General features: G+C 72.8%; 208 protein-coding genes, 6 tRNA genes and 1 pseudogene (2 of these 215 cut by a window edge). 148 read left to right on the top strand and 67 right to left on the bottom strand.

The genetic code is table 11. The features are described 5' to 3' along the window. The 3 genes in view from C1N71_RS08040 to C1N71_RS08030 are tightly spaced (at most 38 nt apart) and all read left to right on the top strand, a layout consistent with a single transcriptional unit that may run on beyond the window. Positions 1-1,518, top strand: partial view of an NAD(+) synthase gene (locus C1N71_RS08040; RefSeq protein ID WP_137755918.1) — the 3' portion only. It extends 573 nt beyond the left edge of the window; only the last 1,518 of its 2,091 coding nucleotides appear in the window; its start codon lies off the left edge, out of view; the stop codon is at positions 1,516-1,518. Between the two features lie 29 nt (positions 1,519-1,547). Next, positions 1,548-2,873: a glutamine synthetase family protein gene (locus C1N71_RS08035; protein WP_137755917.1), complete on the top strand. Its 1,326-nt coding sequence runs from the start codon at positions 1,548-1,550 to the stop codon at positions 2,871-2,873. 38 nt (positions 2,874-2,911) lie between these two features. Continuing rightward, positions 2,912-5,803 (top strand): bifunctional [glutamine synthetase] adenylyltransferase/[glutamine synthetase]-adenylyl-L-tyrosine phosphorylase, encoded by a 2,892-nt coding sequence (locus C1N71_RS08030; protein WP_137755916.1) that lies wholly within the window; start codon positions 2,912-2,914, stop codon positions 5,801-5,803. A 20-nt stretch (positions 5,804-5,823) separates the two neighbouring features. On the opposite strand, the gene C1N71_RS08025 is transcribed toward C1N71_RS08030, so the two are convergent. From C1N71_RS08025 to C1N71_RS08010, 4 genes are all read right to left on the bottom strand, one after another. Beyond that, on the bottom strand, positions 5,824-6,996 hold the full coding sequence (locus C1N71_RS08025; RefSeq protein ID WP_137755915.1) for an RNA polymerase sigma factor: 1,173 nt from the start codon (positions 6,994-6,996) through the stop codon (positions 5,824-5,826). Further along, positions 6,993-7,367 carry a YciI family protein gene (locus tag C1N71_RS08020; RefSeq protein ID WP_137755914.1) on the bottom strand — a complete coding sequence of 125 codons (375 nt, stop codon included), beginning with the start codon at positions 7,365-7,367 and terminating at the stop codon, positions 6,993-6,995. Before C1N71_RS08020 ends, C1N71_RS08025 begins: the two co-directional genes overlap by 4 nt. A 199-nt stretch (positions 7,368-7,566) precedes the next feature. Continuing rightward, entirely contained in the window at positions 7,567-8,991 is a 1,425-nt protein-coding gene (glnA, locus tag C1N71_RS08015; protein WP_137755913.1) for a type I glutamate--ammonia ligase, read from the bottom strand. 231 nt (positions 8,992-9,222) lie between these two features. Then, on the bottom strand, positions 9,223-9,918 hold the full coding sequence (locus tag C1N71_RS08010) for a DUF4191 family protein (RefSeq protein ID WP_137755912.1): 696 nt from the start codon (positions 9,916-9,918) through the stop codon (positions 9,223-9,225). 135 nt (positions 9,919-10,053) lie between these two features. Here C1N71_RS08010 and C1N71_RS08005 point away from each other — a divergent pair, with 135 nt between their 5' ends. Then, the gene (locus C1N71_RS08005; protein ID WP_137755911.1) at positions 10,054-11,235 is read left to right on the top strand and encodes a hypothetical protein; all 1,182 of its coding nucleotides are present in this window, start codon (positions 10,054-10,056) and stop codon (positions 11,233-11,235) included. A gap of 13 nt (positions 11,236-11,248) precedes the next feature. On the opposite strand, the gene sucB is transcribed toward C1N71_RS08005, so the two are convergent. The 3 genes from sucB to C1N71_RS07990 form a co-directional block, all read right to left on the bottom strand. Next, complete coding sequence (gene sucB, locus C1N71_RS08000) at positions 11,249-13,087, bottom strand: 2-oxoglutarate dehydrogenase, E2 component, dihydrolipoamide succinyltransferase (protein WP_137755910.1); 1,839 nt, start codon at positions 13,085-13,087, stop codon at positions 11,249-11,251. A 9-nt stretch (positions 13,088-13,096) separates the two neighbouring features. After that, positions 13,097-14,467: a dihydrolipoyl dehydrogenase gene (gene lpdA / locus C1N71_RS07995; protein WP_137755909.1), complete on the bottom strand. Its 1,371-nt coding sequence runs from the start codon at positions 14,465-14,467 to the stop codon at positions 13,097-13,099. Between the two features lie 64 nt (positions 14,468-14,531). After that, complete coding sequence (locus C1N71_RS07990; protein WP_137755908.1) at positions 14,532-16,004, bottom strand: leucyl aminopeptidase; 1,473 nt, start codon at positions 16,002-16,004, stop codon at positions 14,532-14,534. A gap of 79 nt (positions 16,005-16,083) precedes the next feature. Here C1N71_RS07990 and C1N71_RS07985 point away from each other — a divergent pair, with 79 nt between their 5' ends. The 6 genes from C1N71_RS07985 to C1N71_RS07960 all read left to right on the top strand — a co-directional run bounded on the left by C1N71_RS07985 (position 16,084) and on the right by C1N71_RS07960 (position 22,198). Then, positions 16,084-16,995, top strand: coding sequence for a PAC2 family protein (locus C1N71_RS07985; protein WP_137755907.1), 912 nt, complete (start codon positions 16,084-16,086; stop codon positions 16,993-16,995). A 28-nt stretch (positions 16,996-17,023) separates the two neighbouring features. Beyond that, positions 17,024-18,361 carry an MFS transporter gene (locus C1N71_RS07980; RefSeq protein WP_254677944.1) on the top strand — a complete coding sequence of 446 codons (1,338 nt, stop codon included), beginning with the start codon at positions 17,024-17,026 and terminating at the stop codon, positions 18,359-18,361. 133 nt (positions 18,362-18,494) lie between these two features. Next, positions 18,495-19,817, top strand: coding sequence for an RNA polymerase sigma factor (locus C1N71_RS07975; protein ID WP_137755905.1), 1,323 nt, complete (start codon positions 18,495-18,497; stop codon positions 19,815-19,817). Positions 19,818-19,921: 104 nt separating this feature from the next. Then, the gene (locus C1N71_RS07970) at positions 19,922-20,752 is read left to right on the top strand and encodes an amino acid ABC transporter substrate-binding protein (RefSeq protein WP_137755904.1); all 831 of its coding nucleotides are present in this window, start codon (positions 19,922-19,924) and stop codon (positions 20,750-20,752) included. A 20-nt stretch (positions 20,753-20,772) separates the two neighbouring features. Continuing rightward, complete coding sequence (locus C1N71_RS07965; protein ID WP_137755903.1) at positions 20,773-21,429, top strand: amino acid ABC transporter permease; 657 nt, start codon at positions 20,773-20,775, stop codon at positions 21,427-21,429. After that, positions 21,419-22,198: an amino acid ABC transporter ATP-binding protein gene (locus C1N71_RS07960; protein WP_137755902.1), complete on the top strand. Its 780-nt coding sequence runs from the start codon at positions 21,419-21,421 to the stop codon at positions 22,196-22,198. Before C1N71_RS07965 ends, C1N71_RS07960 begins: the two co-directional genes overlap by 11 nt. 92 nt (positions 22,199-22,290) lie before the next feature. Here the strand turns inward: C1N71_RS07960 and C1N71_RS07955 are convergent, their stop codons facing one another. Continuing rightward, entirely contained in the window at positions 22,291-22,506 is a 216-nt protein-coding gene (locus C1N71_RS07955) for a DUF7455 domain-containing protein (protein WP_137755901.1), read from the bottom strand. A 231-nt stretch (positions 22,507-22,737) separates the two neighbouring features. On the opposite strand from C1N71_RS07955, the gene C1N71_RS07950 reads away from it, so the two are divergent. Continuing rightward, entirely contained in the window at positions 22,738-24,843 is a 2,106-nt protein-coding gene (locus tag C1N71_RS07950; protein WP_137755900.1) for a DNA gyrase/topoisomerase IV subunit B, read from the top strand. A gap of 7 nt (positions 24,844-24,850) precedes the next feature. Here the strand turns inward: C1N71_RS07950 and C1N71_RS07945 are convergent, their stop codons facing one another. Next, positions 24,851-25,759, bottom strand: coding sequence for a LysR family transcriptional regulator substrate-binding protein (locus C1N71_RS07945; protein WP_137755899.1), 909 nt, complete (start codon positions 25,757-25,759; stop codon positions 24,851-24,853). Positions 25,760-25,831: 72 nt separating this feature from the next. Between C1N71_RS07945 and C1N71_RS07940 the strand changes: the two genes are divergently transcribed. Further along, positions 25,832-26,788: a DMT family transporter gene (locus C1N71_RS07940; protein WP_137755898.1), complete on the top strand. Its 957-nt coding sequence runs from the start codon at positions 25,832-25,834 to the stop codon at positions 26,786-26,788. A gap of 9 nt (positions 26,789-26,797) precedes the next feature. Here C1N71_RS07940 and C1N71_RS07935 read toward each other — a convergent pair whose 3' ends face one another. Then, positions 26,798-29,212 (bottom strand): DNA gyrase/topoisomerase IV subunit A, encoded by a 2,415-nt coding sequence (locus tag C1N71_RS07935; protein ID WP_137755897.1) that lies wholly within the window; start codon positions 29,210-29,212, stop codon positions 26,798-26,800. 11 nt (positions 29,213-29,223) lie between these two features. Between C1N71_RS07935 and C1N71_RS07930 the strand changes: the two genes are divergently transcribed. Then, the gene (locus C1N71_RS07930) at positions 29,224-30,318 is read left to right on the top strand and encodes an alkaline phosphatase family protein (protein ID WP_137755896.1); all 1,095 of its coding nucleotides are present in this window, start codon (positions 29,224-29,226) and stop codon (positions 30,316-30,318) included. On the opposite strand, the gene C1N71_RS07925 is transcribed toward C1N71_RS07930, so the two are convergent. The 3 genes from C1N71_RS07925 to sepH form a co-directional block, all read right to left on the bottom strand. Further along, complete coding sequence (locus C1N71_RS07925; protein WP_137755895.1) at positions 30,303-31,217, bottom strand: NAD(P)-dependent oxidoreductase; 915 nt, start codon at positions 31,215-31,217, stop codon at positions 30,303-30,305. The two genes, C1N71_RS07930 and C1N71_RS07925, sit on opposite strands and share 16 nt — an antisense overlap. Further along, a complete protein-coding gene (locus C1N71_RS07920; RefSeq protein WP_137755894.1) occupies positions 31,214-32,569 on the bottom strand; it encodes an MFS transporter in 1,356 nt (451 codons plus the stop codon). Before C1N71_RS07920 ends, C1N71_RS07925 begins: the two co-directional genes overlap by 4 nt. Positions 32,570-32,717: 148 nt before the next feature. Further along, positions 32,718-33,830, bottom strand: coding sequence for a septation protein SepH (gene sepH / locus C1N71_RS07915; RefSeq protein ID WP_175414150.1), 1,113 nt, complete (start codon positions 33,828-33,830; stop codon positions 32,718-32,720). A 162-nt stretch (positions 33,831-33,992) separates the two neighbouring features. Here sepH and C1N71_RS07910 point away from each other — a divergent pair, with 162 nt between their 5' ends. Beyond that, positions 33,993-34,280: a DUF4193 domain-containing protein gene (locus C1N71_RS07910; RefSeq protein WP_137755892.1), complete on the top strand. Its 288-nt coding sequence runs from the start codon at positions 33,993-33,995 to the stop codon at positions 34,278-34,280. Between the two features lie 108 nt (positions 34,281-34,388). Here the strand turns inward: C1N71_RS07910 and C1N71_RS07905 are convergent, their stop codons facing one another. Next, a complete protein-coding gene (locus tag C1N71_RS07905) occupies positions 34,389-34,826 on the bottom strand; it encodes a DUF3093 domain-containing protein (protein ID WP_254677943.1) in 438 nt (145 codons plus the stop codon). Positions 34,827-34,857: 31 nt separating this feature from the next. Here C1N71_RS07905 and dut point away from each other — a divergent pair, with 31 nt between their 5' ends. The 8 genes from dut (at position 34,858) to C1N71_RS07865 (ending at position 43,532) form a co-directional block, all read left to right on the top strand. After that, positions 34,858-35,304 carry a dUTP diphosphatase gene (gene dut / locus C1N71_RS07900; RefSeq protein WP_137755890.1) on the top strand — a complete coding sequence of 149 codons (447 nt, stop codon included), beginning with the start codon at positions 34,858-34,860 and terminating at the stop codon, positions 35,302-35,304. After that, positions 35,297-35,887 (top strand): DUF3710 domain-containing protein, encoded by a 591-nt coding sequence (locus C1N71_RS07895; RefSeq protein ID WP_137755889.1) that lies wholly within the window; start codon positions 35,297-35,299, stop codon positions 35,885-35,887. Before dut ends, C1N71_RS07895 begins: the two co-directional genes overlap by 8 nt. Next, positions 35,884-36,642 carry a DUF3159 domain-containing protein gene (locus C1N71_RS07890; protein WP_137755888.1) on the top strand — a complete coding sequence of 253 codons (759 nt, stop codon included), beginning with the start codon at positions 35,884-35,886 and terminating at the stop codon, positions 36,640-36,642. The genes C1N71_RS07895 and C1N71_RS07890 overlap by 4 nt, the downstream gene beginning before the upstream one ends. 126 nt (positions 36,643-36,768) lie before the next feature. Beyond that, positions 36,769-39,630 carry an aconitate hydratase gene (locus C1N71_RS07885; protein WP_137755887.1) on the top strand — a complete coding sequence of 954 codons (2,862 nt, stop codon included), beginning with the start codon at positions 36,769-36,771 and terminating at the stop codon, positions 39,628-39,630. A gap of 120 nt (positions 39,631-39,750) precedes the next feature. After that, a complete protein-coding gene (locus tag C1N71_RS07880; RefSeq protein WP_137755886.1) occupies positions 39,751-40,962 on the top strand; it encodes an SHOCT domain-containing protein in 1,212 nt (403 codons plus the stop codon). 20 nt (positions 40,963-40,982) lie between these two features. Beyond that, complete coding sequence (locus C1N71_RS07875; RefSeq protein ID WP_137755885.1) at positions 40,983-42,353, top strand: TFIIB-type zinc ribbon-containing protein; 1,371 nt, start codon at positions 40,983-40,985, stop codon at positions 42,351-42,353. 5 nt (positions 42,354-42,358) lie between these two features. Beyond that, positions 42,359-42,649: a hypothetical protein gene (locus tag C1N71_RS07870; RefSeq protein ID WP_137755884.1), complete on the top strand. Its 291-nt coding sequence runs from the start codon at positions 42,359-42,361 to the stop codon at positions 42,647-42,649. Positions 42,650-42,659: 10 nt separating this feature from the next. Then, entirely contained in the window at positions 42,660-43,532 is an 873-nt protein-coding gene (locus C1N71_RS07865; RefSeq protein WP_137755883.1) for an ADP-dependent NAD(P)H-hydrate dehydratase, read from the top strand. Here the strand turns inward: C1N71_RS07865 and C1N71_RS07860 are convergent. The 5 genes from C1N71_RS07860 to C1N71_RS07840 form a co-directional block, all read right to left on the bottom strand. Then, entirely contained in the window at positions 43,493-45,019 is a 1,527-nt protein-coding gene (locus tag C1N71_RS07860) for a DUF7059 domain-containing protein (RefSeq protein ID WP_137755882.1), read from the bottom strand. The genes C1N71_RS07865 and C1N71_RS07860 overlap by 40 nt on opposite strands. Next, a complete protein-coding gene (locus C1N71_RS07855; RefSeq protein ID WP_137757265.1) occupies positions 45,020-47,155 on the bottom strand; it encodes a 3-hydroxyacyl-CoA dehydrogenase NAD-binding domain-containing protein in 2,136 nt (711 codons plus the stop codon). 2 nt (positions 47,156-47,157) lie between these two features. Next, on the bottom strand, positions 47,158-48,369 hold the full coding sequence (locus C1N71_RS07850; protein WP_137755881.1) for a thiolase family protein: 1,212 nt from the start codon (positions 48,367-48,369) through the stop codon (positions 47,158-47,160). A 73-nt stretch (positions 48,370-48,442) separates the two neighbouring features. After that, positions 48,443-49,687, bottom strand: a complete 1,245-nt coding sequence (locus tag C1N71_RS07845) for an HRDC domain-containing protein (protein WP_137755880.1) — start codon at positions 49,685-49,687, stop codon at positions 48,443-48,445. Next, on the bottom strand, positions 49,684-50,274 hold the full coding sequence (locus tag C1N71_RS07840; protein ID WP_254677942.1) for a DUF3000 domain-containing protein: 591 nt from the start codon (positions 50,272-50,274) through the stop codon (positions 49,684-49,686). The genes C1N71_RS07845 and C1N71_RS07840 overlap by 4 nt, the downstream gene beginning before the upstream one ends. A 22-nt stretch (positions 50,275-50,296) precedes the next feature. Here C1N71_RS07840 and C1N71_RS07835 point away from each other — a divergent pair, with 22 nt between their 5' ends. Then, complete coding sequence (locus tag C1N71_RS07835) at positions 50,297-51,448, top strand: alpha/beta hydrolase family protein (protein WP_137755879.1); 1,152 nt, start codon at positions 50,297-50,299, stop codon at positions 51,446-51,448. Here the strand turns inward: C1N71_RS07835 and C1N71_RS07830 are convergent. Then, on the bottom strand, positions 51,445-51,876 hold the full coding sequence (locus C1N71_RS07830) for a SufE family protein (protein WP_137755878.1): 432 nt from the start codon (positions 51,874-51,876) through the stop codon (positions 51,445-51,447). The genes C1N71_RS07835 and C1N71_RS07830 overlap by 4 nt on opposite strands. After that, a complete protein-coding gene (locus C1N71_RS07825; protein WP_137755877.1) occupies positions 51,873-52,772 on the bottom strand; it encodes a sulfurtransferase in 900 nt (299 codons plus the stop codon). Before C1N71_RS07825 ends, C1N71_RS07830 begins: the two co-directional genes overlap by 4 nt. 138 nt (positions 52,773-52,910) lie before the next feature. Between C1N71_RS07825 and zapE the strand changes: the two genes are divergently transcribed. Continuing rightward, positions 52,911-53,915, top strand: a complete 1,005-nt coding sequence (gene zapE / locus C1N71_RS07820) for a cell division protein ZapE (RefSeq protein WP_137755876.1) — start codon at positions 52,911-52,913, stop codon at positions 53,913-53,915. A 4-nt stretch (positions 53,916-53,919) separates the two neighbouring features. On the opposite strand, the gene C1N71_RS07815 is transcribed toward zapE, so the two are convergent. Next, positions 53,920-55,125 carry a Na+/H+ antiporter NhaA gene (locus C1N71_RS07815; protein ID WP_137755875.1) on the bottom strand — a complete coding sequence of 402 codons (1,206 nt, stop codon included), beginning with the start codon at positions 55,123-55,125 and terminating at the stop codon, positions 53,920-53,922. A 165-nt stretch (positions 55,126-55,290) separates the two neighbouring features. Between C1N71_RS07815 and C1N71_RS07810 the strand changes: the two genes are divergently transcribed. After that, positions 55,291-56,517, top strand: a complete 1,227-nt coding sequence (locus C1N71_RS07810; protein ID WP_137755874.1) for an ammonium transporter — start codon at positions 55,291-55,293, stop codon at positions 56,515-56,517. 93 nt (positions 56,518-56,610) lie between these two features. Here the strand turns inward: C1N71_RS07810 and C1N71_RS07805 are convergent, their stop codons facing one another. Further along, positions 56,611-57,198: a hypothetical protein gene (locus C1N71_RS07805; protein ID WP_137755873.1), complete on the bottom strand. Its 588-nt coding sequence runs from the start codon at positions 57,196-57,198 to the stop codon at positions 56,611-56,613. Between the two features lie 135 nt (positions 57,199-57,333). Continuing rightward, positions 57,334-57,409, bottom strand: a tRNA-Val gene (locus C1N71_RS07800). Positions 57,410-57,620: 211 nt separating this feature from the next. On the opposite strand from C1N71_RS07800, the gene C1N71_RS07795 reads away from it, so the two are divergent. The 4 genes from C1N71_RS07795 (at position 57,621) to C1N71_RS07780 (ending at position 58,462) form a co-directional block, all read left to right on the top strand. After that, positions 57,621-57,692: transfer RNA gene (locus C1N71_RS07795), tRNA-Gly, on the top strand. A gap of 50 nt (positions 57,693-57,742) precedes the next feature. Further along, a tRNA-Cys gene (locus C1N71_RS07790) sits at positions 57,743-57,813 on the top strand. Between the two features lie 7 nt (positions 57,814-57,820). Further along, positions 57,821-57,895: transfer RNA gene (locus C1N71_RS07785), tRNA-Val, on the top strand. A 135-nt stretch (positions 57,896-58,030) separates the two neighbouring features. Next, complete coding sequence (locus tag C1N71_RS07780) at positions 58,031-58,462, top strand: hypothetical protein (protein WP_137755872.1); 432 nt, start codon at positions 58,031-58,033, stop codon at positions 58,460-58,462. A gap of 38 nt (positions 58,463-58,500) precedes the next feature. On the opposite strand, the gene C1N71_RS07775 is transcribed toward C1N71_RS07780, so the two are convergent. Further along, positions 58,501-58,827: a hypothetical protein gene (locus tag C1N71_RS07775; protein WP_137755871.1), complete on the bottom strand. Its 327-nt coding sequence runs from the start codon at positions 58,825-58,827 to the stop codon at positions 58,501-58,503. A gap of 133 nt (positions 58,828-58,960) precedes the next feature. On the opposite strand from C1N71_RS07775, the gene C1N71_RS07770 reads away from it, so the two are divergent. From C1N71_RS07770 to C1N71_RS07760, 3 genes are all read left to right on the top strand, one after another. Then, the gene (locus C1N71_RS07770) at positions 58,961-60,238 is read left to right on the top strand and encodes an MFS transporter (protein WP_254677941.1); all 1,278 of its coding nucleotides are present in this window, start codon (positions 58,961-58,963) and stop codon (positions 60,236-60,238) included. Positions 60,239-60,324: 86 nt separating this feature from the next. Beyond that, entirely contained in the window at positions 60,325-62,229 is a 1,905-nt protein-coding gene (thrS, locus tag C1N71_RS07765; RefSeq protein WP_217496061.1) for a threonine--tRNA ligase, read from the top strand. Between the two features lie 80 nt (positions 62,230-62,309). Further along, a complete protein-coding gene (locus tag C1N71_RS07760; RefSeq protein ID WP_137757263.1) occupies positions 62,310-62,828 on the top strand; it encodes an HIT family protein in 519 nt (172 codons plus the stop codon). Positions 62,829-62,900: 72 nt separating this feature from the next. Here C1N71_RS07760 and C1N71_RS07755 read toward each other — a convergent pair whose 3' ends face one another. Beyond that, positions 62,901-63,413, bottom strand: coding sequence for a hypothetical protein (locus tag C1N71_RS07755; RefSeq protein ID WP_137755868.1), 513 nt, complete (start codon positions 63,411-63,413; stop codon positions 62,901-62,903). A gap of 72 nt (positions 63,414-63,485) precedes the next feature. Between C1N71_RS07755 and C1N71_RS07750 the strand changes: the two genes are divergently transcribed. The 9 genes from C1N71_RS07750 to C1N71_RS07710 all read left to right on the top strand — a co-directional run bounded on the left by C1N71_RS07750 (position 63,486) and on the right by C1N71_RS07710 (position 72,478). After that, positions 63,486-64,121, top strand: a complete 636-nt coding sequence (locus tag C1N71_RS07750) for a hypothetical protein (protein ID WP_137755867.1) — start codon at positions 63,486-63,488, stop codon at positions 64,119-64,121. A 33-nt stretch (positions 64,122-64,154) separates the two neighbouring features. Further along, a complete protein-coding gene (locus tag C1N71_RS07745; RefSeq protein WP_137755866.1) occupies positions 64,155-64,922 on the top strand; it encodes a YebC/PmpR family DNA-binding transcriptional regulator in 768 nt (255 codons plus the stop codon). Positions 64,923-64,943: 21 nt separating this feature from the next. Then, entirely contained in the window at positions 64,944-65,486 is a 543-nt protein-coding gene (gene ruvC / locus C1N71_RS07740) for a crossover junction endodeoxyribonuclease RuvC (RefSeq protein WP_137755865.1), read from the top strand. 52 nt (positions 65,487-65,538) lie between these two features. Then, a complete protein-coding gene (ruvA, locus tag C1N71_RS07735) occupies positions 65,539-66,111 on the top strand; it encodes a Holliday junction branch migration protein RuvA (protein ID WP_137755864.1) in 573 nt (190 codons plus the stop codon). Then, positions 66,108-67,118: a Holliday junction branch migration DNA helicase RuvB gene (ruvB, locus tag C1N71_RS07730; protein ID WP_137755863.1), complete on the top strand. Its 1,011-nt coding sequence runs from the start codon at positions 66,108-66,110 to the stop codon at positions 67,116-67,118. Before ruvA ends, ruvB begins: the two co-directional genes overlap by 4 nt. Positions 67,119-67,189: 71 nt before the next feature. Continuing rightward, the gene (locus C1N71_RS07725) at positions 67,190-67,576 is read left to right on the top strand and encodes a preprotein translocase subunit YajC (RefSeq protein WP_137755862.1); all 387 of its coding nucleotides are present in this window, start codon (positions 67,190-67,192) and stop codon (positions 67,574-67,576) included. Next, positions 67,576-69,252 carry a protein translocase subunit SecD gene (gene secD / locus C1N71_RS07720; RefSeq protein ID WP_137755861.1) on the top strand — a complete coding sequence of 559 codons (1,677 nt, stop codon included), beginning with the start codon at positions 67,576-67,578 and terminating at the stop codon, positions 69,250-69,252. Before C1N71_RS07725 ends, secD begins: the two co-directional genes overlap by 1 nt. Continuing rightward, on the top strand, positions 69,252-70,226 hold the full coding sequence (gene secF / locus C1N71_RS07715; protein ID WP_137755860.1) for a protein translocase subunit SecF: 975 nt from the start codon (positions 69,252-69,254) through the stop codon (positions 70,224-70,226). Before secD ends, secF begins: the two co-directional genes overlap by 1 nt. A 29-nt stretch (positions 70,227-70,255) precedes the next feature. Continuing rightward, a complete protein-coding gene (locus C1N71_RS07710) occupies positions 70,256-72,478 on the top strand; it encodes a RelA/SpoT family protein (protein ID WP_137755859.1) in 2,223 nt (740 codons plus the stop codon). On the opposite strand, the gene C1N71_RS07705 is transcribed toward C1N71_RS07710, so the two are convergent. The 3 genes from C1N71_RS07705 to C1N71_RS07695 form a co-directional block, all read right to left on the bottom strand. After that, the gene (locus C1N71_RS07705) at positions 72,465-72,968 is read right to left on the bottom strand and encodes a hypothetical protein (RefSeq protein ID WP_137755858.1); all 504 of its coding nucleotides are present in this window, start codon (positions 72,966-72,968) and stop codon (positions 72,465-72,467) included. The genes C1N71_RS07710 and C1N71_RS07705 overlap by 14 nt on opposite strands. A 91-nt stretch (positions 72,969-73,059) precedes the next feature. Next, positions 73,060-74,289, bottom strand: a complete 1,230-nt coding sequence (locus tag C1N71_RS07700; protein WP_137755857.1) for a DUF349 domain-containing protein — start codon at positions 74,287-74,289, stop codon at positions 73,060-73,062. A 28-nt stretch (positions 74,290-74,317) separates the two neighbouring features. After that, positions 74,318-75,100, bottom strand: coding sequence for a peptidylprolyl isomerase (locus C1N71_RS07695; RefSeq protein WP_254677940.1), 783 nt, complete (start codon positions 75,098-75,100; stop codon positions 74,318-74,320). Positions 75,101-75,203: 103 nt separating this feature from the next. Here C1N71_RS07695 and C1N71_RS07690 point away from each other — a divergent pair, with 103 nt between their 5' ends. The 42 genes from C1N71_RS07690 to pyk all read left to right on the top strand — a co-directional run bounded on the left by C1N71_RS07690 (position 75,204) and on the right by pyk (position 121,733). Next, the gene (locus tag C1N71_RS07690; protein ID WP_137755855.1) at positions 75,204-76,559 is read left to right on the top strand and encodes a replication-associated recombination protein A; all 1,356 of its coding nucleotides are present in this window, start codon (positions 75,204-75,206) and stop codon (positions 76,557-76,559) included. A 126-nt stretch (positions 76,560-76,685) separates the two neighbouring features. Beyond that, positions 76,686-77,306 carry a 30S ribosomal protein S4 gene (rpsD, locus tag C1N71_RS07685; protein WP_137755854.1) on the top strand — a complete coding sequence of 207 codons (621 nt, stop codon included), beginning with the start codon at positions 76,686-76,688 and terminating at the stop codon, positions 77,304-77,306. A gap of 110 nt (positions 77,307-77,416) precedes the next feature. Beyond that, a complete protein-coding gene (locus tag C1N71_RS07680) occupies positions 77,417-77,596 on the top strand; it encodes a hypothetical protein (protein ID WP_137755853.1) in 180 nt (59 codons plus the stop codon). 83 nt (positions 77,597-77,679) lie between these two features. After that, on the top strand, positions 77,680-80,334 hold the full coding sequence (gene alaS / locus C1N71_RS07675; RefSeq protein WP_137755852.1) for an alanine--tRNA ligase: 2,655 nt from the start codon (positions 77,680-77,682) through the stop codon (positions 80,332-80,334). Next, on the top strand, positions 80,334-80,789 hold the full coding sequence (ruvX, locus tag C1N71_RS07670; protein ID WP_137755851.1) for a Holliday junction resolvase RuvX: 456 nt from the start codon (positions 80,334-80,336) through the stop codon (positions 80,787-80,789). Before alaS ends, ruvX begins: the two co-directional genes overlap by 1 nt. After that, positions 80,789-82,369: an endolytic transglycosylase MltG gene (gene mltG / locus C1N71_RS07665; protein ID WP_137755850.1), complete on the top strand. Its 1,581-nt coding sequence runs from the start codon at positions 80,789-80,791 to the stop codon at positions 82,367-82,369. The genes ruvX and mltG overlap by 1 nt, the downstream gene beginning before the upstream one ends. A gap of 273 nt (positions 82,370-82,642) precedes the next feature. Next, the gene (locus C1N71_RS07660) at positions 82,643-83,419 is read left to right on the top strand and encodes a shikimate dehydrogenase family protein (RefSeq protein WP_175414147.1); all 777 of its coding nucleotides are present in this window, start codon (positions 82,643-82,645) and stop codon (positions 83,417-83,419) included. Positions 83,420-83,469: 50 nt separating this feature from the next. Further along, the gene (gene aroC, locus C1N71_RS07655) at positions 83,470-84,657 is read left to right on the top strand and encodes a chorismate synthase (RefSeq protein ID WP_137755848.1); all 1,188 of its coding nucleotides are present in this window, start codon (positions 83,470-83,472) and stop codon (positions 84,655-84,657) included. Beyond that, positions 84,654-85,151: a shikimate kinase gene (locus C1N71_RS15330; protein WP_137755847.1), complete on the top strand. Its 498-nt coding sequence runs from the start codon at positions 84,654-84,656 to the stop codon at positions 85,149-85,151. Before aroC ends, C1N71_RS15330 begins: the two co-directional genes overlap by 4 nt. Next, complete coding sequence (gene aroB, locus C1N71_RS07645; protein WP_254677939.1) at positions 85,148-86,212, top strand: 3-dehydroquinate synthase; 1,065 nt, start codon at positions 85,148-85,150, stop codon at positions 86,210-86,212. The genes C1N71_RS15330 and aroB overlap by 4 nt, the downstream gene beginning before the upstream one ends. Before the next feature lie 899 nt (positions 86,213-87,111). Further along, positions 87,112-87,546 (top strand): type II 3-dehydroquinate dehydratase, encoded by a 435-nt coding sequence (gene aroQ, locus C1N71_RS07640; RefSeq protein WP_137755845.1) that lies wholly within the window; start codon positions 87,112-87,114, stop codon positions 87,544-87,546. A gap of 86 nt (positions 87,547-87,632) precedes the next feature. After that, positions 87,633-88,196 carry an elongation factor P gene (efp, locus tag C1N71_RS07635; RefSeq protein WP_137757262.1) on the top strand — a complete coding sequence of 188 codons (564 nt, stop codon included), beginning with the start codon at positions 87,633-87,635 and terminating at the stop codon, positions 88,194-88,196. A gap of 1 nt (position 88,197) precedes the next feature. After that, a complete protein-coding gene (gene nusB / locus C1N71_RS07630; RefSeq protein WP_137755844.1) occupies positions 88,198-88,620 on the top strand; it encodes a transcription antitermination factor NusB in 423 nt (140 codons plus the stop codon). 172 nt (positions 88,621-88,792) lie between these two features. Continuing rightward, on the top strand, positions 88,793-89,341 hold the full coding sequence (gene pyrR, locus C1N71_RS07625) for a bifunctional pyr operon transcriptional regulator/uracil phosphoribosyltransferase PyrR (RefSeq protein ID WP_137755843.1): 549 nt from the start codon (positions 88,793-88,795) through the stop codon (positions 89,339-89,341). Then, positions 89,338-90,276 (top strand): aspartate carbamoyltransferase catalytic subunit, encoded by a 939-nt coding sequence (locus C1N71_RS07620; RefSeq protein WP_137755842.1) that lies wholly within the window; start codon positions 89,338-89,340, stop codon positions 90,274-90,276. The genes pyrR and C1N71_RS07620 overlap by 4 nt, the downstream gene beginning before the upstream one ends. Then, the gene (locus C1N71_RS07615; RefSeq protein ID WP_137755841.1) at positions 90,273-91,559 is read left to right on the top strand and encodes a dihydroorotase; all 1,287 of its coding nucleotides are present in this window, start codon (positions 90,273-90,275) and stop codon (positions 91,557-91,559) included. The genes C1N71_RS07620 and C1N71_RS07615 overlap by 4 nt, the downstream gene beginning before the upstream one ends. Further along, entirely contained in the window at positions 91,556-92,053 is a 498-nt protein-coding gene (locus C1N71_RS07610) for a PH-like domain-containing protein (protein WP_137755840.1), read from the top strand. Before C1N71_RS07615 ends, C1N71_RS07610 begins: the two co-directional genes overlap by 4 nt. Next, complete coding sequence (gene carA, locus C1N71_RS07605; RefSeq protein WP_137755839.1) at positions 92,050-93,174, top strand: glutamine-hydrolyzing carbamoyl-phosphate synthase small subunit; 1,125 nt, start codon at positions 92,050-92,052, stop codon at positions 93,172-93,174. Before C1N71_RS07610 ends, carA begins: the two co-directional genes overlap by 4 nt. Then, positions 93,174-96,449, top strand: coding sequence for a carbamoyl-phosphate synthase large subunit (gene carB / locus C1N71_RS07600; RefSeq protein ID WP_137755838.1), 3,276 nt, complete (start codon positions 93,174-93,176; stop codon positions 96,447-96,449). Before carA ends, carB begins: the two co-directional genes overlap by 1 nt. Continuing rightward, positions 96,446-97,258 carry an orotidine-5'-phosphate decarboxylase gene (gene pyrF / locus C1N71_RS07595; protein WP_137755837.1) on the top strand — a complete coding sequence of 271 codons (813 nt, stop codon included), beginning with the start codon at positions 96,446-96,448 and terminating at the stop codon, positions 97,256-97,258. Before carB ends, pyrF begins: the two co-directional genes overlap by 4 nt. Then, positions 97,255-98,112: a guanylate kinase gene (gmk, locus tag C1N71_RS07590; protein WP_137755836.1), complete on the top strand. Its 858-nt coding sequence runs from the start codon at positions 97,255-97,257 to the stop codon at positions 98,110-98,112. The genes pyrF and gmk overlap by 4 nt, the downstream gene beginning before the upstream one ends. Before the next feature lie 76 nt (positions 98,113-98,188). Continuing rightward, positions 98,189-98,446 carry a DNA-directed RNA polymerase subunit omega gene (gene rpoZ / locus C1N71_RS07585; RefSeq protein WP_137755835.1) on the top strand — a complete coding sequence of 86 codons (258 nt, stop codon included), beginning with the start codon at positions 98,189-98,191 and terminating at the stop codon, positions 98,444-98,446. Next, the gene (coaBC, locus tag C1N71_RS07580; protein ID WP_137755834.1) at positions 98,446-99,642 is read left to right on the top strand and encodes a bifunctional phosphopantothenoylcysteine decarboxylase/phosphopantothenate--cysteine ligase CoaBC; all 1,197 of its coding nucleotides are present in this window, start codon (positions 98,446-98,448) and stop codon (positions 99,640-99,642) included. The genes rpoZ and coaBC overlap by 1 nt, the downstream gene beginning before the upstream one ends. Next, the gene (metK, locus tag C1N71_RS07575; protein ID WP_137755833.1) at positions 99,639-100,829 is read left to right on the top strand and encodes a methionine adenosyltransferase; all 1,191 of its coding nucleotides are present in this window, start codon (positions 99,639-99,641) and stop codon (positions 100,827-100,829) included. Before coaBC ends, metK begins: the two co-directional genes overlap by 4 nt. Beyond that, positions 100,826-102,733 (top strand): primosomal protein N', encoded by a 1,908-nt coding sequence (locus C1N71_RS07570; protein ID WP_137755832.1) that lies wholly within the window; start codon positions 100,826-100,828, stop codon positions 102,731-102,733. The genes metK and C1N71_RS07570 overlap by 4 nt, the downstream gene beginning before the upstream one ends. Continuing rightward, positions 102,733-103,644, top strand: coding sequence for a methionyl-tRNA formyltransferase (locus C1N71_RS07565; protein WP_137755831.1), 912 nt, complete (start codon positions 102,733-102,735; stop codon positions 103,642-103,644). The genes C1N71_RS07570 and C1N71_RS07565 overlap by 1 nt, the downstream gene beginning before the upstream one ends. Next, positions 103,637-105,046 (top strand): RsmB/NOP family class I SAM-dependent RNA methyltransferase, encoded by a 1,410-nt coding sequence (locus C1N71_RS07560; protein WP_137755830.1) that lies wholly within the window; start codon positions 103,637-103,639, stop codon positions 105,044-105,046. The genes C1N71_RS07565 and C1N71_RS07560 overlap by 8 nt, the downstream gene beginning before the upstream one ends. A 10-nt stretch (positions 105,047-105,056) precedes the next feature. Further along, positions 105,057-105,722 (top strand): ribulose-phosphate 3-epimerase, encoded by a 666-nt coding sequence (rpe, locus tag C1N71_RS07555; protein WP_137755829.1) that lies wholly within the window; start codon positions 105,057-105,059, stop codon positions 105,720-105,722. Next, positions 105,719-105,979 carry a phosphoribosyl-ATP diphosphatase gene (locus tag C1N71_RS07550; protein ID WP_137755828.1) on the top strand — a complete coding sequence of 87 codons (261 nt, stop codon included), beginning with the start codon at positions 105,719-105,721 and terminating at the stop codon, positions 105,977-105,979. The genes rpe and C1N71_RS07550 overlap by 4 nt, the downstream gene beginning before the upstream one ends. Positions 105,980-106,021: 42 nt before the next feature. Beyond that, entirely contained in the window at positions 106,022-106,861 is an 840-nt protein-coding gene (hisG, locus tag C1N71_RS07545; RefSeq protein WP_137755827.1) for an ATP phosphoribosyltransferase, read from the top strand. Then, positions 106,858-107,619: an imidazole glycerol phosphate synthase subunit HisF gene (gene hisF, locus C1N71_RS07540; protein WP_302630606.1), complete on the top strand. Its 762-nt coding sequence runs from the start codon at positions 106,858-106,860 to the stop codon at positions 107,617-107,619. The genes hisG and hisF overlap by 4 nt, the downstream gene beginning before the upstream one ends. Then, the gene (gene hisI, locus C1N71_RS07535) at positions 107,616-107,948 is read left to right on the top strand and encodes a phosphoribosyl-AMP cyclohydrolase (RefSeq protein ID WP_137755825.1); all 333 of its coding nucleotides are present in this window, start codon (positions 107,616-107,618) and stop codon (positions 107,946-107,948) included. The genes hisF and hisI overlap by 4 nt, the downstream gene beginning before the upstream one ends. Then, complete coding sequence (locus tag C1N71_RS07530; RefSeq protein WP_137755824.1) at positions 107,945-109,462, top strand: chorismate-binding protein; 1,518 nt, start codon at positions 107,945-107,947, stop codon at positions 109,460-109,462. The genes hisI and C1N71_RS07530 overlap by 4 nt, the downstream gene beginning before the upstream one ends. After that, positions 109,459-110,031 (top strand): Trp biosynthesis-associated membrane protein, encoded by a 573-nt coding sequence (locus C1N71_RS07525; protein WP_137755823.1) that lies wholly within the window; start codon positions 109,459-109,461, stop codon positions 110,029-110,031. The genes C1N71_RS07530 and C1N71_RS07525 overlap by 4 nt, the downstream gene beginning before the upstream one ends. 32 nt (positions 110,032-110,063) lie before the next feature. Further along, a complete protein-coding gene (locus C1N71_RS07520; protein WP_254677938.1) occupies positions 110,064-110,309 on the top strand; it encodes a DUF6704 family protein in 246 nt (81 codons plus the stop codon). Beyond that, the gene (gene trpC / locus C1N71_RS07515) at positions 110,309-111,088 is read left to right on the top strand and encodes an indole-3-glycerol phosphate synthase TrpC (protein ID WP_137755821.1); all 780 of its coding nucleotides are present in this window, start codon (positions 110,309-110,311) and stop codon (positions 111,086-111,088) included. The genes C1N71_RS07520 and trpC overlap by 1 nt, the downstream gene beginning before the upstream one ends. After that, positions 111,085-112,296, top strand: a complete 1,212-nt coding sequence (trpB, locus tag C1N71_RS07510) for a tryptophan synthase subunit beta (protein WP_137755820.1) — start codon at positions 111,085-111,087, stop codon at positions 112,294-112,296. The genes trpC and trpB overlap by 4 nt, the downstream gene beginning before the upstream one ends. Next, positions 112,293-113,090 carry a tryptophan synthase subunit alpha gene (trpA, locus tag C1N71_RS07505; RefSeq protein ID WP_137755819.1) on the top strand — a complete coding sequence of 266 codons (798 nt, stop codon included), beginning with the start codon at positions 112,293-112,295 and terminating at the stop codon, positions 113,088-113,090. The genes trpB and trpA overlap by 4 nt, the downstream gene beginning before the upstream one ends. Positions 113,091-113,124: 34 nt before the next feature. Next, complete coding sequence (gene lgt, locus C1N71_RS07500; protein ID WP_441297030.1) at positions 113,125-114,117, top strand: prolipoprotein diacylglyceryl transferase; 993 nt, start codon at positions 113,125-113,127, stop codon at positions 114,115-114,117. A gap of 55 nt (positions 114,118-114,172) precedes the next feature. Beyond that, positions 114,173-118,717, top strand: coding sequence for a glutamate synthase large subunit (gene gltB, locus C1N71_RS07495; protein WP_254677937.1), 4,545 nt, complete (start codon positions 114,173-114,175; stop codon positions 118,715-118,717). Continuing rightward, entirely contained in the window at positions 118,710-120,164 is a 1,455-nt protein-coding gene (locus C1N71_RS07490; RefSeq protein ID WP_137755818.1) for a glutamate synthase subunit beta, read from the top strand. Before gltB ends, C1N71_RS07490 begins: the two co-directional genes overlap by 8 nt. A 60-nt stretch (positions 120,165-120,224) precedes the next feature. Continuing rightward, entirely contained in the window at positions 120,225-121,733 is a 1,509-nt protein-coding gene (gene pyk / locus C1N71_RS07485) for a pyruvate kinase (protein WP_137755817.1), read from the top strand. Between the two features lie 62 nt (positions 121,734-121,795). Here pyk and C1N71_RS07480 read toward each other — a convergent pair. Next, a tRNA-Leu gene (locus C1N71_RS07480) sits at positions 121,796-121,877 on the bottom strand. A 39-nt stretch (positions 121,878-121,916) separates the two neighbouring features. Between C1N71_RS07480 and C1N71_RS07475 the strand changes: the two genes are divergently transcribed. Next, positions 121,917-122,561 (top strand): ANTAR domain-containing response regulator, encoded by a 645-nt coding sequence (locus C1N71_RS07475; RefSeq protein WP_137755816.1) that lies wholly within the window; start codon positions 121,917-121,919, stop codon positions 122,559-122,561. 350 nt (positions 122,562-122,911) lie between these two features. Next, on the top strand, positions 122,912-123,802 hold the full coding sequence (locus C1N71_RS07470) for an endonuclease domain-containing protein (RefSeq protein ID WP_137755815.1): 891 nt from the start codon (positions 122,912-122,914) through the stop codon (positions 123,800-123,802). 171 nt (positions 123,803-123,973) lie between these two features. Here the strand turns inward: C1N71_RS07470 and C1N71_RS07465 are convergent, their stop codons facing one another. Then, the gene (locus tag C1N71_RS07465) at positions 123,974-124,402 is read right to left on the bottom strand and encodes a PaaI family thioesterase (RefSeq protein WP_441297176.1); all 429 of its coding nucleotides are present in this window, start codon (positions 124,400-124,402) and stop codon (positions 123,974-123,976) included. A gap of 110 nt (positions 124,403-124,512) precedes the next feature. Between C1N71_RS07465 and polA the strand changes: the two genes are divergently transcribed. The 5 genes from polA to rpsA all read left to right on the top strand — a co-directional run bounded on the left by polA (position 124,513) and on the right by rpsA (position 132,024). After that, positions 124,513-127,140, top strand: coding sequence for a DNA polymerase I (gene polA, locus C1N71_RS07460; protein WP_175414273.1), 2,628 nt, complete (start codon positions 124,513-124,515; stop codon positions 127,138-127,140). A gap of 60 nt (positions 127,141-127,200) precedes the next feature. Next, complete coding sequence (locus C1N71_RS07455) at positions 127,201-128,205, top strand: TIGR03560 family F420-dependent LLM class oxidoreductase (RefSeq protein ID WP_368074087.1); 1,005 nt, start codon at positions 127,201-127,203, stop codon at positions 128,203-128,205. Between the two features lie 46 nt (positions 128,206-128,251). After that, a complete protein-coding gene (locus tag C1N71_RS07450; protein ID WP_137755813.1) occupies positions 128,252-129,934 on the top strand; it encodes a DUF885 domain-containing protein in 1,683 nt (560 codons plus the stop codon). Continuing rightward, positions 129,931-130,410: a hypothetical protein gene (locus C1N71_RS07445; protein ID WP_137755812.1), complete on the top strand. Its 480-nt coding sequence runs from the start codon at positions 129,931-129,933 to the stop codon at positions 130,408-130,410. Before C1N71_RS07450 ends, C1N71_RS07445 begins: the two co-directional genes overlap by 4 nt. 156 nt (positions 130,411-130,566) lie before the next feature. Further along, on the top strand, positions 130,567-132,024 hold the full coding sequence (rpsA, locus tag C1N71_RS07440) for a 30S ribosomal protein S1 (RefSeq protein WP_137755811.1): 1,458 nt from the start codon (positions 130,567-130,569) through the stop codon (positions 132,022-132,024). Between the two features lie 72 nt (positions 132,025-132,096). Here rpsA and C1N71_RS07435 read toward each other — a convergent pair whose 3' ends face one another. Then, on the bottom strand, positions 132,097-132,717 hold the full coding sequence (locus C1N71_RS07435) for a DUF4126 domain-containing protein (protein WP_137755810.1): 621 nt from the start codon (positions 132,715-132,717) through the stop codon (positions 132,097-132,099). A gap of 83 nt (positions 132,718-132,800) precedes the next feature. On the opposite strand from C1N71_RS07435, the gene coaE reads away from it, so the two are divergent. From coaE to uvrB, 3 genes are read left to right on the top strand one after another with little or no spacing between them, the layout of a single operon-like run. Next, complete coding sequence (gene coaE / locus C1N71_RS07430; protein ID WP_137755809.1) at positions 132,801-133,403, top strand: dephospho-CoA kinase; 603 nt, start codon at positions 132,801-132,803, stop codon at positions 133,401-133,403. Continuing rightward, positions 133,397-134,869 (top strand): serine hydrolase domain-containing protein, encoded by a 1,473-nt coding sequence (locus C1N71_RS07425; RefSeq protein ID WP_137755808.1) that lies wholly within the window; start codon positions 133,397-133,399, stop codon positions 134,867-134,869. The genes coaE and C1N71_RS07425 overlap by 7 nt, the downstream gene beginning before the upstream one ends. Before the next feature lie 10 nt (positions 134,870-134,879). Next, positions 134,880-136,931: an excinuclease ABC subunit UvrB gene (uvrB, locus tag C1N71_RS07420; RefSeq protein ID WP_137755807.1), complete on the top strand. Its 2,052-nt coding sequence runs from the start codon at positions 134,880-134,882 to the stop codon at positions 136,929-136,931. 16 nt (positions 136,932-136,947) lie between these two features. Here the strand turns inward: uvrB and C1N71_RS07415 are convergent, their stop codons facing one another. Continuing rightward, positions 136,948-137,583, bottom strand: a complete 636-nt coding sequence (locus tag C1N71_RS07415; protein WP_137755806.1) for a GntR family transcriptional regulator — start codon at positions 137,581-137,583, stop codon at positions 136,948-136,950. Positions 137,584-137,755: 172 nt separating this feature from the next. Between C1N71_RS07415 and C1N71_RS07410 the strand changes: the two genes are divergently transcribed. The 16 genes from C1N71_RS07410 to C1N71_RS07335 all read left to right on the top strand — a co-directional run bounded on the left by C1N71_RS07410 (position 137,756) and on the right by C1N71_RS07335 (position 155,772). Next, entirely contained in the window at positions 137,756-139,030 is a 1,275-nt protein-coding gene (locus tag C1N71_RS07410) for an NRAMP family divalent metal transporter (protein ID WP_137755805.1), read from the top strand. 13 nt (positions 139,031-139,043) lie between these two features. After that, complete coding sequence (locus tag C1N71_RS07405; RefSeq protein WP_137755804.1) at positions 139,044-139,814, top strand: LamB/YcsF family protein; 771 nt, start codon at positions 139,044-139,046, stop codon at positions 139,812-139,814. Further along, on the top strand, positions 139,811-140,605 hold the full coding sequence (locus C1N71_RS07400) for a putative hydro-lyase (protein ID WP_175414145.1): 795 nt from the start codon (positions 139,811-139,813) through the stop codon (positions 140,603-140,605). Before C1N71_RS07405 ends, C1N71_RS07400 begins: the two co-directional genes overlap by 4 nt. Further along, positions 140,602-142,161, top strand: coding sequence for a carboxyltransferase domain-containing protein (locus C1N71_RS07395; protein ID WP_137755803.1), 1,560 nt, complete (start codon positions 140,602-140,604; stop codon positions 142,159-142,161). Before C1N71_RS07400 ends, C1N71_RS07395 begins: the two co-directional genes overlap by 4 nt. After that, positions 142,158-143,882, top strand: coding sequence for an acetyl/propionyl/methylcrotonyl-CoA carboxylase subunit alpha (locus C1N71_RS07390; RefSeq protein WP_254678138.1), 1,725 nt, complete (start codon positions 142,158-142,160; stop codon positions 143,880-143,882). The genes C1N71_RS07395 and C1N71_RS07390 overlap by 4 nt, the downstream gene beginning before the upstream one ends. 100 nt (positions 143,883-143,982) lie before the next feature. Continuing rightward, positions 143,983-144,561, top strand: coding sequence for a Dps family protein (locus C1N71_RS07385; RefSeq protein WP_137755802.1), 579 nt, complete (start codon positions 143,983-143,985; stop codon positions 144,559-144,561). 136 nt (positions 144,562-144,697) lie between these two features. Then, positions 144,698-147,556, top strand: a complete 2,859-nt coding sequence (uvrA, locus tag C1N71_RS07380; RefSeq protein WP_137757255.1) for an excinuclease ABC subunit UvrA — start codon at positions 144,698-144,700, stop codon at positions 147,554-147,556. A 20-nt stretch (positions 147,557-147,576) separates the two neighbouring features. After that, entirely contained in the window at positions 147,577-149,469 is a 1,893-nt protein-coding gene (gene uvrC, locus C1N71_RS07375; protein WP_137755801.1) for an excinuclease ABC subunit UvrC, read from the top strand. Between the two features lie 29 nt (positions 149,470-149,498). Continuing rightward, positions 149,499-150,326: an RNase adapter RapZ gene (rapZ, locus tag C1N71_RS07370; RefSeq protein ID WP_137757254.1), complete on the top strand. Its 828-nt coding sequence runs from the start codon at positions 149,499-149,501 to the stop codon at positions 150,324-150,326. Between the two features lies 1 nt (position 150,327). Further along, positions 150,328-151,293: a DNA-binding protein WhiA gene (whiA, locus tag C1N71_RS07365; RefSeq protein WP_137755800.1), complete on the top strand. Its 966-nt coding sequence runs from the start codon at positions 150,328-150,330 to the stop codon at positions 151,291-151,293. 96 nt (positions 151,294-151,389) lie between these two features. After that, the gene (locus C1N71_RS07360; protein ID WP_137755799.1) at positions 151,390-152,013 is read left to right on the top strand and encodes a superoxide dismutase; all 624 of its coding nucleotides are present in this window, start codon (positions 151,390-151,392) and stop codon (positions 152,011-152,013) included. A gap of 78 nt (positions 152,014-152,091) precedes the next feature. Beyond that, entirely contained in the window at positions 152,092-153,099 is a 1,008-nt protein-coding gene (gene gap, locus C1N71_RS07355) for a type I glyceraldehyde-3-phosphate dehydrogenase (protein ID WP_137755798.1), read from the top strand. Then, a complete protein-coding gene (locus C1N71_RS07350) occupies positions 153,099-154,310 on the top strand; it encodes a phosphoglycerate kinase (protein ID WP_137755797.1) in 1,212 nt (403 codons plus the stop codon). The genes gap and C1N71_RS07350 overlap by 1 nt, the downstream gene beginning before the upstream one ends. Beyond that, positions 154,304-155,086 carry a triose-phosphate isomerase gene (gene tpiA / locus C1N71_RS07345; RefSeq protein WP_137755796.1) on the top strand — a complete coding sequence of 261 codons (783 nt, stop codon included), beginning with the start codon at positions 154,304-154,306 and terminating at the stop codon, positions 155,084-155,086. Before C1N71_RS07350 ends, tpiA begins: the two co-directional genes overlap by 7 nt. A 78-nt stretch (positions 155,087-155,164) precedes the next feature. Beyond that, on the top strand, positions 155,165-155,416 hold the full coding sequence (gene secG, locus C1N71_RS07340; RefSeq protein ID WP_137755795.1) for a preprotein translocase subunit SecG: 252 nt from the start codon (positions 155,165-155,167) through the stop codon (positions 155,414-155,416). Beyond that, positions 155,416-155,772: an RNA polymerase-binding protein RbpA gene (locus C1N71_RS07335; protein ID WP_137755794.1), complete on the top strand. Its 357-nt coding sequence runs from the start codon at positions 155,416-155,418 to the stop codon at positions 155,770-155,772. Before secG ends, C1N71_RS07335 begins: the two co-directional genes overlap by 1 nt. 76 nt (positions 155,773-155,848) lie before the next feature. On the opposite strand, the gene pgl is transcribed toward C1N71_RS07335, so the two are convergent. The 6 genes from pgl to tkt are packed head-to-tail and all read right to left on the bottom strand — an operon-like array spanning position 155,849 to position 163,907. Then, positions 155,849-156,568 (bottom strand): 6-phosphogluconolactonase, encoded by a 720-nt coding sequence (pgl, locus tag C1N71_RS07330; RefSeq protein WP_137755793.1) that lies wholly within the window; start codon positions 156,566-156,568, stop codon positions 155,849-155,851. After that, positions 156,565-157,542, bottom strand: coding sequence for a glucose-6-phosphate dehydrogenase assembly protein OpcA (locus tag C1N71_RS07325; protein WP_137755792.1), 978 nt, complete (start codon positions 157,540-157,542; stop codon positions 156,565-156,567). Before C1N71_RS07325 ends, pgl begins: the two co-directional genes overlap by 4 nt. Continuing rightward, on the bottom strand, positions 157,539-159,074 hold the full coding sequence (gene zwf / locus C1N71_RS07320; protein WP_137755791.1) for a glucose-6-phosphate dehydrogenase: 1,536 nt from the start codon (positions 159,072-159,074) through the stop codon (positions 157,539-157,541). The genes C1N71_RS07325 and zwf overlap by 4 nt, the downstream gene beginning before the upstream one ends. After that, the gene (locus tag C1N71_RS07315; RefSeq protein WP_137755790.1) at positions 159,071-160,660 is read right to left on the bottom strand and encodes a glucose-6-phosphate isomerase; all 1,590 of its coding nucleotides are present in this window, start codon (positions 160,658-160,660) and stop codon (positions 159,071-159,073) included. The genes zwf and C1N71_RS07315 overlap by 4 nt, the downstream gene beginning before the upstream one ends. After that, on the bottom strand, positions 160,657-161,778 hold the full coding sequence (gene tal / locus C1N71_RS07310) for a transaldolase (protein WP_441297171.1): 1,122 nt from the start codon (positions 161,776-161,778) through the stop codon (positions 160,657-160,659). Before tal ends, C1N71_RS07315 begins: the two co-directional genes overlap by 4 nt. Then, complete coding sequence (gene tkt, locus C1N71_RS07305; RefSeq protein WP_137755788.1) at positions 161,775-163,907, bottom strand: transketolase; 2,133 nt, start codon at positions 163,905-163,907, stop codon at positions 161,775-161,777. Before tkt ends, tal begins: the two co-directional genes overlap by 4 nt. Positions 163,908-164,056: 149 nt before the next feature. On the opposite strand from tkt, the gene C1N71_RS07300 reads away from it, so the two are divergent. Beyond that, the gene (locus C1N71_RS07300) at positions 164,057-164,968 is read left to right on the top strand and encodes a heme o synthase (protein WP_137755787.1); all 912 of its coding nucleotides are present in this window, start codon (positions 164,057-164,059) and stop codon (positions 164,966-164,968) included. 16 nt (positions 164,969-164,984) lie between these two features. On the opposite strand, the gene C1N71_RS07295 is transcribed toward C1N71_RS07300, so the two are convergent. Together C1N71_RS07295 and C1N71_RS07290 are read right to left on the bottom strand one after the other, a co-directional pair. Continuing rightward, on the bottom strand, positions 164,985-165,917 hold the full coding sequence (locus C1N71_RS07295; protein WP_137755786.1) for a Ppx/GppA phosphatase family protein: 933 nt from the start codon (positions 165,915-165,917) through the stop codon (positions 164,985-164,987). 61 nt (positions 165,918-165,978) lie between these two features. Then, complete coding sequence (locus C1N71_RS07290; protein WP_175414144.1) at positions 165,979-166,875, bottom strand: COX15/CtaA family protein; 897 nt, start codon at positions 166,873-166,875, stop codon at positions 165,979-165,981. Between the two features lie 183 nt (positions 166,876-167,058). Between C1N71_RS07290 and sufB the strand changes: the two genes are divergently transcribed. From sufB to C1N71_RS07265, 5 genes are read left to right on the top strand one after another with little or no spacing between them, the layout of a single operon-like run. Then, entirely contained in the window at positions 167,059-168,477 is a 1,419-nt protein-coding gene (gene sufB / locus C1N71_RS07285; RefSeq protein WP_137755784.1) for a Fe-S cluster assembly protein SufB, read from the top strand. Next, positions 168,477-169,724, top strand: coding sequence for a Fe-S cluster assembly protein SufD (gene sufD, locus C1N71_RS07280; protein WP_137755783.1), 1,248 nt, complete (start codon positions 168,477-168,479; stop codon positions 169,722-169,724). The genes sufB and sufD overlap by 1 nt, the downstream gene beginning before the upstream one ends. Continuing rightward, a complete protein-coding gene (locus C1N71_RS07275) occupies positions 169,721-170,074 on the top strand; it encodes a non-heme iron oxygenase ferredoxin subunit (protein WP_137755782.1) in 354 nt (117 codons plus the stop codon). The genes sufD and C1N71_RS07275 overlap by 4 nt, the downstream gene beginning before the upstream one ends. A 1-nt stretch (position 170,075) precedes the next feature. Continuing rightward, entirely contained in the window at positions 170,076-170,834 is a 759-nt protein-coding gene (sufC, locus tag C1N71_RS07270) for a Fe-S cluster assembly ATPase SufC (RefSeq protein WP_137755781.1), read from the top strand. Beyond that, positions 170,834-171,166 carry a metal-sulfur cluster assembly factor gene (locus C1N71_RS07265; protein WP_137755780.1) on the top strand — a complete coding sequence of 111 codons (333 nt, stop codon included), beginning with the start codon at positions 170,834-170,836 and terminating at the stop codon, positions 171,164-171,166. Before sufC ends, C1N71_RS07265 begins: the two co-directional genes overlap by 1 nt. Positions 171,167-171,274: 108 nt before the next feature. Here C1N71_RS07265 and C1N71_RS07260 read toward each other — a convergent pair whose 3' ends face one another. From C1N71_RS07260 to C1N71_RS14950, 3 genes are all read right to left on the bottom strand, one after another. Next, on the bottom strand, positions 171,275-171,631 hold the full coding sequence (locus C1N71_RS07260) for a tryptophan synthase subunit alpha (protein ID WP_137755779.1): 357 nt from the start codon (positions 171,629-171,631) through the stop codon (positions 171,275-171,277). A gap of 9 nt (positions 171,632-171,640) precedes the next feature. Beyond that, positions 171,641-172,708 carry a LacI family DNA-binding transcriptional regulator gene (locus tag C1N71_RS07255; RefSeq protein WP_254678137.1) on the bottom strand — a complete coding sequence of 356 codons (1,068 nt, stop codon included), beginning with the start codon at positions 172,706-172,708 and terminating at the stop codon, positions 171,641-171,643. 80 nt (positions 172,709-172,788) lie between these two features. Next, positions 172,789-172,980, bottom strand: coding sequence for a hypothetical protein (locus tag C1N71_RS14950; RefSeq protein WP_175414143.1), 192 nt, complete (start codon positions 172,978-172,980; stop codon positions 172,789-172,791). A gap of 145 nt (positions 172,981-173,125) precedes the next feature. Here C1N71_RS14950 and C1N71_RS07250 point away from each other — a divergent pair, with 145 nt between their 5' ends. The 6 genes from C1N71_RS07250 (at position 173,126) to C1N71_RS07225 (ending at position 180,321) form a co-directional block, all read left to right on the top strand. Then, entirely contained in the window at positions 173,126-174,268 is a 1,143-nt protein-coding gene (locus C1N71_RS07250; RefSeq protein ID WP_175414142.1) for an ROK family transcriptional regulator, read from the top strand. Positions 174,269-174,396: 128 nt separating this feature from the next. Continuing rightward, positions 174,397-175,467, top strand: a complete 1,071-nt coding sequence (locus C1N71_RS07245; protein ID WP_137755777.1) for a substrate-binding domain-containing protein — start codon at positions 174,397-174,399, stop codon at positions 175,465-175,467. Between the two features lie 4 nt (positions 175,468-175,471). Further along, on the top strand, positions 175,472-177,007 hold the full coding sequence (locus C1N71_RS07240; RefSeq protein WP_137755776.1) for a sugar ABC transporter ATP-binding protein: 1,536 nt from the start codon (positions 175,472-175,474) through the stop codon (positions 177,005-177,007). Beyond that, positions 177,004-177,987: an ABC transporter permease gene (locus C1N71_RS07235; protein WP_217496047.1), complete on the top strand. Its 984-nt coding sequence runs from the start codon at positions 177,004-177,006 to the stop codon at positions 177,985-177,987. Before C1N71_RS07240 ends, C1N71_RS07235 begins: the two co-directional genes overlap by 4 nt. Positions 177,988-178,081: 94 nt before the next feature. After that, positions 178,082-179,038: an ABC transporter permease gene (locus C1N71_RS07230; RefSeq protein ID WP_137755775.1), complete on the top strand. Its 957-nt coding sequence runs from the start codon at positions 178,082-178,084 to the stop codon at positions 179,036-179,038. A gap of 32 nt (positions 179,039-179,070) precedes the next feature. Continuing rightward, positions 179,071-180,321 (top strand): Gfo/Idh/MocA family protein, encoded by a 1,251-nt coding sequence (locus C1N71_RS07225; protein ID WP_137755774.1) that lies wholly within the window; start codon positions 179,071-179,073, stop codon positions 180,319-180,321. Between the two features lie 18 nt (positions 180,322-180,339). On the opposite strand, the gene C1N71_RS07220 is transcribed toward C1N71_RS07225, so the two are convergent. From C1N71_RS07220 to C1N71_RS07210, 3 genes are all read right to left on the bottom strand, one after another. Next, positions 180,340-182,166, bottom strand: a complete 1,827-nt coding sequence (locus C1N71_RS07220; protein ID WP_137755773.1) for a DEAD/DEAH box helicase — start codon at positions 182,164-182,166, stop codon at positions 180,340-180,342. 47 nt (positions 182,167-182,213) lie between these two features. Further along, positions 182,214-183,071 (bottom strand): alpha/beta hydrolase, encoded by an 858-nt coding sequence (locus tag C1N71_RS07215; RefSeq protein WP_175414141.1) that lies wholly within the window; start codon positions 183,069-183,071, stop codon positions 182,214-182,216. 104 nt (positions 183,072-183,175) lie between these two features. Continuing rightward, complete coding sequence (locus tag C1N71_RS07210) at positions 183,176-183,772, bottom strand: biotin transporter BioY (RefSeq protein ID WP_137755771.1); 597 nt, start codon at positions 183,770-183,772, stop codon at positions 183,176-183,178. 114 nt (positions 183,773-183,886) lie between these two features. Here C1N71_RS07210 and pnuC point away from each other — a divergent pair, with 114 nt between their 5' ends. Next, a complete protein-coding gene (gene pnuC / locus C1N71_RS07205) occupies positions 183,887-184,591 on the top strand; it encodes a nicotinamide riboside transporter PnuC (protein WP_137755770.1) in 705 nt (234 codons plus the stop codon). A 4-nt stretch (positions 184,592-184,595) separates the two neighbouring features. Here the strand turns inward: pnuC and C1N71_RS07200 are convergent, their stop codons facing one another. The 3 genes from C1N71_RS07200 to C1N71_RS07190 are packed head-to-tail and all read right to left on the bottom strand — an operon-like array spanning position 184,596 to position 187,879. Next, a complete protein-coding gene (locus C1N71_RS07200; RefSeq protein WP_137755769.1) occupies positions 184,596-185,453 on the bottom strand; it encodes an ABC transporter permease in 858 nt (285 codons plus the stop codon). Next, positions 185,450-186,307, bottom strand: coding sequence for an ABC transporter ATP-binding protein (locus tag C1N71_RS07195; RefSeq protein WP_137755768.1), 858 nt, complete (start codon positions 186,305-186,307; stop codon positions 185,450-185,452). The genes C1N71_RS07200 and C1N71_RS07195 overlap by 4 nt, the downstream gene beginning before the upstream one ends. 45 nt (positions 186,308-186,352) lie before the next feature. Continuing rightward, positions 186,353-187,879 (bottom strand): DHA2 family efflux MFS transporter permease subunit, encoded by a 1,527-nt coding sequence (locus tag C1N71_RS07190; RefSeq protein ID WP_137755767.1) that lies wholly within the window; start codon positions 187,877-187,879, stop codon positions 186,353-186,355. Positions 187,880-188,075: 196 nt separating this feature from the next. Between C1N71_RS07190 and C1N71_RS07185 the strand changes: the two genes are divergently transcribed. Together C1N71_RS07185 and C1N71_RS07180 are read left to right on the top strand one after the other, a co-directional pair. Further along, positions 188,076-189,686: an ABC-F family ATP-binding cassette domain-containing protein gene (locus tag C1N71_RS07185; protein ID WP_137755766.1), complete on the top strand. Its 1,611-nt coding sequence runs from the start codon at positions 188,076-188,078 to the stop codon at positions 189,684-189,686. A gap of 31 nt (positions 189,687-189,717) precedes the next feature. Further along, positions 189,718-190,392, top strand: coding sequence for a trimeric intracellular cation channel family protein (locus tag C1N71_RS07180; protein WP_137755765.1), 675 nt, complete (start codon positions 189,718-189,720; stop codon positions 190,390-190,392). A 45-nt stretch (positions 190,393-190,437) separates the two neighbouring features. On the opposite strand, the gene C1N71_RS07175 is transcribed toward C1N71_RS07180, so the two are convergent. The 3 genes from C1N71_RS07175 to C1N71_RS14945 are packed head-to-tail and all read right to left on the bottom strand — an operon-like array spanning position 190,438 to position 191,755. Continuing rightward, positions 190,438-191,256, bottom strand: a complete 819-nt coding sequence (locus C1N71_RS07175) for an SURF1 family cytochrome oxidase biogenesis protein (RefSeq protein ID WP_137755764.1) — start codon at positions 191,254-191,256, stop codon at positions 190,438-190,440. Next, the gene (locus tag C1N71_RS07170; RefSeq protein ID WP_137755763.1) at positions 191,256-191,495 is read right to left on the bottom strand and encodes a hypothetical protein; all 240 of its coding nucleotides are present in this window, start codon (positions 191,493-191,495) and stop codon (positions 191,256-191,258) included. The genes C1N71_RS07175 and C1N71_RS07170 overlap by 1 nt, the downstream gene beginning before the upstream one ends. Continuing rightward, positions 191,492-191,755: a DUF3099 domain-containing protein gene (locus tag C1N71_RS14945; RefSeq protein WP_175414140.1), complete on the bottom strand. Its 264-nt coding sequence runs from the start codon at positions 191,753-191,755 to the stop codon at positions 191,492-191,494. Before C1N71_RS14945 ends, C1N71_RS07170 begins: the two co-directional genes overlap by 4 nt. Positions 191,756-191,849: 94 nt before the next feature. Here C1N71_RS14945 and C1N71_RS07160 point away from each other — a divergent pair, with 94 nt between their 5' ends. Together C1N71_RS07160 and C1N71_RS07155 are read left to right on the top strand one after the other, a co-directional pair. After that, positions 191,850-192,554 carry a beta-ketoacyl-ACP reductase gene (locus C1N71_RS07160; protein WP_137755761.1) on the top strand — a complete coding sequence of 235 codons (705 nt, stop codon included), beginning with the start codon at positions 191,850-191,852 and terminating at the stop codon, positions 192,552-192,554. Then, positions 192,551-193,735 (top strand): benzoate/H(+) symporter BenE family transporter, encoded by a 1,185-nt coding sequence (locus tag C1N71_RS07155; protein ID WP_137757251.1) that lies wholly within the window; start codon positions 192,551-192,553, stop codon positions 193,733-193,735. Before C1N71_RS07160 ends, C1N71_RS07155 begins: the two co-directional genes overlap by 4 nt. A 142-nt stretch (positions 193,736-193,877) precedes the next feature. On the opposite strand, the gene C1N71_RS14940 is transcribed toward C1N71_RS07155, so the two are convergent. From C1N71_RS14940 to glgC, 3 genes are all read right to left on the bottom strand, one after another. Next, the gene (locus tag C1N71_RS14940; RefSeq protein ID WP_175414139.1) at positions 193,878-195,263 is read right to left on the bottom strand and encodes an HNH endonuclease signature motif containing protein; all 1,386 of its coding nucleotides are present in this window, start codon (positions 195,261-195,263) and stop codon (positions 193,878-193,880) included. 625 nt (positions 195,264-195,888) lie between these two features. Then, positions 195,889-196,542: a phosphoserine phosphatase SerB gene (gene serB / locus C1N71_RS07145; protein WP_137755759.1), complete on the bottom strand. Its 654-nt coding sequence runs from the start codon at positions 196,540-196,542 to the stop codon at positions 195,889-195,891. Beyond that, a complete protein-coding gene (glgC, locus tag C1N71_RS07140; RefSeq protein ID WP_137755758.1) occupies positions 196,539-197,777 on the bottom strand; it encodes a glucose-1-phosphate adenylyltransferase in 1,239 nt (412 codons plus the stop codon). The genes serB and glgC overlap by 4 nt, the downstream gene beginning before the upstream one ends. A 76-nt stretch (positions 197,778-197,853) precedes the next feature. On the opposite strand from glgC, the gene glgA reads away from it, so the two are divergent. The 3 genes from glgA to C1N71_RS07125 all read left to right on the top strand — a co-directional run bounded on the left by glgA (position 197,854) and on the right by C1N71_RS07125 (position 200,260). Further along, positions 197,854-199,050, top strand: coding sequence for a glycogen synthase (gene glgA, locus C1N71_RS07135; protein WP_137755757.1), 1,197 nt, complete (start codon positions 197,854-197,856; stop codon positions 199,048-199,050). A 57-nt stretch (positions 199,051-199,107) separates the two neighbouring features. Continuing rightward, a complete protein-coding gene (locus C1N71_RS07130; RefSeq protein WP_137755756.1) occupies positions 199,108-199,890 on the top strand; it encodes an ABC transporter ATP-binding protein in 783 nt (260 codons plus the stop codon). A 121-nt stretch (positions 199,891-200,011) separates the two neighbouring features. Beyond that, positions 200,012-200,260, top strand: coding sequence for a type B 50S ribosomal protein L31 (locus C1N71_RS07125; RefSeq protein ID WP_137755755.1), 249 nt, complete (start codon positions 200,012-200,014; stop codon positions 200,258-200,260). A gap of 72 nt (positions 200,261-200,332) precedes the next feature. Here C1N71_RS07125 and C1N71_RS07120 read toward each other — a convergent pair whose 3' ends face one another. Together C1N71_RS07120 and C1N71_RS07115 are read right to left on the bottom strand one after the other, a co-directional pair. Then, positions 200,333-200,923, bottom strand: a complete 591-nt coding sequence (locus C1N71_RS07120; RefSeq protein ID WP_254678136.1) for a phosphoglycerate transporter — start codon at positions 200,921-200,923, stop codon at positions 200,333-200,335. After that, on the bottom strand, positions 200,920-201,804 hold the full coding sequence (locus tag C1N71_RS07115; protein WP_368074144.1) for a 3'-5' exonuclease: 885 nt from the start codon (positions 201,802-201,804) through the stop codon (positions 200,920-200,922). Before C1N71_RS07115 ends, C1N71_RS07120 begins: the two co-directional genes overlap by 4 nt. 63 nt (positions 201,805-201,867) lie before the next feature. Between C1N71_RS07115 and C1N71_RS07110 the strand changes: the two genes are divergently transcribed. Together C1N71_RS07110 and C1N71_RS07105 are read left to right on the top strand one after the other, a co-directional pair. Beyond that, positions 201,868-202,749: an alpha/beta fold hydrolase gene (locus C1N71_RS07110; RefSeq protein WP_137755754.1), complete on the top strand. Its 882-nt coding sequence runs from the start codon at positions 201,868-201,870 to the stop codon at positions 202,747-202,749. After that, positions 202,746-203,816: a glycosyltransferase family 4 protein gene (locus tag C1N71_RS07105; RefSeq protein ID WP_137755753.1), complete on the top strand. Its 1,071-nt coding sequence runs from the start codon at positions 202,746-202,748 to the stop codon at positions 203,814-203,816. The genes C1N71_RS07110 and C1N71_RS07105 overlap by 4 nt, the downstream gene beginning before the upstream one ends. Positions 203,817-203,819: 3 nt before the next feature. Here C1N71_RS07105 and C1N71_RS07100 read toward each other — a convergent pair whose 3' ends face one another. Continuing rightward, entirely contained in the window at positions 203,820-204,641 is an 822-nt protein-coding gene (locus C1N71_RS07100) for a Sir2 family NAD-dependent protein deacetylase (RefSeq protein ID WP_137755752.1), read from the bottom strand. A gap of 48 nt (positions 204,642-204,689) precedes the next feature. On the opposite strand from C1N71_RS07100, the gene C1N71_RS07095 reads away from it, so the two are divergent. Continuing rightward, positions 204,690-205,493, top strand: a complete 804-nt coding sequence (locus C1N71_RS07095) for a TrmH family RNA methyltransferase (protein ID WP_137755751.1) — start codon at positions 204,690-204,692, stop codon at positions 205,491-205,493. After that, the gene (locus C1N71_RS07090) at positions 205,490-206,734 is read left to right on the top strand and encodes a D-alanyl-D-alanine carboxypeptidase family protein (protein ID WP_137755750.1); all 1,245 of its coding nucleotides are present in this window, start codon (positions 205,490-205,492) and stop codon (positions 206,732-206,734) included. Before C1N71_RS07095 ends, C1N71_RS07090 begins: the two co-directional genes overlap by 4 nt. Here C1N71_RS07090 and C1N71_RS07085 read toward each other — a convergent pair. Next, positions 206,731-207,516: an SGNH/GDSL hydrolase family protein gene (locus C1N71_RS07085; RefSeq protein ID WP_368074143.1), complete on the bottom strand. Its 786-nt coding sequence runs from the start codon at positions 207,514-207,516 to the stop codon at positions 206,731-206,733. The genes C1N71_RS07090 and C1N71_RS07085 overlap by 4 nt on opposite strands. A 112-nt stretch (positions 207,517-207,628) precedes the next feature. Between C1N71_RS07085 and dinB the strand changes: the two genes are divergently transcribed. Continuing rightward, on the top strand, positions 207,629-208,861 hold the full coding sequence (gene dinB / locus C1N71_RS07080) for a DNA polymerase IV (RefSeq protein ID WP_137755749.1): 1,233 nt from the start codon (positions 207,629-207,631) through the stop codon (positions 208,859-208,861). A gap of 26 nt (positions 208,862-208,887) precedes the next feature. On the opposite strand, the gene C1N71_RS07075 is transcribed toward dinB, so the two are convergent. The 3 genes from C1N71_RS07075 to C1N71_RS07065 form a co-directional block, all read right to left on the bottom strand. Then, positions 208,888-209,127, bottom strand: a complete 240-nt coding sequence (locus C1N71_RS07075) for a PspC domain-containing protein (protein WP_137755748.1) — start codon at positions 209,125-209,127, stop codon at positions 208,888-208,890. 67 nt (positions 209,128-209,194) lie between these two features. Continuing rightward, on the bottom strand, positions 209,195-209,611 hold the full coding sequence (locus C1N71_RS07070; protein ID WP_137755747.1) for a pyridoxamine 5'-phosphate oxidase family protein: 417 nt from the start codon (positions 209,609-209,611) through the stop codon (positions 209,195-209,197). A 98-nt stretch (positions 209,612-209,709) separates the two neighbouring features. Continuing rightward, positions 209,710-209,795, bottom strand: a tRNA-Leu gene (locus tag C1N71_RS07065). Between the two features lie 144 nt (positions 209,796-209,939). On the opposite strand from C1N71_RS07065, the gene C1N71_RS07060 reads away from it, so the two are divergent. Genes C1N71_RS07060 through C1N71_RS07045 form a run of 4 tightly spaced genes read left to right on the top strand, consistent with a single transcriptional unit; the run spans position 209,940 to position 213,466 of the window. Continuing rightward, a complete protein-coding gene (locus C1N71_RS07060) occupies positions 209,940-211,247 on the top strand; it encodes a M20/M25/M40 family metallo-hydrolase (RefSeq protein ID WP_137755746.1) in 1,308 nt (435 codons plus the stop codon). Continuing rightward, the gene (locus C1N71_RS07055; protein ID WP_137755745.1) at positions 211,248-212,078 is read left to right on the top strand and encodes an undecaprenyl-diphosphate phosphatase; all 831 of its coding nucleotides are present in this window, start codon (positions 211,248-211,250) and stop codon (positions 212,076-212,078) included. A gap of 10 nt (positions 212,079-212,088) precedes the next feature. Beyond that, positions 212,089-213,303 (top strand): cysteine--1-D-myo-inosityl 2-amino-2-deoxy-alpha-D-glucopyranoside ligase, encoded by a 1,215-nt coding sequence (gene mshC / locus C1N71_RS07050; RefSeq protein ID WP_137755744.1) that lies wholly within the window; start codon positions 212,089-212,091, stop codon positions 213,301-213,303. A gap of 1 nt (position 213,304) precedes the next feature. After that, on the top strand, positions 213,305-213,466 hold the full coding sequence (locus C1N71_RS07045) for a DUF2256 domain-containing protein (RefSeq protein WP_137755743.1): 162 nt from the start codon (positions 213,305-213,307) through the stop codon (positions 213,464-213,466). A 12-nt stretch (positions 213,467-213,478) separates the two neighbouring features. Here C1N71_RS07045 and C1N71_RS07040 read toward each other — a convergent pair whose 3' ends face one another. Continuing rightward, complete coding sequence (locus C1N71_RS07040) at positions 213,479-214,462, bottom strand: phosphotransferase enzyme family protein (RefSeq protein WP_175414138.1); 984 nt, start codon at positions 214,460-214,462, stop codon at positions 213,479-213,481. Positions 214,463-214,466: 4 nt separating this feature from the next. Next, the gene (locus tag C1N71_RS07035) at positions 214,467-215,414 is read right to left on the bottom strand and encodes a PAC2 family protein (RefSeq protein ID WP_254678135.1); all 948 of its coding nucleotides are present in this window, start codon (positions 215,412-215,414) and stop codon (positions 214,467-214,469) included. Positions 215,415-215,504: 90 nt separating this feature from the next. On the opposite strand from C1N71_RS07035, the gene C1N71_RS07030 reads away from it, so the two are divergent. The 10 genes from C1N71_RS07030 to C1N71_RS06985 all read left to right on the top strand — a co-directional run bounded on the left by C1N71_RS07030 (position 215,505) and on the right by C1N71_RS06985 (position 225,866). Further along, positions 215,505-216,173 (top strand): HAD family hydrolase, encoded by a 669-nt coding sequence (locus tag C1N71_RS07030; protein ID WP_137755742.1) that lies wholly within the window; start codon positions 215,505-215,507, stop codon positions 216,171-216,173. Beyond that, entirely contained in the window at positions 216,170-217,174 is a 1,005-nt protein-coding gene (locus tag C1N71_RS07025; protein ID WP_137755741.1) for a tRNA (adenine-N1)-methyltransferase, read from the top strand. The genes C1N71_RS07030 and C1N71_RS07025 overlap by 4 nt, the downstream gene beginning before the upstream one ends. Beyond that, complete coding sequence (locus tag C1N71_RS07020) at positions 217,171-218,151, top strand: FKBP-type peptidyl-prolyl cis-trans isomerase (protein WP_137755740.1); 981 nt, start codon at positions 217,171-217,173, stop codon at positions 218,149-218,151. The genes C1N71_RS07025 and C1N71_RS07020 overlap by 4 nt, the downstream gene beginning before the upstream one ends. Further along, entirely contained in the window at positions 218,148-219,122 is a 975-nt protein-coding gene (locus tag C1N71_RS07015) for a helix-turn-helix transcriptional regulator (protein WP_254678134.1), read from the top strand. Before C1N71_RS07020 ends, C1N71_RS07015 begins: the two co-directional genes overlap by 4 nt. Next, positions 219,119-220,057, top strand: a complete 939-nt coding sequence (locus C1N71_RS07010) for a helix-turn-helix transcriptional regulator (RefSeq protein ID WP_137755739.1) — start codon at positions 219,119-219,121, stop codon at positions 220,055-220,057. Before C1N71_RS07015 ends, C1N71_RS07010 begins: the two co-directional genes overlap by 4 nt. A 98-nt stretch (positions 220,058-220,155) precedes the next feature. Further along, entirely contained in the window at positions 220,156-220,362 is a 207-nt protein-coding gene (locus C1N71_RS07005) for a twin-arginine translocase TatA/TatE family subunit (RefSeq protein WP_137755738.1), read from the top strand. A gap of 3 nt (positions 220,363-220,365) precedes the next feature. Further along, positions 220,366-221,166, top strand: coding sequence for a twin-arginine translocase subunit TatC (gene tatC, locus C1N71_RS07000; protein ID WP_254678133.1), 801 nt, complete (start codon positions 220,366-220,368; stop codon positions 221,164-221,166). After that, entirely contained in the window at positions 221,163-223,598 is a 2,436-nt protein-coding gene (locus C1N71_RS06995; protein ID WP_137755737.1) for a DEAD/DEAH box helicase, read from the top strand. Before tatC ends, C1N71_RS06995 begins: the two co-directional genes overlap by 4 nt. After that, positions 223,595-225,145 carry an apolipoprotein N-acyltransferase gene (gene lnt, locus C1N71_RS06990; RefSeq protein WP_137755736.1) on the top strand — a complete coding sequence of 517 codons (1,551 nt, stop codon included), beginning with the start codon at positions 223,595-223,597 and terminating at the stop codon, positions 225,143-225,145. The genes C1N71_RS06995 and lnt overlap by 4 nt, the downstream gene beginning before the upstream one ends. Next, positions 225,138-225,866, top strand: a complete 729-nt coding sequence (locus C1N71_RS06985; protein WP_137755735.1) for a glycosyltransferase — start codon at positions 225,138-225,140, stop codon at positions 225,864-225,866. Before lnt ends, C1N71_RS06985 begins: the two co-directional genes overlap by 8 nt. Before the next feature lie 15 nt (positions 225,867-225,881). On the opposite strand, the gene C1N71_RS06980 is transcribed toward C1N71_RS06985, so the two are convergent. Next, positions 225,882-226,622, bottom strand: coding sequence for a glycerophosphodiester phosphodiesterase family protein (locus C1N71_RS06980; RefSeq protein WP_137755734.1), 741 nt, complete (start codon positions 226,620-226,622; stop codon positions 225,882-225,884). Positions 226,623-226,984: 362 nt separating this feature from the next. Then, positions 226,985-227,766 (bottom strand): annotated as a pseudogene (locus C1N71_RS06975) (SPFH domain-containing protein); its annotated part runs 121 nt beyond the window's last position; the annotation flags it as partial.

Raw genomic sequence — 227,766 nt, 5'->3', positions numbered from 1 at the left:
CCGCCGTCGTCGCTCGCCGCCCTCGCGGGCGCGACCGTGCTGCTCAACCTCTCCGCGTCGCCCATCACCGTCGGCCGCGCCGAGGACCGGCACCTCCTGGCCCGCTCCGCCTCGGCGCGCGCGAACGCCGTCTACGCGTACGCGGCGGCGAGCGAGGGGGAGTCGTCGACCGACCTGTCGTGGGACGGGATGACGATGGTCTACGAGATGGGCGACCTGCTGGGCGAGTCCGAGCGCTTCCCGTCCGGCCCCGCCGAGACCATCGTCGACGTCGACCTCGACCGGCTGCGGCAGGAGCGGATGCGGCAGGGCTCGTTCGACCAGAACGGCGCGATGATCGGCGTGCCCGGCGTGCGCGAGATCCACGTCGAGCTCGAGCCGACGAGCGCCGACATCGGCCTGCGGCGCGCCGTGGATCGCTTCCCGTTCGTGCCCGACGACCCGGCGCGCCTCGCCCTCGACTGCTACGAGGCCTACAACATCCAGGTCTCCGGGCTCGAGCAGCGCCTGCGCGCGCTGACGACCGACGCGTTCGCACCGCGCATCGTCATCGGCGTCTCCGGCGGCCTCGACTCGACGCACGCGCTCATCGTCGCCGCGAAGGCGCTCGAGCGGCTGGAGAGGCCCGTGACGGACATCCTCGCGTTCACGATGCCGGGCTTCGCGACGAGCGCGGGCACGCGCACGAACGCCATCGCGCTCATGGAGGCGCTCGGCGTCACGTGGGAGGAGCTCGACATCCGTCCCGTCGCGACGAGCCTGCTGCAGGCCATCGGGCACCCGGCCGGCGACGGCGAGCCCGTGTACGACGTGACGTTCGAGAACGTGCAGGCGGGGCTGCGCACCGACCTGCTGTTCCGCATCGCCAACCAGCGCGGCGGCATCGTGCTCGGCACGGGCGACCTGTCCGAGCTCGCGCTCGGCTGGTGCACGTACGGCGTCGGCGACCACATGTCCCACTACGGCGTGAACGGCGGCATCCCGAAGACCCTCATCCAGCACCTCATCCGCTGGGTCGTCGACACGGGGCAGTTCGGCGACGAGGTCGGCCGCGTGCTGACCGAGATCGTCGGCCAGGAGATCAGCCCCGAGCTCGTGCCGCAGACGGATGCGGGCGCGCTGCAGTCGACCGAGGACGCGATCGGGCCGTACGCGCTGCAGGACTTCACGCTCTTCCACGTGCTGCGACGCGGCTACCGTCCGTCGAAGATCGCGTTCCTCGCGATGCACGCGTGGGGCGACGCCACCCGTGGTGCGTGGCCCGTGGGCTATCCGGAGGCGAAGCGGGTCGCGTACGACCTGCCCACGATCCGCCGCTGGCTCGAGGTCTTCGTCCGCCGCTTCTTCCAGCATCAGTTCAAGCGGTCGGCGCTGCCGAACGGGCCGAAGGTCGTCGCGGGCGGCTCGCTGTCGCCGCGCGGCGACTGGCGGATGCCGTCGGATGCGAGCGCCGACGCCTGGCTCGCCGAGCTCGACGCGGCCCTGCCGACGGACGCCGAGGGCCCTGCGCCCCGATAGCCTGGAGCACACGCGAGGGAAGGGACCCGATGGACAAGCAGCGTGACTTCGTGCTCCGCACGATCGAGGAGCGCGGCGTCAAGTTCGTGCGCCTCTGGTTCACCGACGTGCTCGGCACGCTGAAGTCGGTCGCGATCGCCCCCGCGGAGGTCGAGAGCGCGTTCGCCGAGGGTCTCGGCATCGACGGCTCCTCGATCGAGGGGCTCACGACGGCGTCGGAGGCCGACGTCATCGCCCGCCCAGACCCGTCGACGTTCCAGGTGCTGCCGTGGCGCGGCGAGATCGACCCGACCGCCCGCATGTTCTGCGACATCCTCACGCCCGACGGCGAGGGGGCCGCGGCGGATCCGCGCAACGTGCTGAAGCGCGCGCTCGCCAAGGCCGGCGACCGCGGGTTCTCGTTCTACACGCACCCCGAGTGCGAGTTCTACCTGCTGCGCGATGCGGACCCGACGAACCCCGTGCCCGTCGACCAGGCCGGCTACTTCGACAACGTGCCCGGCGGCACCGCGAACGACTTCCGTCGCGCGAGCGTGCGGATGCTCGAGGACCTCGGCATCTCGGTCGAGTTCAGCCACCACGAGGCGGGCCCCGGCCAGAACGAGATCGACCTGCGCTACGCGGACGCGCTCACGACGGCCGACAACATCCAGACGTTCCGCACGGTCGTGAAGGAGGTCGCGATCGCGCAGGGCGTGCACGCGACCTTCATGCCGAAGCCGCTGCAGTCGAAGCCCGGCTCCGGCATGCACACGCACATGTCGCTCTTCGAGGGCGAGCAGAACGCGTTCCACGACCCCGCCGGCCAGTACCGGATCTCGAAGACGGGGCGGCAGTTCGTGGCCGGGCTGCTGCGCCACGCGCCGGAGTTCACCGCGGTGACGAACCAGTTCGTGAACTCGTACAAGCGCCTGTGGGCAGGCGACGAGGCGCCGAGCCACATCTCGTGGGGCCACAACAACCGCTCGGCCCTCGTGCGCGTGCCGCTGTCGAACAAGCCGTCGTCGGCGCGCGTCGAGTACCGCGGCATCGACGCGGCCGCGAATCCGTACCTCGCGTTCTCGGTCATGCTCGCCGCGGGCCTCAAGGGCATCGAGGAGGGCTACGAGCTGCCGGAGGAGGCGACGACGGAGGTGTGGAGCCTCACCGACAAGGAGCGCCGCGCACTCGGCTACGAGCCGCTGCCGTCGAGCCTCGACCGAGCGCTCGGGCTCATGGAGGACTCCGAGCTCGTCGCCGAGACGCTCGGCGAGCAGGTCTTCGACTTCTTCCTGCAGTCGAAGCGCGAGGACTGGCGTCGCTACCGCGCGCAGGTGACGCAGTACGAGCTCGAGGCCAACCTCACCCTGCTGTGACCCCTGCACGGCTGCGACGCGACACGGGACGCTGACCCGTGCGCGCCGAGACCACCACCTCGCGCCTCGCGCGCCTCGGATTCCGCTCGCCCAGCGAGGCGGCGCCGCTGCTCGACGAGGTCGCGGGCGTGCTCGGTCCCCGCGTCGACGACCTGCGGCTCGCGGCCGACCCCGACCGCGCGCTGCAGTCGTTCGCGCGCCTGCACCGGTCGGGCGTGCCGCTCGCCGCGACGCTCGACGATGCGGAGGCGGGTGCGTCGTTGCTGCGCGTGCTCGGCGCGTCCACGGGCCTCGCCGCCTGCATCGAGCGCGCGCCCGAGCTGCTCGAGGCGCTCGTGCCGCGAGCGCTGCCGGATGCGACGACGCTGCGCGAGCGGATGCTCGACGCCGTGGCCGACACCGGGCTGCCGCGCGCCGACGCCATCGTCGCGCTGCGACGCCGCTACCGCTGGCACCTCACCGAGATCGTCGCGTTCGACCTCGCGCAGCCCGATCCCGTCGCGCACGTGCAGGCGGTGAGCGCCGCGCTCGCCGACGCCGCGACCGCGGCGCTCGAGGCGAGCCTCGTCGTCGCGCGCCGCACGGTGGCCGCCCGGTTCGGCGCCGACGACGTCGCTGCGACGCGGCTCGCGATCATCGGCATGGGCAAGACCGGCGCGCGCGAGCTCAACGTGCTCAGCGACGTCGACGTCATCTGGGTGCACGCCGGCGACGGCGCGATCGGCGAGGAGCGCGCCGCGATGGTGGCGCAGGCCCTCGCTCGCGAGACGACCGCGGGCTGCATGGAGCCGTCGCGCGAGCCGATGCTGTGGGAGGTCGACGCCAACCTCCGCCCCGAGGGCAAGGACGGCGTGCTCACGCGCACGCTCGAGAGCCACGTCGCCTACTACGAGCGCTGGGCGAGGTCGTGGGAGTTCCAGGCGCTGCTCAAGGCGCGCGCCGTCGCCGGCGACGCCGACCTGGGCGCCGCCTACGAGCGGGCGGTGCGCTCGATGGTGTGGCAGTCGTCGTCCCGCGAGGGCTTCGTCGAGTCGGTGCAGCGCATGCGCGAGCGCGTGACCGACCACATCCCGGCCGACGAGGTCGACTGGCAGCTGAAGCTCGGCCCGGGCGGCCTGCGCGACGTGGAGTTCACGATCCAGCTGCTGCAGCTCGTGCACGGCGCGACGGACGAGCACGTGCGTCAGCGCGGCACGCTCGAGGCGATCGAGGCGCTGCTCGAGGCCGGCATGATCGGCAGGCTCGAGGCGAGCGAGTTCGCCGACGACTACCGGCTGCTGCGCGTGCTCGAGCATCGTGCGCAGCTCGCGCGACTGTCGCGCACGCACCTCATGCCCTCGGGCGAGGATGCGCAGCGGGCGATCGCGCGCGCCGCGGGCTTCGCCGATGCCGCGGCGATGCTCGAGCGCTGGAACGCGACGAAGCGTGAGGTCCGCAGGCTCCACGAGCGGCTCTTCTACCGTCCGCTGCTCGCGGCCGTCGCCTCGCTGCCCGATGGCTCGACGCAGCTGACGAGCGAGGCGGCGAGGGCGCGACTGGAGGCGAGCGGCTGGCGCGACCCGAAGGGCGCGCTCGACCAGATCGCCGCGCTGACGAACGGCGTGACGCGCCGCGCGCAGATCCAGCGGGTGCTGCTGCCGGTGCTCCTCCGGTGGCTGTCGGAGGGCCCCGACCCCGACATGGGGCTCCTCGCCTTCCGCAGGCTGTCGGAGGCGCTCGGCGAGTCGCCCTGGTACCTGCGGATGCTGCGCGACTCGGAGCTCGCGGCGCAGCGGCTCATGGCGGTGCTCTCGTCGTCGAGGCTCATCGCGACGCTGCTGGAGCGCATCCCGGAGGCGGCGCACTGGCTCGCCGACGAGACGCGCCTGCAGGCGCTCGCGCCCGTGACGCTCGCCGACGAGGCGCGCGCGATCGTCGAACGGCATCGCGACGACCGCGACGCGGCGCAGACCGCCTTGCGCACCCTGCGGCGGCGCGAGCTGCTGCGCGCCGCACTCGCCTCGTCGCTCGGGCTCGACGACGTGCTCGCCACAGGGGAGCGCCTCACGGGCATCGCCGCCGTCGCGATCGACGCCGCGCTCGACCTCGTCGGCGGCGACGTCGCGATCGGCGTCGTGAGCATGGGACGCACGGGCGGGCGGGAGATCGGCTTCGGCTCCGACGTCGACGTGCTGTGGGTGTGCCGCGACGAGGGGGACCTCGACGCTGCGATGCGCGCCGTGCGCGCCGCGAGCGACGTCGTGCAGGACCCGTTCGTGAAGTTCGAGCTCGACGCTGGGCTGCGACCGGAGGGGCGTCAGGGCCCCCTCGTGCGCACGCTCGCCTCCTACGCGGCGTACTACGAGCGCTGGGGCGAGGTGTGGGAGCGTCAGGCGCTGCTGCGGGCCGCGCCGTTCGCCGGCGACCGGGCGCTCGCCGACGCGCTGCTCGCCGTCGTCGCGCGCGTGCGCGATCGCGGCGGGCTCTCGACGGCCGACGCCCGTGAGATCCGTCGCATCAAGGCGCGCGTCGAGGCCGAGCGCCTGCCGCAGAACGCGGATCGCACCCGTCACCTCAAGCTCGGTCGCGGCTCGCTCAGCGACGTCGAGTGGCTCGTGCAGCTGCTGCAGCTGCAGCAGCCCGCGGACGATCCGCGCGCCCGGCACGCGACGACGCTGCAGGCGCTGTCCGGGCTCGTCGAGGCAGAGGCGATCTCGGCGCGCGATGCCGCGATCCTGCGCCGAGCGTGGCTGCTGGCGTCGCGGCTGCGCAACGCGCTCGCCCTCGCGCAGGCACGCACGATCGACCTGCTGCCGACCGATCGGGGGCAGCTCGAGACCGTCGCGCGGCTCATGGGACGCCCCGCGGGGAGCGCGGGCGCGCTCGAGGAGGAGTACCTGCGCGCGACGCGACTCGCGCGCAAGGTCTTCGACGACCGCTTCTGGGGCTGAGCGGCCCAGCCGACGCCGGCTCAGCCGCGCGCGAGCGAGAGCAGATGGTCGCGCACGTCGTCGGCGCCGGCGAGCGTCGCGGCGCGCAGCCACGCGTCGCGCGCCTCGTCGGCGCGACCGGCGTCGGCGAGCAGCCGCCCCCGCACGGCCCACCACGCCTGCAACGGCTGCTCGTCGCCGAGCGCCGCGAGCCCCGCGTCGGCGCCGTGGCGGCGACCGACGACCGCGGCGCGCGCCACCCGCCCGCCCGTCGTGGGAGCGACGACGAGCAGCGCGTCGTAGAGCGTCTCGAGCGCCGCCCAGTCCGTCGCACCCGTCTCGCGCCGCGCGCAGTGCACGGCCTGGATCGCCGCCTCCAGCTCGAACCGACCCGGCAGTCCGTCGCCCTGCGCACGCGCGAGCAGCGCACGTCCCTCGGCGAGCAGGGCCGCATCCCACGCGCCCGCATCCTGCTCGTCGAGCGGCACGAACGCAGGGGAGCGGCGCGCGAGCGACAGGGTGACGAGCGCCGCGAGCGCCCACGCCTCGCGCTCGACGCCGAGCGTCGTCGCGAGGGTCACCGCGACGTGGCGCGCCTCGCCCGCCATCGAGTCGACGCCCGTCGCCGGATCCCGCCACGTGAGGGCCGCGCAGCCGTAGATCGCCTCGAGCACCGCATCCAGCCGTTCCGGCATCGCCCGCCGGTCGGGGATGCGGAACGGGATGCCCGCATCGCGCAGGCGCCGCTTCGCGCGCACGAGCCGCTGCGCCATGGTGGCTGGCGGCACCGCGAACGCCGCGGCGACCTGCGCCGCCTCGAACCCCAGCACGGTCTGCAGCATGAGCGGCGCTCGCATCGAGGCATCGATGGCGGGATGCGCGCAGGCGAACAGCAGCTCGAGCCTGCGATCGCCGATGGCGTCGGGATCGACGACGGCGAGCGGGTCGATGCGCGGCTCGACGTCGAGCGCGACGTCGCGGCGGGCCGCCGAGCCGAGCACGTCCCGCTGCCGGTTCCGCGCGACCGTCATGATCCACGCCTCCGGGCGATCGGGCACGCCGTCGGCCGGCCACCGCCGCAGCGCCTCCTCGAGCGCGCCCTGCAGGGCGTCCTCGGCGAGGGCCACGTCGCGCGTCGACGCCGCGAGCAGGCTCACGAGCCTGCCGTACGACGTGCGCGCGACGTGCGCTGCGGCGTCGGCCGCATCGGTCATGCGTTCGGCACCCAACGGCCGTCGACGACGTGCGTCGCACCCGGGCGCACCTCGACGGCGCCCCAGGTCACGTTCGGCGCCTGCGACGCCCAGCCGATCGCGGCGTCGAGGTCGGCGACGTCGACGACCACGGTGCCGCCGAGCTGATCCTTCGAGTCCGCGAACGGACCGTCCTGCACGCGCAGCGCGTCGTCGACCATCCGCACCGTCGTCGTGGCGTGGCTCTCCTGCAGCACCTCGGCGGCCACGAGCACGCCCGCGGCGTGCAGCGTCGCCGCGTACGAGGCGAACGCCTCCTGCCCGGCGCGCATGGCCTCCTCGTCGAGCTCGCCGGCCATCTCGGGGTAGTGGAGCAGCAGCGTGTAGCGCATGGGTTCGTCCCTCTCGTCGTGGAATGCGTCGTTCGCATCCTCCACCCTCATGACGATCGGGCGCCGTGCCGATCGACAGGCACGAGGACATCCGAGCCCGACGGATCGAGGTTCGCAGCGCGGGTGCTGCCCGCACGGCAAGGGGCCGGGTCCCCCCAAGGAACCCGGCCCCGTCTGTGCGGATCGACGCGTCGAACGATCAGACCCCGAAGTACAGCTCGTACTCGAAGGGGTGGGGACGCTGCGCGGTCGGCAGGATCTCCTGCGTGCGCTTGTAGTCGATCCACGTCTCGATGAGGTCCTCGGTGAACACGTTGCCCTCGATGAGGAACTGGTGGTCGTTCTCGAGGGCGACGAGCGCCTCCTCGAGCGAGCCGGGGACCTGCGGGATGCTCTTGGCCTCCTCGGGCGGGAGCTCGTAGAGGTCCTTGTCGACGGGCTCGTGCGGCTCGATGCGGTTCTTGATGCCGTCGAGGCCCGCCATGAGCTGCGCCGCGAAGGCGAGGTACGGGTTGCCCGAGGCGTCGGGGGCGCGGAACTCGATGCGCTTCGCCTTGGGGTTCGTGCCCGTGATGGGGATGCGGATCGCCGCCGAGCGGTTGCCCGCCGAGTAGACGAGGTTGACCGGCGCCTCGAAGCCCTTCACGAGGCGGTGGTACGAGTTCAGCGAGGGGTTCGTGAACGCGAGCAGCGCGGGAGCGTGCGCCAGGATGCCGCCGATGTACCAGCGCGCCGTGTCCGAGAGGCCGCCGTAGCCGTTCGCGTCGTAGAACAGCGGCTCGCCGCCCTTCCACAGCGACTGGTGCGTGTGCATGCCCGAGCCGTTGTCGCCGAACAGCGGCTTCGGCATGAAGGTCGCGACCTTGCCCCACTCCTCGGCCGTGTTCTTGACGATGTACTTGAACTTCAGGATGTCGTCCGCCGAGCGCACGAGCGTCGAGAACTTGTAGTTGATCTCGGCCTGGCCGCCCGTGCCCACCTCGTGGTGCGCGCGCTCGAGCTCGAGGCCCGCGTCGATGAGCTTCAGCGAGATGTCGTCGCGCAGGTCGGCCTGCTTGTCGACGGGCGAGACGGGGAAGTAGCCGCCCTTGTACGGGGTCTTGTTGGCGAGGTTGCCGCCCTCCTCGACGCGGCCCGTGTTCCACGCGCCCTCCTCGGAGTCCACGGCGTAGAACGACGAGTTCTGCTTCACCTCGTAGCGCACGTCGTCGAAGATGTAGAACTCCGCCTCGGGGGCGAAGAAGGCCGTGTCGGCGATGCCCGTCGACGCGAGGTACTGCTCGGCCTTGTGCGCGACCTGCCGCGGATCGCGGTGGTAGATCTCGCCCGTGCGCGGGTTGTAGATGTCGAAGATCATGATGAGCGTCTTGACCTCGCGGAACGGGTCGAGGTACGCCGTGGTCACGTCGGGGATCAGCTGCAGGTCCGACTCCGCGATGCCCTGGAAGCCGCGGATCGACGAGCCGTCGAACAGCTGGCCGACGGTGAAGAAGTCCTCGTCGACGGTGGCGGCAGGGATGTTGAAGTGCTGCTGGACACCGGGGAGATCCGTGAACCGGATGTCGAGGAACTTGACGTCCTCCTCCTTGATGAACGCGAGGACCTCGGACGAATCCTTGAACATGAACGCTCCTAGCTTCCTTGGGGGTGGGCGCGCGCTCGATGCGCACCGTGCCTCCGACGGTAGGCGCATGCCGTTGCCCCGACGTGACGCGATTGTTTCGGACGCGTTACGCGGCGCGCCGGATCCGCGATCCGTCGCGTCTCCATGCCGTCGTCGGCATGGGTCCGGATGCGCGTCGCGCCGCCGGTCGACGAGGTCGACGGGCGGCGCGAGCGAGGAGGCCGGTAGGCGTCAGCGGGGACGACCGGCGCGCATGCGGCGGGGGTCGATGCCCTTCGGGATCGGCAGGTTCATGCCGCCGAGGCTCGACAGCCGGTTGCCGACCGCGACGACCTCGGCACGGGTGAGGGTGCGCTTGAGGCCGCGCATGCGACGCGTGAGGCGGCGCAGGGGGATGTCGGAGTCGGGCCCGATGCGCAGCACATGGATCGGCACGTTCGGCACGATGCGCTTGATCTTGCGCTGCTCGTCCTGCACGAGGCGCTCCGTGCGCGTCGAGGGACCCTCGGCGATGAGCACGATGCCGGCGCGACCGACGGCGCGGTAGACGGCGTCCTGCGTCTTCGTGTTGACGGCGACCGGCATCTCGCTCGACTGCCACGAGCCGCGCAGGCCGTTCGACAGCACGGCGCCCACGGCGCCGGGCTTGCCCTCGATCTGCGAGAACGCGAGCTTCTCGGCACGCCACGTCAGCGTGAGCATGAGCAGCATGAGGCCGACGAGCACGCCGGAGACGATCCAGAGGATCGTGAAGAGCACGTCGCCCGGTGCCACGACGAGCGCGAGCACGACCGCGAGCACGATCGGCAGGAGTGCTGCGCCGATCATGAGCGGCAGGGCCACGCGGTCCTGCTTGCGCGTCATCTGGAAGATGCGCCACATGGTCCGGATGCGACCCGGCTCCCTCGCGTCGATCGGCTGCGCCATGCCTCCAGGGTATCGCCCGCGGGCGCACGCCGACGACGCGTCGTGGCGGGACGGGCCGGGCTCCACAGCTGGCGTCGGTCCACACCGGTCCGGGCGTCCACCACCCGGCGCCGATGGGGCGCGCAGGCTGATCGCATGGATCGGCTCGCGGGGCATCGGATCGTGCGCATCGTGCGCGAGGAGGGGGACCGGCGCATCGTCGCCGCCTTCGGCGACGCGGCGGTCGAGCTGCACGTCGCGGAGGGGTCCGCGGCGGCGGACGCCGCGCGCGAGGCGGAGGCGCTGCTCGCCGTCGACCACCCGCACCTGCTGCCGGTGCTCGACGTGGCGACCCAGTCGGGCGCGGTGGTGCTCGTGCGGCCTCCGTCGACCTCGACCGCGGCTGCGTGGCTCCTCGCGCGAGGCGCGCCGGCGCCGGGGGAGGTCGTGACCGTCCTGGCGCCCGTGCTCGCCGCGGTCGCGGCGCTCCACGACGCGGGGGCGCACGCCGGGCGCATCGACCTGCACGCGATCGCGCTCGACGAGGACGGCGCCCCGGCGCTCGTCGGCGCCGGAGCGGGGATCGAGACCCGGCGGTCCACCGATGCGTGGCGTGGAGCGTCGCCGGGCGTCGCCGCCGACTGCGCGGCGCTCGCCGCGCTCGTCGACGACCTGCTCGCGGCGGCCGGCGAGCGCACGCCCGAGCCCGTGGCTGCGGCGCTCGAGCGTCACGAGCCGGATGCGGCCGCTCGGGCGCTGCTGGCGGCGTGGCCGGCGCTGCCGCTGCAGCACGCTCGCGTCGAGCCCGCGATCGCGCGGCGCGGACGCGAGCGAGCGCGCGTCGACGACGCAGCCTCGCTCCCGGTGCGCTGGCTGCAGCGGGCGCTCGCGCAGGCCGCGACGGTGCGTCGACCGGTGTGGATCGCGGCCGCGGGAGGCGCAGCGGCGCTCGTCGGCGCCCTCGTGCTCGGCGGCGTGGGCGCGTCGGACCCCGTGCCCGCCGCCGCGCCCGGCGTCTCGCCGACGGGCGTCGCGGCGCCCGTCGCGTCGACGCCGCCCGCTCCCGAGGCCTCGCCCGTCGATGCGGCCGAGGCCCTGCTGCTGCTGCGCGAGGCGTGCCTCGACGCGGGCGACGACGCGTGCCTCGCGAGCGTCCTCGACCCGTCGGGCGGCGCGGCGCAGGCGACGTGGCGGATGCCGGCCGACGCCGTCCTCGCAGAGGCGGCCGTGCTCGGCGACGCCGTGCTCGTCGACGTCGCCAGCGCGACGCAGCCGGCGTCGGTCCTCGTGGTGAGGACCGACGCCGGCTGGATGCTGCGGGACGCGTGGGCCGCGTGAGCGACCCGCTCGATCAGATGCCGAGCTGCCCCTCGAAGTCGCCCGCCTCGAGCCGCTGCTTCACCGCGGTGAGGTAGCGGGCCGCGTCGGCGCCGTCGATGATGCGGTGGTCGTACGACAGGGCGAGGTAGACCATCGAGCGCACGGCGATCGAGTCCTGCCCGTCGACCGACACGACGACCGGGCGCTTCACGACCGTGCCGACGCCGAGGATGGCGCGCTGCGGCTGGAAGACGACCGGCGTGTCGAACAGCGCGCCGCGCGAGCCCGTGTTCGTCAGCGTGAACGTGCCGCCGGCGAGCTCGTCGGGGCCGAGCTTGTTGTCGCGGGTGCGCGCGGCGAGGTCCGCGATCTGCTCGGCGAAGCCGCGCAGGTCGAGGCGCCCGGCGTCCTTGATGACGGGCGTCAGCAGGCCGCGCTCGGTGTCGACCGCCATCGAGAGGTTCTCGACGTCGGGGTAGGTGATCGAGTCGCCGTCGTCCGTCGCGTTGATGATCGGGTGCGCGCGGAGCGCCTCGACCGCGGCGAGCGAGAAGAACGGCAGGAACGAGAGCTTCTGCCCCGTGACCTCCTGGAAGCGGCCCTTCACGCGGTCGCGCAGCTGCGCGACCTTCGTGACGTCGACCTCGACGACCGTCGTGAGCTGCGCCGTCGTCTGCATCGACTCGACCGCGCGCGACGCGACGAGCTTGCGCAGCCGCGTCATCTTCGCGGTCGTGCCGCGCAGCGGCGAGTCCTCGACCGGCGCAGGCGCCGCGGGCGCGGACGAGCCGGAGGCCGCCGCGGGCGCGCTCGAGGCTGCCTTGGCAGCCGACAGCACGTCCTCCTTGCGGATGCGACCGCCGACGCCCGTGCCCTGCACGGTCGACAGGTCGACGCCCTGCTCGTGTGCGAGCTTGCGCACGATGGGCGTGACGTACGCGGACGCGCCGGACGTCGCAGGCGCAGCCGGGGCCGCCGACGGCGCTGCGGGGGCAGCCGGGGCATCCTGCTTCGGGGCCTCCTGCTTCGGAGCTTCCTGCGCGGGCGCGGCCGGAGCGGAGGGCGCCTTCGGTGCCGGCGGGACCTCCTGGACCGGGGCGGGCGCCTGCGCGGGGGCGGACTCCTGCTTCGGCTCCTCGGCCTTCGGCTCCTCGACCTTCGGCTCCTCGGCGGGAACGTCCTGGGCGGGAGCGGAGCCGCCACCCGAGCCGCCGACGCGGGCGATGACGGCGCCGACGTCGACGGTGTCGTCCTCGTTCGCGAGGATCTCGGAGATCGTGCCGGCGACCGGCGAGGGCACCTCGGTGTCGACCTTGTCGGTCGAGATCTCGACCAGCGGCTCGTCGACCTCGACCGTGTCGCCGACCTGCTTGAGCCAGCGGGTGATCGTGCCCTCGGTCACGGACTCGCCGAGCGCGGGCAGCGTGATGTCGGTGGCGTCGCCGCCAGCCTCGCTCGCGCCAGCGGTCGGCGCGGCCGCGGGCTCCTCGGCGTCGGTGGACGGCGCCTCGGGCTCGGCCGTCTCCGACTCGTCCGTCGTGCCGGTCTCGGCGGCGGGTGCCGACTCCTCGGCGGGTGCCGACTCCTCGGCGGCTGCCGGCTCCTCGGCAGGCGCGTCCGACGCGGGGGCGTCGCCCGCGTCGCCCACGCGGGCGATGACGGCGCCGACGTCGACGGTGTCGTCCTCGTCGGCCAGGATCTCGGTGATGGTGCCGGCGATGGGCGAGGGCACCTCGGTGTCGACCTTGTCGGTCGAGATCTCGACGAGCGGCTCGTCGACCTCGACGGTGTCGCCGACCTGCTTGAGCCAGCGGGTGATGGTGCCCTCGGTGACGCTCTCGCCGAGCGCGGGCAGGGTGATGTCGGCCATGCGGGTCTCCTAGATGGCGTGGAGCGGCTTGCCGGCGAGCTTCAGCATCGTCTCGCCGAGCGACTCGCCCTGGGTCGGGTGGGCGTGCAGCAGCTGCGCGACGTCCTCGGGGTAGGCCTCCCAGTTCACGATGAGCTGGGCCTCGCCGACGAGCTCCGAGACGCGGCGGCCGATCATGTGCATGCCGACGACCGGGCCGTCCTTGACGCGCACGGCCTTCACGGTGCCGGAGGTGCCCACGATCTCGCTCTTGGCGTTGCCGGCGAGCGAGTACTCGTACGTCTCGATCGCGTCCGCGCCGAACTGCTCCTTGGCCTTCGCCTCGGTGTAGCCGACCGACGAGATCTCGGGGTCGCTGTAGGTGACCTTGGGGATGTTGACGTCCTCGACGACGCGCGGGCTCAGGCCCGCGATCTCCTCGGCGACGAAGATGCCGTGCTGGTAGCTGCGGTGCGCGAGCTGGAGGCCGGGCGTGATGTCGCCCACGGCGTAGACGCCGGGGACGCTCGTCTGCAGGCGGTCGTCGACCGTGACGAAGCCGCGCTCCATGGCGATGCCGACCTCCTCGTAGCCGAGGTCCTGCGTCACGGGGCCGCGACCGACGGCGACGAGCATGAGATCGGCGTCGATGGTCTCGCCGGACTCGAGCGAGACGTGCACGCCGGAGTCGTCCTGGGTGACGCCGGCGAAGCGCGCGCCGAGCTTGAACTGGATGCCGCGCTTCTTGTACGCGCGCTCCAGCTGCTTCGAGATCGACTCCTCCTCGTTGGGCACGAGGTGGGGCAGGCCCTCGATGATCGTGACCTCGGAGCCGAAGCCGCGCCAGACGCTCGCGAACTCGACGCCGATGACGCCGCCGCCGAGCACGATGACGTGGCGCGGGATCCAGTCGAGCTGCAGCGCCTGCTCGCTCGTGATGACGCGGCCCTCGATCGTGAGGCCCGGCAGGGTCTTCGAGAACGAGCCCGTCGCGAGCACGACGTTCGTCGCCTCGAGGGTCGTGTCGCCGACCTGGACGGTCGTGGGGGAGGTGAGGCGCCCCGTGCCCTCGAAGACCGTGACGCCCTTCGACTTGATGAGGCCCTGCAGACCCTTGAACTTCTTCGCGACGATCTCCTCGCGGAAGCCCTTCACCGCCTCGATGTCGACGCCCTTGAGCTCCGCCTGCACGCCGGCGTGCCCGGCGTCGCGCACGACGTCGGCGACCTCGGACGAGTGGAGCATCGCCTTCGTCGGGATGCAGCCGCGGTGCAGGCACGTGCCCCCGAGCTTGTCCTTCTCGACGATCGCGGCGGTCTTCCCGAGCTGGATGGCGCGCAGCGCCACGGCGTAGCCGGCGCTGCCACCTCCCAGCACGACGATGTCGAACTTCTCGGCCACGTGCACGCACTCCTCGATGTCTCGCTGGCAGGCGTCGGCGCGTCGCCGCCGCCGTCTCCCAACCCTACCTGCTGGCGTCGGGCTCCTGCGTCGCCCTGGACAGCGCCGTCAGCGAACCGATGAGGCCGCGCACGACGACGCCCGTCGCACCCGTCGGGGCCGTGCCCCTGGGGCTGCCGGTGTTCATGGCGGGGCCGGCGATGTCGAGGTGCGCCCAGGGGATGGGGGAGCCGTCGCGCTCGCCGACGAACGTCGAGAGGAAGACGCCGGCGAGCAGCATCCCGGCCGAGCGGTTGCCGACCTTCGCGTTCGCGATGTCGGCGACGGGGGAGTCGAGCACCGCGAGGAGGTCGTCGGGCAGCGGCATGGGCCAGATGTCCTCGTCCGCCGCGTCGTGCGCGGCGCGGATCGTGGCGACGAGATCGTCGTCGTTGCCCATGAGGCCGCTCACGCGATCGCCCAGCGCGATGACCTGCGCACCCGTCAGCGTCGCGACGTCGATGATCGCGTCGGCATCCGTCTCCGACGCGAGCGCGATCGCGTCGGCCATGACGAGTCGCCCCTCCGCGTCGGTGTTCGTGACCTCGACGGTGCGGCCGCCGCGGATCGTGAGCACGTCGTCGGGTCGGATCGCGGTGCCCGAGGGCATGTTCTCGGCGAGGCACAGGTACGCCGTGACGCGCACGGGCAGCTGGAGCGCGGCCGCGGCGGCGGTGACGGCGTAGACCGTCGCAGCGCCCGTCATGTCGAACTTCATGTGCTGCATGGAGGCGGCGGGCTTCAGCGAGAGGCCTCCGGTGTCGTAGGTGATGCCCTTGCCGACGAGCGCGACGTGCCGCTCGGCGCCCGCAGGAGCCCACTCGACGGTCACGAGGCGCGGCGGACGCGACGAGCCCTGGCCGACGCCGACGAGCCCGCCGAACCCCTCGCTCGCGAGCGCGACCTCGTCGCGCACCGTCACCCTCAGGCCCGTGGCCTCGGCCTCGTCGCGCACGAGGTCGGCGAAGATCGCGGGGCTGAGGTCGCGCGGCGGCGTGTTGGCGAGGTCGCGGGTGCGCGCGACGGCCTCTGCGACGATGCGGGCGCGTCGCACGACGGCGTCGGTGACGTGGACGTCGCCGACGACGACGGCGACCTCGGCGGGCGGCGTCGATGACGCGTCGTCGGCCTTGTAGCGGTCGAACCGGTAGGCGCCGAGCGCGGCGCCCTCGAGCACGGCGGCCACGTCGTCGGCGTCCTGCACGGGCAGCGCGATCGCGACGCTGGGGGTGCCGGCGAGCGCGCGCGTCGCCGTGGCCGCGGCGTCGCGCAGCGAGCGCGTCGTCGCGCGCGTGCCGAGCCCGACGAATGCGACGGCACGGCCGTCGACGACCGCGCGGACGACGGATCCGACCTTGCCGGTCGCGCCGATGGCGAGGAGGAGGTCGGCGTCGACGTCGGCGGCCGCGGGGCTGTCGCCGGCGAGCACGCCGCGCACGAGGACGTCCGCGGTGGCGTCGTCCGCGGCCGCGATGAGGGAGAGTGCGGGGATGGGCATGCCTCGACCCTATGCGGGCTCCCGCGCTGCCGGCGTCGCTCGGGACGCCTCGGACGTCCGCCCTGGCTACGCTGGAGGCATGGTCAGGCCCGAGGATCTCATCGCGTTCTCCGACGAGCAGTCCGTGCCCGCCGGCCTCGACCTCGTCGTCGCGATGCACGGCTTCGCCGACGCCGGCGCCGCCGCCGAGCTCGCCGCCGCGACCATCGTCTCGACGCTGCCCCACACGTCCGTCGTCGAGTTCGACACCGACCTGCTCGTCGACCACCGCTCGCGTCGCCCGCATCTCCTCTTCGACGAGGACCACATCGAGGAGTACGTGCCGCACGCGCTGACGCTCTCGCTCTGCGAGGACGACGCGGGCAAGCCCTTCCTGCTGCTCTCCGGACCCGAGCCCGACTGGATGTGGGAGCGCTTCGCCGACGCCGTGCGCATCGTCGCCGAGCGCCTCGAGGTCGCCGCGACCACGATCGTCCTGTCGATCCCGATGCCCGTGCCGCACACGCGCCCGCTCGGCGTGACGGTGTCGGGCAATCGCAAGGACCTCGTCGAGGCGTACTCGGTGTGGAAGCCGACGTCGACGGTGCCCGCCTCCGTCATGCACCTCCTCGAGCACCGGCTCGCGCCCGAGATGCCCGTGGCATCCTTCGTCGTGCTCGTGCCCCACTACGTCGGCGAGTCCGGCACCGCCGGCCCCGCGCTCGCGGCGCTCGACAGCGTGACGAACGCGACGGGCCTCGTCTTCCGCACCGAGGAGCTGCGCGGCACGGAGCGCGAGTTCCAGTCGCTCGTCGCCCAGCAGATGGAGACGAACGAGGAGCTGCAGCGGCTCGTCGCGACGCTCGAGGCGCGCTACGACGCCTACATGGAGAACGCCGGCGTCCGCTCGCCGCTCACCGACGAGGACGGCTCGCTGCCGACGGCCGACGAGATCGCCGCCGAGCTCGAGCGCTACCTGGCGCGTCGCCGCGCCGACCCGCCGCCGCAGTGACCGCCGGGGCGCACGCATGAACGGGCGCATGGCCTGGGTCACCTGGGCCGTCTGCCTCGTCGCGTACCTGATCTCGACGCTGCACCGATCGTCGCTGGGCGCCGCGGCGCCCGACGCGATCGTGCGCTTCGACGCCTCCGCTGCCCAGCTGTCGAGCCTCGCCGTCGTGCAGCTCGTCGTGTACGCGGCGCTGCAGATCCCCGTCGGCGTGCTCGTCGACCGCTTCGGCCCGCGTGCGCTCATCGCCGTCGGCGGCGCGCTCATGGCGACGGGCCAGGCGATCCTGGCGCTCACGGACCTCGTGCCCGTCGCGATCGTCGCGCGGATCCTCGTCGGCGCCGGCGACGCTGCGACGTTCATCTCGGTGCTGCGCCTGCTGCCCTCGTGGTTCTCCGGTCCGCGGCTGCCGCAGCTGTCGCAGTGGACGGGCAACATCGGCCAGCTCGGCCAGCTCTTCTCCGCGGTCCCGTTCGTGTGGATGCTGCAGCACCTCGGCTGGACGCCGTCGTTCCTCACGATCGCCGGGTCGGGAGCGGTCGTCGCCGTGCTCGTGCTCCTCGTCGTGCGGAACGCGCCGCCCGGCGTGGAGGCGCCCCGCACCGACAGCATCCAGCTGCCCGCCTCGTGGTGGCGCCGGCTGCGCTCCTCGATCGCGCTGCCCGGCACGCAGCTGGGCTTCTGGGCGCACTTCGTCACGCAGTCGCCGGGCACGGTCTTCTCGCTGCTGTGGGGGTTCCCCATCCTCGTGTCGGGCCTCGGCTACACCCGGGCCGAGGCGTCGGCGCTCGTCGTCGTCATCGTCGTCACCGGCATCGTGTCGGGTCCGATCCTCGGCCTCCTCACGGCGCGCTTCCCGAGTCGCCGCTCGAACCTCGTGCTCGCGATCGTCGCGCACATGGCGCTCGCCTGGGCCGTCGTGCTGCTGTGGCCCGGGGGGCCGCCCACGGCCGTGCTCGTGTGGATGCTCGTCGCGATCGGCATCGGCGGGCCGGGCTCGCTCATCGGCTTCGACTTCGCCCGCACCTTCAACCCCGTCCGCTCGCTGGGGTCGGCGAACGGCTTCGTCAACGTCGGCGGCTTCACGGCCTCGTTCTGCCTCATGGCGCTCATCGGCATCGCGCTCGACGTCATCCACCACGCCCGCCTCGACGCGGGGGAGCAGGCGGGGCTCTACGACTGGGAGGCGTTCCGCATCGCGCTGTCGATCCAGTTCGTCGCGCTGGGCCTCGGCTCCGCGATGCTGCTCCACGCGCGAGCCCGCACGCGCCGGCGGATGCAGGAGGAGGACGGCGTGACCGTGGCACCCTTGTGGACGGCGCTGCTGGCGGCGATGCGCCGTCGTCGCGGGGATGCGGAGGGCGCGTAGCGGGCGAGCGGGAATGCTCGAGCCCGGATCGGCGCTATAATGGTACACATCGGCCCGTCCGGCGCAAGAGGCTTGAGCCTTGGATGCGCGGACGGGCATCCGCATCCTTGCCCGCCGACCTCCAGGAGGTGCCATGGCGACCCGCACCAGCACGAAGGCGAAGGCCGACGTCGAGGCCGAGGCCACGACGACGCCCGCCGAGACCACGACCACGAAGCGCCAGGCCGCGTCGAAGAGCGCCGCGACGAAGACGGCCGCGGCCAAGAGGCCCGCCGCGAAGAAGCCCGCCGCCAAGGCGCCTGCGAAGGCGAAGGCGCGCACGAAGGCGGCCTCCGAGGTCGACGAGACGGCCGACGACGAGACGACCGAGGACACCCGCGGCGCCGCCGTCGACGAGGTCGACGACGACGACGAGGAGAGCCAGACTCGTCGCCCGGGCCAGAAGTCGGCCGACACCGCGTACGACGAGAAGCTGCCCACGGGCGCCCTCGTGCTCTCGACGTCGGACGACGAGGAGATCCCGGTCTACTCGGCCACGATCACCGGCGCGACGGCCGACCCCGTCAAGGACTACCTGAAGCAGATCGGCAAGGTGCCGCTCCTCAACGCCGCCGAGGAGGTCGACCTCGCCATGCGCATCGAGGCGGGCCTGTTCGCCGAGGAGCGCTTGGCGTCCGACGAGAGGCTCACGCCGAAGCTCACGCGCGAGCTCAAGTCGATCGCGCGCGACGGCAAGCGTGCCAAGAGCCACCTGCTGGGTGCGAACCTCCGCCTCGTGGTCTCGCTCGCGAAGCGCTACACGGGTCGCGGCATGCAGTTCCTGGACCTCATCCAGGAGGGCAACCTCGGCCTCATCCGCGCGGTCGAGAAGTTCGACTACACCAAGGGCTTCAAGTTCTCGACCTACGCGACGTGGTGGATCCGCCAGGCCATCACGCGCGCCATGGCCGACCAGGCCCGCACGATCCGCATCCCGGTGCACATGGTCGAGGTCATCAACAAGCTCGCGCGCGTGCAGCGCCAGATGCTGCAGGACCTCGGTCGCGAGCCGACGCCCGAGGAGCTCGCGCGCGAGCTCGACATGACGCCCGAGAAGGTCGTCGAGGTCCAGAAGTACGGCCGCGAGCCCATCTCGCTGCACACGCCCCTCGGCGAGGACGGCGACAGCGAGTTCGGCGACCTCATCGAGGACACCGAGGCGGTCGTCCCGGCGGACGCCGTGGGCTTCACGATGCTGCAGCGGCAGCTCGAGTCGCTCCTCGACTCGCTCTCGGAGCGGGAGGCGGGCGTCATCAAGATGCGCTTCGGCCTCGGCGACGGCATGCCGAAGACCCTCGACCAGATCGGCGACACGTTCGGCGTCACGCGCGAGCGCATCCGCCAGATCGAGTCGAAGACCATGGCGAAGCTGCGGCACCCGTCGCGGTCGCAGGCGCTGCGCGACTACCTCGAGTAGGCCGGCCGTCCGCATCGACGCGGTCATGGGGCGTCATCCGTCATCGGGTGGCGCCCCTTCGGCATAGGATGGGCCTCTACCCCCAAGAAGGAATGCCGATACCCATGCCGCTCTCCCGCTCGCTGCGCCTCGCCGCCGCCACCGCTGCCGCCGCCTCCCTCGCCCTCGCGGGCTGCTCGTCGTCCGACAGCCCCGCGGCATCCCAGGAGGCTGACGGGCTCACGCTCGCCGACGTGCAGGAGGCGGGCGAGCTCGTCGTCGGCACCGAGGGCACGTACTCGCCGTTCTCGTTCCACGAGGACGGCACCGGTGACCTCACGGGCTACGACGTCGACGTCATCACCGCCGTCGCGGAGGAGCTGGGCGTCGACGTGCGCTTCGAGGAGACGCAGTGGGACGCGATCTTCGCCGGCCTCGACGCCGGCCGCTGGGACGTCATCGCGAACCAGGTCTCGATCAACCCCGAGCGCCAGGAGCGCTACCTCTTCTCGACGCCGTACACGTACTCGCCCGGCGTGCTCATCGTGCCCACGGGCAGCGACATCCAGTCGTTCGACGACCTCGCCGGCGCCACGAGCGCCCAGTCGCTGACGTCGAACTGGGCGGAGGTCGCGACCGAGGCGGGCGCGACCGTCGAGGGCGTCGAGGGCTTCGCGCAGGCCGTCGAGCTGCTGCGCACGGGCCGCGTCGACGCGACGATCAACGACCGTCTCACGTACCTCGACTACGAGCAGGCGCAGGGCGGAGGCGACCTCGGCATCGAGGTCGTCGCCGAGACCGACGACGTGTCGGAGTCCGCCGTGACGCTGCGCCAGGGCAGCGAGGACCTGCAGGCCGCGATCGACGAGGCCCTCGCGACGCTCGCCGCCGACGGCACGCTCGCCGAGATCTCCGAGCGCTACTTCGGCGAGGACGTGTCGGTCCCGACGTCCTGAGGCGCCCGTAGGCTCGCTGCATGGACTGGGACCTCGTCCTCTCCGCGATCGGACCGATCGCGGTCGGAGGGCTCACCGCGACGATCCCGCTGACGCTCGCGTCGTTCTCGATCGGCCTCGTGCTGGCGATCGGCCTCGCGCTCATGCGGATCTCGGGCGTCGCGCTGCTCTCGGGCATCGCGCGCGTCTACATCTCGCTCATCCGCGGCACGCCGCTGCTCGTGCAGCTGTTCATCGTCTTCTACGGGCTGCCCTCCATCGGCGTGACGCTCGACCCGTGGCCGAGCGCCATCATCGCGCTCTCGCTCAACGTCGGCGGCTACGCAGCCGAGGTCGTGCGCGCCGCGATCCTCTCCATCCCGCGAGGGCAGTGGGAGGCGGCGTCGATGCTGGGCATGACCCGCTGGCAGGCGCTCGGGCGCATCATCCTGCCGCAGGCCTCCCGCGTCTCGGTCCCGCCGCTGTCCAACACCTTCATCTCGCTCGTGAAGGACACGTCGCTGTGCTCCGTGGTGCTCGTGACCGAGCTCTTCCGCACCGCGCAGCAGATCGCGGCGCCGAGCGGCGAGTTCCTGCTCGTGTACGGCGTCGCCGCCGTCGAGTACTGGATCATCTGCACCGTCCTCGCCTTCGGCCAGGACGCCCTGGAGCGGAGGCTCGAGCGCCATGCCGTCTGACGTCCCTCCCACGTCGCAGCCGCTGCTCGCCGCACGCGGCCTCACCAAGTCGTTCGGCGACCGGACGGTGCTGCACGGCGTCGACCTCGACCTGTGGCCGGGGCGCGTCCACGCGCTCATCGGACCCTCGGGCTCCGGCAAGACCACCGTGCTGCGCTCGCTCAACGGGCTCGAGGTGCCCGAGGAGGGCACGCTCACGACGCCCGACTGGTCGGTCGACCTCGCTCGCGGACTGTCGCGGTCGGATCGCGCGCGCCTCGCGGCGCTGTCGTCGATGGTGTTCCAGCAGCACCACCTTTTCCCGCACCTGTCGGTGCTGGACAACGTCGTGGTCGGGCCCACCGTCGTGCAGCGCGTGCCGCGCGCGGAGGCGGTCGAGCGCGCGATGGCGCTGCTCGAGCGCGTCGGGCTCGGCGACCGCGGTGCTGCGCGTCCCTCGGAGCTCTCCGGGGGACAGCAGCAGCGTGTCGGCATCGTGCGCGCCATGGCGATGCGCCCGCAGATGCTGCTCTTCGACGAGCCGACGAGCGCGCTCGACCCCGAGCTCGTGGGCGAGGTGCTGCGCGTCGTCGGCGAGCTCGCCGACGACGGATGGACGATGGCGATCGTGACGCACGAGCTCGCGTTCGCGCGCGCCGTCGCCGACGAGGTGTCCTTCTTCGACGAGGGTCGCATCGTCGAGCACGGCACGCCGGAGGCGCTCTTCGACGCGCCGCGGTCCGAGCGGCTGCAGCGCTTCCTGCGCCGCCTCACCGACCCGCTCGGCTGACGGCCGGCATCCCCGATCTCCCGCGCCGGCGCTGGGCGGACGCGCAGAGGGGCCCGCCTCGCGGCGGGCCCCTCTCGTCGATCCTGCGGGTCTCAGCCCTGCAGCAGACGCTCGCTCTCGTCGTGCCACACGAGCGCGAGCGGTGCGAGCTTGTCGCGGTGCTTCGTCGCGTGGTGGGCGCAGAACAGGAGGACGCCGGACTCCATGGTCGCGCGCACGTAGGCCTGCGCTCCGCAGCTGTCGCAGCGGTCGAGACCCGTGAGCGGTGCCGTGGCCTCCGACTCGACGGTCGAGATGGTGTCGTTCACGGTGGTCCTCCTTCTCCTGACGTTCCCCCACTCTGCCACGCCATCTGTTGCGTCCGCGTGACATCCGGGGGTCGTTTCGCGCGCGGCGTACGCCGAGCGGCTCCACCCGGGGTTCGTCGCGGCGCCGCGATCGGATCGGCACGCGACGGGTCCATCCTCCGTCGCCGTGGCACCCGTGCCGAGCGACGTCGCGCCCGTAGGCTGGAGGGTGGATCGTCAGGAGGATCGCACGTGGCGTCGAACGACTACACCGCCAGGCACCTGTCCGTGCTCGAGGGGCTCGAGGCGGTCAGGAAGCGGCCCGGCATGTACATCGGGTCGACCGACTCGCGCGGCCTCATGCACTGCCTGTGGGAGATCATCGACAACTCGGTCGACGAGGCGCTCGCCGGCCACGGCACGCGCATCGAGGTGCAGCTGCACGCCGACGGCTCCGTCGAGGTGCGCGACCGCGCGCGCGGCCTGCCCATCGACGTCGAGCCGCGCACCGGTCTCACGGGCGTCGAGGTGATCTTCACGAAGCTGCACGCGGGCGGCAAGTTCGGCGGCGGCGCGTACGCCTCGTCCGGCGGACTGCACGGCGTGGGCGCCTCGGTCGTGAACGCGCTCTCCGAGCGCCTCGACGTCGAGGTCGACCGCGACGGCGCGACGTGGGCGATGAGCTTCCACCGCGGCGAGCCCGGCGAGTTCCGGGACGGCCCCGACGGACCGTCGCCGACCGCGACGTTCGTGGCCTACACCGACGGATCGCGGCTGCGGAGGATCGGGAAGGTGGCGAAGGGCGTCACGGGCACGCGCGTGCGCTACTGGGCCGATCCGCAGATCTTCACCCGCGACGCCGCCTTCCAGCTCGACGGCCTCGTGCGGCGTGCGCGCCAGACGGCCTTCCTCGTGCCGGGCCTCGAGCTCGAGATCGCCGACGAGCGCGCGCCGCAGGGCGAAGGGGAGGAGCCGGCGGGCGACCGCGTCCAGACGTTCCGCTACGACGGCGGCATCTCCGAGTTCGTCGACTTCCTCGCTCCCGACCCCGCGCTCACGTCGACGTGGCGCATCCAGGGCGAGGGCACGTTCGCCGAGACGGTGCCCGTGCTCGACGAGCAGACCGGGCACATGGTCTCCCGCGAGGTGCAGCGCACGTGCGAGGTCGACGTCGCGATGCGCTGGGGCACCGGATACGAGACCGTCGTGCAGTCGTACGTCAACATCATCGCGACGCCCAAGGGCGGCACGCACCAGACGGGCTTCGACCAGGCCCTCACGAGGGTCCTGCGCGACCAGGTCGCGGCGAACGCGCGTCGGCTCAAGGCCGGCACCGACAAACTCGAGAAGGACGACATCGCCGCCGGCCTCACGGCCGTCGTGACCGTGCGCCTGCCCGAGCCGCAGTTCGAGGGCCAGACGAAGGAGGTGCTCGGCACGCCCGCCGTGCGCCAGGTCGTCTCGAAGGTGCTCGCGCAGGGGCTGCTCGAGCGCTTCACGTCGTCGAAGCGCGACGACAAGGCGCAGTCGGCGCTCGTGCTCGAGAAGGTCGTCTCGGAGATGAAGGCGCGACTCTCGGCGCGCCAGCTGAAGGAGACCCAGCGCAGGAAGACGGCGCTCGAGTCGTCGTCGCTGCCGCCGAAGCTCGCGGACTGCCGATCCTCCGACACGACGCAGAACGAGCTCTTCATCGTCGAGGGCGACTCGGCGCTCGGCACGGCGAAGCCCGCGCGCGACTCCGAGTACCAGGCGATCCTGCCCATCCGCGGCAAGATCCTCAACGTGCAGAAGGCGTCGATGGCCGACATGCTCGCGAACGCCGAGTGCGCCGCGATCCTGCAGGTCATCGGCGCGGGCTCCGGCCGCACGTTCGAGCTCGAGGCCGCGCGCTACGGCAAGGTGATCATCCTCTCCGACGCCGACGTCGACGGCGCGCACATCCGCACGCTCCTGCTGACGCTGCTGCACCGCTACGCACGCCCGCTCATCGAGGCCGGTCGCGTCTTCGCCGCCGTGCCGCCGCTGCACCGCACGGTCGTGAAGGCGCGCGGTCGGCAGCCCGGCGAGGTCGTCTACACGTACTCCGACGCCGAGAACACGGCGCTGCAGGCGCGACTGACGAAGCAGGGGCGCACGTTCGACAAGCCGCAGCGCTACAAGGGCCTCGGCGAGATGGATGTCGACCAGCTCGCCGAGACGACGATGGACCGCTCGAAGCGGACGCTGCGCCGGGTGACGATCACCGACACCGAGCGCGCGAACGAGGTCTTCGAGCTCCTCATGGGCAACGACGTCGCGCCGCGCAAGGAGTTCATCGTCAACGCCCCCGGCTTCGATCGCGAGCGCATCGACGTCTGACGAGGCGTCACGGCGTCGCCCTCGGCACACGAGCGGCGACGTCGACGAGCGCCTCGAGCGTGCGCCGCACGGCGGCGGACGCGAGGGCGTCGGGGCGCGCGAGCGCGTCGACGTGCCGCACGAGGTCCACGTCGTCGAGCCGCCGCAGCACGAGGTCCTCGCCCACGAGCGGCTGCGCGGCGACGCTCGGCATGATCGCGATGGCGTCGCCGGCGCGCAGGACCTCCGCCGTGACCGAGAAGTCGTTGATGCGGTGCAGGATGCGCGGCGGCCGGCCGGCGACGGCACCGACGTGCGCGATGACGCCCGCGAGCGGGAACCCCTCGTGCACCGACACCCACGGCTCAGCGGCGACGTCGCCTGCCGAGAGACGCTCGCGCGTCGCGAGCGGATGCGCAGCCGACATCGCCACGGCGAGCGGCTCGACGAGCAGCGGCGCGGCGACGACCCGATCGCGCGGCCAGGCCTCGTCGTGCGCGAGGCGATGCGCCACGACGACGTCGTGATCGAGGGTCAGGGCGGGGAAGTCGCGATGGGCGACGTCGGCATCGGTGAGGTGCAGCGTCGGACCCGGCGCGAGTGCGCGCAGCAGCGGGCCGAAGAGCATGCGTCCCGCGCTGTGGAACGCGGAGACGCGCACGGGCCGATTGCGATCGTCGACGAAGGCGCCGACGGCCTCGCGCGCCGCGACGAGCGCCTCCTCGACGCGCACGCCGGCGGCGGCGAGCGCCTCGCCGGCCGGCGTGAGCACGAGCACGCGCCCGCGCCTGGCGGTGAGCGGCACGGGGGAGCGCGCCTGCAGCAGGGAGAGCTGCTGCGAGACCGCGGACGCGGAGACGTGGTGCGCCGCCGCGACGGCCGCGACGCTGCCGCGGATGCCGAGCTCCCGCAGCATCCTCAGGTGCAGCGGATCCATGAGTCGAACCTTAGCGAACGATGAAGACGATGCCTCTCGCTCTTCATCGGAACGCGCGACGAGGCTGATGGCATGCCGCGCCGTGCCGTCCCCGAGCCGATCGTCGACCTCCTCCTCGTGGTGGTCGCCGCGGTCTGGGGCGCGAGCTTCCTCGCGGCCAAGGCGCTCGCGAGCGAGGCGGGCGTCGCGCCCACGCTCGCGCTGCGCTTCCTCGTCGCGGCAGCCGGCCTCGCCGCGCTCTGCCTCGCGACGCGCCAGCGGCTGCCGCGCGGTCGGGGGCTCGCGATCGCGGCGCTGCTCGGCTGCACGCAGGCGCTCGTCATCGGGCTCGAGACGTGGGGCGTGCACCTGACCTCGGCGACGAACGCGGGACTCCTCATCAGCCTCGCGCTCGTGTGCACGCCGGTGCTCGAGAGCATCGCGGCGCGATCGTGGCTGCCGCGCTCGTCCTTCGTCGCGGCGGTCGCCGCGGTCGTGGGCGTCGCCCTGCTCGTGTCGGACGGCGGGCTGCGCACCCCGACGGCGGGCGACGCGCTCGTGGTGCTGGCCGCCGTCGTGCGCGCGGTGCACGTGACGACGAGCGCCCGGCTCACGCGCGACCGCACGGACTCGACGCTCGGCGTCGTGCTCGTCCAGCTCGTCGTGTGCGCCGCCGTCTCCTGCGCCGTCGCCGGCGACGCGCTGCCGGCCGCGGCCGTGCGCCTCTCACCCGGCGGCTGGGCGAGCGTGGCGTTCCTCGGGCTGCTCTGCTCGGTGTTCGCGTTCGTCGTGCAGCTCTGGGCCGTGCGGCGCACGTCGGCGACGCGCGCGAGCATCCTCATGGGCACGGAGCCGGTCTGGGCCCTCGCCGTCGGCATCGTCGTCGGCGGCGAGTCCCTCGCGCCGCTCGGTCTCGTCGGTGCGGGGCTCGTCGTCGCTGCCTCCTACGCCGGGCAGGCGATCGAGCGTCGGCACCGGCTCGCGGTCGAGGCGGCACGGCCTGCGACGGAGCCCCGGGAGGCGGCGACGCCTCGGGCGGGGATGCCCTGACCCCGTCGCTCAGCTGCCGAGCGCCGACCCGATCGCGCCGATCGGCTGCTCGACCGCGACGCCGGAGCCCGTGCGGCTCGACGGCTCCGGCAACGACCGCTGGCTGCCGTCCGCGCCGACCGCGAGCGGCGCGGAGCCCGCCCACGCCGCGGCGAGCCGCGACTCGCCCTTGAGGAACCGGTGGCCGGCGACGCCGCCCGTCGCGCGTCCCTTCGGCGGGAACTCGTCGAGGCGCGACACCTTCACGCGCGCGTCGTCGAGGCCCGCGAGGGTCTCGGCGGCCTGCGTCACGGTCACGACCGCGGCGTCGTCCGTCGCGACGCCCGCGAAGAGCACCGTGGCGTCGCCCTTCAGCGCGATGCCCTTCATGCCCGCGGCACCCGGTCCCTGGGGGTTCACGTCCTTCGCCGCGAAGCGCAGCACCTGCGCGTCGGAGGCGACGAGCACGACCCAGTCGGCATCGGCGGCGTGGCCGACGCCCACGACCCGGTCCTTCGGCCTCAGCGCGATGATCTCGGTCTCGGCCCGATCCGGCAGCGCGGAGGGCAGCGTGCGCTTCACGGTGCCCTGCGCCGTCGCGACGAGGATGGGCCGCTCGTCGGCGAGGGACACGATCGAGACGACCTCCTCGCCGCGCTCGAGCGCTACGAGGTCCTTGACCTTGAGCCCCGCGGTGAGGCCGATCGAGGTCGCGGGCACCGACGGCAGGTCGACCGGCGTCGTGCGCAGCACGCGGCCCGCGCTCGTCACGACGCCGAACGCGCCGCGCGTCGTCGTGCGCACCTCGGCGCGGATCGCGTCGTGCCGCGAGCGTCGCGCGGGAGCGGGCAGCGGCTCGGTCGTGTCGACGCGCACGAGGCGACCCGTCGCCGACAGCAGCACGGCGGTCGGCTCGTCGGCGACCTCGAGCTGCGCCTGCTGCGCCTTCGTCGTCGCCTTGGGGCGCGCCTCCGTCAGCAGCGTGCGCCGCGGCGTGCCGAAGCGCTCGGCGACGTCGTCGAGCTCGTCGGCGACGACCCGGCGCAGGAGCGCATCGTCGGCGAGGATGCGCTCGAGCTCGGCGATGCGTCGCCGCAGCTCGTCCGCCTCCGCCTCGAGCTCGATGCGCGAGAAGCGCGTGAGTCGACGCAGCCGCAGCTCGAGGATGTACTCCGCCTGCGCCTCGGACAGGTCGAAGACGTCCTGCAGGCGCGTGCGCGCCTGCGCGGCGTCCTCGCTCGTGCGGATGACCTGGATGACCTCGTCGATGTCGACGATCGCGATGAGCAGGCCCTCGACGAGGTGCAGGCGCTCCTGCGCCTTGCGCAGCCGGAACGCGCTGCGGCGGCGCACGACCTGCAGCCGGTGGTCGAGGTAGACGCGCAGCAGGTCGACGAGGCCGAGCGTCCGCGGCGTGCCGTCGACGAGCGCGACGGCGTTGATCGAGAACCCGTCCTCGAGCGGCGTCACGCGGTAGAGCTGCTCGAGCACCGCCTCGGGGCTGAAGCCGGTCTTGACGTCGACGACGAGGCGCAGACCGTGCTTGCGGTCCGTGAGGTCCTGCACGTCGGAGAGGCCCTGGAGGCGCTTCGACTGCACGCCGTCCTTGATCTTCTCGATGACGCGCTCGGGGCCGACGAGGTAGGGGAGCTCGGTGAAGACGAGCTGCGACTTGCGACCCGAGCGCTCGATCGACGCCTTGGCGCGCGTCTTGAACGAGCCCTTGCCGGTCGCGTACGCGTCGCGCACGCCGTCGAGGCCGGCGATGATGCCGCCGCCTGGCAGGTCGGGGCCGGGCACGAACGCCATGAGGTCGTCGACGGTCGCGTCGGGATGCTCGAGCAGGTGCTTCGCCGCCTGCACGACCTCGACGAGGTTGTGCGGCGCCATGCTCGTCGCCATGCCCACGGCGATGCCGGAGGCCCCGTTCACGAGCAGGTTCGGGTAGGAGGCCGGCAGCACCTCGGGCTGCTGGAACTCGCCGTCGTAGTTCGGCTGGAAGTCGACGACGTCCTCGTCGAGGCCGTCCGTGAGCGAGAGGCCGGCGGCGTCGAGGCGCGCCTCCGTGTAGCGCGGCGCGGCGGGGCCGTCGTCGAGCGAGCCGAAGTTGCCGTGGCCGTCGACGAGCGGCACGCGCATGGTGAAGTCCTGCGCGAGGCGCACGAGCGCGTCGTAGATCGGCGCGTCGCCGTGCGGGTGCAGCTTGCCCATGACGTCGCCGACGACGCGCGCGGACTTCACGTGGCCGCGATCGGGCGTGAGGCCCATCTCCGCCATCTGGAAGAGGATGCGTCGCTGGACGGGCTTCAGGCCGTCGCGCGCGTCGGGGAGGGCGCGCGTGTAGATGACGGAGTAGGCGTACTCGAGGAAGGAGCCCTGCATCTCGGCGGCGACATCGACATCCTCGATGCGCTCGCCGGACGAGGGTGCGGCGATGTCGGTCATAGGCTGTCCAGATGCTACCCGCGGCGAGCCCCGCCGGCGTGCGCCTCGCCGACGTGCTGCCGTCGCAGATCCTCGCGCTGCGCGGCGAGCGCAACGCGCTCGGTCTGCCTCGGGCGCGCCGCGGCGTCCTCGTCGTCGTCGACGGGCTCGGCGCCGCGAACCTCGCCGCGCGGGCCGGCCATGCGCGCACGCTCGCGTCCGGACCGCGTCGCGGCATCGTCTCGGGCTTCCCGACGACGACCGCGGCCGCGCTCACGTCCCTGTACACGGGCACGGCGCCCGGCGCCCACGGCATCGTCGGCTACGACGCGCTCGTCCCCGGCGTCGGCGTGCGCAACCAGCTGCGGGACTGGGGCGGCGCGATGGAGCCCGAGTCGTGGCAGCGCAGCGCGCCGCTGCTCGGCACGGTGCCGAGCACCGTCGTCAACGAGCCCCGCTACGCCGACTCGGGCTTCACGCGCGCGACGCTGCGCGGCGCGCGCTACGTCGCCGCCCGCACGATCGACGAGCGGGTCGATGCGGCGATCGAGGCCGCCCACGCCGGGGACGGCATCGTGAGTTGCTACGTGCCCGACCTCGACCGCATCGGCCACGAGCGCGGCTGGCAGTCCGACGGGTGGATCGACGCGCTCGAGCGCCTCGACGGCGCGATCGCGCGCCTGGTCGACCGCGCGCCCTCGGGCACCGGCATCCTCGTCACCGCCGACCACGGCATGGTCGACGTGCCCGAGCATCGCCATCTGCTCGTGCCGCCTGCGCTGCTCGAGGGCGTCGCCCACGTCGCGGGGGAGCCGCGCTGCCTGCAGCTGCATCGTGATCCGTCGTGGACGGGATGGGCCGCCACGGTCGACGCCTGGCGCGACTGGCTCGGCGACGCCGCGTGGGTCGCCACCCGCGACGAGCTCGTCGCCAGCGGCTGGCTCGGCAGCGTCGACGACGCGGTGCTGCCGCGCATCGGCGACCTCGTCGTCGCGGTGCGCGGCACGGGCGCCCTCTACGTCCGGGAGGACGACCCCGCGCGCGGCATGGTCGGCCAGCACGGGTCGCTGACGTCGGAGGAGCTGCGCGTGCCGCTCGTGCGCCTCGGCGCCTACGCGGGGTCGTAGCCCTCGAGCGTGCCGTCGGGCGAGGCGAAGCGCGCGACGAGCGTGCAGTCCATCCCGCCGAGCCCCTCCGCCTGCAGCGCGCGCAGCTGCTCGAGCACGATGCGTGCGGCTGGCACGTGCACGCCGGTCTCGTCGGCGCCCGCGACCGCGAGGGAGAGGTCCTTCTCTGCGAGGTCGGTCGAGTAGCCGGGTTCGAAGCCGCGGTTCGCGGGGCTCGCGTCGACGATGCCCGGCACGGGGTACCAGGTTCGCAGCGGCCAGGAGTCGCCGGACGAGACGCTCGCGACCCGCCAGAACGCGTGCGGGTCGAGCCCGAGGTGCTTCGCGAGCTGCGATCCCTCGGACACGGCGAGCATGCCGATTCCGAGCATCATGTTGTTCACGAGCTTCGCCGCGATGCCGTGCGTCGCAGGCCCCACGTGGATCGTGGAGCCCGCGAACGGCGCCACGACGTGCGTCGCGTCGGCGACGTGGCGCTCCTCGCCGCCGAGCATGACGGCGAGGGTGCCCGCCTCGGCGCCGCTCACGCCGCCCGAGACGGGTGCGTCGACGAAGCGGTGGCCGCGCGCGGCCGACTCCTCGTGGCACCAGCGCGAGGTGGCGACGTCGACCGTCGAGGTGTCGAGGACGAGGGTGCCGGGCCTCGCGTGCGCCCACACGCCGTCGGCGCCGTCGAGCACCTGTCGCACGTGCTCGCCGCGCGGCAGGCTCAGCACGACGACGTCCGCCTCGCGCACCGCGTCGGCGACGGAGCCGGCCGCCTCGATGCCGCGGGCGGCGGCCGCCTCGACGAGCGCGGGCACGACGTCGAGCCCGAGCACGCGGTGGCCGGCCGCGACGAGGTGGGCGGACATGCGCCCACCCATCGCGCCGAGCCCGATCCAGGCGACGACGCTCATGCCTCGCCCCGCTCGGCGACGAGGCGGCGCCGGTCCTCCTCGTCGATCGCGCGCAGCGACGTGCCCTTCGTCTCGCGCATGACGAGCACGGCGACGAGGGTCACGGCGGCGGCGCACGCGAGGTAGATCGCGATGGAGACCGAGCTGCCGGTGGCGCTCAGCAGCGCGACGGCGATGATGGGCGCGAGCGAGCCGGCGAGGATCGACGTCACCTGGTAGCCGAACGAGACGCCCGAGTACCGCATGCGCGTCGGGAACATCTCCGCCATGATCGCCGGCTGCGGCGCGTACATGAAGGAGTGGATGACGAGGCCGAGGCACACGGCGGCGATGATGATCGCCGGCTGCTCGGTGTCGAACATCGGGAAGGCGACGAAGCCCCAGCCCGCGGCGAGGACGGCGCCGATGCCGGAGAGCGGACGGCGGCCTACGCGATCCGACAGGTAGCCGACGCACGGCACGACGAGCATGTGCAGCACGTGCGCGGCGAGCATGAAGCGCAGGATGGACGCCGTGTCGTAGCCGTGCTGCGTCGCGAGGTAGGTGATCGAGAACGTCACGACGAGGTAGTACATGATGTTCTCGCCGAACCGCAGGCCCATCGCCGTGAGCACGCCGCGCGGGTAGCGGCGCAGCACCTCGAAGACGCCGTACGACTGCGCCTTCGACTCGGCGACCTCCGCCTTGACCTCCTGGAAGATCGGGGCGTCGTCGATGCGCGTGCGGATGTAGTAGCCGATGATCACGATCACGACGGAGAGCCAGAACGCGACGCGCCAGCCCCAGCCGAGGAACTGGTCCTCCGGCAGGGTGCTCGAGAGGATGAGCAGCACGATCGTCGCGAGCAGGTTGCCGATCGGCACGGCCGCCTGCGGGAAGCTCGACCAGAACCCGCGCTGACGGTCGGGGGAGTGCTCGGCGACGAGCAGCACGCCGCCGCCCCACTCGCCGCCGACCGCGAAGCCCTGCACGAAGCGCAGCAGCACGAGCAGCGCGGGCGCCCAGAACCCGATCTGGTCGAACGTCGGCAGGCAGCCCATGAGGAACGTCGCGACGCCCACCATGAGGATGGCGAGCTGCAGCAGGCGCTTGCGCCCGTACTTGTCGCCGAAGTGCCCGAAGACGATGCCGCCGAGCGGTCGCGCGACGAAGCCGACCGAGTACGTGGCGAAGGCCGCCAGGATCGGCACGAGCGGATCGTCGTTCTGCGGGAAGAAGATGAGGTTGAAGACGAGCGTCGCGGCGCTCGCGTACAGGAAGAACTCGTACCACTCGACGACGGTGCCCGCCATCGAGGCGGTCACCACCCGCCTCAGGCCACCCTGCTTCGTCGTCGTCGTCGACGCGGTCATGCCTACCTCCTCGTAGGACCAACGCTGGTGCCAGCAACCGTACCTGACGTGCGGTTCAGGTTCCAGGGCGCGACGCGCGACACGGCCGCGGATGCGACGATGCCCGCCGCGAGGCAGGCGGCGGGCATCGGTGGCAGGGCGGTGCGCGTCAGGCGGGCTCGTCGTCGCCGCGCGCGCCGAAGACGATCTCGTCCCAGCTCGGCATCGACTGGCGGCTGCCGCGCTTGGCGCGTGCCCCCGAGAGCGGGCTCGTGTGGTGCACGCCCGGCTGCTCCTCGTCCTTCGCGGCCGCCTCCGGTGCGTCGAACAGCGTCTCCTGGCTCGCGGAGGGCAGGTCCGGCACCGTGCCCGTCTCCGCCTGGCGCAGCGCGGCCTCCCGCTCGCCGCGCCGGCGTCGCAGCGCCTCGAGCAGGTCCGCGGTGTGGTTCGGAGCCTGCGCGGGCCGCGCCGTCGTCACGGCCGCCTCGACGACGGCGGCGGGCTGCCCCTGCGCCGCGTCGCGCAGCGCGGGGCTCGGGGTCACCGGCTTCGACGGCCCCTGCTCGCCGATGCGGAACGCGCCGGAGTCGAAGCGCTCGCCCTCGACGCGCGGCTGCGGCGTGGTCGACTGCGGCGTCCCCGCGGCCTCGGGTGCGGGCGCCGCGGCGACGGCCTCGGAGGCGGGCGCCTGCCGCTGCTGGTCGACGGCGCGCAGGCGCGGCATGAGCACGGTGGAGGCGTCGCCGCGCTGGCTCAGCGCCGTCGCCTCCTTGTCGCGCGGCGTGAGCGCTGCCTTGCGCGGCTCGAAGGTCCACGTCGCGACGTGGTCGATGCCCTGCGCGTGGAAGCGCAGGCGCACGACCCACGAGCCGGCGCCCTCTCGCCACGCGAACCACGACTCGTCGCTCGCGCCGAGCTCCTGCAGCCGCGCGGCGAGCGCGTCGCCGAAGGTCGACTCCTTCGCGAGCGGGTCGATGTCGCCGGAGGCGACGGCGACCCGCAGCGCCTGGTCGAGGACGTGGTCGCGCTCGGCGACGACCGGACCCTCGAAGCGACGCACGAACTCGAGGTCCTCGCCGGTCTCGGCGGCGATCTCCTCCGCGCTGCGTCCGGCGCGCAGCGCAGCCTGGATCTCGCGCGGCGACGCCTTGCGCTGCGCGTGCTGCGCCTTCGGTCGCGGCAGCTCGGGCAGCGCCGCCACGTCGATCGCGTAGCGCGCGCCGTCGCCGGCCTCCACGACGAGCAGGTCGTCCTCGACCCCGATCACACTGAGCTTGTCCATGCGCCTCACGTCCCGGTCCATCAGGTCGCTGCCAGCATCCCATCGCGCCGCGATCGAGCACGGGAATGACCGTGGCGTGCCGCGAGTTGCACTCGGCGGGTCCAGCGTGCAGACTGTGCGCCGAATCCCCCGAACACTGGCCGAAGGAACGCTGAGCACGCAATGGCAACCGACTACGACGCACCGCGCAAGACCGACGACGACGCGGAGTCGATCGAGGCGCTCAAGGAGCGCGTCCCCGCCAAGGCGCAGACGGCCACCGACGACGACGCGGACAACCCGGGGAGCTTCGATCTCTCGGCTGCCGACCTGTCGGACGTCGAGCTCGAGACCATCGTGCTGCCGGCGCAGGAGGACGAGTTCACCTGCGTGAGCTGCTTCCTCGTGAAGCACCGACTGCAGTTCGACCACGAGTCGAAGCTCGGCCCGATCTGCAAGGAATGCGCCTGACGCAGGGGACGCGCGTCACGCCCTGAGCGAACGAAGCCTGCGAGCGAGGCCGCCTCTCGATCGAGAGGCGGCCTTCGTCGCGTCCGGGCGTCGGGCGGCAGGGCGTCGTCAGCCGCGCGCGTCGCGGATGGCGGCGGCGAGCGCGTCGGGGCGACGCGTGGACAGCACCCAGGCCGTCGTGGGATCCGCGGGGTCGGTGACCGGCACGCGGACGAGCAGCCGAGTCCAGGGGACCGTGGAGTGGTAGGCCCGCGCATCCCACTGCGCGTGCAGGGCGGCGTAGGAGCCCGCGGCATCGAGGACCTCGGGCTCGCCGAGGGCCGCGAGGGGGATGCGCGCGCGCCCCGCGGACAGGGTCGCGTCGTCGACGGCCACGACGGGCGACGCGACGACGAGGAAGATCGCGACGGCGGCGTAGAGCGCAGCGGCGACGATCCAACCCCACACTGGCGAGATCGGCAGGAACACGAGCACCGCCGCCGGCACGACGAGCAGGCAGACGGCGAAGAGCCAGACGGGTGGCAGCAGACGCTCACGGTGACGCACCCCTCCATCCTGCCCGCTAGCCTTGGCTCCCGTGGACGAGGTCGAGGTGCTCATCGTCGGCGAGCCGCCGGCATACGCGCATCCCGGGGATGCGGGCGCCGACCTGCACGCCGCGGAGGCGCTCACGCTGCAGCCCGGCGAGCGCGCGACGGTCGGCACCGGCGTGCGCATCGCGCTGCCGGACGGGCACGTCGCGTTCGTCGTGCCGCGCAGCGGCCTCGCCGCGCGCCGCGGCATCACGATCGTGAACGCCCCCGGCACCGTCGACGCCGGCTACCGGGGCGAGATCAAGGTCATCCTGCTCAACACGGGCAGCGAGCCGCACGCCATCGAGGTCGGCGATCGCATCGCGCAGGTCATCGTGCAGCGCGTCGAGCGCGCGCGCTTCGTGCGCGTCGATGCGCTGCCGGGCTCCGACCGCGGCGAGGGCGGCTTCGGATCGAGCGGGTTCGGACGGACGAAGGAGACGCATGCCTGACGACATCGAGGAGCAGCTGGAGGACGAGGAGTCGTTCGAGAAGAGCGCTCCGGCCGACCGCGACCAGGCGGGACCGCTCGACGAGGCGGAGGCGCCCGTGCGGCCCTACATCGACCTCGGCGGACTGCGGATCGTGCCGCGCCAGGGTCTGCAGATGCGGCTCGAGGTCGAGGAGGCGTCGAAGCGCGTCGTCGCGGTGACGCTCGAGCACGACGGCTCGACCGTCCAGCTCCAGCCCTTCGCGGCCCCGCGGTCCGAGGGCATCTGGGGCTCGGTGCGCGGCGTCGTCGCCGAGCAGCTCGAGCGTCAGGGAGCGACGGTCGAGGAGGCCGACGGCCTCCTGGGCCCCGAGCTGCGCTGCACGCTGCAGCCCGGCCCCGACGGGCAGGCGCGCGCGGTGCGCGTCGTCGGCGTCGACGGCCCGCGGTGGATGCTGCAGGGCATCATCGCCGGTCGCGCCGCGACCGACGAGGAGGCCGTCGCGGGCATCGTCGAGATCTACCGCTCGACCGTCGTGTGCCGTGGCGAGACGCCCATGCCGCCGCGCGAGCTCATCCCGCTGCACGCACCGAAGCCGGCATGACCGACGAGCGCGGGCCAGGCGACGCCGATCGCATCGAGCGCGACGGCGCCGACGACGCCATCGCACGGGCGATCCGCTCGTCGCGGCTCGGCCACATCGCGCCGGGCGAGACGCCCTCCGGCGGCGCGATCCTGCAGGCCATGGGCGGCGTCCGAGGCATCGTGGAGTCGCTGCTGCCCGGCATCCTCTTCCTCGTCATCTTCACGATCACGCAGGACGTCTGGCTGTCGGTGCTCGTGCCGCTCGGCGTCTCGATCGTCGCGGTGCTGCTCCGGGTCGTCACGAAGGGGCAGCCCGTGCTCGCCTTCGCAGGGCTCGTCGGCGTGGGCATCTCGGCGGCCGTCGCGCTGCTGACCGGCAACGCGGCCGACAACTTCCTCTGGGGCTTCATCGTCAACTCGGTCGGCGTCATCGCGCTCGTGGCCTCGCTCGTCGCTCGCCGCCCGCTCATCGGCCTCCTCGTCGGCGGGCTCACGGGCACGCCCTACGCGTGGCGGACGGATCCCGCGCGGAGGGCCGTCGCCGTCCGCGCGACGATCCTGTGGATCTGCGTCCTCGGCGCGCGGCTCGCGGTGCAGGTGCCGCTCTACCTCGCGGCGACCCAGGGCGGGGTCGTCGAGGCGACGCAGGCCCTCGCGACCACGAGGCTCATCATGGGCGTGCCGCTGTACGGGGCCGCGCTGTGGGTCACGTGGCTCATGGTGCGGGCCGTGCCGGACGCCGACGAGGCGCGCGACACGCCCGCATCCGCCTGACGCGCTCGCCCCCGCCGCGAGGTCGGCGTAGGATGTCTTGACGTCAAGATACTTTCGGCCGCGGCCCCTGGCGCGCGGCTATGCTCGGACGCGCACAGCGTCAGGACGAACGTGTGGGGAGTCACCGTGTCGGCAGTGGACAGCTTCGGAGCCCGCAGCACCCTCGAGGTGGGCGGGCAGGACTACGAGATCTTCAGGATCGACACGGTCGAGGGGCACGAGTCCCTGCCGTTCTCGCTGAAGGTCCTCCTCGAGAACCTCCTGCGCACGGAGGACGGCGCCAACGTCACGAAGGCGCAGATCGAGGCGCTCGGCGCGTGGAAGGCGGACGCCGAGCCCGACACCGAGATCCAGTTCACGCCCGCGCGCGTCGTGATGCAGGACTTCACCGGCGTGCCCTGCATCGTCGACCTCGCGACCATGCGCGAGGCCGTCACGGCGCTCGGCGGCGACCCCGACCGCATCAACCCGCTCTCGCCGGCCGAGATGGTCATCGACCACTCGGTCATCGCCGACCTCTTCGGCACCGAGAACGCGCTCGAGCGCAACGTCGAGATCGAGTACGAGCGCAACGGCGAGCGCTACCAGTTCCTGCGCTGGGGCCAGACGGCCTTCCAGGACTTCAAGGTGGTCCCCCCGGGCACGGGCATCGTGCACCAGGTCAACATCGAGCACCTCGCGAAGGTCGTCTACGACCGCACGGTCGACGGCGTGCTGCGCGCCTACCCCGACACGTGCGTCGGCACCGACTCGCACACGACGATGGTCAACGGCCTCGGCGTGCTCGGCTGGGGCGTCGGCGGCATCGAGGCCGAGGCGGCCATGCTCGGCCAGCCCGTCTCGATGCTCATCCCGCGCGTCGTGGGCTTCAAGCTCACGGGCGACATCCCCGCGGGCGTCACGGCGACCGACGTCGTCCTCACGATCACGGACATGCTGCGGAAGCACGGCGTCGTCGGCAAGTTCGTCGAGTTCTACGGCGAGGGCGTCGCCTCCGTGCCGCTCGCGAACCGCGCCACGATCGGCAACATGAGCCCCGAGTTCGGCTCGACGGCCGCGATGTTCCCGATCGACGACGTCACCCTCGACTACCTCCGCCTCACCGGTCGCGACGAGCAGACCGTCGCGCTCGTCGAGGCGTACGCGAAGGCGCAGCACCTCTGGCACGACCCGTCGCGCGAGCTGCGCTTCTCGGAGACCATGGAGCTCGACCTGTCGACGGTCGTGCCCTCGATCGCCGGCCCCAAGCGTCCGCAGGACCGCATCCTGCTCTCGGAGGCGAAGTCGCAGTTCGAGCAGGACGTGCTCTCCTACGTCTCGGGCGGCGCGCGCGACGAGGCGACGGACGACGTCGTCGACGCGGCCTCGATGGACTCGTTCCCCGCGTCGGACCCCGGCATCGTGCCCGGCGACGAGCACGCGCAGCACGAGCACGCCACGACGAAGGTCGCGCCGCTGCGCTCCGGCGGCTTCGCGGGCGCCTCGACGCCGGCGCACGTCACGACGCCCGACGGCCTCGAGTACGAGCTCGACAACGGCGCCGTCACCCTCGCCGCCATCACCTCCTGCACGAACACGTCGAACCCCTCGGTCATGATCGCCGCGGGCCTCCTCGCTCGGAAGGCGCGCGAGAAGGGCCTCACGCGCAAGCCCTGGGTCAAGACGACGCTCGGCCCCGGCTCCAAGGTCGTCACCGACTACTACGAGAAGTCGGGCCTCGACCACGACCTCGAGCACATCGGCTTCTACACGGTCGGCTACGGCTGCACGATCTGCATCGGCAACTCGGGCCCCATGATCGAGGAGGTCTCGGAGGCGATCAACGCCAACGACCTCGCCGTCGCTGCCGTGCTCTCCGGCAACCGCAACTTCGAGGGGCGCATCAGCCCCGACGTGAAGATGAACTACCTCGCGTCGCCGCCGCTCGTCGTCGCGTACGCGCTCGCCGGCTCGATGCACTTCGACTTCGACGCCGACCCGCTCGGCACGGACCAGGATGGGAACGAGGTCTTCCTGAGGGACCTGTGGCCGTCGCCCGACGAGGTGCAGGCGATCATCGACTCGTCGATCTCCCGCGAGCAGTTCATCGCCCAGTACGCGACCGTGTTCGACGGCGACGAGCGCTGGAAGAGCCTGCCGACGCCCGAGGGGCCGATCTTCGAGTGGGACGAGGAGTCGACGTACGTCCGCAAGGCGCCGTACTTCGACGGCATGACGATGGAGCTCACGCCCGTCGCCGACATCCAGGGCGCACGCGTCATGGCGACGCTCGGCGACTCGGTCACGACGGACCACATCAGCCCCGCCGGCAACATCAAGGCCGGCACGCCCGCCGCGCAGTACCTCACGGAGCACGGCGTGGCCCAGCGCGACTTCAACTCCTACGGCTCGCGCCGCGGCAACCACGAGGTCATGATCCGCGGCACGTTCGCGAACATCCGCCTCAAGAACCAGCTGACGTCGGCGGTCAACGACGGCACGCCCATCGAGGGCGGCTACACGCGCGACTTCACGAAGCCCGACGGCCCGCAGTCGTTCATCTACGACGCCTGCCAGTCGTACGCCGAGCAGGACACGCCGCTCGTCGTCTTCGGCGGCAAGGAGTACGGCTCCGGCTCGAGCCGCGACTGGGCAGCGAAGGGCACGCGCCTGCTGGGCGTCAAGGCCGTCATCACGGAGTCGTTCGAGCGCATCCACCGCTCGAACCTCATCGGCATGGGCGTCGTGCCCCTGCAGTTCCCCGCGGGCGAGTCGTGGGAGTCGCTCGGCCTCGACGGCACCGAGATCGTGTCGATCACGGGGCTCGAGCAGCTGAACGAGGGCGTGACGCCCAAGACGGTCAAGGTCACGGCCGAGCCGAGCGAGCACTCCGCCGAGGGCAAGCAGACGATCGAGTTCGACGCGGTCGTGCGCATCGACACTCCGGGCGAGGCCGACTACTACCGCAACGGCGGCATCCTGCAGTACGTGCTGCGCTCGCTCGTCTGAGCGATCGTCCCGCGCGCAGGCGCATGGACGGACGACCCCCGCGAGGCTCCCAGCCTGCGGGGGTCGTCCGCGTCGTAGCCTTGGCCCGAGCGCGACGGCCGCGCACGCGAGGGAGACGACATGGGCCTCATCCGGGCAGCGATCGACGCGGCGGGCGGCGTGCTCGCCGACCAGTGGAAGGACTTCCTCACGGTGCCGGAGGGGCTCAGCCCCACGGCGGCGCTCTTCGCGGCGGTGCCGCGCGGCCAGAACGCCGGCCGGGGCTCCAACACCTCCGCCTCCGACGGCATCATCACCAACGGCTCGCGCATCGTGGTGCCCGAGGGCTACGGCCTCATCCTCATGCAGGAGGGCGCCATCACCGGCTTCGCGTCGGTGCCCGGCGGCTACGAGTGGCGCACCGACGCGCAGGAGTCGCAGTCGATCTTCGCCGGCGACGACCTCGTCGGCTCGCTCGTGCGCACGTCCTGGGAGCGGTTCAAGTTCGGCGGACGTCCGGGCGCGCAGCAGCAGGCGTTCTTCGTCAGCCTCAAGGAGCTGCCGAACAACCGCTTCGGCACGCAGTCGGAGATCTACTGGGACGACGCGTACATGGGCGCGCAGGTCGGAGCCGTCACGCGCGGCACCTACACGCTGCAGATCGTCGACCCCATCCTGTTCGTCAAGGCGTTCGTGCCCGCGTCGTACCTGCGTCCCGGCGTCGTCTTCGACTTCTCGGACCTCGACAACGACGCGGCGGCGCAGCTGTTCAACGAGGTCGTCTCGTCGCTCGCCCCTGCGCTGTCGATGTACACGAACGATCCGGCGAAGGGCAACCGCATCACGCGCATCCAGCAGGACTCGCTGGGCTTCGCGCAGAGCCTCGCCGCCGCCGTCGAGCAGGGCTACCGGTGGCGGACGGATCGTGGCATCACGATCGTGAAGACCGCGATCGTCGCGATCGAGTACGACGCGCAGACGCGCGAGCTGCTGCGCAACGTGCAGCGCGCGGATGCGCTCTCCGGCCAGCGCGGCAACGCCAACCTGCAGGCGTCCGTGGCCGCGGGCTTCGAGTCGGCGGGGGAGCAGCAGGGCACGTCCGGCATCCTCGGCATGGGCCTGGCAGCGGGGGCCACGGGCCTCGGCGGCCTGCAGCAGCCCGTGCCCGCGCAGTCGGCGCCGCAGCAGGCTCCCGCGCAGCAGGCTCCCGCGGATCAGCAGCCTCCCGCGCCCGCGCCCGCAGGCGGCGAGGATCCGATGGTCGTGCTGCAGCGCGCGAAGGCGATGCTCGATCAGGGCCTCATCACGCCGGAGGACTACGAGGCGGCGAAGGCCAAGGCGCTCGGGCTCTGAGGGCCCTCGAGGAGCCGAGCATGACGTTGCCCCCGCCGCAGGCGCCGCCGCCGGGACCCACCGGCGGCGGCTCGCCGCAGCAGCATCCGCCGCATCCGCGCGCCGTGCCGGTCGCGCCACGGCAGCCGCTGCCGCCGCCGGACCCCGATGCACGCATCGACGCGCCCGCGGCCGCTGCGCCGCCCGTGGAGCTCGCCGTGCCGCCGCAGGCGCCCAGCACGCAGAACCAGCGCCTCGACGACGGCATCAACCGCTGCCCGCGGTGCGGCTCGACGGACATCCGTCTCGCGATCGACCGCGGCGGCATGCTGCGATGCGGCTACTGCCGCAACGAGTGGTCCGAGGAGCGCGTCGAGGAGCGGCTCGGGCTCGGCGAGGGCATCGAGGAGCTGCGCGGCACCGTCGTCGCCTCCGGCGCGCAGGACATCCGGCCCGACGCGGCGACGATCCTGACGATCGCGTGCGCAGGCTGCGGCGCCGAGGTCGTCATCGACACGAACGACGCGATGAGCGCGCGGTGCCACTGGTGCAGGCAGCGGCTCGACGTGAACCGGCAGATCCCGAACGGCGCCGTGCCGGACGCCGTGCTGCCGTTCGCCCTGCCGCACGCCGACGCCGTCGAGCGCATCCGGGCGTTCGCGGCCGCTCGGCGCTTCTTCGCGCATCCGCGATTCAAGGCGGAGTTCGCGCCCGAGAACGTCGTCGGCGTCTACCTGCCGTACATGGTCGTCGACGCGCATGCCTCCACGCGACTGGAGGGAGTCGGCGAGGTGGAGACGCGGCGGTACACGCGCGGCACGAAGGAGAACCGACGCACCTACTACGACGCCGACGTCGTGCGCGTGCGCCGCGCGGTCGACGTCACGGTCGACGACCTGACGTTCGAGTCGTCGGCCGAGCGCTCGAACCTCGACGTCGACCGGTCGACGAACAACATCGTGAACTCGATCCTGCCCTTCGACACGAAGAACGCCGTCGCGTGGAACGCCGCCTATCTCGCGGGCTTCACGTCGGAGCGCCGCGACCAGGACGTGGCGGCGATGCAGCCGCGGTTCGAGGACCAGCTCATGTCGATCGGACGGGCGCAGGTGCGCCCGACGCTGCAGGCCTACGATCGCGGCGTGCGCTGGGAGACCGAGGCGCTCGACGTGCATGGCACGCGCTGGGTCGCCATGTACCTGCCCGTCTGGCTGTACTCGTACCATCACGTCGAGGGCGGTCGGGGCATGGTGCACTACGTGGCCGTCAACGGTCGGACGGGAGAGACGATGGGCAGCATCCCGCTCGCGAAGGGCAGGCTGCTCGCCGTCGCGTTCGGGGTCGGCGTGCTCGTCGAGGCGCTCGTGCTGCCGATCGTGGGCGCGGCCCTCTTCTCGTGGTGGTGGCGATGATGGGCGTGCACGAGCTCGCGCAGGTCGCCGCCGTCGTCGCGTCGTCGGACGGCGAGGGCTACCTCCTCGCGCTGCTCGCCGCCGGACCCGTCGCGGGCATCGCCGTGTACGCCTCGATCTACCGCCGCTACCGCAACCAGGACAAGACCCACGTGTTCGAGCGCGAGACGCGCATCGCCGCCAGCCCGGTGCAGGGCGACGACACGAAGGTCGACGAGGTGATCGGCACGCGACGGCGACGCATCGACGGCGATCTCATCGACCAGCCGCGCGTGCGCGTGCGGCGCGTGCCGTAGCGTGCCGAGCGTGGGATCCACGACGCGCTGGGCTGCGGAGGATGCGCGCGACCGGCTGCGCGTGCCGGCCGCCGACGACGACAAGTACGCGCGCGGCGTCGTCGGCCTCGTCACGGGCTCGGACGCGTATCCGGGCGCCGCGGTGCTCGGCGTCGAGGCCGCCCATCGCGCCGGGGCGGGCATGGTGCGCTACGTCGGTCCGCGTCGCGCGGCCGACCACGTGCTGCACCGCCGTCCCGAGACCGTGGCCGGCACCGGGCGCGTGCAGGCATGGGTCCTCGGCTCCGGCACGGATGCCGCGCATCGCTCGCCGTCGCTGCGCGCGACGCTGCACGAGGCGATGGGGCAGGGCGTGCCCGTCGTGCTCGACGCCGGCGCGCTCGACCTCGTGCGCCTCGGCGACGCACCGCGCCTCCTGACGCCGCACGCCGGTGAGCTGCGCACGCTGCTCGTCGCCCTCGGCATCGACGTCGAGCGGTCGACGATCGAGGGCGATCCCGAGCGCTGGGCACGCGAGGCCGCGGAGCGCACGGGCGCGACGGTGCTGCTCAAGGGTGCGCGCACGATCGTCGCCGACGGCGCGCGCACGGCACTGGTCGAGGCGCCGACCCACTGGCTCGCCACCGCGGGCACGGGCGACGTGCTCGCCGGGATCGCGGGTGCGCTGCTCGCCGCGCATGCCGACGCGATCGTCACCGATCCGGGCATCCTCGTCGACCTCGGCGCGACCGCCGCGTGGCTGCACTGCGAGGCGGGCATGCTGGCCTCCCGCGGCGGGCCGCTCGTCGCGCTCGAGGTCGCCGAGCGGGTCGCCGAGGTCGTGCGCGACGTGCTCGCGAGCGATCAGCCGGCGTCGGGCTCCGCGGCACGCTCCACGAGGTAGCCGCGGATCCACAGCTCGCGCACGGCGGGCAGCGCCTCGGCCGAGAGCGCCTCGGCGTCGACGTCGAGCAGCGACGCGATCGCGTCGAGGATCGCGCCGACCGACAGCTCGCCGTCGCTCGCGCCCACGAGCCCGGCGACGGCCGTGTCGACGGGCGTCGTCCGTCCGAGCGCGCCGCCCTGCGTGAGCTCGATGACCGTCGGGCCGGAGGCACCCGGTCGCAGGTGGCGCAGCTCCGTGACGTCGGCCTGCACCAGGAGGTGCACGTCGCGCAGGTCGGCGTCGTCGAGCGCTGCGACGCGCTCCTGCACGTCGAGCGAGTCGGCGAGGTGGACGCCGACGTGCTCGAGCCCCAGCGCGTTGCCGACGCGCTCGACGCGGATGCGCGGGGCCGCCGCATCCTCGTCGCGCGCGTGCGCCACGACCCAGCCGAGGCCGATCGACCGCACGTCGCGCGCTGCGAAGTCGTCGAGCCACGCCGTCAGCAGGGGAGCGTGGTCCTGGTCGCCGGGCCGCGTTCCGCCGTCGCGCAGCCACAGCTCCGCGTAGCGCACGACGTCGAGCGTCTCGCGCTCGAGCACCCAGCCGTCGACGCCGCCCGTCGCGAGCCAGGCGCGTACGCGATCGAGGCCCGCGGCGCCTGCGAGCGACTCCCAGTTGCCGAGCAGGCGGGCGGCGCCGCCGGGCGCGAGGTGGGCGCCGAGGCCCTCGACGACCTCCTGCATGAGCGCGTCGCCCGTGCGCCCGCCGTCGCGGTACTCGTAGGCAGGGACGCCCTCGGCGCGCGGGGTGATGACGAACGGCGGGTTCGACGCCACGAGGTCGAAGCGCTCGCCTGCGACGGGTGCCCAGAGGTCGCCCTGCCGGGTCTCCACGTGGTCGACGCCGTTGAGGGCGCAGGTGAGGCGCGTGAGCGCGAGCGCGCGCTCGGAGAGATCGGTCGCGACGACGTGGTCGGCGAGCCGGGCGAGGTGCAGCGAGACGATGCCGCAGCCCGAGCCGAGGTCGAGCGCCGAGGTCGCGCGCACGGGAGGCAGGATCGCCGCGAGGGTGCGTGCGGCGCCGCCGACGCCCAGCACGTGGTCCTCGCGCAGCGGGTGGACGCCGGAGAGCTCGTCGAGATCGCTCGCGATCCACCACGAGCCGTCGCCGAGGACGTCCCGGAAGGCGTGCGGGCGGATGGTCAGCAGGGGAGCGGCGTCGTCGTCCGCGATCTCGACGATGCCCAGCGCCGCGAGGCCCTCGAGGCCGACGGTCGGCAGCGCGGCATCGAGGTCGGCTGCGGGGGCCCGGTCGCCGAGCCACAGGAGCCGCACGATCGTCGCGAGCGCGTCGGTCGCGTCGCCGAGCGCGCGGCGCGCGGGCGTCGCCACCATCCTCGCCAGCGCGTCCGCCGCGTGGACGCCGATGCGCGCGGCGACGCCCCCGCCCGCGTACCCGGCTGCTGCCAGGTCGTGGGCGAGGGCGTCGACGAGCGCGCGGTCCACCTAGGCGGACGGCCCCGCGATGCGCGGCTCGTGGAACGCGCCGCCGAAGGCGCGCTCGGATGCGCCGACGCGATCGAGGTACGGCGTCACGCCGCCCATCTGGAACGGCCAGCCCGCGCCGAGGATCATGCACAGGTCGATGTCCTCGGGGCCGACGACGACCTCGTCCTCGAGCATGCGATGGATCTCGTCGGCGAGGCCGACCTCGAGCCGCTCGCGCAGCTGCTCCGCGGTGTACGGCGTGGCGCCCTTGGGCGTGTGGCGCTTCACGATCGCCACGGCACGCTTGTCGATGCCCTTCACCTCGCCCTTGCGGTCGCGCTCGAGCAGCACGCCGGCCTCGGCGAGCTCGTGCAGCGCGTCCGACTCGAAGAACCGGTCGGGGAAGGCGCCGTGGTGCGTGTCGAGCACGTGCGCGCCGACCTTCAGGCCGACGAGGTCGAGGAGGACGAACGGATCCATCGGCAGCCCGAAGGGCTGCTGTGCCGCGACGACGGTCTCGAAGGGCGTGCCCTGCTCGACCGCGTGCATCGCCTCGCCGAGCAGCTTCGCGAGGACGCGGTTGACGACGAAGCCCGGGGTGTCGCGCGTGATGACGGCGGTCTTCTTGAGGTCCTTCGCGACGCGCATCGCGGTCGCGAGCGCCGCGTCCTCGGTGTGCGGCGTGCGCACGACCTCGATGAGCGGCATGACCGCGACGGGGTTGAAGAAGTGGAAGCCGACGAGGCGCTCGGGGTGCGCGAGGCGCGCGCCGATCTGCTCGACCGAGAGGCTCGAGGTGTTCGTCGCGATGATCGCCTCGGGGCTCAGGTGCGGCTCGACCTCCGCGAAGACCTGCTGCTTGACGCCCAGCTCCTCGAAGACGGCCTCGATCACCCAGTCGCAGTCGGCGAAGTCGGCCTTGTCGACGGTGCCCGACAGGAGCGCGGAGAGCCGGTTGGCCGTGTCGGCGTCGAGCCGGCCCTTCTCCTGCAGCCCGGCGATCTCCTTCCGGATGCCGGCCAGCGCGGCGTCCACGCGCCCCTGGTCGAGGTCGGTGATGACGACGGGCACCTGGAGGCGACGCAGGAACAGCAGCGCGAACTGGCTGGCCATGAGGCCGGCGCCGATGATGCCGACCTTCGTCACCGGGCGCGCGAGCTCCTTGTCGGGCGCACCTGCGGGGCGCTTCGCACGCTTCTGCACGAGGTCGAAGGCGTAGATCGACGCGTGGAACTGGTCGGAGGCGATGAGCTCGGTGAGCGCGGCGTCCTCGGCGGCGAAGGCCTCGGCGCGCGACGCCTTCTTCGCGCCCTGGAGCAGCTCGAGCGCCTTGTAGGGGGCGAGGGCGACCGTGCCGATCTTCGACTCGAGCGACCGCCGTGCGATGCCGATCGCGACGTCCCACTTCACGGCGCGCTCGAGGCGGCCGGGCACGTTCGGCCGCTCGACCGTCGCGCCCCCGAGCACGTCGTCCGCCCACGCGAGCGACTGCTCGAGGAAGGACGCCGGGCCGAACATCGCGTCGGCGATGCCGAGCTCGAGCACCTGCTCGGGCTTCAGCACGCGGTTCTGCTTGAGCGGGTTCTCGATGACGACCGTGAGCGCGTGCTCGATGCCGATGAGGTTCGGCAGCAGGTACGCGCCGCCCCAGCCCGGGATGAGGCCGAGGAAGACCTCGGGGAGGGCGACGGCGGGAGCGGTGGCGTTGATCGTGCGGTAGTCGGCGTTCAGGCCGATCTCGAGGCCGCCGCCGAGGGCGAGGCCGTTGATGAACACGAAGGTCGGCACGCCGGCGTCGTGCAGCAGCCCGAGGACGCGGTGGCCGAGTCGCCCGAGCTCCGCGCCGGTCTCGCGATCGGGCAGCAGCCCGACGTTCGACAGGTCGGCGCCTGCGGCGAGGAAGTACGGCTTCCCCGTGACCGCGATCGCGTCGATCCGCCCGGCGGCCGCGCGGCCGCGCTGCGCCTCGAGCACGTCGCCGAGCTCGAAGAGCGTCGCGGGGCCGAGCGTCGAGGGCCGCGTGTGGTCGCGGCCGTTGTCGAGCGTCACGAGCGCGAGCGTGCGGCCCGAGGGCAGCGCGACGTCGCGGACGTACGAGTGGGTGACGACCTCGTCGAACTGCGCGGCCGCGAGGCGCGGGAACTCGTCGGCGATGCTCACTTGCGCTTCCTTCCGGTGAAGTGGGGGTTCTCCCAGATGACGGTGCCGCCCTGGCCGAGCCCGACGCACATGGCGGTGAGGCCGTAGCGCACCTCGGGGTGCTGCTCGAACTGCCGCGCGAGCTGCACCATGAGGCGCACGCCGCTCGACGCGAGCGGGTGGCCGATCGCGATGGCGCCGCCGTACGGGTTCACGCGCGGGTCGTCGTCGTCGATGCCGAAGTGGTCCGTGAAGGAGAGCACTTGCACGGCGAACGCCTCGTTGAGCTCGAACAGGCCGATGTCGTCGATCGACAGGCCGGCCTTCCGCAGCGCCTTCTCGGTGCTCGGCACGGGTCCGATGCCCATGATCTCGGGGTCGACGCCGGCGAAGCCGAAGGACACGAGCCGCATCTTCGTCGTGAGCCCGAGCTCCTTCGCGACGTCGGACGAGGCGATGATCGACATCGTCGCGCCGTCGTTGAGGCCCGACGCGTTGCCCGCCGTCACGCGCCCGAACTCGCGGAAGGGCGTCTTGAGGGTCGCGAGTCCCTCCATCGTCGTCTCCGGACGCGGCGCCTCGTCGGCCGTCGCGAGGCCCCATCCCTCGGCCGTCTGCAGTGCGACCGGCACGAGGTCCGGCGCGATGTCGCCCGCGGCGAGCGCGGCGGCGTACTTCTGCTGGCTGCGCATCGCGTAGCGGTCCGCACGCTCCTTCGTGAGGTGCGGGAAGCGGTCGTGGATGCGCTCGGCCGTCTTGCCCATGTTGAGCGCGTCGGCCGAGACCATCCGCTCGGCGACGAACCGCGGGTTCGGATCGGCGTCGAGGCCCATGGGGTGCCTGCCCATGTGCTCGACGCCGCCGGCGATCGCGACGTCGTAGCCGCCGAGCGCGATGCCGCCGGCGACGGCCGTGACGGCCGTCATCGCGCCCGCGCACATGCGGTCGATCGCATAGCCGGGCACGGACTTCGGCAGCCCGGCGAGCATGCCCACCGTGCGGCCGAGCGTGAGTCCCTGGTCACCGGTCTGGGTCGTCGCCGCGATGGCGACCTCGTCGATCCGATCGGTCGGCAGCGAGGGATTCCGCTCGAGGAGCCCGACGAGCGCCTTCACGGCGAGGTCGTCGGCCCGCGTCTGCCAGTACATGCCCTTCTCGCCCGCACGCCCGAACGGGGTGCGGACGCCGTCGACGAACACGACGTCGTGTGCCACTGAAGCCTCCTGCATGGGTGGATGCACGTCACGGTGCACGACGAGCCTAGGCAGCCGCCGTGGGACGGGGGAGTCGGTTGCGGATTCCCTACGACGCGTCGTCGGACGGCTCGTCGGGCGATTGGTCCGCCTCTACAAACGCAGCCGCGATCCGTTGTGCGGTCGCGTCAACCTGCCACGGGCGCGCGCCGAGCCGCGCGAGCTCGTCGGCGACGGCGTCGGTCGTCGGCGCGCCGCGGAAGTCCCACGTGAGGCGCCGCAGCGTGTCGGGCGTGAGCAGCTGCTCGTTCGGCATCGACAGCGCCTCCGCCGCCTCCTGGACCGCTGCGCGCGCGCGCTGCAGGCGCGCGGCGGCCTCGGGACGCTTCTGCCGCCAGAAGCGCGGCGGGGGCGGCCCGTCGGCGGGCGTGCGCAGCACCGGCAGGTCCTCGCTCGCGCGACCCTCCTCGAGCGCCGCGAGCCAGCGATCGAGCTGCGAGCGGGAGGCCCGCCCGTGGAAGCCGCTCGTGGCGGCCAGCTGCGCCTTCGTGCGCGCGCCGCTCGTCGCGGCGGCCATGAGCGCGGAGTCGGGGATGATGCGGCCGGGCGCGCCGTCGACCTCCTGCGCGTACGCGTCCCGCGCCTGCCAGAGCGCGCGGGCGATCGCGAGCGTGCGGCGGTCCTTCACCTGGTGGAGGCCCGAGAGCCGACGCCACGGCTCGGCTGCGGCCGGCTTCGGCAGGCGCGTGCGCGCCGCCTCGAACTCCTGCCTGGCGATCTCGGTCTTGCCCTGCCGCTCGAGGTCGGCGGCGAGCGCGTCGCGGAGGTCGACGATGAGCTCGACGTCGAGCGCCGCGTACGCCAGCAGCGCGGGCTCGATGGGCCGCTTCGACCAGTCGGAGGCCGCATGCTCCTTCGCGAGGCGGATGCCGAGGAGCCGCTCGACGACGGCGGCGAGCCCGACGCGCTCGTATCCGGCGAGCCGGGCGCCGAGCTCGGTGTCGAAGAGGCTGCCGGGCTCGAGCCCGAGCTCCCGCAGGCACGGGAGATCCTGCGACGCGGCGTGCAGCACCCACTCCTCGTCGCCGATGGCGGCCTGCAGCTCGTCCCACGCCGTGATGCCGAGCGGGTCGAGCAGCACGGTGCCGGAGCCGCGGCGGTACAGCTGCACGAGGTAGGCGCGCGACGAGTACCGGAACCCGTTGGCGCGCTCGGCGTCGACGCCGATCGGGCCCGAGCCGGCACGCAGGCGCTCGATCGCGGCACGCAGGCCCTCGTCGTCGACGACGGTCTCGAGCGGACCGACGGGGACGGCGTCGACGAGCTCGGGCTGCGGGGCGGAGGCGTCCGTCACCGCTGCAGCCTCCGCGCGTCGAGGCTGATGGCGCCCGGCTGCAGCGGCATGCCGGCCGTGGCGCAGACGAGGTCGCACCAGGCGGCGAGGTGCCGCTCGATGTCGTACGAGGTGGGCGTCCACGACGCACGCAGCTCGAGCTGGGCGCCCTCGCCCTGCTCCGCGAGCTCGCCGAAGCCGGTCGAGAGCACGCGCGTCGCCGTGCCCGACGCCGCGTGGTAGCCCGCGTCGCGCTGGTCGAGCGCCTCGAGCAGCCACGACCACGTCACCTCGGGCAGCATGGGGTCGGGGGCGATGTCGAGGTCCTGCGTCGCCTGCGTGAAGGTCACGATGCGGAAGGCGCCGCCCCACGACTCGGGCTCCTCGGGGTCGTGCATGAGGATGAAGCGGCCCGTGCCGCGGTCCGAGTCCCTCCCGTGCTCGGGGGATCCGACGTCGGCCGCCACGGCGTACGACCACGGCGCGATGCGCCCGGGTGCGGGGATCTCGCGCACCGTGAGCTCGCCGCGGGTGTCGGCGCTGCGCATGCGCTCGACGGCGGCGAGGAAGATCGCCGGCGCCTCGGCCGGCTCCGAGCCTGTGTCCACGTCGAAAGACTAGGCTGACGCCGTGAGCACACCAGCGAGGCGCGCCGCAGCCCTCGCCGCCGTCGTGCTCGCCGCCTCGGCCGCCGCCGTCACCGCCCTCTCGGCCCTGCTGGCGCGGGCGCTCATCACCCCACCGAGGCACCGCGACGACGTCGAGATCGTCGCCGTGGGCCCCGAGGGCATCCGGCTGGCGCGCACCCCGGACACCGAGCTGCCGGGCCGCTACGCCCTCTGGATCGGCGACCGCCTCGTGCGCATCGGGCCGATCCTCGACGAGGACGAGACCACGGTGCTCCGTGAGATCACCGACAGGGGCCGCGTACGCATCGGCGGTCGCGCGACGGCCCGCTTCTCGGGCTACCACCTCTACCGGCCGCGCGACCTCGGCCTGCCGTTCCGCTCCGTCATCGTCGACACCGAGCTCGGCCCGGCACCCGCGTGGATCATCGGCGACGAGTCGTCGACGACCTGGTGCATCCAGGTCCATGGCCGCGGCGTCAATCGCCGCGAGCCGCTGCGCGCCGTGCCGATCGTCGCCGAGCGCGGCATCCCGTCGATGTGCGTGTCCTATCGCAACGACGGGGAGGCGCCGCGCACGAGCGACGGCACCTACCGCCTCGGACTCGACGAATGGCGCGACGTCGACGCCGCGATCGACGTCGCCGTCGCGGCGGGTGCCGAGCGCATCCTCCTCATGGGCTGGTCCATGGGCGGGCAGGTCGTGCTGCAGCTCGCGCGCCGCTCGCGGCATCGTCGCCGCATCGCGGGCATCCTGCTCGACTCGCCCGTCGTCGCGTGGGGTCCGACGCTGCTGTTCCACACGCGCCTCGCGCGCGTGCCCGTGGCGTTCGTGCACACGGCGACCGCGCTGCTCGAGTCGCCCGCCGCGCGCCTCGCAGGTGGCGACGCGCTCGACTTCGCCGAGCTCGACGCCGTCGCCTTCGCCGACTCGTACGCCGTGCCCATCCTGCTGCAGCACTCCGCCGACGACGGCTTCGTGCCGCCGGACGCCTCGCGCGCCCTCGCCGAGGCGCGCCCCGACGTCGTCGAGTACCACGAGTGGCAGGGTGCGAAGCACTGCAAGCTCTGGAACCTCGACGAGCAGCGGTACCGCGAGATCGTGCACCGCTGGCTCGACCGCACGGGCCTCGCGCAGGCGGCGCCGCGCGACTAGGCCTCCGCGACCCGCTCGCGGATCTGGCGCTGGATGCGGCCGAGCATGCCCGACATGCCGCGCAGGCGCAGCGGCGACACCGCACGCTCGAGGCCGAGCATCGAGGAGAGGTCGGCGGGCACCGCGAGCGCCGCCTCGACCGTCGCGCCGTCGAGGCCGCGCACGAGGATCGACGCGAAGCCCCGCGTCGTCGGCGCCTCGACGGGAGCCGTCGCGTGCACGTGCACGAGCCCGGCGTCGACCTCGACGAAGAGGAAGACCGGCGACTGGCACTCGAGCACGCGCTCGAGCAGGTCGGGGTGGTCGGCGTAGCGCGGCGGCAGCTCCGGGAGCGCGTCGGCATGGTCGAGCAGCAGCATGAGGCGGTCCTGCTCGCCGACGGCGGCGAAGTCGTCGACGAACTCCTGCAGGGTCGGGGTCAGGCTCATCGCGCGGGCGCCTCGCCCGGCTCGGCGCCGACGGCGATCGGCACGCCGACGAGCGAGCCCCATTCGGTCCACGACCCGTCGTAGTTGCGCACGTGCGGGTAGCCGAGCAGGTGGGCGAGCACGAACCACGTGTGGCTCGAGCGCTCGCCGATGCGGCAGTAGGCGATGACGTCGTCCGCGTCGCCGAGCCCCGCCTCGTCGCGGTAGATGGCCTCGAGCTCGGCGCGCGAGCGGAAGGTGCCGTCCTCGCGGACCGCGCGACCCCACGGCACGTTGGCGGCGGTGGGCACGTGGCCCGCGCGCAGCGCGCCCTCCTCGGGGTAGGCGGGCGCGGTCGTGCGCTCGCCGCGGTACTCCTCGGGGCTGCGCACGTCGACGAGCGGCGCGCCGAGGTGCCCCAGCACGTCGTCGCGGAACGCCCGCAGCGTCGTGTCGTCGCGCTCGACGACGGGGTAGTCGGTGCGCTGCCGCACCGTCGCCGCGCGCGTCATCGGCCGACCCTCCGCGACCCACAGGTCGCGACCGCCATCGAGAATGCGCGTGTCGTGGTGGCCGTAGAGGGCGAGCACCCACAGCGCGTACGTGGCCCACCAGTTCGCCTTGTCGCCGTACAGCACGATCGTGTCGTCGGGTCGGATGCCCTTCGCACGCATGAGCTCGGCGAACGCCTCGGGTGCGAGGTAGTCGCGCAGCACCGGGTCGTTGAGCTCGGTGTGCCAGTCGAGCTTCACGGCCCCCGGGATGTGGCCCGTCTCGTAGAGCAGCACGTCCTCGTCGGACTCCACGACGACGATGCCGGGGTCGTCGAGGTGCTCGGCGAGCCAGTCGGTCGAGACGAGGCGCTCGGGGTGGGCGTACTCGGCGTACCGGGCGTCGGGCTCGTGCGTGCTCGTCATCGTGATTCCGCTCCTCATCCGGCCGCGCCCGTCGGCGCTCGGCCCCTCGTCTACGCTGGAACGCGGCGACGACGCCGATTCTTCCACCCGCCGCCGCCCGCCGCGGCGGCCCACGACCACCGGTTCGGAGCCCTCGACGTGCCCACCCTCACGCGCATCGCAGACCGACAGCCCACGACCGACGCCACGCGCATCGTCGCGAACCTGCGTCCGCCTCGACAGTTCGACGACGCGACGTTCGAGTCCTACGTGCCCGACGCGGCGCATCCCTCGCAGGCGACGGCCGTCGAGCGGATGCAGGATCTCGCCGAGATCTGGCGCGGCGGCGGCCGGCGCGGTCTCTTCCGCAAGGCGCCGCAGGTGAAGCCGGGCATCTACCTCGACGGCGGGTTCGGCGTCGGCAAGACGCACCTGCTCGCGGCGCTGTGGAAGACGATGCCCGGCGTGAAGCACTTCGGCACGTTCATCGAGTACACGGCGCTCGTGGGCGCGCTCGGCTACCAGGGGGCCGTGCGCGCCCTGTCGGGCGCGACGATCGTGTGCATCGACGAGTTCGAGCTCGACGACCCGGGCGACACCATGGTCATGACGCGCCTGCTCGGCGAGCTCGTCGCCGGCGGCGCCAAGATCGCCGCGACGAGCAACACGCCGCCGAACGCGCTCGGCGAGGGCCGCTTCGCGGCGAAGGACTTCCTGCGCGAGATCCAGGCGATCGCCGACCGCTTCGAGATCATGCGCATCGACGGCGACGACTACCGCCAGCGCGACGTGTCGGGCGAGGCGCCCGTCGTCGACGACGCGGCGCTCGAGACGGCGCTCGCCGAGCGCGGCGAGTCGGTGGCGCTCGACGACTTCGACGCGCTCGTCGACCATCTTGCCTCCGTGCATCCGTCGCGCTACGTCGACCTCGTCGCGGACCTCGACGCCGTGGGATGGCGCGGCGTGCGCACGCTCACCGACCAGAGCCAGGCCCTGCGCCTCGTCGCGCTCGTCGACCGGCTGTACGACGCGCAGGTCGCGATCGTGGCGTCGGGGACGCCGCTGAACCACGTCTTCTCCGAGGAGATGCTCGGCGGCGGCTACCGCAAGAAGTACCTGCGGGCGACCTCCCGCCTCATCGCGCTCACGACGGGGCAGGCGTAGCCGCTCACTCGCCGTCGTAGCGTCGGCTGTACTCGGCGTCGTCCGCTGCCCGGCGCGCCGCGCGGTCGTCGTCGTCGTCGGGCGCCCGGCGCGCACTGCGGATCGCCGTCACGGTGCCGCCGACGAGCACGGCGACGAGCGATCCGACGAGCACCCCGAGCGTGCCGTCGACGATGAGCTCCTCCGCCGAGCGATGCGCGAGCTCGTTCATGAGGAGCGACACCGTGAAGCCGATGCCGCCGAGGAGCGCGACGGTGACGAGGTCGCCGAGTCCGAGGCGGTCCGCCTTCGGGGTGCGCAACGCGATCTGCCCGAGCCAGCCCGCGAGCGTGATGCCGACGAGCTTGCCGACCGGCAGCGCGATCGCGATGGCGAGGAAGATGGGGCTGAGGGCGCCCAGCGGCACCTGCGGGATCATGACCGACGCCGACACGAAGGCGAACAGCGGCAGGATGGCGCCGTTGACGATCGGCTCCAGGCGATGCCGCGCGGCCTCCGCCGGTGCGGGGGCGAGCACGAGGCCCGCCGCGACGCCCGCGATCGTCGCGTGCACGCCCGACTGCAGCACGAGCCACCACAGCGCGATGCACGCGGCGGCGATCGCGATGCGCAGCGGCCAGCTGCCGCGGCGCGTGCGATAGGCGCGCCCGAGCGCCCACACGACGACGACGGTCGCGGCCGCGGCGACGAGCGCCCAGACCTGCAGCGAGGTGGTGAAGAGGATGGCGATGAGCCCGATCGCGATGAGGTCGTCGATCACGGCGAGCGCGAGCAGCAGCGCGCGCACGGCCACGGGCAGGCGCTTGCCGACGATCGCGAGCACGCCGAGCGCGAAGGCGATGTCGGTCGCGGTCGGGATCGGCCAGCCGCCCGCGAGCTCGCGCGGCACGAGCGCGACGAACAGGAGCGCCGGGGCGACGACGCCGCCCACCGCGGCGATCGCGGGGACGAGGGCCTTGCGCCGATCCGCGAGCTCGCCCTGCGTGAGCTCGTAGCGCAGCTCGATCGCCGCGACGAGGAAGAAGACGGCGAGGAGCCCGTCGGTCACCCAGTGCGCCGCAGAGAGGTCGACGCCGCCGAACGGCGTGGGATGCCAGTGCTTGAGGTCGTCGAGACCGGGGCCGAGGGGCGTGTTCGCGACGACGAGCCCGATCACCGCCGCCGCGAGGAGGAGAGCGGCAGCCACCTGGGAGTTCCGGATCCACGTCACTCGTCCATCCAAGCAGCGGCGCCCGGGCCTTCCGCGCCGAAACATCCCTGCAACACGGAGGCGGCTTTCGTTACGTCGTCGAAACGCGACGCGCGGGCTGCCGAAATGACGTTCGCTCACGCTGGGAGCAATCCCTGACCGGAACACCCCCAAGGAGCCCACCCCATGGATGCAGGAAGCATCGCCTTCGGCGTCGCCGCGACAGCCCTCGTGCTGTTCATGACGCCCGGCCTCGCCTTCTTCTACGGCGGCCTGGTCCGCGCGAAGAGCGTCATCAGCATGATGATGATGTCGTTCGGATCCCTCGGCCTCATCGGCGTGCTGTGGATCCTGTACGGCTACAACATGTCGGCCGTCGACAGCCCCTTCGCCTTCGCGGGCAACCCGTTCTCCGACTTCGGGCTCTCGGGCCTCGCCGCCGGCGAGACGGCCAACACCGACTTCGTCGGCGTCGCGTACGGCTCGACCTTCGCGATCATCACGGTCGCGCTCATCTCGGGTGCGATCGCCGACCGTGCGAAGTTCGGCGCTTGGATGCTCTTCGCGGGCGTCTTCGCCACGCTCGGCTACTTCCCGATCGCCGCGTGGGTGTGGGGCGGCGGCTGGATCTACAGCCTCGGCGACCTCATGGGCCTGCCCGCCGTCATCGACTACGCGGGCGGCACGGCCGTGCACATCAACGCAGGTGCGGCGGCGCTGGCGCTCGCCTTCGTCCTCGGCAAGCGCGTCGGCTTCGCCAAGGGCTCGCACAAGCCGCACAACGTGCCCTTCGTCCTGCTGGGCGCCGCGATCCTGTGGTTCGGCTGGTTCGGCTTCAACGTGGGCGCCGAGTGGCTCAACGAGATGGGCAACGCGGGCCTCATCACGATCAACACGATCGGCGCGACCGCGGCCGCCGTGCTCGCCTGGCTCGTCGTCGAGAAGATCAAGGATGGGAAGCCGACGGCCGTCGGTGCTGCGTCGGGTGCCGTCGCGGGCCTCGTCGCCATCACGCCGGCCTGCGCGAACCTCACGCCCGGCTGGGCACTCGTGCTCGGCGTGGTCGCAGGCGCCGTCTGCGCCATCGCGATCGAGCTGAAGTTCAAGCTCGGCTTCGACGACTCGCTCGACGTCGTCGGCATCCACCTCGTCGGCGGCCTCATCGGCACGCTGTACCTCGGCTTCTTCGCGACGGACACCGGCCTCTTCCTGGGCGGCGGTGCCGGCCAGCTCGTCGTGCAGCTGATCGCGGCGCTCGGCGCGATGATCTACGCGTTCATCGTGGCCCTGGTCGTCGGCTTCGCGATCGAGAAGACGATCGGCTTCCGCGTGAAGTCGGAGGACGAGCTCGCCGGCGTGGACCAGATCGTCCACGGCGAGGAGGCGTACGACTACGAGCTCGAGCGGGCCTGACGCCCGGGGCTCGCATGCCGATCGGGAGGGCCCGGATCCGTGAGGATCCGGGCCCTCTCGCCTGTGCGGGGCCGCGGCGTCGACGCGAGCGGCTCAGGCGTCGTCGCGCGGTGCGTCGGGGTGCGCAGGGTCCAGCGCGAGCGCGCGCAGCTCGCCCTCGAGCGCGGCGAGCCGATCGCCGCGGTCCGGGTCGGGCGCGCTCGGGGCGAGGCCCTGGATGCGCAGGGCCGAGTCGAACATGTCCTCCATCGCCGCCCGGCGGGCCTCGCGCACGATCCCGCGCACGACCGCCTCGTCGGCGACGCGCTCCTCGAGGCGCTCCACGAGCAGCGCCGCGATGCGGGCCCGCCGCTCGAGGGGCGCCACGTCGCGACGCCGGAAGTCCGCGCTGTGGAGCGCCTGCCCGTGGCGTCTCGCCGCGAGCTCGCGCGTGCGCTCGATGTGCGCGATCGCCGCGCGCTGCTCGGCGACGACGTCCGCGGCGTCGGCGCGCACGCCGGCGACGAGGGCGTCCTCGTCGTAGTCGTCGCGGTCGCGCAGCGCCCCGAGCACGACGCGATTGCGTGCTGCCAGCCGCAGGCCCGTCATGACGATGAGCAGGCCCTCGTCGACCTGCGTCGCGAGCTCGTCGTCGGTCGGCGGCGGGGGAGGCTCCTCGCGGCGTCGGAAGGGCCAGACCACGCGCTGCTCCCTCCGCGTCGGCGCGCAGCGATCCGCGCGCGCATCCGCATCCGAGCCTACGGCTCGAGGGGCAGCTGCACGGCGTCGGCGGAGACGACGAAGTCCCCGGTCCGTGCTGGACCGGGGACTCGTGCGTGGTGGGCGATACCAGACTCGAACTGATGACCTCTTCCGTGTGAAGGAAGCGCGCTACCAACTGCGCCAATCGCCCTCGAACGGGACCATCCTGCCACACCTCGAGCCTCGTGCGTGACCACGTTCGGTTGGGCTCGCGCCGCCCGAACGCACGGCCTCGGGCGGCCCCATCCGGGCGGTCGAGCGCGAATCACACCGATGTGACGGCCCGTCGACGTTCGATTTGCCGAGCGTCGAGCCGTGGGCTACTGTTGGTCGAGTCCGAGGGGCGAAGGTCCCGAAGGCACGCGGATGTGGCGCAGTGGTAGCGCATCACCTTGCCAAGGTGAGGGTCGCGAGTTCGAATCTCGTCATCCGCTCGAGAGATCATCTCGACGGTCGCCCCCGGTTCGCCGGGAGCCACCGACAGGGTGGGGTGGCCGAGTGGTCAGGCAGCGGCCTGCAAAGCCGTCTACGCGGGTTCGAATCCCGTCTCCACCTCGCACGAGGGCGATTGGCGCAGCGGTAGCGCGCTTCCCTGACACGGAAGAGGTCACTGGTTCGATCCCAGTATCGCCCACCACATGAGCAGCCCCGGTCCTTCACGGACCGGGGCTGCTGTCGTTCGCGCTGCCAGCCAAGTCTCGGCTGGAGGTGTTCTCGTCAAGATTGACGAGAGCATGAGAGGCGGTTCGATCCGATGCCGAGCGACGCTGAGATGAGGTCCGTGACCGGTGCGCCGATGTTCGGGGAGGACTGGCCGCTCGAAGGCGATGAGGCGGTCCTCTTCCTGCTCGTGAGCTCGACGGGACGACGCGACATCCGAGGTATCGACGCGCTGGCGGAAGCACTTGGCCGAACCGTTGACGCCGTCGACTGGAGGCTCGACACCATTGCGTCTCAACTTGACGCGCATCGGGGCCCGAAGGAAGAGCCGCTCCCGGTCTCCGCGCAGCTCAATGCGCTGCTGCGGGAGTACGAGAGGCACCCGGTCCGGGTTACTGAGAGGGCGAAGATCTCGTACGAGCGACTGATCGCGGGGGAGCGACCTGCGTCCTTGCGCGTCGAGCGTCAGCGCGCCGACCAGCAGGCGCGCACCTGCCCCGAGTGCTTCCAAGAGCGCGCGTTGGACGGGTCCTGCGGCTGCTGAGCCCTCCCGGGGTCGGCTCCGTATGATCCGGCGTGGAGCTAGTCGTGGATCCAGTGGCCGTCGTCGCCACCGGGGATCCACGTGAGCACGGCCTCCGGCTCGATGCCGATCGCGCGGAGCGCCTCGAGTCCCTTCCACGGGTCCTGGTGGGTGAAGCGCTCCCACATCACGTCGAGCGCCCCGTGCGGGCCGCCGCGATCGAGCGTCTTCACGAGTGAGGCGTAGGGCACGCCGAGCGCCTCGGCGAGCGGGGAGAGGTCGTCGGGCAGGCGGAACCAGTCGTGCCGCTCAGACTCCCACTCGTAGCAGATGAGCCACCCTCCCTCGCGGGGATCCCGGCTCGGCACCGACCAACCTTCCGTCATCGCGTCCTCCTCGTCTCCACCTTTATCGTCGCGGCGACCGCCCACATCGGAACGGCAGCATCTCGACGGCACCGGGCCGGATCTCGACGGCTGGATCGTGGGTGCCGCGTGCGCGCGCGTGCAGACTCGCACCGTGCAGACCTCCGACGGCCAGCGGCGCCGCCTCCTCCACCCGGCGTGGATCGTCGCCGCCGTGGCGTTCCTCGCCCTCGTGGGCGCCGCGGGGTTCCGGGCCGCGCCGAGCGCGATCATGGTGCCGCTCGAGGAGGAGTTCGGCTGGACGCGCACGGAGCTCTCGCTCGCCGTCACGGTGAACCTCGTGCTGTTCGGGCTCACGGCGCCGTTCGCAGCGGCGCTCATGGCGCGGTTCGGCATGCGGCGCGTCACGACCGTCGCGCTGCTGCTCGTCGCCGGGGGAGCTGCGCTCTCGGTGCTCTCGACGACCCCGTGGATGCTCGTCGCCACGTGGGGCGTCATGATCGGCCTCGGGACGGGCTCGATGGCGCTCGTGTTCGCGGCGACGGTCGCCGACCAGTGGTTCGTGCGCAGCCGCGGCCTCGTCGTCGGCGTGCTCACCGCCGGCTCCGCGACGGGGCAGCTCGTCTTCCTGCCGCTCATCGCGCTGCTCGTCGAGGGCGCGGGGTGGCGGCAGGCGTCGCTGCTCGTCGCCGGCGGCGCGCTCGTGGTCGTGCCGCTCGTGCTCCTCTTCCTCCGCGACCGACCTGCAGACCTCGGCACGACCCCCTACGGCGCACCCGAGGGGTGGACGCCGCCCGTCCGCTCGAGCGGCAACGCCGTGCGCACGGCGCTCACGACGCTGCGCCGCGCGAGCCGGTCGCGCACGTTCTGGGCGCTCGCCGCCGGCTTCGCGATCTGCGGCGCGACGACGAACGGGCTCGTCGGCACCCACTTCATCCCGAGCGCGCACGACCACGGCATGGCGACGACGGCGGCGGCCGGCCTCCTCGCGCTCGTGGGCGTCTTCGACATCGTCGGCACGATCGCGTCGGGCTGGCTCACCGACCGCGTCGATCCGCGCATCCTGCTCGGCGTCTACTACGCGGGCCGCGGCATCGGGCTCGCGATCCTGCCGCTGCTGCTGTCGGACTCGGTGAGCCCGCCGCTCATCCTGTTCGTCGTGATCTACGGCCTCGACTGGGTCGCGACCGTGCCGCCGACGGTCGCGCTGTGCCGCCAGCTCTTCGGCGCCGACGGCCCCGTCGTGTTCGGCTGGGTGTTCGCGTCGCATCAGATCGGCGCCGCGATCGCCGCGACCGTCGCGGGCGCGATCCGCGACGCGTCGGGGGAGTACACGCTCGCCTGGCTCGGCGCCGCCGGCCTCTGCGCCGTCGCCGCCGTGATGAGCGTCGCGATCACCCGGCGCGTGCAGCCGCTCGCCCAGCGCGCCTGAGCCGTGCCGACCGGGTCTCCCTGCGCGCCTAGGATCGAGTGGTGACCACCGGATTCGATCGCTTCACGGACCGTGCCGTCGTCGCCATGCGCGTCGACGGCGAGCTGCAGGACCTCGCTCGCGAGATCACGGATGCGCAGACGGTCGAGCCCGTGACGATCGACTCGGAGGACGGGCTCGCGATCCTGCGCCACTCCGCCGCGCACGTGCTCGCGCAGGCCGTGCAGCGCATCAACCCCGAGGCTCGCCTGGGCATCGGCCCGCCCGTCACCGACGGCTTCTACTACGACTTCGACGTGGCCGAGCCCTTCACCCCCGAGGACCTCAAGGCCATCGGCAAGGAGATGGACCGCATCATCCGCGAGGGCCAGCGCTTCACGCGCCGCGTGGTGAGCGAGGACGAGGCGCGCGCGGAGCTCGGCGCCGAGCCGTACAAGCTCGAGCTCATCGGGCTCAAGGGTCCGAACGACGAGGCCGCCGTCGAGGTGGGCGGCGGCGAGCTGACGATCTACGACAACGTGAACCGCGACGGCGAGACGGTCTGGAAGGACCTCTGCCGCGGCCCGCACCTGCCCTCCACCCGCATGGTCGGCAACGGCGCGGCGCTCACGCGCGTCGCCGCCGCCTACTGGCGCGGCAAGGAGACGAACCCGCAGCTGCAGCGCATCTACGGCACCGCGTGGCCGACGAAGGACGAGCTGCGCGCCTACCAGGCGCGCCTCGAGGAGGCAGCGAAGCGCGACCACCGCCGTCTCGGCAAGGAGCTCGACCTCTTCTCGTTCCCCGACGAGGTCGGCTCGGGCCTGTCGGTCTGGCACCCGCGCGGCGGCGTCGTCCGGCAGGAGATGGAGCAGCACGCCAGGCGCCGGCACCTCGAGGGCGGCTACTCGTACGTCTACACGCCGCACATCACGAAGGCCGACCTCTTCCAGACCTCGGGCCACCTCGAGACCTACAAGGAGGGCATCTGGCCGCCCATCCACATGGACGAGGTGCGCGACGAGTCCGGCGAGATCGTCAAGCAGGGCTCCGACTACTACCTGAAGCCCATGAACTGCCCGATGCACATCCTCATCTACAAGGAGCGTGCGCGGTCGTACCGCGACCTGCCGATGCGGCTCGCGGAGAACGGCACCGTCTACCGCAACGAGCTCTCGGGCGCGCTGCACGGGCTGACGCGCGTGCGCGGCTTCACGCAGGACGACGCGCACCTCTTCGTCACGCCCGACCAGCTCGAGGTCGAGTCGGGCAAGGTGCTCGAGTTCGTGCTGTCGCTGCTGCGCGACTTCGGCCTCACCGACTTCGCCCTCGAGCTGTCGATGCGCGACGACGAGAAGTCGAAGTGGATCGGCGGCGAGGAGCAGTGGGCCGAGGCGACGGATGCACTGCGCCGCGTCGCGCAGGCGAGCGGGCTCTCGCTCACCGAGGTGCCCGGCGAGGCCGCCTTCTACGGTCCCAAGATCGACCTGAAGACGAAGGACGCGATCGGCCGCACCTGGCAGCTCTCGACGGTGCAGATCGACTTCAACCTGCCCGAGCGGTTCGGCCTCGAGTTCACCGACCGGGACGGCTCGAAGCAGCGCCCCGTCATGATCCATCGCGCGCTGTTCGGCTCGATCGAGCGCTTCTTCGCGATCCTGCTCGAGCACTACGCCGGCGCGTTCCCCGCGTGGCTCGCGCCCGTGCAGGTCGTCGGCATCCCCGTCGCGAGCGACTACGCCGACTACCTCGACGACGTCGCCGCCCGGCTTCGGGCTCGCGGCGTGCGCGTCGACGTCGACCACTCCGACGAGCGCATGCAGAAGAAGATCCGCACGCACACGCTCGCGAAGGTGCCCTTCCAGCTCATCGCGGGCGGGAAGGATGCCGAGGCCGGCAGCGTCTCGTTCCGCTTCCTCGACGGCACGCAGGAGAACGGCGTGCCGCTCGACGACGCCATCGAGCGGATCGTGCGCGCGATCGAGACGCGGCAGACCGAGCTGGTCGCCTGATGCCCAGCGCCGACGGTCGCGGACCCGGGGATCTGCCCGCGCCGGACGACCCGACGCGCGAGGCCGGCGCGCCGACGTGGATGTCGTCGGAGCTCGCGGGCGTGCCCGACCGCTACCAGCGGCTCTGGACGCCCTACAGGATGGCGTACATCCAGCAGGGGCAGCAGCCCGAGCGCGACGCGTGCCCGTTCTGCCTCGCGCCGTCGATGCCCGACGACGAGGGCCTCGTCGTGCGACGCGGCGAGACGGCGTTCGTCATCATGAACCTGTACCCGTACAACACGGGGCACGTCATGGTGTGCCCCTACCGGCACGTCGCGACCTACGACCTCGCCACCGACGAGGAGGTCGCGGAGATCGCGCTGCTCACGCAGCAGGCGATGCGCACCATCGCCCTCGTGTCGCGCAACGACGGCGTGAACATCGGCATGAACCAGGGTCGCGTCGCGGGCGCCGGCATCGCCGAGCATCTGCACCAGCACATCGTGCCGCGCTGGGCGACGGACGCGAACTTCTTCCCGATCATCGCGCAGACGAAGGCACTGCCTCGCCTGCTGGAGGAGGTGCGGGCCGAGCTCGCCGAGCGCTGGGTCGCCTGAGCCGCCAGGCGGCCGCGGGCAACCCCGCTCCCGGCGGCGCGGGTGCACCGTGCGCCGCCGGGCGATCCGAGGTCAGCAGGGGACCGAGAACGCGAGGGTCGCGGTGCCGCCCGAGAAGTCGCTCATCCCGACCTCGGCCGTGAACACGCCGCCGGAGAGGGTCGCCGGCGAGGAGTCGTCGGTCTGGTAGTAGACCTGGTCGCCGTTCGTCATGAGCACGCCGGTGACGGTCCAGGACCCGCCGGCGCTCTCGCCGCTCGCGACGAGCGTGCCCGTCTCGTCCTCGGAGCTCGTGGAGATCAGTGCGCCGTCGCCGTAGGAGTAGCACGAGAGCGTCGAGCCCCACGAGCCGACGGGCTGGCCGTCGATCGTGACGGTCGAGCCGCCCGCGGCGGGGGCGGAGTCCGTCGCCGAGGGCTCGGCGGACGGCGCGGGATCCGTCGCATCCGGCGTCGACGAGGTCTCGGGCGCGGTGGTCGCGGGCGTCGTCTGGACGGGCGCCGCCGGGGGCGAGATGACGCACCCCGCGAGCGCGAGCGAGCCGAGGACGATGCCCACGATGGGGGCGATGCGAGTGCGAGGCATGGCACGCATCGTGCCACCCTCGGCTGGATGCGCGCTGCCGTCGACCCTCGCGCGCGGCGATAGCCTCGCGCCATGCAGCTCTACTCGGCGCGCCCGGACCGGCGCGCATGGCAGATCGTCGGCGACCTGGTCGCGATCGGCGTGCTCGCGATCGCCATCTGGCTCGCGGGGGAGACGACGCGCGCGATCGAGTCGCTGACGTCGTTCGGCGTCCAGATGCAGGGCACGGGCTCGCAGCTCTCCGACACCCTGCTCGGCGCGGCGGAGGGGCTCGAGGGCGTGCCGCTCGTCGGCCCGGGGCTCGGGGCGCCCTTCGTCGAGGCGGCGTCGGCTGCCGACGGCCTCGCCGCCGCCGGCCGCACGCTCGAGGACGCCATCCGCACGCTCGCGCTCGCCGTCGGCACGGCGGTCTGGCTCGTGCCGGTGCTCGTGCTCGTCGGCGTGTGGCTCGTGCCGCGCATCCGCTTCGCCCTCCGCTCGGCGCAGACGGCGCGCATCGCCGCCGGACCGGCGGGGCGTGACCTCCTCGCCCTGCGGGCGCTCGTCGCGCGTCCGCTGCCCGAGCTGCAGGCCGTCGCGCCCGATCCGCTGCGCGCGATCCGTGACGCCGACGACGACGTGCTCGACGCCCTCGCGGCGCTCGAGCTCTCCGCGGCCGGCGTGCGCCGGCGCCCCGTCCGGACGGCGACCGCAGGAGGACGCCGGTAGGCTCGTCGCGTCGACACGAACCGGGAAGGCAGCATGTCCGGACACTCCAAGTGGGCGACGACGAAGCACAAGAAGGCCGTCATCGACGCGCGTCGTGCCAAGTCGTTCGCGAAGCTCATCAAGAACATCGAGGTCGCCGCGAAGCTCGGCGGCGCGGACCTCGCCGGCAACCCGACGCTGTACGACGCGGTGCAGAAGGCCAAGAAGACGTCGGTGCCGAACGACAACATCGATCGCGCCATCAAGCGCGGCGCCGGCATCTCGGGCGACGCCGTCGAGTACACGACGATCATGTACGAGGGCTACGCCGGCGGCGGCGTCGCCCTCATGGTCGAGTGCCTCACGGACAACAAGAACCGCGCCGCGGCCGAGGTGCGCACGGCGATGAGCCGCAACGGCGGCACGATGGCCGACCCCGGATCCGTCGCCTACAACTTCCATCGCAAGGGCGTCGTGTCGGTGACGAAGACCGACGACGTGACGGAGGACGACATCCTGCTCGTCGTGCTCGACGCGGGCGCGGAGGACGTCGTCGACCAGGGCGGCGGCTTCGAGATCCTCACCGACCCCGCCGACCTCGTCGCGGTGCGCTCGGCGCTCGTCGATGCCGGCATCGACTACGACTCGGCGGAGGTCGAGTTCGTCGCGGACCTCAAGGTCGAGGTCGACGCGGAGACGGCGCGGAAGGTCATGCGCCTCATCGACGCGCTCGAGGACTCGGACGACGTGCAGAACGTCTTCACGAACTACGCCCTGACGCCCGAGGCGCAGGCGGAGCTCGACGCCGAGGACGAGGACTAGGCACCCGCGAGGGCACGCACCGTGCGCATCCTCGGCATCGACCCCGGCCTCACGCGCTGCGGCGTGGGCGTCGTCGACGCCCAGGGGCGCGCGGTGCGACTCGTGTCCGTCGACGTGCTGCGCTCCGGCGCCGACGAGGCGCTCGAGCAGCGCCTGCACCGCATCGCGACGGGCATCGAGGCCGCGATCGCCGAGCATCGCCCGGACGCCGTGGCGCTCGAGCGGGTCTTCGTGCAGCACAACGTTCGCACCGTCATGGGCGTCGCGCAGATCTCCGGCCTCGTGCTCCGCGCCGCCGCCGCGAGCGGCATCGCCGTCGAGCTGCACACGCCCAGCGAGGTGAAGGCCGCCGTCACGGGCTACGGGCAGGCCGACAAGCGTCAGGTGGGCGCGATGGTGCAGCGCATCCTCGGGCTCGACGCCGCCCCGCGCCCCGCGGATGCCGCCGACGCGCTGGCGATCGCGATCTGCCACGCGTGGAGCGCACGCAGCGCGGCGCCGACCGCCGCCCTCACGCCGGCGCAGCGCGCCTGGCAGGCCGCCGAGCGCGCCGCCCGCCGCTGAGGGACGGCGCGGCGGCGAGTCGGCGTCGCCGGTCGAACCTAGGCTGGAGCGCATGATCGCGAGGCTCGACGGCACGGTGCTCGGCGCGACCGGATCCCGCATCGTCGTGGGCGTCGGCGGCGTCGGGCTCGCGGTGTCCGTCACGCCGCAGCTCTCGCTCGTCGCCTCGGTCGGCAGCTCGATCGCGCTGCACACGACGCTCATCGTGCGCGAGGACGACCTGTCGCTCTACGGCTTCGCCTCGCAGGCGGAGCTCGACGCCTTCGACCTGCTGCGCAGCGTCTCGGGGGTGGGGCCGAAGTCGGCGCTCGGCGTGCTGAGCCACATGACGCCGGACCAGCTCGCCGACGCCGTGGCGCGCGAGGACGAGCGCGCCTTCAAGGCCGTGAGCGGCATCGGTCCGAAGACGGCGCGGCTCATCATCGTGCAGCTCGCGGGCAAGCTGCATCCGGCGCCCGCGACCTCGTCGACGCCGTCCGACGCGGGCGCCGACGTCCTCGTCGCCCTCACGGGCCTCGGCTGGCCCGAGCGGCAGGCGCGGCAGGCGCTCGACGCGGTCGGCGCGCAGCCGGACGCGGGCTCGCTGCTGCGCGCGGCGCTCGCCGAGCTGGGGCCGCGCGGATGACGGATCTCACCCAGCCCGAGGCGACCGGCGACGAGATCGCCTTCGAGGGCGCCCTGCGGCCCGGCTCGCTCGCGGAGTTCGTCGGCCAGCCGAAGGTGCGCGGCCAGCTCGAGGTGCTGCTGCGCGCCGCGGCGCTGCAGGACCGCAGCCCCGACCACATCCTGCTCGCCGGTCCTCCCGGCCTCGGCAAGACGACGCTCGCGATGATCATCGGCGCGGAGACGGGACGCTCGGTGCGCCTCTCGTCGGGCCCGGCGATCCAGCACGCGGGCGACCTCGCCGCCGTCCTGTCGGCACTCACGCCCGGCGACGTGCTCTTCGTCGACGAGATCCACCGCATGGCGCGCTCCGCGGAGGAGATGCTCTACCTCGCGATGGAGGACTTCCGCATCGACATCATGGTCGGCAAGGGCGCCGGCGCGACGTCGATCCCGCTCGAGCTCGCGCCGTTCACGCTCGTGGCGGCCACGACGCGCTCGGGCATGCTGCCGAGCCCGCTGCGCGATCGATTCGGGTTCACCGCCCACCTCGAGTTCTACGACCCGAGCGACCTCGAGCGCGTGCTGCAGCGCTCCGCCTCGCTGCTGGGCGTGCCGCTGCCGCCCGACGCCATCGGCGAGCTCGCTCGGCGCAGCCGCGGCACGCCGCGCATCGCGAACCGGCTGCTGCGACGCGTGCGCGACTGGCTGCTCGTGCACGAGGGGAGCGACGGCGTCGAGGCCGTCCAGGCCGCGCTGCGCCTCTACGACGTCGACGAGGCGGGGCTCGACCGCCTCGACCGCGCCGTGCTGCACACGATCGCGCATCGCTTCCGCGGGGGACCCGTGGGGCTCTCGACGCTCGCCGCGTCCGTCGGCGAGGAGGCGGACACGATCGAGGCCGTCGTCGAGCCGTACCTCGTGCGCGAGGGACTGCTCGCGCGCACGCCGCGCGGGCGCATCGCGACGCCCGAGGGGCTCGCTCACGCGGGGGTCGTCGTGCACCCCACGTTGGACGATCGACTATGATCGACGGGTCCGTGCCCGCGCCGTGCGCGGTGGCGTGGACCCATCCGAACTTCGACTGAAGCGACCTTCACATGCACACCCTCATCCAGTCCGCGAACGACAACGCCCAGACCGGCGGCATCCCGTTCGACCCGCTGACGATCGGCATGCTGCTGATCCTCGCCGTGCTGATCTTCTTCATGTTCCGCAACAGCAAGAAGCGCAAGGCGCAGCAGCAGGAGCTGCAGACGAAGATGGTGCCCGGCGCCGACGTCATGACGAACTTCGGACTCTTCGGCACCCTCGTCGCCGTCGACGAGGACACGAACGAGGCCCTCATCGAGGTCGCGCCCGGCACCACGCTGCGCGTGCACCGGCAGACCCTCGCGCGCGTCGTCGAGAACGAGTCGACGCCTGAGGAGTCGTCCGTCGACGACGCCGAGACCGGCGGCGACGGCACCACCACCGAGCGCCCGTAGTGGCGAAGGCGCGGGCGCGCACCGGGCGCGCATTCATCTGGCTCCTGGTCATCGGCGCCCTCTTCGCGGGGCTGAACTGGGTGTCGGTCGCCACCGCGAACGGCGAGTGGACGCCCCGGCTCGCGCTCGACCTCGAGGGTGGGACGCAGGTCATCCTGTCGCCGCAGCTCCAGGAGGGGCAGCAGGTCACCGAGGAGCAGCTGAACCAGGCGGTCGAGATCATCCGCCAGCGCGTCGACGCGTCCGGCGTCTCGGAGTCCGAGATCACGACGCAGGGCGGCCAGAACATCGTCGTGTCGATCCCCGGCGAGGTCGACGACGCGACCATGGACCGTCTGCAGTCGAGCGCCCGCATGGAGTTCCGCCCCGTGCTCACGGTCGCGGCCGCGCTGACGCCCGACGAGATCGCGACGAACGAGGAGACGATCGAGGCGACGCCGCCCGTCGACGACCCGAACGCCCCCGCGCCCGCCGACGCCTCCGACCTCGCGTGGATCACGCCGACCCTGCAGGCCGAGTACGACACGTTCGACTGCGCGACGCTGCAGGATCCCGACCGCGGCGAGCAGCCCGCCGACGAGCCGCTCATCACGTGCTCGGAGGACGGCACGGCCCGCTACATCCTCGGCCCCGTCGAGGTCGAGGGCTCCGACATCTCGGACGCGAGCTTCGGCCAGGCCACGACCTCGACCGGCACGCCCACGGGCGAGTGGGAGGTCCGCCTCCAGCTCGACGCGCGAGGCACCGAGGCCTTCGACGAGGTCACGAGCCGCATCACGAGCCTCGAGAGCCCGCGCAACCAGTTCGCGGTCGTGCTCGACGGCGCCGTGATCATCGCGCCGCAGTCGAACGCCGTCATCACGAACGGCGAGGCGTCCATCACGGGCGGCTTCACGCAGGCGGAGGCGTCGTCGCTCGCCGACCAGCTGAAGTTCGGCTCGCTGCCCATCGGCTTCGAGGTGCAGTCGGAGGAGACGATCGCGGCGACGCTCGGCGAGAGCCAGCTCCAGGCGGGCATCGTCGCCGGCATCATCGGCCTCATCCTCGTCGTCGGCTACTCGATCTTCCAGTACCGCGCGCTCGCGTCGGTGACGATCGCGTCCCTCGTCATCGCAGGCGGCATCACGTACCTCGTGATCACGTGGCTGTCGTCGGCCGAGGGCTATCGCCTCTCGCTCGCCGGCGTGACGGGCCTCATCATCTCGATCGGCCTCATCGCCGACTCGTTCATCGTGTACTTCGAGCGCGTGCGCGACGAGCTGCGCGACGGTCGGGCGCTCACGAGCGCGGTCGAGGCCGGCTGGCGCCGCGCCTGGCGCACGATCCTCGCGTCGAAGGCGCTCAACCTGCTCGCGGCGATCGTGCTCTACCTCGTGGCCGTCGGCAACGTGCGCGGCTTCGCCTTCACGATCGGCATCACGGCGATCATCGACCTCATCGTGGTGGCGCTCTTCACGCACCCGATGCTGCAGCTCGTCGCCAGGACGCGGTTCTTCTCGAGCGGGCACCCGATGTCGGGCCTCGACCCGAAGGCGCTCGGCGCGGTCTACCGCGGCCGCGCGCAGTTCCGCGACCCCGTCGCAGCAGGCAAGGGCGCGAGGAGCTCGCGCGAGGCGCAGCGCCGCCAGTCGATCGCCGAGCGCAAGGCATCCGCCTCGGCAGAGCAGGAGCGGTGATGGCATCCCTCACCCAGTTCGGCAACCGCCTCTACACGGGCGAGTCCTCGTTCCCCTTCGTCGCCAAGCGGAGGACGTGGTTCCTCGTCGCGCTCGCCGTCATCGTGCTCAGCGTCCTCGGACCGCTGCTGCGCGGCGGCTTCGAGTTCGGCATCGAGTTCCGCGGCGGCAGCGAGTTCCGCATCTCGGGCGTCGAGCAGGTCGACGAGCAGGTCGCCTCCGATGCCGTGACCGGCGTCCTCGGTGCGAACGCCGTGCCGAACGTGGCCCGCGTCGGCCAGGACGGCCTGCGCGTGCAGACCGAGCAGCTCTCGGACGCCGACACCGTCGAGATCCGCGACGCCCTCGCATCCGCGCTCGACGTGTCGCAGGACGAGATCACCTCGTCGTTCGTCGGCCCCTCGTGGGGACAGGACATCACGCGCCAGGCGATCATCGGCCTCATCGCGTTCGTGCTGCTCGCGGCGATCATCATGGCCTTCTACTTCCGCACCTGGAAGATGTCGGTCGCGGCGCTCGCGTCGCTGTTCTTCACGCTCATCGTGACCCTCGGCGTCTACGGCACGCTCGGCTTCGAGATCACGCCCGCCGCGGTCATCGGCTTCCTCACGATCCTGTCGTACTCGCTCTACGACGTCGTCGTCGTGTTCGACAAGATCCGCGAGAACACGGCACCGGGCACCTCCGGCTCCTTCCTCGACAACATCAACCTCGCGGTGAACCAGACGCTCGTGCGCTCGATCAACACCTCCGTGATCGCGGCGCTGCCGACCGCGTCGATCCTCTTCATCGGATCGTTCCTGCTCGGCGCCGGCACCCTGCGCGACATCTCCCTCGCCCTGCTCATCGGCACGCTCGTGGGCGCCTGGGCGACGCTCTTCGTCGCCGCGCCGCTCTACGCGCAGATGCGCAAGGGCGACGAGATCGGCGAGGCGAGGGTCAAGCGCGCCTCGGAGCGCGGCGCAGTCGTCTGACGGCACGCCCGCGGGAGCAGGATGGACGCATGAGCGAGACGCAGACCACCGGCGCGTTTCGCACCCTGCTGCCCTTCCTGTTCTCGCGGTCGAACCGCGCGGGCGCGATCGACGACCTGATCCGCACGGTCAAGGGCCATCACCCGAAGGCCGACACCGGGCTCATCCAGCGTGCGTACATCGTCGCCGAGCGCGCCCACCAGGGGCAGTTCCGGAAGTCGGGCGAGCCGTACATCACGCATCCCGTCGCCGTCGCGCAGATCCTCGCCGACCTCGGCATCGGGCCCGTGACGATCGCGGCGGCGCTGCTGCACGACACCGTCGAGGACACGGAGTACACGCTCGACCAGTGCCGGGCGGACTTCGGCGACGAGGTCGCGATGCTCGTCGACGGCGTCACGAAGCTCGACAAGCTGCAGTACGGCGAGGCCGCGCAGGCCGAGACCATGCGCAAGATGGTCGTCGCGATGGCCAAGGACATCCGCGTCCTCGTCATCAAGCTCGCCGATCGCCTGCACAATGCGCGCACCTGGGGCTTCGTGTCGAGCGAGTCCGCGCAGCGCAAGGCGCGCGAGACGATCGAGATCTACGCTCCGCTTGCGCACCGCCTCGGCATCCAGGCGATGAAGACCGAGCTCGAGGACCTCTCGTTCGCGGTGCTGAACCCGAAGGTCTACGTCGAGATCAAGAACCTCGTGGAGGGGCGCGCTCCGGAGCGCGACCGGTACATGGAGGAGGTCGTGCACGCCCTCGTCGAGGACATGCGCGGCGCTCGCATCAAGGGTCGCGTCACCGGCAGGCCGAAGCAGTACTACTCGATCTACAACAAGATGCAGGTGCGGGGCCACGAGTTCTCCGACATCTACGACCTCGTCGGCGTCCGCGTCATCGTGCCCACCGTGCGCGACTGCTACGCGGTGCTCGGCCAGATCCACGCGCGATGGAAGCCCATGCCCGGGCGCATGAAGGACTACATCGCGACGCCGAAGTTCAACCTGTACCAGTCGCTCCACACGACCGTGATCGGTCCCGAGGGGCGCCACGTCGAGATCCAGATCCGCACCGAGGAGATGCATCGCCGCGCCGAGTACGGCGTCGCGGCGCACTGGAAGTACAAGCAGGGCGGCGGCCAGGCGGTCACGGGCGAGGACATGGCGTGGCTCGCGCACCTCAACGACTGGCAGGCGGACACGCAGGACCCCGGCGAGTTCCTGGACTCGCTGCGCTTCGAGATCGGCGCGAAGGAGGTCTACGTCTTCACGCCCAAGGGCAAGGTCATCGGCCTGCCGAAGGGCGCGACGCCCGTGGACTTCGCGTACGCGGTGCACACCGAGGTCGGGCACCGGACGATGGGCTCGAAGATCAACGGCCGGCTCGTGCCGCTCGACACCGCGCTGCAGACGGGCGACGTCGTCGAGGTCTTCACGTCGAAGAACCCCGACGCGGGTCCGAGCCAGGACTGGCTCTCGTTCGTGCAGAGCGCGCGCGCCCGCAACAAGATCCGCCAGTGGTTCACGCGCGAGCGTCGCGACGAGGCGATCGAGCAGGGTCGCGACGCGATCGCGAAGGCGATGCGCCGGCACAACCTGCCGCTGCAGCAGCTCATGAGCCGCGAGTCGTTCGTCGCCGTCGCCTCCGCGATGGGCTACGACGACGTCAACGGGCTCTACGCGGCGGTGGGCGAGGGGCACGTCTCCACGCAGTCGGTGCTCGAGAAGGTCGTGGCCGGGCTGCCGGGCACCGTCGACGACGACGAGTTCATCCCCGTCAGCCCCTCGCGCGGCGTGCAGTCGCGCACATCGTCGTCGGGCGTGCTCGTGCGCGGCGCGGACGACATCCTCGTGAAGCTGTCGAAGTGCTGCACCCCGGTGCCCGGCGACGACATCGTCGGCTTCGTCACACGCGGTCAGGGCGTCAGCGTCCACCAGCGCTCCTGCCCCAACGTGCAGGGGCTGCTCGCCGAGCCCGAGCGCATGATCGAGGTGTCATGGGCGGACAACGTCAAGAGCGTCTTCCTCGTGCACATCCAGGTCGAGGCGCTCGACCGCTCGGGGCTGCTCTCGGACGTCACGCGCGTGCTCAGCGAGCACCACGTGAACATCCTCTCCGCGTCGGTGCAGACGGGCACGGACCGCCTGGCGATCAGCCGCTTCGTCTTCGAGATGGGCGATACGACGCACCTCGACCGCGTGCTGAACGCGGTCCGACGCATCGACGCCGTCTACGACGTCTACCGCGTCACGGGCGGCTGATCGGCGGCAGCGCCAGCGCGTCGAGCCGCGCGATCGATCGTTCGATGCGGCTGCGTCCCGAGCCCGGGATCGCCCAGCGCACCTCGCGCACGTCGTCGACAAGCAGGCGGATCGCCGCCCGCGCCACCTCGTCGTAGGGGTCGTCGGCCAGCAGGTCGACCGCGGTGCGCCGCGGCGACGTCACGCGCACGCCGTCGACGACGAGGCACGTGTCGAGGGCGATGCGGCGGATGAGCGCGCGGCAGCCCGCGGGCACGTCCGCGCGGCGATGGCGCAGGGTCGCGACGTCGATCGTGCGCGGCAGCGGCGCGGCGCCGTGGATCCACGCGGCGGCGAGGCCGGAGACGATGTGCACGGGCGCGAGCGGCAGGCGCAGCGATCGCAGGCGATCGGCGGGGGAGACGAGGCGGTCGACGTGCCGCGCCGAGTCGGCGAGGTCGACGAGGTCGCCGTCGAGGCGCATGGCGGAGCGTTCGGCGATGGAGAGCATGCCGGCGAGGGTGCACCGTGCGCGCGGATGCGACGAGGCGCCGCGCTCCCGGTTGTGGAGAGCGGCGCCTCGGCTCGGGCTGTGGAGAGGGTCAGCGCGCGGCGGCGACGACCGCGAGCCACTCGCGCTTCGTCTGCAGCTCGGCCTCGAGGCCCTTGACCTTCGCGGCATCCTTCGACGCCCTCGCGGCCTCGATCGCGGCCTCCAGCTGCTCGATCGACTCCTCGAGCTGGCCGGCGAGCCCCTCCGACCGCGCCTTGCGCTCGGGGTTCGTCCGGTCCCAGTGCTCGTCGTCGAGCCTGCGCACGTGCGCCTCGATGCGACGCATGCCGTCCTCGACCTCGCGCACGGCATCGCGCGGGACGCGACCGATCTCGTCCCACCGGCGCTGCAGCGCCGTGAGCGTCTCGCGCGCCTTGACGCGGTCGGTGACCTGCAGCAGCGGCTGCGCCTCCTCGAGGATGGCGCGCTTGGCGGCGAGGTTCTCGCCCTGCTCGCCCTCGACGACGGCGTTCGCCTCCGACTTCGCCTGGAAGAGCACGTCGCCGGCGGCCTTGAACTCGGCCCACAGCGCGTCGTCGACCTTGCGGCCTGCGCGGCCGGCCGCCTTCCACTCGTCGAGCAGCGACCGGTACGCCGGGATGCCGTCGGCGCCCTTCGGCGCGAGCGCCTGCGCGCGCTCGACGAGCGACTGCTTGCGCGTGCGCGCGTCCTTGTGCTGCGAGTCGAGCTCGGAGAAGAAGGCCCGACGGCCCTGCTCGACCGTCTGGCGCGCGTCGCGGAACCGCTTCCACAGCGCGTCGCCGACCGACTTCGGGATGCGGGGGCCGTCCTTCTGCGCGCTCTGCCAGCGCTGGAAGAGGGCGTCGAGCTCGGCGCTCGCCTGCTTCCACTGCACCTGCTTGGGATCGCGAGCGGCGAGCGCCTCCGCCTCGGCGACGATGGCCTCGCGGTCGGCGATCGCGGCCTGCGCCTGCTGCTCCGCCTCCGCCTTCTGCTCGGCGCTCAGCTCCTCGAGCTTCGCGCCGAGGGCGTCGAGCCGCGTCAGCAGCGCCTCGAGGTCGCCCACGGCGTTCGCGCCGACGACCAACTCGCGCAGGTGCCTCGCGGCCTTCTGCACGTCGTTCGCCGAGGCGCCGGCGCGCGACCGCTGCTCGAGCAGGCGCACCTGCCCCTCGAGGTCTGCGTACTTGCGCTGGAAGTAGGCGAGCGCCTCATCGGGGCTCGCGTCGGGGTACTGGCCGACCTCACGCCACTGCTCGCCCTCGCGGACGGAGACGGTGCCGTGCTCGTCGACGCGGCCCCACGGGTTCGCGTCCATGCGCCCAGGCTACTTCACGCGGAGCGCGTCACTGCACCGTCGCGGCGTCGATCGTCACGGGCTCGGCCGGAGCGCCGTCCTGCGGTGCGACGCCCGTGGCCGGATCGACCGCGGTGCCCGCCGAGATGACGTCGGCCACGAGCTGGTCGAGGCCGCTCGTCACCTGCCCGACCACGGTGTAGCCGCCCGCGGCGTCCGAGGGGATGTCGGTCTCGCCGTAGACGATGAAGAACTGGTGCCCGTTGGAGTTCGCGTCGCCGCCCGCGCGCGCCATCGCGATCGTGCCGGCGGGGTAGACGTCGTCGGCCGGCGCGTTCTCGATGGGGCCGTACTGGTACGACGGGTCGCCGGCGCCCGTGCCGTCGATCGAGCCGCACTGCAGCACCTCGAAGCGCGGCGACGTCGTGAGGCGGTGGCACGTCTTGCCGACGTAGTAGCCCGTCTGGATGTCGTTGATCACGGCGGACACGCCCTGCGGCGCGGCCGCGCCGTCGAGCTCGATGCCGAGCTCGACGCCGTCGATCGTGATCGTGCCCGTCCAGTCGCGACCCTCGGCGAGCGACGGGTCGGGGACGGCGTCGGTCGCGGTGCCCTCCGCCTCGGGGCTGGGGGAGGGCGAGGCCGCGGCCTCGTCGCTCGGCTGCGAGTCGGCGTACCACCACTGACCGAGGCCCGCCGCGGTGCCGACGAGCACGACGGCGACGATCGCGATGACGTTGTCGCGCCTGAGCCTGCGCTGCTTGCCCTCGTGCACCGCGCGGCGTGCGCGGTAGTCGCGGACGCGCCGCTGCTGCTCCTTGGTGCTCGTCACCGATCCGTCTCCCGTCTGGATGCTCGCACGAGCGTAACGCCTGCGACTGTGCGCGGTCGCCGAGCGGACGTCGGGCGTCGGAGGTCTCTCGTACGATCGAGGCATGGCGAACGCGGGGCTCGGATCGTCGACCGCGCCGCTCGCGGTGCGCATGCGACCGCGCTCGCTCGACGAGGTCGTGGGCCAGGCGCACCTGCTGCGCGAGGGCTCGCCGCTGCGGCGGCTCGCGACGCCCGGCACGCGCAGCGGCCAGTCCGTCATCCTCTGGGGCCCTCCCGGCACGGGCAAGACGACGATCGCGCAGGCCATCGCGGCATCGAGCGACCGGCGCTTCGTCGAGCTGAGCGCCGTCACCGCGGGCGTGAAGGACGTGCGTCAGGTCATGGAGGAGGCGCTGTCGACGCGCGACCTCTACGACACGCAGACCGTGCTCTTCCTCGACGAGATCCACCGGTTCACGAAGGCGCAGCAGGACGCGCTGCTGCCGGGCGTCGAGAACGGCTGGGTGCTGCTCATCGCGGCGACGACCGAGAACCCGTCGTTCAGCGTCATCAGCCCGCTGCTGTCGCGCTCGCTGCTGCTGACGCTCGAGCAGCTGCCGGACGACGAGCTCGCCGGCCTGCTCGACCGCGCGATCGGCGACCCGCGCGGCTTCGGCGGCCGCGTCGCGCTCGACGACGCGGCGCGGGCGTCGATCGTGCGGCTCGCCTCGGGCGACGCCCGGCGCGCGCTCACGATCCTCGAGGCCTCCGGCTCCCACGTCCTCGCCGTCGCCGAGAGCGCCCGGGACGACGAGGCCGACGTGGCCGACGACGCGGCCGTGCCGACGATCACGGATGCGATCGTCGGCGAGAGCGTCGACGCGGCGCTGCTGCGCTACGACCGGCAGGGCGACGAGCACTACGACGTCATCAGCGCGTTCATCAAGTCGGTGCGCGGCTCCGACCCTGACGGCTCGCTGCACTGGCTCGCGCGCATGATCGAGGCAGGCGAGGATCCGCGGTTCATCGCCCGTCGCCTCATCATCCTCGCGTCGGAGGACGTCGGCATGGCCGATCCGCAGGGCCTCGTGATCGCGACGGCCGCCGCGCAGGCCGTGCAGCTCATCGGCATGCCCGAGGGCCGCATCCCGCTCGCGGAGGCGACGGTCTACCTCGCGACGGCGCCGAAGTCGAACCGCTCGTACCGGGGCGTCGACGCCGCGATCGCCGACGTGCGGCGGGGCGCCTTCGGGCGCGTGCCCACGCATCTGCGCGACGCGCACTACCCGGGCGCGAAGCGGCTCGGGCACGGGAAGGGCTACCGCTACGCCCACGACGCGCCGCACGGCGTCGCGACGCAGCAGTACCTGCCCGACGAGCTCGTCGGCACCGTCTACTACGACCCGGGGCCCCACGGCTACGAGCGCGAGGTCGCCGCCCGGCTCGAGCGGATCCGCGCGATCCTGCGCGGCGACTGACGCGCGACGGCGGCGCCGGCCACGGCGTCTGGTAGCCTGGACGACGGTCCACTCGGACCGACATCCATCCTTTTGCCGGGAGACCGGCTGGCTGCTCGCGCAGCCGCGATGCGAAGGAAGCAACGCATGACCACGAAGACCAGCATCACGCGCAAGTCGCGTGCGCTCGGCGTGGCCCTCACCCCGAAGGCCGCCAAGTACCTCGAGAAGCGGCCCTACGGCCCCGGCCAGCACGGCCGCACGAAGCGCAAGGCCGACAGCGACTACGCCGTCCGCCTCCGCGAGAAGCAGCGCCTGCGCGCCCAGTACGGCATCCGCGAGAAGCAGCTGCGCCTCACGTTCAACGAGGCCCGCCGCCAGGCCGGCCTGACGGGTGAGAACCTCGTCGAGCTGCTCGAGATGCGCCTCGACGCGCTCGTGCTGCGCTCCGGCTTCGCACGCTCGATGGCGCAGGCGCGCCAGCTCGTCGTGCACCGGCACATCACCGTCGACGGCCAGCGCGTCGACCGCCCCTCGTTCCGTGTCAAGGAGGGCCAGACCATCGGCGTGCACGAGCGCTCCGAGGGCATGGAGCCGTTCCAGGTCGCGGCCGCCGGCGGCCACGCCCAGGTCCTGCCGCCCGTCCCGGGCTACCTCGACGTGACCCTCGACCGCCTGCAGTCGCGCCTCGTGCGTCGGCCCAAGCGCGCCGAGGTGCCGATCGTCTGCGACGTCCAGCTCGTCGTCGAGTACTACGCCGCGCGCTGATCGCGCGCAGCACGAGGGCCGTCCGGGCTTCCCGGACGGCCCTCGTGCGTCGTGCGGCCATGTCGCGAAAGATAGACTGGCCGCTCACTTCCCACGAGGAGCGTCACATCATGAGGACCATCGCCCTGCTCGCCGTCGGTGCCGTCGTCGGCGCCGTCGTCGTCACGCGCATGCAGCAGACGCCGAAGGGCAGGGAGGTCCTCGACGCCGCGGACTCGCGCGTGCGCGAGTTCACCGACGCGGTCAAGGACGGCTACTCCAGCCGCGACCGCGAGCTGCGCGGCGAGTAGCGCGCACCCTCTCCATCACCGAGCACGCGACGCCCGCCGCGGCGGTCGCGACGCCCGTCCGGGCACGTCAGGAACGATCCACGATGCAGACCGCCGAGATCCATGACCGCTTCCTGCGCTTCTTCGAGCGCAAGGACCACACGATCGTGCCGTCGGCATCGCTCGTGAGCGACGACCCGACGATCATGTTCACGATCGCCGGCATGGTGCCCTTCATCCCGTACCTCACCGGGCAGGAGCCCGCGCCGTTCCCGCGCGCCGCCGACGTGCAGAAGTGCATCCGCACGAACGACATCGAGGAGGTCGGCCGCACGCCCAGGCACGGCACCTTCTTCCAGATGACGGGCAACTGGTCGTTCGGCGACTACTTCAAGCGCGGCGCCATCGAGTACGCGTGGGAGTTCCTCACGGGCTCGGAGGAGGACGGCAACCTCGGCTTCTCGCCGGACGACCTGTGGGTCACGGTCTTCGAGACCGACGACGAGGCCGTCGCGCTCTGGAAGGAGATCGCGGGCCTGCCCGACGAGCGCATCCAGCGCCTCGGCCGCGACACGAACTACTGGTCGACGGGGCAGCCCGGCCCCGCGGGTCCCTGCTCGGAGATCTTCTTCGACCGCGGCCCCGCGTACGGCGTCGACGGCGGCCCCGCGACCGACGACGACCGCTACGTGGAGATCTGGAACCTCGTCTTCATGCAGGACCAGATCGCCGACGTGCGGTCGAAGACCGACTTCCGCATCGTGGGCGACCTGCCCGCGAGGAACATCGACACCGGCATGGGCCTCGAGCGCATCGCGTTCCTCAAGCAGGGCGTCGAGAACATGTACGAGATCGACCAGGTGCGTCCCGTGCTCGACCTCGCGGCCGAGCTCTCGGGCCGCGCGTACGGCGCCGACCACGAGGACGACGTGCGGATGCGCGTCGTCGCCGACCACGTGCGCTCGTCGCTCATGCTGCTGTCCGACGGCGTCACGCCCGGCAACGAGGGGCGCGGGTACATCCTGCGTCGCCTCATGCGTCGTGCGATCCGCGCGATGCGACTCCTCGGCGTCACGGAGCCGACCTTCCCGGCGCTCTTCGCTGCGTCGCGCGACGCGATGCAGTCGGCCTACCCCGAGCTCGCCACCGAGTGGTCGCGGCTGTCCCGATTCGCGTTCGCGGAGGAGGAGACCTTCCTCAAGACGCTCGAGGCGGGCTCCGCCGTGCTCGACGGCGCCGTCGCGGCGACGAAGGACGACGGCCGTGCGCAGCTCGCCGGCGACACGGCGTTCCTGCTGCACGACACCTACGGCTTCCCGATCGACCTGACGCTCGAGATCGCCGAGGAGCAGGGGCTCACGGTGGATCGCGCCGCGTTCGATCGGCTCATGGGCGAGCAGCGTTCGCGCGCCAAGGCCGACGCGAAGGCGAAGCGCGGCGCGCTCGCCGACCGCTCCGTGTACGGCGAGTTTCGCGCGACGGGCGAGACGACGTTCCTCGGCTACGAGGAGCTCGAGGCCGAGGGCCGCGTCGTCGGCATCCTCAAGGACGGCGCGAGCGTGCAGCGCGCAGGCATGGGCGAGACCGTCGAGGTCATCCTCACCGCCACGGCGCTCTACGCCGAGTCGGGCGGCCAGGACGCCGACGAGGGCCGCCTCGTCGGCGACGCGTTCGAGGCGGACGTCGTCGACGTCCAGCGCCCCGTGCCGGGCCTGACGAGCCACACCGTCACGATCGCCTCCGGCGAGATCGGCGTGGGCGACCGCGCGCACACGATCGTCGACGCGGCCTACCGTCGCGGCGCGACGCAGGCGCACTCGGCGACGCACGTCATCCACGCCGCGCTCCGACAGGTGCTCGGCGACGACGCGCACCAGTCCGGCTCGTACAACAAGGCGGGCTACATGCGCCTCGACTTCTCGTGGTCGAGCCCGCTGAGCGCCGACACGCGCTCGGAGCTCGAGGAGATCGCCTCGACGGCGATCGCCGACGACCTCGCCGTCACCACGCGCGTCCTGCCGCTCGACGAGGCCCGCGAGGCGGGCGCGATGGCGCTCTTCGGCGAGAAGTACGGCGACACCGTGCGCATGGTCGACATCGGCGGCCCGTGGTCGCGCGAGCTGTGCGCGGGCACGCACGTCGCGTCGTCCGGCCAGATCGGCCTCATCGCCATCACGGGCGAGTCGAGCGTCGGCGCGACGAACCGCCGCGTCGAGGCGATCGTCGGCCAGGATGCGTTCCGCGAGCTCGCCGCGGAGCGAGCGCTCGTGCAGACCATCTCGCAGAGCCTGCGGACGCCGAAGGACCAGCTGCCCGCGCGCATCGACGACCTCGTCGCGTCGCTGAAGGCGGCGGAGCGCAAGGTCGCCGAGTTCGAGGCGCAGCGCCTGGCGCTGCGCGTGCCCGAGCTCGCGCAGTCGGCGTCGCGCGAGGGTCGTTCGCGGCTCGTCGCGGCGGACCTCGGAGCGGTCGGCTCCGCCGACGACGTCCGATCGCTCGTGCTGCAGGTGCGCGAGCGCCTCGGCGCCGAGCCGGCGACGGTCGCGCTCGGCGCGACGGTGGGCGGCAAGCCCGTCGTCGTCGTCGCGACGAACCAGGCCGCGCGCGACGCGGGCGTGCAGGCCGGTCCGCTCGCGAAGGCGGCCTCGGCCGTCCTCGGCGGCGGTGGCGGCGGCAAGCCCGACCTGGCGCAGGGCGGCGGCACGGACGCCGCTCGCATGCCCGAGGCGCTGCGCGCGATCGCGGAGGGCCTGGCCTGATGCGCCAGGGCGTCCGCCTGGGCGTCGACGTGGGCAGGGTCCGCGTCGGCGTCGCACGGTCGGACCGCGACGGGCTGCTCGCGACGCCGGTCGAGACGATCCAGCGCAGCGAGCTGGGTGCGCTCGTCGCGCGCATCCGCTCCCTCGTCGACGAGCTCGACGCGATCGAGGTCGTCGTCGGGCTGCCGCTGTCGCTGTCGGGCGTCGACACGCCCAGCACGAAGGACGCGCGCGACGTCGCCGACGCGCTCGCCGCCGTCGTGCCCGTGCGGCTCGTCGACGAGCGGCTCTCGACCGTGACCGCGCAGGCCGGCATGCGACAGGCGGGCCGATCGACCAGGCGCCAGAAGGACGTCATCGACCAGGCGGCCGCCGTCGTCATCCTGCAGCACGCGCTCGACGCCGAGCGCTCCGGGCGCGCACCCGGCATGATGGTGGACCACGAGGAGGACTGATGGGACGTCGTGGGAGGCCGCCGGGCACGCCCGAGCCGGGGAGCGAGCCGTTCGGCGACGCATCCGAGCCGATCGAGCCCGCGGTGCCGCCGACGCCGCCGCTGCGATCGACGCCGGCCCCCGAGGAGCCCGTCGATCCGCCGACGGTGAAGCAGCCCGTCGTGCCCGAGCGGCCCGCTGCGTCGGAGCGCGAGCCGACCCGAGCGTCGGAGGCCGAGCGCACCCCTGCGTCGCAGCCCGAGCCGACCTTCGAGGACATCTTCGGCACGCCGACCCCCGACGCGCCGGAGCCGGAGCTGCCCCGAGCCGAGTCGCGCCGGTCGCGGCCGAGCGAGCCCGTCGCGTCCGAGCATGCGACGTCCTCGAGCCGGCAGGACGGGCCGTCGGCCGTCGACGCGCTCGCCGACGCCGTCGGCGCCTCGACCTCCCAGACCCCGTGGGCGACGGCCACGAGCGCGTCGGCGCCGGAGTCGCCGCGCGCGCCGCGCGAGCGCGCACCGCGACCCGAGAAGGCTCGCAAGGCGCCGCGGCAGCGCAGCGGCCGACGCGGCGGCATCGTCATCATCGTCGCGCTCGTCGCGATCCTCGCCGCCGTCTTCGGCGGAGGATGGCTGCTCTTCGGTCCCGCGATCATCGATCGATTCGCCGAGCCGGCCGACTACGAGGGCGCGGGCACCGGCGAGGTCGTCGTGCGCATCGAGCAGGGCTGGACGGGTGCGCAGGTCGCGACGATGCTCGAGGAGGAGGGCGTCATCGCCGACCAGGAGGCGTTCTACGACCTCCTCGTCGCGGATCCGAGCATCGGCTTCCAGCCGGGCTCGTACCGGCTCGCCCTCGAGATGTCCGCGCAGGCCGCGCTCGACGCGCTGCAGGACGAGTCGAGCCGCGTCGTGCTGCAGGTCACGATCCCGGAGGGCTTCGTCATCCAGCAGGTGTTCGCGAGGCTCGCCGAGCAGACCGGCATCGCCGAGGCGGACATCGTGCAGGCGGCGAGCGACCCGAGCGCCTACGGCGTGCCGGGATCGACGCTCGAAGGCTGGCTGTTCCCTGCGACCTACACGTTCGACGGCGGCACGACGGCCCAGCAGATGCTGCAGGCCATGGTCGACCGCATGCGGCAGGCGCTCACCGACCGCGGCGTGCCGCAGGACCAGTGGCAGGAGGTCGTGACGTTCGCCTCGCTCGTGGAGCGCGAGGGCGGCCCGACGACGAACTTCCCGCAGGTCGCGCGCGTCTTCCAGAACCGCCTCGACATCGGGATGCTGCTGCAGTCCGACGCCACCGTCCACTACGGCATCGGCGACTTCGGCGTCATCACGACGACCGACGAGGAGCGCGCGGACGCGAACAACCCCTATAACACCTACGTCTACGCGGGTCTGCCGGTCGGTCCGATCGGCGCGCCGGGCGACGCGGCGATCGACGCGGTGCTCTCCCCGGCCGAGGGCGACTGGCTGTACTTCGTGACCGTCGACCCGTCCACGGGCGAGACGGTGTTCTCGAACACGCTCGCCGAGCACAACCAGGCCGTGCTGCGCTTCCAGCAGTGGCTGCGCGACAACCCCGAGTACGGCAGCTGATGGGCGGCCGCGGGTGACCTCGCTCGCGGTGATCGGGAGCGGATCCTCAGGGGGTGCGTCATGCGGCTCGCCGTGATCGGAAGCCGGTCGACGTGCACGTGCACAAGGGCTGGATGGCTGGGGGGTGCGTCATGCGGCTCGCGGTGATCGGAAGCCGGTCGACGTGCACGTGCACAAGGGCTGGATGGCTGGGGGGTGCGTCATGCGGCTCGCGGTGATCGGAAGCCGGCCGACGTGCACGTCCACAAGCATTGGATGGCTGGGAGGTGCGTCATGCGGCTCGCAGTGATCGGCGATCCGATCGACCACTCGCGCTCGCCGCGCATCCACGTCGCCGCGTACCGCGTGCTCGGGCTGGACTGGGCCTACGGGCGCGAGCGGCTCGCGGCCGACGAGGTCGTGGGCTTCGTCGACGGGCTCGGCCCCGACTGGCGCGGCCTGTCGGTGACGGCGCCGCTCAAGGAGGCGGCCGCGGCGTGGGCGAGCGAGCGCGACGCACTCGTGACCCGCACGGGCGCCGCCAACACGCTGCGCGTCGACCTGCGGGCCGCGTGGAACACCGACGTCGCGGGCATCGTCGACGCGTTCGCTGCCTCCGGCGTCGGGGGCGTCCACCGGGGCGCCATCGTCGGCGGAGGAGCGACGGCCCTGTCGGCGCTGTGCGCCCTCGCGCAGATGGGCGCGGACCGCGTCGACGCGTGGCTGCGCACCCCGACGAAGGGCGATCGCCTGGCCGCGCTGGGCGCGGAGCTCGGCGTCGATGTCCGCGTGCTCGGTCCCGACGCGGCGCCGCTCGTCGGCGACGCGGTCGTCAGCACGCTGCCCGCCGCCGCGCAGGTGACGCCCGCGCTCGAGGGCCCGCGCGCGATCCTCGACGCCGACTACGCCTCCGGCAGCAGCAGGTACGAGGGCGTCGCGCCGCTCGTGCCGGGCCTCGCGATGCTGCTGCACCAGGCGCTGCGGCAGGTGCGCATCTTCGTGCACGGCGATCCCGAGGCGCCCGTCGAGCGCGAGGACGAGGTCTGGGCCGCGATGGTCGCCGCCGCCTGACACCGGCGGCGTGCGCATCCGCGCTTCTGCGGGATGGAAGGATGGATGCCATGCTTCGATGGCTGACCGCAGGCGAGAGCCATGGCCCCGAGCTCCTCGCGATCCTCGAGGGCCTCCCCGCCGACGTGCCCGTGACGGCCGAGGCCATCCAGGCCGACCTGCAGCGTCGCAAGCTCGGCGCCGGGCGGGGCGCCCGGATGAAGTTCGAGCAGGATGCGCTGTCGATCTCGGGCGGCGTGCGCCACGGCCGCTCGATGGGCTCGCCCGTCGCGCTGCGCATCGGCAACACCGAGTGGCCGAAGTGGACCGAGGTCATGAGCCCCGCGCCGCTCGACGAGGCCCCGACGGGCGCCCGCGCGGCCGCGCTCACGCGGCCGAGGCCGGGCCATGCCGACCTCGTGGGCATGCAGAAGTACGGCTTCGACGAGGCACGGCCCGTGCTCGAGCGCGCTTCCGCCCGCGAGACCGCGGCGCGCGTCGCGCTCGGCGCGGTCGCCAAGGCGTTCCTCGGCGAGCTCGGGGTCCGCCTCGTCAGCCACACCCTCGCGATCGGGCCCGTGCGCGTGCCCGACGGCGCGCCGATCCCGACGCCGGACGACGTGCGTGCGCTCGACGCGGACCCGCTGCGCTGCCACGATCCCGCCACGAGCGAGCGCATGCTCGCCGAGGTCGACGACGCGCGCTCCTCGGGCGACACCCTCGGCGGCGTCGTCGAGGTGTGCGCCTACGGGCTGCCGCCGGGGCTCGGCTCGTACGTGCACTGGGACCGTCGCCTCGACGCGCGGCTCGCGGGCGCGCTCATGGGCATCCAGGCCATCAAGGGCGTGGAGGTCGGCGATGGCTTCGAGACGACCCGGCGCCGCGGCTCCGTCGCCCACGACGAGCTCGTGCCGGGGGAGCACGGCATCGAGCGCCTCACGGACCGCGCGGGCGGCACCGAGGGCGGCATGACCACCGGCACCGTGCTGCGCGTGCGGGCGGGCATGAAGCCCATCGCCACCGTGCCGCGCGCGCTGCGCACGATCGATACCACGACCGGCGAGGCCGCGTCCGCCCATCATCAGCGCAGCGACGTGTGCGCCGTCCCCGCGTCGGGCGTCGTCGCGGAGGCGATGGTCGCGCTCGTGCTCGCCGACGCGATGCTCGAGAAGCTCGGCGGCGACTCGGTGGCCGAGGTGCGCCGCAACCTCGACGCCTACCTGGCCGCGATCCCCGAGACGCTGGCCACGACCGCGTGAGGCCCGTCGCGCTCATCGGACCGATGGCGGCGGGCAAGTCCAGCGTCGGTCGCAAGCTCGCGCGCACCCTCGGCCGCTCGTTCGTGGACACCGACCGCGAGATCGTGCGTCAGCACGGCCCCATCGCCGACCTGTTCGCCCGTCGCGGCGAACCGGCGTTCCGCGCCATCGAGGCCGAGGTCGTCGCCTCGTCGCTCGTCGACGACGCCGTCGTGTCGCTCGGCGGGGGAGCGCCGCTCGCGCCCGCGACGCAGGCGCTGCTCGCCGATGCGCACGTCGTGCTGCTCATGATCGACGACCGGCAGGCACAATGGCGCATCGGCGGCTCGACGCGGCCGCTGCTCGCCGACGGGGGCATCGACGCCTGGCGCCGCATCCTCGCCGACCGCGAGCCCATCTACCGTGCGCTCGCCGACCTCGAGGTCGACGCGTCGCGCCGTCCCATGAGCGACGTCGTCGCCGAGATCGCCACCTGGCTGGAGGCCGCGCAGTGACCACCGTCATCCCCGTCCGCACCGAGCGCCCCTACGACGTCGTCGTGGGTCGCGACGTGCTGCTCGACCAGATCGCAGGCGCCGTCGCCGACGCCGCGCAGGTGCTCGTGGTGCATCAGCCGGCCATGGCGCGACAGGCCGACGCCATCAAGGAGCGCCTCGGCGACCACGTGCTGCTCGCGGAGGTGCCGGATGCGGAGGCCGCGAAGCGCATCGAGGTCGCGCAGTTCCTGTGGCAGATCATGGGTCAGGCCGACTTCACGCGCACGGACGTGGTCGTGGGCCTCGGAGGCGGCGCCGTCACCGACCTCGCGGGCTTCGTCGCCGCGACGTGGCTGCGCGGCGTGCCCGTCGTGCTCGCGCCCTCGAGCGTCCTCGGCATGGTCGACGCGGCCGTCGGCGGCAAGACCGGCATCAACACCGAGCAGGGCAAGAACCTCGTCGGCGCCTTCCACCATCCCGCTCGCGTGATCTGCGACCTCGCGCTGCTCGACACGCTGCCGCGCAACGAGCTGCTCACCGGGTTCGCCGAGATCGTGAAGGCCGGGTTCATCGCCGACCCCGAGATCCTCACGCTGCTCGAGCAGCATCTCGACGAGGCGACGGATCCCACGACGCCGGAGTTCGCGGACGTCGTCGCTCGCGCGATCCGCGTGAAGGCAGACGTCGTCGCCCAGGACTTCACGGAGCAGGGGCTGCGCGAGATCCTCAACTACGGGCACACGCTCGGCCACGCGATCGAGCACACCGAGCGCTACCGGTGGCGGCACGGGGCGGCCGTCGCGATCGGCCTCATGTTCGCGGCGGAGCTCGGCCGGCTGGCCGGTCGGCTGCCGGAGTCGGTCGTCGACCGCCACCGGGCGATCCTCGAGTCGCTCGAGCTGCCCACGTCGTACCCGATCGGGCGGTGGCAGACGCTGCTCGCGACGATGCGGCGCGACAAGAAGGCGCGCGGCGCCATGCTGCGCTTCATCGTGCTCGACGACGTCGCCCGCCCGCGCGTGCTCGAGGGCCCCGACGAGTCGATGCTCTTCACGGCGTACCAGTCGCTCGCCGACTGAGCGCGCGGTCCCCGGCGGTCGCCCGACCCGACCGCGCGCGCGGCTGGGTGGGAGCGGCGGTCTCGTGGTCTCGTGACGCGTGCTCGCCTGGCGGCTCGCGCTCCTCGACCTGCTGGTGGGGGGTGCCGATCCTCGTCCAGGGGCGCCCGCACGCAGCTGGTCGAGGAGGCCGCAGCCGCAGGCTGCTGCCGTCACGAGACCTCGTGACGTGCCCGCTCGGCGCGGCCTGGCGCGTGGCTGGGCGGGAGCGGCGGTCGCGTGGTCTCGTGACGCGTGCTCGCCTGGCGGCTCGCGCTCCTCGACCGGCTGGTGGGGGTGCCGATCCTCGTCCAGGGGTGCCCGCACGCAGCTGGTCGAGGAGGCCGCAGCCGCAGGCTGCTGCCGTCACGAGACCTCGTGCCGTGCCCGCCCGATCCGGCCTGGCGCGTGGCTGGGCGGGAGCGGCGGTCGCGTGGTCTCGTGACGCGTGCTCGCCTGGCGGCTCGCGCGCTCCTCGACCGGCTGTGGGGGTGCCGATCCTCGTCCAGGGGTGCCCGCACGCAGCTGGTCGAGGAGGCCGCAGCCGCAGGCTGCTGCCGTCACGAGACCTCGTGCCGTGCCCGCCCGACCTAGCCACGCGCGCGGCTCGGTGGGAGCGGTGCTCGCGTGGTCTCGTGATGCGTGCTCGCCTGGCGGCTCGCGCGCTCCTCGACCGGCTGACAGGGCGCGACTGCCGCACTACCGGCCCTTGAGGTGCGAGCGCAGCGAGCCTCGAAAGGGTCCCGAGTATCGGCGTGCCTTCCACCAGCTGGTCGAGGAGGCCGCAGCCGCAGGCTGCTGCCGTCACGAGACCTCGTGCCGTGCCCGCCCGGCCCGGGCACCGTCGTCGGCGCGGGCACGCGCGCCCTAGGCTCGTGCCCATGCGCATCCTCGTGCTCAACGGCCCCAACCTCGGCAGGCTCGGCTCCCGCGAGCCCGACGTGTACGGCTCGGCCGGGCTCGACGAGGTCGAGCGCGTCGTCGCGTCGAGCGGATCCGACGTCGAGGTCGACCTGCGTCAGACCGACGACGAGGCGGAGCTCGTGCACTGGATCCACGAGGCCGTCGACACGTCGACGCCCGTGATCCTCAACCCGGCGGCCTTCACGCACTACTCGTACGCGCTGCGCGACGCGTGCGCGCTCGTGACGAAGGCCGGCATCCCGCTCGTCGAGGTGCACATCACGAACCCGCACGCGCGCGAGGCGTTCCGGCACACGTCGACGATCTCGGGCGTCGCGACCGGCGTCGTCGCGGGCTTCGGGCTCGACGGCTACCGCCTCGCGGCCCTCGCCATCCTCGCCCGTCGCGACTGATCCTCGTCAGGGCCGCGCATCGTCCGTCGGATAGGATGCTCTGTCGGCCCCGATGGGCCGTGACGACTTCCATCCTCGAGGGACACATGGCGACGACGAACGACATCAAGAACGGCGCGGTGCTCAGCATCGACGGACAGCTCTGGAGCGTGATCGAGTTCCAGCACGTCAAGCCCGGCAAGGGCGGCGCGTTCGTCCGCACGAAGCTCCGCAACGTCCGCAGCCTCAAGGTCGTCGACAAGACGTTCAACGCCGGCACGAAGATGGACTTCGCGACGGTCGATCGCCGCGACTACCAGTTCCTCTACAACGACGGCACCGACTACGTGTTCATGGACAACGACACGTACGAGCAGTTCTCCGTGAGCCCCGAGATCGTCGGTGACGCCGCGAAGTACCTGCTCGACGGCGCCACGGCGCAGATCACGATGCACGAGTCGGAGGCGCTCCAGGTCGAGCTGCCGCCGTCGGTCGTGCTCGAGGTCACGTACACCGAGCCCGGCCTGCAGGGCGACCGCTCGAACGCCGGCACGAAGCCCGCGACCGTCGAGACGGGCGCCGAGATCCAGGTGCCGCTCTTCGTCGAGCAGGGCACGCGCGTGAAGATCAACACGACCGACGGCTCGTACCTCGGTCGCGTCACCGACTGACGTGGGCGACCAGGTCTACCCGTCCCGCCGCAAGGCCCGCAAGCACGCCGTCGAGGTCGGCTACTCCGCCATCGTGCGCGACGCCGACGCGCTCGAGCTGCTGCGCGTCACGGCCCTCGACCAGGGCTGGGCGCGCCACCCGTGGTTCGCGTACTGCGAGGAGCTCGTGACGGGCGTCGCGCACCACCGCGACGAGCTCGACGAGCTCGTCGAGCAGTCGAGCGAGCACTGGTCGCTCGAGCGGATGGCGCGCATCGACCTCGCGATCCTGCGCGTCGGCGCGTGGGAGCTCGCGCACAACCCCGCGGTGCCGCACGAGGTCGCGATCTCGGAGGCGGTGCACCTCGCGGGCGAGCTGTCGACCGAGCGCTCCGGGCCCTTCGTGAACGGCGTGCTCGCGAAGGTCGCCGCGCAGGTCGGCTGACGCGCGCTGCGCACCACGACGGCGCCGCGACGAGCCCTCGTCGCGGCGCCGTCGCCGTGCGTGCCGCGTGCCGATGGCACGCGGCGCGTTCGATAGGGTGGAGGCACCGACAACCTTTCGTGCCGTCCTGCGAGACGGCCGCGACGCCCTGAGAGGCAGGAAGGGGGTCTGCATGCCTGCGCGCACCGTGCTGCAGGAGGCGGACATCGCCCGCGCGCTCACGCGCATCGCTCACGAGATCCTCGAGGCCAACCGCGGGTCCGAGTCCCTCGTGATCCTCGGCATCCCGACGCGAGGCGCCCTCCTCGCCGACCGCATCGGCGCCCGCCTCGGCGAGATCACCGGCACCGACTTCGCCGCGCGGACGGGTGCGCTCGACGTGACGATGCACCGCGACGACCTCGCCCGCACGGGCGCTCGGCCCACGCAGCCCACCCGCATCCCCGAGTCCGGGATCGACGGCCAGACCGTGGTGCTCGTCGACGACGTGCTCTACTCGGGCCGCACGATCCGCGCAGCCCTCGACGCGCTCGCGGACCTCGGCCGGCCCGCCGCCGTCCGCCTCGCCGTGCTCGTCGACCGCGGGCACCGACAGCTGCCGATCCGCGCCGACTACGTCGGCAAGAACCTGCCGAGCGCAGCGAGCGAGCACGTCTCGATCCTGCTCGCCGAGGTCGACGGCCAGGACGCCGTGACGATCCAGGAGGGCAGCGGACGATGACGGGACTGCTCACCGCGGCGCTCGAGCGCGACGACGCGATCGCGCTCCTCGACATCGCCGAGGACATGGACCAGATCCATGACCGCGACCAGAAGAAGCTGCCGGCGCTGCGGGGCCGCACGGTCGTGAACCTCTTCTTCGAGGACTCCACCCGCACGCGCTCGTCCTTCGAGATCGCCGGCAAGTGGCTCTCCGCCGACGTCATCAACGTCTCCGGCAAGGGCTCGAGCGTGTCGAAGGGCGAGGATCTGCGCGACACCGTCACGACCATCGCGGCGATGGGCGTCGACGGCATCGTCATGCGGCACGGCGCCTCGGGAGCACCGCAGCTCGTCGCCTCGTGGGTCCCGCAGCCGATCGTCAACGCCGGCGACGGCACGCACGAGCACCCGACGCAGGCGCTGCTCGACGCCTTCGCGCTGCGCCGACGCATCCACGGCGACGCGTCGCGCGGGAAGGGTCTCGACGGCGTGCGCGTCGCGATCGCCGGCGACGTGCTGCACAGCCGCGTCGCGCGCTCGAACGCCCTGCTGCTGCCGGCGCTCGGGGCCGAGGTGACGATCGTCGGGCCGCCCTCGATGCTGCCGCCCGGCATCGACGCCTGGGACGTGCACCACACGACCGACCTCGACGCCGTCGTCGACGATCGTCCCGACGCGCTCATGATGCTGCGCGTGCAGCTCGAGCGGCAGACGGGCGCCTTCGTGCCCAGCGCGGGCGAGTACGTCGGTGGCTGGTCGCTGACGGCCGAGCGCTTCGCGCGCCTCGGGGGCGAGACCCTCGTCATGCATCCCGGGCCCATGAACCGCGGCCTCGAGATCTCGTCGGTCGCCGCCGACGCCGCCGCCTCGCTCGTGCTCGAGCAGGTGCGCGCCGGCGTGTCGGTGCGCATGGCCGTGCTCTACCGACTCCTGGCAGGAAGGACCCAGTCGTGACCACCCTCGTCGTGCGCGGAGCGCGCATCCTCGGGCTCGACGCCGCCGACCTCACCATCGAGGACGGCGTCGTCACGGCCATCGGCACGGCGTCGGCGCCAGCTGACGCGACGGTGCTCGACGCGGACGGGCTCGTCGCCCTGCCCGGGCTCGTCGACCTCCACACGCACCTGCGCGAGCCGGGCTTCGAGCAGTCGGAGACGGTCGCGACCGGCGTGCGCGCCGCAGCCGCCGGCGGCTACGCGGCCGTCTTCGCCATGGCGAACACGAAGCCGGTCGCCGACACCGTCGCCGTCGTCGAGCAGGTCGCCGAGCTCGGCAGGCGCGCGGGGCTCGCGCACGTGCAGCCCATCGGCGCCGTCACCGTCGGCCTCGCAGGAGAGCGCCTCGCGGACCTCGGCATGATGGCTCGCTCCGCCGCGCAGGTGCGCGTCTTCTCGGACGACGGGCACTGCGTGCACGACGCGCAGCTCATGCGCCGCGCGCTCGAGTACGTCGCGCCCTTCGACGGCGTCATCGCGCAGCACGCGCAGGAGCCGGCGCTCACCGTCGGCGCGCAGATGCACGAGTCGCCGCTCTCCGGCGAGCTCGGCCTCGCGGGCTGGCCGTCGGTCGCCGAGTCGTCGATCGTCGCACGCGACGTGCTGCTCGCCGAGGCGACGGGCGCACGCCTGCACGTGTGCCACGTCTCGACGGCCGAGACGGTCGACGTCCTGCGCTGGGCGAAGGCGCGCGGCATCCGCGTCACGGCGGAGGTCACGCCGCACCACCTCGTGCTCACCGAGGAGGAGGTGCGCGGCTACGACGCGCGCTTCAAGGTGAACCCGCCGCTGCGCGCCGCATCCGACGTCGAGGCACTGCGCGCCGCGCTGGCCGACGGCACGATCGACGTCGTCGCCACCGACCACGCACCGCACCCGATGGAGGCGAAGCGCGCGGCATGGGCCGACGCGGCCATGGGCATGGTCGGCCTCGAGACCGCCCTCGCCGTCGTGCAGGAGGCGATGGTCGACACGGGGCTCCTCGACTGGGCAGGCGTCGCACGCGTCATGGCGAGCGCGCCGGCGCGCATCGGCCGGCTCGAGGGCTTCGGCGGCGCGATCGAGGTCGGCGCCCCCGCGCACCTCGCGCTCGTCGACCCGCACGGCTCGACGCCCGTCGACCTCGAGCACCTCCACGGGCGCTCGACGAACTCGCCGTTCCTCGGCCGTACGCTGCCCGGCCGCGTCGTCCACACCGTCTACCGCGGGCGCGCGACGGTGCAGGATGGAGTGGTCGCATGAGCTACGAGACCTTCATCCTCCTGAGCGCGGCCCTCGTCGTCGTCCTGCTCGCCGCAGGCGTCCTCGGCTGGCGCGCGCGTCGACGACGCCATCGCGACCTCGTCGCGCCGCGCTCGCCCGAGGGCTTCGAGGCCGTGCTCGACGCGCCCATCCTCTACGTCGCCACGACGACGGCCGGCGACCCGTACGACCGCGTCGCGGTGCACGGCCTCGGCTTCCGCGCCCGCGGCCGCGTGGCCGTCGGCCCCGCGGGCGTCGTGCTCGACCTGCCGGGCACCGCCGTGCTCGTGCCGACCACCGACCTGCTCGGCGTCGAGCGCGCGACCTGGACGATCGATCGCGTCGTCGAGCCCGGCGGGCTCCTCAAGGTCACGTGGCGCCTCGGCGCCCGCGACCTCGACACCTACCTCCGCGTGACCGGCGACGACGCACCCGTGCTCGCCGCCATCCGCGACATCCAGCCGCATCCGACCGCTTCAGGAGCTGCAGCATGACCATCGCCCACCTCGTGCTGGAGGACGGCACCATCTACCGGGGCCGCGCCTACGGCGCCATCGGCCGCACGCTCGGCGAGGCCGTCTTCGCCACCGGCATGACCGGCTACCAGGAGACGATCACCGACCCGTCGTACGCGGGCCAGATCGTCGTCCAGACCGCGCCGCAGATCGGCAACACCGGCGTGAACGACGAGGACCCCGAGTCGCGACGCATCTGGGTCGCCGGCTACGCCGTGCGCCAGGCGAGCCGCGTCGTGTCGAGCTGGCGCGCGACCGAGTCGCTCGACGCGCGCCTGACCCGCGACGGCATCGTCGGCATCCAGGGGATCGACACGCGCGCGCTCACGCGCCGCCTGCGGGATGCGGGCAGCATGCGCGCCGGGATCTTCTCGGGCGACGCCGTCGGCACCGACGCCGAGATGCTCGACGCGGTGCTCCAGAGCCCGCCGATGGCCGGCCGTCGGCTCGCCGACGTCGTCTCGACGCCCGAGGCGTACACGCTGCCCGCGACCGCCGAGCGCGTCGGCCACCTCGCCGTGCTCGACCTCGGCGTGAAGACGTCGACGCTGCGCTACCTGCAGGACCACGGCTTCGACCTCACGGTGCTGCCGCACTCCGTGACCGCCGACGAGGTGCTGGCCCTCGGGGTCGACGCCGCGTTCTACTCGAACGGTCCCGGCGACCCGGCTGCATCCGACCAGTACGTCGAGCTGCTGCAGGCGCTGCTGCGCGCCGGGCTGCCGTTCTTCGGCATCTGCTTCGGCAACCAGCTGCTCGGCCGCGCGCTCGGCTTCGGCACGTACAAGCTGCCCTTCGGCCACCGCGGCATCAACCAACCCGTGCTCGACGTCGCCACCGGCACCGTCGAGATCACGAGCCAGAACCACGGCTTCGCCGTCGACGCGCCCATCGGCGAGGTCGTCGACAGTCCCGCGGGCTTCGGCCGCGTCGAGGTGAGCCACTACTCGCTGAACGACCGCGTCGTCGAGGGTCTGCGCGCGCTCGACCTGCCGGCGTTCAGCGTGCAGTACCACCCCGAGGCCGCCGCCGGCCCCCACGACTCCATGTACCTCTTCGATCGCTTCGCGCAGCTCGTGCGCGAGCGGAAGGACGCCTGATGCCCAAGCGCGACGACATCTCGTCGGTCCTCGTGATCGGATCCGGACCCATCGTCATCGGCCAGGCGGCCGAGTTCGACTACTCCGGCACCCAGGCGTGCCGCGTGCTGCGCGAGGAGGGCATCCGCGTCATCCTCCTGAACTCCAACCCGGCGACGATCATGACGGACCCGGACTTCGCGGACGCCACGTACATCGAGCCCATCACGCCCGAGGTGCTCGAGACGATCATCGTGAAGGAGCGTCCGGACGCGATCCTGCCGACGCTCGGCGGCCAGACGGCGCTCAACGCGGCGATCGCGCTGCACGAGCAGGGCATCCTCGAGCGTCACGGGGTCGAGCTCATCGGCGCGCGCGTCGACGCGATCCACCGCGCCGAGGACCGCCAGCTCTTCAAGCAGCTCGTGCTCGACGCGGGCGGCGACGTCGCGTCGTCCGTCATCGCGAAGACCGTCGACGAGGCGGTCGCGTTCGCCGACGAGTACGGCTACCCGGTCGTCGTCCGCCCCTCGTTCACGATGGGCGGCCTCGGCTCGGGCTTCGCGCACGACGAGGAGGAGCTGCGGCGCTTCGTCGCCGACGGCCTCCACTCGTCGACGATCGGCGAGGTGCTGCTCGAGGAGTCGATCCTCGGGTGGAAGGAGTACGAGCTCGAGCTCATGCGCGACACGGCCGACAACACGGTCGTCATCTGCTCGATCGAGAACGTCGACCCCGTCGGCGTGCACACGGGCGACTCCATCACCGTCGCTCCGGCGCTCACGCTCACCGACCGCGAGTACCAGCGGCTGCGCGACCTCGGCATCCGCATCATCCGCGACGTCGGCGTCGACACGGGCGGCTGCAACGTGCAGTTCGCCGTCGACCCGGCCACGGGCCGCGTCATCGTGATCGAGATGAACCCGCGCGTCTCGCGCTCGAGCGCGCTCGCGTCGAAGGCGACGGGCTTCCCGATCGCGAAGATCGCCGCGAAGCTCGCCATCGGCTACCGCCTCGACGAGATCCCCAACGACATCACGGGCGTGACGCCCGCGTCGTTCGAGCCGACGCTCGACTACGTCGTCGTGAAGGTGCCGCGCTTCACCTTCGAGAAGTTCCCCGCCGCCGACCCCACCCTCACGACGACCATGAAGTCCGTCGGCGAGGCGATGGCGATCGGGCGGACGTACGTGCAGGCGCTGCAGAAGGCGCTGCGCTCGATCGAGCGCCGCGGCTCGTCGTTCCACTGGCGCGGCGAGGTCGGGGACAAGGCTGCGCTTCTCGAGGCGGCGCGCACGCCGACCGACGGCCGCCTCGTGACGCTGCAGCAGGCCATCCGCGCCGGGGCCACGGTGGAGGAGGCGTTCGAGGCGACGGCGATCGACCCGTGGTTCCTCGACCAGATCGTGCTCGTGGAGGAGGTGGCCGCCGACATCCGCGCCGCCGCCGCCCTCGACGAGGAGATGCTGCGGCACGCGAAGGAGCACGGCTTCTCGGATGCGCAGATCGCCGAGCTGCGCGGCATCGACGAGGCCGAGGTGCGCCAGGCGCGCTGGGCGATCGGCCTGCGCCCCGTCTTCAAGACCGTCGACACGTGCGGCGGCGAGTTCCCGGCGCTCACGCCGTACCACTACTCGTCGTACGACCTGGAGACCGAGGTCGTGCCCTCCGACCGGCGGAAGGTCGTCATCCTCGGATCGGGACCGAACCGCATCGGCCAGGGCATCGAGTTCGACTACTCGTGCGTGCACGCGTCGTTCGCGCTGCGCGACGCCGGGTACGAGACGATCATGGTCAACTGCAACCCCGAGACGGTCTCGACGGACTACGACACGAGCGACCGGCTGTACTTCGAGCCGCTCACGCTCGAGGACGTGCTCGAGGTCATCCACGCCGAGTCCGCCTCCGGCGAGCTCGTGGGCGTCATCGTGCAGCTCGGCGGCCAGACGCCGCTCGGACTCGCACGCGGCCTCGAGGCCGCGGGCATCCCCATCCTCGGCACGCAGCCCGACGCCATCGACCGGGCGGAGGAGCGCGGGCGCTTCCAGGAGATCCTCGATGCTGCCGGCCTCGTCGCGCCCCGCAACGGCACCGCGACGACCGAGGAGGCCGCGCTCGAGGTCGCGGAGCGCATCGGCTACCCCGTGCTCGTGCGCCCCTCGTTCGTCCTCGGCGGCCGCGGCATGGAGATCGTCTACGACCGCGACTCGCTGCGCGGCTACTTCGACCGCATGGCCGACACGGCGATCATCGGCCCGGGCAAGCCGCTGCTCGTCGACCACTTCCTCGACGATGCGATCGAGATCGACGTCGACGCCGTGTACGACGGCACCGAGCTGTACGTCGGCGGCATCCTCGAGCACATCGAGGAGGCCGGCATCCACTCGGGCGACTCGTCGTGCACGCTGCCGCCCGTGGGCCTCGGACGTTCGCAGATCGACGAGGTGCGGGATGCGACGCTCGCCATCGCGCGCGGCCTCGACGTGCGCGGTCCGCTCAACGTGCAGTTCGCGTTCTCGGCCGGCCGCCTCCACGTCATCGAGGCGAACCCGCGCGCGAGCCGCACCGTGCCGTTCGTCGCGAAGGCGCTCGGCTCGCCGATCGCGAAGGCGAACGCGCTCGTCATGGCCGGCAGGTCGATCGCCGAGCTGCGCGCCGACGGCACGCTGCCCGAGCGCGACGGCTCGAGCCTGCCGCTCGACGCGCCGGTCGCGGTGAAGGAGGCCGTGCTGCCGTTCCGCCGCTTCCGCACCCGTGACGGCGAGCTCGTCGACAGCCTCCTCGGCCCCGAGATGCGCTCGACGGGCGAGGTCATGGGCATCGACCGCGACTTCCCGCGCGCGTTCGCGAAGAGCCAGGTCGCCGCCTACGGCGGGCTGCCGACGACGGGCACGGTCTTCGTGTCGCTGTCGGACCGCGACAAGCGCCAGGCGGTGCTGCCGATCCATCGCCTGCGGCAGCTGGGCTTCCGCGTGCTCGCCACCGAGGGCACCGCGGAGATCCTCGCGCGCAACGGCATCGAGGTGGAGACGATCGCGAAGCACAACGAGGTCGGCGTCGACGCGTCGATCGTGGGTGCGATCCACCGCGGCGAGGTCGACATCGTCATCAACACGCCGACGGGCCCCGCCGCGCGCCTCGACGGCTACGAGATCCGGGCGGCGACGGTCGGCGCCGACAAGGCGCTCTTCACGACCGTGTCGCAGCTCGGCGCCGCCGTGGCGGCGATCGAGGCGGCGCGCGCGCCCTTCGAGGTCACGAGCCTGCAGGAGTACCACGCCAGGAGGACGGCATGACGTTCGGCGCGCGCCTCGCCGCTGCGGTCGCGGACCGCGGCCCGGTGTGCGTCGGGATCGACCCGCACGCGCATCTGCTGGAGGCGTGGGGCCTGCCGGACACGGCCGCGGGCGCCGAGGCGTTCGGCCTCGAGGTCGTCGAGGCCGCCGCGGACCGCGTCGCGGTCGTGAAGCCCCAGGTCGCGTTCTTCGAGCGGCACGGCTCGGCGGGGCTCGTGGCGCTCGAGCACGTCATGCGCGTCGCGCGCGAGCGCGGCCTCCTCGTGCTCGCCGACGCGAAGCGCGGCGACCTCGACTCGACGATGGATGCGTACGCGCAGGCGTGGCTCACGCCCGGCGCGCCCCTCGAGGCGGACGCCGTGACGGCCTCGCCGTACCTGGGCCTCGGCTCGCTCGAGCCTGCGCTGGCGCTCGCCGAGCGGCACGGCAAGGGCGTCTTCGTGCTCTGCGCGACGTCCAACCCCGAGGGTGCGGGCCTGCAGTCGCGTGCCGACGCGTCGGGGGAGTCCGTGGCCGCCTCGATCGCTCGCGGCGTCGACGCCTGGAACGCCGAGCACGCCCCCGGCGCCGTCGGCGCGGTCGGCCTCGTCGTCGGCGCGACGGTCGTCGCCGCCGACCTCGGCGTCACGCTGACGCCGTCGACGCCCGTCCTGGCGCCCGGCTTCGGCCATCAGGGCGCGAGGCTCTCCGAGCTCCGGTCGCTCTATCCGGAGGGGACGATCGTGCTCGCGAGCACGTCGCGCGCGGTCACCGCGGCGCGCGACGGGGTCGCCGCCGCGATCGACGCCGCCGTGGAGGAGGCGCGATGACGCTCGATCCCGCGCTCGGGGCGGAGGCCGCCCTCCGCGCACGCCGCGCCCGCGCCGAGGTGAAGCGCGCCATCCACGCCCGCGAGCGCACGGCGCTCGAGGTCGCCGAGCACGCGTGGGAGCACCCCGGCTCCGTCGAGGCCGGCATGCGCGTGACGGAGCTCGTCGACGCCATCCCCGGCATCGGCCGGCACCGCATGGGGCGCGTGCTCGAGCGCCTCGAGATCTCGCCGCGCAAGCGCGTGGGCGGCCTCGGCTCGCGGCAGCGCGAGCGCCTGCGCGAGTGGCTCGACGTCGACCCGGCCCCCGCGAGGCTCATCGTGCTCGCGGGTCCGACCGCCGTCGGCAAGGGCACCGTGGCGCAGCACGTGCGCGACCACTACCCGTGGATCCGCCACTCGGTGTCGTGGACGACGCGCGCGCCGCGCCCGGGCGAGATCGACGGCGTGCACTACACGTTCGTCTCGGACGCCGAGTTCGACGAGGCCCTCGCCGAGGACGCGTTCCTCGAGTGGGCGAAGGTGCACAACTCCCACCGCTACGGCACGCCGCGCGCGCAGGTGCAGGCCGTGCTCGACACCGGCGACTCCGTGCTGCTCGAGATCGACCTGCAGGGCGCGCGGCAGATCCGCGAGCGCATGCCCGAGGCGCTGCTCGTCTTCCTCGCGCCGCCGTCGTGGGACGAGCTCGTGCGCCGGCTCGTCGGACGCGGCACGGAGGACGCCGAGGAGCGCGACCGCCGCCTCGCGACCGCCGAGGTCGAGCTCGCGAGCCAGGACGAGTTCGACGCCGTCGTCGTGAACCGCGACGTGGCCGAGGCCGCCGCCGAGGTCGTCGCGCTCATCGGGCGCTAGACTGTTCCACTGCGCCGTCTCTCCACGAGGCTCGAGCGCGCACGCCTCCACCAGCCCGACCTCTCGAGGAGACCCCATGGCCGACAAGGGCATCATCAACCCGCCGATCGACGACCTGCTGTCGAAGGTCGACTCGAAGTACCAGCTCGTGATCTTCGCCGCCAAGCGCGCGCGCCAGATCAACGACTACTACACCGACCTCCACGAGGGCAGCATGTTCGACAACGTCGGGCCGCTCGTCGACTCGACGCTCGAGGACAAGCCGCTGTCGGTGGCGCTCCACGAGATCCACGAGGACAAGCTCCTCCTCAAGCCCGCGCAGCCCTCGGCGTAGTGCGCGTCGTCGTCGGCGTCGCCGGCGGGATCGCGGCCTACAAGGCCGCCCACGCGATCCGGCGACTCGTGAGGGACGGGCACGACGTCCACGTCGTGCCCACGGCTGCAGCCGTGCGGTTCGTCGGGATCCCGACCTTCGAGGCGCTCAGCCGCAACCCGGTGACGACCGACCTCTTCGACGACGTCGCCGAGGTGCGGCACGTCGCCCTCGGGCAGTCCGCCGACCTCGTCGTGGTGCTGCCCGCGACGGCGTCGACGATCGCGCGCATCGCGCACGGCATCGCCGACGACCTCCTCGGCACGACGATCCTCGCCTCCGAGGCGCCGCTCGTCCTCGCGCCCGCGATGCACACCGAGATGTGGCGCAATCCGGCGACGCAGGCGAACGTGGCCACGCTGCGCGAGCGCGGCGTCACGATCGTCGGCCCGGCGGACGGACCGCTCACGGGTCCGGACTCCGGCCCGGGCCGCATGGTCGAGCCCGACGACGTCGTCGAGGCGGCCTACGCGGTCGTCGCCCCGGCGCGCGACCTCGCCGGCATGCGCATCGCGATCAGCGCGGGCGGCACCCGCGAGCCGATCGATCCCGTGCGATTCCTCGGCAACCGCTCGTCGGGTGCGCATGGCGTGGCGCTCGCCGCACGCGCCGCGGCGCGTGGCGCGGACGTGACCCTCGTGGGCGCGAACCTGCAGGTGCCCGCACCGACCGGCGTGCGCCTCGTCGAGGTCTCGACGACGGCGCAGCTGCGCGACGCGATGCTGCTGGCGAGCCGCGACGCGCACGCCACGATCATGGCGGCCGCCGTCGCCGACTACCGCGTCGCCGAGGTCAGCGACGCGAAGCTGAAGAAGGAGGCGTGGGGCGCGGAGCCCACGCTCCGCCTGACGCAGAACCCCGACGTGCTCGCCGAGCTCTCGGCGCGCGCGCCGCGCGGCGTCGTCGTGGGGTTCGCCGCCGAGACGGAGCCGGATGCCGACGAGCGCCGTGCGATCGCGCAGGCGAAGCTCGCGCGCAAGGGCTGCGACCTGCTCGTGCTGAACCAGGTCGGCGTGGACCTGGGCTTCGGCGACGTCGACACCGCGGTCGAGATCCTCGACGCCTCGGGCGTCGTCGCGACGGCCGCCGGCGCCAAGGCGTCGGTGGCCGATGCCATCCTCGACACCGTCCGATCCACCCTGCAGGAGCACGCATGACCTCCCGGCTGTTCACGTCCGAGTCCGTCACCGAGGGGCATCCCGACAAGATCTGCGACCAGATCTCGGATCGCATCCTCGACGCGATGCTCGCGCAGGACGCCCAGTCGCGCGTCGCGGTCGAGACGCTCGTGACGACGGGGCTCGTGCACGTGGCGGGCGAGGTGCGCACCGAGGGCTACGTCGAGATCCCGAAGCTCGTGCGCGACACGATCGTCGCGATCGGCTACGACTCGTCCCAGGTGTCCTTCGACGGCAACTCGTGCGGCGTCACGGTGTCGATCGGCGAGCAGTCGCTCGAGATCGCCACGGGCGTCGACACGGGGCTCGAGGCGCGCGGCGGCGAGACGGATGCGCTGTCGCAGCTGGGCGCCGGCGACCAGGGCATCATGTTCGGCTACGCCACCGACGAGACGCCGACGCTCATGCCCGCGACGGCGTGGGCGGCGCACCGGCTCGCCGAGCGCCTCACGGCGGTGCGCCGCGACGGCACGATCGGGTACCTGCGGCCCGACGGCAAGACCCAGGTCACGATCGAGTACGTCGACCACGAGCCGGTGCGCGTCGACGCCGTCGTCGTCTCGACGCAGCACGCCGAGGACGTCGACCAGGCCCGTCTGCGCGCCGACGTCGAGGAGCACGTCATCGCCCCCGTGCTCGCGCAGCTGGGCCTGCCGCATGACGACGTCACGATCTTCGTGAACCCCTCCGGCTCCTTCATCGTCGGCGGTCCCAAGGGCGATGCGGGCCTCACGGGCCGCAAGATCATCGTCGACACCTACGGCGGGGCGGCGCGGCACGGCGGCGGCGCCTTCAGCGGCAAGGATCCCTCGAAGGTCGACCGCTCGGCGGCGTACGCGCTGCGCTGGGTCGCGAAGCACGTCGTCGCCGCCAGGCTCGCGCGCCGCGTCGAGGTGCAGGTCGCCTACGCGATCGGCCGCGCGACGCCCGTCGGCCTCTACGTCGACTCGTTCGGCACGGGCGCCGTCGACGACGCCACGCTCACCGAGGCGATCCTCGCGGTGTTCGACCTGCGACCCGAGGCCATCATCCGCGACCTCGACCTGCGCCGGCCCATCTACGCGCAGACCGCCGCCTACGGCCACTTCGGCCGCGAGCTGCCCGACTTCACGTGGGAGCAGACGCCCCGCGTCGACGCGCTGCGCAAGGCCGCCGGCGTGGCATGAGCGTCGCGCGCGTCGTCGTCGAGTCGCGGCTGCCGCAGCTGGATCGCCTCTTCGACTTCCGCGCGGACGACGATGTCGTGCCCGGCGTGCGCGTGCGGGTGCCGTTCGGCGGACGCATGCTGCCCGGCTTCGTGGTCGAGACGGCCGCCGAGAGCGACTTCGGCGGCGAGCTGCACCGCGTGGAGCGCATGCTCTCGCCGGTGCCCGTGCTGCGCCCCGAGGTGTGGGCGCTGGCGCGCGCCGTCGCCGATCGCGCCGCGGGGTCGGCCGTCGACGTGCTGCGCGTCGCGATCCCCGGACGCCAGGCGCGGCCCGAGACGGCGTGGCTGCAGCGAGAGGCGGTCGTGCCCGCGCCGCCGGAGCCCGGGGAGAGCATCCTGCCCGGCCTCGTCGAGCGCCGCGGCCGGATCGCGCTCCGCTCGGAGCCGGGCGTCGTCGCCGTGGCCGCGGAGCCCGGCGGCGACGCGTCGGCGACGCGCTGGGTGGGCCGATGGGCCGTCGAGCTGGCGGGGCTCGCACGCGACGCGCTCGCACGGGGCGAGCAGGCCATCCTCGTCGTGCCCGACCACCGCGAGCAGCGGCAGCTCGTCGCCGCGCTGCAGGCGGTCGTGGGCGACCGCGTCGTCGAGCTCGACGCGCGGCAGTCGAACCCCGATCGCTACCGCGCCTTCCTGCGCGCGATCGACGGCGGCCCGATCGCGATCGTCGGTCCGCGCAGCGCCGTGTACGCGCCCGCCGCGAGCCTCGGCCTGCTCGCGGTGTGGGAGGACGGCGACCCGCTGCACGACGAGCCGCTCTCGCCGTACGCGACGACGCGCGACGTCGCCCTCGTGCGGCAGCAGCAGTCCGGCTGCGCGCTCGTGCTCGCCGGCCACGCGCGCTCGACCGAGGTCCAGCGCCTCGTCGAGCTCGGCTTCCTCGAGCCCGTCGTGCGCGGCCGGCCGCCTCGCACGCTCCCGACGGCGCTGCAGGACGGCCAGGCGGGTCGCATCCCGGCGATCGCGTTCCAGGTCGCCAAGGAGGCGATCGCGGACGGACCCGTGCTCGTGCAGGTCGCGCGGCCGGGCCACGCTCCGGCGCTCGCGTGCGCGCGCTGCGGCGAGCGCGCGCGATGCCGTCGCTGCCAGGGCCCGCTCCGGCGTGCACGGGCCGACGCCTCGCCGTCGTGCGCGTGGTGCGGCGCCGTGCACGCGGCATGGGCGTGCTCGTCGTGCGGAGGTCGTGCGCTCGTCGAGCTCGGCCGCGGCTCGGTGCGCACGGCCGACGAGCTCGGTCGCGCGTTCCCGAACGTGCCGGTCGTCGTCGCGGACGGCCAGCACGAGCGGCTCGAGGTCGACGACCGGCCCATGCTCGTCGTCGCGACGCGCGGCGCGGAGCCCGTCGCGGCGGGCGGATACCGCGCCGTGCTGCTGCTCGACGGCGAGCGCATCCTCGCCCGCGAGAGCCTGCGCGTCGCGGAGGACGCCGTCCGCGCCTGGTCGACCGCGCGGGCGCTCGCACGCGACGACGCGTCGATCGTGCTGACGGGCGCGGTCGGACGCATCGCGACCGCCATGACGGCGCGGGATCCCGCGGCGTTCGCCGCGGCCGAGCTCGCGGATCGACGCGCGCTGCGCTTCCCGCCGGCCGTGCGCGTCGCCTCCGTCGTCGGCGGACCCGACGAGGTCGAACGCGTCGTGCGCGCCGTCGGCGACATCGGTGCGACGGATGCGCTCGGGCCCGTCGACGTCGGCGACGGCGCGGTACGGTCGATGGTCCGCTTCGACTACGGAGCGGGCGTCGACGTCGCGCACGCGCTGCGCGCCGAGATCGTGCGTGCCGCGACGCAGTCGCGCTCGCGCGTCGCGAAGGGCGCTCCCGTGCGCGTGCACGTCGACGACCACGAGCCGTTCGAGGGGATCTGATGCGCATCGTCTTCGCCGGGAGCCCGGCCGCCGCCGTGCCGAGCCTCGAGGCGCTCGCGCGCCGGCACGAGGTCGCGCTCGTCGTCACGCGCGGCGCCTCGCCGCAGGGGCGCAGGCGCGTCGTGACTCCGACCCCGGTGGCCGCGGCGGCCGAGCGGCTCGGTCTGACCGTGCTCGAGGCCGATCGGCTCGACGCCGCGGCGGCCGAGGCGATCGCCGGCGTCGGCGCGGAGCTCGGCGTCGTCGTCGCGTACGGCGGCCTCGTGCGCGAGCCGCTGCTGTCGACGCCCGCGCACGGCTGGATCAACCTGCACTTCTCGCTGCTGCCCGCCTACCGCGGCGCGGCGCCCGTGCAGCGCGCGCTCATGGCGGGCGAGGACGAGACGGGCGTGAGCGTCTTCCGGCTCGTGCCGGAGCTCGACGCCGGACCGATCGTGCGGATGGTCGCCTCGCCCGTGCCGCCGCTCGCGACGGCGGGCGAGCTGCTCGAGACGCTCGCCGCGTCCGGCGCCGACGTGCTCGTCGACGCCGTCGACGCGATCGAGGTCGGCACCGCGACGTTCGAGCCGCAGGTCGGCGAGCCGTCCTTCGCGCCGAAGCTGGCCCTCGCCGACGGGCTGCTGCGCCTCGACGAGCCTGCACCCGCCGTGCTCGACCGGTTCCGCGGCGTCACGCCCGAGCCGGGCGCGCACGTGCTGCTCGGCGGCGAGCGCGTCAAGGTGCTCGCCCTGACGCGCAGCGCCGCCGACCCGCTGCCCGCCGGCACCGCCCGGCTGGTCGGCAAGGATGCCGTGCTCGGCACGGCGACGGCCGCCCTCGCGCTCGGCGAGGTGCAGCCGGCGGGCAGGCAGGCGATGCGCGCGGCCGACTGGCTGCGCGGACGCGGGGGAGAGGTCGTGCTCGATGCCTGATCGCCGATCGACGAGGCAGCCGCAGCGGCGTCGCACGACCGAGCGGCCGAGCGCCCGGCGCGTCGCGCAGGAGGTCGTGCACGCCGTCGACATGGACGACGCGTACGCGAACCTCCTGCTGCCCGCGCGGATCCGCGAGGCACGGCTCGACGCGCAGGACGCCGGCTTCGCCACCGATCTCGCCTACGGCACGCTGCGCTGGCAGGGGCAGCTCGACGCCGTCATCGCCGCCGCGGCGGGCCGACCGATCGGCGAGATCGACCCGACGACCCGCTCGGTGCTGCGCATCGCGGTGCAGCAGCTCGCGCGGATGCGCGTGCCCGCGCACGCTGCCGTCCACGAGTCGATCGAGCTGCTCGGCGACCATCGCGGCCGGCGCGGCTTCGCGAACGCCGTGCTGCGCCGCGTCGCGGCGACGCCCGTCGACGCGCAGGTCGACGCGCTCGCCCGGACGATGTCCGACGACGACGCGCTCGCGCTGCGCACGGGACATCCCACGTGGGTGCTGCGCGCGATGCGCCGGGCGCTCGAGGCGGAGGACGCCGGCGACGAGCTGCCCGCGCTGCTCGCGGCCGACAACGACGCGCCGCGCGTGCAGCTCGTCGCGCTGCCCGGGCTCGCCGAGCCGGAGGAGCTCGGCGACGAGCCCACGGCCTCGCCGCTGGGCAGGCTCGCGCCGTCCGGCGACCCGACGCTCGTGCCGGCGGTGCGCGAGGGACGCGCGCGCGTGCAGGACGCGGGCAGCCAGCTCGCGGCGCTCGCCCTCACGCGCGCCGAGCCCGTCGTCGCGGGGGAGCGCTGGCTCGACCTGTGCGCAGGACCGGGCGGCAAGGCGGCGCTGCTCGCCGCCGAGGCGCGGATGCACGGCGCCCGGCTCGAGGCGAACGAGCTCGTGCCCACGCGTGCCGGCCTCGTGCGCCAGGCGCTGCGCGCCGTCGATCCGACCGTCGAGGTCGCCGTCGGCGACGGACGACGCTACGCCGACGTCGACGGCGTCTACGACCGCATCCTGCTCGACGCGCCCTGCACGGGCCTCGGCGCGCTGCGGCGCCGCCCCGAGGCGCGCTGGCGCAAGCAGCCGAGCGACGTGCCCGAGCTCGCGCGCCTGCAGTCGGAGCTGCTGCGCGCGGCGTTGCGCGCCGTGCGCCCCGGCGGCCTCGTCGCCTACGTCACGTGCTCCCCGCACCTCGCCGAGACGCGCGCGATCGTCCAGGGCGCCGTCGTCGACGGCGCGGACCCCGTCGACACGCGCGCGGTGCTCGCCCGGCTCGCTCCGGGCGTCGCCCTCGGCGGCACGGGCGCCGCGGCGCAGCTGTGGCCGCACCGCGACGGCACGGACGCCATGTTCGTGCAGCTGCTGCGCCGGCCCGGCGCGGACGGCGGCACCGCCGAGGCTCGATAGCCTCGAGCACGTGCGCATCCACCCGAGCATCCTCTCCGCCGACTTCGCGAACCTCGAGCGCGAGCTGCACGCCATCGACGGCGCCGACGCGGTGCACGTCGACGTCATGGACGGGCACTTCGTGCCGAACCTCACGCTCGGCCTGCCCGTCGTCGAGCGCATCGGGCAGGTCTCGCCGCTGCCGCTCGACGTGCACCTCATGATCGACGACGCGGACCGGTGGGCGCCGCGGTACGTGCTGCCCGGCGTCGCGAGCGTCACGTTCCACGCGGAGGCGACGCGCGATGCGTTCGCGCTCGCCCGCACGCTGCGCGACCGGGGCGTCGCCGCCGCCGTCGCCATCAAGCCCGGCACCGACGTCGCGCCGTACGCCGACCGCATCGACGCGTTCGACATGGTGCTCGTCATGACGGTCGAGCCCGGCTTCGGCGGGCAGTCGTTCATGCCCGAGGTGCTGCCGAAACTCGGTGCGCTGCGCCGCGCGGCCGACGACGCGGGCGTGCCGGTGCTGCTGCAGGTCGACGGAGGCATCTCGGCCGAGACGATCGGCGAGGCCGCGGCCGCAGGTGCGGACACGTTCGTCGCGGGCAGCGCGGTCTACGGCCACGGCGACCCTGCGCCGCGCATCCAGGCGCTGCGCGACGTGCTCGCCGCGGCCGATACCCTGGGATCGTGAAGACCTTCGACGCGCTGTTCGCCGAGCTCGAGCGGACCGTCGCCGAGCGTCGCGAGGGCAACACCCTCGCGCGCGTCGACGCCGGCGTCCACGAGATCGGCAAGAAGATCGTCGAGGAGGCCGCGGAGGTCTGGATGGCCGCCGAGCACGAGGGCGACGAGCAGACGGCGCTCGAGATCTCGCAGCTGCTCTACCACCTGCAGGTGCTCATGCTCGCCAAGGGCCTCACCCTGCAGGACGTCTACCGACATCTCTGAGCCTGCCGCTCACCCTTCCCCGCAGACCCAGAAGAGACGCACATGCTGAAGATCGCCGTGCCCAACAAGGGCGCGCTCTCCGAGACCGCCGCCGGGATGCTCGAGGAGGCCGGGTACCACGGTCGCCGCGACGGCAAGGAGCTCATCGTCTCCGACCCGTCGAACGACGTCGAGTTCTTCTACCTTCGCCCCCGCGACATCGCCACCTACGTCGGCTCCGGCGTCATCGACGTCGGCATCACGGGCCGCGACCTGCTGCTCGACTCCGGCTCGCCGGCCGTCGAGGTGCAGGGCCTCGGCTTCGGACGCTCCACGTTCCGCTTCGCCGGCCCCGTGGGCGCCTTCGCCTCGCAGGACCAGCTCGCGGGCGTGCGCATCGCGTCGAGCTACACGGGGCTCGTGCGCTCGTGGCTCGATGCGCGCGGGCTCGACGCCACGCTCGTGCACCTCGACGGCGCCGTCGAGTCCGCCGTGCGCCTCGGCGTCGCGGACGCGATCGCGGACGTCGTCGAGACCGGTGCGACCCTGAGGAAGCAGGGGCTCGAGACCTTCGGCGAGCCGATCCTGTCGTCCGAGGCCGTGCTCATCTCGTCGGGCGCCGCGAGCGAGGGGCTGCACACGCTGCGCCGTCGGCTCGAGGGCGTGCTCGTCGCACGCCGCTACGTCATGGTCGACTACGACGTGCGGCGCGAGGACCTCGACGCCGCCGTGCGCGTGTGCCCCGGCAAGGAGTCGGCGACGATCTCCCCGCTGCGCGACGACGACTGGGTCGCCGTGCGGGTCATGACCGAGTCGCACGACGTCAACCGCGTCATGGATGCGCTCGAGGCCGCCGGCGCGAAGGCGATCATCGTCACGCGCATCCACGCGGCGAGGATCTGATGCTCACGACGCGCGTCATCCCGTGCCTCGACGTGGCCGGCGGCCGCGTCGTGAAGGGCGTGCGATTCCAGGATCTCGCCGACCAGGGCGACCCCGTCGAGCTCGCGGCGCGCTACGCGGCCGAGGGCGCCGACGAGCTCACGTTCCTCGACGTCACCGCGACGGTCGAGGGCGCCGACACGATCCTCGAGGTCGTCGAGCGATGCGCCGAGCAGGTCTTCATCCCGCTCACCGTCGGCGGGGGCGTCCGCACCGTCGCCGACGTCTCGCGGCTGCTCGCGCACGGCGCCGACAAGGTGGGCGTGAACTCGGCCGCCATCGCGCGTCCCGAGGTCGTCGACGAGATCTCGAGCGCGTTCGGCGCGCAGGTGCTCGTCGTGTCGCTCGACGTGCTGCGCTCCGCCCAGACGCCGAGCGGCTTCGAGGTCACGACGCACGGCGGCCGACGCCGCACCGGCATCGACGCCATCACGTGGGCCGCCGAGGTCGACCGGCGCGGCGCGGGCGAGCTGCTCGTGAACTCGATCGACGCCGACGGCACGAAGGCCGGCTTCGACCTCGCCCTCATCCGCGCCGTGCGCGACGCGACGAGCGTGCCGGTCGTCGCGAGCGGGGGAGCGGGCGTCCCCGAGCACTTCGCGCCCGCGGTCGACGCGGGGGCGGACGCCGTGCTCGCCGCGAGCATCTTCCACTCGCGGCAGTGCACGATCGACGAGGTGAAGGCCGCGATGCGCGCGGCGGGGGTGACGGTGCGATGACGGTGACGATCCCGCGGCTGAGGACGGACGAGCACGGGCTCGTGCCCGCCGTCATCCAGGACGACGCGACGGGCGACGTGCTCATGGTCGGCTACATGGACGCCGAGGCGCTGCGTCGCACCGCGACCGAGGGGCGCGTGACGTTCTGGTCGCGGTCGAGGCAGGAGTACTGGCGCAAGGGCGACACCTCGGGCAACGTGCAGGTGCCCGTGTCGATCGCGATCGACTGCGACGCCGACACGCTGCTCGTGCGCGTCGAGCAGACGGGCCCCGCCTGCCACACCGGCAACCGCACGTGCTTCTTCACGCCCATCGAGGTGACGTCGTGACCACGACGACGCGCGAGGCGTTCGACGCGCTGCTGCCGACGCACCGCGTCGTGCCCGTCGTGCGCGAGATCCTCGCCGACACCGAGACCCCCGTGGGCGTCTACCGCAAGCTCGCGGTCGACCGGCCGGGCTCGTTCCTGCTCGAGTCGGCCGAGCAGGGCGTGTGGAACCGCTTCTCGTTCGTCGGCGTCTCCTCGTTCGGTCAGCTCACCGCCGACGAGGGCGAGGTGACGTGGCGCAGCCACGGGCTGAGCCTCGAGCGGCTGCTGGGCGACGAGGTCGAGCGCACGCCGCTTGAGACGGTCGCGCACGTGCTCGAGCGGTGGCGCACGCCGCGCGTCGCGGGCCTGCCGCGGCTCACGGGCGGGCTCGTCGGCCACGTGGGCTGGGAGGCGGTGCGCGAGCTCGAGCACCTGCCGAGCCCGCCGCCGCGGCAGGTCGACGTGCCCGCGATCGGCCTGTCGTTCGTCGCCGAGCTCGTCGTGCTCGACCATCGCACCGGAACCGCCCTGCTCATCGCGACGGCGCTCGCCGACGGGGTCGAGGATGCCGACCGGCTGTGGGCGGGCGCGCAGCGGCAGCTCGACGACATGCAGGCGCGCCTCGCCGAGGATGCACCGACGTGGCTCGCGGAGCCGCTCGCGGACGTCGAGCCCGAGCCCGCCGCATCGGTGACGGCGGAGGGCTTCGCCGGCATGGTCGAGCGCGCGAAGCAGCACATCGTCGACGGCGACGTCTTCCAGGTCGTCCTCTCGAGCCGCTTCGACGTGCCGCTCGCCGCGCATCCGCTCGACGTGTACCGGGTGCTGCGCCTGCTCAACCCCTCGCCGTACCTCTACCTGCTGACGCTCGAGGACCGGAGCGGACGGCCGTACCAGGTCGTCGGCTCGAGCCCCGAGGCGCTCGTCACGGTGCACGACGGCCTCGCGACGATGCATCCCATCGCGGGCTCGCGGCCGCGCGGCGTGGACGCCGCCGCCGACAACGCCCTCGCGGAGGAGCTGCTCGCCGATCCCAAGGAGCGCTCCGAGCACGTCATGCTCGTCGACCTCGCCCGCAACGACCTCGCCAAGGTGTGCGAGGCCGGCTCGGTCGCGGTCACGGAGTTCATGGCGATCGAGCGCTTCAGCCACATCATGCACATCGTCTCCACGGTGGAGGGGCGGATGCGCGAGGACGCATCCGCCGTCGACGCGTTCCGCGCGACGTTCCCCGCCGGCACGCTCTCGGGCGCGCCGAAGCCGCGCGCGCTCGAGATCATCGACGCGCTCGAGCCCGCGCAGCGCGGCGTGTACGGCGGCGTCGTCGGCTACTTCGACTTCGCGGGCGACGCCGACCTCGCCATCGCCATCCGCACCGTCACGATCGTCGACGGCATGGCGCACGTGCAGGCGGGTGCGGGTCTCGTCGCCGACAGCGTGCCCGCGACCGAGCACGCCGAGGTGCGCAGCAAGGCCGCCGCGCCGCTGCGGGCGACGGCGCGCGCCGACGCGATGCGCAGGATCGTCCGGTGAGGGCGCGCGGCCGACTGCTCGCCGTGCTGGCGCTGCTCCTCGGCGGCGCGCTCATCCTCGCCGGCTCGGTCGTGACGTGGGCGACGGCGTCGCCGCCGGAGGCGCCCGCCGTCGAGCTCGACGGCACGGCGGTCGCGCCGGCCCTCGCGCCCGTGGCGCTCACGCTCGGCGCGCTCGGTCTCGCGCTCACGCTCGCCTCGCCCGTCGTCGCCCGCGTGCTCGCCGTCCTCGGCCTCGGGGTCGTCGCGATCGGCGCGACGCACCTCGTGCAGCGCGTCGCGACGCTCGGCGAGACGATCGCCGAGGCCGCGAGCGCCGCGACGGGCGTCACGACGCTCGACGCGCCCGCGACGACGACCGCTGCACCCGCGCTCGCCGTCGTCGGTCTCCTCGTCGCGACCGCCGCCGCGATCTGGGCGCTCATCACCGCGGGTGCATGGCAGCGGCGGCAGGCCCAGCAGCGCTTCGAGCGCGCGGAGTCGGGCCTCGCCTGGGATGCCCTCGACGACGGCGAGGACCCCACGGCCCTCGGCGACGACGCGGACGGCCGCCGCGCCGACGACCGGTAGACTGGGGAGCACCCATGGATTCGAGGAGCACCGTGAGCGACCAGACCGCGATCGAAGCGCACGCCGAGCCCGGCGAGGGCCACTCGCCCGCCGCCTGGACGGCCGTCATCATCATGCTCGTCGCCATCGCGGCCGGCACGCTGTTCTTCTGGCTCGACATGCCGCTCCTCGTCTGGATCTCGGCTGCCTTCATCCCCGTCGGCGCGCTCGTGGGCTGGGGCCTGAAGCGGGCCGGCTACGGCGTGGACGGACCGAAGTACACCCCCAAGGGGCACTGATGCTCGACGCCCTGACCGCCGGGGCGCTCGAAGACGCCGAGACCCGTCGCGGCTCGCTGCCGTACGACGAGCTCGACGCGCTCGCGCGCGCATCCCGCACCCCCATCGACGTCGTCGCGCTGCTGTCGCAGCCCGTCGACGGCGTGCACGTCATCGCCGAGGTGAAGCGGGCGAGCCCGTCGAAGGGCCGCATCGCCGACATCCCCGAGCCCGCGGAGCTCGCCGCCGCCTACGCGGCCGGCGGCGCGAGCGTCATCTCCGTCCTCACGGAGGGGCGCCGCTTCCTCGGCACGCTCGACGACCTGCGCGCCGTGCGCGGCGCCGTCGACGTGCCCGTGCTGCGCAAGGACTTCCTCGCATCGCGCTACCAGCTGCTCGAGGCGCGTGCCGCGGGCGCCGACCTCGTGCTGCTCATCGTCGCCGCGCTCGACGACGCGACCCTCGCCGACCTTCACGCGTTCGCGACGGGGCTCGGCCTGTCGGTGCTCGTCGAGGTGCACGACGCCGACGAGGTGCGTCGCGCGCTCGCCGTCGGCGCCCGCATCGTCGGCGTGAACACGCGCGACCTGCAGACGTTCCAGATGCATCCCGAGCGCTTCGCCGAGCTGCGGCCCCTCATCCCCGAGGGCGTCGTCGCCGTCGCGGAGTCGGGCGTGCAGGGCGTCGACGACGTGCGCGCGTACCGCACGGCGGGCGCGCACGCGGTGCTCGTCGGCGAGGCGCTCGTGCGCGACGGCGACCCGGCCGCACGCGTCGCCGCGTTCCGGAGCGCATCGTGAGCCTGCGGGCCGAGCGCGGCCCCGACTTCGGCGCCTTCGGCGGCATCCACATGCCCGAGCCGCTCATGGCCGCGATCGACGAGCTCGCCGCGGCGTACGAGGAGGCGCGGGAGGATCCGGCCTTCGGCGAGGAGCTCGCACGGCTCGGCCGCGAGTACACGGGACGTCCGTCGCTGCTCACCGAGGCGCCGCGCCTGTCGGCGTCCGTCGGCGGCGCGCGGATCCTGCTGAAGCGCGAGGACCTCAACCACACCGGCAGCCACAAGATCAACAACGTGCTCGGCCAGGCGCTGCTGGCGAAGCGCCTTGGCAAGACGCGCCTCGTCGCCGAGACGGGCGCCGGCCAGCACGGCGTCGCCACCGCGACCGCCGCGGCGCTCTTCGGCATGGAGTGCACGATCTACATGGGCGAGGTCGACACCGAGCGCCAGGCGCTCAACGTCGCCCGCATGCGCCTGCTCGGCGCGGAGGTCGTGCCCGTCACGACCGGCGCGCGCACGCTGAAGGACGCGATCAACGAGGGCCTGCGCGACTGGGTCCGCACGGTCGAGACGAGCCACTACCTCATGGGCACCGTCGCGGGTCCGCACCCGTACCCGGTCATGGTGCGCGACTTCCACGCGCAGATCGGCGAGGAGGCCCGCGCGCAGATGCTCGAGCAGGTCGGCAGGCTGCCGGATGCCGTGCTCGCGTGCGTCGGCGGCGGCTCGAACGCCATGGGCATCTTCCACGCCTTCCTCGACGACGCCGACGTGCGCCTCATCGGCCTCGAGGCGGCCGGCGACGGCCCCGACACCGAGCGGCACGCCCTGTCGATCGGCCACGGCACGCCCGGCGTGCTGCACGGCTCGCGCTCGTACATGCTGCAGGACGCCGACGGGCAGACGCGCGACTCGCACTCGATCTCCGCGGGCCTCGACTACCCGGGCGTCGGCCCGGAGCACGCGTGGCTGCACGACATCGGCCGCGCCGAGTACCAGCCGATCTCCGACGCGGAGGCGATGGACGCGTTCCGCGAGCTCACGCGGCTGGAGGGCATCATGCCCGCGATCGAGTCGGCGCACGCCGTCGCGGGCGCCATGCGCCTCGCGCGCGAGCTCGGACCCGACGCGGTGCTGCTCGTCTCGCTCTCCGGCCGCGGCGACAAGGACGTGGCGACCGCCGCGCGCTGGTTCGACGTGCTCGACGAGTCGGCGACGCAGTCGTGAGCGCCACGCAGCAGGCGATCGCCGCCGCGGGCGATCGTGCGCTCATCGGGTACCTGCCCGCCGGCTTCCCCGACCCGGAGGGCTGCGTCGAGGCGTGCGTCGCGCTCGCCGAGGGTGGCGTCACGGCGATCGAGCTCGGCCTGCCGTACTCGGACCCGAGCCTCGACGGCCCGGTCATCCAGGCCGCGACGCAGGCGACGCTCGACCGCGGGTTCCGCATCGACGAGGCGTTCGAGGCCATCGAGGAGATCACGCGGCGCACCACGGTGCCCGTGCTCGTCATGACGTACTGGAACCCCGTGCTGCGCTGGGGCGTGGATCGCTTCGCGGAGCGGCTCGCCGCGACCGGCGGCGCCGGGCTCATCACGCCCGACCTCGTGCCGGAGAACGGCCGCGAGTGGATCGACGCGGCGAGGCACCACGACCTCGATCGCGTCTTCCTGGCCGCCCCGTCGTCGTCCGACGCGCGCATCGACGCGGTCCTGCAGGCATCCCGCGGCTTCGTCTACACGGTCTCGACGATGGGCACGACGGGCGCGCGCGGCTCGATGGACGCCGCCGCCCGCACGCTCGCCGATCGCCTGGCCGTCCGCCGCGAGGCGCTCGGCATCGACCTGCCCCGCTGCGTCGGCCTCGGCATCTCGACCGGCGCCCAGGTCGCCGACGTGCTCGGGTACGCCGAGGGCGCCATCACGGGCTCGGCGCTCGTCGCCGCCCTCCGCGACGGCGGTCTGGAGGGCCTGCGCGCGCGGGTCGCCGACCTCGCCGCGGGTACACTCGTCCAGTCCCACTGACACTCGGTCGGTCTGCACCGAACCCGGAGGATCCGTGCTCCAGAGCATCCCCAGCCCCACGCCCGAGTGGCAGGGCGTCCCCGTCGGCGAGTGGCTGCACGCCCTGCTGCCGTTCCTGCCGGACGTCGTCGAGACCTTCTCGATCCGCACGTACGCCCTGTGCATCCTGGCCGGCATCCTCCTCGCCGCCTGGATCACCGCCCGACGCCTGCGGCAGCGCGGCGTCGACGGGGGCCTCGTGATCGACGTCGCCGTCTTCGCCGTCATCCTCGGCATCGTCGGTGCGCGACTCTTCCACGTGCTCACGTACCCGGACGAGTACCTCGGCGACAACTTCGACCTCTACAACGTCATCGCGGTGTGGAACGGCGGCGTCGCGATCTTCGGCGCCCTCATCGCCGGCGCGCTCGGCATCTGGATCGGCTGCCGGTACACGGGCCTCAGGTTCACGACCTTCGTCGACGCGCTCGCGCCGGGCATGCTCGTCGCGCAGGCGGCCGGCCGCGTCGGCAACTACGTGAACAACGAGCTCTTCGGCCAGCCGACGGGCCTGCCCTGGGGCCTCGAGATCAGCCCGTCGAATCCGGCGTTCCCCGTCGGGCTGCCCGACGGGACGCTCTTCCACCCGACGTTCCTCTACGAGATCGTCTGGAACCTCATCGGTGCGGCCGTCATCATCCTGTGGCTCGACCGCAAGCGCGACGTGCAGTGGGGCAAGGCGGCAGGCTTCTACCTCGTCTGGTACGGCGTCGGCCGCATCGTGTGGGAGACGCTGCGCATCAACCCGTCCGAGGTGTTCTTCGGCATCCGCGTGAACGTCTGGGCGGCGATCGGCGCCGTGGCGCTCGGCGTGATCATCTGGGTCGTCCAGAGCCGTCGCCACCCCGGCCTCGAGCCCTCGCCCTGGCAGCCTGGTCGGGAGCCGGAGGACGACGCGGTAGACTCCGACGTGTACTCCGAGCTCGACGAGGCCGACACAACGGCCGAGCCGGCGGTGGCTGCGGGAACCGCGACGACCACCACCTGATCCGCCACACGGGCCGACGACGTTCCGTGCCGCCCTCTCCTCTCGGAGGTCCGACATGGCTCCCATGCTCCGCCACCTCGGTGGCCACCCCGAGGTCGGCATGTACGACCCCGACCTCGACCGCGACTCGTGCGGCCTCGCCATGGTGGCGACGCTGCGCCGCAGCGCCGGCCACGACATCGTGGTCAACGCCCTCGACGCGCTCCGCAACCTCGAGCACCGCGGTGCCGTGGGCTCGGACGCGGGCACGGGCGACGGCGCGGGCATCCTCACGCAGATGCCCGACGAGTTCCTGCGCGCCGTCGCGGGCTTCGCGCTGCCGCCGGTCGGCGCGTACGCCGCGGGCCTGACCTTCCTGCCCGTCGACGACGCCGAGCGCGCGGACGCCAAGCGCGAGATCGAGCGCATCGCCGGCGAGGAGCGCCTCACGGTGCTCGGCTGGCGCGAGGTGCCCGTGCGTCCCGAGACGCTCGGCGACCTCGCGCGCGCCGCGATGCCCGCGATCGAGCAGCTGTTCGTCGCGTCCGCGGGCACGCAGGCGACCGGCATCGACCTCGACCGGCTCACCTTCCGCCTGCGCAAGCGCATCGAGCGCGAGATCGGCGACTACCTGCCGTCGCTGTCCGCCCGCACCATCACCTACAAGGGCATGGTCACGACGCTGCAGCTCGAGCCGTTCTACCCCGACCTGTCGGACGAGCGCTTCGCGACGCGGCTCGCGATCGTCCACTCCCGCTACTCCACGAACACCTTCCCGTCGTGGCCGCTCGCGCAGCCGCTGCGCATGATCGCGCACAACGGCGAGATCAACACGGTCGAGGGCAACCGCAACTGGATGCGCGCGCGCCAGTCGCAGCTGCGCAGCGAGCTGCTGGGCGACCTCAAGCCGCTCTTCCCGATCGTGACCCCGGGGATCTCCGACTCCGGCTCGTTCGACGAGGTGCTGGAGCTGCTGACGCTGTCGGGCCGCAGCCTGCCGCACGCAATGATGATGATGGTGCCGGAGGCGTGGGAGAACGCCACCGACCTGCCGCAGGAGCTGCGCGAGTTCTACGAGTACCACTCGCTGCTGCTCGAGCCGTGGGACGGCCCCGCCGCGATCGCGTTCACCGACGGCACGCTCGTCGGCGCCACGCTCGACCGCAACGGCCTGCGCCCCGGGCGGTGGCTCGTCACCGACGACGGCCTCGTCGTCGTCGCCTCCGAGACCGGTGTCCTGCCGATCGACCCCGCGCGCGTCGTGCAGCGCGGACGCCTGCAGCCCGGCCGGCTCTTCCTCGTCGACACCGAGCACGGCCGCCTGCTCGACAACTTCCAGACCAAGATGGAGCTCGCGCGCTCGCAGCCGTGGGGCGAGTGGCTCGAGTCGAGCCGCATCCACCTGTCCGAGCTGCCCGACCGCGAGCACGTCATCCACACGCCCGCGTCCGTCACGCGTCGCCAGCGCACCTTCGGCTACACGGAGGAGGAGGTGCGCATCCTCCTCACGCCCATGGCGGCGACCGGCGCCGAGCCGCTGGGGGCCATGGGCTCCGACACGCCCATCGCCGTCCTCTCCGAGCGTCCGCGGCTGCTGTTCGACTACTTCGCGCAGGCCTTCGCGCAGGTGACGAACCCGCCGCTCGACTCCATCCGCGAGTCGGTGGTGACGTCGATGCGCCTCGGCCTCGGTCCCGTGCGCAACCTGCTCACGGCGTCGGCGGCGCACGCGAGCCAGGTCATCCTCGACTTCCCCGTCATCGACAACGACGAGCTCGCGAAGATCCGGCACATCGATCGCACGCCCGGCTCGCGGCGCACCGTGACGATCTCGGCGCTCTACCCCGTCGACGGGGGAGCGGACGCGATGGTCGCGCGCCTCGGCGACATGTGCACCGAGGTGGACGAGGCGATCGCCGAGGGCGCGCAGTACGTCGTGATCTCCGACCGCGACTCGAACGAGCAGCTCGCGCCGATCCCGAGCCTGCTCGCGGTCTCGGCCGTGCACCACCACCTCATCGACGCCGAGACGCGCATGCGCGTGGGCCTCGTCGTCGAGACCGGCGACGTGCGCGAGGTGCACCACGTCGCGCTGCTCGTGGGCTACGGCGCCTCGGCCATCAACCCGTACCTCGCGATGGAGACGGCGGAGCAGCTCGCGATCACGGGCCGCATCCCGGGCATCGGGCCCGAGGAGGCCGTCCACAACGTCATCAAGGCGCTCGGCAAGGGCGTCACGAAGATCATGTCCAAGATGGGCATCTCGACGGTCGGGTCGTACGCGGGCGCGCAGGCGTTCGAGGCGGTCGGCCTCTCCGAGGAGCTCGTCGAGCGCTACTTCGAGGGCACGCCCACGCGCCTCGGCGGCGTCGGCATCGACGTGCTCGCCGCGGAGTCGGCGCAGCGCCACGCCATCGCCTACCCGGCCGAGAAGGCGCCGTTCGCCCACGAGGGGCTGCCGACGGGTGGCGAGTACCAGTGGCGTCGCGACGGCTCGCCGCACCTGTTCAACCCCGAGACGGTCTTCCGCCTCCAGCACTCCACGCGCACGCGCCAGTACGACGTGTTCCGCGAGTACTCGCGCGCCGTCGACGAGCAGTCGCGCGAGCTGAAGACGCTGCGCGGCATGTTCCGCCTGCGGACCGAGGGCGTGACGCCCATCCCGATCGACGAGGTCGAGCCGGTCTCCGAGATCGTCAAGCGGTTCTCGACCGGCGCGATGTCGTACGGCTCCATCTCCAAGGAGGCGCACGAGACGCTCGCGATCGCGATGAACCGGCTCGGCGCGAAGTCCAACACGGGCGAGGGCGGCGAGGATGTCGACCGTCTGCTCGACCCCGAGCGCCGCTCCTCGATCAAGCAGGTGGCGTCCGGCCGCTTCGGCGTGACGTCGATGTACCTCACGCACGCCGACGACATCCAGATCAAGATGGCGCAGGGCGCGAAGCCCGGCGAGGGCGGCCAGCTGCCGCCGGCGAAGGTGTACCCGTGGGTCGCGCGCACGCGGCACGCGACGAGCGGCGTGGGGCTCATCTCGCCGCCGCCGCACCACGACATCTACTCGATCGAGGACCTCAAGCAGCTCATCTTCGACCTCAAGCGGGCCAACCGCGAGGCGCGCATCCACGTGAAGCTCGTGTCGCAGTCGGGCATCGGCGCGGTCGCGGCGGGCGTCGCGAAGGCGAAGGCGGACGTCGTGCTCGTCTCGGGCCACGACGGCGGCACGGGCGCGAGCCCCCTGAACTCGCTGAAGCACGCGGGCACGCCGTGGGAGATCGGCCTCGCCGAGGCGCAGCACACGCTCATGGTCAACGGCCTGCGCGAGCGCGTCGTCGTGCAGGTCGACGGCCAGCTGAAGACGGGCCGCGACGTGCTGATCGGCGCGCTCCTCGGCGCGGAGGAGTACGGCTTCGCGACCGCCCCGCTCGTCGTCTCCGGCTGCATCATGATGCGCGTGTGCCACCTCGACACGTGCCCCGTCGGGGTCGCGACGCAGAACCCGACGCTGCGCGAGCGGTTCACGGGCAAGCCGGAGTTCGTCGTGACGTTCTTCGAGTACGTCGCGCAGGAGGTGCGGGAGCTGCTCGCCTCGCTCGGGCTGCGCTCGATCGACGAGGCCATCGGCCGCTCCGAGCTGCTCGACGTCGACGAGGCCATCCACCACTGGAAGGCCGACGGCCTCGACCTGCGGAAGGTGCTCGACGTGCCCGTCGTCCACGGCGAGCGACGCAACACGACTGTGCAGGACCACGAGCTCGACGAGCAGCTCGACATGCGCCTGCTCGACCAGGTGCTGCGCGCCCACCACGCCGGCGAGACCGTGCGCCTCGACATCCCGGTCGCGAACACCGACCGCGCCGTGGGCACGATGCTCGGCAACGAGGTCACGAAGCGCCACGGCGAGGCCGGCATGCCGCCGGACTCGATCGACATCACGCTGCGCGGCTCCGCCGGCCAGTCGTTCGGCGCGTTCATCCCGCGCGGCATCACGCTGCGCCTCGTGGGCGACGCGAACGACTACGTCGGCAAGGGCCTCTCCGGCGGCCTCATCACCGTGCGCCCCGATCCGACGGCGCCGTTCGTCGCCGAGCGCAACGTCATCGCCGGCAACGTCATCGGCTACGGCGCGACCTCGGGCTCGCTCCACATCCGCGGCATCGTCGGCGAGCGCTTCCTCGTGCGCAACTCCGGCGCGACCGCCGTGTGCGAGGGCACGGGCGACCACGCGCTCGAGTACATGACGGGCGGCATCGCCGTCATCCTCGGGCAGACGGGACGCAACCTCGGCGCCGGCATGTCCGGCGGCGTCGCCTACGTGCTGGACCTCGACGCCGCGCGCATCAACCGCGACGCGCTGCACGCCGGCGAGCTGCTGCTCGAACGGCTCGGCGAGGAGGACGAGATCGAGCTGCGCGCGATCCTCGAGCGCCACGTCGAGCTCACGGAGTCGAGCGTCGCACAGCGGCTCCTCGATGCGCGCGGCGGGCTCGCGGGGTTCACGAAGATCGTGCCGCGCGACTGGGCCGCCGTGCGGGACATCCGCAAGCAGGCCGAGGATGCGGGGATCGACCCCGACTCCGACCAGATCTGGACGCGCATCCTGGAGGTGACCGGTGGCTGACCCCCGCGGATTCCTGAAGACCACCGAGCGGGAGCTCGCTCCGAAGCGCCCGGTCTCCGTGCGCATCATGGACTGGAAGGAGATCGGCGAGCTCGGCGACAAGGCCGTGCTGCGCCGCCAGGCGGGTCGCTGCATGGACTGCGGCGTGCCGTTCTGCCACCAGGGCTGCCCGCTGGGCAACCTCATCCCCGAGTTCAACGACCTCACGTGGCGCGGCGAGGGTCGCGCGGCGGCCGACCGCCTGCACGCGACGAACAACTTCCCCGAGCTCACGGGCCGGCTGTGCCCCGCGCCGTGCGAGTCGTCGTGCGTGCTCGGCATCAACCAGCCCGCCGTGACGATCAAGCAGGTCGAGCAGGCGATCGCGGCAGACGCCTTCCAGCACGGCTGGATCGAGCCGCACCCGCCGGCGCGCCTCACGGGGAAGACCGTCGCGGTCGTCGGCTCCGGCCCGGCCGGCCTCGCCGCGGCGCAGCAGCTCACGCGTGCCGGCCACACGGTCGCCGTGTACGAGCGCGACGACCGCATCGGCGGCCTGCTGCGCTACGGCATCCCGGACTTCAAGCTCGAGAAGCGCACCCTCGACCAGCGCCTCGCGCAGATGCAGGCCGAGGGCACGCGCTTCCGCGCCGGCGTCGACATCGGCACGGACATCACGTGGGACGCCCTGCGCCAGCGCTTCGACGCCATCGTCGTCGCCACCGGCGCCATGGTGCCGCGCGACCTGCCGATCCCCGGGCGCGACCTCGCCGGCGTGCACTTCGCGATGGAGTACCTCACGCAGCAGAACCGCGCCGTCGCCGGGACCGCGGTGTCGAGCCAGATCACGGCCGAGGGCAAGCACGTCGTCGTCCTCGGCGGCGGCGACACCGGAGCCGACTGCATCGGCACCGCGCACCGTCAGGGCGCGCTGTCCGTGACGAACCTCGCGATCGGCGCGCAGCCGCCGAGCGAGCGCCCCGAGCACCAGCCGTGGCCGACGCATCCGACCGTCTTCGAGGTGCAGTCGAGCCACGAGGAGGGCGGCGAGCGCACCTACCTCGCCTCGACCGTCGAGTTCGTCGCGAACGAGGTGGGGGAGGTGCGCGCGCTGCGCGTCGCCGAGACCGAGATCGTCGACGGCGTGCGACGCCCGAAGGCGGGCACCGAGCGCGAGATCCCCGCGGACCTCGTGCTGCTGGCGCTCGGCTTCGTCGGCGCCGAGCAGGAGACCCTCTCGGACCAGCTCGGCATGGACTTCACCCGCGGAGCGCTCGCGCGCGACGCGGACTACGCGACCTCGACGGAAGGCGTCTTCGTGGCTGGCGACGCCGGTCGAGGTGCATCGCTCATCGTGTGGGCGATCGCAGAGGGACGGGCGGCCGCGGCGGCCGTGGACCGGTACCTGGAGGGGTCGACGACCCTGCCGGCGCCGGTGCGCGCGACCGACGTGCCCATCCGCGTCTAACCAGTGGAAGACTCGACTGCGGCATGCGTGCCGCAGTCGAGTCACGTGCGAGAGAGAGCAATGAGACGAGCGAAGATCGTCGCCACCTTCGGGCCGGCGCTGTCGGGCTACGAGCAGACGAAGGCCGCGATCGCGGCCGGCGTCAACGTCGCCCGCCTGAACCTGAGCCACGGCGCCTACCCGGTGCACGAGGCCGTCTACGAGGACATCCGCAAGGCGTCCGACGAGCTGGGCATGCCCGTGGGCATCCTCGTCGACCTGCAGGGTCCGAAGATCCGCCTGGGCAAGATCGCCGCGGGCCCCCAGATGCTCGCCGACGGCGACACCTTCACGATCACGACGGAGGACGTGCCCGGCGACAAGGACGTCGTCTCCACGACGTTCAAGGGCCTGCCCGCCGACGTGAAGCCCGGCGACCCGCTGCTCATCGACGACGGGCGCATCGCGCTCGAGGTCGTGTCGACCGACGGCGTGCGCGTCGTGACGAAGGTCGTCGTGGGCGGCAAGGTGAGCGACAACAAGGGCATCAACCTGCCCGGCGTCGCCGTGAACGTGCCCGCGCTGTCCGACAAGGACGAGGCCGACCTGCGCTGGGCGCTCCAGCTCGGCGCCGACATCATCGCGCTGTCGTTCGTGCGCGACGCCGCCGACATCCAGCGCGTGCACGAGATCATGGACGAGGAGGGGCGTCGCCTGCCCGTCGTCGCGAAGATCGAGAAGCCGCAGGCCGTCGACAACCTCGCCGAGATCATCGACGCGTTCGACGCGATCATGGTCGCGCGCGGCGACCTCGGCGTCGAGCTGCCGCTCGAGCAGGTGCCGCTCGTGCAGAAGCGCGCCGTCGAGCTGTCGCGTCGCTGGGCGAAGCCCGTCATCGTCGCGACGCAGGTGCTCGAGTCGATGATCGAGAACCCGCGCCCGACGCGCGCCGAGGCAAGCGACTGCGCCAACGCGATCCTCGACGGCGCCGACGCCGTCATGCTGTCGGGCGAGACGAGCGTGGGCGCGTACCCGATCGTCACGATCCAGACCATGGCGCGCATCATCGAGTCGACGGAGGCGCACGGCATCACGCGCATCCCGCCGCTCGGCACGAAGCCGCGCACGCAGGGCGGCGCCATCACGCTCGCCGCGCGCGAGGTGGCGGAGTTCGTCGAGGCGAAGGCGATCGTCGTCTTCACCGAGTCGGGAGACTCCGCGCGCCGCATGTCGCGACTGCGCTCGCACATCCCGACGATCGCGCTCACGCCCGACCCGGAGATCGAGTCGCGCATGCAGCTCATCTGGGGCATGCAGACCTTCCTCGTCGACCGCGTGACGCACACCGACGCCATGATGGGCCTCGCCGACGACATCCTCATCGGCCGCGGCCTCGTGCCGATGGGCGAGAAGGTCGTCGTCATCTCGGGCTCGCCTCCCGGCATCGCCGGCTCGACGAACGACCTGCGCGTGCACGTCGTCGGCGACGTGCACAACGAGGCGGCGCAGGCGTACCACGGCATCAGCCGCATCCAGGTGCCGACCGTCGCCCAGGAGCGCGCTCGAGCGGCCTCGACGCCGGCTCTCTGACGCCGACGCGCACGAACGCCCCCGCCCGGGATCCGGGTGGGGGCGTTCGCGCGTCGCCGCGGTGCCGGCACAGGGACTCGAACCCTGACTCCGTGAGGAAGCGCAGTTTGAGTGCGCCGCGTCTGCCAATTCCGCCATGCCGGCGCGGGCGGGGGTGCCGCGCGCATCCCATAGGCTAGTCGCATGACCGATGCCACGTTCCTGGAGCCCGAGCTGCCAGAGCCGAAGGCCGCAACGGGGGGCTCGAGGCGCCGCGTCGTCGTCGCCGAGGACGAGTCGCTCATCCGCCTCGACATCGTCGAGACGCTGCAGGACAACGGCTTCGAGATCGTCGGCGAGGCCGGCGACGGCGAGCGTGCCGTCGAGCTCGCCACCGAGCTGCGCCCCGACCTCGTGGTCATGGACGTGAAGATGCCGAAGATGGATGGCATCTCCGCGGCGGAGCGGCTGTCGGAGGGCAAGATCGCGCCCGTCGTGCTGCTCACGGCCTTCTCGCAGAAGGAGCTCGTCGAGCGCGCGTCGGAGGCGGGTGCGCTCGCGTACGTCGTGAAGCCGTTCACGCCGAACGACCTGCTGCCGGCGATCGAGATCGCGCTCGCCCGCTACGACCAGATCCAGGCGCTCGAGTCCGAGGTCGCCGACCTCGCGGAGCGCTTCGAGACGCGCAAGCTCGTCGACCGGGCGAAGGGCCTGCTCGGCCAGCGCATGGGCCTGTCGGAGCCGGAGGCGTTCCGCTGGATCCAGAAGGCGTCGATGGACCGTCGCCTGACGATGGGCGAGGTCGCCCGCGCGGTCATCGAGCAGCTCGGCGAGGGCAAGAAGGGCTGACGCGGCCGCCGCTCGAGGCTCGGGTCGCGCGGTCCGCCGTCGACTCGCGACCTCGACTCCGCTGCGTCGTCGCGCTGCCGATTGGTCGACGTCTGCGCTGCGAGGTCGGTGATTGGCCGACATCTGCGGCCCCGGTCGGTCGGTTGGCCCGCATGTGCGCCAGCGACCCGTCGGTTGGCGCTGATTGGCGCCAACCGGTCGCCGTGATCGACTCCGATCAGCGGATGCGCCTGCCGCGAAGGCTCGGGTCCGACCATCCTCGGGGCCGCGCCTCCCGAACAGCGCGCTCGCGTCCACAGCGTCGGCCGGGCGTGGCACGGTCTGGTCGCCGCTCTGCGACCGTCGGCGGCATGGACCAGCAGCATCGCCGCGCATCGAACAGGGTCGTCAGCGTGCGCGAGGCGCTCGACGAGGGCTTCACGCGATACGAGCTGCGAGCTCGCTCCCTGGTCGCGCCGGCGTGGGGTGCGCGCATGCTCGGCCCGTCGAACGGTCCTGATCGCGACCTGCTGGCGGCGATCGACGCGGTCCGCAGGTCGGACCAGTTCCTGTCCCACGCGACGGCGGCGCGCTTGCACGGCCTCCCGCTCCCAGGCCGGATCGGACTGCTGCCCATCCACGTCGCATCGCCCTCGTACACGTCCCGGATGCGTCGACCCGATGTGGTGGGCCACCGCATCCGAGCTCGCGTCGTCGAGGTCGGCGGGATGCCCGTCGAGTCCTTGGAGGATTGCTTCGTGCATGTGGCGTCGCAGCTCGACCATGACGAGCTCGTCGCGGTCGGCGACGCGATCGTGGCCAGGACGCGAGCCGACCGACTGGAGATCGGCGACCTCGTCCGCAACGCCGGGCGGTTCCGCGGGGCGCGGGGGATGGCACGCGTGCATCGAGCGCTCGGTGCCATCCGCGTCGGCTCGGAGTCGCCGCAGGAGACGAAGGTCCGCCTCCTGGTCGTCCGTGCCGGCATCCCGGAGCCGGAGCTGCAGCTGCCGGTCCTGGACGACGACGGGTCGTCGATCGGGAGGCTCGACATGGGATGGAGGGACCTGCGCCTCGGGCTCGAGTACGACGGTCAGCACCACCGCGAGGACGCTCGCCAGTACGCGCGCGACGTGGAGCGGCATCGACGCCTGCGTGAGGCCGGCTGGGAGGTCATCCGGGTGTCGGCGCCGGATCTGCACGACGGAGGTCGTCGCATGGTCGCGCTCGTGAAGGCGGCCATGCGACGGCGACGCGTCTGACGGCCGTCGTCGGGAGGGCGGGTGTCGACGTCCTGTCGATTGGCGCCAATGTGCGCCGATCGACGAGCGAGCGGCGCCCATGTGGGCCAATCGATGAGCGAGTGGCGCCGATGTGCGCCAATCGAGCGCACGAAGTGGCCGTTCGACCGATCGGACCCACCACCGCGCCCCTCAGCGGCGGTCGCGCAGCAGGTTCGTGATGCGCGCCGTCGAGACGCGCGCACCCGACTCGTCGGTGATGACGATCTCGTGCACCGTCATCGACGAGCCGAGGTGCACGGCCGTGCACGTACCCGTCACCGTGCCCTCGCGCACCGAGCGCGTGTGCGTCGCGTTGATGTCGATGCCGACGGCGTAGCGGCCGAGGCCGATCGCGTGCGCGTTGGCCGACATCGAGCCGAGCGACTCGGCGAGCACGCAGTAGGCGCCGCCGTGGATGAGTCCGATCGGCTGCCGGTTGCCCTCCGCGGGCATCGTCGCGACCGAGCGCTCGGCGGAGAGCTCCGTGAACTCGATGCCCATGCGCTCGGCCAGCTCGCCGCGGCCGCGCTCGCCGAGCAGCGACGACGCGCCCGAGTCGGCCGCGACCGACGCGGGGATGGGATGCGGTGGAGTCGCTGGGGCCGGCGCGTCGGACAAGGGACTCCTCGAAGTCGGTGTCGCAGGTGCTGGCTAGGCTTGCTGCCGTGCCGGACACGAAGCCTACCCTCATGGTCATCGACGGCCACTCGCTGGCGTTCCGCGCGTTCTTCGCGCTGCCGCTCGACAACTTCGTCAACAGCGAGGGGCAGCACACGAACGCCATCCACGGGTTCATCTCGATGCTGCTGCTCATCCTCAAGAACGAGCGGCCGACGCATCTCGCCGTCGCGTTCGACATCTCCCGCTTCTCGTTCCGCACGCGCGAGTACGCCGAGTACAAGGGCACGCGCGCCGAGACGCCACCGGAGTTCAAGGGCCAGATCCCGCTGCTGGAGGAGGCCCTGCAGGCGATGGGCATCCGCACGATCTCGAAGGAGGACTTCGAGGCCGACGACATCCTCGCGACGATGGCGCGGCGAGGCGTCGAGGAGAGGATGGACGTGCTCGTCGTCTCGGGCGACCGCGACACCATCCAGCTCGTCACCGACGACGTGACGCTGCTGTACCCGTCCGCCCGCGGCGTCTCCGAGCTGAAGCGCTACACGCCCGAGACCGTGCGCGAGCGCTACGGCATCGAGCCGCACCAGTACCCCGAGATCGCGGCGCTCGTCGGCGAGACGAGCGACAACCTGCAGGGCATCGACAAGGTCGGCGAGAAGACCGCCGTGAAGTGGGTGCAGCAGTGGGGCACCGTCGACGAGATCCTGGCCCACGCCGACGAGATCAAGGGCGTCGTCGGCAACAACCTGCGCGAGCAGCAGGACCGCGCCGTGCGCAACCGCAGGCTCAACCGGCTCGTCGACGACGTCGACCTGCCCGTCGGCCCGAAGGACCTCGCGCGGCAGCCGATCGACGAGGCGAAGGTGCGCGAGATGTTCTCGCAGCGCCTGCAGTTCCGCACGCTGCTCGACCGCGTGCTGACGCAGGAGGGCGGCGGACCCGCGGGCGAGGCCGCCCCGACGGCGAACGGGCCGACGCCGCCCGCCGTGCACACCATGGTCGACGAGGAGCTCGCCACCTGGCTCGAGCGCCAGACCGGCGAGGTCGCCGTGCACGTCGAGCGCGTGGGCGACGAGCTGGCGGGCATCGGCCTGTCGACCGAGTCGTCCAGCGTCCACGTGCCGTACCAGGCGGGCACGGGCGACTACGTCGCGCTCGCCGAGTGGCTCGCAGGCGACCACCCCAAGGTGCTGCACGACGCGAAGCTCCAGCGCCGCTGGCTCTGGGCCGCGGGGCTCGACCTCGGGGGCGTCGTGCTCGACACGCGCATCTCGGCGTGGCTCGCGGCGCCCACGGCGCTCGCCAAGACCTACGAGCTCGACCACCAGGTCTTCACGGTGCTCGGCGAGACGATGCCGAAGCCCGATCCCGCCCAGCTCGTGCCCGACGTCGAGGCGAGCGCGATCGGCACGATCGCCTGGTACGTCGCACGCATCGCCGGTCCGCTGCGGGATGCGCTCGACGAGGGCACGCAGGGCGTCGAGGCCGACATCGAGCTGCCGCTCCAGCCCGTCCTCACCCGGATGGAGAACGCGGGCGTCACGATCGACGCGTCCGTCCTCGAGCGCATCCACGCCGAGATGCGCTCGCGCGCCGACGGCCATGCGCAGGACGCCTTCGCCGAGATCGGCCACGAGGTGAACCTCGGCAGCCCGAAGCAGCTGCAGACGGTGCTCTTCGACGAGCTGGGGATGCCGAAGACGCGTGCGACGAAGACGGGCTACTCGACCGACGCGCAGGCGCTCGCCGACCTGCAGGAGTCGAGCCCGCATCCCTTCCTCGGCCTGCTGCTGCAGCATCGCGAGGCGACGAAGCTCATGCAGATCATCGAGACGCTGCAGAAGGGCATCCAGGCCGACCGGCGCATCCACACGACGTACGACCAGACGGGCTCGAACACGGGCCGCCTCTCGTCGAACGACCCGAACCTGCAGAACATCCCGATCCGCACCGACGTGAGTCGCGAGATCCGCACGGCGTTCGTGCACGGCGAGGGATTCGAGACCCTGCTCACCGCCGACTACTCGCAGATCGAGATGCGCATCATGGCGCACCTGTCCGAGGACGCCGGCCTCATCGAGGCCTTCCACTCGGGCGAGGACCTGCACCGGTTCGTCGGCTCGCGCGTCTTCGGCGTCGACCCCGCCGACGTCACGCCGCTCATGCGCACGAAGGTCAAGGCCATGTCCTACGGCCTCGCGTACGGGCTGAGCGCGTTCGGCCTCTCGAAGCAGCTGCGCATCCCGCAGTCCGAGGCGAAGCAGCTCATGCTCGAGTACTTCTCGCGCTTCGGCGGGGTGCGCGACTACCTCCGCGGCGTCGTGATGCAGGCGAAGGACGACGGCTACACGACGACGATCTTCGGTCGCCGCCGCCCGTTCCCCGACCTGCACTCCGCCAACCGCGTGCTGCGCGAGAACGCCGAGCGTCAGGCGCTGAACTCGCCGATCCAGGGCTCGGCCGCCGACATCATCAAGCGCGCCATGCTCGCGATCGACGCGCAGATCCTCGCCGAGGGACTGCAGTCGCGCATGCTGCTGCAGGTGCATGACGAGCTCGTGTTCGAGGTCGCGCCGGGCGAGCTCGATCGCATGACGGAGATCGTCCGCGACGGCATGGGCGGCGCCGCCGACCTGTCGGTGCCGCTCGACGTGGCCGTCGGCGTCGGCCCGAACTGGGACGCCGCGGGCCACTGACCCGCGCGACCAGGGACGGCCGGGGCTCGACCGCGCGCCGACCGTCGTAGGCTTCGAGGCATGACGACGCTGCGCACCGGACTGTTCGTGCCGCAGGGCTGGCGCCTCGACCTCGTCGACGTCGAGCCCGCCGACCAGTGGCGCACGATGCTCGACGTCGCCCGTCGTGCGGAGGCGGGGCCGTGGGAGTCGGTGTGGGTCTACGACCACTTCCACACCACCCCGCACCCCACCCACGAGGCGACGCACGAGGCGTGGACGCTCATGGCGGCGCTCGCCGCTGCGACGGAGCGCATCCGGCTCGGGCAGATGTGCACGTGCATGGGCTACCGGCATCCGGCGCATCTGGCGAAGATCGCCGCGACGGTCGACGCCGTCTCCGGCGGCCGCCTCGAGATGGGCATCGGCGCCGGCTGGTACGAGCACGAGTTCCGCGCCTACGGCTACGGATTCCCCGGCACGGGCGAGCGCATCGGGCGGCTGCGCGACGGCGTGCAGATCATGCAGCGCCTGTGGCACGAGGGCGAGGCGACGCTCGAGGGGGAGTGGTACGCCGTCGACGGCGCCATCTGCCAGCCGCAGCCGCTGCAGCGCCGCGCCGACGGCACGCCGCACATCCCCACGTGGATCGCCGGCGGCGGCGAGCAGCGCACGCTGCGCTACGTCGCGCGGTGGGGCGATGCGTCGAACTTCGGCGGCACGCCCGAGCAGTTCGCGCGGAAGCGCGACATCCTGCACCGGCACTGCGACGACGTGGGTCGCGACCCGTCGACCATCACGCACTCCACGAACCTCAACGTGGTCGTGCGCGAGAGCGAGGCGGAGGCGCGTCGCGTCGTCGACGCGGTGCACGCGCGCACCGACCGCGTCCTGCCCGACGACCAGGCGGGCGCCGCGTTCAAGGCGGACGGCGCCGCGGTCGGCAGCCCCGAGCAGGTCGCCGAGCGGATCCGGGCGCTCCAGGCGGCGGGCTGCGACTACCTCGTCGTCTACATGCCCGACGTCGCCCACGGGCACGAGGGCATCGACGCCTTCGAGGAGGCCGTGCTGCCCCTGCTGGCGTAGCCGGCTGCCCGGGCCCCTCCCACCTCGCGCGGGTAGGGTCGGGATCATGACGGAGACCCCGCAGGAACGCACCCCCACGCCCATCGACGCGATCGCCGAGGCGGTCGTGCAGAAGGAGATCGAGCTCGAGCCGCGCACGCGCGTCTGGCTCGGCACCGAGGGCGACAAGACGCAGTACGGCGACCTGTCGCGCGAGGGCATCGCGCCGCGGCTCGAGGCGGCGCGCGGCACCCTCGCGGCCCTCGCGGCCGAGGAGCCCGTCGACGATGTCGACTGGGTCACGAAGACCGATCTCGCCCGCGAGCTCGAGCTCGAGATCGAGACGCTGGAGTCGGGCTGGTGGCAGCGCGACCTCAACAACATCGCCTCCGAGGCGCAGGGCATCCGCGACGTCTTCGACATGATGCCCACCGCGACCGAGGAGCACTGGAGCGACATCTCGGGTCGCCTGCGCACCGTGCGCGGAGCGATCGACGGCTACGTCGACAGCCTGCGCGCCGGCATCGAGGCGGGCAACACGCCCGCGCGGCGTCAGGTCGAGCAGGTGCTCGAGCAGCTCGAGGACATGGGCGAGGGGGCGGGCTTCTTCCACGACCTCGCGAACGACGCGAGCACCGACGAGGGGGAGCTGAGCCAGGGGCTCCGCAGCGACCTGCAGGGCGGCGCGCAGTCGGCGACGCGCGCGTACGGCGTGCTGCGCGACTTCCTGCGCGACGAGCTGCTGCCGGCGGCACGCGAGGAGGACGCGGTGGGCCGGGAGTTCTACCAGCTCATGTCGCGCCGCTTCCTCGGTGCCACGGTCGACCTCGACGAGACGTACGAGTGGGGCATCGAGGAGCTCGCCCGGATGCGCGACGAGCAGGAGCGCATCGCGCGCGAGATCCTGCCCGGCGCGACGGTCGCCGAGGCCATCGCGCACCTCGACGGCGACGCGTCCCGCAAGCTGCACGGCACCGACGCCCTCAAGGCGTGGATGCAGGAGACGAGCGACGCCGCCATCGAGGAGCTCGGCAGGACGCACTTCGACATCGCCGAGCCGATCCGCGCGCTCGAGTGCATGATCGCGCCCACCCAGACGGGCGGCATCTACTACACGGGACCCGCCGACGACTTCTCGCGGCCCGGGCGCATGTGGTGGTCGGTGCCGAAGGGCGTCACGGAGTTCGACACGTGGCGCGAGCTCACGACCGTCTACCACGAGGGCGTGCCGGGGCATCACCTGCAGATCGCGCAGGCGACGTACAACCGCGCCCAGCTCAACACGTGGCGTCGCCTCGCCGGCACGTCGGGCCACGCGGAGGGATGGGCGCTGTACGCCGAGCGCCTCATGGAGTCGCTCGGGTACCTCGACGACCCGGCCGACCGCCTGGGCATGCTCGACGGGCAGCGGATGCGCGCCGCGCGCGTCGTGCTCGACATCGGCGTGCACCTCGGCAAGCCGCGCCTCGACGGCGCGGGCACGTGGGACTTCGACTACGCCTTCGAGTTCATGCGCTCGAACGTCAACATGAACGAGCCGTTCGTGCGCTTCGAGGTGAACCGCTACTTCGGGTGGCCGGGGCAGGCGCCGTCGTACAAGATCGGCCAGCGCATCTTCGAGCAGATCCGCGACGAGGCGAAGGCCGCCGAGGGCGACGCGTTCGACCTCAAGGACTTCCACATGCGGGTGCTGAACATCGGCGGCGTCGGTCTCGACACCCTGAAGGGCGCGGTGCTGCGGGGCCGATGAACGCCGTCGACCTCGCCGCGACGATCCGCGAGCCCGTCGAGCACTTCGACGGGCTCGCCGCCGTGGAGCGCGCCGCGATCGGCGACGACGCCCGTGGTGCCGAGGCCATCGCGATCGCGGATGCGGCGAAGGCCGCCACGCTCGAGCTGCTCGCCCGCCGACCCGAGCGCGCGCCACGACCGTCGCCGAAGCGATGGCGGGGGTGGCTGCTCGGCCAGCAGGCGCCGCCGACCGAGCCCACGCCGCTCGATCGTTGGGACGACGAGGTCGACGTGGTCGTCGAGCAGGCCGAGCGCGCCATGGAGGCATGGCAGGAGCGCGTCGAGCAGGCGTGGCTCGCCGCCGCGACGGCCGACAAGGATGCGGCGCTCGCCCTGCTGGTCGAGCGCGGAATGCTCGGCCAGGACATGGCCACGCGGTGGGGCGGCGATCCGGTCGGCACGCTGCTGATCCTTGCAGCGCTCGCCCACGACTGAGCGACCGGGACGCAGCCCCGGCTGCGGGCGCGCCACGGATGCGATAGCCTGGACCGTCGCCTCTGGCGGCACTCACTTCCGCATGCTCGCGGACCACATCCATCCTGGATCATCCACGGGCCCGACTCTGTCCGAACCGAAGGCAACCAACACCACATGACCACTGCAACGACCAAGGCTCCGAAGCAGGTCGCCGTGAACGACATCGGCAGCGCCGACGACTTCATGGCCGCCGTCGAGAAGACCCTGAAGTTCTTCAACGACGGCGACCTGATCGAGGGCACCGTCGTCAAGATCGACCGCGACGAGGTCCTTCTCGACGTGGGCTACAAGACCGAGGGCGTCATCCCCTCGCGCGAGCTCTCCATCAAGCACGACGTCGACCCCACCGAGGTCGTCGAGGTCGGCGACGCCGTCGAGGCGCTCGTCCTCCAGAAGGAGGACAAGGAGGGTCGCCTGATCCTCTCCAAGAAGCGCGCCCAGTACGAGCGCGCATGGGGCGACGTCGAGAAGATCAAGGAGACCGACGGCGTCGTGACCGGCTCGGTCATCGAGGTCGTCAAGGGCGGCCTCATCGTCGACATCGGCCTGCGCGGCTTCCTGCCCGCGTCGCTCATCGAGCTCCGTCGCGTCCGCGACCTCACGCCGTACCTCGGCCAGGAGATCGAGGCGAAGATCCTCGAGCTCGACAAGAACCGCAACAACGTGGTGCTCTCGCGTCGTGCGCTGCTCGAGGAGACGCAGTCCGCCTCGCGCACGCAGTTCCTCGACGGCCTCCAGAAGGGCCAGATCCGCAAGGGCGTCGTCTCGTCGATCGTCAACTTCGGCGCGTTCGTCGACCTCGGCGGCGTCGACGGCCTCGTGCACGTCTCGGAGCTCTCGTGGAAGCACATCGAGCACGCCTCCGAGGTCGTCGAGGTCGGCCAGGAGGTCACGGTCGAGGTCCTCACCGTCGAGCGCGATCGCGAGCGCGTCTCGCTGTCGCTCAAGGCGACGCAGGAGGACCCGTGGCAGGTCTTCGCCCGCACGCACGCCATCGGGCAGGTCGCGCCGGGCAAGGTCACGAAGCTCGTCACGTTCGGTGCGTTCGTGCGCGTCGCGGACGGCATCGAGGGCCTCGTGCACATCTCGGAGCTCTCCGACAAGCACGTCGAGACCGCCGACCAGGTCGTGTCGGTCAACGACGAGGTCTTCGTCAAGATCATCGACATCGACCTCGAGCGTCGCCGCATCTCGCTGTCGCTCAAGCAGGCGAACTTCGACGTCGACCCCGACGCCACCGAGTTCGACCCCGCGCTGTACGGCATGCTCGCCGAGTACGACGAGCAGGGCAACTACAAGTTCCCCGAGGGCTTCGACCCGGAGACGAACGAGTGGCGCGAGGGCTTCGACGCCCAGCGCGAGGCGTGGGAGGCCGAGTACGCGGCCGCCCAGGCGCGCTGGGAGGCGCACAAGGAGCAGGTGCGGGCGTCCCGCGAGGCCGAGGCGGCCGACGTCGCCGCCGGCGTCTCGACGGGCTCGTCGTACTCCTCCGAGTCGAACGGCGGCGGCACGCTCGCCGACGACGAGGCGCTCGCCGCGCTGCGCGAGAAGCTCACCGGCCGCGCCGACTGACGCGACCGGGCAGCACGCACGAGGGCCGCATCCCGCTCGGGATGCGGCCCTCGTCGCATGCGGGCGAGGCGGCTACGCCGTGCTGGGCGCTCCGGGCTCGTGCGCGGGCGCGCCCGTGCCGCGTCGCCCGCGCCGCACCACCGCGACGGCGATCGCGACGAGGGCGACGAGGGCGACGATCACGAGGACGGGCAGCACGATCGCGAGCACCGTCATGCCGACGGCGCCGACGTCCTCGAACGTCGAGATGACGGGTGCGGCGGTGCCGCCCGTCACGACGTTGGCGACGGGTCGCACCGCCATCTTCGTGCCGTGCACCGCGAGGGCGATGACGACGCCGATGACGACCGGGACCCACTGGTTCGACTCGAAGAACGCGGCGGGATCGGTGACGGCGACCGTCGACGCCGTCGAGGACGAGCCGAAGACGAGCCCGCCGGAGGCCGGGCGCACGACCGTCTGCAGGACGTCGTTGACGGTGTCGACCGCCGGGATCTTGTCGGCGACGACCTCCACGACGAGCAGCACGGCGACGATGCCGAGCACCCACTCGTTCGACAGCCACTGCCAGCCCTCGGGCAGCGCGAGGATCTCCGGCAGGAAGCGGTTGGCGACGCCGACCGCCAGCAGCGGGACGTAGGCGTTCATGCCGGCGGCGGCCGCGAGGCCCGATCCGGTGAGCAGCTCGAGCATCCCTGGCCTCCCGACCTCTCGTGATCGTCCGTCCAGGGGGATGCTAGCGGCGGCGGGTGCGCGCGACCTGGGATGATGGGCGGATGCGACTCATCGGCCTCACCGGCGGCATCGCCGCCGGCAAGTCCACCGTCGCCGCTCGGCTCGCCGAGCACGGCGCCATCGTCATCGACGCCGACCGGGTCGCGCGCGAGGTCGTCGAGCCCGGAGCGCCGGCGCTCGCGCGCATCGCGGAGCGCTTCGGCGACGACGTGCTCGCCGACGGCGCGCTCGACCGCGCGGCGCTCGGCGCGATCGTGTTCGCCGACGCCGACGCGCGCCGCGACCTCGAGCGCATCACGCATCCGGCCATCCAGGCGCTGGTCGCCGAGCGCATCGCCGTGCACGCCGACGATCCGGACGCCGTCGTCGTCTACGACGTGCCGCTGCTCGTGGAGGCGCGCGTGCCCTACGACTTCGACGCGATCGTCGTCGCGCACGCGCCGGCCGAGCAGCGCGTCGCGCGGCTCGTCGAGCTGCGCGGCGTGGGCCGCGAGGACGCCGAGCGACGCGTGCGGTCGCAGGCGAGCGACGACGAGCGGCTCGCGGTCGCGACGGTCGTCGTCGACACGTCGGGCACGATGGAGGAGACGATCGCGCAGGTCGACGCCCTGTGGCGCGCGATCGAGGAGGGGACGGCATGGTGAGGGACTCGGACGCGACGATGGCGGCACGTGCGGCGCTCGACTACCTCGTCAGCTGGATCGAGTACCGCGTGTGGCGCACGCGCACGCCCGGCGCGCAGGTGGCGATCTGGTTCGGCGGCGCCCTGCGGATGTCGAAGGCGTTCGGCGTCGCCGACGTGACCACGGGGGAGCGGCTCACGGCGACGCACCAGTTCCGCGTCGCGAGCCACTCGAAGATGCTCGCCGCCACCGTCGTGCTGCAGCTCGTCGAGCAGGGCAGGCTGCGCCTCGACGACGCCGCGAGCGTCCACGTGCCGCAGCTGCTCGGGACGGGCGCCGAGCACGTGACGATCCGCGAGCTGCTCAGCCACGGCGCGGGCATCACGCGCGACTCCGCCGACTCGACGTTCTGGTCGCTGCAGCGACCGTTCCCGGACGCGCTCGAGCTCGACGCCATCCTCGCCGAGCCGCTGGACGTCGTGCCGAGCGCGACGCGCTTCAAGTACTCGAACGTCGGCTACGGCGTGCTCGGGCTCGTCGTGGAGGCCGTGACGGGCTCGCGCTACGAGGACGCCGTGCGCGAGCGCATCGTGCGACCGCTCGGGCTCACGCGCACGGTCCCCGACGTGGACGCCCGCAAGAGCGCGAAGCACGTCGCGTCGCACTCGGGGCTGCTCACGTCGATGACGCGCGGGGTGCTCGAGAGCCCGACGTCGGGCTCGCTCGCGGCGGCGACGGGCGTGACGTCGACCGCGGCCGAGCTCGCCCGGTTCGCCGCCGCCCACTTCCTCGGCTCGGGGGAGCTGCTCGAGGACCGCACGAAGCGGTGGATGGCGCAGCAGCACTGGTCGACGATCGATCGCGACGGCGTGCCCGCCGGGTACGGCCTCGGGCTGCAGCGCCGCGAGATCGCGGGGCGCACGTGGCTCGGCCACGGTGGCGCGTGGCCCGGCCAGCTGACGCGCACGCTCTTCGAGCCGCGGCTCGGCATGGCCGTGAGCGTCCTGACGAACGCGATCGACGGCCCGGCGGCCGAGATCGCCGAGGGCATCGTCGAGATCCTCATGGCCACGCAGCGGCGCGACGTCGACGACCTCGCGATGGCCTCCGGCCACGACGTGCCCGAGCACGGCTCGGCGTCGATGGAGCCCGTCCGCGGCGCCCGACGCGTCGACCTCATGCGCTTCACGGGCCGGTTCCAGAGCCCGTGGAGCCTCCTCGACGTCGTGCGCCTCGGCGACGCGCTCTACGCGATCCCGCCGAGCGCCACGCATCCGATGGCGCAGGCGCAGCGCCTCACGGTGCTCGACGAGACCACGCTGCGCGTCGACGACGACGGCGGCTTCGGCGCGGTGGGCGAGCCGATCCGCTACGAGTTCGACGCCCGCGGATCCGTCCGTCGCATCACGGGCGGCTGGCGGATGGAGCCCGCCCGATCGCTCGAGGCGTACCGCCAGGATGCGGCCGGCGTCGGAGGTCGCTCCTAGGCTCGAGGGCATGGAACCCACGCGCGCGGTGCGGCCCTTCAAGGTCGAGTCCGACTACGAGCCCTCCGGCGACCAGCCGAAGGCGATCGCCGAGCTCGCGGCCGCCGTGAACCGCGGCGAGACCGACATCGTGCTGCTCGGCGCGACCGGCACCGGCAAGTCGGCGACGACCGCGTGGCTCGTCGAGGCCGTGCAGCGTCCGACGCTCGTGCTCGCGCACAACAAGACCCTCGCGGCGCAGCTGGCCAACGAGTTCCGCGAGCTGCTGCCGAACAACGCCGTCGAGTACTTCGTCTCGTACTACGACTACTACCAGCCCGAGGCCTACGTGCCGCAGACGGACACCTTCATCGAGAAGGACTCGTCGCTGAACGCCGAGGTCGAGCGGCTGCGGCACTCGGCGACGAACGCGCTGCTCTCGCGCCGCGACGTCGTCGTGGTCTCGACGGTCTCCTGCATCTACGGCCTCGGCTCGCCCGCCGAGTACCTCGAGGCGATGATCGCGCTGCAGGTCGGCATGCGCATCGACCGGCAGGACCTGCTGCGTCGCTTCGTGAGCATGCAGTACCAGCGCAACGACGTCGCCTTCCAGCGCGGCACGTTCCGCGTGCGCGGCGACACCATCGAGATCATCCCGATGTACGAGGAGCATGCCATCCGCATCGAGCTCTTCGGCGACGAGATCGAGTCGCTCTCCACGCTGCACCCCCTCACAGGCGAGGTGCTGCAGCGGCTCGACGCCGTCTCCGTCTTCCCCGGCAGCCACTACGTGTCGGGCACCGAGCGCATGCATCGCGCCATGGAGCGGATCCGTGCCGAGCTCGACGAGCGGCTCGCGCAGCTCGAGCGGGAGGGCAAGCTGCTCGAGGCGCAGCGTCTGCGCATGCGCACGACGTTCGACCTCGAGATGATGGAGCAGATCGGCTTCTGCTCCGGCATCGAGAACTACTCCCGCCACATCGACGGCCGCGAGGCGGGCGAGGCGCCCGACTGCCTGCTCGACTACTTCCCCGAGGACTTCCTCGTCGTCATCGACGAGAGCCACGTCACCGTGCCGCAGATCGGCGCGATGTACGAGGGCGACGCGAGCCGCAAGCGCACGCTCGTCGAGCACGGGTTCCGTCTGCCCTCGGCCCTCGACAACCGGCCGCTGAAGTTCGACGAGTTCCTCGACCGCGTCGGCCAGGTCGTGTACCTCTCGGCGACGCCCGCGAGCTACGAGCGCGACCGCGCCGACACGATCGTCGAGCAGATCATCCGACCGACGGGCCTCGTCGACCCGAGGCTCGTCGTCAAGCCCGTCGAGGGGCAGATCGACGACCTGCTCGAGGAGATCCGCGTGCGCGCCGAGCGCGACGAGCGCGTGCTCGTCACGACCCTCACGAAGCGCATGGCGGAGGAGCTCACCGACTACCTCACCGACGCGGGCATGCGGGTGCGCTATCTGCACTCGGACGTCGACACGCTGCGCCGCGTCGAGCTGCTGACGCAGCTGCGCGCGGGCGTCTTCGACGTGCTCGTCGGCATCAACCTGCTGCGCGAGGGCCTCGACCTGCCCGAGGTCTCGCTCGTCGCGATCCTCGACGCCGACAAGGAGGGCTTCCTGCGCTCGTCGACGTCGCTCATCCAGACGATCGGCCGTGCGGCGCGCAACGTGTCGGGCGAGGTGCACATGTACGCCTCGACCATCACCGACTCCATGCGCAACGCGATGGAGGAGACCGAGCGCCGGCGCGAGATCCAGCAGGCGTACAACGCCGAGCACGGCATCGACCCGCAGCCGCTGCGCAAGCGGATCGGCGACATCACGGCGATGCTCGCGCGCGAGGAGGCCGACACGGCCGAGCTGCTCTCGGGCGCCCGGCGCGGTGCGCCGACGCCGCGGCTCGCGAACGACCGGTCGAGCCTCGACGGCCCGGCGCAGCTCGAGCAGATCATCGCCGACCTCACGGCGCAGATGGCCGAGGCGGCGGCGGAGCTGAAGTTCGAGCTCGCCGCACGCATCCGCGACGAGCTGCACGACCTCAAGCGCGACCTGCGCCAGCTGCGCGAGGCGAGCTGAGCCTCGGAGCCGCGCGTCAGGCGCGACCGAGGCGCGCGTAGGCGCCGAGCACGAGCCGCTCCGACTCGGTGAGGTACGCCTCGAGCTCGTCGGCGGCGGCCTCGGCGCCGCGTTCGACGAGCGCCTCGAGCACCCGGCGGTTCCGATCGACGAACGGCCGGTGGAGCGACTCGAAGTCCGCGATGGCGAGGAAGGCGAGCCGCAGCTCGGCGAGCAGCTGCTCGTGGATGCGCTCGAGCCTGGGGCTGTCGGACAGCGCCACGAGCGCGCGATGGAAGCCGGTGTTCGCGCTCGCCACGCTCGACCAGTCGCCTGCCGCGACCGCGGACTCGGCGCGCTCGAGCTCGGCCCGCATCGTGGCGACCGCAGGGTGCAACGGCGACGCGTCGCGCACGATGCCGCACTCGATGCGGCGCCGCGCCCGGTAGATGTCGACGACGTCGGCGGTCGCGGGGGAGGAGACCGACACGCCACGATTCGGCACGTGCTCGACGAGTCCGGTCTGCGCGAGGACGCGGAACGCCTCGCGCAGCGTGTTGCGCGACACGTCGAGGCGAGCCGCGAGCGCCGCCTCCGACAGGCGCTCGCCGGGCGCGAACTCGCCCGCGATGATGCGCTCGCGCAGCGCGTCGGCGAGGCTCGGGTCGCTCATGCTCCCGATGCTACGTCGGATGCATCAGGATCGTCGGCGCATCCGCAACAGGATTGAAACACCCTCGCCACGCATTGTTGAACAATCATTGCCATGCTGTCCCACGAACCGTAGGCTCTGTCTCGCGCCGCACCCGTGACGCCAGAGCCCACCGATGACGATGGGAATCGTGATGACCGACGCGCAGCACACCGCCGAGCAGACCCCCGCCGACCGCGCCAAGGAGTTCGCCAGGCGACGACGAGGGCCCATCCTCGGCGCGATCTTCCTCATGGCGACGTCGGCGATCGGGCCGGGCTTCATCACCCAGACGGCGACGTTCACCGCGACGCTCGGCGCGGCCTTCGCCTTCGCGATCCTCGTGTCGATCCTCATCGACCTCGCGGTGCAGATGAACATCTGGCGCATGATCACCGTGTCCGGCAAGCGCGCGGGCGATCTCGCGAACAGCGCCGTGCCGTTCTCCGGCCACGTGCTCGCCGTGCTCATCGTCATCGGCGGCCTCGCGTTCAACATCGGCAACATCGCCGGTGGCGGCCTCGGGCTCAACGCCCTGCTCGGCCTCGACGCCAAGATCGGCGGTCTCGTCACGGGCGTCCTCGCGATCTGCATCTTCCTGTTCAAGCGCGCCGGCCGCGTCGTCGACGTCGTGGTGATGGTGCTCGGCCTCGGCATGATCGTCATGACCGTCGTCGTCGCCATCGCGTCGGCGCCGCCGATCGGCGACGCGTTCCGGCAGACGTTCGTGCCGGACGAGCTGAACTTCGCGACGATCACGACGATCGTCGGCGGCACCGTCGGCGGCTACATCACGTACGCCGGCGCCCACCGGTACCTCGAGTCCGGGCTCACGGGCCCCGAGCACGTCAAGGACGTCCACCGTGCGTCGTTCCAGGGCATCCTCGTCACGGGCGTCATGCGGTACGTGCTCTTCCTCGCGATCCTCGGCGTCGTGGCGTCCGGCGTCGTCCTCGACGTGTCGGGCCAGGGCGCGAACCCGGCCGGAGCCGCCTTCGCCGCCGTCCTCGGCGACGCCGGCTTCCGCATCTTCGGCTTCATCTTCTGGGCCGCCGCGATCACGTCCGTCATCGGCGCCGCCTACACGTCGGCGACGTTCCTCTCGGCCTTCTCGAGGACGCTGCAGGGCGGCTGGCCGCTGCAGCTCACGACGGTCGCCTTCATCGTCGTCTCGCTCGTCGTCTACCTGCTCGTCGGCACGGCGCCGGCGGCGCTGCTCGTCTTCGTCGGCGGGTTCAACGGCCTCATCCTGCCCATCGGCCTCACGATCTTCATGTACATCGGCTGGTTCCGGCAGCGCGACGTGCTCGGCGGCTACCGCTACCCGCGCTGGCTGCTCGTGGTCGGCACGCTCGCGACGGCCCTCACCTGGTACATGGGCGCCGTCTCGATCGGCCCGATCTTCGCGTTCCTCGGCATCGGCGCATAGGAAGGACCCCACCGTGCCCACGATCGACCTGAACTCCGACCTCGGCGAGAACGTCCCCGACCGCATCGTCGGCGACGACGCGGCCATGCTGCGCGTCGTGACGAGCGCCAACGTCGCCTGCGGCTTCCACGCCGGCAGCCCCGAGGGCATCCGGCAGACGCTCGTGGAGGCGGCGGCCCGGGGCGTCGCGATCGGCGCGCATCCCGGCTACCGCGACTACGAGGGCTTCGGTCGACGCGCGATGGACGTCGACGACGCGCCGCTGCAGGCGCAGGTCGAGTACCAGCTCGGCGCGCTGGGCGCCCTCGCGTCGTCGGCGGGCGGCCGCATGGTCTACGTCAAGCCGCACGGGGCGCTCTACAACACGATCGCGCACGACGAGCGGCAGGCTCGCGTCGTCGTCGCGGCGGTCCGCGCCGTCGATCCCTCGCTCGTGCTCCTCGGCCTCGCGGGCGGCGTCGTGCTCGACGTCGCCGAGGCGGCAGGTCTCGAGACGGCGGCGGAGGCCTTCGCCGATCGCGCATACGCGCCCGACGGCCGGCTCGTGTCGCGCACCGTGGAGGGCTCGGTCCTCCACGACGCGGACGCGGTCGCGGCGCGGATGGTGCGGCTCGCCGAGGAGGGCGTCGTCGAGGCGATCGACGGGTCGCAGGTGGCGGTGCGCGCCGAGTCGATCTGCGTGCACGGCGACAGCCCCGGCGCGATCGCGATGGCCGAGGCGACGCGGGCGGCGCTCGAGGCGGCCGGCGTGACGATCGCGCCCTTCGCGGGGGGCCGCTCGTGACGATCGTCGCGACCGCGGCGCAGCTGCGCGAGGCGCGCGAGGCGCGCGCCGCCTACCGCGACGGGCTCGTCGCGACGACGAGCGGCGTCGCGCACGGGCTCGTGCAGGCCAACCTCATCGCCGTGCCCGAGGACTGGGCGTTCGAGACGCTGCTCTTCGCCCAGCGCAACCCCAAGCCGTGCCCCGTGCTCGAGGTCGTCGAGGCGGGCGTCGTCGAGCCGCGGCTCGCGCCGGGCGCCGACCTGCGCACCGACATCCCCTCGTACCGCGTCTGGCGCGACGGCGAGCTCGCCGAGGAGGTGACGGATGCGACCGCGGCGTGGGCCGAGCAGCCGCTCGTCGCCTTCCTCATCGGCTGCTCGTTCACCTTCGAGGCGGGCCTCGCCGACGCGGGCATCCCCATCCGCCATCAGGAGCTCGGTCGCACGGTGCCGATGTACCGCACCGGCCGCGCGTGCACGCCGGCCGGTCGGCTCTCCGGCGAGCTCGTCGTCTCGATGCGCCCCATCCCGGCCGACCGCGTCGCCGACGCCGTCACCATCTCCGGTCGCTACCCGGCAGTGCACGGCGCGCCCGTGCACGTCGGCGATCCCGCCGCGCTCGGCGTCGACCTCGACCACCCGGACTTCGGCGACGCCCCCGAGGTGCGCGACGGCGAGGTGCCGGTGTTCTGGGCATGCGGCGTGACGCCGCAGGCGGCGATCATGGCCTCGCGTCCGCCGTTCGCGATCACGCACGCACCCGGTCGCATGCTCGTGCTCGACGTCCCTGACGCGGCCTACGCGGCATGACCCGCATCCGCACCGCCGCCGACACGGCGCTGCTCGTCGAGGCTGCGGACCTCGACGAGTCGATGCGCCTGCTGCCGCGCCTGCACGAGGCGGCGCTGCTCGGCGTCACGGAGCTCGTGCCCGCCGCCCGCACGATCCTCGTGCGCTTCGACCCGCGCGCCATCGCCGCCGGCGACCTGGCCGCCGCGCTCCTCGCCGTCGAGCCCTCCGATCGGCGCACGACGAGCGACGCGGTCGTGACGATCCCGGTGCGCTACGACGGCCAGGACCTCGAGGAGGTCGCGGCGCTGCTGTCGACGTCGCCCGAGGGCGTGGTCGCGCGCCATCGGGCGGCGGCGTGGTCGGTCGCCTTCACGGGCTACGCGCCCGGATTCGGGTACCTCGTGAGCGACGACCCCGGCCTGCAGGTTCCGCGCCGCTCGAGCCCGCGCACGCGCATCCCCGCGGGCTCCGTCGGCCTCGCCGGCGCGTTCTCGGGCGTGTACCCGCGCGAGAGCCCCGGCGGCTGGCAGCTGATCGGGCGCACGGATGCGCGGATGTGGGACCTCGACCGCGAGCCGCCCGCGCTGCTGCAGCCGGGGGCCGCGGTGCGGTTCGAGCGCGTGGAGCGCGAGCTCGTGGCCCTCGCGCCGCCCGAGCCGCCCGCCGTCGTCGCGACGCACGCGCTCGAGGTCGTGCGACCGGGCCTGCAGCTCCTCGTGCAGGACCTCGGCCGGCCGTCGATGGCTGCGATGGGCGTGAGCCAGTCGGGCGTCGCGGATCGCGGCGCCATGCGCGCCGTCAACCGCGCCGTCGGCAACGATGCGCACGCCGCGGTGCTCGAGCTCGCGGGCGGCGGCGCCGTGCTGCGCGCGCGGGGACCCGCCGTCGTCGCCCTCGCCGGAGGGCTCGCCGACGCGACCGTCGAGGGCGCCGCGGGGTCGGCCGCCGTCGTGCACGGCGCGCCCCTCGCCCTCGACGACGGCGACGAGCTGCGCATCGGCGGCGTGCGCGCGGGCCTGCGCGTCATCGTCGGCATCCGGGGCGGGATCGCCGCGGAGCCCGTGCTCGGCAGCGTGGCGACCGACACGCTGGCGGGCCTCGGCCCGGCCCCGCTGACGGCGGGGAGCGTCGTGCCGCTGCACGGACCGGCGGCGGCGCCGTCCGCCGTCGCGCCGGAGGCCGCGCCGGCCCCCGCGCTGCCCGCGCCCGGTGACGAGCTGCTGCTGCGCATCGTGCTGGGTCCCCGCGACGACTGGTTCGCACCCGCGGCGATCGCGCGGCTCACGAGCGAGTCGTGGGAGGTCACGCCGCGCTCCGACCGCGTCGGCGTGCGGCTCGCAGGCGCTCCGCTCGAGCGCGTCGTGGAGGGCGAGCTGCCCAGCGAGGGCGCCGTCACGGGCGCGATCCAGGTGCCGCCCGACGGCCAGCCCGTGCTCTTCCTCGCCGACCATCCGCTCACGGGCGGCTACCCGATCGTCGGCGCCGTCGTCGACGCCGACCTCGACCTCGCCGGCCAGCTGCCGCCGGGCGCACGCGTGCGCCTGCGCATCCATGACGAGAAGGACGACGCATGACCATCCAGACCGTGCTCATCGCCAATCGCGGCGAGATCGCCGTGCGCATCGCGCGCGCCTGCGCCGAGGCGGGCATCCGCTCCGTCGCGGTGTACGCCGACCAGGACGTCGACGCGATGCACGTGCGCGTCGCCGACGCCGCGATCGCGCTGCACGGCGCGACCGCGGCCGACACCTACCTCGACATCCCGTCGATCCTCGCCGCGGCACGCGAGGCGGGCGCCGACGCCGTGCACCCCGGCTACGGCTTCCTCTCGGAGCGCGCCGAGCTCGCGCGCGCCGTCGAGGAGGCCGGCATGACGTGGATCGGGCCGAGCCCCGAGAGCATCGAGGCGCTCGGCGACAAGGTCTCGGCGCGCCGCATCGCGATCGAGGTCGGCGCACCGCTCGCCGCGGGCACCGACAGCCCGCTCGCCGACGCGGACGAGGCCGTGGCCTTCGCCCGCGAGCACGGCCTGCCGGTCGTCGTGAAGGCCGCGTTCGGCGGCGGCGGGCGCGGCATGCGGATCGCGCGGACGCTCGAGGAGGTGCCGGAGGCCTTCGCCGCGGCGTCCCGCGAGGCCGCGGCAGCGTTCGGCCGGGGCGAGTGCTTCGTCGAGCGCTACCTCGAGCACCCCAGGCACGTCGAGGCGCAGGTGCTCGGCGACGGGCGCGGCACCGTCGTGGTCGTCGGCGACCGCGACTGCTCGCTGCAGCGCCGCAGCCAGAAGGTCATCGAGGAGGCGCCCGCGCCCGGCCTCACGCCTGCGCAGCGCGAGCGCATCCACGTCGCGGCACGCGACATCTGCGCGGCCGTCGACTACCGCGGCGCGGGCACCGTGGAGTTCCTGCTCGCGCGCGACGGCACGATCGCGTTCCTCGAGGTGAACACGCGACTGCAGGTCGAGCATCCGATCACCGAGGTCGTCACGGGCGTCGACCTCGTGCGCGAGCAGCTGCGCATCGCCGACGGGCTCGGCATGTCGTTCGACGCCACGCCCGCGCCGGTCGGCCACGCGATCGAGCTGCGCGTCAACGCGGAGGACCCGGGGCGCGGGTTCCTGCCGAGCCCGGGCACGATCGACGTGCTGCGCGTTCCCGGCGGTCCCGGCGTGCGCTGGGATGCGGGCGTCGAGGCCGGCGACCGCGTCGAGCCCGCGTTCGACTCGCTCGTCGCGAAGCTCGTCGTGCATGCGAGCGACCGCGACGCGGCGCTGACGCGCCTGCGTCGCGCGATCGGCGAGCTCGAGGTCGGCGGCGTCGCGACCGTCGCGCCGTTCGCGCTCGCCGTGCTCGACGAGCCCGCGTTCGCGACCGAGTCGTTCGCGGTGTCGACGCAGTGGATCGAGGCGGAGCTCATGCCGCGTCTCGAGCCGCAGCTGCGTCCGGCGACTCCCGACGCCTCCGTGCTGCGCCGCGTCGCGATCGAGGTCGACGGGCGCCGCGTCGTGCTCGGCCTGCCCGACGGGCTGCTGGCCGCGGCTGCCGGTGCGGGCGACCGGGCGGGCACGACCGGCGCGCCGACCGGCGACGCGGCGGCGCTCGACGCGCCCGTGCCCGGCACCCTCGTGCGCTGGCTCGTCGACGACGGCGCCGAGGTGGCGCAGGGCGACGCGGTCGCGGTCGTCGACGCGATGAAGATGGAGACGACGGTGGTCGCGCATCGCGCGGGCGTCCTCACCCGCGGGGTCGACGAGGGCGCCGCCGTCGCGGTCGGCGACGCGCTGGGCAGCATCGGCTGAAGCCCTGCCCAGGACGCTCGCGACCGCTCGCGTCAAGGCCGAGCGGACGCGTCGCCGCGCTGGCACGGTGGGGGAGGACCGATGAGAAGGAGCCTTCCCCATGACGAACGTCACCAGCTCGAAGCTCGACGAGGCCGCGTACACCGTCCCCGGCCTCTCGATCGACGAGGGCCACGAGGCGGCGCGCATCCTGCAGGACCGCCTGCACGCGCTCAACGACCTCCAGCTCACGCTCAAGCACGCGCACTGGAACGTCGTCGGCCCGCAGTTCATCGCCGTGCACGAGATGCTCGACCCGCAGATCGAGCTCGTGCGCGGCTGGGTCGACGACCTCGCCGAGCGCATCGCGACCCTCGGGCTCTCGCCCAACGGGCTGCCCGGCGCCCTCGTCGCCGACCGCTCGTGGGACGACTACTCGGTGCACCGCGCGCCCACCCAGGCGCACATCGCGGCGCTCAACCTCGTCTACGACGGCGTCATCGCCGACTACCGCACGGCGCAGGCGCGCCTGGGCGAGATCGACGCGATGAGCGAGGACATCGCCGTGGAGCAGATCCGCGGCCTCGAGCAGTTCCAGTGGTTCCTGCGCGCGCACCTCGAGGACGCATCCGGCACGATCGCGGGCGAGTCCGCCTCGAGCGAGCTCGCCGCGGCCGAGGCCGCGCAGGCGCAGTCCTGAGCGCCAGGGCGTCGCGTCGCGACGGGGCCGGCCGAGCGCCGGCCCCGTCGCTGCGCCCGGGGCGAACCGGGGCGTGCGTGTCGGAGGTCGGACGTAGGCTCGTCAGGTGACCGTCGACATCGCCTCCCACCGCGCCGTGACGTCCTCGCTCGACCCCGACACGCCGCAGCTCAGCGTCAAGGGCGCGCGCGTCCACAACCTCAAGGACGTCGACCTCGCCATCCCGCGCGACGCCCTCGTCGTCTTCACCGGCCTGTCCGGATCCGGCAAGTCCTCGCTCGCGTTCGACACGATCTTCGCCGAGGGCCAGCGCCGCTACGTCGAGTCGCTCTCGGCCTACGCGCGCCAGTTCCTCGGCCAGGTCGACCGCCCCGACGTCGACTTCATCGAGGGCCTGAGCCCCGCCGTGTCGATCGACCAGAAGTCGACGAACCGCAACCCGCGCTCGACCGTCGGCACCATCACCGAGGTCTACGACTACATGCGCCTGCTGTGGGCGCGCATCGGCATCCCGCACTGCGCGGTCTGCGGCGAGCGCATCCAGCGCCAGACGGTGCAGCAGATCGCCGACGAGCTCATGGAGCTGCCCGAGCGCACGCGCTACCAGCTGCTCGCGCCCGTCGTGCAGCAGAAGAAGGGCGAGTTCGCCGACCTCATCCGCAACCTCGTCGCGACCGGCTACTCGCGCGCCGTCATCGACGGCGAGGTCGTGCAGCTCGCCGAGGCGCCCGCCCTGAAGAAGCAGGTGAAGCACGACATCGCCGTCGTCGTCGACCGCCTCGTCGCCGGCCCCGACATCCTCACCCGCCTGACCGACTCGCTCGAGACCGCGCTGCGCCTCGCCGACGGCCTCGTCACGATCGACTTCGTCGACGACGAGACGCCCGCGGGCACCCGCACGTTCAGCGAGCGGCTGTCGTGCCCGAACCGGCACCCGGTGACGCTCACCGAGATCGAGCCGCGCACGTTCTCGTTCAACGCGCCCTTCGGCTCGTGCAAGACGTGCGACGGCCTCGGCACGAGGATGGCCGTCGACGAGGACCTCGTGCTCGGCGATCCGGCGCTGTCGATCGCGGAGGGCGTGCTGCTGCCGTGGACGCAGACGGGCAAGGGGCTCTACACGTACTTCGAGCGGCTCATGAAGGGCCTCGCGAAGGAGCTCGACTTCTCGCTCGACACGCCCTGGGCCGAGCTGCCGGACGACGTGCGCGAGGTCGTGCTGCGCGGCTCCGAGGGCAACGTGACGGTCAAGTGGCGCAACCGGTACGGCCGCACGCTCTCGTACAACTCGGGCTACGAGGGCCTCATGCCCTACGTGCACCGCAAGTTCATGGAGGCGGACAGCGACTGGTCGCGCTCGAAGCACGCGGAGTACCTGCGCGAGATCCCGTGCCCCGACTGCGGCGGCGCGCGGCTCATGCCCGAGGTGCTCGCCGTGCTCGTCCACGGTCACTCCATCTCGTCGGTGACCGAGATGAGCCTCGCCGACGCCGCCGCGTTCATGGACACGCTCGACCTCACCGAGCGCGAGGCGAAGATCGCAGCCGCCGTGCTGCGCGAGATCCGCGCGCGCCTGTCGTTCCTCATCCAGGTCGGGCTGCAGTACCTCTCGCTCTCCCGTGCCGCAGGCACGCTCTCGGGCGGCGAGGCGCAGCGCATCCGCCTCGCGACGCAGATCGGCTCGGGCCTCACGGGCGTGCTCTACGTGCTCGACGAGCCCTCGATCGGCCTCCACCAGCGCGACAACCGGCGCCTCATCGAGTCGCTCGTCAACCTGCGCGACCTCGGCAACACGCTCATCGTCGTCGAGCACGACGAGGACACCATCCGCACGGCCGACTGGATCGTCGACGTCGGGCCGCGCGCCGGCGAGCACGGCGGCGAGATCGTGCACTCGGGCACGTACGACGAGCTGCTCGCGAATGCGGCGTCGATCACCGGCGACTTCCTCGCCGGTCGCGAGGCCATCGCGGTGCCGGCCGCGCGGCGTCCCGTCGACCCCGAGCGCATGCTCCGCATCGAGGGCGCGCGCGCGAACAACCTGCAGGGCATCGACGTCGACGTGCCGCTGGGCGTCTTCGTGGCCGTCACGGGCGTGTCGGGCTCCGGCAAGTCCTCGCTGATCAACGACATCCTCTACAAGGTGCTCGCCAACGGGCTCAACGGCGCCAAGCAGGTGCCCGCGAGGCACCGCCGGGTCACGGGCCTCGAGCACCTCGACAAGGTGGTGCACGTCGACCAGGCGCCCATCGGCCGCACGCCGCGGTCGAACCCGGCGACCTACACGGGCGTCTTCGACAAGATCCGCGTGCTCTTCTCCGAGACGACCGAGGCGAAGACCCGCGGCTACCTGCCCGGACGCTTCTCGTTCAACGTCAAGGGCGGCCGCTGCGAGCACTGCCAGGGCGACGGCACCATCAAGATCGAGATGAACTTCCTGCCCGACGTCTACGTCGCGTGCGAGGTCTGCGAGGGCGCTCGGTACAACCGCGACACCCTCTCGGTGCACTACAAGGGCAAGTCGATCGCCGAGGTGCTCGACATGCCCATCGAGGAGGCGGCCGAGTTCTTCGAGGCCATCTCGTCGATCCACCGCTACCTGAAGACGCTCGTCGACGTGGGTCTCGGCTACGTGCGCCTGGGGCAGTCGGCGACGACCCTGTCGGGCGGCGAGGCGCAGCGCGTGAAGCTCGCGACCGAGCTGCAGAAGCGATCGAACGGTCGCTCGATCTACGTCCTCGACGAGCCGACGACGGGCCTCCACTTCGAGGACGTCCGCAAGCTGCTCGCCGTGCTCGACAGCCTCGTCGAGAAGGGCAACACCGTGCTGACCATCGAGCACTCGCTCGACGTCATCAAGTCGGCCGACTGGATCATCGACCTCGGACCCGAGGGAGGCTCGGGCGGCGGCACCCTCGTGGGCCAGGGCACCCCGGAGCACCTCGCGACGATCGAGGCGAGCCACACCGGCAGGTTCCTCGCCGAGATCCTCTAGGCACGAGGAGCATCCCCTCGATGGCAGACACCGTCCCGTACAAGCCGCGGCCGGGCGAGATCCCGACCCGGCCCGGCGTGTACCGGTTCCGCGACGAGCACGAGCGCGTGCTCTACGTCGGCAAGGCGAAGAACCTCCGGCAGCGGCTGTCGAACTACTTCCAGCCGCTGCGATCGCTCCACGAGCGCACGCGACGCATGGTGCTGTCGGCATCGCGCGTCGAGTGGACGATCGTGGGCTCCGAGCTCGAGGCGCTCGAGCTCGAGTACACGTGGATCAAGGAGTTCGAGCCGCCGTTCAACGTCCAGTTCCGCGACGACAAGTCGTACCCGTACCTCGCGGTGACGTTCGGCGACGAGGTGCCGCGGGCGATGGTGACGCGCAACCACGACATCCGCGGCGCGCGCTACTTCGGGCCCTACGCGAAGACGTGGGCGATCCGCGAGACGCTCGACGTGCTGCTGAAGGCGTTCCCGATGCGCACGTGCTCGCAGGCGACCTATCGCAAGGCGGAGCGCTCGAACCGCCCGTGCCTGCTCGGCGACATCGGCAAGTGCTCGGCACCGTGCGTCGGCCGCGTCACGAAGGCCGAGCATCGCGCGATCGCAGAGGACCTCGCCGAGTTCATGGGCGGCCGCGACGAGCGCGTCGTCGAGGAGGTGCGCGAGGCGATGCAGCGCGCGAGCGCGCGCGAGGAGTTCGAGCGCGCCGCGACGCTGCGCGACCAGATGCTCGCGCTCGAGAACGTGCTGTCGAAGACGTCGGTCGTGCTCTCCGACGGCATCGACGCCGACGTCTTCGGCACGGTGCAGGACGAGCTGTCGGCGGCCGTGCACCTCTTCTCGGTCCGCGGCGGCCGCATCCGCGGCACGCGGTCATGGGTCGTCGACACCGAGCTCGACATGACGCCCGCGGAGCTGTCGAGCCAGATGCTCCGCGTCGCCTACCAGTCCGACGACCCGCCGCCGCGCGACGTGCTCGTGCCGACGCTGCCCGAGAGCGCCGAGGAGGTCGAGGTCTGGCTCGGCGAGCGCCGCGAGGCGCACGGGCTGCGCGGCGCCGTACGGCTGCGGGTGCCGCAGCGCGGCGATCGCAAGACGCTCGCCGACTCGGCGACGGCGAACGCCTCCCACGCGCTGCAGGTGGCGAAGACGCGCCGCACGAGCGACTACGGCTCGCGCTCGGCGGCCCTCGCCGACCTGCAGGAGGCGATCGGCATGGACGAGGCGCCGCTGCGCATCGAGTGCTTCGACGTCTCGCACCTCGGCGGCACGGGCATCGTCGCCTCCATGGTCGTCTTCGAGGACGGGCTGCCGCGCAAGGACCAGTACCGCAAGTTCAAGGTCGCGCAGGCCGCCGACGACACCGACGCCATGCACCAGGTGCTCTCGCGGCGCCTGCGCTACCTCGTCGAGGGCGACCCGGAGGCGTCCGAGGGTCGATCGCGCTTCGCGTACCCGCCGCAGCTGCTGCTCGTCGACGGCGGCCAGCCGCAGGTCGCCGCCGCCGCGCGCGCCGTGCGCGAGGCGGGCGCGTCGATCGCGATCGCCGGCATCGCCAAGCGGCTCGAGGAGCTGTGGCTGCCCGGCGACGACCATCCCGTGATCCTGCCGCGCACGAGCGAGGCGCTCTACCTCGTGCAGCGGCTGCGCGACGAGGCGCACCGCTTCGCCATCACGTTCCAGCGCCAGCAGCGCTCGAGCGCGATCCAGAGCGAGCTCTCGGCGATCCCCGGGCTGGGGGAGGAGCGCGTGCGCCGGCTGCTCAAGCACTTCGGCTCCGCGAAGCGCGTGCGCGCCGCGTCGCCGGAGGAGATCGCCGAGGTCAAGGGCATCGGGCCGACGCTCGCCGAGCATGTCTTCGCCTCGCTGAGAACCGATACGGTGGAGGGCGAAGGACGAGGGGGATCGTGACTGCGCGCGAGGTGCTCATCATCACCGGGATGTCCGGTGCTGGTCGGTCGACCGTCGCGAACGCGCTCGAGGATCTCGGCTACTACGTGGTCGACAACCTGCCGCCCGTCATGCTCCGGCAGCTCGTCGACGTCGCGCCCGCCGCGTCCGAGCAGCTGCAGCGCCTCGCGATCGTCGTGGACGTCCGCGGCGGCGTGCTCTTCGACGACGCCATGCGGCTCATCGAGACCCTGCGCACCGAGATGCCGATCACGGTCGTCTACCTCGAGGCCTCGGATGCCACGCTCGTGCGCCGCTTCGAGCAGGTCCGGCGCCCGCATCCGCTGCAGGGCGACGGCACGATCCTCGACGGCATCCGCACGGAGCGCGCGCGCCTGTCCGGCATCCGCGACCTCGCCGACGTGCTGCTCGACACGAGCGACATCAACGTCCACGAGCTCACGACGCGCGTGCGCGACCGGTTCTCCCGCGGGCCGGAGGATCAGGTGCGCCTGACGGTGCTCTCCTTCGGCTTCAAGTACGGCACGCCGCCGGACGCCGACCTCATCGCCGACATGCGCTTCCTGCCGAACCCGTTCTGGCAGCCGGAGCTGAAGTCGCACACGGGCCTCGACGAGGCGGTCCGTGACTACGTGCTCGCGCAGGAGGGGGCGGCGGAGTTCGCCGACGCCTACCTCCAGGCGCTCCGGCCGGTCCTCGCCGGCTACGCCCGCGAGAACAAGCGATACGCCGTGCTCGGCGTCGGATGCACGGGCGGCAAGCACCGCTCCGTCGCGATGTCCGAGCACCTCGCCGCCCGCCTCGCCGAGTCCGGCGTCGCGGTGACGGTGCGACACCGAGACCTGGGAAGGGAGTGACGTGACCCTGACGCACGACGTCAAGGAGGAGCTCGCGCGCGTGCGCGTGCAGCGACCGCAGGCGCGAGCAGCGGAGGTCGCCTCCCTGCTGCGCTTCTCGGGCGGGCTCCACGTCATCTCCGGCCGCGTCGCGGTCGAGAGCGAGGTCGAGTCCGCCGCCATCGCGCGTCGCCTCGGCCGCGACCTCCTCGACCTGTACGGCGTGCGCGCCGAGATCGCGGTGATCTCGGGCGGATCGCGGCAGCGGGCCTACCTCGTGCGCGTCGTCGCGCAGGGCGAGACGCTCGCCCGCCAGACCGGCCTCCTCGACGCGCGTCGCCGCCCGGTGCGAGGGCTGCCGAACCGGCTGACGACGGGATCGCTCGAGGATCTCGCCGCCATCTGGCGCGGCGCCTTCCTCGCCCACGGCTCGCTCACCGACCCTGGTCGGTCCGCCGCGCTCGAGATCGCCTGCCCCGGCAACGAGGCGGCGATGGCGATCGTCGGCGCGGCGCAGCGCCTCGGCGTGCCGGCGAAGTCCCGCGAGGTGCGCGGCGTGCACCGCGTCGTCGTGCGCGACACGGAGCCGATCTCGCGACTCCTCACCGCCATGGGTGCGACGGAGACCGTCGAGTCCTGGATGCAGCTGCGGCAGCAGCGCGAGGTGCGCGCGAACGCCAACCGGCTCGTCAACTTCGACGACGCGAACCTGCGCCGCAGCGCGCAGGCGGCGGTCGCCGCGTGCGCCCGCGTCGAGCGCGCGCTCGAGATCCTCGGGCCCGAGGTGCCCGAGCACCTGGCGTACGCGGGGCGGCTGCGGCTCGACCATCGCGACGCGTCGCTCGACGACCTCGGTCGGCGCGCGGATCCGCCGATGACGAAGGACGCCGTCGCCGGCCGCATCCGACGGCTGCTCGCGCTCGCCGACAAGACGGCCGAGGATCGCGGCATCCCGGACACCGAGTCCGCCGTGCCCGAGCTCGACTGAGCCGGGATCCAGCCCCCGTCGCGGGAACATCCGCGCGGATAGGATCGCTGTACGAGACGTACGCGACTCACCGTTCGACGATCGAAGGAGACACGCATGACCGTCTACACCCTGCCCGAGCTGCCCTACGACTACGCGGCGCTCGAGCCCCACATCAGCGCCAAGATCATGGAGCTGCACCACGACAAGCACCACAAGACGTACGTCGACGGTGCGAACGCCGCGCTCGAGCAGCTCGCCGCCGCGCGCGACGCCGGCGAGTTCGGCTCGATCACGAAGCTCGAGAAGGACCTCGCATTCCACCTCGGTGGGCACACGAACCACACGATCTTCTGGAACAACCTCTCCGGCGACGGCGGTGGCGAGCCCGAGGGCGAGCTGGCGGCGGCCATCGCCGAGTTCTTCGGCGACTACGCGAAGTTCCAGGCGCACTTCTCGGCGAACGCCACGGCCATCCAGGGCTCCGGCTGGTCCGTCCTCGCGTGGGACTCGATCGCCGAGCGCCTCAACGTGTTCCAGCTGTTCGACCAGCAGGGCAACGTGCCCGTCGGCACGCAGCCGATCCTCATGCTCGACATGTGGGAGCACGCGTTCTACCTCGACTACCTCAACGTCAAGGCGGACTACGTGAAGGCGTTCTGGAACATCGTGAACTGGCAGGACGCGCAGGCCCGCTTCGAGGCGGCGCGCACGAAGACCCAGGGCCTCATCACCCTCTGAACCACCCCGCGGGAGGCCCGAGTACGAGAGAGCGACGGGCCTCCCGCATCACCCCCACCCCACCTCCAGGGAGCAGGAATGACCACCAAGGTTGGCATCAACGGCTTCGGCCGGATCGGTCGCAACTTCCTCCGTGCGGCGCTCGAGCAGGGCGCCGACATCGAGATCGTCGGCGTGAACGACCTCACCGACAACGCGACGCTCGCGCATCTCGTCAAGTACGACTCGGTCGGCGGCGTCCTCGACGTGCCCGTCTCGAGCGACGGCTCGACGATCACGGTCGGCGACCAGACGTTCCGCGCCCTCGCGGAGCGCGACCCGAAGGCGCTGCCGTGGGGCGACCTGGGCGCCGACGTCGTCATCGAGTCGACCGGCATCTTCACGAAGGTCGCCGCCGCCTCGCAGCACCTCGAGGCCGGTGCCAAGAAGGTCATCATCTCCGCGCCCGCGTCGGATCCCGCTCCCACGTTCGTCATGGGCATCAACGAGGGCGACTACGACCCCGAGAGCGACCACGTCATCTCGAACGCGTCGTGCACCACCAACTGCCTCGCCCCGCTCGCGGGCGTCTTCCACGAGGCGTTCGGCATCGAGCGCGGCTTCATGATGACGGCCCACGCCTACACCGCCGACCAGAACCTGCAGGACGGCCCGCACAAGGACCTGCGCCGTGCGCGCGGCGCGGCGATCAACATCGTGCCGACGTCGACGGGTGCCGCGAAGGCGATCGGCCTCGTCCTGCCGCAGCTGAACGGCCTGCTCGACGGCTCGTCGTACCGCGTGCCCGTGCCCACGGGCTCGATCGTCGACCTCACGCTCGTGACGCGCGACGGCCTCACGGTCGACGAGATCAACGAGGCGTACCGCGCGGCGGCCGAGTCCGGACCGCTCTCGTCGGTGCTGCAGTACTCGGACGAGCCGCTCGTGTCGAGCGACATCCAGGGCAACCCGCACTCGGCGATCTTCGACTCGGGCCTCACCTCCGTCATCGGCAACCTCGTCAAGGTCTCGGCCTGGTACGACAACGAGTGGGGCTACTCGAACCGCCTCGTCGACCTGACGAGCTACGTGGGCTCGAAGCTCTGATGCCGGTCCGGACGCTCGAGTCCCTCGGGGACCTCGCAGGGCGCACCGTGCTGGTGCGCTGCGACCTGAACGTGCCGCTGAAGGACGGCGTCATCGGCGACGAGGGACGCATCGCGGCCTCGGTGCCGACGCTGCGCCGCCTCCTCGACGCCGGTGCGCGGGTCGTCGCGATGTCCCACCTCGGGCGTCCGGACGGCGCACCCGACCCGGCGTCGTCGCTCGAGCCGGTGGCCGCGCGGCTCGGCGAGCTGCTCGGCACCGACGTCGCGTTCGCGAGCGACACCGTCGGCGACGACGCGGCCGCGAAGCGCGCGGCGCTCGGCGACGGCGAGATCGTGCTGCTCGAGAACCTGCGGTTCGACGCGCGCGAGACGAGCAAGGACGAGGCGGAGCGCCTCGCGTTCGCGCAGGCGCTCGCGCAGGGCGCCGACGCGTTCGTCTCCGACGGCTTCGGCGTCGTGCACCGCAAGCAGGCGAGCGTGTACGAGGTCGCGAGCCTCGTGCCGAGCGCCGCGGGCCTGCTCGTCGCGGCGGAGCTCGACGTGCTGTCGCGCCTCACCGACGAGCCGGAGCATCCCTACACCGTCGTCCTCGGCGGCTCGAAGGTCTCCGACAAGCTCGGCGTCATCGAGCACCTGCTGCCGCGCGTCGACCAGCTGCTCATCGGCGGCGGCATGCTCTTCACCTTCCTCGCCGCGCAGGGCCACGGCGTCGCCAAGAGCCTGCTCGAGTCGGACCAGCTCGAGACGGTGCGGGGCTATCTGCACCAGGCCGAGGCGTCCGGCGTCGAGATCGTGCTGCCGACGGACGTCGTGGTCGCGGAGGCGTTCGATGCCGACGCCGCGCACGAGACCGTCGCAGCCGACGCGATCGAGTCGAGCGCGTTCGGCGACGCCGGCATCGGCCTCGACATCGGTCCCGACACCGCGCACGACTTCGCGCGCCGCATCGCGGCGTCGCGCACCGTCTTCTGGAACGGGCCCATGGGCGTGTTCGAGATGGCGGCGTTCGCGAGCGGCACCAAGGCCGTCGCGCAGGCGCTCACCGAGGTCGACGGCCTCGGCGTCGTCGGCGGCGGCGACTCGGCCGCGGCCGTGCGGCAGCTCGGCTTCGCCGACGCCGACTTCGACCACATCTCGACCGGTGGCGGCGCGAGCCTCGAGTTCCTCGAGGGCAAGCGCCTGCCAGGACTGGAGGCACTCGGATGGTGACGCGCACCCCGCTCATCGCAGGCAACTGGAAGATGAACCTCGACCACCTCGACGCGATCCGGGTGGTGCAGAAGCTCGCCTGGACCCTGCAGGACGCGAAGCACGACGTCGAGGACGCCGAGGTCGCGGTCTTCCCGCCCTTCACGGACCTGCGCAGCGTGCAGTCGCTCGTCGCGGCCGAGCGCTTCGACATCGCCTACGGCGGCCAGGACGTCTCGGAGCACGACTCCGGCGCCTACACGGGGGAGATCAGCCCCGTCTTCCTCGCACGCCTCGACTGCCGCTACGTCATCGTCGGCCATTCCGAGCGGCGCCAGCTGCACGGCGAGACCGACGAGATCATCGGCCGGAAGGCTGCGGCTGCGCTGCGCCACGGCGTCACGCCGGTGATCTGCGTCGGCGAGACGGCCGAGGACCTCGAGGAGCACGGCGCGTCCGCAGTGCCCGTGCAGCAGATCCGCGCGATCCTCGCGGACCTGCCCGCGGGCGACGTCGTCGTCGCCTACGAGCCGGTCTGGGCCATCGGCTCGGGCCAGGCGGCCACGGCCGAGCAGGCGCAGGAGGTGTGCGCGGCGATCCGCGCAGCGATCGCCGACGTGCGCGGCGACGAGGCGGCCGCGGCGACCCGCATCCTCTACGGCGGATCCGTGAAGTCGGCGAACATCGCCGGCTTCATGCGGCAGCCCGACGTCGACGGCGCGCTCGTCGGCGGCGCGAGCCTCGACCCGGTCGAGTTCGCCGCCATCAGCCGCTTCACCCATCACGTCGGCACGTGACGACCGCCGTGGCGCTGGGGCGTGCCCTGGCGCTGCGGTAGACTGATCGATCGACCAGACTTCCCACGAGAGGTGAACGTGGAGATCCTCCAGATCATCATGCAGGTGATCCTCGGCATCACGTCGGTGCTGCTGACGCTGCTGATCCTGCTGCACAAGGGCCGCGGCGGTGGCCTGTCCGACATGTTCGGCGGCGGCATCTCGTCGTCGATGGGCTCGTCGGGCGTCGCCGAGCGGAACCTGAACATCCTGACCGTCGTCTTCGTGCTCACGTGGATCTCGTCGATCACGGTGCTCGGCGTCATCACCCGCTTCGACGGAGCCGCCTGATGGCCTCCGGCGGCAGCGCCATCCGCGGCTCGCGCGTCGGCGCGGGCCCCATGGGCGAGCAGGATCGCGGCTTCCACGCCGAGCGCGTCGCGGTCTCCTACTGGGACGCCCTCGGCAACGAGACGGTGCGCTACTTCGCGGCAGACCTGCCGGAGGAGGAGATCCCCGAGGTCATCGACTCGCCGTCGACGGGTCTGCCCGCCGGCCGCGACAAGGACAACCCGCCGCAGGTCGCGAAGGCCGAGCCGTACAAGACGCACCTCGCGTACGTGAAGGAGCGCCGCACGCCCGAGGAGGCGGAGCAGCTGCTCGAGGAGGCGCTGCAGAAGCTGCGCGCCCGTCGCGGCCAGGCCTGAGCCCGCACGCCCCACGAACGGACGGCCCCGCATCCTCGTCGGATGCGGGGCCGTCCGTCGTCGTGCGCCGAGCCGATCAGTCGAGCATGCCGTCCGGCAGCAGCGAGGCCGCGGCCCGGTCGACGAGGTAGCGGGTCTCGCGCGTGCCGTGCACGCCCGCTGCGGGGACCTCGTGCCGGTCGGCGGTCGACATGGCGAGCGCGAGCGCCGAGGCCTTGTCGTCGCCGGCGACGACGAGCCAGACGCGTCGCGCGCGGTTGAGCGCGTCGAAGGTCAGGCTCAGCCGCTCGGGCGGCGGCTTGGGGGAGTCGCGCACCGCGATGACGCCGACGCCCTGGGCGTCGGTGCCGTCATGGCCGGGGAAGAGCGATGCGACGTGCGCGTCGGGACCCATGCCCAGCAGCACGAGGTCGAGCACGCGATCGCCGAGCTCCGCCGTCGCGGCCTGCGCGGCGGCGTCGAGGTCGAGCCCGGCGTCCGAGGCGGGCAGCTCGTGCACGTTCGCCGCCGGCACGTCGACGTGGTCGAGCAGCGCCTCGCGCGCCTGCAGCGCGTTGCGGTCGCCGTCGGCGGCGGGCACGAAGCGCTCGTCGCCCCACCAGCAGTGGATGCGCGACCAGTCGAGCGACCGCCCGCGCAGCGCACCGAGCAGCTCCGTGCCGACCGATCCGCCCGTGAGCGCGACGTGGCACTCGTCCTGCTCGCGCAGCACCGCATCCACCGTCCTCGCGAAGCGGTCGGCCGTCTCGGCGACGAGCGCCTCGCGATCGGCGTGGACGACGAGCTCCCGGCTCATCGGGTGCCTCCCTCGGGCGCGGGCACGCTCGTGCCGGCGGTGCCCGAGATGCGGATCGCCTCGAGCACGCGGTGGTACATCTCGTCGGGGTCGAGCCTGCGCAGCTCCTCCGCGAGCTGGTCGCGAAGCTGCCGGTGCGACAGCGCGACCTCGTGGTCGGGCTGGCCCGGGATCTGCAGCAGGCCGGTCGACGGGCGGATGCGGGTGAGGGTCGCATCGCCGGAGGCACGCGTGAGCGTCACCGACGACAGGCCGCTCGATCCGAGGGGTCCGTCGGCGCGCGACGACACGTCCACGTCCACGCCGAGCCGCAGGCGCAGCCACGCGGCCATGAGGTGGACGGACGGGCTGCGCAGCGCGCCCGTGACGCGCGCGTGCAGCACGGGCTCGTACGGGGGCTGGTCGAGCACGGCGGCGAGCTGGGCGCGCCAGTTCGTGATGCGCGTCCAGGCGAGGTCCGTGTCGCCGGGCTCGTAGCCCTCGGCGAGGGCGCGGAGCACGGAGCGCGGGTCCTCCTGGCGTGCGGAGTCGGTGATGCGCCGCTGCGCGATCGCACCGAGCTGCGCCGAGGCGGGGTGCTCGGGCATGCGGTGCGGCCACCATGCGACGACGGGCGCGTCCGGCAGCAGGAGGCCCTGCACGACGCCGATGAGGTGGGCGCCGACCTCGCCGTAGCACTGCAGCAGCACGACCTCGCTCGCGCCGGCGTCGCCACCGACGCGGATCTGCGCGTCGAGCCTCGGGTCCTCGCCGGCTGCGACCTCGTCGCTCGAGCGCGAGACGACGAGCACGCGCATGGGGTGCTCGCGGCTCGCCTCGTTCGCTGCGGCGATCGCGTCCTCCTCCTCGCCGAGGTGGGTGTGGATGACGAGCGTGAGCACGCGGCCGAGCGCGAGCACGCCGCCCTCCTCGCGGATCTCGATCAGACGGCGCTGGATGGCGCTCGTCGTCGTCCCCTCGAGCGTGACGATCACGGGCGCCTCCAATGCCGGTCGGTGCGCCGCAGCATCGCGTCGGCGCTCGCAGGGCCCCACGAGCCCGGTGCGTACTGCTCGAGCGGCCCGCCCGCGGCGGCCCAGTGCTCCTCGACGGGGTCGAGGATCGCCCACGACAGCTCGACCTCGCGCGCCTGCGGGAACAGGGGCGGGTCGCCGAGCAGCACGTCGAGGATGAGGCGCTCGTACGCCTCGGGCGACTCCTCGGTGAAGGCGTGGCCGTAGCCGAAGTCCATCGTCACGTCGCGCACGTGCATGCCGGGGCCCGGCACCTTCGAGCCGAACCGCATCGACGTGCCCTCGTCGGGCTGCACGCGGATGACGAGCGCGTTCTCGCCCATCGACTGCGTCGCCGTCTCGGGGAACAGGTACTGCGAGGCGCGCTTGAAGACGATCGCGATCTCGGTGACGCGTCGCCCGAGGCGCTTGCCGGCGCGCAGGTAGAAGGGCACGCCCGCCCACCGGCGGTTGTCGACCTCGAGCGTGATGGCGGCGTAGGTCTCGGTGGCCGAGTCCTCCGCCATGCCGTCCTCGTCGAGGAACCCCGTGACCTGCTCGCCGCCCTGCCAGCCGCCGGCGTACTGCCCGCGGGCCGTGGAGGCGTCGAGGTCGCCGGGGATCCGCGCGGCCGAGAGCACCTTCTCCTTCTCGGTGCGCAGGTCGACGGCGTCGAAGGAGACGGGCTCCTCCATCGCCGTGAGCGCGAAGAGCTGGAGGAGGTGGTTCTGGATGACGTCGCGCGCGGCGCCGATGCCGTCGTAGTACCCCGCGCGTCCGCCGACGCCGATGTCCTCGGCCATGGTGATCTGCACGTGGTCGATGTAGTTGGCGTTCCAGATCGGCTCCCACAGGTTGTTCGCGAACCTGAGGGCGAGGATGTTCTGGACCGTCTCCTTGCCGAGGTAGTGATCGATGCGGAACACGCTGTCGGGCGGGAACACCGAGTCGACGACCGACGCGAGGTCGCGCGCCGACTCGAGGTCGTGGCCGAACGGCTTCTCGATGACGACGCGCCGCCACGACGACTCGCTCGTCGCGACGCCCGAGCGCTTCAGCTGCTGCGTCACGACGGGGAACTGCCCGGGCGGGATCGACAGGTAGAAGGCGTAGTTGCCCATGGTGCCGCGCGCCTCGTCGAGCTCGCGGAGCGTCTCAGCGAGCCGGTCGAAGGCCGCGTCGTCGTCGAAGTCGCCGCGCACGAAGCGCAGGCCCTCGGCGAGCTGGGCGAAGACGTCCTCGCGGAAGGGCGTGCGGGCGTGCTTCCGCACCGCCTCCTCGACGACGCCCCGGAAGGCGTCGTCGTCCCAGTCCCGTCGGCCGTAGCCGACGAGCGAGAAGCCCGGCGGCAGCAGGCCGCGGTTGGCGAGGTCGTAGATCGCCGGCAGCAGCTTCTTCTGCGCGAGGTCGCCCGTCACGCCGAAGAGCACGAGCGCGTTCGGCTCCGGGATGCGCGTGAGACGGAGATCCGTCGCGTCGCGCAGCGGATTCGTCCAGCCCGCCGGGGCGCTCATGCGGCGGCTGCGGCGGCCAGGCGGCGGTACCCGTCGTCGAGGTCGGCGAGGGTCAGCGTCAGCACCGGACGGTCGTGCCCGGCGAGCACGGCGGCGTCGCCGCCGGCCTGCGCCTGCAGCAGCTGACCGAACGAGAAGGGTCGGCCGGGGATGTCGAGGTCCTCGCTCGGGTGGCCGAGGATCTGCAGGAACACGCCCACGCGCTTGCCGCCCTTGTGGTACTGGCCGGTCGAGTGGAGGAACCGCGGACCCCAGCCGAACGTGACGGGCCGCTGCGTGCGGGCCGCGAGGATGTCGCGGAGCGTGGCGAAGCGGGCCTCGCCGAGCCGGTCCAGGTACGCGTGCACCGCGAGGTAGCCGTCGGCGGGGATCGACGCGAGCAGGGCGTCGAGCGACGACTCGAGCGTGTCGCCCGAGACGCTGCCGCGCAGCTCGATCGAGCCGTCGACGACGTCCGCGTCCGCCGGGGGAGCGAGGTCCTCGAGCAGGCCGCGCGCGGCGGACTTCGCCGACTCGACGTCGGGCTGGTCGAACGGGTCGATGCCCAGCAGACGACCGGCGACGGCCGTCGCGAACTCCCACACGAGCAGCTGCGCGCCGAGCGTGCCGGCGACCTCGACCTCGCCCGGGGCGACGTCACGGGTCTCGGCGCGGGAGCCGACCACGCGGATCACCTGGAGGTCGGCGAGGTCCTCGCCGAGCTCGGGCGCGTCGACGTCGAGGACGACGGGCAGCACGCCCGTGCCCTGCTTGCCCGTCGACTCCGCGATGAGCTGCTCGGCCCAGTCTGCGAAGCCGACGATGTGCGTGCCGTCGGCGACGATGCCGATGTAGTCCTTCAGCGGCCGCGTGCCGGCGAGGACGGCGCCGAGCTGCAGGCCCGGGTTGTCCTCGGCATCCTCCGAGACGAGCGGCAGCGCCGACTCCGCCTCGTCGAGCAGCTCGGCGACGTCGACGCCTGCGAGCGCCGAGGGCACGATGCCGAAGGCCGTGAGCGCCGAGTAGCGACCGCCGACGTTCGGGTCGGCGTTGAACACGCGGTAGCCGGCCTCGCGCGCCGAGGCGTCGAGCGGGCTGCCCGGGTCGGTGACGACGATGATGCGCTCGGTGGGGTCGATGCCCGCGTCGCGGAACCACGCCTCGAAGACGCGGCGCTGCGAGTCGGTCTCGAGGGTCGAGCCGGACTTCGACGAGACGACGATCGCGGTGCGCTCGAGCTCGTCGCGCAGCGCCGTGAGCACCTGGCCGGGCTCGGTCGAGTCGAGCACCGTCAGGTGCACGCCGAACGTGCGCGTGATGACCTCGGGGGCGAGCGACGAGCCGCCCATGCCCGCGAGCGCGAAGCGGTCGACGCCCTTGGCGGCGAGGTCGGCCTTCAGCTCGAGCACGTCGTCGACGAGGCCGCGCGTGTTGGAGGCCGCGTCGATCCAGCCCAGGCGGATCGAGGCCTCGGCCTCGGCTGCCTCGCCCCAGAGGGTCGCGTCCTTGGCGGCGATGCGTCCGGCGACGCCGTCGGCGACGAGCTGCGGGACGACGCGGTCGATGGCCTCCTGGGCGGCGCCGGATGCGTGGAGCACGAAGCTCATGCCGCACCCCCCGCCTGCGCGAGCTGGCCGCGGACGGTCTCGACGAGCTCGTCCCACGAGGCGACGAACTTGTCGACGCCCTCGCGCTCGAGCAGATCGGTGACCTCGACGTAGGAGACGCCCTGCGCCTCGACGGCGTCGAGCACGCCCTGCGCGGCCTCGATGTTCGGCGTGACCTCGTCGCCCGTGACGACGCCGTGGTCGGCGAGCGCCTCGAGCGTCTTCTCGGGCATCGTGTTCACGGTCTCCGGAGCGGCGAGCTCCGTGACGTAGAGGGTGTCGGGCAGCGACGGGTCCTTGACGCCCGTGGATGCCCACAGCGGACGCTGCGTGCTCGCGCCGGCGGCGAGCAGGGTCTGCGCGCGCTCGGACGAGAACGCCTCCTGCCACACGCCGTAGGCGAGCCGTGCGTTGGCGACGCCCGCCTTCGACTTCAGCGCCGTCGCCTCCTCGGTGCCGATCGCATCGAGCCGCTTGTCGATCTCGGTGTCGACGCGCGAGACGAAGAACGAGGCGACCGAGTGGATCGTCGAGAGGTCGTGGCCGGCCTGCTGCGCGCGCTCGAGGCCCGTGAGGTAGGCGTTGATGACGTCGCGGTACCGGTCGAGCGAGAAGATGAGCGTCACGTTGACGCTGATGCCCGCACCGATGGTCGCGGCGATCGCCTCGAGCCCCTCCTTCGTGGCGGGGATCTTGATGAGCACGTTCTCGCGCCCGACGCGCTCGTGGAGCGCCTTCGCCTCCTCGACGGTGCCGTCGGTGTCGAACGCGAGACCGGGGGAGACCTCGATCGAGACGCGACCGTCGATGCCGCTCGTCGCGGCGTAGATCGGCTGGAAGACGTCGCACGCGGCGGCGACGTCCTCCGTCGTGAGCGTGCGGATGACCTCGTGGACGTCCGCGCCGTCGGCGGCGAGCTCGCGCAGGCGCCCCTCGTAGCGCTCGCCGTTCGCGAGCGCGGCGGCGAAGATCGACGGGTTCGTCGTGACTCCGACGACGTCGCGCGTCTCGATGAGCTCCTGCAGGTTGCCGGTCTCGATGCGGTCGCGCGACAGGTCGTCGAGCCAGATGCTGACCCCGACGTCGCTGAGGGCCTTCGTGGAATCGGTCATGCTCATGCCTCCTTGGCGGCTGCGAGCGACTCGCGGGCTGCGGCCACGACGGCCTCGTGCGTGAGTCCGAACTCGCGGAACAGGGTCTGGTAGTCGGCGCTCGCGCCGAAGTGGTCGATGCCGACCGATCGGCCGGCGTCGCCGACGATGCGCGCCCACGACAGCACGGAGCCGGCCTCGACCGACACGCGCGCCTTCACGGCGGCCGGCAGCACCGACTCGCGGTACGCGTCCGACTGCTCGGTGAACCACTCGAGGCTCGGCGCGGCGACCACGCGGGCGCCGATGCCCTCCGCCTCGAGCACCTCGCGTGCCGCGACGGCGATCTGCACCTCGGAGCCCGTGCCGATGAGGATGACGTCGGGCACGTCGGTCGAGGCGTCGACGAGCGTGTAGGCGCCCTTGGCGACGTTCGAGGCGGCGGCGAAGGTCTCGGCGGTCGCCTCGCCCTCCCCGCGCTCGAAGGTCGGGATCGGCTGCCTCGTCAGCGCGATGCCGACGGGCTTGTCCCGACGCTCGAGGATCGTCTTCCACGCCCACGCCGTCTCGTTCGCGTCCGAGGGCCGCACGACGTCGAAGCCAGGGATGGCGCGCAGCGTCGCGAGCTGCTCGATGGGCTGGTGCGTCGGGCCGTCCTCGCCGAGCGCGACGGAGTCGTGCGTCCAGACGTGGATGGGGTGCACGCCCATGAGCGCGGCGAGGCGCAGCGCGGGGCGCTGGTAGTCGCTGAAGATGAGGAACGTGCCGCCGAAGGGGCGCGTGGGGCCGTGCAGCACGATGCCGTTGAGGATCGCGGCCATCGCGTGCTCGCGGATGCCGAAGTGCATCGTGCGACCCGCGAACGAGGCCGTCGGGAACTCCTTGGTGCCCGTGCCCGGCGGCAGGAACGAGCCGCCGTCCTCGATCGTCGTGTTGTTCGACTCGGCGAGGTCGGCCGAGCCGCCCCACAGCTCGGGCACGACGGCCGCGAGCGCGTTGATGACCTTGCCGCTCGCCGCGCGCGTCGCGAGGTCCTTCCCGGACTCGAAGACGGGCAGCGCCTCGTCGACGCCGTCGGGGAGCGCACCGGACTCGAGACGGTCGAGCAGCGCCTTGCCCTCGGGGTTCGCCGACGCCCATGCGTCGAAGCGCTCCTGCCAGGCAGCGCGTGCTGCACGGGCGCGCTCGGCGGCGTTGCCGCGCGTGTGCTCGAGCACGCCCTCGGGCAGCGCGAAGTGCTCCTCGGGGTCGAAGCCGAGCAGCTCTTTCGTCGCCGCGAGCTCCTCGGCGCCGAGCTTGGAGCCGTGGATCTTGCCCGTGTTGCGCTTCGTCGGCGCCGGCCAGCCGATGATCGTGCGCAGCACGATGATGGACGGCTTCGTCGTCTCGGCCTTGGCCGCCTCGATGGCGGCGAAGAGGGCGGGGACGTCCTCGTGGTAGTCGTCGGCCGCGGGGTCGCCCGTGCGCCAGTCGACCTCGATGACCTGCCAGCCGTACGCCTCGTAGCGTGCCTTCACGTCCTCGGTGAACGCGATGTCGGTGTCGTCCTCGATCGAGATCTGGTTCGAGTCGTAGATCGCGATGAGGCGGCCGAGCTCCTGGCGGCCGGCGAGCGATCCGGCCTCGCTCGTCACGCCCTCCTGCAGGTCGCCGTCGCCCGCGATGACGTAGGTGTAGTGGTCGAACGGGCTCTCGCCGTCGGGGGTGTCGGGGTCGAGCAGCGCGCGCTCGAAGCGCTGCGCGTAGGCGAAGCCGACGGCGGAGGCGAGGCCCTGGCCGAGCGGGCCCGTCGTGATCTCGACGCCGTCGGTGTGACCGTACTCGGGGTGGCCGGGCGTCTTCGAGCCCCAGGTGCGCAGCGCCTGGAGGTCGTCGAGCTCGAGGCCGTCGCCGGCGAGGAACAGCTGCACGTATTGGGTGACCGACGAGTGTCCGACCGAGAGGATGAAGCGGTCGCGGCCGAGCCATCGGTGGTCCGCCGGATCGCGCTGCATGACCTTCTGGAACAGCAGGTAGGCGGCCGGCGCGAGGCTCATCGCCGTGCCGGGGTGGCCGTTGCCGACCTTCTCCACCGCGTCCGCGGCGAGGAGGCGGGCCGTGTCCACGGCCTTCGCGTCGGTCTCAGTCCATTCGAGCGTCAATGCAGGCCCTTCCATGCGGGAGCGGCCCCACGCACGTGGCAGGACCGATGCTTCAGGTGGTGCGACGTGTTCGAGCATAGTGACCGCACCATGCGCTCGAAGGGCCCTTGCGGGCCGATAGACTCGGATCGTCACACCGCCCATCTGCGACGCATCCGAGGGTCATGACCGCCACCGCCCACCGCTCCGATCGAGCGCGTCTCGCCGACCGTGCGAAGGCGTACGTGGCGCTGACGAAGCCGCGGGTGATCGAGCTGCTGCTCGTGACGGCGCTCCCGACGATGTTCCTCGCGGCGCGCGGCCTGCCGGATCCCGTCGCGCTCGTCGCCACCCTCGTCGGCGGCTTCCTGTCGGCGGGCGCCGCGAACGCGTTCAACATGATCATCGACCGCGACATCGACGCGGTCATGCAGCGCACGCAGGGACGCCCGCTCGTGACGGGTGCGCTCACGCCGCGGCAGGCGACCGTCTTCGCGTGGACGCTCACGGTCGTCTCCACCGCCGTCCTGGCGGTCTTCGCGCACTGGCTCGCCGCCGTGCTCTCGCTCGCGGCCATCGCGTTCTACGTGCTGATCTACACGATGCTGCTCAAGCGCCGCACCGAGCAGAACATCGTCTGGGGCGGCATCGCGGGCTGCTTCCCCGTGCTCATCGGCTGGGCGGGCGTCACGGGCACGCTCGACTGGCCCGCATGGATCCTCTTCACGCTCATCTTCCTGTGGACGCCCGCGCACTACTGGCCGCTGTCGATGAAGTACCGCAGCGACTACGCCGCCGCCGACGTCCCCATGCTCGCCGTCGTGCGCGGCCGCACGACCGTCGGCATCCAGGTCGTGCTCTACGCATGGGCGTCGCTCGCGTGCACGCTGCTGCTCATCCCCGTCGCGGGCATGGGCGTCGTGTACTCGATCGTCGCCCTGGGCGCCGGCATCTGGTTCGTCGCGGAGGCGCACGGCCTGCACGCGCGCGCGGTGCGCGGCGCCGAGGCGCGTGCGATGCGCGTCTTCCACGCGTCGAACACGTACCTCACGCTCGTGTTCCTCGCAGTGGGCATCGACCCGCTGCTGCCCTTCTAGCCGCGAGGCGCGCGCGTCACGCGCGCATGCGGTCGAGGTGCCGCAGGAGCCTGCCCTCGCGCAGCGCCCACGGCGAGACGTCGAGCTCGCGCACGCCGAACGCGCGCATCGCCTCAGACAGGACGATGCCGCCCGCGACGATCTGGAACGTGCGATCGGGCGTGATGCCGGGCAGCGCGTGCCGCGAGGACGCATCCATGCGGGCGATGCGCGGCACCCAGTCGTCGAGGTCCTTGCGCCGCAGCACGACGCGGTCGTCGCCGCCGAGACCGGGCACGACGCCGCCAGCAAGGCGCGCGAGGGATCGGATGGTCTTCGACGAACCCACGACGTGGTCGGGGCGACCGGCGGCGCGCACGGCGCCGACGACGTCGTCGAGCACGGCCTTCGCGTACGTGCGCAGCGCGCGCTGCTGCGCCGCCGTGGGCGGGTCGTCGGCGAGGAAGGCCACGGTCGACCGACCGGCGCCGAGCGGGACGGACAGCGCGACCTGCGGCTCCTCGTCCGCGCCCGCGGCGATCTCGAGCGAGCCGCCGCCGATGTCGAGCAGCAGGATGCGCCCCGCCGCCCAGCCGTACCAGCGGCGCACGGCGAGGAACGTCAGCCGCGCCTCGTCCTCGCCCGACAGGATGTCGAGCTCGACGCCCGTGGACGCCTCGATGCGAGCGATCACCGTCTCGCCGTTCGCCGCCTCCCGCACCGCCGACGTCGCCACCACGAGCAGCCGCTCGAGGCCGGCGCTCTCCGCCACCTGCACGCACTCTCGGATGGCGGCGACGAGCGCACGCTGACCCTCGTCGCTGATCTCGCCGTCGACGAGGTAGCGCATGAGGCGCATCGTCACCTTGTGCGACTCGAGCGGGATGGGCCGGCCCCCGGGCGTCGCGTCCACGACGAGCAGGTGCACGGTGTTGGAGCCGACGTCGAGGACGCCCAGTCGCGTGGCCATGGGCCGATCCTGCCGGACGCGCCACGCCGTGGCGCGCAGGCGCGGGGCGCGCCGGCGCGGATCAGGCGGCGACGGGCTCGCGGACGTCGTCGACCTCGACGCCCTGCGCCGCAGGCACGCGCAGCGACAGCGCCGCGAGCACCGTCGTGGCGACGATCATGACCGACAGGACCATGTGCGCCCCGACGAGCGCGATCGGCAGGCCGAGGTTCGACTGCACGATGCCGATCGTCGCCTGCGTCACGAGCAGGGCGAGGAGCGTCCCTGCCCAGATGCCGAAGGGCCGCAGTCGCCAGCCGACGAGGAGGAGGCCGACGGCGAGCGCGAGGAGCGCGTAGGCGGGCAGGGCGTGGACGTGCTGCATGACCTCGGGGTCGAGTCCGTTGCGCGCCGTGCCGCCGTCGCCGGCGTGCGGGCCCGAACCCGTCGTGAGGATGCCGACGACGACGACGACCGGCACCATGACGGCGGTGCCGAGCATGAGGGCGCGCTGGGCGAGCGTGCCGCCGAAGCGCGCGCGGCGGCCGCGGAAGACGCGCCACGCCATCCACGCCGCGACCCCGACGAGCACCGCGGACAAGGCGAAGTGGATGCCGACGGTGTCGGGCCGCAGATGCAGGAAGACGACGACGGCGCCGATGAGCGCCTGCGCGATCGTGCCCAGCACGACGACGATCGCGAGCGGCAGCACGCCCGGGTGGCGGCGGCGGTGCACGATCGCGAGCACGAGCATGACGAGCGCGATGAGCAGCACGGCGCCGCCCATGACGCGGTTCGCGAACTCGATGATGCCGTGGATGCCCTGCTCGGGCACGGGCGTGAACGAGCCGGGCTCGCAGGACGGCCACGTCGTGCAGCCGAGGCCGGAGCCGGTGAGGCGCACGGCACCACCGGTGCCGACGATGAGGATCTGCGACGCGAGGGTGGCGACGCTGGCGATGCGGATGCCGCGGGTCACGGTGCTCTCTCTCAGCGCAATGGGATCCCGTGCGCGTGGGCGGGTCACGATAGGCTGGTGGGACGGATGACGCCCGTTCGGGCTGCGCCCATCAGCCCTCCCAGTCTGCCACCGCTCGTCGGTGCGCGCGGAATGGCGGGATCGGCCCATCCGTTTGCAGACTTCGAGAGGTGAGGGGGAGCGATGGCCGACGTGCTGATCGACCGACCGGAGCTGGAGGGACTCGGCCAGTACGAGTTCGGCTGGCACGACTCCGACGAGGCGGGAGCGATCGCCAAGCGCGGCCTCAGCCCGCAGGTGGTGGAGGAGATCTCCGACCTCAAGTCCGAGCCCGCGTGGATGCGCGAGCGCCGCCTCAAGGCGCTGCAGCTCTTCGAGCGCAAGCCCATGCCGACGTGGGGCGCCGACCTGTCCGGCATCGACTTCGACCACATCAAGTACTTCGTGCGCTCGAGCGAGAAGCAGGCGCAGACGTGGGAGGACCTTCCCGAGGACATCCGCAACACGTACGACCGGCTCGGCATCCCCGAGGCCGAGCGCGCCCGCCTCGTCGCGGGCGTCGCCGCGCAGTACGAGTCCGAGGTCGTGTACCACTCGATCCAGCAGGAGCTCGAGGACCAGGGCGTCATCTTCATGGACACCGACACGGCGCTCAAGGAGCACCCGGAGTTCTTCGAGGAGTACTTCGGCTCGGTCATCCCCTCCGGCGACAACAAGTTCGCGGCGCTCAACACGGCGGTGTGGTCGGGCGGCTCGTTCGTCTACGTGCCGAAGGGCGTCCACGTCGAGATCCCGCTGCAGGCCTACTTCCGCATCAACACGGAGAACATGGGCCAGTTCGAGCGGACGCTCATCATCGCCGACGAGGGCTCGTACGTGCACTACATCGAGGGCTGCACGGCGCCGATCTACTCGTCCGACTCGCTGCACTCCGCCGTCGTCGAGATCATCGTCAAGAAGGACGCCCGCGTCCGCTACACGACGATCCAGAACTGGTCGAGCAACGTCTACAACCTCGTCACGAAGCGCGCCATCGCGCACGAGGGCGCGACGATGGAGTGGATCGACGGCAACATCGGCTCCAAGGTGACGATGAAGTACCCGTCGATCTACCTCGCGGGCGAGCGGGCCAAGGGCGAGACGCTCTCGGTGGCCTTCGCGGGCCCGGGACAGCACCAGGACGCCGGCGCGAAGATGATCCACATGGCGCCGCACACGACGTCGTCGATCGTCTCGAAGTCGATCGCCCGCGGCGGAGGCCGCGCCGGCTATCGCGGCGAGGTGCGGGTGGATGCGAACGCGCACCATTCGGCCAACACCGTGCGCTGCGACGCGCTGCTCGTCGACACGATCTCGCGCTCCGACACGTATCCGGCGATCGACATCCGCGTCGACGACGTCGTGCTCGGCCACGAGGCGACCGTGTCGAAGGTCTCCGAGGAGCAGCTGTTCTACCTCATGAGCCGCGGCATGCCCGAGGACGAGGCCATGGCCATGATCGTGCGCGGCTTCATCGAGCCCATCGCCCGCGAGCTGCCCATGGAGTACGCGCTCGAGCTCAACAAGCTCATCGAGATGAGCATGGAAGGATCCGTCGGCTGATGACCACGGCTGAGACCAGCACCGTAGACACCACCGAGCGCGCCGCAGGCGCCGCGTCGACCGAGCCCGCGCGCCGCGAGCGCAGCGCCGTGCCGGTGCAGACGCGTTCCGAGCGGCCGACGTCGTTCGAGCCCGCCGACTTCGGCACCCCGACGGGTCGCGAGGTGAACTGGAAGCTGTCCGACGTGGCGCGCCTCGCGCCGCTCTTCGTCGACGAGGACACCGAGTCGGGCGACGACGCCGGCGTCACCTATGACGTGTCGGCGCTCGAGGCGTACCTCGTCGAGTCGACGGGCCACGACGCTGCCGTGCGCGGCGAGATCTTCCAGCCGGAGGACGTCGTCGCGGCGATCGCGTGGAAGCGCTGCGCGAACGCGCTGCACGTGCGCATCCCGGAGGGCGAGTCGCTCGCCGAGCCGCTCGTCGCGCGCATCCACGGCACCGGCGAGGGACGGCACGCGAACGCGCACGTCGTGATCGAGGCGCTGCCGGGCAGCGAGGCGATCGTCGTGCTCGAGCACGACGGGTCGGCGGCATACGCGCAGAACGTCGAGATCCTCGTGCGCGACGGCGCCCGCCTCACGGTCGTGTCGGTGCAGTCGTGGGACGACTCCGCGGTCCACGCGGCGTCGCACCAGGCGGTCGTCGGCGCCGGCGCGTACCTCAAGCACGTCGTGATCTCGTTCGGCGGCGGCGCCGTGCGCGTGAACCCGTCGATGCGCCTCGCGGGCGAGGGCGCCGAGGGCGACATGCTCGGCCTCGCCTTCGCCGACGCCGGTCAGCACCTCGAGTCGCAGGTCTACCTGCACCACGAGGGCGTCTCGACGAAGGGCGACGTGCTGTACAAGGGCGCGTTGCAGGGTCGGGGCGCGCGCACGGTGTGGATCGGCGACGTGCTCATCGGCCAGGGCGCCACGGGCACCGACTCGTACGAGAAGAACCAGAACCTCGTCCTCACCGACGGCACGCGCGCCGACTCGATCCCGAACCTCGAGATCGAGACGGGCGACATCGCCGGCGCGGGCCACGCGTCCGCCACGGGTCGCTTCGACGACGAGCAGCTGTTCTACCTGCAGGCGCGCGGCATCCCCGAGGAGCAGGCGCGCCGCCTCGTCGTCGTCGGCTTCCTCATGGAGATCGTGCAGCGCATCGGCGTGCCCGAGCTCGAGGAGCGCCTCGCCGCCGACATCGAGGCCGAAATCGCTCGCGGCGCCGGCCTCGCGCCCGCCTCGCGGGCGGGGGCATGAGCGCCACCCGCGTCTGCTCGGTCGCCGAGGTGAGCGTCTCCGAGCCGCGCAAGGTCGACGTCGGCGGCATCGCCGTGTCGATCGTGCGCGACTCCGCGGGCGAGATCCACGCGCTCGGCGACCGCTGCACCCACGGCGACATCTCGCTGTCCGAGGGCTTCGTCGAGGACGACACCCTCGAGTGCTGGGCGCACGGATCGCGCTTCTCGCTGCGCACCGGCCGCCCCCTCAACCTGCCGGCCTACGAGCCGGTGCCGGTCTATCCGGTGACGATCGACGGCGACGACGTGCTCGTCGACGTCACCACCCCCATCGACGTGTCCGGCCGCGAGGCCGACGGAAGGAGCTGACGTGAGCACCCTGGAGATCAAGGACCTGCAGGTCTCGATCGAGACCGAGCAGGGTTCGAAGCCCATCCTGAAGGGCGTCGACCTGACGATCAGCTCGGGCGAGATCCACGCGGTCATGGGCCCGAACGGCTCGGGCAAGTCGACGCTCGCGTACACGATCGCGGGCCACCCGCGCTATCGGGTCGACGGCGGATCGATCACGTTCGACGGGCAGGACGTGCTCGCGATGAGCGTCGACGAGCGCGCCCGCGCCGGCGTCTTCCTCGCCATGCAGTACCCGGTGGAGATCCCCGGCGTCACGGTGTCGAACTTCCTCCGCACCGCGAAGACGGCGATCGACGGCGAGGCGCCGCAGCTGCGCCCCTGGATCGCATCGGTGCGCGAGGCGATGGGCGAGCTGCGCATGGACTCGTCGTTCTCCGAGCGCAACGTCAACGAGGGCTTCTCCGGCGGCGAGAAGAAGCGCCACGAGATCCTGCAGCTCGAGCTGCTGCAGCCGAGGCTGGCCGTGCTCGACGAGACCGACTCGGGCCTCGACGTCGACGCGCTGCGCATCGTGAGCGAGGGCGTCAATCGCGTCAAGGGCAAGACCGACATGGGCGTGCTCCTCATCACGCACTACACGCGCATCCTCCGCTACATCCAGCCCGACTTCGTGCACGTCTTCGTCGACGGCAAGGTCGCGGAGCAGGGCGGCAAGGAGCTCGCGGAGCGTCTGGAGGACGAGGGCTACGATCGGTACCTGAAGGCAGGAGTCTGATGGCAGTCACCGAGCTCGCACCAGAGCTGTTCGACGAGGCGAGCGAGGCCCTGAAGGGCGTCGTCGACCCCGAGCTCGACGTCAACATCGTCGACCTCGGCCTCATCTACGACCTCGCGTGGGACGACGAGCAGGAGGCGCTCGTCATCTCCATGACGCTGACGAGCGCGGGCTGCCCGCTCACCGACGTCATCGAGACGGAGATCGCCGACAAGCTCGACGGCATCGTCGCCCGCTTCCGCATCAACTGGGTCTGGATGCCGCCGTGGGGTCCCGAGCGGATCACGGAGGACGGCCGGGAGATGATGAGGGCGCTCGGCTTCACGATCTAGCACCGAGCGCAGCGAGCGATCTGGGCTTCACCATCTGACAGCCACCCGCCATGCAGGGCGCAGCACCGTTCGGTGCTGCGCCCTGCATGCGTCTCGTCGCGCGAGCGGTCAGCGCCCGACGCGGCGGATGCGCGGCGCCCAGGCGCGCACCGACTCCGCCTCCGAGAGCATCGACCACACGGTCGTCGCGAGCGGCGGGTAGTCGGCGGCGATGCGGCGCAGCACGACGTCGCTGACGTCCTGGTCGGGTCGGACTGCGCCGGGCGGCAGGATGCGCTCGGAGCGCAGCAGCAGCACGACGAGCTCGTCGACGCTCGGCAGGTCGGCCATGAAGTCCCACGGGTCCTCGCCAGCGCGCAGGCGCTCCTCGACGAGCACGGAGCGCTCGTCGGCGGCCTCCGCGCGCAGCACCTCGAGGCTCGCGCGTCGCTGCGGCGACGGGTGCGGAGCGGGCTGCTGGGTCACTCGTCCACCCTACGCGCGGGGCTCCTCGACTCGCCTCGTGTCCGCGCTGCGCGAAGCCGCGGGCGGTGCCGTCGTCAAGCGCACGACGAGCCGCGTCGGCAGCGGGGCCGGTGCCTCGACGCGCTCGCCGGCGATCTGCGCGAGCAGCACGCGCGCGGCGGTCTCGCCCTTCGCCTGGGTGTCCTGCCGCACGGTCGTGAGGGGAGGCCGGATGCGCTCGGCGATGGGGTTGTCGTCGAAGCCGACGACGGAGAGCCGACCGGGCACGGGGATGCCCCGGAGCCGGGCGGCCTCGAGCACCTCGAGCGCCGCGAGGTCCGAGTAGGCGAGCACGGCCGTGGGCGGATCGTCGAGCAGCACGCCGATGCGGTCCTGCAGCGTCCGGTCGATCTGCGTGCCCGCGGTGCCGACGACGCGGGGGCGGATGCCCGCGGGCCCCAGCGCGGCGAACCAGCCGTCGAGGCGGCGATGGATGGGCGCCAGCGACGTCGGCTGCGGCGCGTCCCAGCGCGCACCGTCGGCGTCGACGCCCGTGGTGACGATCGCGACGTCGCGGTGCCCGAGGTCGACGAGGTGCTGCGCCGCCGCGCGTGCGCCGGTCGCGTCGTCGATGGCGACGTCGACGACCCCGGGGATCGGGCCGCCCTCGACGCGCACGGTGGGGATGCGTCGGTGCAGCAGCTGCTGCACGGACTCGTCGCTCGGGGAGCAGGCGTAGACGATCGCGCCGTCCATCGCGACGTCGCGCGCCGGCATCGTCTCGCCGCCGGCGGTCGAGTGCAGCAGCGCGAGCGAGTAGCCGGCGTCGGCGAGCGCGCCGGCGGCGGCGCGCACGAAGCCCACGGCGACGTCGTCGCGGAACGCGTCGCGCGGGGACTCGAGCAGCACGCCGACGACGCCGGTGCGGCCCCGTGCGAGGGCTCTCGCGGACGGATCGGGGCCGGCGTAGCCGAGCGATGCGGCGACGTCGAGGATGCGCTCGCGCAGCTCGGCGGAGAGCTGGTCGGGCCGGGAGAAGGCGTTCGAGACGGTCATGCGGCTGACGCCGACCTCGTCGGCGATCGTCTGCAGCGTCACGCGAGCCAGGGGAGCCTCCTCGGATGGGCGCCGCTCGGCGCCCGGCATCCATCCTGCCGCGTCCGCGCTCGCGAGGCTCGTCACCGCGCGGCGACGGCGGGGACCGCGTCGCAGGCCCGGACGGGCTCGATGCGCACGGCGAGCGCGCGCAACGCGGTGGCCAGGCGCATTCGCAGCGGCGCGAGCCGCGCACGACGGGGCGTGGGCGTCGGCTCGTGCCAGCCCTCCCGACGCGCCAGGAGCGTGATCGAGGTGAGCATGAGGGGGTCCATCGTCGTCTCCTTCCGGATGGTGCGGCACGGCCGGCGTCATCGGCGCCGATGTGCTGTACCGATGTGCTGTACCGATGTGCTGTACCGATACAGACTGTACCGGTCCAGACGCCCGCGGGCAATCCTCGATGCCAAGATGGCGCCCATGGGCTCCGAGGCGACGACGCACCGCAACCGCGCCGCGGTGCTGCAGGCCGTCCGCGACGCGCACGGCGCGTCGCGCGCCGAGCTCGCCGAGCGCACGGGGCTCAGCGTCGCGACGGTGTCGCGCGCCGTCTCGGCGCTCATCGACGCGGGGCTGCTGCTCGAGGAGAGCGCCGTCGGACCGAGCGGCGGCAGGCCGCTCGGTCGACTCCAGGTCGACGAGAGCGCGGCGACGGTGCTCGCCGTCGACGTCGCCGACCGGCACACGAGCGTCGCACTCGTCGACCTCGGCGGCGCCGTGCGACGGATCGAGCGCATCGAGCCTCCCTCCCTCGAGCCCGACGACCGGCTCGCGCACACCCTCGACGTCGTCGAGACCGCGTGGCGCGCCGCGGCGCCCGCACCCGTGGCGATCGGCGTGGCGATCCCGGGGCCCGTCCAGCCGGACGGCGCCATCGACTTCGCGCCCGCGCTGCGCTGGCGCGGCGTCCGCATCGCCGACCTGCTGCGCGCACGCATCGACGCGCCGATCGCCGTCGCGAACGACGCCAACCTCATCGCCGTCGCAGAGGCGCGCTGGGGGAGCCACCGCGACGCCTCGACGCTCGTCGCCCTCGCCGTCTTCGAGGGCATCGGCGCCGGTATCGTCGAGGCCGGCCGCATCGTGGAGGGCTCGCGAGGGTTCGCCGGGCAGATCGGACGCATGGTGCTCGACGTGGCGCCCTTCCAGCGACGCGACGACGACTTCGGCGACCTCGAGACGCAGCTCGGCGCGATCGGCCTCGCGCGGCGCGCAGCCGACGCCGGCATCGCCCTCGTCGGCGACGACCCGTTCGCGGCGCTCTTCGCCCGCATCCACGACGGCGACGCGGCGGGCGCGCTCGCGCACCGCGTGCTCGACGAGTTCGCCGTCGCGCTGTCGAACCTCTGCGCGATCCTCGACCCCGAGGTCGTCGTGCTCTCGGGCAGCTTCGCGCCCCTCGTGACGACGATCGTGCCGCAGCTCGAGGAACGTCTCGCCGGTCGGGTGCTGCACCTGCCGAGGCTCGTCGCGCCCTCGACGCCGCACGACGGCGCCCTGCTGGGCGCCGCAGCCGTCGCCATCGACGCCTTCGGACCACTCGCACGCCTGCTCGAGCACTGACCGCGCCGGGCCGACCGGTCACGATCGCATCACGCTGCTAGCCAGCCGAGCATTCCTCGTGCCACACTGACGGCATCGTTTCTCGCAGTCTGCGCGAAAGTGCGACTGCTGATGCAAGGAGGCATCGCATGCGTACGCGTCTCATGGGACTCGCGGCTCTGGCGGCGACGGCGCTCGTCGCCACCGGCTGCTCGACCGTCTCGAACGATCCCGCCACGTCGGAGGGCGGCGACGGCGCCGGCCCGTTCACGATCGGCATCTCCAACGGCTTCGTCGGCTCCGAGTACCGGACGCAGATGATCGCCGACATCGAGGACGCCGCGTCGAGCTACCAGGACGAGGGGCTGCTCGAGGACCTCGTGCTCGAGAACGCCGACACCGACGTCAACGGGCAGATCCAGCAGGTCCGCAACCTCATCAACGCCGGGGTCGACGCCATCATCGTCGACCCGAACTCGGGCTCCGCGCTCGACCAGGTGTTCCAGGAGGCGACGGACCAGGGCATCCTCGTCTTCGCGATCGACCAGGCCGTCACGGCCGAGTCCGTCATCAACGTCGGCATCGACCAGGCCGAGTGGGCCGAGACGAGCGCGCAGTGGCTCGCCGACCAGGTCGGCGAGGGCGGGCAGATCGTCGCGGTCAACGGCATCTCCGGACACCCCGCCAACGAGGCCCGCTGGGGCGCGGCGCAGGCCGTGTTCGACGACGCCGGCGTCGAGGTGCTCACGACCGCCGACGGCGGCTGGGACCAGGCCACCGGCCAGCAGCAGATGGGCAACCTGCTCGCCACCTACCCCGACATCGACGGCGTCTGGACGCAGGACGGCATGGCCCTCGGCGTGCTGCAGGCCGTCATCGCCGCCGACCGCGTCGACGAGGTCGTCGTGACGGGCGAGGCGCGCAACGGCTTCCTGCAGCTCTGGAGCGAGCAGTCGGACGACTTCGAGTCGATCGGCGTCACGAACCCTCCCGGCACGGGCGCGACGGCGCTGCACCTCGCGATGGCGATGCTGCAGGGCGCCGAGCTCGACGACTCGCAGCTCGTCGACGGCAACACCCTCGTCCTGGCGCTCGAGGAGCCCGTGACGAACGAGAACCTCGACGCCGTGTACGGCGAGACCGAGTCCGAGGGCGAGTCGTACGTGCTCGACTCGATCCTCTCGGCCGACGACGTGCGCCAGTACCTCGTGCAGGACTGAGCGCATGACCGAGACCTCGCCGCTCGTGCGGCTCGCCGGGGTGCGCAAGCGCTATGGCGGCGTGCAGGCGCTGCAGGGCGCGTCCCTGCAGGTCGCGAGCGGCGAGGTCCACGGCCTGCTCGGGCCCAACGGCTCGGGCAAGTCGACCCTCGGGAAGGTGCTGGCCGGATCCGTCCGGCCCGACGCGGCGGAGATCGCGATCGCGGGGGAGTCGGCGCGCATCGGCTCGCCGCGCGCGGCCGCGCGACTCGGCATCGCCGCCGTCTACCAGCAGCTGAGCCTCGTGCCCGACCTCACCGTGGGGCAGAACCTCGTCCTCGGCACGGAGCCGGGCCGTCTCGGCTTCCTCTCGGAGCGCCAGGCCGCGCGTCGCGTCGCACCAATGCTCGAGCGCCTCGCGCCCGCGCTCGGGGACGTCCGCGCCGACGACGTCGTGCGCGAGCTCGCCCCCGGTCAGCAGCAGATGGTCGAGATCGGCAAGGCGCTGCTGCGGGATCCGCGCATCCTCATCCTCGACGAGGCCACGGCGTCGCTGCATCGCGATCAGGTCGCGCTCGTCTTCGACGTCGTGCGCGAGCTGCGCGAGCGCGGCGCAGGCATCGTCTTCGTCTCGCATCGCCTCGACGAGATCACCGAGCTGTGCGACCGCGCGACGATCCTGCGCTCCGGCGAGACCGTCGCGACGACGAGCGTGCCGGACACGACGCCGGACGAGCTCGTGCGGCTGATGGTCGGCGACGTCCAGGCGGTCGAGCGCGAGCACGGCGACGCACCCGACGGTGCCGTTCGCCTGCGCGTGCGCGGGCTCGCCGGCGGCGCGCTGCGCGGGGTCGACCTCGACGCATGCGCCGGGGAGGTCGTCGGCCTCGGCGGCCTGCAGGGGCAGGGGCAGTCGGAGCTGCTGCTCGCGCTGTTCGGCGCGACGGCCGCGACGGGCGAGGTCGAGGTCGACGGCGAGCCCGTGCGACTCGCGTCGCCGCGCACTGCCGCGCGCCGCGGGCTCGCACTCGTGCCCGGCGACCGCGGCACGCAGGGCACGCTGCCAGCGCGGCCCATCCAGGAGAACCTCGCCATCGCGAGCATCGCTGGACGCGCGCGCCTCGGCATCCTGTCCGCGCGGCGCGAGCGGGCAGCGGCGCAGTCGATGGTGGATGCGCTCGCCATCCGCCTCGGCGAGCTGTCCGATCCGATCTCGAGCCTCTCCGGCGGGAACGCGCAGAAGGTCGTCTTCGGCAAGTGGCTGCTCACCGAGCCCACCGTCGTGCTGCTCGACGACCCCACGAAGGGCGTCGACGTCGGCGCGAAGGCCGAGATCTACCGCATCGTCCGCGCGCTCGCCGAGCGCGGCGCGACGGTGCTCATCAACTCGAGCGAGGATCGCGAGCTCGTCACGGTCTGCGATCGCGTGCTCGTGCTCTTCGAGGGCGCCGTGCGCGCGACGCTCGTCGGCGACGAGATCACCGAGGAGCGGCTCGTGCAGGCCGCCCTGCGCATCGGCGCGGGCGAGCAAGGCGAGGCGACGGGGGAGGACGCGGCATGACCGACGTCGCCGCGCGCCCGTCGCAGACGAGCGTGCTCCTCGATCGCATGCGCGGCGTCCGCGTCGCATCGTGGGCGACCGCGGGTCTGCTCGTCCTCGCCGTGGCGATCGCGATCGTGCTGCAGCCGAACCTGCTGACGCCCTACGGGATCGCCTCGACGTTCGCGACGTTCCTGCCGCTGACCCTCGTCGCCGTGGCGCAGGCGATCGTCGTCATCGGCGGCGGGCTCGACCTCTCCGCCGGCGCCATCGTCGCGCTCTCGAGCGTCGTCGCCGTGCAGGTCATGCAAGGCCAGGACGGCCTCGCGGGGCTGGGACTCGTCGCCGCGATCGGCGTGGGGCTCGCGTGCGGCGCGGTCAACGGCCTCGTCGTGTCGCGCCTGCGGCTGCAGCCGCTCATCGCGACCTTCGCCTCGGCATCGATCTTCTCCGGCCTCGCGCTGCTCGTGCTGCCGACGCCGGGCGGCACGGTGCCCGCACTCCTCACCGGCACCTTCCGGCAGGCGATCGCGACCGTGCCGACGTCGGTGCTGCTCGTCGTCGCCGTCGCCCTCGGCTGGCTCGTCCTGCGCCGCACGCGCGTCATGCGCCACATCCGCGCCACCGGCGGCGATCCCGCCGCCGCGTACGCGTCGCTCGTGCCCGTGCAGTCGAGCCAGCTCGCCTCCTATGCGCTGAGCGGCGCCATCAGCGGCCTCGCCGGGCTCGCGGTGCTCGGCAACGCCGGATCCGGCGATCCCTTCATCGGCGGCGACCTCGCGCTCGGCAGCGTCGCCGCGGTCGTCGTGGGCGGCATCGCCCTGCGCGGCGGCATCGGCTCGCCCATCGGCGCGATCGCCGGCGCGATCATCCTGTCCCTGTCCTCGACGATCCTCTTCGCGATCGGCCTGCCCACGTCGTGGCGCGCGCTGGCCGCGGGCGTCGTCGTGATCCTCGCCCTCGCGCTCAGCGCGCTCGGCGCTCCCAGGAGGCGACGATGACCCGCGCCGTGCGCATCCACGCGCACTTCCACCCAGATCCCGACGTGATCCTCGCCCTCGCGCTCGGCGCGCTCGGCGCGCCCGGGAGGCCACGATGACCCGCGCCGTACGCATCCTCCGAGACCCCGTCGTCGTCGCCGCACTCATCGCCGTGCTGCTCGTCGTCGTCGGCGGGCTCCTGCGCCCTGGCTTCGCGTCGCCGGGGCAGGTCGTCGACATGCTGCGCGTGGCCTCGTTCCTCGGCATCATCGCCATCGGCCAGACGATCGTCGTGCTCTCCGGCGGCGAGGGCATCGACCTGTCCGTCGGCACGGTCGCGACCCTGGGGGCGATCCTCGCGAGCCGCACGATGGCGGGCTCCGACGCCCTCCTCGTGCCCGGCGTGCTGCTGGCGCTCGGCGTCGCCGCGCTCATCGGCCTCGCGAACGGGCTCGGCATCGTCCTGCTGCGCATCCCGCCCTTCGTCATGACCCTCGGCATGCTCGGCGTCGTCGGCGGCCTCATCCTCGTCGTCACGGGCGGACGGGCCGACGGTCGCGCCGCGCCCGCGCTCGTGTCGCTCGTCAACGGCCGCGACGTGCTGGGGCTGCCCGGCATCCTGCTCGTCTGGCTCGTGCTCGGCATCGTCGTGACGCTCGTGCTGCGTCGCACCGTCTTCGGCGCCCAGCTCTACGCGATCGGCACGAGCAGGGAGGCGGCCCGCCTGTCCGGCGTCCCGGTCCGGCGTGTGACGGTGTCCGCCTACGTGCTGTCGTCGCTCTTCGCCGCGCTCGGCGGCATCGCGATGGTCGGCTACTCGCAGCAGGTGTTCCTCAACCTCGCCGACGACCTCACGCTGCCCTCGATCGCCGCGGTCGTCATCGGCGGCACGCTCGTCGCGGGCGGCGTCGGCGGCTACCTCGGCAGCGCCGTCGGCGCGATCGTGCTCACCGTGCTCACGAGCCTGCTCACGACCCTCGCGATGCCCGAGTGGGCGCGCATCGTCGTGCAGGGCGTCGTGCTCATCGCCCTGCTCGCCGTCTACGGCAGGCAGCGCAGGCTCCGGGCCTGAGGGTCCGGCTCGAGGTCCGAAGGAGGATCCCCATGGCAGAGCGCTCCGTGCTCGGCGTCGGCATCGTCGGCGCCGGCTTCATCGGCGAGTTCCACGTCCGCTCCTGGAGCGGCGTGCGGGATGCGGACGTCGTCGCCGTCGCATCCCGGACCCGCGAGAGCGCCCAGCGCCTCGCGTCGCTCGCCCAGGAGCTGGACGTCGGCTCGGACGTGACGGTGCACGACGACGTGCGCGCGCTCGTCCGCGATCCTCGCGTCGACGCGGTGTGGCTGCTCACGCCCAACGACACGCGCGTGGACGTCGTCCGCGCGATCTGCGACGAGGTGCGGGGTGGCGCCGCGCTGCGCGGCATCGCGATCGAGAAGCCGCTCGGTCGCACAGTGGCAGAGGCCCAGGCGATCCTCGACCTCGTGGAGGACGCCGGCCTGCTGCACGCGTACCTCGAGAACCAGGTGCATGCGCCCGCCATCACGCGCGCGCACGAGCTCGTGTGGCGACGCGGCGCGGCGGAGTCCGGCTCCCCGTACCTCGCACGCTGCGCCGAGGAGCACTCCGGTCCGCACAAGGCGTGGTTCTGGGACGGCGTCAGGCAGGGCGGCGGCGTGCTCTCGGACATGATGTGCCACTCGGTGGAGGCCGGCCGCTACCTCCTGACCCCGCCCGGGGTGGACCCCGCGGACTGGCTGCGTCCCGTGTCGGTCACCGCGAGCATCCAGTCGCTCAAGTGGGGCAGGCCCGCGTACGCCGAGCGGCTGCTCGAGCTCTACCCGGGCGCACCCGACTACCGCGAGCGCCCCAGCGAGGACTACGCCCGCGCGGCGTGGGAGTTCGTCAACGGCGACGGCGAGATCGTCATCGCCGAGGGCACGACCTCGTGGAGCCACGTGGGCGCCGGTCTGCGCCTGTCGTTCGAGCTGCTCGGTCCCGAGTACTCGATGCAGTCGGACACGCTGCAGACGGAGTCGCGCGTCTTCCTCTCCCGCGCCCTCGGGCAGGGGCAGGGCGAGGACATGCTCGAGAAGCAGAACGCCGAGCAGGGCCTCATGCCCGTGGTCGCCGACGAGGCGGCGACGTACGGGTACACCGGCGAGAACCGCCATGTCGCGGCGTGCTTCCTGCGGGGTGAGCAGCCGGCCGAGAGCCTGCGCAACGGCGTCGCCGTCGCCGAGCTGCTCATGGCGGCCTACCTCTCGGCGCAGACGGGGGAGACCGTGCGGTGGCCCGTCGACCTCACGGACTTCGTGCCGGACGTCGCGCAGGGCACCTGGAACCCGCGCCGCTGACGCGGCGCGGGTCCGGCGTCAGTCGCGGCGGTGCCGCGGCCTGCGCTCGTCGCGGTCGTCGCGACGCGGGCGGTCGTCGCGGTCGCGACGCGGTCGATCGCCGCGATCGTCGCGGCGAGGACGGTCGTCGCGGTCGCGGCGCGGGCGGTCGCCGCGCTCCGGTCGGCCGCCCGTATCGACGCGGATGTCGATGGGCTTGCCGAGGATGCGCGTGTCGGCGAGACGGCCCAGCTGCTCCGCGGAGAGCTCGGGCAGCTCGACGAGGGTGAAGTCGAAGCGGATCTGGATGCGCCCGAAGTCGTCACGCCCCAGGCCGCCCTCGTTGGCGAGCGCGCCGACGATCTGACGCGGCTCGACGCGGTTGCGCGACCCGACGGCGAGTCGATACGTCGTCGCGCCGGAGGGGGATCGGCGCTCGCGCCGCGGGCCGCGGTCGTCGCCGAGCTCGTCGCGATCGCGCGGCGTGCGACGCTGCGGCCGCAGGGCGACGTCGTCCTGCTCGTCGAGGAGCATCGGCGTCGGACCCTGCGCGACGACCGCGAGCGCGGCGGCGACGTCGACGTGCGGCACGTCGTGGTGCTCGACGTAGTGCGCGACGATGTCGCGGAAGCGGTCGATGCGCGCGGTCTCGTCGAGCGCGGCCGTGATGGCGTCGTCGAACTTCGACAGCCGCGACGCGTTCACCTCGCCCGCCGAGGGCATGGGGATCTCCTCGACCGTGCCGCCGGTCGTGCGCTCGATCGCCCCGAGCATCCGGCGCTCGCGCGGCGTCACGAAGCTGATCGCGTCGCCCGAGCGGCCGGCTCGGCCCGTCCGGCCGATGCGGTGCACGTACGACTCGGTGTCGATCGGCAGGTCGTAGTTCACGACGTGGCTGATGCGCTCCACGTCGAGGCCGCGCGCGGCGACGTCGGTCGCGACGAGCACGTCGAGCGCGCCCGAGCGCAGCTGCTCGATGGTCTTCTCGCGCTGCGGCTGGGCGACGTCGCCCGAGATCGCCGCAGCGGTGTAGCCGCGAGCCCGCAGCCGCTCGGCGACCGTCTCGGTCTCGGAGCGGGTGCGGACGAAGACGATGGCGCCGTCGAACGGCTCGACCTCGAGCACGCGCGTGAGCGCCTCGAGCTTCTGCTGGTACGAGACGAGGATCGCGCGCTGACGGATCGTCGCCGACGTCTTCGCGCCGCCCTGCACCGAGATCTCCTCGGGGTCGCGCAGGTGCTGCTGCGAGATCGCGCGGATCTGCCGCGGCATGGTGGCGGAGAACAGCGCGACCTGCTTGTCCTCGGGCGTCGCGGCGAGGATCTGGTCGACGTCCTCGGCGAAGCCCATCCGCAGCATCTCGTCGGCCTCGTCGAGCACGACGTGCGTGAGCCCCGACAGGTCGAGGGTGCCCTTGTCGAGGTGATCCATGATGCGGCCGGGCGTGCCGACGACGACGTGGACGCCGCGACGCAGCGCCGACAGCTGCACGCCGTACCCCTGGCCGCCGTAGATGGGCAGCACGTGCACGCCGCCGAGGTGCGCGGCGTAGCGCTCGAAGGCCTCGCACACCTGCACGGCGAGCTCGCGCGTCGGCGCCAGGACGAGCGCCTGAGGGGATCGGTTCGCGACGTCGACGGCGGCGAGCACCGGCAGCGCGAAGGCGGCGGTCTTGCCCGTGCCGGTCTGCGCGAGGCCGATGATGTCGCGGCCGGCGAGCAGCGTCGGGATCGTCGCGGCCTGGATGCTCGAGGGGGTCTCGTAGCCGACGTCCGCGAGCGCCGTGAGGATCTCGGGCGGCAGGCCCAGGTCTGCGAACGTCACGCGCTCGGCGTCGGCAGCCTCGGTGGGCTCTGTGTCGGTCATGCCCTCAAGCGTACGAGGCGCCACGGATCCCGAGCGCCACGTGCCCGTCACCCCAGCGCCGGCTCCTCCAGCGTCGCGGCGAGGAACGCGAGGATCTCGTCGCGCACGTCGGGCTCGTCGAGCAGCCCGATCGAGTGGCGCTCCGAGGGCACGACCGCGAGCCGCACGGGTGCGCCGACGTCCTCGAGCGCGGCGACGAAGGCCTCCGCCTGCTCGAGCGGGATCATCTCGTCGTCGCCGTGGACGACGAGGAAGGGCGGATCCGTGGCGTCGGCGAAGGTCGCGGGGCTCGCGAGCGGAGCGGCCGGGCAGTCGTCCAGGTCGTCGCATCCGAGGTACGCGAGCTGCCGCTCGACGAAGTCGTCGCGCACGTTCGCGCCCGTGAGGTCGAGGGGTGCGGACATCGTCACGACCGCGGCGACGCGCGCGCCCGCATCCCACGCGCCGGTTCCTGCCGTGCCGAGGAGCGAGACGAGGTTGCCGCCCGCCGACCCGCCGAACGCGCCGATGCGGCCCGGGTCGATCGCGTAGGTCGCGAGCGTCTCGGGCGAGCGCAGCCACGTCAGGGCGGCCGTGACGTCCTCGATCGCGGCCGGGAAGGGATCGGCCGGTGCGAGGCGGTAGTCGACGTTCGCGACGACGTAGCCGGCGCGGGCGAGCCACGCGCACGTGTCGCGCCAGTGCGGCTCGGTGCGGCTGCCGCGCGCCCACGAGCCGCCGTGCACGAGCAGGATGGCCGCGCGATCGACGCCGGCCTCGCCACGCGGGAGGCACAGGTCGATGCGCTGCGTCGGATCGGCGCCGTAGGCGATGGCGTCGACGATCGTCACGCCGCTCGCGTCGCGCGCGGGGGCCGACGCACGATCGCGCTGCAGCGTCGGCAGCAGCACGGCGCCCGTCGCCACGAGCGCCGCGACGACGCCCGCCGCTACGGCGGCGAGCAGGCGCGCGCGAGCGCGCCGCGACCCCGACCCCGACCCCGACCCCGACCCCATCCTGCGAGCTCGGGCTATGCGTCGCGACGAGCGTCGAGGGCGCGCACGCCCTTCCACGCGAGCGGCAGGATCGCGGCGGCGATGAGCGCCTTCACGATGCCGCCCGGGATGAAGGGCACGAGGCCCCAGGCGAGCACCTGCTCGAGCGAGCCGCCCGTCGCGGCGGCGAGCCACGGCAGGCCGATGGCGAACGTGACGACGGTGCCGGCCGTCATCGCGATGGCGGCGCCGAGGAATCGGCGATCCCAGCGGCGCTCGGCGAGCCATCCCGTGAGCGCGGCGGCGAGCACGAAGCCGACGATGTACCCGCCCGTCGGACCCGCGAGCACGGCGAGGCCGGACGACTGCTCCGAGAAGATCGGCAGCCCGGCGGCACCGAGGAGCGCGTACACCGACAGCGACGCGGCGCCGCGCAGCGCGCCGAGCGACGCGCCGACGAGCAGCACCGCGAGCGTCTGACCCGTGACGGGCACGGGCCACAGCGGGATCGCGACCTGCGCCAGGAGCGCCGTCAGCGCGACGCCTGCGCCGACGAGCGCGACGTCGGTCACGACGGATCGGCGTGCGACGAGACGGTCGGCGAGCACGGCGGGGGCGGCGATCGAGGTCATGGGGCGCTCCAGTCGTCGGGACGGTTGCACCGAGCATAGGGTCACGCGCACGCGTGCGTCGGCACGTGACGCGCGCATGCCGCGCTGCGGGGTGCGCCGTGCCACGCTGGTGCCGTGGATCCGCTCGCCTGGCTCGTCGACGCCTACACGGCGCAGATCCCGCTGCCCGGCGGCCAGTCGCTGCTGCTGCGCGAGGTGCTCGGCAACGTGTTCGGGCTCGCGAGCGCGCTCGGCGGCATGGCGCGTCGCGTGTGGGCCTGGCCCGTGGGCATCGTCGGCAACCTCCTGCTGCTCAGCGTCTTCGTGGCCTCGCTCGTCGATCCCGCGCACTCGCTGCCCGCGCTGCTCGGGCAGGCGGGCAGGCAGGTCATGTTCATCGCAGTGTCCATCTACGGCTGGGTGCGCTGGCGGCAGGCGCGCTCGGGCGGCGGGCAGATCGTGCCGCGCTGGGCGAGCTGGCGCGAGCGCATCGGCATCGTCGTCGTGCTGCTCGTCGGCACGGTCGCGCTCACGCCGATCTTCACCGCGCTGGGCTCGTACGACCCGGTGTGGGCGGATGCGTGGACGTTCGTCGGCTCGCTGCTCGCCACGTACGGCATGGCGAAGGGCTGGACGGAGTTCTGGCTCATCTGGATCGCGGTCGACGTCGTCGGGGTGCCGCTGCTCGTGTCCGCGGGCTACTACGCGACCGCCGCGATGTACGTGTTCTACGGCGTCTTCACCGCCGTCGGCTTCGTCGTCTGGTGGCGCGCGCAGGGGCGCAAGCCGGCGGTCGAGACCCTGATGCCGGATCCGCGACTGCAGGACGACGGCCGCTGAGCCCTCAGGTGCGGCGGATCCAGCGGAACGTCAGCCGCACGGCGACGAGGCCGACGACGAACCAGATGCCGAGCACGAGCGCCACGCCCTCGAGGTTCCACGTCCCGCCGACCTCGAGCGTCCGGTACGAGTCCGGCAGGAGCGCCGCGCGCATGCCGAGCGCCATCCACGACACCGGCAGCGCCTGCGACGCCTGCTGCATCCACTCCGGCAGCTGCGAGAACTGGATGAAAATGCCCGATCCGAACTGCACGACGAGCACGATCGGGATGATGACGGCGGTGGCGCTGCGACCCGTGCGCGGCAGCCGCGAGAGCGCGATGCCGAGCAGCGCGCTCGTGACGGTGCCGAGCACGAACACCCACGCGAACGTCGTCCACGCGCGAACGCTCGTCGGCAGCACGACCCCGAAGACGAGCACGCCGACGGCGACGAGCACGATCGCCTGCGCGAGCCCGGTGACGAAGGCCTGGCCGAGCTTGCCGATGAGGAAGGCCACGGGCGGCATCGGCGTGCCCGCCAGGCGCTTGAGGGTGCCGTTCGTGCGCGCGAGCGCGAGGTCGACGCCGAGGTTCTGCACCCCGGAGAGCAGGATGCCCGCGGCGAGCATCGCGGGCAGGTAGTACTCGGCCGCAGCGATCTCCGTCTCGCCGCCTCGGCCATCCGGGAAGGTCATCGTCTCGAAGACCGAGGCGAAGATGCCGAGCAGGAGCACCGGGAACAGGAACGTGAAGAAGACCTGGTCGTGCTGGCGGAAGTACGCGCGAACCTCGTAGCCGACGCGGCCGAGCGCGATGCGGGTCGTGCGTGCGACGCCGCCGACCGACAGGGCCCTCGGCACATCGCGGCGCACGGCGGTCATGCTCGCAGCTCCGACCGGTCGCCTGCGACGATGCCCAGGTAGACGTCCTCGAGGCTCGGGCGCACGACCTCGAGCGCCTCGGGCTCGCCGAGCCGCGCGACGAGCGCGGCGACGACCGCGGCGGGCTCGTGCGTGCGCTGCTCGTGCACGCGGTCACCCTCGCGCCAGCGCACGATCGGCACGCGCGCCTCTGCGCCGCCGATGGCGTCGGGCGCGCCCTCGGCGACGACGCGGCTCTCGGCGATGACGACGATGCGGTCGGCGAGGTGCGCGGCCTCCTCGAGGTAGTGCGTCGTGAGCAGGATCGTCGTGCCGTCGTCCTGCAATCCTTGGATGAGCGACCAGAACTCGCGGCGCGCCTCGGCGTCGAAGCCCGTCGTCGGCTCGTCGAGGAACAGCAGCCGCGGTCTGCCCACGATGCCCATGGCGACGTCGACGCGACGCTGCTGGCCGCCGGAGAGCGACGCGATGCGGCGACCGGCGTGCTCCTCGAGGCCGACGGCGGCGAGCACCTCGTCGACGTCCCGCGCGCGGGGGTAGAGCGCTGCGAGGGCGCGCAGCTCCTCGCGCACGGTGGCGACCGACGCCTCGCCGCTCGACTGCAGCACGATGCCGAGTCCCGCACGCCACGCGGCGCCCGCGTGCTGCGGATCCTCTCCGAGCACCCGCACGTCGCCGCCAGAGCGCACCCGGTAGCCCTCGAGGATCTCGATGGTCGTCGACTTGCCCGCACCGTTGGGGCCGAGCAGGGCGAGCGTCTCGCCCTCGTCGATGTGCAGGCTCACGTCGTCGAGCGCGACGACGCCGCCGTAGGACTTCCGCAGGTGCTGGACGTCGACGAGGCGATCGGGCATGGAGTCAGCGTGCACCGTCGGGCTGTGCGTTCTCGAGGCCCGGGCTCAGTCGGCCGCGGCGACGGCGGTGCTCGCCGCATCGTCCTTCGCGAGCGCCGGCGCGGCACCGATGCGCGGTCGGGCGAAGCACAGCGCCGCGACGACCCCGAGCGCTGCGACGGCAGCGGGCACGAGCAGCGCCTGGCCGAGCGCGCCGGCGATCGGCCCGGCGACCTGCGCGGGTACCGTGCCCGCGAACGCGCCGCCGGACACCTGCTCGCCGGCGCCGGGCCCGACCTCGGCGTCGATGCGCCACGTCATGGCAGCCGCGATGGCGGCCGATCCGATGACGGCGCCCATCTGCCGCACCGTGTTGTAGACGCCGGAGCCGGCGCCCGCGACCTGCGGGTCGAGGCTGCGCGTCGCGACGATGCCGAGCGGCCCCCACACGAAGGCGCTCGAGACGCCCATGAGCGCGCTGGGCAGCAGCAGGAGCCACACGTCGACCTGCTGCTGCACCCACAGCCCGTACCAGGCGACGGCGCCGCCGATGCCGAGGATGCCGGCGGCCGTGAACAGGCGCGGGTCGCGCGCCTGCAGGAATCGGCTCGCGACGGGGGAGAGGAGGCCCGACCCGAGGGCCGTGGGGATGAGGAGGAGCGCCGACTGCGTCGGCGTCAGGCCGCGGACGCCCTGCGCGTACAGGAAGATCGGCACCGCCATCGCCGTGACGACGAAGCCGACGCACGCGATCGCGATGCTCGCGAGCGAGAAGTTCCGGTCGCGGAAGATGCCGAGCGGCACGAGCGGCTCGCGCCGGTTGCGCGCCTGCCAGACGACGAAGGCCCCCAGGAAGACGACGCCGGCGACGATGACCCCCACGAGGGGCACGTCGAGCCCGAGGATCGGCATCGTGCCCCAGTCGTAGGTCTCGCCCTCCTGGATGCCGAAGACGACGAGGAACATGCCCGCAGCGCTCAGGACGACGCCGAGCCAGTCGAAGGAGTGGGCGTGCAACGGCAGGCGCGGCACGAGCCGCGTCACGAGCACGAACCCGACGACGCCGACGGGCACGTTGATGAAGAAGATCCACTCCCATCCGAGCGCGTCGACGAGGGCACCGCCCAGCAGCGGGCCGACGAGCAGCGCGACGCCCGCGACGCCGCCCCACAGGCCCATCGCCGCACCGCGCGCGTTCGGCGCGAACGTGCGCATGATGACGGCCATGGTCTGCGGCGTCATGAGGGCTGCGCCGAGCCCCTGCACGACGCGAGCGACGATGAGCACCTCGATCGTCGGTGCGAGACCGCATGCGAGCGAGGCCGCGGTGAACAGCGCGAGCCCCGCGAGGTAGACCGGGCGGGGGCCGAAGCGGTCGCCGAGCCTGCCGGTGACGAGCAGCGGCACGGCGTACGCGAGCAGGTACGCGCTCGTGACCCAGATGACCGCATTGATGCCCGCGTCGAGCCCCGCCATGATGTGCGGGATCGCGACGGACACGATCGTCGAGTCGACGAGGATCATGAAGAACCCGATGACGAGCGCCCAGAGCGCAGGCCACGGGGATCGGGTGGGCTGAGCCGTGTCGGTCATGTCGGATCCTCCTCGCTGGTGGCGTGGGGGACGGATGCGCGCCGCACGGGCGCACGCGCCCTCGCCTGCACGAGCATGGCACCACCCGGCGACATGCACCACGCCGCGCCGATCGTCGTCCCCTCCCGGCTCGGTATGCTGGATGGCTGGCCACCGTCGGCCGCAGCCACCCGCTCCCGACCCGCTGGGCACCGCCATGATCTCCGTCACCGACCTCGAGCTCTCCGTCGGCGCGCGCACGCTCATGTCCGGCGTCACGTTCCGCGTCGAGCGCGGCGACAAGATCGGCCTCGTCGGCCGCAACGGCGCGGGCAAGACGACGATGACGAAGGTGCTCGCCGGCGTCTCCGACGATCGCGACGGCCACGACTTCTCCGGGCGCATCGAGCGCTCCGGCGAGATCGGCTACCTCCCGCAGGATCCGCGCTCGGGCGACCCGAGGCAGACGGCGCGCACGCGCATCCTCGACGCGCGCGGCATCGGCACGGTGCTCGAGGAGATGCGTGCCGCGACCGAGCGGATGGCGGCGGGCGGCGCCGAGGGCGAGCGGGCGATGAAGGCGTACTCGCGGCTCGAGGACACGTTCCTCGGCCTCGGCGGCTACGCGGCCGAGGCGGAGGGCGCCGCGATCGCCTCGAACCTGCAGCTGCCCGAGCGCATCCTCGACCAGCCGCTCGAGACGCTCTCCGGCGGTCAGCGCCGCCGCATCGAGCTCGCGCGCATCCTCTTCTCCGGCGCCGAGACGATGATCCTCGACGAGCCCACGAACCACCTCGACGCCGACTCCGTCGTGTGGCTGCGCGAGTTCCTCAAGGGCTACGCGGGTGGCCTCGTCGTCATCAGCCACGACGTCGACCTCGTCGAGGAGACCGTGAACCGCGTCTTCTACCTCGACGCGAATCGGCAGGTCATCGACATCTACAACATGGGCTGGAAGCACTACCTGCGGCAGCGGGAGGCGGACGCCGAGCGCCGCAAGCGCGAGCGCATCAACGCGGAGCGGCAGGCGGGTGCGCTGCAGCTGCAGGCGGCGAAGATGGGCGCCAAGGCGACGAAGGCCGTCGCCGCGAAGCAGATGGCGAAGCGCGCCGAGCGCCTGCTGTCTGGCCTCGAGGAGGTGCGCGCCGACGACAAGGTCGCCAAGCTTCGGTTCCCGAAGCCCGCGCCGTGCGGCCGCACGCCGCTGCAGGCACGCGACCTGTCGAAGTCGTACGGCTCGCTCGAGATCTTCTCCGCCGTCGACCTCGCGATCGACCGCGGCACGAAGGTCGTGGCGCTCGGCCTGAACGGCGCGGGCAAGACGACCCTGCTGCGCATCCTCGCCGGCGTCTCGGAGTCGGACACGGGCGAGATCGAGCGCGGCCACGGCCTCCGGATCGGCTACTACGCGCAGGAGCACGAGACCCTCGACGTCGACCGCACGGTGCTGCAGAACATGGTGTCGGCGGCGCCCGACATCACCGAGACCGAGGCGCGGCGGGTGCTCGGCTCGTTCCTCTTCACCGGCGACGACGTGCACAAGCCCGCCCGCGTGCTCTCCGGCGGCGAGAAGACGCGCCTGAGCCTCGCGACGCTCGTCGTCTCGTCGGCGAACGTGCTGCTGCTCGACGAGCCGACGAACAACCTCGATCCCGCGAGCCGCGAGCAGATCCTCGGCGCGCTCGACTCGTACGAGGGCGCCGTCGTGCTCGTGAGCCACGACCCCGGCGCCGTCGAGGCGCTGCACCCCGAGCGGGTGCTCATCATGCCCGACGGCACCGAGGACCACTGGAGCCCCGAGTACCTCGAGCTCATCGAGCTCGCGTGACCCGTCGGCCTGCGGCGCCTAGGGTCGTGTCGTGATCGACGGCTGGCTCGGCATCGTGCACGCGGTGCTCGTCGGCCTCGGCGTGCTCGCGTTCGCGATCTCGGGCGCGCAGCTCGCGGCCGAGCGGCGCATGGACGTCGTCGGCATGGCCTTCCTCGCCGTCGTGACCGCGACGGGCGGAGGCATGCTGCGCGACCTGCTCGTCGGCCGCACGCCCGTCGTGCTCGTCGACGTGTGGATGGTCGGGGTCGCGCTGCTCGGCGCGGCGATCGTGTTCGCGCTGCACCGCTGGATCGCGCACCTGGCGCGCCCCGTGCTCGTCTTCGACGCCATCGGGCTCGGCATCTTCTGCGTCGAGGGCACGATCGTGGCGATGGATGCGGGCATCGGCCCCGTGGGCGCCGCGATCGTCGGGATGCTCACGGGCGTCGGCGGCGGCATCTTGCGCGACGTGCTCGCGAACGACATCCCCGCCGTCATGCGCCGCGAGTCGCGGCTCTACCTTCTGCCGGCGCTGTCGGGCGCTGCGCTCACGGCCGCGCTCGTCGAGCTCGGCGCCGCGTCGACGTGGGTGCTCGTCGGCGTCGGCGCGGGCGTCATCGCCTTCCGACTCCTCGCGGAGCGCTTCCGCTGGCGCGTGCCGGCGCTGTCGACGACCGTGCTGCCCGTGGTGACGCGCGACGCGCCACGCGACGACGTGCGCTGATCCGGCCCGGGCGCCGCGCAGACGTCGCGCAGTTCCGGGGCCGGCTCAGCGCTCGACGCCGTCGAGGATGGCGTCCTCGACGTCGGCGTCCGACTGCCGCCTGCGCCCGCGCGGCTCGCGCGGCTGCTCGTCGAGCTCCGCGTCGCCGCGCGCCTCGCGCCGCAGCGCCCAGCCGAAGCCGACGAAGCCCATGATCGCGAAGACGAACCACTGCAGCGTGTACGACAGGTGCGGCCCCTCGTCGAGCACGGGCCTCGCGAACGGGGCGACGCCGTCGGCGACCTGGCCGTCCTCGGTGACGAGCAGCCCGTACGCGCCGGTGTACACGGGCTCGTCGTGCGTCTCGGCGATCGCATCGAGGTCGACCGAGGCGATCTGCCCCTCCGGGGCGCCGCGACCGGCGATCGCGCCCTCGTCCTCGCGCAGTCGCGCGACGATCGTCACCTCGCCCTCGGGCGGCGCGGGCACGGCATCCGGTGCGGCGGAGGTGGAGCCCGGCGGCACCCATCCGCGGTCGACGAGGAGGATGGCGCCCGCGTCGGTGCGGAACGGCACGACGACGTCGAAGCCGACGGCGGTGTCGCGCACGCGACCGCGCAGCAGCAGCTGCTCGTCGACGAGGTACTCGCCCGTGACCTCGACGACCGTCCACTGCTGGTCGATCTCGTAGTCGTCCGGCTCCTCGAGCACGTCCTCGAGCGGCACGGCCGGCTCGTCGTAGTTGGCGTCGAGCCTCGCGATGGCGGCGAGCGCCTCCTCGCGCCGATGCCACTGCCAGGTGCCGAGCGCGACGCAGACCGTCGCGAACAGCACGACGAGCGCGAGGTAGCCGAGCCAGCGACGCGTGCGCAGCAGGGCGAGCATCAGCCGACCCGCTCCACGCGCGTGCCGAAGGGTGCGACCGTCACCGGCATGTCCCGGCTCTCGAGCCAGGCGCGCAGGTGCTCGCGGTGCTCGTCGCACGCCGCCCACTCCTTGACGCGGGAGGCGTCATGGATGCGCGGGTTGCGCCATGCGATCGTCCACGCGGCCGCGGCACGGCAGCCGGCCGACGAGCACGTCGCCGACGCCTCGCCGTCGCGGCCGAGGTCGAAGATGCTCACGACTCGATCTGCCTGCGCGTCACACGATCGGTCTTCGTGCCGAGCTGGCTCGACGCGTTGGCGACGACGACGGCGATCCACGGGATGACGACGGCGACGACCGCCGGGATGAGCTTCCACCAGTCGGGCACGACGATGAACAGCACGATGCAGACCAGGCGGATGCCCATCATGAGCAGGTACGCCCGCGTGCGCCTGCGTCGATCCTCCGTCGGCGACACCGGCAGGTCGGTGATGGACGGCTCGTCGTGATGCTGCATGGTTCCCCGTCGCCAAGCGTACGCCTGGCTAGGGTGGTCGATGACGCCCTTGCCCCCCGGCGTCGGATGCGCTTCCCCCTCGAGAGGTACCCCCATGTCCCGCACCGTGCTCGTGACCGGCGGCAACCGCGGCATCGGCCGCGCCATCGCCGCAGCCTTCGTCGAGGCCGGCCATCGCGTCGCGGTGACGGCGCGCTCCGGCGAGGGCCCCGAGGGCACGCTCACCGTGCGCGCCGACGTCACGGACGCCGCCTCGATCGACGCGGCGTTCACGCAGGTCGAGGCCGAGCTCGGTCCCGTCGAGGTCGTCGTCGCCAACGCCGGCATCACGCGCGACACCCTGCTCATGCGCATGAGCGAGCAGGACTTCTCCGACGTCGTCGACACGAACCTCACGGGCTCCTTCCGCGTCGTGCAGCGCGCGTCCAAGGGCATGCTGCGTGCGCGGTTCGGCCGCGTCATCCTCGTCTCGAGCGTCATCGGCCTCTTCGGCGGCGCGGGGCAGGCCAACTACGCCGCGTCGAAGGCGGGGCTCGTGGGACTCGCCCGCTCGATCACCCGCGAGCTCGGCTCACGCGGCATCACGGCGAACGTCGTCGCTCCCGGCTTCATCGAGACGGACATGACGGATGCGCTGCCCGCCGAGCAGCAGGCGCAGTACAAGGCGCAGATCCCGGCCGGGCGCTTCGCGAGCCCCGAGGAGGTCGCGAAGGTCATCACGTGGCTCGCCTCCGACGACGCGGCATACGTGTCGGGCGCCGTGATCCCCGTCGACGGCGGACTCGGGATGGGGCACTGACCGCCCAGCCGCGCGGCCCCTGGTCCACGCCGGTCGCCGCCGGCATCGTCTCGGGCCTCGTCGGCTTCACCTCGGCGTTCGTCGTCGTGCTGCAGGGGCTCGCCTCGGTGGGCGCGTCGGCCGACGAGGCCGCGTCGGGCCTCCTCGCCGTCACGGTCGCGATGGGGATCGCGAGCATCGTGCTCGCCGTCTCGACGCGCATGCCCGTCACCGTGGCGTGGTCGACGCCCGGGGCCGCCCTGCTCGTGTCGACGGGCGTCGTCGACGGCGGCTGGCCCGCCGCGGTCGGGGCCTTCCTCGTCGCCGGCGCGCTCGTCGTGCTCACGGGGCTCGTGCCATGGCTCGGGCGCGCGATCGCGGCGATCCCGACGTCGATCGCGCAGGCGATGCTCGCGGGCGTGCTGCTGCAGCTGTGCCTCGGCATCGTCACGGGGCTCGCGGCCAATCCGCTGGCCGTCGCGCCCGTCGTCGTCGTGTGGATCGTCGCGCTGCGGCTCGCGCCGCGGTTCGCGGCTCCGCTCGCGTTCGTCGCGGCGGCGGTCGTCATCGGGATCCACCTCGTCGCATCGGGCGCCGCTCCCGCGGCCGCCGAGCTCGCACCGCACGTCGCGATCACGGCACCGGCGTTCACGCTCGCCGGCGTCGTCGGGATCGCGGTGCCGCTCTTCCTCGTGACGATGGCATCGCAGAACGTGCCGGGCGTCGCCGTGATGCGCGGGCTCGGGTTCGAGGTGCCGTGGCGTCGCTCGATGCTCGTCACCGGCGTCGGCACGATGGTCGCGGCGCCGATCGGCGGTCATGCCATCAACCTCGCCGCCATCTCGGCCGCCCTCGCAGCCGGACCGGACGCGGGGGAGGACCGCTCGCGGCGGTGGCTCGCGTCCGTGTCGTCGGGCACGCTGCTCGTCGGCCTCGGCATCGGCTCCAGCGCCCTCGCCACCCTCGTGGGGCTCGCACCCGCGGGCGTCGTCGCCGCCGTCGCTGGCCTCGCACTGCTCGGAACGCTCGCGTCGTCGCTCCACGCTGCGCTCGAGGACGCCGCCGACCGCATCCCCGCCGTCGCGGCATTCGCCGTCGCCGCGTCCGGCATCGCCATCGCCGGCGTCAGCGCCGCCTTCTGGGCGCTCGTCGTCGGCATCCTCCTGCGGCTCGTGCTGCGCGGATGGCGTCGCGAGGGCTGAGGACGCCGGCGCGCGGTGACGGCTGCTGCGCATCACCGCACAGTCGCTCGGCACCGTCAGGACGACACCCCTCGGCGCCGCACGGCGTGCGCGTCAGGTCCGCACGTCGTCCGCAACGTGTCGTGCGGCGCCGCGCTGGCGGCTAGAAGGTGGTGTCGGCGTCCGTGGCGGAGGTCGGTGGTCCCCATGCGTCGTCGGCTGCGATGGCCGCGGTCGACTCGGATGCGTCGGTGAAGGTGGGTCCGGTGGGTGGTGGTCGGTCGAGGTAGGTGCGGCCGGCTGGTGATCGCCAGTGCAGCTCGCCGGGTCGGGGTTGGTGGACGGTCCAGGCGGAGGCGTGCTTGAGGGTGTGGTGGCGTCGGCAGAGGTGGGCGAGGTTGCCCAGTGCCGTGGTGCCGTCGTGGTCCCAGGCGATGGTGTGGTCGAGGTCGGCGGTGTGGGCGTGGGCGGCGCAGCCGGGGAATCGGCAGTGCTGGTCGCGGGCGATGAGCAGCCGGCGTTGGGCGGCGGTGGGCTGGTAGGTGTCGACCTCGAGCACGGTGCCGCGGATGGGGTCGGTGAGCAGCCGCTCCCAGGTCGCGGCGACGCCGGCGAGGATGCGGGCGGTCTCCGCGTCGATGGGCTGGTCGCCGTCGAGGCTGGCGGGTGCGTCGTCGTGCCCGGTCAGGGTGGTGACGGGGATCGTGACCTGCACGACCGGGCGGATCGTCGAGAGCAGACCAGCACGCGCGACCCCGGCGCCGCCGTGCTCGAGTCCTCCGCTGCCCGCCGTGCGCTCGATGGACGGTGCGCCGGTGCCGGTGAGGAGGAGCTCGCAGAATGCGTCGGCGCGCCATTGGTCGATGGTGCGCGGGTCGTCCTTGGGCTTGGTGCGGGCGCCGGCGCGGAGGCGGTGGTCGATGCCGTGCGCGAGGATCGCGGGGACGTAGGCGCCGATCCACGCCATCCCGTCGTCGGCGGGTTCGATGGTCACGCGTCTGTCGTCGCGGGCGGCGCGGTGGCGGTCGACGAGCGGCTCGGCCAGTTGCGCGTCCGCTGCCTTCCGTGCGGCCTTCGCGACTCGGGCGGGCGTGGTCGTCTCGGCGAGGGCGACCATGCGCTCCTCGTAGGCGGCGCGCTGCTCCGCGGTGACGTCGGTGGATGCGAGGACGGAGCCGGCCTCGGTGATCGCGCGGACGTGGCCGCGTCCGATGCGGCCGTCGGCGAACGCGTCGAGCACGAGCGGCCACGTTTCGACCAGGTGCATCGCGTCGCCGATCTGCCGCTCGATCGTGCGATCGGAGACGCGTGCGTGGACGCCGATCTCGGCGGCGATGGCTCGCACCTCCATCGTCGACCGCTCGCTCGAGGCACCCCCGGCACGCTCCATGGCGAGGTGCCCAAGCGAGGCGAGGAGCCGCAGCTCGTAGGCTTCGAGCGCCTGCCTGCCGGAGCGGAGCGCGGCGAGCTGGGAGAGGGCGTTCGCCTCGATCGCGGCCAGCGCGGCAGGGTCGGGACCCGGTGCCGTGCCGTCGATCTCCTGCGCCATGACCCGACTCTGCCAGCGACCACCGACACGGAACCCCCGGCGCGGATGGCCGGTTCGGGAGGGTCGGTGCTCCTTTCGAGGCTCGCTGCGCTCGCACCTCAAGGAGCGGGTGGGCAGGCTGCTCGAGTCGGCCCCCAGGGTTGGGTAGGCCGGGTCGGGTGCTCCTTTCGAGGCTCGCTGCGCTCGCACCTCAAGGAGCGGTGGGGGACGCTCCTGCGCAGCCATGCGCGTGGTCGCGTCGGGCGGGCGGGTCGCGGGGTCTCGTGACGGCTCCTCGCCCAAGGGCTCGGGGCCTCCTCGACCAGCTGCTGGGGGAACCACCCACGATGGGGACGCCGCCCACCCGCAGCTGGTCGAGGAGCGCGCGAGCGAGAGCGAGCACGCGTCACGAGACCACGCGACCGCCGCACCCGCCCGGTCATGCGGGTGGTCGCGTTGAGCGGGTGGGTCGCGTGGTCTCGTGACGGCTCCTCGCCCAGGGGCTCGGGGCCTCCTCGACCAGCTTGTGGGACCACCAAGATCGGAGATGCCATCGCTTCTGACGAGCGGCCGACGCGCGCCCTCGACGTGATCCGGAGGGCCTCGACGTGATCCGGTGGGCCTCGCCGACGGTCGGACGCGCCGGCTACGGGGCTGGCTGCGTCGAGGGCTCGAGCAGCGCGAGCACGCGACGGAAGTCCGGCTCGTCGACGTGCACCGCGACGCGCTCGCGCACCACGGGCTTCGCGCAGAACGCGACGCCGATGCCCGCATCCTCGAGCATGAGCAGGTCGTTCGCGCCGTCGCCGATCGCGACGGTCGCGGTCAGCGGCACGCCGTGCTCCTCGGCCCAGCGGTGCAGCGCCTCGCGCTTCGCCGCCGCGTCGACGATCGGCCCCACCGTGCGGCCCGTGAGGTGCCCGCGGTCGACCTCGAGCCGGTTCGCGAGCGTGCGGTCGAGCCCGAGCCGCTCGGCGAGCGGGTCGAGCACCTCGTGGAAGCCGCCGGACACGGCGCCGACGATGCCACCGGACGCGTGCACCGCCTCCACGAGCTCGACGACCCCGTCCGTCACGGTCACCGAGCGCGCCACGTCGTCCAGCACCGTCGCCGGCACGCCCTCGAGCATGCGCACGCGCTCGACGAGCGACGCGGCGAAGTCGAGCTCGCCGAGCATCGCCCGCGTCGTCACCGCCTCGACGTGCCGACGCGCGTCCGGTCCGACGGCGTCCGCGATCAGCTCGATGACCTCGTCGCGGATGAGGGTGGAGTCGACGTCGGTGACGACGACTCGCCTCACGCGAGCACCTGCTCGCCCTTCGGCACGGTGACGATGCCCGTGTCCGACACGGCGAAGCCGCGTGCGCGGTCGTGGTCGTGGTCCACGCCGATCTGCACGCCCGGCCCGACGACGACCTCCTTGTCGAGGATCGCGCGACGCACGACGGCGCCCGCGCCGATGTGCACCTGGTCGAACAGCACGGCGTCCGACACCGACGCACCCGAGTCGACGCGGTTCCACGGCGCGAGCACGCTGCGCACGACCGACGCGCCCTGGATGACGGAGCCGGACGACACGATGGACTCCACGACCTCGGCCGGGCGCCCCTGCTCGTCCCGCGTGAACTTCGCCGGCGGCTCGTTGTACTGCGCGGAGTAGATCGGCCAGCGACGGTTGTAGAGGTTGAAGATCGGCAGCGCCGCGATGAGGTCCATGTGCGCGTCGAAGAACGACTCGATCGTGCCGACGTCGCGCCAGTAGTACTTGTCGCGATCGGTCATGCCGGGCACGGTGTTCGACGCGAGGTCGTAGAAGTACGCCTCGCCGCGCTCGACGAAGTACGGCACGATGTCGCCGCCCATGTCGTGGTTGGAGTCCTCGAGGTCGCCGTCCTCGCGCACCGCCTCGACGAGCGCGTCGGCGTCGAACACGTAGTTGCCCATCGAGGCGAGCACCTCGTCGGGGGAGTCGTTGAGCGGCTTCGGGTCGCTCGGCTTCTCGCGGAACGCGTCGATGCGCCCCGAGCCGTCCGCCGACTCCTCGATGATCCCGAACTGGTCGGCGAGCGCGATCGGCTGGCGGATGCCGGCGACCGTCATGCGCGCGCCGGACGCGACGTGCGCCTCGATCATGTCGCGGAAGTCCATGCGGTAGACGTGGTCGGCGCCGACCACGACGACGATGTCGGGCTTCTCGTCCTTGATGAGGTTGAGGGACTGGAGGATGGCGTCGGCCGACCCCTGGAACCAGCGCTTGCCGAGCCGCTGCTGCGCGGGCACGGACGCGACGTAGGAGCCGAGCTGCGGCGCCATGCGCCACATCTGCGAGATGTGGCGATCCAGCGAGTGCGACTTGTACTGCGTGAGCACGACGATCTGGCGCATTCCCGAGTTCACGAGGTTCGACAGCGCGAAGTCGATGAGCCGATACGTGCCGCCGAACGGCACCGCGGGCTTCGCCCGGTCCACGGTGAGGGGCATGAGCCGCTTCCCCTCGCCACCGGCGAGGACGATCCCGAAGACCTTCTTGTCCATGACACGAACCTACCGGGCGCATCCTGCGGATGGCAGGGCCGTCGCGGGTGCGGTACGGGCCGCGTACGCTGACGGGATGCGCGTCGATGTCGTGACCAAGGAGTACCCGCCGGCGATCTACGGGGGCGCGGGCGTGCACGTCACCGAGCTCGTGAAGGCGCTGCGTCGCGACACCGAGGTGCAGGTCCGCTGCTTCGGCGCTCCGCGCGGCGAGGCCGACGTGACGGCCTACGACGTGCCCGCCGAGCTCGCCGAGGCGAACGCGGCGCTGCAGACGCTGAGCGTCGACCTGCAGATCGCGGACGCCGTGGCCGGCGCCGACGTCGTCCACTCGCACACCTGGTACGCCAACGAGGCGGGCAGGCTCGCGCAGGAGCTGCATGGCATCCCGCACGTCGTGACGGCGCACTCGCTCGAGCCGCTGCGTCCGTGGAAGGCCGAGCAGCTCGGCGGCGGCTACCGCATCTCGAGCGACGTCGAGCGACGCGCCTACGAGGCCGCCGACCGGGTCATCGCCGTCTCCGACGGCATGCGCGCCGACATCCTGCGCTCGTATCCGACCCTCGACCCCGCGCGCGTCGTCACGATCACGAACGGCATCGACCTCGACGCCTGGCACCGCGTGGAGGACCCGGATCGGGCGCGCGAGCTCGGGATCGACCCGGACCGCCCCGCCGTCGTGTTCGTCGGTCGCATCACGCGCCAGAAGGGCCTGCCGTACCTGCTGCGCGCCGCGCGCTCGCTGCCGGAGGAGGTGCAGCTCGTGCTGTGCGCCGGCGCGCCCGACACCCCGGAGATCCTCGCCGAGGTGCGCGGCCTCGTCGACGAGCTGCGCGCGACGCGCGACGGCGTCGTATGGATCGACGAGCAGCTGCCGCGCGCCGACATGCTCGTCGTGCTGAGCCACGCGACGACCTTCGTGTGCCCGAGCGTGTACGAGCCGCTCGGCATCGTGAACCTCGAGGCCATGGCGTGCGGCGCCGCCGTCGTCGGCTCGGCGACGGGCGGCATCCCCGAGGTCATCGACGACGGCGTCACGGGCGTGCTCGTGCCCATCGACCAGGTGCAGGACGGCACGGGCACCCCCACCGACCCCGACCGGTTCGTCGCCGACCTCGCCGAGGCGCTCACGCGCGTCGTCGCCGACCCGGAGGCGGCGCGACGCATGGGCGAGGCCGGGCGCGCACGGGCCGCCGAGCGCTTCGACTGGGGCCGCATCGCCGACGAGACGCGCGCGCTGTATGAGACGGTCGTCGCCGAGCGCTCGCGCTGACGCGGCGCGCGGGTCCGTTGGCGGGCGTCGTCGAGCGGCGCGGATAGGGTCGAGGGCATGACGCGTGTCCTCGACCTCGACGACGTCAGCGTCGTCCGGAACGGCAACCGCATCCTCGACTCGGTGCGCTGGAGCGTCGACTCGAGCGAGCGCTGGGTGATCCTCGGGCCCAACGGCGCGGGCAAGTCGACGATCCTCGCCCTCGCGTCGGCGTCGATGCACCCGAGCTCTGGCACCGTCGAGGTGCTCGGCGAGCGGCTCGGCCGCGTCGACGTCTTCGAGCTGCGCACGCGCATCGGCATGGCCGCGACGAGCCTGGGCCGTCGCATCCCGCCGCACGAGACCGTCGGCAACGCGGTGCTCACCGCCGCGTACGCCGTCACTGGCCGGTGGAACGAGCGCTACGAGTCGGTCGACCTCGACCGCGCCGCGCTCGTCATGGAGGACTGGGAGCTGTCGCGCCTGTCGAAGCGCGCCTACGGCACGCTGAGCGACGGGGAGCAGAAGCGCGTGCAGATCGCCCGCGCCGTCATGACCGACCCCGAGCTCATGCTGCTCGACGAGCCCGCCGGCAGCCTCGACCTCGGCGCGCGCGAGGGCCTGCTGCGCTCGCTCGCCGAGTACGCCGCGAGCCCGCTCGCGCCCGGCCTCGTCATGGTGACGCACCACGTCGAGGAGATCCCGCCGGGCTTCACCCACGTGCTCCTGCTGGCGGATGGTCGCGTGTCGGCTGCAGGGCCGATCAGCGAGGTGCTGACGGATGCCGCGCTCACGACCGCGTTCGGCACGCCGCTGCGCGTCGCGCGCGACGGCGAGCGCTACACGGCGCGCGCCGCCTGACCCGCCGGAGCCGACGCTCGACGCGCCGAGGACGGCCTCCCCGACGGCGTCGACTCTGGTAGAGTCGGACGCTGGTGCGGATCGCACCGACGACTTCCATCCAGATCCCGAAGGTTCCACCATGAAGACCGGCATCCACCCCGAGTACCGCGACATCGTCTTCCGCGACCTCGCGTCGGGCGAGACGTTCCTCACGCGTTCGACGACGACGTCCGACAAGACGATCGAGCTCGACGGCGTCGAGTACCCGGTCATCGACGTCGAGATCTCGAGCGCCTCGCACCCCTTCTACACGGGCAAGCAGCGCATCATGGACTCGGCCGGTCGCGTCGAGAAGTTCAACAAGCGCTTCAAGGGCTTCGGCGCCTGATCGCCATCCCCTGACGCCACGAGGGCGGGCACCCGCACGGGTGCCCGCCCTCGTCGCATGATCGGCCGCTCGCTACGACGTGTCGACGAGCACGTCGGCGACGTCGCGCGGCCGGAACCGGCTGACGAAGTCGGCGTCGTTCGGTGCCCACACCTCGTGCCAGAGCGCGTCGTGGTCGTCGCCCGCCGCACGATCGCGGGCGATGCCGCGCGTCGTCGCGACGAACGGATCGACGTCGCACCAGACGGACAGGTCGAGCGCGGGCAGCACGTCGGGATGCAGGAGGCCGACGAGGTCGACGACGAGGACGCGCCCGGTCGGCGCCGGCGCGGGCGGTGCCAGCTCGCCGGTCGCCCAGTCCCAGCGCTGGAACGTCGACGCACGCCGCTCGCGGAACGGCACGAGCACGTCGCGCACGAGCCGCGCGCGATCCACGGCGCCCCAGTCGCTCGAGCGCTCGCGCGAGCCCACCGGGGAGAGCAGGTCGTCGCCGCGCAGCCGCACCGCGCCCGGCACGCGCGCCACGAGGGCGCGAGCGAGCGTCGACTTGCCCGCACCACCGACCCCCGAGATGCCGACGACGACGGGATGGTCGACCGCCTCCGCGAGCGCCTCGACGCGCGCGACGAGGCCGTCGAGGTCGGTCGACCGCAGGTCAGTCACGCCCGTCGCGGCTCGCGGATGGGCCAGCCGCGGTCGGCCGCGAACGCGGGGTCGCGGCGCTGCATGTAGCGCGCGAACGACTCGGCCTGCTGCGTCGCCCAGTCGATCGTGGAGGCGTGCAGCTCGTCGGCAGGCACCTGCAGCTGGGGGAACAGCTCGTGCATCGCCTGCGCGAGGCGACCGGCGGCGATGGCGTCGGCGGAGGCCTCGTGCCAGCCGTCGAGCTCGATGCCGTAGTGCGCGCACGTGACGCCGAGGGTTCGCTTGCCCTTGCGGTAGCGGTCGACCTGCTTGTCGAGCACGAGCGGGTCGATCACGGGAGCGGGCGACTCGACGGGCGCGATGCCGTGCCGCAGCGCCTCGTGGTGCAGCACCGTGAGGTCGTAGGCGGCGTTGTAGGCGACGACGGGCGTGCCTGCGCGCAGCAGGTTCGACAGCTCCGCGACGATCGCGGCGACGACGTCGCGCGCGGGCTGTCCCTCGGCACGCGCGCGCTCGGTGGTGATGCCGTGGATGGCGGCTGCGCCCTGGGGGATCTCGATGCCGGGATCCGCGAGCCATGCGTGCTGCTCGACGAGCTCGCCGCGCTCGTCGAGCACGCCGAGGAACGCGGTGACGATGCGGGCCGTGGAGGTGTCGACGCCCGTCGTCTCGAGGTCGAAGACCGCCAGGCGCGAGGCCCACCCGCGCTCCTGCAGGGCGTGGCCGGCGGCGACGGCCGCGGTCGGCTCGTCGGTGGTCGACGCGGGGCGGGGCTGCTCGGCGTCGGCGGGTCTGGGCGCGGCGACCTCCTGCACGGCGGGCTCGAGCGCGAGCGCCTGTGCCACGAGGTCGTCGATCGCTCCCGAGTCACCCGGCCGCGGGCTCTGGATCTCGATCACGATCGTCACGGTAGCCGCGGCCGCCGACACGAGTCGCGAGGCGCGCCCCGTAGGCTCGGATGCATGGTCGACTCGCCGTTCCAGGAGCTGCTGGATGCGACGCCCGTCGCACGCGAGACGGGCGTGGTCGACGGCATCCGCACCGTCTGGTTCGCCTACGGCGACCCGGCCGATCCGCCCATCGTGCTCGTGCACGGCTACCGCGGCGACCACCACGGGCTCGAGACGATCGCCGCGCACCTCGTCGGACGGCACGTGCTCGTGCCCGACCTGCCGGGCTTCGGCGAGAGCGACGCCGCAGGCGACGCCGGCATCGCGACGTACGCGTCGTGGCTCGTCGCCTTCGTCGCCGCGCACGCGCCGGGTGCGCCCGTGCTCGGTCACTCCTTCGGCTCGATCGTCGTCGCGGCGGCGGCTGCACATGGCCTCGACGCCGAGCGCATCGTGCTCGTGAACCCCATCGCCCAGCCCGCGCTCGAGGGTCCGCAGCGGCTGCTGTCGCGGTTCACGCTCGGGTGGTACCGCGCCGCCGCCGCAGCGCCCGAGCGCGTCGGGCACGCGATGCTCGCGAGCCCCGTCGTCGTGCGCGGCATGAGCGTCGTCATGACGAAGTCGCGCGACCGCGCGATGCGGCGCTGGATCCACGACCAGCACGACCGCTACTTCTCCGCCTTCGCCTCGCGCGCGTCGGTGGTCGACGGCTTCGAGACGTCGATCTCGACGAACGTCGGCCACTACGCCGCCGCCATCGCGCAGCCCGTGCTGCTCGTCGTGGCCGATCGCGACGACATCACGCCGCTCGCCGCGCAGCGCGAGCTCGCGACGCGCTTCGGCGACGCGCGCATCGCCGTGCTGCACGGCACGGGCCACCTCGTGCACTACGAGCAGCCCGACCAGGTGGCGGCGCGCGTGCGGCGCTTCCTCGCCGAGGCGCCGGCCGCATGAGGGTGCTCTTCGACTGCCGCTACGTGCGCACCGAGCGGCACGACGGCATCTCGCGCTTCTCCGCCGAGCTCGTGGCGCGGCTCGGGCAGCGCGCGGACGTGACGATGCTCGTGCACGATCCGGCGCAGCTGGCGATGCTGCCGAACCTGCCGCACGTGCTGGGTCCGAGCCCGACGGGGCCGCTCGAGCCGATCGCCACGTGGCGCCTGCGGCACGTCGACGTCGACGTCGTCTACTCGCCGATGCAGACGATCGGCTCCCTCGGCCGCCGCACCGCGCTCGTCGCGACGGTGCACGACCTCATCTACTACCGCCACCCCATGCCCCCGCGCGACCTGCCGGCGCCCGTGCGCGCGCTGTGGCGGCTCTACCACCTGTCGTACGGCCCGCAGCGGCTGCTGCTGCGCGGCGCCGACGCGACGGTCGTCGTCTCCGAGACGACGGCGGCGCTCGTGCGCGAGCACCGGCTGACGACGAAGCCCATCCACGTCGTGCGCAACGCCGCCGAGCCGCTCGGCGAGCCCGTGACCCACGCCGCGCCACCCACGAGGCGCCTCGTCTACATGGGCTCCTTCATGCCCTACAAGGGCGTCGACACCCTCGTGCGGATGGCGGCGCTGCTGCCGGACCACGAGCTGCACCTGCTCTCGCGGATGCCGGCGGGCGAGGAGGCTCGGCTCCGCGAGCTCGCGCCGACGGCGCGCATCGTCGTGCACGACGGCGTCACGGACGCCGAGTACGCCGACATGCTGCGCTCGGCGACGGCGCTCGTGCACGCGAGCCACGACGAGGGCTTCGGCATCCCGCTGCTGGAGTCCATGGCGCTCGGCGTGCCCGTCGTCGTCTCCGACATCCCCATCTTCCGAGAGGTCGCGGGCGACGCGGGCGCCTACGCCCCCGTCGGCGACGCGCAGGGCTTCGCGGATGCCGTGCTGCGGCTCGAGGGCGAGTGGGCCGCCCGCTCGGCGGCCTCGCGCACGCAGGCCGCGAGGTTCTCGTGGGACGCGTCGGCCGACGCGCTGCACGCGGCGCTCGCCGCGACCGTCGCGGCGCGCCGCGACCGCTGAGCCTCAGGCGGCGTGCGGGGCGGGCGCGAGCGCGTCGGCGATCGCCGTCAGCGTCTCGGACGTGCCGGCGTCGATGCGCACGCTCGCCCGGTTGTCCCACTTCGTCGGCCCGCGGTTCACGATGACGATCGGCACGTCGCGGCGCCTGGCGATCTCGAGCAGCCGCACCGCCGTGTTCACGACGAGCGACGAGCCGGCGACGAGCACGACCGACGCCGCGCGCACCGCCATGTCGGCCTCGTGGAACACGTGGCTCGGCACGAGCTCGCCGAAGAAGACGACGTCGGGCTTCAGCATGCCGCCGCACACGAAGCAGACCGGTACCACGAAGTCCTGGTCGCCCTCGAGCGACACGTCGCCGTCGGGATTCATGCGCACCCGCTCGGGGACCGTGATCCACGGGTTCTGCTCGGCGATGCGATCGGCGACGACCTGACGCGGGAAGCGCGAGCCGCACTGCAGGCACGTGACGGTCGCGTTCGCGCCGTGCAGGTGCACGACGTCGCGGCTGCCCGCCTTCTCGTGGAGGTCGTCGACGTTCTGCGTGATCACCGCCGTCAGCAGCCCCGCGGCCTCCATGCGAGCGATGGCGCGGTGGCCCTCGTTCGGCTGCGTCGTCGAGAACGCGCGCCAGCCGAGATGGCTGCCGGCCCAGTAGCGACGGCGGGCGTGCTCGGAGGCGAGGAAGCGGTCGAGCTGCATGGGGTTGCGCGGCGGCGCGCCGGCGCCGCGGTAGTCGGGGATGCCCGAGTCGGTCGAGATGCCCGCGCCCGTGACGACCGCGATCGGTCCGAGTCCGAGTCGAGCGATGGCGGTGTCGAGCACGCTCCGATCCTACGGACCGCCGTAGCCTGGTCGGGCACGAGGAGGCCCATGGAGATCGTTCGCATCGCGTCGCTCGAGGACCCGCGGCTCGCGGACTACGTCGGGCTCACGGACGTGCAGCTGCGCATGCGCACCGAGCCCGAGCGCGGGCTCTACATCGCCGAGTCGCAGACGGTGCTGTCGCGCGCGCTGCGCGCCGGGCACGCGCCCCGCTCCGTGCTGGTGAGCGAACGCTGGCTGCCGGACGTCGCCGCGATCGCCGGCGATCTCGACGTGCCGGTCTTCGTCGGCGACGAGGCGCAGCTGCAGGGCATCACGGGCTTCCATCTCCATCGCGGCGCCCTCGCGGCGATGCAGCGCCCCGTGCTGCCCGAGCCGCGCGCGCTGCTCGCCGACGCGCGCACCGTCGTCGTGCTCGACGGCCTCGTCGACCACACGAACGTCGGCGCCGCCTTCCGCTCCGTCGCCGGCCTCGGCGCCGACGCCGTGCTCGTGACCTCCACGTGCGCCGACCCGCTCTACCGCCGCAGCGTGCGCGTGAGCATGGGCACGGTGCTGCAGGTGCCGTGGACGCGCATCCCCGCATGGCGCGAGGCAGGAGCCATGCTCCGCGAGGCGGGCTTCCAGACCGCGGCGCTGGCCCTCGCCGACGACGCGATCGACCTCGCCGACTGGCGCCGCGAGCGCGCCGACCGCGTCGCGATCGTGCTCGGCAACGAGGGCCACGGGCTCGGACCGGATGCGCTCGCCGCCGCCGACGTCGTCGTGCGCATCCCCATGCACCACGGCGTCGACTCGCTGAACGTCGCCGCGACGAGCGCCGTCGCGCTCTGGGCGGTGCTGCACGCATGAGCCGATACGTCACGGCGGCGACCCAGCGCCGCACGCCCGCATGGGTGCACCTCCTGCGAGCGCTCGTCGTGCTCGCGCTCGTCGCCATCGTGGGCGGCGTCGCGGCGCTGGTGTTCGCGCCGCTGCCTGCCATCGCGAGCGAGGACGAGCCGCTGCCGCCCTCGCCCGTCGCCGAGCCGCAGCTCGCCTGGCCCACGACGGGCGGCACGGCCGCCTTCACGATCGAGGGCCTCGACGGCGCCGCCGGCGCGACGACCGACGCCGCCGTGCCGATGGCGAGCATCACGAAGCTCGTCACGATGCTCGTCGTGCTCGAGGCGCATCCGATCGACGGCGGCGAGGGCGCGACGCTCACGATGGACGCCGAGGACGTCGGCTACATGCAGACCGCCTTCGACGAGGCCGCGCCCTACTACCCGGTGCGCACGGGGCAGACGGTGTCGCAGGCCGACCTCGTGGAGGCGTCGGTCGTGGCGTCGTCGGCGAACGCCGCCATGTCGCTCGCGCGCTGGGGCTTCGGATCGATGGACGGCTTCCTCGCCGCCGCGAACGACTGGTCGCAGCGCAACGGCATGTCGACGATGGTCGTCGCCGACGCCGCCGGCCTCTCGCTCGACTCCGTCGCCTCGCCTGCCGACATGGTCCGACTCGGGCAGCTCGCCGTCGCCGACCCGATCGTGGGCGCGGCCATGGGTGCGCCGGCGGTCACCGTGCCGGGTCTCGGCGTGCAGCCCAACACGAACCCCCTGCTCGGCTCGGCGGGGATCGACGCCGGCAAGACCGGCGCGCTGTTCGTCTCGGGTCGGAACCTGCTCGTGTCCGCGACGTCGACGGTCGAGGGCCGCACGCTGCGCGCCGTCGTGGTCGTGACGGGGCAGGTGACGGCCGACGACCGCGACGCAGCGACGCTCGCGCTCGTCGAGAGCCTGTGGCAGAACGTGCAGACGCGCGAGGTGCTGCCGGCCGGCACGGTCGTCGCGACGAGCACCGCCCCGTGGGGTGCCACGTCGGAGGCGACGACGGACACCGCCCTCACGACGCTCGCATGGGTCGCGCAGCCGCTCGAGCCCCGCGTCGAGGTGGACGCCGTCGGCACCGGCGTCGGCACGTCGACGGTCGGCAGCGTCTCGGTGGCGGGCACCGACCTCACGACGGCCGTGAGCGCGCCGCGCATCCGCGAGCCCGACCTGCTGTGGCGCCTGTCGAACCCGTTCGTGCTCCTCGGCCTCGCCGAGGGCTAGGACTCGTCGGCGCGGCGCAGCACGGGCTCGGCGAGCGGGCGCTTCGGCAGGATCGTGTCGCCCGACGAGCGTCCCGTGATCCTGCGCACGACCCACGGGCCGAAGTACTCGCGCGCCCACAGGATGTCGTCGCTCGCCGCCTGCCGCCACGTGCGGCGCGGCAGCGGCTCGGGACGCTGCGGGTGCAGCTCGTGCTCCACGCCGAGCGCGTCGAGCACGAGCATCGCGATGCGGTGATGGCCGAGCGGCGAGAAGTGCAGCCGATCGGGCGCCCACATCCGCGGATCCTGCAGCTCGGTCGCCGCCCACATGTCGGCGACGATCGCATCATGCCGTCGCGCGAGCGCGGCGAGGTCGCAGTTGTAGATGGCGACGCGCCCGCGGATCGAGCGCAGCACGGGCGTCATGCCGATGTCGGGGCCGTTGAAGAGCACGACCGTCGCGCCGTCGACCGAGAGCCGCTCGACGGCCCGCTCGAGCCGGCCCGCGACGCGATCGGGGTCGGCGCCGGGCCGCAGCAGGTCGTTGCCGCCCGCCGAGATCGTGATGAGGTCCGGCTGCAGCGCGAGCGCCGCGTCGACCTGCTCCGCCGCGATCTGGTCGAGCAGCCGGCCGCGGATCGCGAGGTTCGCGTACGCGAGGTCGGGCTGCGTGCGCGCGAGCTCCTCGGCGACGCGGTCCGCCCAGCCGCGCACGCCGTTGGGGAGGCTCGGCTCGTCGTCGCCGACGCCCTCCGTGAACGAGTCCCCGATCGCGACGTACCGGGTCCATGGATGCTGCATGCTCTCCAGCCTGGCACCGCTGCCCGGGTGCCGCATCCACCGTCGGTCGGACATCGTGACGCGATCACTCCCGCGCCGCGCCGACGTCGGTGGTGGCTGCGACCATGGAGGCGTGAGCAAGCAGGACGGCTCGAACCGCATGGTGTCGAGCCCCGACGTCGACGACGCGTCGGCGACGATCCTGCACGTCGACCTCGACGCCTTCTTCGCGACGGCCTCGCTCATCGCGCGGCCCGACCTGCGCGGGCTGCCCGTCGTCATCGGGCACGACTCGTCGCGCTCCGTCGTGACGGCCGCGACGTACGAGGCGCGCCGCTACGGCGTCCACTCCGCCATGCCGATGGGGCGCGCGCTGCAGCTGTGCCCGAACGCCGTGATCCTCGAGCCGGACTTCGCGCTCTACTCCCGGCTGTCGAGCCAGGTGATGGCGATCCTCGACGACCACTCACCGTCGGTCGAACGCCTCGGGATCGACGAGGCCTTCGTCGACGTGGCGGGCGCCCGCAGGCTGCTGGGCGGAGCCGTGGCGATCGGCACGTCGATCCGCGAGCGGGTGCAGGCGGAGACGGGCCTCATCGCGTCGGTCGGCGCGTCGTCGACGAAGTTCATCGCGAAGCTCGCGTCCGGCCGCGCGAAGCCCGACGGCCTGCTCGTCGTGCCGGCCGACGAGGTGCTGGCCTTCCTGCATCCGCAGCCCGTGGGCGCCCTGTGGGGCGTCGGGGAGCGGACGCAGGAGCGCCTCGAGCGCTACGGGCTGCGCACGGTCGCCGACGTCGCGCACACGCCGGTAACGACGCTCGTGGGCTGGTTCGGCGAGGCCACGGGGCGCCATCTCCACGCGCTCGCATGGGCGCGCGACGTGCGACCCGTGCACGAGCGGCCGCGCGAGCGGTCGATGGGCCACAACCACACGTTCGGGCGCGACGTCACCGACCGCGACGACCTGCGCAGCGAGATCCTGCGGCTCGGCACGGGCGTGGGGCGCCGGCTCCGCGCGGCGGGCGCCGTCGGGCGCACGGTGACCCTGCGCGTGCGCTTCCACGACTTCCGCACCGTCACGCGCTCCCGCACGCTGCCGGATCCGACCGACGTGACGCGCGTCATCGTCGAGACGGCGTGGACGCTGCTCGACGAGCTCGACGACCCGACCCCCGTGCGCCTGCTCGGCGTGCAGATGTCGCAGCTGTCGGATCCCTCCGACGCGGGGCTGCTGTGGGACGACAGCGAGGACTGGGGCAGCGCCGAGCGGGCGATGGACGCCGTGCACGACCGCTTCGGGCAGCTCGCGGTGACGCCGGCGTCGATGCTCCGCCGCGAGCGCAAGCGCGAGGACACCGGCTCCTAGGCGGCTCTCGCGTCAGCCGGGGTCCGTCAGCGGCGCCCGAGCCAGCGCGCGACGGGGATCGACCCGTCCTGCCAGGGCGTGAGCGCCCACGCGATGGCATACGCGACCCAGCCGAGCACGGGCAGCAGGAACGACAGCAGCACGAGGAGACGCACGAGCCAGACGTTCCAGCCGAGGCTGCGCGCGATGCCCCCGGCGATGCCGCCGAGGATGCGCTGCGGGCCGCGGCGGAAGCCGGTGGCGCGGATCGAGTCGAAGACGCTCATGCGCACCACGCTAGGCGTCGCGGCTGTGCCGCAGCCCAGTCGCCCGTGCGCGCGTGCTCCGGGCCGCTCACATCGTGAGGTCGGCGGCCCGCCAAGCCACGGGACGCAGGACGACGACGACCTCGGGCCCGAAGGACGCGGCGACGTCGAGGTACTGCTGCACCTCCTCGGGCGGCAGGTACCGCTCGGCGAGCGTGCGCCGCTCGTCGTCGGTCGCGGGATGCTCGTCGACGACCTCGCACGAGGCGGCGGCGTACCGCGTGCGCGGCGCGACCTCCTGCACGACGAGCGTCGCGCCGCCGGCCGCGCGCAGCAGCCGCGCCTTCTCGGACTCGGCGCCCACCATGATCCACGCGTCGCCGCCCGGCTCGTACGCGTGCCAGACGGGCACGGCGATCGGAGGATGTCCCGGGCGATCGATCGCGAGGATCGGCGTGAGCGGCTGGGCGAGCAGCGCCTGTCGTGCGTCGGAGTTGAGTGCCATGCGCGGCACGATAGCCGCTGCCTCCCGTGCGCGGAGGGCCGAGCGCCGCACCTCCGAGCACGGAAGAGGCCCGGAGCCATGGGCTCCGGGCCTTCTCGTGCGCGAGGGGGGACTTGAACCCCCACGCCCTAATACGGGCACTAGCACCTCAAGCTAGCGCGTCTGCCAATTCCGCCACCCGCGCAAGGTGTCGGATCCCTTGCAGGACCGACGACGACACTAGCACGCATCCGAGGCACCCTCCGACCATCCCGGCGCTCGCGCGACCGGCCGCGCACCGTGATCGCGCGTGACGATCGACGTCGTCCGTCGCGACTAGCCTTGGACGGTGACCGACCAGCTCTCCGAGACCGCTGCCATCGCTCGCGACCTCATCCGCTTCGACACGCAGAACTTCGGCGAGGGCCGCTCGAACGGCGAGGCGGACGCCGCTGCCTACGTCGCCGCGTTCCTCGCGGACCTCGGCATCGCGAGCCGCACGTTCGAGGCCGCGCCGGGACGCCACAGCGTCGTCGCGGAGCTCGAGGGCGAGGATGCGACGCTGCCTGCGCTCGTGCTGCACGGCCACCTCGACGTCGTGCCCGCCGACGCGTCGCAGTGGAGCGTCGACCCGTTCGAGGGCGTCGTGCGCGACGGCATGCTGTGGGGCCGTGGCGCCGTGGACATGAAGGACATGGTCGCGATGATGCTGCAGGCCGTGCGGCAGCTCGTGCGCGCGGGCGTGCGGCCGCGCCGCCGCGTCATCCTCGGCTTCTTCGCCGACGAGGAGGACGGCGGGGCGTACGGCGCGCACTGGCTGGTCGAGCACCACCCCGAGGTCTTCGCCGGCGCGTCGATGGCGATCAGCGAGGTCGGCGGCTTCTCCGTCACGCTCGACGGCCGCCGCGCGTACCTGCTGCAGACCGCCGAGAAGTCGCTGCTGTGGATCCGGCTGCGCGCGACGGGCACGGCGGCGCACGGGTCGCAGGTGATGCGCGACAACGCCGTCACGAAGCTCGCCCGCGCCGTGGCGGCGCTGGGCGCCCACGACTTCCCCATCGAGCTCACCGACACGACGCGGCAGCTCGTCGACGAGGTGGCGGGGCTGCTCGGCGTCGACGTCGAGGAGCTCGGCCCCGACGACGTCGCGCTGCGCACGGGCGGCATGGCGCGCTTCCTGCGCGCGAGCCTGCGCACGACGGCGAACCCGACGATGCTCGACGCCGGCTACAAGCACAACGTCATCCCCGGCACCGCCGAGGCGCGCATCGACATGCGCACGCTGCCCGGCCGCGAGGACGAGGCGCTCGAGGTCGCGCGCCGCATCGTCGCCGAGGCGGCGGACGACGTCGAGCTCGACATCGTGCGGCAGGACGTCGGCCTCGAGGTGCCCTTCGCCGGCGAGGCGGTGGAGGCGATGGTCGCGGCGCTGCAGCGGCACGACCCCGACGCGCCCGTGCTGCCGTACATGCTCTCTGGCGGCACGGACAACAAGGCCCTCTCGAGGCTCGGCATCGCCGGGTACGGCTTCGCGCCGCTGCGCCTCACCCCCGACCTCGACTTCGCCGCGATGTTCCACGGGGTCGACGAGCGCGTGCCGCTCGACGCGCTCGACTTCGGCACCGCCGTGCTCGCCGACCTCCTGCAGGAGCTGTAGATGCAGTGGATCGAGGCGATCCTGCTGGGCATCCTGCAGGGCGCGACCGAGTTCCTGCCGATCTCGTCGAGCGCGCACCTGCGCATCGCGGGCATCTTCCTGCCGGGGGCCGAGGATCCTGGCGCGACGTTCACCGCCATCACGCAGATCGGCACCGAGCTCGCCGTCGTGCTCTTCTTCTGGCGCGACATCGTGCGCATCGTGCAGCGCTGGTTCGGCGCGCTGCGCGGCGCGGTGCCGAAGGACGATCCCGACGTGCGGATGGGCTGGCTCGTCATCATCGGCACGGTGCCGATCGTCGTGGCCGGCGTGCTCTTCCAGAGCCTCATCCGCGACCAGCTGCGGTCGCTGTGGATCACGGCCACGGTGCTCATCGTCTTCGGCCTCATCCTCGGCGCGGCCGACCTCCTGGGCCGCCGCGACAAGGGGCTGCGTGACATCACCTACCGCGACGGCATCCTCGTCGGGCTCGCGCAGGTGCTCTCGCTCATCCCGGGCGTCTCGCGATCCGGCGCGACGACCACGATGGGTCGCGCGCTCGGCTACGAGCGCCCTGCGGCGGCGAAGTACGCCTTCCTGCTCGCGATCCCGGCCGTCTTCGGCGCGGGCCTCTACGAGACGTACCAGGCGCTCACCGAGCCGTCGACGAGCGGCTACGGCTGGGGGCCGACGATCGTCGCGACGCTCGTCGCGTTCGGCGTCGGCCTCGCCGTCATCCGCTTCCTCATGACCTACATCGCGAAGCGGTCGTTCCTGCCCTTCGTCGTCTACCGCGTCGCGCTCGGCGCGGCGCTGCTCGTCGCGCTCGGCGCAGGATGGATCGCAGCATGAGGCCGGCAGCATGAGGACGTGGGAGCGTGCGGCGACACCCCGCCTGCCCGGAACGGGCCCGCGGCCCGCGCTGCACGACACGAAGACCGACGGGCCGCTCGTGCTGCCGGAGGGCGACGCGGCGACGCTGTACACGTGCGGCATCACGCCGTACGACGCCACGCACATCGGACATGCAGCGACGTACCTCGCGAGCGACACGCTCACGCGCGTCTGGCTCGACGCCGGTCTCGACGTGGCCACGGCGATGAACTCGACCGACGTCGACGACCCCCTCCTCGAGCGTGCGGATCGGGATGGCGTCGACTGGCGCGAGCTCGCCGAGCGCGAGCAGGAGGTCTTCCGCGCCGACATGGCGGCGCTGCGCATCCTGCCGCCGGACTCGTGGGTCGCCGTCACCGAGCGCATCGACGCCATCGCGGCCGCCGTCGCCGCCATGCTCGAGACGGGCGACGCGTACCGCGTCGACGAGGACGTGTACTTCGACACCACCCGCGAGCGCGCGTACCCGTTGGGGCTCGGGAGCCGCACCGACCGCGAGACGATGCTGCACCTCGCCCGCGAGCACGGCGGCGACCCCGATCGCGCGGGCAAACGCGATCCGCTCGACCCGCTGCTGTGGCGGGCCGAGCGACCGGGGGAGCCGGCGTGGGACTCGCCCGTCGGTCGCGGCCGGCCCGGCTGGCACGTGGAATGCACGGTCATCGCGATGGCGGAGCTCGGCGCGCCGTTCACGGTCGCGGCGGGCGGGATCGACCTGCGCTTCCCGCATCAGGAGATGCAGGCGCATCACGCGCTCGCGCTCGGGGCGTCGCTGTTCAGCGTCGCCCGTGCGAACGCCGGCCTCGTGGCCTACGACGGCGAAAAGATGTCGAAGTCGCTCGGCAACCTCGTGAAGGTGCGCGCGCTGCTCGACGCGGGCGTGCGGCCCGCGGCCATCCGCCTCGCGCTGCTCGCGCACCACTGGCGCAGCGACTGGGAGTGGACGGACGCCGACCTCGCTGTCGCGAACGAGCGCCTCGACCGATGGACGGCGTGGGCGCAGGTGCCGCCGGACGATCCGTCGCTCGACGACTCGGTGCTCGAGTGGCTGCGGTCCACGCTGCAGCACGACCTCGACACGCCCGCCGCGCTGCAGGCGGTCGACGCGTTCGTCGATCGGGCGCCCGCCGACGACGTGTCGATCGACGCGATCGACGCGCTGCTGGGCGTGCGGCTGCGCTGAGATGCCCGGCGATCCCCACGCCGAGACGAAGGCGTGCGAGCACTGCGGCCGGCCCTTCGCCAACCGGAAGCGGTGGAGCACGCGCGAGCAGTGGGATGCCGTGCGCTACTGCTCGGAGCGCTGCCGTCGCGAGGCGGCGCGGACGCGCCGGCAGCAGCGCTGACCGCGCGGGACGTCAGTCGAGCCTGCGGGTGAAGACGCCCGACTGGAGCCAGGCGGCGAGGCGGCGCACGGCCGTGTCGAGGTAGCCGCGGGCATCCGCCCGCAGCGACGCCGTCGTCGACGAGAGCAGGTCGTTCGCGAGCAGCAGCTGCCTGCCGGCGGCGAGCGCGTGCAGCTCGGCGTCGGTCGCATCGGGCAGGGGAGCGATCGATGCGTAGCCCTCGGCGAGCGCCTCGTGCACCTCGGGTGCGTCGGCGTAGAAGCGCGCGATCGCGACGTCCAGCGCGGGGACGCCGAGGCCCGCGTCGTCGAAGTCGAGCACCTGCAGGCCGTCGGCGGATCGCAGCAGGTTGCCGGCGTGGAGGTCCGCATGCAGCGGGCGCACGCCGCCGCGGGCGTGAAGCTCCGACAGCGTCGCCTGGGCCCGTTCGCGAGCGAGCCGGAGCACCTTCCGGTCGCCGGGTGCGAGGCCCGGCACGTCGGCGAGGGCGTCGACGTCGCCGAAGAGCACGTCGTCGAAGACGGGCAGCGTCGCATCCTCGGGCACGGTCCACGTCTCTGCGTGGACGTGCATGCGCGCCATGGTCGCGCCGAGCGACCGGGCGAGCCCCGCATCGAGATCGCCGACGATCGCGTCGCCGTCGAGCCAGCTCGCCACGGTCACGATGGCGGTGCGCCCGAAGCCCTCGCTCGCGACGCCCGTCCACCAGGCGCCGTCGATCGTCGGCAGCGGCACGGGCACAACGCCCGCCTCGGCTGCGAGCGAGAGCTGCCACGCCTGCTGCGCCGCGATGTGCTGGGTCGTCGCCTTCGATCCGACGAGGATGCGCAGGGCCCACGACGCGCCGTCGAGCTCGACGCGGAAGGTGGAGTTGTAGGCGTGCAGCACGGGCGTCACGTCGCCGCCATCGAGCCCGAACGCGGGCAGCGCCCGGGCCGCGACCGCCTGCAGCAGCGCGACCTGCTCGGGCTCGGTCAGGTCGGCGTAGACCGTCACGCGCTCAGACGGGCGGCGGGGGAGCGGGGCGGTCGTCGCCGTCAGCGGAGCCTTCCTCGTCCTCGTCCTCGTCCTCGGGCAGCTGCGTCTCCAGGAAGCGCTGGAACTCCTGCGCGAGCGCCTCGCCCGACGCCTCGGGGCTCTCGACGGTGTCCCGCTGCTGCTCGAGGTGGCCGATGTAGGCGCGCATGTCGTCGTCGCGCTCCGCGAGCTCGTCGACGCCCGACTCCCATTCGCCGGCGAGCGACGGCAGGTCGCCGAGCGGCACCGTGATGTCGAGCAGCTCGGTGAGGCGGTCGAGGAGCGCGATCGTCGCCTTCGGCACGTGCGTCGCGTGCACGTAGTGCGGCACGGAGGCCCACACGCTCGCGGTCTGGATGCCCACCTGCTCCGCCGCCATCGCGATGACCGACATGATGCCCGTCGGCCCCTCGTACTCGCTGCGCTGCACGCCGAGGCGGTGACGCAGGGAGGCGGACTCGCTCGTGACGCTCGTCGGCGTCGGACGCGTATGCGGCACGTCGGCGAGCATCGCGCCGACGAACACGATCGCGTCGACCTCGCACTGCCTGGCGATGTCGACCGCCTGCTCGGCGAAGTCGATCCAGTTCCTGCTCGGCTCGGCACCGAGGAGCGCGAAGAGCTCGCCGTCCGCGCCCGTGGACACGGACAGGCCGTCGTCGTCGACGATCGCCTCCCGCACGCTCGAGCGCGTCGGCGCGTACGCGATCGTCGCCGGCCACGACAGCGCTCGCGTGCCGTCCTCGAGCCGCCGCAGGACGGGGCGGGCGAACGTGAAGTCGAGGTAGTCGTCCGGCTCGATCTCGTCGAACGGCTCGAGCTCGCACGCCTCGATGACGCGTCGCACCGCCGTCGACGCAGCCTCGCCCGCATCGTTCCAGCCCTCGAACGCGACGAGCATGATGCGCCCGACGATCGGTCCCGTGCTCACTGTCGGCGTCCCCTCATCAGGCGTCCACCCTACGCCCGTGCGGCGCGGCCGACGGCGGGCGACGCCGGTCGCGGAACGTAGGATGGTGCGGTGAGCGATCTGGATGCCGTGCTGTGGGATCTCGACGGCACCCTCATCGACAGCGAGTCCTACTGGCATGTCGCCGAGCGTCGCCTGGCCGAGGAGTTCGCCGTCGACTGGACGGCGGACGACGAGGTCGCGCTCATCGGCGTCGACCTGTGGGACGGCGCGCGGTACATGATCGAGCGCGGCATCGCGATGGATGCCGACGCCATCGTGACGCGCCTGTCGGGCGAGGTCACGGCGCAGCTGCGCGAGCACGTGCCGTTCCGCCCGGGTGCCGCCGAGCTGCTCACGGCGCTCGGCGCCGCGGGCGTGCCGCAGGCGCTCGTGACGATGTCGATCCGGCCCATCGTCGACGTGGTGCTGGGCGCGAGCGTCGCGCAGCTCGGCACCGACCCGTTCACCGTCTCGGTGACGGGCGACGAGGTGCAGCGCGGCAAGCCGTTCCCCGACCCCTACCTGCAGGCCATGCGGGCGCTCGGTGCGCGCGCCGACGCCTGCGTCGCGTTCGAGGACTCGATCCCCGGCACGGCAGCCGCGCGCGACGCGGGCGTCGTGACCGTGGGCGTCCCGCACGAGGCCGACCTGACCGCCGTCGAGGGCATCACCCTGTGGTCGACGCTCGTGGGCCGCACCGTCGACGACGTCCGCGGCCTCGTGGGCGTGCACGCATGACGCCGCGCACGGGACCGCTGCGCTACGGCGACCCGGTGCAGCTCACCGGGCCGAAGCAGCGTCTCCACACGATCGTGCTCGCCGAGGGCTCGACGTTCCACACGCAGCACGGTGCGCTGCCGCACGCCGAGATCGTCGGTCACCCCGACGGCTCGATCGTGCACGTGGGGGAGCACGCCTACCTCGCGGTCCGCCCGCTGCTGCACGACTACGTCATGTCGATGCCGCGCGGTGCCGCGATCGTGTACCCGAAGGACGCCGGTCACATCCTCACCTACGCCGACGTCCAGCCCGGCCTCACGGTCGTCGAGGCGGGCGTCGGCTCCGGCGCCCTCTCGCTGTGGCTGCTGCGCGCCCTCGCCGGTCAGGGCGAGCTCGTCTCCTTCGAGCGCCGCCAGGAGTTCCTCGACATCGCCGAGGCCAACGTCGCCGGCTGGTTCGGCGAGCGGCCCGCGAACTGGCGCACCGCCGTCGGCGACCTCGCCGAGTCGCTCGGCGACCACGTGCCCGCCCAGACCGCCGACCGCGTCGTGCTCGACATGCTCGCGCCGTGGGAGTGCGTCGACGCATCCGCCACCGCGCTGCAGCCCGGCGGCATCCTGTTGGCGTACGTCGCGACCGTGACCCAGCTCTCGCGCACGGTCGAGGCGGTGCGCGACGACGGCAGGTTCGCCGAGCCGCAGTCGCAGGAGACGCTCATCCGCTCGTGGCACGTCGACGGGCTCGCGGTGCGGCCCGACCACCGGATGGTCGCGCACACCGGCTTCCTCATGACCGCGCGCCGCGTCGCCGACGACCTCGAGGTCCCCTCGTTCAAGCGACGCTCGAACAAGGCCTCGTACACCGACGCCGACGTCGAGGCTTGGACGCCCGGCGCCGTCGGCGACCGCGAGAAGAGCGACAAGCGCCTGCGACGTGCCGTGCGCGATGCGCAGCGGCAGGCCGAGCGTCTCGCCGCCGGTACCATCGACTCCGACTCCCGACCCGAGGACCACGCGTGACCAAGCCCCTCCGCCGCCCGCTCACGGCGGCCGCAGCCCTGCTCGTCGTCGGCAGCGCCCTCACGGCGTGCCACGTCGTGCCCTCCGAGCAGTCGATCGCCGGCTGCACGCCCTCGATCCAGCCCGGCGGCGGCTCGAACGCCGTCGTCGCCGCGGCGGGCGACGAGGACGGGGCGCTCACCGACGTGCCCTTCTCGACGCCGCTGGAGACCGACGGCCCGCAGGCGAGCATCGTCGGCGCGGGCGACGATCCCGCCGAGCCCGGCGACGTCGTGATCGCCGACTACACGCTCTACGACGGCGCCACCGGCGACGTGCTCGAGTCGACCGACGCCGACCTGCTGGAGGCGCTCGCCGCCGAGTCCGGCGGTCAGGCGCAGCCCGCGTCGCGCCAGCTCACGATGCGCACGGGCGGCGAGAGCACGCTCTCGCAGGGGCTCGAGTGCGCGACGCCCGGCTCGTCGGTCGCCCTCGTCGCCTCGTACCTCGACCTCTTCGGCGAGTCCGTCGCGCAGGCCGGCGTCGACCCCGAGTCGACCGCCGTCATCGTCCTCGACGTCGACGACGCCTTCCCCGGCCGCGCCGAGGGCTTCCCGCAGCCTGCCGTCGCCGGCATCCCCGCGATCTCGCTCGCGACCGACGGCACGCCCGGCGTGACCTTCTCGGGCGCCGAGGCACCCACCGACCTCGTCGTGGGCACGACGATCGCCGGCTCGGGCCCGGTCGTCGAGGAGTCCGACACCGTCATCGTGCAGTACACCCTGCTCGAGTGGGATGCGACGACCGTCACCGAGACCACGTGGGGCTCGACGCCTGCGACCTTCGTGCTGTCGGACCTCATCGAGGGCTTCCAGCAGGCCGTCGTCGGCCAGCAGGTCGGCAGCCAGGTCGTCGCGGTCGTGCCGCCGGACCTCGGCTACCAGGACGGCAGGACGCTCGTCTTCGTCATCGACATCCTGGACGCCGAGGCGCCGTGACCGGCGTCGACGTGCAGGAGCGTCAGTTCTCGCTGATGCTCGCGCTCCTGCACGCCGCGCACGGGGCGACGAAGCGCGAGCTCTTCGAGCGCGTCGCCGGCTACCAGGGTCGCCCGATCGACGCCGCCCTCGAGCGGCAGTTCGAGCGCGACAAGGACGACCTTCGCGACCAGGGCTTCGTCATCACGGTCTTCACGCCGCCCGCCGAGCACGACAACAACCAGGAGTCGCGGTATCGACTGCTCGACGCCGCGATCGGCACGCCGGAGGACCTCGCGTTCTCCGACGAGGAGCGCACGCTCATCGACCTCGCGCTGCGCGTGTGGCGCGACGGCGGGCTCTCGGAGGAGTCGCAGCTCGCGACGACGAAGCTGCGCGCCGACCCGCGCTTCCGCACGGGCCTCGCCCAGGCGGTCTCGCCGCGCCAGAGCGCGCAGGATCGAGCGTTCCACGCGCTGAAGCGCGCGACCGAGCGCGGCCAGGTCGTGCAGTTCGGCTACCTCAAGCCCGGCGAGCGCGAGGCGATGCAGCGCACGGTGGAGCCGTGGTGCGTGCTGCTCTTCCGCGGCCGCTGGATGCTGCACGGCTTCGACGTCGACCGCGGCGCGCCGCGCACCTTCCTCATGCGCCGCGTCGTCAGCGACGTCGTGCCCCGCAGGCCGCGCGTGCCGTTCGCGGTGCCGGACGGAGCGGCCGACGCCGCGCTGGCGGAGCTCGAGCGCATCTGGTCCGAGGCGACGGCGCGCGTGCGCGTGCTGCCCGGCTCCGACGCGGAGGTCCGGCTCGCGCGACGCCGCGACACCGTCGTCGAGGGCGACGAGATGACGCTGCACCACGCCGACACGAACCTGCTCGCCGACGAGCTCGCCGGGTACGGCGCCGAGGTCGTCGTGCTCGATCCGCCGGAGCTCGCCGCCCTCGTCCGCGACCGGCTGACGCGGATCCGCGACGCTCACGGCGAAGAGGGATGATGGCGGCCAGGGGCTCTCGCCAGTCGATCGCGCTGCTCGTCGCGCTCATCCCGTACCTGACCGCCGAGCGGTCGGTGACGGTCGCCGAGGCGGCGGCGCACTTCGATGTGCCCGAGCAGCGCATCCGCGACGCCGTCGACCTCATCTTCATGTCCGGCGTGCCCGACGGCCTCGGCGACTTCGACCGCTTCGACATCAACTACGACGCCTACGAGCAGGACGGCGTCATCGAGCTGAGCCATCGACCGGCGCTCGACGGCGACGTCATGCGCCTCGCCCCGCGCGAGGTGGGCGCGATCCTCGCGGGCCTGCGTCTCATCCAGGGCGTGCAGGGCATCGACGACGACGCGGTCGCGGCGCTCACGGCGCGGCTGTCCCGCGCCGCGGTGCCCGAGGCGACGAAGATCGGCGTCGACGCCCCCGTCGTGGACTCCGCGGCGGCGATCGTGCGCGACGCGATCGAGCACCGCGTCGTCGTGCACCTCGACTACCGGAAGGCGGGCTCGCCCACCGAGCGCCGCACGGTCGCGCCCACGGCCCTCGAGCTCATCGACGGCCAGGCGTACGTCGTCGGCTTCGACCTCGACCGCGCCGCGGAGCGACGCTTCCGCCTCGATCGCACCGAGCGCGTCGAACCCACCGACGTCGCCTTCCCCGACGAGGCGCTCGGCTCGACGCGCGAGCGCATCGAGCCGGACGAGACGATCGTCGTGCGCGCGACGCCCGCCGCCGCGGCGATGCTCGCCGACTACGCCGACGGGCCCTCGCGCGTCGACGGCGACCACGAGATCGTCGAGATCCGCGTGTGGAACGTCGACGCCGTGCTGCGCCAGGTCGCCTCGCTCGGCGGCGATGCCGTCGTGCTGCGGCCCGCGTCGGCGCGCGCCGCGATGCGGCGATTCGCCGAGGACGCGCTGCGGGCAGCCGACGGCTGACGCGATCCATGCCGAACGCATCCGTCCGGCGCGCCGCACCGAACCCATGGTGACCCCGCCGCGCGGTAGCCTTGAGGGGACATCGAGAGGAATCGATCATGGGCGGATTCGCCGGGAACCTGGCCTCCCACTGGTGGGTCATCCTCATCATCGTGCTGCTGATCTTCGGCGCCACGCGGCTGCCGCAGCTCGCGAAGGGCGTGGGGGAGTCGATCAACGTCTTCAAGCGCGAGGTGAAGAAGGACGCGCCCGCCGACGGTGAGACGACGACCACGACCTCGAGCGACACGCGCGACTCGAAGTAAGGGATGGCCGTCACGGCCGGAGCCGCGAAGCGCACGGGGGACCCCGAGCGCCGCATGCGGCTCGTCGAGCACCTGCGCGAGCTGCGCAGGCGCTTCGTCATCTCGTTCGCCGCGATCGCCGTGCTCGGCATCGGCGGCTTCTTCCTCTCCGACGCCGTCCTCCAGCTGCTCGCAGCGCCGCTCGTGCCGCTGCAGGAGGACCGCATCGTCGAGCTGAACTTCACGTTCATCACGCAGTCGTTCGACATCAAGATGCGGATCGGCCTGCTCGTCGGCGTCATCGCCTCGAGCCCGATCTGGCTCTACCACATCCTCGCCTTCCTGCTTCCGGGCCTGCACAAGGGCGAGCGGCGCTACGTCTGGGGCTTCCTCGCGTCCGCCGTGCCGCTCTTCCTCGGCGGCTGCGTCATGGGCTGGCTGCTGCTGCCGCGCATCGTGCAGCTCTTCGTCGGCTTCGCACCGGAGGGCACGACGTCGGTGCTCTCGGCGCAGGAGTACTTCGACTTCTCGTTCAAGCTCGTCGTCGCCATCGGGCTCGGCTTCGTCGTGCCCGTCGTCATCGTCTTCCTGAACCTCGCCGGCGCGATCACCGGCGCGGCGATCCTCAAGGGATGGCGCTGGGCGGTGCTGGGCATCACCCTCTTCGCCGCCTGCGTCACGCCCGCGGGCGAGCTGCTGTCGATGTTCCTCATCGCGGGCCCCATCGTGCTGCTCTACTTCGCCGCGGGCGGGTTCGCGATCGTGAACGACCGCCGCCGCGCCAAGCGACTCGCCGCCGACGCCTCCGTCGGGTCGGCGGCGTGACGGCCGTCGCGACCGAGGCCTTCGGCGCGGCGCTGCCGTTCGGCCTCGACCCCTTCCAGCGGGAGGCGTGCGAGCTCGTCGAGCAGGGGCGCAGCGTGCTCGTCGCCGCACCGACGGGGGCCGGCAAGACGATCGTCGCCGAGTTCGCCATCCACCTGACGATGGCGGCGCCCACCGGCCGCGTCTTCTACACGACGCCCATGAAGGCGCTGTCGAACCAGAAGTTCCGCGAGCTGCAGGCCGTCTACGGCGACGACGCCGGACTGCTGACGGGGGACACGTCGATCCGCGGCGACGCGCGCGTCGTCGTCATGACGACCGAGGTGCTGCGCAACATGCTCTACGAGGGTCGCGACCTCGCCGACCTCGAGCACGTCGTCATGGACGAGGTGCACTACCTCGCCGACCGCTTCCGCGGCGCCGTGTGGGAGGAGGTCATCATCCACCTCCCGCGGCACGTGCGCATGGTGTCGCTGTCGGCCACGGTCTCCAACGCCGAGGAGTTCGGCGCGTGGCTCGAGGCCGTGCGCGGCGACACGAGCCTCGTCGTGAGCGAGCACCGTCCCGTGCCGCTCGACGGTCACGTGCTCGTGCGCGGCTCGCTCGTCGACCTCTTCGACTCCCGCGGCGACGCCGAGCAGCATCGGCCCAGCCGCGAGCTCGTCGAGCGCACGCGCGGCAGCGACGGCTCCGCCGCGCACGGCCACCGCGATCGCGGCGGCCACAATCGGCACGTCCGGCGCGGCCAGCAGGGCCGCAAGGGGCAGCGCCGCGGATCGGTCGCGCGCGACGCGTACACGTGGCGCGGCGACTCGCGGCCCGCGCGCGTCGATCGTGCCGCGCTCATCGACCTCCTCGACGAGGCATCGATGCTGCCCGCGATCTGCTTCATCTTCTCCCGCAAGGGCTGCGATGCGGCGGTCGAGCAGGTGCTGCGCGGCGGCATCTCGCTCACGACGGCCGAGGAGCGCGGCGAGATCCGCGCCCTCGTCGAGGAGCGCACGCGCAGGCTCGACGAGTCGGACCTCGCCGTGCTCGGCTTCTGGGAGTGGCTCGACGGGCTCGAGCGGGGCGTCGCCGCCCACCACGCAGGGCTCCTGCCCGTGTTCAAGGAGATCGTCGAGGAGCTCTTCCAGCGCCGGCTCGTGCGCGTCGTCTTCGCGACGGAGACGCTCGCGCTCGGCATCAACATGCCCGCGCGGACCGTCGTGCTCGAGCAGCTCGAGAAGTTCAACGGCGAGGCGCGCGTGCGCATCACGCCCGGCGAGTACACGCAGCTCACGGGCCGCGCCGGTCGCCGCGGCATCGACACCGAGGGCCACGCCGTGATCGTCTGGACCGGCGAGCAGACGCCGCAGGAGATCGCGAACCTCGCGTCGCGTCGCTCGTACCCGCTGCAGTCGAGCTTCCGACCCACGTACAACATGGCCGTGAACCTCATCGACCGCTTCGGCGTCGACCGCACGCGCGGCGTGCTCGAGACCTCGTTCGCGCAGTTCCAGGCCGACCGCTCCGTCGTGCAGCTCGCGCGGAGGGTCGTCGACCAGCGCGCGAGCCTCGAGGGGTACGCAGAGGCCATGACGTGCCACCTGGGCGACTTCTCCGAGTACGCGGCGCTGCGCCGCGAGTCGAGCGACCTCGAGCGCGAGGGGCAGCGCGCCGGCATGAGCCACGCCGAGCGCGACGCGCTGCAGCAGCGGCTGCGCGACCTGCGCGCGCTCCTGCGGTCGCATCCGTGCCATGCCTGCCCCGAGCGCGAGAGCCACGCCCGCTGGGGCGAGCGGTACTGGCGGCTCGCGCGGGAGGTCGAGCAGGCCGACCGGCAGATCTCGCGCCGCACGGGGCAGGTCGCCGAGCGCTTCGATCGCATCTGCGACGTGCTGCGCACGCTGCAGTACGTCGTGCCCGGCGAGGACGGCGACGAGGTGACCGAGGCGGGGGAGCGGCTGCGGCGCATCTACGGCGAGCGCGACCTGCTCGTCGCCGAGTCGCTGCGCCGCGGCCTGTGGACCCATCTCGACGCCGCGGACCTCGCTGCCCTCGTGTGCGCGCTCGTCTTCGAGCCGCGGCGCGGCGAGCAGGCGTCCGAGCGGCATCTGCCCGGCGGACCCTTCCGCGAGGCGCTCGCCGCGACCACGACCCTGTGGGCGGAGCTCGACGACCTCGAGCGCGCCAAGCGCCTGCCGGGCTCGGAGCCGCCGCAGACGGGCCTGTCGGTGGCGATGCACCGGTGGGCGCGCGGCGCGCACCTCGACGTCGTGCTCCGCGACACCGACCTCGCCGCCGGCGACTTCGTGCGCTGGGTGCGGCAGACGGTCGACGTGCTCGAGCAGCTGCAGGACGTCGGCACCGCGCGCATCCGCCGCACGGCGCGGGATGCGGTCGACCGCATCCGGCGCGGCGTCGTCGACCTCGGGCAGGAGGCGGCATGAGCACGACCACGACACGGACGCGGCGGCCGCTGCGCCTGCGAGCACCCCTGCCCGCCTGGGGCTCGGTCGTCGCCGCGCTCGTCGGCGCGGGCCTCATGACGCTCTCCTTCCAGCCGTTCGACGCGTGGCCGCTCGTCGTGCCCGGCGTCGCGCTCGCGCTCGTCGCGCTGCGGGGTCGGCGCACGAGCGCCGCCTTCGGCATCGGCGCGCTCACCGGCGCGGCCTTCTTCGCCGTGCACATCCAGTGGATCACCGTCTACCTCGGGCCGCTGCCGCTCGTCGGCCTCACGGGCATCATGGCGCTGTGGTGGGGCCTCGGCGGCATGCTGCTCGCGCTGGCATGGCGGCTGGGGGAGCGGATGCGGGGCGCGTGGGCCGGCGTCATCGTGCTGCCCGCGCTGCTCGCGGGGCTGTGGATGCTGCGCGAGTCGCTCTCGTCGACGGTGCCGTGGGGCGGGTTCTCGTGGGGCCGGCTCGCCTACTCGCAGGCGTCGAGCCCCGTGGGCGACGCGGTGTCGTGGGTCGGCGCCTCGGGCCTCACGTTCCTGCTCGCGTTCGTCGCCGCCGTGCTCGCGGTGCTCGTCCTCGCGCGCGGCATGCTCGTGCGCCGTCGGCTCGTCGTCGCCGCCGCGGTCGTCGTCGGCCTCGTCGCCATCCCCGCCTTCCCGGTCGCCGAGACCGGCACGGTGCGCGTCGGCGCCGTGCAGGGCGACAGCGAGGCGGGACTGCTCGCCGAGTACCGGGCCGGCGACATCATCCGTCAGCACGCCGAGGCCTCCGAGCTGCTCGCCGGCGAGCAGATGGACGTGCTCGTCTGGCCCGAGAACGCCGGCGAGACCGACCCGCAGGACTCGCTCGACTCGACGCGCATCATCGACGACGTGCAGGCGCTCGTCGACGCGCCCATCGTGCTGGGCGCCGTGACGCACGAGGGCGCCGACACCTACAACTCGCTGCTGCTGTGGGACGAGGGCGTGCGCGCGGTGTACCACAAGCGGCATCCCGTGCCCTTCGCCGAGTACCTGCCGGAGCGCGACTTCTTCGGACCGCTGCTCGACGCCCTCGGCTTCCTCGACCTCATCCCGCGCGACTACTCGCTCGACCCGACGAGCGAGAACGCCTTCGACGTCGACGGCGTCGTCTACGGTCTCGCGATCTGCTTCGACATCATCGACGACGGACTCGTGCGCGAGATGGTCGCGGAGCACGGCGCCCAGATCATCCTCGCGCCGACGAACAACGCGGACTTCGGCGAGGGCTCCTGGGAGAACGTGCAGCAGCTCGCGATCGCGCAGCTGCGCGCGCAGGAGGCGGGTCGCGCGCTCGTGAACATCTCGACCGTGGGCACGAGCGCGATGATGCTCCCCGACGGCACCATGGTCGATAGGCTGCCGCAGTACGAGCCTGGAGCCATGATCGAGACCTTGCCGCTCAGCGACACCGTGACGCCCGCGATGGCAGGCGGCGCGCTCGTGGAGCGCGCCATCGCGATCGCGTCGATCGGCCTGCTGCTCGGCCTCGCCCTGGTGCGGAGGCGGCGTGCCTAGCGTGCTCGTGGTCGTACCGACGTACGACGAGATCGACAGCCTCGAGCGCACGATCGGCAGGCTGCGGCAGTCGGTGCCGCACGCCCGCGTGCTCGTCGTCGACGACGCCAGCACCGACGGCACGGGCGAGCTCGCCGATCGCCTCGCGGCCGACGATCCGAGCATCGAGGTGCTGCACCGCACCGTGCGGGGCTACGGCTCGGCCGTGCGCGAGGGACTGCGGGCCGGGATCGCGGCGGGCGTCGACGCCGTCGCCGTCACGGACGCCGACGGCTCGTACGACCTGACGCTGCTCGGGGAGATGCTCGAGGCGATCGAGGAGGACGTCGACCTCGTCATCGCGTCGCGCTGGGTGCCCGGCGGCGACGTGCGCGCGATGGCCGGCCGTCGTCGCGTGCTCTCGCAGGCCGGCAACCGCTACGCGCGCACGCTGCTCGGCACCGACGTGCAGGACCTCACCTCGACGTTCCGCGTGTACTCGACGCGCGTGCTGCGGCGCATGCCGCTCGACCGCATCCGCTCCGACTCCATCGCCTTCCAGATCGAGCTCGCCGTCCGCGTCGCGCAGGCTGGCGGGCGCATCGTCGAGATGCCGGTGCAGTTCACCGAGCGGGCCGTCGGCGTCTCGAAGACCGACGTCGGCATGGTCGTCGACACGCTGCGCCGCGTCACGGCGTGGAGCGTGCACGGCATCCGCGCGCGTCCGCGTCGCCAGCGCTGACGCGCCGCGCGAGCCTCAGCGCAGCGCGCGCACGGCGAGGTCGGCGCGGTCGGTGACGATGCCGTCGACCCCGAGGGCGACGAGCCTGCGCATGTCGGTCGGATCGTTCACCGTCCACACGTGCACCTCGACGCCGGCATCGTGGAAGGCGGCGACCGAGCGCGCGTCGACGATGCGGATGCGCCCGAGCCGCTCGGGCACCTGCACGGCCGCGATGCCCTCGAGCGCGCGGCGCAGGGCGGCGCGCTGCCGCAGCCGCACGGCGAGGAGCGCCCGCGCCATGACCCCGCGCGAGGCGCTCGTCGCGACGCCGGGCAGCGCGGCGACCGCGCGCGCGCGCGTCGCGTCGTCGAACGAGGTGACGAGCACGCGATCGACGGCGCGTGCGTCCTGGATGGCTCGAACGGCGGGCTCGACGGCGGCCGGCACCTTGAGGTCGAGGTTCCAGCGCACGTCGGCGAACGCCGCGAGCGCATCGGCGAGGGTGGGCACGCCGTGCCCGCCGCCGAGGTCGAGCGACTGCAGCGCGCGCGCAGGGGTGGCGTCGATGCGGGTCGCCGCGCCTGCGACGCGCTCGAGCGTCGCGTCATGGGCGAGCATGGCGACGCCGTCGGCGCTCACCCGGACGTCGGACTCGACGTGGGTGGCACCGACGGCGACGGCGGCGCGGAACGCCGCGAGGGTGTTCTCGGGGGCCTCGGTCGCGAGCCCGCGATGGGCGAGGATGCGCGGCCGAGGCCCCTCGAGGAACCTCACTGCTGCGGCGGGACCGGCGGCTGCGGCGGGGTGGGCGGCTGCGGCGTCGACGGCGGCTGCGGGGCGGGCGGCTGCGGCGCCTGGCCGGGCACCTCCTGCTCCGCCTCGCGCACGGAGTCGAGCGCATCCTCCAGGCCCACGCCCGGCGTCTCGTCGGCGATCGACGTCGACGACGAGATCGTGCTCGTCTCGCCGGCGCCGCGCGGGTCGATGCCCGAGTCCTTCAGCGTGTCGGCGATCGAGGGCACCTCGACGTCGCTCACGGAGTCGGGCTCGAAGGTCTCGTCGAGGATCGACGGACCTTGGTCGTCCGTGTCGAACGAGCGCACCTTCGCCGCCGGATTCACGGCCTTGCCCTCGAAGAAGCCCTTGCCGATCTCCTGCAGCGCATCCGTGAGCTCGCTCGGGATGATCCACAGCTTGTTCGCGTCGCCCTCGGCGAGCTTCGGCAGCGTCTGCAGGTACTGGTACGCCAGCAGCTTGTTGTCGGCGTCGCCGGCGTGGATGGCCGCGAACACGCGCTCGATGGCCTCCGACTCGCCCTTCGCGAGGACGACCTGCGCCTCGGCGTCACCCTTGGCGCGGAGCACCTGCGACTTGGCCTCACCCTCGGCGCGGAGGATCGTCGACTGGCGCTGACCCTCGGCCTCGAGGATCTGCGACTGCTTGAGGCCCTCGGCCGTGAGGATGGAGGCGCGACGCTCGCGCTCGGCGCGCATCTGCTTCTCCATCGGCTCGAGGATCGACTGCGGCGGGTCGATCGACTTCAGCTCGACGCGGGTCACCTTGATGCCCCACTTGCCCGTCGCCTGGTCGAGCACCGCGCGCAGCTGCGAGTTGATGACGTCGCGGCTCGTGAGCGCCTCCTCGAGGTTCATCGAGCCGACGACGTTGCGCAGCGTCGTCGCCGTGAGCTGCTCGACGGCCGAGAGGTAGTCGGCGATCTCGTACGTCGCCGAGCGCGGGTCGTTGACCTGGAAGTACACGACGGTGTCCATCGCGACGTTCAGGTTGTCCTCGGTGATGACCGACAGCGGCGGGAACGTGCGCACCTGCTCGCGCATGTCGACGCTGTACGCGAGCCGGTCGATGACCGGCACGAGGATGTTGAGGCCGGGACCGAGCACGCGGTGGAAGCGCCCGA

It is taken from the genome of Agrococcus sp. SGAir0287, from assembly GCF_005484985.1.
Lineage (GTDB): Bacteria > Actinomycetota > Actinomycetes > Actinomycetales > Microbacteriaceae > Agrococcus.
This window is presented reverse-complemented; position numbering and strand designations above follow the sequence as displayed.

What these genes read in the sequence shown, in the direction of transcription:
- C1N71_RS07200 (WP_137755769.1), bottom strand. Translation starts at nt 185,453, where the DNA reads ATGACCGCCGTGCGCCGCGATGTGCCGAGGGCCCTGTCGGTCGGCGGC.
- C1N71_RS07470 (WP_137755815.1), top strand. Translation starts at nt 122,912, where the DNA reads ATGGACCAGCAGCATCGCCGCGCATCGAACAGGGTCGTCAGCGTGCGC.
- C1N71_RS07895 (WP_137755889.1), top strand. Translation starts at nt 35,297, where the DNA reads ATGCCTGACGACATCGAGGAGCAGCTGGAGGACGAGGAGTCGTTCGAG.
- C1N71_RS07225 (WP_137755774.1), top strand. Translation starts at nt 179,071, where the DNA reads ATGGCAGAGCGCTCCGTGCTCGGCGTCGGCATCGTCGGCGCCGGCTTC.
- C1N71_RS07240 (WP_137755776.1), top strand. Translation starts at nt 175,472, where the DNA reads ATGACCGAGACCTCGCCGCTCGTGCGGCTCGCCGGGGTGCGCAAGCGC.
- uvrC (WP_137755801.1), top strand. Translation starts at nt 147,577, where the DNA reads ATGGCAGACACCGTCCCGTACAAGCCGCGGCCGGGCGAGATCCCGACC.
- C1N71_RS07300 (WP_137755787.1), top strand. Translation starts at nt 164,057, where the DNA reads ATGACCGCCACCGCCCACCGCTCCGATCGAGCGCGTCTCGCCGACCGT.
- C1N71_RS07830 (WP_137755878.1), bottom strand. Translation starts at nt 51,876, where the DNA reads ATGAGCCTGACCCCGACCCTGCAGGAGTTCGTCGACGACTTCGCCGCC.
- C1N71_RS07010 (WP_137755739.1), top strand. Translation starts at nt 219,119, where the DNA reads ATGATGGCGGCCAGGGGCTCTCGCCAGTCGATCGCGCTGCTCGTCGCG.
- C1N71_RS07435 (WP_137755810.1), bottom strand. Translation starts at nt 132,717, where the DNA reads ATGCTCGAGCTGCTCACCGGATCGGGCCTCGCGGCCGCCGCCGGCATG.
- C1N71_RS07175 (WP_137755764.1), bottom strand. Translation starts at nt 191,256, where the DNA reads ATGCTCGCCCTGCTGCGCACGCGTCGCTGGCTCGGCTACCTCGCGCTC.
- C1N71_RS07780 (WP_137755872.1), top strand. Translation starts at nt 58,031, where the DNA reads ATGAGGTCCGTGACCGGTGCGCCGATGTTCGGGGAGGACTGGCCGCTC.
- rpsD (WP_137755854.1), top strand. Translation starts at nt 76,686, where the DNA reads ATGACCACGAAGACCAGCATCACGCGCAAGTCGCGTGCGCTCGGCGTG.
- uvrB (WP_137755807.1), top strand. Translation starts at nt 134,880, where the DNA reads ATGGAACCCACGCGCGCGGTGCGGCCCTTCAAGGTCGAGTCCGACTAC.
- C1N71_RS07315 (WP_137755790.1), bottom strand. Translation starts at nt 160,660, where the DNA reads ATGAGCTTCGTGCTCCACGCATCCGGCGCCGCCCAGGAGGCCATCGAC.
- C1N71_RS07565 (WP_137755831.1), top strand. Translation starts at nt 102,733, where the DNA reads ATGCGCATCGTCTTCGCCGGGAGCCCGGCCGCCGCCGTGCCGAGCCTC.
- C1N71_RS07385 (WP_137755802.1), top strand. Translation starts at nt 143,983, where the DNA reads ATGACGAACGTCACCAGCTCGAAGCTCGACGAGGCCGCGTACACCGTC.
- C1N71_RS07985 (WP_137755907.1), top strand. Translation starts at nt 16,084, where the DNA reads ATGGTCAGGCCCGAGGATCTCATCGCGTTCTCCGACGAGCAGTCCGTG.
- sufB (WP_137755784.1), top strand. Translation starts at nt 167,059, where the DNA reads ATGGCCGACGTGCTGATCGACCGACCGGAGCTGGAGGGACTCGGCCAG.
- C1N71_RS07880 (WP_137755886.1), top strand. Translation starts at nt 39,751, where the DNA reads ATGGGCCTCATCCGGGCAGCGATCGACGCGGCGGGCGGCGTGCTCGCC.
- C1N71_RS07230 (WP_137755775.1), top strand. Translation starts at nt 178,082, where the DNA reads ATGACCCGCGCCGTACGCATCCTCCGAGACCCCGTCGTCGTCGCCGCA.
- C1N71_RS07960 (WP_137755902.1), top strand. Translation starts at nt 21,419, where the DNA reads ATGCCGTCTGACGTCCCTCCCACGTCGCAGCCGCTGCTCGCCGCACGC.
- mltG (WP_137755850.1), top strand. Translation starts at nt 80,789, where the DNA reads ATGGGACGTCGTGGGAGGCCGCCGGGCACGCCCGAGCCGGGGAGCGAG.
- C1N71_RS07965 (WP_137755903.1), top strand. Translation starts at nt 20,773, where the DNA reads ATGGACTGGGACCTCGTCCTCTCCGCGATCGGACCGATCGCGGTCGGA.
- C1N71_RS07265 (WP_137755780.1), top strand. Translation starts at nt 170,834, where the DNA reads ATGGCAGTCACCGAGCTCGCACCAGAGCTGTTCGACGAGGCGAGCGAG.
- C1N71_RS07620 (WP_137755842.1), top strand. Translation starts at nt 89,338, where the DNA reads ATGACGGGACTGCTCACCGCGGCGCTCGAGCGCGACGACGCGATCGCG.
- sepH (WP_175414150.1), bottom strand. Translation starts at nt 33,830, where the DNA reads ATGGACAAGCTCAGTGTGATCGGGGTCGAGGACGACCTGCTCGTCGTG.
- C1N71_RS14950 (WP_175414143.1), bottom strand. Translation starts at nt 172,980, where the DNA reads ATGGACCCCCTCATGCTCACCTCGATCACGCTCCTGGCGCGTCGGGAG.
- C1N71_RS07415 (WP_137755806.1), bottom strand. Translation starts at nt 137,583, where the DNA reads ATGAGCGACCCGAGCCTCGCCGACGCGCTGCGCGAGCGCATCATCGCG.
- ruvB (WP_137755863.1), top strand. Translation starts at nt 66,108, where the DNA reads ATGACGGATCTCACCCAGCCCGAGGCGACCGGCGACGAGATCGCCTTC.
- efp (WP_137757262.1), top strand. Translation starts at nt 87,633, where the DNA reads ATGGCGACGACGAACGACATCAAGAACGGCGCGGTGCTCAGCATCGAC.
- C1N71_RS08035 (WP_137755917.1), top strand. Translation starts at nt 1,548, where the DNA reads ATGGACAAGCAGCGTGACTTCGTGCTCCGCACGATCGAGGAGCGCGGC.
- gltB (WP_254677937.1), top strand. Translation starts at nt 114,173, where the DNA reads ATGGCTCCCATGCTCCGCCACCTCGGTGGCCACCCCGAGGTCGGCATG.
- C1N71_RS07445 (WP_137755812.1), top strand. Translation starts at nt 129,931, where the DNA reads ATGAACGCCGTCGACCTCGCCGCGACGATCCGCGAGCCCGTCGAGCAC.
- C1N71_RS07275 (WP_137755782.1), top strand. Translation starts at nt 169,721, where the DNA reads ATGAGCGCCACCCGCGTCTGCTCGGTCGCCGAGGTGAGCGTCTCCGAG.
- hisG (WP_137755827.1), top strand. Translation starts at nt 106,022, where the DNA reads ATGCTGAAGATCGCCGTGCCCAACAAGGGCGCGCTCTCCGAGACCGCC.
- C1N71_RS08020 (WP_137755914.1), bottom strand. Translation starts at nt 7,367, where the DNA reads ATGCGCTACACGCTGCTGCTCCACTACCCCGAGATGGCCGGCGAGCTC.
- glnA (WP_137755913.1), bottom strand. Translation starts at nt 8,991, where the DNA reads ATGTTCAAGGATTCGTCCGAGGTCCTCGCGTTCATCAAGGAGGAGGAC.
- C1N71_RS07390 (WP_254678138.1), top strand. Translation starts at nt 142,158, where the DNA reads ATGACCATCCAGACCGTGCTCATCGCCAATCGCGGCGAGATCGCCGTG.
- C1N71_RS07105 (WP_137755753.1), top strand. Translation starts at nt 202,746, where the DNA reads ATGAGGGTGCTCTTCGACTGCCGCTACGTGCGCACCGAGCGGCACGAC.
- C1N71_RS07975 (WP_137755905.1), top strand. Translation starts at nt 18,495, where the DNA reads ATGGCGACCCGCACCAGCACGAAGGCGAAGGCCGACGTCGAGGCCGAG.
- C1N71_RS07395 (WP_137755803.1), top strand. Translation starts at nt 140,602, where the DNA reads ATGACCCGCATCCGCACCGCCGCCGACACGGCGCTGCTCGTCGAGGCT.
- glgA (WP_137755757.1), top strand. Translation starts at nt 197,854, where the DNA reads ATGCGCGTCGATGTCGTGACCAAGGAGTACCCGCCGGCGATCTACGGG.
- thrS (WP_217496061.1), top strand. Translation starts at nt 60,325, where the DNA reads ATGCGCGTCGACGGCGAGCTGCAGGACCTCGCTCGCGAGATCACGGAT.
- C1N71_RS07085 (WP_368074143.1), bottom strand. Translation starts at nt 207,516, where the DNA reads ATGCAGCATCCATGGACCCGGTACGTCGCGATCGGGGACTCGTTCACG.
- glgC (WP_137755758.1), bottom strand. Translation starts at nt 197,777, where the DNA reads ATGGACAAGAAGGTCTTCGGGATCGTCCTCGCCGGTGGCGAGGGGAAG.
- C1N71_RS07945 (WP_137755899.1), bottom strand. Translation starts at nt 25,759, where the DNA reads ATGGATCCGCTGCACCTGAGGATGCTGCGGGAGCTCGGCATCCGCGGC.
- tatC (WP_254678133.1), top strand. Translation starts at nt 220,366, where the DNA reads ATGGCCGTCACGGCCGGAGCCGCGAAGCGCACGGGGGACCCCGAGCGC.
- pgl (WP_137755793.1), bottom strand. Translation starts at nt 156,568, where the DNA reads ATGAGCCGGGAGCTCGTCGTCCACGCCGATCGCGAGGCGCTCGTCGCC.
- metK (WP_137755833.1), top strand. Translation starts at nt 99,639, where the DNA reads ATGACCTCCCGGCTGTTCACGTCCGAGTCCGTCACCGAGGGGCATCCC.
- mshC (WP_137755744.1), top strand. Translation starts at nt 212,089, where the DNA reads ATGAGGACGTGGGAGCGTGCGGCGACACCCCGCCTGCCCGGAACGGGC.
- C1N71_RS07920 (WP_137755894.1), bottom strand. Translation starts at nt 32,569, where the DNA reads ATGACCGCGTCGACGACGACGACGAAGCAGGGTGGCCTGAGGCGGGTG.
- C1N71_RS07185 (WP_137755766.1), top strand. Translation starts at nt 188,076, where the DNA reads ATGATCTCCGTCACCGACCTCGAGCTCTCCGTCGGCGCGCGCACGCTC.
- carA (WP_137755839.1), top strand. Translation starts at nt 92,050, where the DNA reads ATGACCATCGCCCACCTCGTGCTGGAGGACGGCACCATCTACCGGGGC.
- lnt (WP_137755736.1), top strand. Translation starts at nt 223,595, where the DNA reads ATGAGCACGACCACGACACGGACGCGGCGGCCGCTGCGCCTGCGAGCA.
- C1N71_RS07160 (WP_137755761.1), top strand. Translation starts at nt 191,850, where the DNA reads ATGTCCCGCACCGTGCTCGTGACCGGCGGCAACCGCGGCATCGGCCGC.
- sufD (WP_137755783.1), top strand. Translation starts at nt 168,477, where the DNA reads ATGACCACGGCTGAGACCAGCACCGTAGACACCACCGAGCGCGCCGCA.
- C1N71_RS07190 (WP_137755767.1), bottom strand. Translation starts at nt 187,879, where the DNA reads ATGACCGACACGGCTCAGCCCACCCGATCCCCGTGGCCTGCGCTCTGG.
- C1N71_RS07360 (WP_137755799.1), top strand. Translation starts at nt 151,390, where the DNA reads ATGACCGTCTACACCCTGCCCGAGCTGCCCTACGACTACGCGGCGCTC.
- gap (WP_137755798.1), top strand. Translation starts at nt 152,092, where the DNA reads ATGACCACCAAGGTTGGCATCAACGGCTTCGGCCGGATCGGTCGCAAC.
- C1N71_RS07560 (WP_137755830.1), top strand. Translation starts at nt 103,637, where the DNA reads ATGCCTGATCGCCGATCGACGAGGCAGCCGCAGCGGCGTCGCACGACC.
- C1N71_RS07570 (WP_137755832.1), top strand. Translation starts at nt 100,826, where the DNA reads ATGAGCGTCGCGCGCGTCGTCGTCGAGTCGCGGCTGCCGCAGCTGGAT.
- C1N71_RS07070 (WP_137755747.1), bottom strand. Translation starts at nt 209,611, where the DNA reads ATGGCACTCAACTCCGACGCACGACAGGCGCTGCTCGCCCAGCCGCTC.
- C1N71_RS07250 (WP_175414142.1), top strand. Translation starts at nt 173,126, where the DNA reads ATGGGCTCCGAGGCGACGACGCACCGCAACCGCGCCGCGGTGCTGCAG.
- secF (WP_137755860.1), top strand. Translation starts at nt 69,252, where the DNA reads ATGGCATCCCTCACCCAGTTCGGCAACCGCCTCTACACGGGCGAGTCC.
- hisI (WP_137755825.1), top strand. Translation starts at nt 107,616, where the DNA reads ATGACGGTGACGATCCCGCGGCTGAGGACGGACGAGCACGGGCTCGTG.
- C1N71_RS07760 (WP_137757263.1), top strand. Translation starts at nt 62,310, where the DNA reads ATGTCGTCGGAGCTCGCGGGCGTGCCCGACCGCTACCAGCGGCTCTGG.
- C1N71_RS07005 (WP_137755738.1), top strand. Translation starts at nt 220,156, where the DNA reads ATGGGCGGATTCGCCGGGAACCTGGCCTCCCACTGGTGGGTCATCCTC.
- C1N71_RS07350 (WP_137755797.1), top strand. Translation starts at nt 153,099, where the DNA reads ATGCCGGTCCGGACGCTCGAGTCCCTCGGGGACCTCGCAGGGCGCACC.
- C1N71_RS07425 (WP_137755808.1), top strand. Translation starts at nt 133,397, where the DNA reads ATGGTGAGGGACTCGGACGCGACGATGGCGGCACGTGCGGCGCTCGAC.
- rpoZ (WP_137755835.1), top strand. Translation starts at nt 98,189, where the DNA reads ATGGCCGACAAGGGCATCATCAACCCGCCGATCGACGACCTGCTGTCG.
- C1N71_RS07195 (WP_137755768.1), bottom strand. Translation starts at nt 186,307, where the DNA reads ATGCCCGATCGCCTCGTCGACGTCCAGCACCTGCGGAAGTCCTACGGC.
- C1N71_RS07705 (WP_137755858.1), bottom strand. Translation starts at nt 72,968, where the DNA reads ATGCTCTCCATCGCCGAACGCTCCGCCATGCGCCTCGACGGCGACCTC.
- C1N71_RS08025 (WP_137755915.1), bottom strand. Translation starts at nt 6,996, where the DNA reads ATGACCGATGCGGCCGACGCCGCAGCGCACGTCGCGCGCACGTCGTAC.
- C1N71_RS07110 (WP_137755754.1), top strand. Translation starts at nt 201,868, where the DNA reads ATGGTCGACTCGCCGTTCCAGGAGCTGCTGGATGCGACGCCCGTCGCA.
- C1N71_RS07095 (WP_137755751.1), top strand. Translation starts at nt 204,690, where the DNA reads ATGGAGATCGTTCGCATCGCGTCGCTCGAGGACCCGCGGCTCGCGGAC.
- C1N71_RS07980 (WP_254677944.1), top strand. Translation starts at nt 17,024, where the DNA reads ATGGCCTGGGTCACCTGGGCCGTCTGCCTCGTCGCGTACCTGATCTCG.
- pyk (WP_137755817.1), top strand. Translation starts at nt 120,225, where the DNA reads ATGAGACGAGCGAAGATCGTCGCCACCTTCGGGCCGGCGCTGTCGGGC.
- C1N71_RS08010 (WP_137755912.1), bottom strand. Translation starts at nt 9,918, where the DNA reads ATGGCGCAGCCGATCGACGCGAGGGAGCCGGGTCGCATCCGGACCATG.
- C1N71_RS08005 (WP_137755911.1), top strand. Translation starts at nt 10,054, where the DNA reads ATGGATCGGCTCGCGGGGCATCGGATCGTGCGCATCGTGCGCGAGGAG.
- C1N71_RS07090 (WP_137755750.1), top strand. Translation starts at nt 205,490, where the DNA reads ATGAGCCGATACGTCACGGCGGCGACCCAGCGCCGCACGCCCGCATGG.
- C1N71_RS07295 (WP_137755786.1), bottom strand. Translation starts at nt 165,917, where the DNA reads ATGGCCACGCGACTGGGCGTCCTCGACGTCGGCTCCAACACCGTGCAC.
- trpC (WP_137755821.1), top strand. Translation starts at nt 110,309, where the DNA reads ATGCTCGACGCCCTGACCGCCGGGGCGCTCGAAGACGCCGAGACCCGT.
- pyrR (WP_137755843.1), top strand. Translation starts at nt 88,793, where the DNA reads ATGCCTGCGCGCACCGTGCTGCAGGAGGCGGACATCGCCCGCGCGCTC.
- C1N71_RS07700 (WP_137755857.1), bottom strand. Translation starts at nt 74,289, where the DNA reads ATGGACGCGAACCCGTGGGGCCGCGTCGACGAGCACGGCACCGTCTCC.
- C1N71_RS07825 (WP_137755877.1), bottom strand. Translation starts at nt 52,772, where the DNA reads ATGACGAGCACGCACGAGCCCGACGCCCGGTACGCCGAGTACGCCCAC.
- C1N71_RS14945 (WP_175414140.1), bottom strand. Translation starts at nt 191,755, where the DNA reads ATGCAGCATCACGACGAGCCGTCCATCACCGACCTGCCGGTGTCGCCG.
- C1N71_RS07410 (WP_137755805.1), top strand. Translation starts at nt 137,756, where the DNA reads ATGACCGACGCGCAGCACACCGCCGAGCAGACCCCCGCCGACCGCGCC.
- C1N71_RS07745 (WP_137755866.1), top strand. Translation starts at nt 64,155, where the DNA reads ATGTCCGGACACTCCAAGTGGGCGACGACGAAGCACAAGAAGGCCGTC.
- sucB (WP_137755910.1), bottom strand. Translation starts at nt 13,087, where the DNA reads ATGGCCGACATCACCCTGCCCGCGCTCGGCGAGAGCGTCACCGAGGGC.
- C1N71_RS07125 (WP_137755755.1), top strand. Translation starts at nt 200,012, where the DNA reads ATGAAGACCGGCATCCACCCCGAGTACCGCGACATCGTCTTCCGCGAC.
- C1N71_RS07940 (WP_137755898.1), top strand. Translation starts at nt 25,832, where the DNA reads ATGCCGCGCCGTGCCGTCCCCGAGCCGATCGTCGACCTCCTCCTCGTG.
- C1N71_RS07775 (WP_137755871.1), bottom strand. Translation starts at nt 58,827, where the DNA reads ATGACGGAAGGTTGGTCGGTGCCGAGCCGGGATCCCCGCGAGGGAGGG.
- gmk (WP_137755836.1), top strand. Translation starts at nt 97,255, where the DNA reads ATGACGCTCGATCCCGCGCTCGGGGCGGAGGCCGCCCTCCGCGCACGC.
- C1N71_RS07970 (WP_137755904.1), top strand. Translation starts at nt 19,922, where the DNA reads ATGCCGCTCTCCCGCTCGCTGCGCCTCGCCGCCGCCACCGCTGCCGCC.
- C1N71_RS07220 (WP_137755773.1), bottom strand. Translation starts at nt 182,166, where the DNA reads ATGACCGACACAGAGCCCACCGAGGCTGCCGACGCCGAGCGCGTGACG.
- C1N71_RS07910 (WP_137755892.1), top strand. Translation starts at nt 33,993, where the DNA reads ATGGCAACCGACTACGACGCACCGCGCAAGACCGACGACGACGCGGAG.
- ruvA (WP_137755864.1), top strand. Translation starts at nt 65,539, where the DNA reads ATGATCGCGAGGCTCGACGGCACGGTGCTCGGCGCGACCGGATCCCGC.
- C1N71_RS07235 (WP_217496047.1), top strand. Translation starts at nt 177,004, where the DNA reads ATGACCGACGTCGCCGCGCGCCCGTCGCAGACGAGCGTGCTCCTCGAT.
- C1N71_RS07755 (WP_137755868.1), bottom strand. Translation starts at nt 63,413, where the DNA reads ATGCCTCGCACTCGCATCGCCCCCATCGTGGGCATCGTCCTCGGCTCG.
- C1N71_RS07210 (WP_137755771.1), bottom strand. Translation starts at nt 183,772, where the DNA reads ATGACCTCGATCGCCGCCCCCGCCGTGCTCGCCGACCGTCTCGTCGCA.
- C1N71_RS07455 (WP_368074087.1), top strand. Translation starts at nt 127,201, where the DNA reads ATGACGACGCTGCGCACCGGACTGTTCGTGCCGCAGGGCTGGCGCCTC.
- rpsA (WP_137755811.1), top strand. Translation starts at nt 130,567, where the DNA reads ATGACCACTGCAACGACCAAGGCTCCGAAGCAGGTCGCCGTGAACGAC.
- C1N71_RS07890 (WP_137755888.1), top strand. Translation starts at nt 35,884, where the DNA reads ATGACCGACGAGCGCGGGCCAGGCGACGCCGATCGCATCGAGCGCGAC.
- C1N71_RS07610 (WP_137755840.1), top strand. Translation starts at nt 91,556, where the DNA reads ATGAGCTACGAGACCTTCATCCTCCTGAGCGCGGCCCTCGTCGTCGTC.
- tkt (WP_137755788.1), bottom strand. Translation starts at nt 163,907, where the DNA reads ATGGAAGGGCCTGCATTGACGCTCGAATGGACTGAGACCGACGCGAAG.
- polA (WP_175414273.1), top strand. Translation starts at nt 124,513, where the DNA reads ATGGTCATCGACGGCCACTCGCTGGCGTTCCGCGCGTTCTTCGCGCTG.
- rapZ (WP_137757254.1), top strand. Translation starts at nt 149,499, where the DNA reads ATGTCCGGTGCTGGTCGGTCGACCGTCGCGAACGCGCTCGAGGATCTC.
- tal (WP_441297171.1), bottom strand. Translation starts at nt 161,778, where the DNA reads ATGAGCATGACCGATTCCACGAAGGCCCTCAGCGACGTCGGGGTCAGC.
- aroQ (WP_137755845.1), top strand. Translation starts at nt 87,112, where the DNA reads ATGCGCATCCTCGTGCTCAACGGCCCCAACCTCGGCAGGCTCGGCTCC.
- C1N71_RS07750 (WP_137755867.1), top strand. Translation starts at nt 63,486, where the DNA reads ATGCAGCTCTACTCGGCGCGCCCGGACCGGCGCGCATGGCAGATCGTC.
- zwf (WP_137755791.1), bottom strand. Translation starts at nt 159,074, where the DNA reads ATGAGCGCCCCGGCGGGCTGGACGAATCCGCTGCGCGACGCGACGGAT.
- C1N71_RS07810 (WP_137755874.1), top strand. Translation starts at nt 55,291, where the DNA reads ATGGATGCAGGAAGCATCGCCTTCGGCGTCGCCGCGACAGCCCTCGTG.
- C1N71_RS07875 (WP_137755885.1), top strand. Translation starts at nt 40,983, where the DNA reads ATGACGTTGCCCCCGCCGCAGGCGCCGCCGCCGGGACCCACCGGCGGC.
- C1N71_RS07335 (WP_137755794.1), top strand. Translation starts at nt 155,416, where the DNA reads ATGGCCTCCGGCGGCAGCGCCATCCGCGGCTCGCGCGTCGGCGCGGGC.
- C1N71_RS07925 (WP_137755895.1), bottom strand. Translation starts at nt 31,217, where the DNA reads ATGAGCGTCGTCGCCTGGATCGGGCTCGGCGCGATGGGTGGGCGCATG.
- C1N71_RS07075 (WP_137755748.1), bottom strand. Translation starts at nt 209,127, where the DNA reads ATGAGCGTCTTCGACTCGATCCGCGCCACCGGCTTCCGCCGCGGCCCG.
- aroC (WP_137755848.1), top strand. Translation starts at nt 83,470, where the DNA reads ATGCTTCGATGGCTGACCGCAGGCGAGAGCCATGGCCCCGAGCTCCTC.
- C1N71_RS14940 (WP_175414139.1), bottom strand. Translation starts at nt 195,263, where the DNA reads ATGGCGCAGGAGATCGACGGCACGGCACCGGGTCCCGACCCTGCCGCG.
- C1N71_RS07475 (WP_137755816.1), top strand. Translation starts at nt 121,917, where the DNA reads ATGACCGATGCCACGTTCCTGGAGCCCGAGCTGCCAGAGCCGAAGGCC.
- coaE (WP_137755809.1), top strand. Translation starts at nt 132,801, where the DNA reads ATGCGACTCATCGGCCTCACCGGCGGCATCGCCGCCGGCAAGTCCACC.
- C1N71_RS07690 (WP_137755855.1), top strand. Translation starts at nt 75,204, where the DNA reads ATGGCGAACGCGGGGCTCGGATCGTCGACCGCGCCGCTCGCGGTGCGC.
- C1N71_RS07660 (WP_175414147.1), top strand. Translation starts at nt 82,643, where the DNA reads ATGCGGCTCGCAGTGATCGGCGATCCGATCGACCACTCGCGCTCGCCG.
- C1N71_RS07725 (WP_137755862.1), top strand. Translation starts at nt 67,190, where the DNA reads ATGCACACCCTCATCCAGTCCGCGAACGACAACGCCCAGACCGGCGGC.
- ruvX (WP_137755851.1), top strand. Translation starts at nt 80,334, where the DNA reads ATGCGCCAGGGCGTCCGCCTGGGCGTCGACGTGGGCAGGGTCCGCGTC.
- C1N71_RS07850 (WP_137755881.1), bottom strand. Translation starts at nt 48,369, where the DNA reads ATGCAGGAGGCTTCAGTGGCACACGACGTCGTGTTCGTCGACGGCGTC.
- C1N71_RS07450 (WP_137755813.1), top strand. Translation starts at nt 128,252, where the DNA reads ATGACGGAGACCCCGCAGGAACGCACCCCCACGCCCATCGACGCGATC.
- C1N71_RS07245 (WP_137755777.1), top strand. Translation starts at nt 174,397, where the DNA reads ATGCGTACGCGTCTCATGGGACTCGCGGCTCTGGCGGCGACGGCGCTC.
- C1N71_RS07680 (WP_137755853.1), top strand. Translation starts at nt 77,417, where the DNA reads ATGAGGACCATCGCCCTGCTCGCCGTCGGTGCCGTCGTCGGCGCCGTC.
- C1N71_RS07990 (WP_137755908.1), bottom strand. Translation starts at nt 16,004, where the DNA reads ATGCCCATCCCCGCACTCTCCCTCATCGCGGCCGCGGACGACGCCACC.
- pyrF (WP_137755837.1), top strand. Translation starts at nt 96,446, where the DNA reads ATGACGTTCGGCGCGCGCCTCGCCGCTGCGGTCGCGGACCGCGGCCCG.
- C1N71_RS07055 (WP_137755745.1), top strand. Translation starts at nt 211,248, where the DNA reads ATGCAGTGGATCGAGGCGATCCTGCTGGGCATCCTGCAGGGCGCGACC.
- C1N71_RS07045 (WP_137755743.1), top strand. Translation starts at nt 213,305, where the DNA reads ATGCCCGGCGATCCCCACGCCGAGACGAAGGCGTGCGAGCACTGCGGC.
- carB (WP_137755838.1), top strand. Translation starts at nt 93,174, where the DNA reads ATGCCCAAGCGCGACGACATCTCGTCGGTCCTCGTGATCGGATCCGGA.
- C1N71_RS07025 (WP_137755741.1), top strand. Translation starts at nt 216,170, where the DNA reads ATGACGCCGCGCACGGGACCGCTGCGCTACGGCGACCCGGTGCAGCTC.
- tpiA (WP_137755796.1), top strand. Translation starts at nt 154,304, where the DNA reads ATGGTGACGCGCACCCCGCTCATCGCAGGCAACTGGAAGATGAACCTC.
- C1N71_RS07935 (WP_137755897.1), bottom strand. Translation starts at nt 29,212, where the DNA reads ATGACCGACATCGCCGCACCCTCGTCCGGCGAGCGCATCGAGGATGTC.
- C1N71_RS07710 (WP_137755859.1), top strand. Translation starts at nt 70,256, where the DNA reads ATGAGCGAGACGCAGACCACCGGCGCGTTTCGCACCCTGCTGCCCTTC.
- C1N71_RS07930 (WP_137755896.1), top strand. Translation starts at nt 29,224, where the DNA reads ATGCTACCCGCGGCGAGCCCCGCCGGCGTGCGCCTCGCCGACGTGCTG.
- alaS (WP_137755852.1), top strand. Translation starts at nt 77,680, where the DNA reads ATGCAGACCGCCGAGATCCATGACCGCTTCCTGCGCTTCTTCGAGCGC.
- C1N71_RS07130 (WP_137755756.1), top strand. Translation starts at nt 199,108, where the DNA reads ATGACGCGTGTCCTCGACCTCGACGACGTCAGCGTCGTCCGGAACGGC.